The 172,411-nt window shown below is 32.2% G+C and carries 161 protein-coding genes and 1 tRNA gene; 99 read left to right on the forward strand and 63 right to left on the reverse strand.

Going from position 1 to position 172,411, the window contains the following annotated elements; all coding sequences use genetic code 11:
• Positions 1-190 precede the first annotated feature (190 nt).
• Positions 191-2,632, forward strand: coding sequence for a helix-turn-helix domain-containing protein (locus tag HNV10_RS15735; protein WP_173302355.1), 2,442 nt, complete (start codon positions 191-193; stop codon positions 2,630-2,632).
• Between the two features lie 52 nt (positions 2,633-2,684).
• Here HNV10_RS15735 and HNV10_RS15740 read toward each other — a convergent pair whose 3' ends face one another.
• The gene (locus HNV10_RS15740; RefSeq protein WP_173302356.1) at positions 2,685-3,827 is read right to left on the reverse strand and encodes an acyl-CoA dehydrogenase; all 1,143 of its coding nucleotides are present in this window, start codon (positions 3,825-3,827) and stop codon (positions 2,685-2,687) included.
• Positions 3,828-3,892: 65 nt separating this feature from the next.
• Between HNV10_RS15740 and HNV10_RS15745 the strand changes: the two genes are divergently transcribed.
• The 9 genes from HNV10_RS15745 (at position 3,893) to HNV10_RS15785 (ending at position 13,835) form a co-directional block, all read left to right on the forward strand.
• Complete coding sequence (locus HNV10_RS15745; protein WP_241695526.1) at positions 3,893-4,990, forward strand: anhydro-N-acetylmuramic acid kinase; 1,098 nt, start codon at positions 3,893-3,895, stop codon at positions 4,988-4,990.
• Positions 4,991-5,051: 61 nt separating this feature from the next.
• Positions 5,052-6,278 carry a Glu/Leu/Phe/Val dehydrogenase dimerization domain-containing protein gene (locus HNV10_RS15750; RefSeq protein WP_173302501.1) on the forward strand — a complete coding sequence of 409 codons (1,227 nt, stop codon included), beginning with the start codon at positions 5,052-5,054 and terminating at the stop codon, positions 6,276-6,278.
• 12 nt (positions 6,279-6,290) lie between these two features.
• Positions 6,291-7,682, forward strand: a complete 1,392-nt coding sequence (gene nhaD, locus HNV10_RS15755) for a sodium:proton antiporter NhaD (protein ID WP_173302357.1) — start codon at positions 6,291-6,293, stop codon at positions 7,680-7,682.
• Positions 7,683-7,761: 79 nt separating this feature from the next.
• On the forward strand, positions 7,762-8,457 hold the full coding sequence (locus HNV10_RS15760) for a MotA/TolQ/ExbB proton channel family protein (RefSeq protein WP_173302358.1): 696 nt from the start codon (positions 7,762-7,764) through the stop codon (positions 8,455-8,457).
• A 3-nt stretch (positions 8,458-8,460) separates the two neighbouring features.
• Entirely contained in the window at positions 8,461-8,853 is a 393-nt protein-coding gene (locus HNV10_RS15765) for an ExbD/TolR family protein (RefSeq protein ID WP_173302359.1), read from the forward strand.
• A 73-nt stretch (positions 8,854-8,926) separates the two neighbouring features.
• Positions 8,927-9,823, forward strand: a complete 897-nt coding sequence (locus HNV10_RS15770; protein ID WP_173302360.1) for an energy transducer TonB — start codon at positions 8,927-8,929, stop codon at positions 9,821-9,823.
• Between the two features lies 1 nt (position 9,824).
• Positions 9,825-11,042: a bifunctional folylpolyglutamate synthase/dihydrofolate synthase gene (locus HNV10_RS15775; protein WP_173302361.1), complete on the forward strand. Its 1,218-nt coding sequence runs from the start codon at positions 9,825-9,827 to the stop codon at positions 11,040-11,042.
• A gap of 62 nt (positions 11,043-11,104) precedes the next feature.
• Positions 11,105-11,179 (forward strand) — tRNA-Val (locus HNV10_RS15780).
• 277 nt (positions 11,180-11,456) lie between these two features.
• On the forward strand, positions 11,457-13,835 hold the full coding sequence (locus HNV10_RS15785; protein WP_173302362.1) for an outer membrane beta-barrel family protein: 2,379 nt from the start codon (positions 11,457-11,459) through the stop codon (positions 13,833-13,835).
• Positions 13,836-13,933: 98 nt separating this feature from the next.
• Here HNV10_RS15785 and HNV10_RS15790 read toward each other — a convergent pair whose 3' ends face one another.
• Together HNV10_RS15790 and gldJ are read right to left on the reverse strand one after the other, a co-directional pair.
• Complete coding sequence (locus HNV10_RS15790; RefSeq protein ID WP_173302363.1) at positions 13,934-15,214, reverse strand: UDP-N-acetylmuramoyl-tripeptide--D-alanyl-D-alanine ligase; 1,281 nt, start codon at positions 15,212-15,214, stop codon at positions 13,934-13,936.
• Positions 15,215-15,279: 65 nt separating this feature from the next.
• Positions 15,280-16,962 carry a gliding motility lipoprotein GldJ gene (gene gldJ, locus HNV10_RS15795; RefSeq protein WP_173302364.1) on the reverse strand — a complete coding sequence of 561 codons (1,683 nt, stop codon included), beginning with the start codon at positions 16,960-16,962 and terminating at the stop codon, positions 15,280-15,282.
• A 322-nt stretch (positions 16,963-17,284) separates the two neighbouring features.
• Here gldJ and porU point away from each other — a divergent pair, with 322 nt between their 5' ends.
• The 10 genes from porU (at position 17,285) to HNV10_RS15845 (ending at position 30,767) form a co-directional block, all read left to right on the forward strand.
• Complete coding sequence (gene porU, locus HNV10_RS15800) at positions 17,285-21,190, forward strand: type IX secretion system sortase PorU (RefSeq protein WP_173302365.1); 3,906 nt, start codon at positions 17,285-17,287, stop codon at positions 21,188-21,190.
• Between the two features lie 65 nt (positions 21,191-21,255).
• Entirely contained in the window at positions 21,256-22,521 is a 1,266-nt protein-coding gene (porV, locus tag HNV10_RS15805) for a type IX secretion system outer membrane channel protein PorV (protein WP_173302366.1), read from the forward strand.
• A gap of 62 nt (positions 22,522-22,583) precedes the next feature.
• On the forward strand, positions 22,584-23,081 hold the full coding sequence (gene cdd / locus HNV10_RS15810) for a cytidine deaminase (RefSeq protein WP_394353365.1): 498 nt from the start codon (positions 22,584-22,586) through the stop codon (positions 23,079-23,081).
• Positions 23,082-23,192: 111 nt separating this feature from the next.
• Positions 23,193-24,194 (forward strand): pyruvate dehydrogenase (acetyl-transferring) E1 component subunit alpha, encoded by a 1,002-nt coding sequence (gene pdhA, locus HNV10_RS15815; protein WP_173302368.1) that lies wholly within the window; start codon positions 23,193-23,195, stop codon positions 24,192-24,194.
• 3 nt (positions 24,195-24,197) lie between these two features.
• Complete coding sequence (locus HNV10_RS15820; RefSeq protein ID WP_173302369.1) at positions 24,198-25,817, forward strand: pyruvate dehydrogenase complex dihydrolipoamide acetyltransferase; 1,620 nt, start codon at positions 24,198-24,200, stop codon at positions 25,815-25,817.
• A gap of 103 nt (positions 25,818-25,920) precedes the next feature.
• Positions 25,921-26,886, forward strand: coding sequence for a M28 family metallopeptidase (locus tag HNV10_RS15825; RefSeq protein WP_173302370.1), 966 nt, complete (start codon positions 25,921-25,923; stop codon positions 26,884-26,886).
• On the forward strand, positions 26,879-27,562 hold the full coding sequence (locus tag HNV10_RS15830; RefSeq protein WP_173302371.1) for an SDR family NAD(P)-dependent oxidoreductase: 684 nt from the start codon (positions 26,879-26,881) through the stop codon (positions 27,560-27,562). The genes HNV10_RS15825 and HNV10_RS15830 overlap by 8 nt, the downstream gene beginning before the upstream one ends.
• 9 nt (positions 27,563-27,571) lie before the next feature.
• The gene (locus HNV10_RS15835; RefSeq protein ID WP_173302372.1) at positions 27,572-28,168 is read left to right on the forward strand and encodes a SprT-like domain-containing protein; all 597 of its coding nucleotides are present in this window, start codon (positions 27,572-27,574) and stop codon (positions 28,166-28,168) included.
• An 11-nt stretch (positions 28,169-28,179) separates the two neighbouring features.
• Positions 28,180-29,268 (forward strand): mannose-1-phosphate guanylyltransferase, encoded by a 1,089-nt coding sequence (locus HNV10_RS15840; protein ID WP_173302373.1) that lies wholly within the window; start codon positions 28,180-28,182, stop codon positions 29,266-29,268.
• A 5-nt stretch (positions 29,269-29,273) separates the two neighbouring features.
• Positions 29,274-30,767, forward strand: a complete 1,494-nt coding sequence (locus tag HNV10_RS15845; protein WP_173302374.1) for a DUF389 domain-containing protein — start codon at positions 29,274-29,276, stop codon at positions 30,765-30,767.
• Here HNV10_RS15845 and HNV10_RS15850 read toward each other — a convergent pair.
• Together HNV10_RS15850 and HNV10_RS15855 are read right to left on the reverse strand one after the other, a co-directional pair.
• Positions 30,764-31,531: an ABC transporter ATP-binding protein gene (locus HNV10_RS15850; protein WP_173302375.1), complete on the reverse strand. Its 768-nt coding sequence runs from the start codon at positions 31,529-31,531 to the stop codon at positions 30,764-30,766. The genes HNV10_RS15845 and HNV10_RS15850 overlap by 4 nt on opposite strands.
• A gap of 2 nt (positions 31,532-31,533) precedes the next feature.
• On the reverse strand, positions 31,534-32,283 hold the full coding sequence (locus tag HNV10_RS15855) for an MlaE family ABC transporter permease (RefSeq protein ID WP_173302376.1): 750 nt from the start codon (positions 32,281-32,283) through the stop codon (positions 31,534-31,536).
• Positions 32,284-32,473: 190 nt separating this feature from the next.
• On the opposite strand from HNV10_RS15855, the gene pafA reads away from it, so the two are divergent.
• Both pafA and HNV10_RS15865 read left to right on the forward strand, forming a co-directional pair.
• Entirely contained in the window at positions 32,474-34,153 is a 1,680-nt protein-coding gene (pafA, locus tag HNV10_RS15860) for an alkaline phosphatase PafA (protein WP_173302377.1), read from the forward strand.
• Positions 34,154-34,163: 10 nt separating this feature from the next.
• Positions 34,164-34,970: a DNA/RNA non-specific endonuclease gene (locus HNV10_RS15865; RefSeq protein WP_173302378.1), complete on the forward strand. Its 807-nt coding sequence runs from the start codon at positions 34,164-34,166 to the stop codon at positions 34,968-34,970.
• Positions 34,971-34,990: 20 nt separating this feature from the next.
• On the opposite strand, the gene HNV10_RS15870 is transcribed toward HNV10_RS15865, so the two are convergent.
• The 4 genes from HNV10_RS15870 to gcvP all read right to left on the reverse strand — a co-directional run bounded on the left by HNV10_RS15870 (position 34,991) and on the right by gcvP (position 40,485).
• Positions 34,991-35,839, reverse strand: coding sequence for a glycosyltransferase family 2 protein (locus tag HNV10_RS15870; protein WP_173302379.1), 849 nt, complete (start codon positions 35,837-35,839; stop codon positions 34,991-34,993).
• A gap of 24 nt (positions 35,840-35,863) precedes the next feature.
• Complete coding sequence (locus HNV10_RS15875; RefSeq protein WP_173302380.1) at positions 35,864-36,385, reverse strand: class I SAM-dependent methyltransferase; 522 nt, start codon at positions 36,383-36,385, stop codon at positions 35,864-35,866.
• A 32-nt stretch (positions 36,386-36,417) separates the two neighbouring features.
• A complete protein-coding gene (locus HNV10_RS15880) occupies positions 36,418-37,476 on the reverse strand; it encodes a 3-oxoacyl-ACP synthase III family protein (RefSeq protein WP_173302381.1) in 1,059 nt (352 codons plus the stop codon).
• 159 nt (positions 37,477-37,635) lie between these two features.
• Positions 37,636-40,485: an aminomethyl-transferring glycine dehydrogenase gene (gcvP, locus tag HNV10_RS15885; protein WP_173302382.1), complete on the reverse strand. Its 2,850-nt coding sequence runs from the start codon at positions 40,483-40,485 to the stop codon at positions 37,636-37,638.
• Between the two features lie 121 nt (positions 40,486-40,606).
• Here gcvP and HNV10_RS15890 point away from each other — a divergent pair, with 121 nt between their 5' ends.
• Positions 40,607-41,443 (forward strand): hypothetical protein, encoded by an 837-nt coding sequence (locus HNV10_RS15890; RefSeq protein ID WP_173302383.1) that lies wholly within the window; start codon positions 40,607-40,609, stop codon positions 41,441-41,443.
• Here HNV10_RS15890 and HNV10_RS15895 read toward each other — a convergent pair.
• The 9 genes from HNV10_RS15895 to HNV10_RS15935 form a co-directional block, all read right to left on the reverse strand.
• Positions 41,417-41,683: a hypothetical protein gene (locus HNV10_RS15895; RefSeq protein ID WP_173302384.1), complete on the reverse strand. Its 267-nt coding sequence runs from the start codon at positions 41,681-41,683 to the stop codon at positions 41,417-41,419. The two genes, HNV10_RS15890 and HNV10_RS15895, sit on opposite strands and share 27 nt — an antisense overlap.
• Before the next feature lie 39 nt (positions 41,684-41,722).
• The gene (locus HNV10_RS15900; protein ID WP_173302385.1) at positions 41,723-42,277 is read right to left on the reverse strand and encodes a sigma-70 family RNA polymerase sigma factor; all 555 of its coding nucleotides are present in this window, start codon (positions 42,275-42,277) and stop codon (positions 41,723-41,725) included.
• Between the two features lie 73 nt (positions 42,278-42,350).
• Positions 42,351-43,046, reverse strand: coding sequence for a YqjF family protein (locus HNV10_RS15905; RefSeq protein WP_173302386.1), 696 nt, complete (start codon positions 43,044-43,046; stop codon positions 42,351-42,353).
• 6 nt (positions 43,047-43,052) lie between these two features.
• Positions 43,053-43,952: a TIGR01777 family oxidoreductase gene (locus tag HNV10_RS15910; RefSeq protein ID WP_173302387.1), complete on the reverse strand. Its 900-nt coding sequence runs from the start codon at positions 43,950-43,952 to the stop codon at positions 43,053-43,055.
• Between the two features lies 1 nt (position 43,953).
• The gene (locus HNV10_RS15915; RefSeq protein ID WP_173302388.1) at positions 43,954-44,775 is read right to left on the reverse strand and encodes a DCC1-like thiol-disulfide oxidoreductase family protein; all 822 of its coding nucleotides are present in this window, start codon (positions 44,773-44,775) and stop codon (positions 43,954-43,956) included.
• A 62-nt stretch (positions 44,776-44,837) separates the two neighbouring features.
• Positions 44,838-45,341 carry a GbsR/MarR family transcriptional regulator gene (locus tag HNV10_RS15920; RefSeq protein WP_173302389.1) on the reverse strand — a complete coding sequence of 168 codons (504 nt, stop codon included), beginning with the start codon at positions 45,339-45,341 and terminating at the stop codon, positions 44,838-44,840.
• Between the two features lie 95 nt (positions 45,342-45,436).
• Positions 45,437-47,467, reverse strand: a complete 2,031-nt coding sequence (locus HNV10_RS15925) for a M3 family metallopeptidase (RefSeq protein ID WP_173302390.1) — start codon at positions 47,465-47,467, stop codon at positions 45,437-45,439.
• Between the two features lie 164 nt (positions 47,468-47,631).
• Positions 47,632-48,111, reverse strand: coding sequence for a 5-(carboxyamino)imidazole ribonucleotide mutase (gene purE, locus HNV10_RS15930; RefSeq protein ID WP_173302391.1), 480 nt, complete (start codon positions 48,109-48,111; stop codon positions 47,632-47,634).
• 2 nt (positions 48,112-48,113) lie between these two features.
• On the reverse strand, positions 48,114-49,268 hold the full coding sequence (locus tag HNV10_RS15935; protein ID WP_173302392.1) for a 5-(carboxyamino)imidazole ribonucleotide synthase: 1,155 nt from the start codon (positions 49,266-49,268) through the stop codon (positions 48,114-48,116).
• Between the two features lie 165 nt (positions 49,269-49,433).
• On the opposite strand from HNV10_RS15935, the gene HNV10_RS15940 reads away from it, so the two are divergent.
• The 8 genes from HNV10_RS15940 to HNV10_RS15975 all read left to right on the forward strand — a co-directional run bounded on the left by HNV10_RS15940 (position 49,434) and on the right by HNV10_RS15975 (position 58,023).
• Positions 49,434-50,543: an adenylate kinase gene (locus HNV10_RS15940; RefSeq protein WP_173302393.1), complete on the forward strand. Its 1,110-nt coding sequence runs from the start codon at positions 49,434-49,436 to the stop codon at positions 50,541-50,543.
• Between the two features lie 59 nt (positions 50,544-50,602).
• Positions 50,603-51,601, forward strand: a complete 999-nt coding sequence (obgE, locus tag HNV10_RS15945) for a GTPase ObgE (protein WP_173302394.1) — start codon at positions 50,603-50,605, stop codon at positions 51,599-51,601.
• Positions 51,602-51,616: 15 nt separating this feature from the next.
• Positions 51,617-52,333: an ion transporter gene (locus HNV10_RS15950; protein WP_173302395.1), complete on the forward strand. Its 717-nt coding sequence runs from the start codon at positions 51,617-51,619 to the stop codon at positions 52,331-52,333.
• A gap of 42 nt (positions 52,334-52,375) precedes the next feature.
• Entirely contained in the window at positions 52,376-52,891 is a 516-nt protein-coding gene (locus HNV10_RS15955) for a DUF4136 domain-containing protein (protein WP_173302396.1), read from the forward strand.
• A 203-nt stretch (positions 52,892-53,094) separates the two neighbouring features.
• On the forward strand, positions 53,095-55,380 hold the full coding sequence (locus HNV10_RS15960; RefSeq protein ID WP_173302397.1) for a S9 family peptidase: 2,286 nt from the start codon (positions 53,095-53,097) through the stop codon (positions 55,378-55,380).
• A 292-nt stretch (positions 55,381-55,672) separates the two neighbouring features.
• On the forward strand, positions 55,673-56,185 hold the full coding sequence (locus HNV10_RS15965) for a hypothetical protein (RefSeq protein ID WP_173302398.1): 513 nt from the start codon (positions 55,673-55,675) through the stop codon (positions 56,183-56,185).
• A 54-nt stretch (positions 56,186-56,239) separates the two neighbouring features.
• Positions 56,240-57,298 (forward strand): sensor histidine kinase, encoded by a 1,059-nt coding sequence (locus HNV10_RS15970; protein WP_241695527.1) that lies wholly within the window; start codon positions 56,240-56,242, stop codon positions 57,296-57,298.
• Positions 57,295-58,023 carry a LytR/AlgR family response regulator transcription factor gene (locus HNV10_RS15975; RefSeq protein ID WP_173302399.1) on the forward strand — a complete coding sequence of 243 codons (729 nt, stop codon included), beginning with the start codon at positions 57,295-57,297 and terminating at the stop codon, positions 58,021-58,023. Before HNV10_RS15970 ends, HNV10_RS15975 begins: the two co-directional genes overlap by 4 nt.
• Here the strand turns inward: HNV10_RS15975 and HNV10_RS15980 are convergent.
• A complete protein-coding gene (locus HNV10_RS15980; RefSeq protein WP_173302400.1) occupies positions 58,020-64,154 on the reverse strand; it encodes an alpha-2-macroglobulin family protein in 6,135 nt (2,044 codons plus the stop codon). The genes HNV10_RS15975 and HNV10_RS15980 overlap by 4 nt on opposite strands.
• 152 nt (positions 64,155-64,306) lie before the next feature.
• Between HNV10_RS15980 and HNV10_RS15985 the strand changes: the two genes are divergently transcribed.
• The 6 genes from HNV10_RS15985 to HNV10_RS16010 all read left to right on the forward strand — a co-directional run bounded on the left by HNV10_RS15985 (position 64,307) and on the right by HNV10_RS16010 (position 72,105).
• Positions 64,307-65,260, forward strand: a complete 954-nt coding sequence (locus HNV10_RS15985; RefSeq protein WP_173302401.1) for a tetratricopeptide repeat protein — start codon at positions 64,307-64,309, stop codon at positions 65,258-65,260.
• A gap of 119 nt (positions 65,261-65,379) precedes the next feature.
• Entirely contained in the window at positions 65,380-66,054 is a 675-nt protein-coding gene (locus HNV10_RS15990) for a TetR/AcrR family transcriptional regulator (protein WP_173302402.1), read from the forward strand.
• A 5-nt stretch (positions 66,055-66,059) separates the two neighbouring features.
• Entirely contained in the window at positions 66,060-67,718 is a 1,659-nt protein-coding gene (locus tag HNV10_RS15995) for a peptidase domain-containing ABC transporter (protein WP_173302403.1), read from the forward strand.
• Positions 67,719-67,732: 14 nt separating this feature from the next.
• On the forward strand, positions 67,733-69,082 hold the full coding sequence (locus HNV10_RS16000) for an HlyD family secretion protein (RefSeq protein ID WP_173302404.1): 1,350 nt from the start codon (positions 67,733-67,735) through the stop codon (positions 69,080-69,082).
• 3 nt (positions 69,083-69,085) lie between these two features.
• The gene (locus HNV10_RS16005; RefSeq protein WP_173302405.1) at positions 69,086-70,489 is read left to right on the forward strand and encodes a TolC family protein; all 1,404 of its coding nucleotides are present in this window, start codon (positions 69,086-69,088) and stop codon (positions 70,487-70,489) included.
• 260 nt (positions 70,490-70,749) lie between these two features.
• Positions 70,750-72,105 (forward strand): UDP-N-acetylmuramate--L-alanine ligase, encoded by a 1,356-nt coding sequence (locus HNV10_RS16010; protein ID WP_173302406.1) that lies wholly within the window; start codon positions 70,750-70,752, stop codon positions 72,103-72,105.
• A 29-nt stretch (positions 72,106-72,134) separates the two neighbouring features.
• On the opposite strand, the gene HNV10_RS16015 is transcribed toward HNV10_RS16010, so the two are convergent.
• From HNV10_RS16015 to HNV10_RS16030, 4 genes are all read right to left on the reverse strand, one after another.
• Entirely contained in the window at positions 72,135-72,437 is a 303-nt protein-coding gene (locus HNV10_RS16015) for an immunity 53 family protein (RefSeq protein ID WP_173302407.1), read from the reverse strand.
• A 282-nt stretch (positions 72,438-72,719) separates the two neighbouring features.
• Positions 72,720-74,561 (reverse strand): PLP-dependent transferase, encoded by a 1,842-nt coding sequence (locus HNV10_RS16020; protein ID WP_173302408.1) that lies wholly within the window; start codon positions 74,559-74,561, stop codon positions 72,720-72,722.
• Positions 74,562-74,657: 96 nt separating this feature from the next.
• The gene (locus tag HNV10_RS16025; RefSeq protein ID WP_173302409.1) at positions 74,658-76,859 is read right to left on the reverse strand and encodes a B12-binding domain-containing radical SAM protein; all 2,202 of its coding nucleotides are present in this window, start codon (positions 76,857-76,859) and stop codon (positions 74,658-74,660) included.
• 202 nt (positions 76,860-77,061) lie between these two features.
• Entirely contained in the window at positions 77,062-78,006 is a 945-nt protein-coding gene (locus HNV10_RS16030) for a tRNA dihydrouridine synthase (protein WP_173302410.1), read from the reverse strand.
• Positions 78,007-78,173: 167 nt separating this feature from the next.
• On the opposite strand from HNV10_RS16030, the gene HNV10_RS16035 reads away from it, so the two are divergent.
• Positions 78,174-78,812 carry a lipoprotein gene (locus tag HNV10_RS16035; RefSeq protein WP_173302411.1) on the forward strand — a complete coding sequence of 213 codons (639 nt, stop codon included), beginning with the start codon at positions 78,174-78,176 and terminating at the stop codon, positions 78,810-78,812.
• Positions 78,813-78,828: 16 nt separating this feature from the next.
• Here the strand turns inward: HNV10_RS16035 and HNV10_RS16040 are convergent, their stop codons facing one another.
• From HNV10_RS16040 to HNV10_RS16050, 3 genes are all read right to left on the reverse strand, one after another.
• The gene (locus HNV10_RS16040; protein ID WP_173302412.1) at positions 78,829-79,716 is read right to left on the reverse strand and encodes a dienelactone hydrolase family protein; all 888 of its coding nucleotides are present in this window, start codon (positions 79,714-79,716) and stop codon (positions 78,829-78,831) included.
• 103 nt (positions 79,717-79,819) lie between these two features.
• Entirely contained in the window at positions 79,820-80,200 is a 381-nt protein-coding gene (locus HNV10_RS16045) for a hypothetical protein (RefSeq protein WP_173302413.1), read from the reverse strand.
• Between the two features lie 9 nt (positions 80,201-80,209).
• Complete coding sequence (locus HNV10_RS16050) at positions 80,210-80,800, reverse strand: FMN-binding negative transcriptional regulator (RefSeq protein WP_173302414.1); 591 nt, start codon at positions 80,798-80,800, stop codon at positions 80,210-80,212.
• 98 nt (positions 80,801-80,898) lie between these two features.
• Between HNV10_RS16050 and radC the strand changes: the two genes are divergently transcribed.
• From radC to HNV10_RS16070, 4 genes are read left to right on the forward strand one after another with little or no spacing between them, the layout of a single operon-like run.
• Entirely contained in the window at positions 80,899-81,597 is a 699-nt protein-coding gene (radC, locus tag HNV10_RS16055; protein ID WP_173302415.1) for a RadC family protein, read from the forward strand.
• A gap of 23 nt (positions 81,598-81,620) precedes the next feature.
• A complete protein-coding gene (locus HNV10_RS16060; protein WP_173302416.1) occupies positions 81,621-82,916 on the forward strand; it encodes a polysaccharide deacetylase family protein in 1,296 nt (431 codons plus the stop codon).
• Positions 82,913-83,599, forward strand: coding sequence for a YjjG family noncanonical pyrimidine nucleotidase (locus HNV10_RS16065; protein ID WP_173302417.1), 687 nt, complete (start codon positions 82,913-82,915; stop codon positions 83,597-83,599). The genes HNV10_RS16060 and HNV10_RS16065 overlap by 4 nt, the downstream gene beginning before the upstream one ends.
• Positions 83,600-83,610: 11 nt before the next feature.
• A complete protein-coding gene (locus tag HNV10_RS16070) occupies positions 83,611-84,420 on the forward strand; it encodes a hypothetical protein (protein ID WP_173302418.1) in 810 nt (269 codons plus the stop codon).
• A 17-nt stretch (positions 84,421-84,437) separates the two neighbouring features.
• Here the strand turns inward: HNV10_RS16070 and HNV10_RS16075 are convergent, their stop codons facing one another.
• Positions 84,438-85,715, reverse strand: a complete 1,278-nt coding sequence (locus HNV10_RS16075) for a replication-associated recombination protein A (protein ID WP_173302419.1) — start codon at positions 85,713-85,715, stop codon at positions 84,438-84,440.
• A gap of 141 nt (positions 85,716-85,856) precedes the next feature.
• Here HNV10_RS16075 and HNV10_RS16080 point away from each other — a divergent pair, with 141 nt between their 5' ends.
• On the forward strand, positions 85,857-86,642 hold the full coding sequence (locus HNV10_RS16080) for a rhomboid family intramembrane serine protease (protein ID WP_173302420.1): 786 nt from the start codon (positions 85,857-85,859) through the stop codon (positions 86,640-86,642).
• Positions 86,643-86,659: 17 nt separating this feature from the next.
• Here HNV10_RS16080 and rlmB read toward each other — a convergent pair whose 3' ends face one another.
• The 3 genes from rlmB to HNV10_RS16095 form a co-directional block, all read right to left on the reverse strand.
• Positions 86,660-87,394: a 23S rRNA (guanosine(2251)-2'-O)-methyltransferase RlmB gene (rlmB, locus tag HNV10_RS16085; RefSeq protein WP_173302421.1), complete on the reverse strand. Its 735-nt coding sequence runs from the start codon at positions 87,392-87,394 to the stop codon at positions 86,660-86,662.
• Between the two features lie 68 nt (positions 87,395-87,462).
• On the reverse strand, positions 87,463-89,094 hold the full coding sequence (locus HNV10_RS16090; protein WP_173302422.1) for an aryl-sulfate sulfotransferase: 1,632 nt from the start codon (positions 89,092-89,094) through the stop codon (positions 87,463-87,465).
• Positions 89,095-89,138: 44 nt separating this feature from the next.
• Entirely contained in the window at positions 89,139-90,788 is a 1,650-nt protein-coding gene (locus tag HNV10_RS16095) for a BamA/TamA family outer membrane protein (protein WP_173302423.1), read from the reverse strand.
• 216 nt (positions 90,789-91,004) lie between these two features.
• Here HNV10_RS16095 and rpsL point away from each other — a divergent pair, with 216 nt between their 5' ends.
• The 36 genes from rpsL to HNV10_RS16275 all read left to right on the forward strand — a co-directional run bounded on the left by rpsL (position 91,005) and on the right by HNV10_RS16275 (position 113,785).
• Positions 91,005-91,379, forward strand: coding sequence for a 30S ribosomal protein S12 (rpsL, locus tag HNV10_RS16100; RefSeq protein WP_019386263.1), 375 nt, complete (start codon positions 91,005-91,007; stop codon positions 91,377-91,379).
• A 22-nt stretch (positions 91,380-91,401) separates the two neighbouring features.
• Complete coding sequence (gene rpsG, locus HNV10_RS16105) at positions 91,402-91,878, forward strand: 30S ribosomal protein S7 (RefSeq protein ID WP_173302424.1); 477 nt, start codon at positions 91,402-91,404, stop codon at positions 91,876-91,878.
• A gap of 3 nt (positions 91,879-91,881) precedes the next feature.
• Positions 91,882-94,008, forward strand: a complete 2,127-nt coding sequence (gene fusA / locus HNV10_RS16110) for an elongation factor G (RefSeq protein WP_173302425.1) — start codon at positions 91,882-91,884, stop codon at positions 94,006-94,008.
• A gap of 11 nt (positions 94,009-94,019) precedes the next feature.
• Positions 94,020-94,325 carry a 30S ribosomal protein S10 gene (rpsJ, locus tag HNV10_RS16115; RefSeq protein ID WP_007650482.1) on the forward strand — a complete coding sequence of 102 codons (306 nt, stop codon included), beginning with the start codon at positions 94,020-94,022 and terminating at the stop codon, positions 94,323-94,325.
• Positions 94,326-94,450: 125 nt separating this feature from the next.
• Positions 94,451-95,068 carry a 50S ribosomal protein L3 gene (gene rplC, locus HNV10_RS16120; RefSeq protein ID WP_173302426.1) on the forward strand — a complete coding sequence of 206 codons (618 nt, stop codon included), beginning with the start codon at positions 94,451-94,453 and terminating at the stop codon, positions 95,066-95,068.
• Positions 95,068-95,697 (forward strand): 50S ribosomal protein L4, encoded by a 630-nt coding sequence (gene rplD, locus HNV10_RS16125; RefSeq protein ID WP_173302427.1) that lies wholly within the window; start codon positions 95,068-95,070, stop codon positions 95,695-95,697. The genes rplC and rplD overlap by 1 nt, the downstream gene beginning before the upstream one ends.
• Before the next feature lie 5 nt (positions 95,698-95,702).
• Positions 95,703-95,993: a 50S ribosomal protein L23 gene (gene rplW, locus HNV10_RS16130; protein WP_173302428.1), complete on the forward strand. Its 291-nt coding sequence runs from the start codon at positions 95,703-95,705 to the stop codon at positions 95,991-95,993.
• Positions 95,994-96,005: 12 nt separating this feature from the next.
• A complete protein-coding gene (gene rplB / locus HNV10_RS16135) occupies positions 96,006-96,833 on the forward strand; it encodes a 50S ribosomal protein L2 (RefSeq protein ID WP_173302429.1) in 828 nt (275 codons plus the stop codon).
• 10 nt (positions 96,834-96,843) lie between these two features.
• Positions 96,844-97,122 (forward strand): 30S ribosomal protein S19, encoded by a 279-nt coding sequence (gene rpsS, locus HNV10_RS16140; protein ID WP_157364594.1) that lies wholly within the window; start codon positions 96,844-96,846, stop codon positions 97,120-97,122.
• A gap of 5 nt (positions 97,123-97,127) precedes the next feature.
• On the forward strand, positions 97,128-97,535 hold the full coding sequence (gene rplV, locus HNV10_RS16145) for a 50S ribosomal protein L22 (RefSeq protein WP_173302430.1): 408 nt from the start codon (positions 97,128-97,130) through the stop codon (positions 97,533-97,535).
• A gap of 9 nt (positions 97,536-97,544) precedes the next feature.
• Positions 97,545-98,261 carry a 30S ribosomal protein S3 gene (rpsC, locus tag HNV10_RS16150; RefSeq protein ID WP_173302431.1) on the forward strand — a complete coding sequence of 239 codons (717 nt, stop codon included), beginning with the start codon at positions 97,545-97,547 and terminating at the stop codon, positions 98,259-98,261.
• A 20-nt stretch (positions 98,262-98,281) separates the two neighbouring features.
• The gene (gene rplP / locus HNV10_RS16155; protein WP_008269176.1) at positions 98,282-98,701 is read left to right on the forward strand and encodes a 50S ribosomal protein L16; all 420 of its coding nucleotides are present in this window, start codon (positions 98,282-98,284) and stop codon (positions 98,699-98,701) included.
• Between the two features lie 12 nt (positions 98,702-98,713).
• On the forward strand, positions 98,714-98,905 hold the full coding sequence (rpmC, locus tag HNV10_RS16160; RefSeq protein WP_173302432.1) for a 50S ribosomal protein L29: 192 nt from the start codon (positions 98,714-98,716) through the stop codon (positions 98,903-98,905).
• Positions 98,906-98,922: 17 nt separating this feature from the next.
• Positions 98,923-99,180 (forward strand): 30S ribosomal protein S17, encoded by a 258-nt coding sequence (gene rpsQ, locus HNV10_RS16165; RefSeq protein ID WP_040756784.1) that lies wholly within the window; start codon positions 98,923-98,925, stop codon positions 99,178-99,180.
• Between the two features lie 2 nt (positions 99,181-99,182).
• Positions 99,183-99,551, forward strand: a complete 369-nt coding sequence (gene rplN / locus HNV10_RS16170) for a 50S ribosomal protein L14 (RefSeq protein ID WP_173281854.1) — start codon at positions 99,183-99,185, stop codon at positions 99,549-99,551.
• Between the two features lie 12 nt (positions 99,552-99,563).
• Positions 99,564-99,875, forward strand: a complete 312-nt coding sequence (rplX, locus tag HNV10_RS16175) for a 50S ribosomal protein L24 (protein ID WP_173302433.1) — start codon at positions 99,564-99,566, stop codon at positions 99,873-99,875.
• A 2-nt stretch (positions 99,876-99,877) separates the two neighbouring features.
• Entirely contained in the window at positions 99,878-100,429 is a 552-nt protein-coding gene (gene rplE / locus HNV10_RS16180) for a 50S ribosomal protein L5 (protein ID WP_173302434.1), read from the forward strand.
• A 2-nt stretch (positions 100,430-100,431) separates the two neighbouring features.
• Entirely contained in the window at positions 100,432-100,701 is a 270-nt protein-coding gene (gene rpsN / locus HNV10_RS16185; protein WP_173281857.1) for a 30S ribosomal protein S14, read from the forward strand.
• A 62-nt stretch (positions 100,702-100,763) separates the two neighbouring features.
• Entirely contained in the window at positions 100,764-101,162 is a 399-nt protein-coding gene (gene rpsH, locus HNV10_RS16190; protein ID WP_173302435.1) for a 30S ribosomal protein S8, read from the forward strand.
• Between the two features lie 12 nt (positions 101,163-101,174).
• Positions 101,175-101,717, forward strand: coding sequence for a 50S ribosomal protein L6 (gene rplF / locus HNV10_RS16195; protein WP_173302436.1), 543 nt, complete (start codon positions 101,175-101,177; stop codon positions 101,715-101,717).
• Positions 101,718-101,727: 10 nt separating this feature from the next.
• On the forward strand, positions 101,728-102,084 hold the full coding sequence (rplR, locus tag HNV10_RS16200) for a 50S ribosomal protein L18 (RefSeq protein ID WP_173302437.1): 357 nt from the start codon (positions 101,728-101,730) through the stop codon (positions 102,082-102,084).
• Positions 102,085-102,090: 6 nt separating this feature from the next.
• Positions 102,091-102,615: a 30S ribosomal protein S5 gene (rpsE, locus tag HNV10_RS16205; protein ID WP_173302438.1), complete on the forward strand. Its 525-nt coding sequence runs from the start codon at positions 102,091-102,093 to the stop codon at positions 102,613-102,615.
• Between the two features lie 13 nt (positions 102,616-102,628).
• Complete coding sequence (rpmD, locus tag HNV10_RS16210; RefSeq protein WP_008269164.1) at positions 102,629-102,808, forward strand: 50S ribosomal protein L30; 180 nt, start codon at positions 102,629-102,631, stop codon at positions 102,806-102,808.
• 15 nt (positions 102,809-102,823) lie between these two features.
• Positions 102,824-103,276 carry a 50S ribosomal protein L15 gene (gene rplO, locus HNV10_RS16215; RefSeq protein WP_173302439.1) on the forward strand — a complete coding sequence of 151 codons (453 nt, stop codon included), beginning with the start codon at positions 102,824-102,826 and terminating at the stop codon, positions 103,274-103,276.
• Between the two features lie 10 nt (positions 103,277-103,286).
• The gene (gene secY / locus HNV10_RS16220) at positions 103,287-104,651 is read left to right on the forward strand and encodes a preprotein translocase subunit SecY (protein WP_173302440.1); all 1,365 of its coding nucleotides are present in this window, start codon (positions 103,287-103,289) and stop codon (positions 104,649-104,651) included.
• A 9-nt stretch (positions 104,652-104,660) separates the two neighbouring features.
• Positions 104,661-104,876: a translation initiation factor IF-1 gene (gene infA / locus HNV10_RS16225; RefSeq protein WP_007094967.1), complete on the forward strand. Its 216-nt coding sequence runs from the start codon at positions 104,661-104,663 to the stop codon at positions 104,874-104,876.
• Positions 104,877-104,880: 4 nt separating this feature from the next.
• Positions 104,881-104,997 carry a type B 50S ribosomal protein L36 gene (gene ykgO / locus HNV10_RS16230; RefSeq protein WP_008269159.1) on the forward strand — a complete coding sequence of 39 codons (117 nt, stop codon included), beginning with the start codon at positions 104,881-104,883 and terminating at the stop codon, positions 104,995-104,997.
• 2 nt (positions 104,998-104,999) lie between these two features.
• Positions 105,000-105,374, forward strand: coding sequence for a 30S ribosomal protein S13 (gene rpsM, locus HNV10_RS16235; RefSeq protein WP_173302441.1), 375 nt, complete (start codon positions 105,000-105,002; stop codon positions 105,372-105,374).
• A gap of 102 nt (positions 105,375-105,476) precedes the next feature.
• Positions 105,477-105,860 carry a 30S ribosomal protein S11 gene (gene rpsK / locus HNV10_RS16240; protein ID WP_115818536.1) on the forward strand — a complete coding sequence of 128 codons (384 nt, stop codon included), beginning with the start codon at positions 105,477-105,479 and terminating at the stop codon, positions 105,858-105,860.
• A gap of 215 nt (positions 105,861-106,075) precedes the next feature.
• A complete protein-coding gene (gene rpsD, locus HNV10_RS16245) occupies positions 106,076-106,681 on the forward strand; it encodes a 30S ribosomal protein S4 (RefSeq protein ID WP_173302442.1) in 606 nt (201 codons plus the stop codon).
• 92 nt (positions 106,682-106,773) lie between these two features.
• Complete coding sequence (locus HNV10_RS16250; protein WP_173302443.1) at positions 106,774-107,766, forward strand: DNA-directed RNA polymerase subunit alpha; 993 nt, start codon at positions 106,774-106,776, stop codon at positions 107,764-107,766.
• Between the two features lie 117 nt (positions 107,767-107,883).
• A complete protein-coding gene (rplQ, locus tag HNV10_RS16255) occupies positions 107,884-108,357 on the forward strand; it encodes a 50S ribosomal protein L17 (protein WP_173302444.1) in 474 nt (157 codons plus the stop codon).
• A 264-nt stretch (positions 108,358-108,621) separates the two neighbouring features.
• Positions 108,622-109,725: a glutamine-hydrolyzing carbamoyl-phosphate synthase small subunit gene (gene carA, locus HNV10_RS16260; RefSeq protein WP_173302445.1), complete on the forward strand. Its 1,104-nt coding sequence runs from the start codon at positions 108,622-108,624 to the stop codon at positions 109,723-109,725.
• A 163-nt stretch (positions 109,726-109,888) separates the two neighbouring features.
• Positions 109,889-111,181: a phosphopyruvate hydratase gene (eno, locus tag HNV10_RS16265; RefSeq protein WP_173302446.1), complete on the forward strand. Its 1,293-nt coding sequence runs from the start codon at positions 109,889-109,891 to the stop codon at positions 111,179-111,181.
• A 255-nt stretch (positions 111,182-111,436) separates the two neighbouring features.
• Positions 111,437-112,723: a citrate synthase gene (locus tag HNV10_RS16270; protein ID WP_173302447.1), complete on the forward strand. Its 1,287-nt coding sequence runs from the start codon at positions 111,437-111,439 to the stop codon at positions 112,721-112,723.
• A gap of 150 nt (positions 112,724-112,873) precedes the next feature.
• Positions 112,874-113,785 carry a dimethylarginine dimethylaminohydrolase family protein gene (locus tag HNV10_RS16275; RefSeq protein WP_173302448.1) on the forward strand — a complete coding sequence of 304 codons (912 nt, stop codon included), beginning with the start codon at positions 112,874-112,876 and terminating at the stop codon, positions 113,783-113,785.
• Between the two features lie 8 nt (positions 113,786-113,793).
• On the opposite strand, the gene HNV10_RS16280 is transcribed toward HNV10_RS16275, so the two are convergent.
• The 6 genes from HNV10_RS16280 to rsfS form a co-directional block, all read right to left on the reverse strand.
• The gene (locus HNV10_RS16280; RefSeq protein WP_173302449.1) at positions 113,794-114,060 is read right to left on the reverse strand and encodes an acyl-CoA-binding protein; all 267 of its coding nucleotides are present in this window, start codon (positions 114,058-114,060) and stop codon (positions 113,794-113,796) included.
• Positions 114,061-114,075: 15 nt separating this feature from the next.
• Complete coding sequence (locus HNV10_RS16285) at positions 114,076-114,729, reverse strand: phosphatidylserine decarboxylase family protein (protein WP_173302450.1); 654 nt, start codon at positions 114,727-114,729, stop codon at positions 114,076-114,078.
• A complete protein-coding gene (locus HNV10_RS16290) occupies positions 114,719-115,540 on the reverse strand; it encodes a phosphatidate cytidylyltransferase (RefSeq protein WP_173302451.1) in 822 nt (273 codons plus the stop codon). The genes HNV10_RS16285 and HNV10_RS16290 overlap by 11 nt, the downstream gene beginning before the upstream one ends.
• Positions 115,540-116,148 carry an LUD domain-containing protein gene (locus HNV10_RS16295; RefSeq protein WP_173302452.1) on the reverse strand — a complete coding sequence of 203 codons (609 nt, stop codon included), beginning with the start codon at positions 116,146-116,148 and terminating at the stop codon, positions 115,540-115,542. Before HNV10_RS16295 ends, HNV10_RS16290 begins: the two co-directional genes overlap by 1 nt.
• Before the next feature lie 107 nt (positions 116,149-116,255).
• Positions 116,256-118,193 (reverse strand): ATP-dependent zinc metalloprotease FtsH, encoded by a 1,938-nt coding sequence (ftsH, locus tag HNV10_RS16300; RefSeq protein WP_173302453.1) that lies wholly within the window; start codon positions 118,191-118,193, stop codon positions 116,256-116,258.
• 18 nt (positions 118,194-118,211) lie between these two features.
• Positions 118,212-118,583 (reverse strand): ribosome silencing factor, encoded by a 372-nt coding sequence (gene rsfS / locus HNV10_RS16305; RefSeq protein WP_173302454.1) that lies wholly within the window; start codon positions 118,581-118,583, stop codon positions 118,212-118,214.
• A gap of 94 nt (positions 118,584-118,677) precedes the next feature.
• Here rsfS and HNV10_RS16310 point away from each other — a divergent pair, with 94 nt between their 5' ends.
• A complete protein-coding gene (locus tag HNV10_RS16310) occupies positions 118,678-119,409 on the forward strand; it encodes a biotin--[acetyl-CoA-carboxylase] ligase (protein WP_173302455.1) in 732 nt (243 codons plus the stop codon).
• Here the strand turns inward: HNV10_RS16310 and HNV10_RS16315 are convergent.
• Together HNV10_RS16315 and pyrE are read right to left on the reverse strand one after the other, a co-directional pair.
• Positions 119,406-119,801 (reverse strand): SRPBCC family protein, encoded by a 396-nt coding sequence (locus tag HNV10_RS16315; protein ID WP_173302456.1) that lies wholly within the window; start codon positions 119,799-119,801, stop codon positions 119,406-119,408. The genes HNV10_RS16310 and HNV10_RS16315 overlap by 4 nt on opposite strands.
• Positions 119,802-119,933: 132 nt before the next feature.
• Complete coding sequence (pyrE, locus tag HNV10_RS16320) at positions 119,934-120,578, reverse strand: orotate phosphoribosyltransferase (RefSeq protein WP_173302457.1); 645 nt, start codon at positions 120,576-120,578, stop codon at positions 119,934-119,936.
• Between the two features lie 118 nt (positions 120,579-120,696).
• Here pyrE and HNV10_RS16325 point away from each other — a divergent pair, with 118 nt between their 5' ends.
• Positions 120,697-121,278 carry an NUDIX hydrolase gene (locus HNV10_RS16325; RefSeq protein WP_173302458.1) on the forward strand — a complete coding sequence of 194 codons (582 nt, stop codon included), beginning with the start codon at positions 120,697-120,699 and terminating at the stop codon, positions 121,276-121,278.
• Between the two features lie 329 nt (positions 121,279-121,607).
• On the opposite strand, the gene HNV10_RS17335 is transcribed toward HNV10_RS16325, so the two are convergent.
• The 5 genes from HNV10_RS17335 to HNV10_RS16350 all read right to left on the reverse strand — a co-directional run bounded on the left by HNV10_RS17335 (position 121,608) and on the right by HNV10_RS16350 (position 127,205).
• Positions 121,608-121,679: a hypothetical protein gene (locus HNV10_RS17335; RefSeq protein WP_317166906.1), complete on the reverse strand. Its 72-nt coding sequence runs from the start codon at positions 121,677-121,679 to the stop codon at positions 121,608-121,610.
• Between the two features lie 221 nt (positions 121,680-121,900).
• The gene (locus HNV10_RS16335; RefSeq protein ID WP_173302459.1) at positions 121,901-122,587 is read right to left on the reverse strand and encodes an N-formylglutamate amidohydrolase; all 687 of its coding nucleotides are present in this window, start codon (positions 122,585-122,587) and stop codon (positions 121,901-121,903) included.
• Positions 122,584-123,810, reverse strand: a complete 1,227-nt coding sequence (locus HNV10_RS16340; RefSeq protein ID WP_173302460.1) for a glutamate-cysteine ligase family protein — start codon at positions 123,808-123,810, stop codon at positions 122,584-122,586. The genes HNV10_RS16335 and HNV10_RS16340 overlap by 4 nt, the downstream gene beginning before the upstream one ends.
• Positions 123,811-123,813: 3 nt before the next feature.
• The gene (locus HNV10_RS16345) at positions 123,814-125,259 is read right to left on the reverse strand and encodes a RimK family protein (protein ID WP_173302461.1); all 1,446 of its coding nucleotides are present in this window, start codon (positions 125,257-125,259) and stop codon (positions 123,814-123,816) included.
• Positions 125,260-125,447: 188 nt separating this feature from the next.
• Positions 125,448-127,205 carry a M14 family metallopeptidase gene (locus tag HNV10_RS16350; protein ID WP_173302462.1) on the reverse strand — a complete coding sequence of 586 codons (1,758 nt, stop codon included), beginning with the start codon at positions 127,203-127,205 and terminating at the stop codon, positions 125,448-125,450.
• Between the two features lie 41 nt (positions 127,206-127,246).
• On the opposite strand from HNV10_RS16350, the gene HNV10_RS16355 reads away from it, so the two are divergent.
• Together HNV10_RS16355 and ctlX are read left to right on the forward strand one after the other, a co-directional pair.
• Positions 127,247-127,615 (forward strand): hypothetical protein, encoded by a 369-nt coding sequence (locus HNV10_RS16355; RefSeq protein WP_173302463.1) that lies wholly within the window; start codon positions 127,247-127,249, stop codon positions 127,613-127,615.
• 59 nt (positions 127,616-127,674) lie between these two features.
• The gene (ctlX, locus tag HNV10_RS16360) at positions 127,675-128,607 is read left to right on the forward strand and encodes a citrulline utilization hydrolase CtlX (RefSeq protein WP_173302464.1); all 933 of its coding nucleotides are present in this window, start codon (positions 127,675-127,677) and stop codon (positions 128,605-128,607) included.
• Positions 128,608-128,713: 106 nt separating this feature from the next.
• On the opposite strand, the gene HNV10_RS16365 is transcribed toward ctlX, so the two are convergent.
• On the reverse strand, positions 128,714-129,340 hold the full coding sequence (locus HNV10_RS16365) for a chromophore lyase CpcT/CpeT (RefSeq protein WP_173302465.1): 627 nt from the start codon (positions 129,338-129,340) through the stop codon (positions 128,714-128,716).
• A 40-nt stretch (positions 129,341-129,380) separates the two neighbouring features.
• The gene (locus HNV10_RS16370; RefSeq protein ID WP_173302466.1) at positions 129,381-131,447 is read right to left on the reverse strand and encodes a tetratricopeptide repeat-containing sensor histidine kinase; all 2,067 of its coding nucleotides are present in this window, start codon (positions 131,445-131,447) and stop codon (positions 129,381-129,383) included.
• Between the two features lie 451 nt (positions 131,448-131,898).
• On the opposite strand from HNV10_RS16370, the gene argS reads away from it, so the two are divergent.
• The 3 genes from argS to HNV10_RS16385 all read left to right on the forward strand — a co-directional run bounded on the left by argS (position 131,899) and on the right by HNV10_RS16385 (position 136,206).
• Positions 131,899-133,680 (forward strand): arginine--tRNA ligase, encoded by a 1,782-nt coding sequence (gene argS / locus HNV10_RS16375; RefSeq protein WP_173302503.1) that lies wholly within the window; start codon positions 131,899-131,901, stop codon positions 133,678-133,680.
• A gap of 72 nt (positions 133,681-133,752) precedes the next feature.
• Complete coding sequence (locus tag HNV10_RS16380) at positions 133,753-134,805, forward strand: helix-turn-helix domain-containing protein (protein WP_173302467.1); 1,053 nt, start codon at positions 133,753-133,755, stop codon at positions 134,803-134,805.
• A 102-nt stretch (positions 134,806-134,907) separates the two neighbouring features.
• Entirely contained in the window at positions 134,908-136,206 is a 1,299-nt protein-coding gene (locus tag HNV10_RS16385) for a carboxypeptidase-like regulatory domain-containing protein (RefSeq protein WP_173302468.1), read from the forward strand.
• 51 nt (positions 136,207-136,257) lie between these two features.
• Here HNV10_RS16385 and HNV10_RS16390 read toward each other — a convergent pair whose 3' ends face one another.
• The 5 genes from HNV10_RS16390 to HNV10_RS16410 form a co-directional block, all read right to left on the reverse strand.
• Positions 136,258-136,803 carry a YfiT family bacillithiol transferase gene (locus HNV10_RS16390; protein WP_173302469.1) on the reverse strand — a complete coding sequence of 182 codons (546 nt, stop codon included), beginning with the start codon at positions 136,801-136,803 and terminating at the stop codon, positions 136,258-136,260.
• Positions 136,796-138,082, reverse strand: coding sequence for an acyloxyacyl hydrolase (locus HNV10_RS16395; protein WP_173302470.1), 1,287 nt, complete (start codon positions 138,080-138,082; stop codon positions 136,796-136,798). The genes HNV10_RS16390 and HNV10_RS16395 overlap by 8 nt, the downstream gene beginning before the upstream one ends.
• Before the next feature lie 71 nt (positions 138,083-138,153).
• On the reverse strand, positions 138,154-140,463 hold the full coding sequence (locus HNV10_RS16400) for a TonB-dependent receptor domain-containing protein (protein WP_173302471.1): 2,310 nt from the start codon (positions 140,461-140,463) through the stop codon (positions 138,154-138,156).
• A complete protein-coding gene (locus tag HNV10_RS16405; protein WP_173302472.1) occupies positions 140,456-141,352 on the reverse strand; it encodes a FecR family protein in 897 nt (298 codons plus the stop codon). Before HNV10_RS16405 ends, HNV10_RS16400 begins: the two co-directional genes overlap by 8 nt.
• A 56-nt stretch (positions 141,353-141,408) precedes the next feature.
• Positions 141,409-141,924, reverse strand: coding sequence for an RNA polymerase sigma factor (locus HNV10_RS16410; RefSeq protein ID WP_173302473.1), 516 nt, complete (start codon positions 141,922-141,924; stop codon positions 141,409-141,411).
• 105 nt (positions 141,925-142,029) lie between these two features.
• Here HNV10_RS16410 and HNV10_RS16415 point away from each other — a divergent pair, with 105 nt between their 5' ends.
• The 4 genes from HNV10_RS16415 (at position 142,030) to HNV10_RS16430 (ending at position 148,514) form a co-directional block, all read left to right on the forward strand.
• Positions 142,030-145,254 (forward strand): hypothetical protein, encoded by a 3,225-nt coding sequence (locus HNV10_RS16415; protein ID WP_173302474.1) that lies wholly within the window; start codon positions 142,030-142,032, stop codon positions 145,252-145,254.
• 214 nt (positions 145,255-145,468) lie between these two features.
• Positions 145,469-146,800, forward strand: a complete 1,332-nt coding sequence (ffh, locus tag HNV10_RS16420) for a signal recognition particle protein (protein ID WP_173302475.1) — start codon at positions 145,469-145,471, stop codon at positions 146,798-146,800.
• A gap of 110 nt (positions 146,801-146,910) precedes the next feature.
• Positions 146,911-147,795 (forward strand): bifunctional 5,10-methylenetetrahydrofolate dehydrogenase/5,10-methenyltetrahydrofolate cyclohydrolase, encoded by an 885-nt coding sequence (locus HNV10_RS16425; RefSeq protein WP_173302476.1) that lies wholly within the window; start codon positions 146,911-146,913, stop codon positions 147,793-147,795.
• Positions 147,796-147,803: 8 nt separating this feature from the next.
• Entirely contained in the window at positions 147,804-148,514 is a 711-nt protein-coding gene (locus HNV10_RS16430; RefSeq protein ID WP_173302477.1) for a YwaF family protein, read from the forward strand.
• Between the two features lie 2 nt (positions 148,515-148,516).
• On the opposite strand, the gene HNV10_RS16435 is transcribed toward HNV10_RS16430, so the two are convergent.
• The 6 genes from HNV10_RS16435 to HNV10_RS16460 form a co-directional block, all read right to left on the reverse strand.
• Positions 148,517-148,936 carry a VOC family protein gene (locus tag HNV10_RS16435; RefSeq protein ID WP_173302478.1) on the reverse strand — a complete coding sequence of 140 codons (420 nt, stop codon included), beginning with the start codon at positions 148,934-148,936 and terminating at the stop codon, positions 148,517-148,519.
• A gap of 2 nt (positions 148,937-148,938) precedes the next feature.
• Entirely contained in the window at positions 148,939-149,706 is a 768-nt protein-coding gene (locus tag HNV10_RS16440; protein ID WP_173302479.1) for a pseudouridine synthase, read from the reverse strand.
• 21 nt (positions 149,707-149,727) lie between these two features.
• Positions 149,728-150,555 (reverse strand): alpha/beta fold hydrolase, encoded by an 828-nt coding sequence (locus HNV10_RS16445; RefSeq protein WP_173302480.1) that lies wholly within the window; start codon positions 150,553-150,555, stop codon positions 149,728-149,730.
• A 1-nt stretch (position 150,556) separates the two neighbouring features.
• Positions 150,557-150,934, reverse strand: coding sequence for a cupin domain-containing protein (locus HNV10_RS16450; RefSeq protein ID WP_173302481.1), 378 nt, complete (start codon positions 150,932-150,934; stop codon positions 150,557-150,559).
• A gap of 26 nt (positions 150,935-150,960) precedes the next feature.
• Positions 150,961-151,518 (reverse strand): hypothetical protein, encoded by a 558-nt coding sequence (locus HNV10_RS16455; RefSeq protein WP_173302482.1) that lies wholly within the window; start codon positions 151,516-151,518, stop codon positions 150,961-150,963.
• 63 nt (positions 151,519-151,581) lie between these two features.
• A complete protein-coding gene (locus HNV10_RS16460) occupies positions 151,582-153,120 on the reverse strand; it encodes a helicase HerA-like domain-containing protein (protein ID WP_173302483.1) in 1,539 nt (512 codons plus the stop codon).
• 216 nt (positions 153,121-153,336) lie between these two features.
• On the opposite strand from HNV10_RS16460, the gene HNV10_RS16465 reads away from it, so the two are divergent.
• Positions 153,337-153,969 carry a 7-carboxy-7-deazaguanine synthase QueE gene (locus HNV10_RS16465; protein WP_173302484.1) on the forward strand — a complete coding sequence of 211 codons (633 nt, stop codon included), beginning with the start codon at positions 153,337-153,339 and terminating at the stop codon, positions 153,967-153,969.
• Positions 153,970-154,047: 78 nt separating this feature from the next.
• Here the strand turns inward: HNV10_RS16465 and HNV10_RS16470 are convergent, their stop codons facing one another.
• Positions 154,048-154,593, reverse strand: a complete 546-nt coding sequence (locus HNV10_RS16470) for a DUF2911 domain-containing protein (RefSeq protein ID WP_173302485.1) — start codon at positions 154,591-154,593, stop codon at positions 154,048-154,050.
• 262 nt (positions 154,594-154,855) lie between these two features.
• On the opposite strand from HNV10_RS16470, the gene asnB reads away from it, so the two are divergent.
• From asnB to secDF, 6 genes are all read left to right on the forward strand, one after another.
• Positions 154,856-156,520, forward strand: coding sequence for an asparagine synthase B (asnB, locus tag HNV10_RS16475; RefSeq protein WP_173302486.1), 1,665 nt, complete (start codon positions 154,856-154,858; stop codon positions 156,518-156,520).
• Between the two features lie 309 nt (positions 156,521-156,829).
• Positions 156,830-158,779, forward strand: coding sequence for a DNA topoisomerase (ATP-hydrolyzing) subunit B (gene gyrB, locus HNV10_RS16480; RefSeq protein ID WP_173302487.1), 1,950 nt, complete (start codon positions 156,830-156,832; stop codon positions 158,777-158,779).
• 168 nt (positions 158,780-158,947) lie between these two features.
• Complete coding sequence (locus HNV10_RS16485; RefSeq protein ID WP_173302488.1) at positions 158,948-159,991, forward strand: DUF6588 family protein; 1,044 nt, start codon at positions 158,948-158,950, stop codon at positions 159,989-159,991.
• A gap of 145 nt (positions 159,992-160,136) precedes the next feature.
• On the forward strand, positions 160,137-161,063 hold the full coding sequence (mdh, locus tag HNV10_RS16490) for a malate dehydrogenase (RefSeq protein ID WP_173302489.1): 927 nt from the start codon (positions 160,137-160,139) through the stop codon (positions 161,061-161,063).
• 89 nt (positions 161,064-161,152) lie between these two features.
• Complete coding sequence (locus HNV10_RS16495; protein ID WP_173302490.1) at positions 161,153-161,764, forward strand: hypothetical protein; 612 nt, start codon at positions 161,153-161,155, stop codon at positions 161,762-161,764.
• Positions 161,765-161,939: 175 nt separating this feature from the next.
• A complete protein-coding gene (gene secDF, locus HNV10_RS16500) occupies positions 161,940-164,999 on the forward strand; it encodes a protein translocase subunit SecDF (RefSeq protein WP_173302491.1) in 3,060 nt (1,019 codons plus the stop codon).
• A gap of 99 nt (positions 165,000-165,098) precedes the next feature.
• On the opposite strand, the gene HNV10_RS16505 is transcribed toward secDF, so the two are convergent.
• From HNV10_RS16505 to folE, 6 genes are all read right to left on the reverse strand, one after another.
• The gene (locus HNV10_RS16505; RefSeq protein WP_173302492.1) at positions 165,099-165,962 is read right to left on the reverse strand and encodes an alpha/beta hydrolase family protein; all 864 of its coding nucleotides are present in this window, start codon (positions 165,960-165,962) and stop codon (positions 165,099-165,101) included.
• The gene (locus tag HNV10_RS16510) at positions 165,955-166,461 is read right to left on the reverse strand and encodes a DUF192 domain-containing protein (protein ID WP_173302493.1); all 507 of its coding nucleotides are present in this window, start codon (positions 166,459-166,461) and stop codon (positions 165,955-165,957) included. Before HNV10_RS16510 ends, HNV10_RS16505 begins: the two co-directional genes overlap by 8 nt.
• Positions 166,461-167,291: a prolipoprotein diacylglyceryl transferase gene (gene lgt, locus HNV10_RS16515; protein WP_173302494.1), complete on the reverse strand. Its 831-nt coding sequence runs from the start codon at positions 167,289-167,291 to the stop codon at positions 166,461-166,463. Before lgt ends, HNV10_RS16510 begins: the two co-directional genes overlap by 1 nt.
• A gap of 65 nt (positions 167,292-167,356) precedes the next feature.
• The gene (yidD, locus tag HNV10_RS16520; protein ID WP_173302495.1) at positions 167,357-167,590 is read right to left on the reverse strand and encodes a membrane protein insertion efficiency factor YidD; all 234 of its coding nucleotides are present in this window, start codon (positions 167,588-167,590) and stop codon (positions 167,357-167,359) included.
• 3 nt (positions 167,591-167,593) lie between these two features.
• On the reverse strand, positions 167,594-169,075 hold the full coding sequence (gene cysS / locus HNV10_RS16525; RefSeq protein WP_173302496.1) for a cysteine--tRNA ligase: 1,482 nt from the start codon (positions 169,073-169,075) through the stop codon (positions 167,594-167,596).
• Between the two features lie 28 nt (positions 169,076-169,103).
• Positions 169,104-169,781, reverse strand: a complete 678-nt coding sequence (gene folE / locus HNV10_RS16530) for a GTP cyclohydrolase I FolE (RefSeq protein ID WP_173302497.1) — start codon at positions 169,779-169,781, stop codon at positions 169,104-169,106.
• Between the two features lie 198 nt (positions 169,782-169,979).
• On the opposite strand from folE, the gene HNV10_RS16535 reads away from it, so the two are divergent.
• Together HNV10_RS16535 and HNV10_RS16540 are read left to right on the forward strand one after the other, a co-directional pair.
• Positions 169,980-170,441 (forward strand): hypothetical protein, encoded by a 462-nt coding sequence (locus tag HNV10_RS16535; RefSeq protein ID WP_173302498.1) that lies wholly within the window; start codon positions 169,980-169,982, stop codon positions 170,439-170,441.
• Positions 170,442-170,454: 13 nt separating this feature from the next.
• A partial coding sequence (locus HNV10_RS16540) for a PKD domain-containing protein (RefSeq protein ID WP_173302499.1) occupies positions 170,455-172,411 on the forward strand: 1,957 nt, incomplete at its 3' end.

Raw genomic sequence — 172,411 nt, forward strand, 5'->3', positions numbered from 1 at the left:
GTTAAGCCCGTTTGCGCCGATGGTACTGCTTAACTGTGGAAGAGTAGGTCACCGCCTTTTTTTACCGAATTAATCGGTATTGTAAAACCCTTACTATATTATTTAGTAAGGGTTTTTGTGTTTTATATCATTACTGGTTATAACAATCAACATATCTTTATTATATTCAATCCAGATTTAAGTTTTAAAAATGATTTTTAATAAGGAAATAGATTTAGCCTGGAATTTTATATCTAAAACTGATAGGAATATATTTTTAACAGGTAAAGCTGGAACTGGTAAAACTACGTTCTTACATAGATTAAAGCGTGAGTGCAATAAACGAATGGTTATCGTGGCTCCTACTGGTGTAGCTGCTATTAATGCTAAAGGGGTTACAATTCATTCATTTTTTCAAATGCCATTTGGACCTATTTTACCAAATGATGATTTAACTAGCAATACTCGTTTTAATAGAAAATTTAGTAAAACTAAAGTTAGTATTATAAAATCATTAGACTTATTAATTATTGATGAAATCAGTATGGTAAGAGCTGATTTATTAGATAGTATTGATAAAACGCTTAGGCGTTATAAAAACAGAAACCAAGTATTTGGAGGTGTCCAACTCTTAATGATAGGAGATTTACAGCAATTATCACCGGTAGTTAAGGATAACGAATGGAGATTACTTCAACCTTTTTATAAAAATGCTTACTTCTTCAGTAGTGATGCATATTATAAGTGTAGACCTATTACTATTGAATTAAAGCATATTTATAGACAAGACAATCCAATTTTTATAAATATCCTTAATGAGGTTAGAAATAATGCTTTAAGTGCAGAATCAGCAACAGCACTAAATGATAGATATTTTCCTAATTTTACTGTTAAGGAGGGTGAAGGATACATATATCTAACTACTCATAATAATAAAGCCAGACAGAATAATTTATTAGAATTAAATAAATTAACAGGTCAAGAATATACGTATAAAGCAAAAATTGAAGGTAATTTTCCAGAACACTCGTTTCCAAACAAAGAGGAATTAGTATTAAAAATAGGTGCTCAAGTTATGTTTATTAAAAATGATAGCTCACCTGAAAAGAGATATTATAATGGTAAAATTGGTAAAGTGATTTTGTTAGAAAAGGATGAAGTTGTAGTACATTGCCCAGATGATGACTTTAATATTAATATCAAAGCTGAAACATGGGAAAACATAAGGTATAGTGTTGATTCTAAAACAAAAGCAATATCTGAAGATAAAATAGGCAGTTATTCGCAAATTCCTCTACGTTTAGCTTGGGCTATTACCATACATAAAAGCCAAGGATTAACTTTTGAAAAAGCTATTATAGACGTTCAAGGCGCATTTGCTCATGGTCAAACATATGTTGCTTTAAGTAGATGTAAATCATTAGAAGGTTTGGTTTTAAAAAGTAAAATAGAATCTAATCAAATAATTAGTGATTCTAATGTTATCGCCTTTAATAAAGAGTTTGAAGAAAATCAGCCTAATGATCAAATTTTGACAGATTCTCAACGAGATTATCAATTAGTTCTTTTGTCTGATATTTTTAATTTTTACAATTTTCTAAATCCAATTAATCGCATAATAGATATTTATTATAAAAATAGAGGTAGTATTGAAGGTACTATAGAGAACCCCTTAAATACTATTAAATTAACTGTCACTAGTTTGTTGAAAATTGGGAATAGCTTCAAGCAAGAATTAGAGACTATGATTGAATCAGGAAGTATTCCTGAATCTAATTTACAATTGCAAGAACGTTTTAAAAAGGCTATAGTTTATTTCAAAGAACAAACATCCACTCAAATCGAGGCATTTCTCCATAAAATAACCTTTTCTACAGATAATAAAGCAATTGAGAAAGATATAATTAAACACTTAGACACTTTAGAAGAATTATTAGAAACAAAGTTATCATTCTTTCAGGGGTTAGAAGACGGATTTAATGCAGACAAGTTCCTCATGTTAAGAGCGAAGTCAGTTTTCTTTGGAAAAGAAAAACCAAAGAAACAACGTAAAACAATTATTGATGGAACCGCTAATATAGAATTGTTTGAGTTATTAAGGGAACTTAGAAATCAAATTGCCAAAAGAGAAGGTTTGGTTCACTTCCAAATTTTTACTCAAAAATCTCTTTACGCAATGTGTGAAATCTTACCCACCAATAAGCAAGAATTAAAAGAAATTCATGGCATGGGTAAAACAAGAATAGAAAAATATGGAACTGAAATTTTAAATGTAATTATTAATTATTGTGATGAAAATGATATAGAGCCCAATTCAAACCACATAACTTTAGATTTACCAAAAAAAACAAAAAAGAAAGTGGGAGAGACTAAACGAGAATCGTTAAAGCTATACAAAGAAGGAAAGTCAATTGTAGAAATTGCTGATTTTAGAGAGTTAAATGAAAATACCATATTTGGGCATCTGGCAAGTTTCATTTCTTCAGGAGAAATTAAAATTACAGATTTGATGGATGAAGAAAGTTATAATCACTTAAAACAGATTATTCCAACAAAAAAATTTGATAATTTATCAGAGTTAAAAGATATATTCAACGATAAATACACGTACGGAGAATTAAGATTAGTAATGAATGAATTATCCAAAAACTAAAAAGGCTTCAAAAATTCAATTCTGAAGCCTTTTTATATTTCTATTTCTTAAATTAAGATTTTATTAAACCCCTCGAAATTACAATTTTCTGTATTTCTGAAGTTCCTTCATAAATTTGTGTGATTTTAGCATCACGCATTAAACGTTCTACATGATATTCTTTTACAAACCCATTACCACCATGAATTTGAACAGCCTCTACTGTATGCTCCATAGCTACTTTACTAGCGTATAGTTTAGCCATAGCACTAGACATGTCGTAATTGTTTCCTTGGTCTTTATCCCAAGCGGCTTTCATTACTAGCAACCTAGCCGCTTCAATTTCAGTATGCATATCTGCCAATTTAAACGCAATTGCTTGGTGATTACATATTTCTGTTCCAAATGCCTTACGTTCTTTCGAATATTTTAAAGCAAGTTCATAAGCACCTGCAGCAATTCCTAAAGCTTGAGCAGCAATTCCAATTCGTCCTCCAGAAAGTGTTTTCATTGCAAATCTAAACCCAAATCCGTCTTCACCAATTCTATTTTCCTTAGGTACTTTAACATCATTAAACTGTAAGGTGTGTGTGTCACTACCACGAATACCTAACTTATCTTCTTTTGGTCCTATATCAAAACCAGGCATACCTTTTTCTAAAATAAAAGCATTAATTCCGTGAGACCCTTTATGCTTGTCGGTTTGTGCAATTACTAAAAATACTTCTGCACGTCCGCCATTTGTAATCCAATTTTTTGTGCCATTCAAAATATAATGGTCACCTTTATCAATAGCAGTTGTTTTTTGCGATGTTGCATCACTACCAGCTTCTGGTTCGCTTAAACAAAAAGCACCAATACATTCTCCAGTAGCCAATTTTGTAAGGTATTTTTGCTTTTGTTCTTCGTTACCGTAAGCCTCAAGTCCATAACACACCAAGGAATTATTAACAGAAACCATAACAGAAGCGGAAGCATCTATTTTAGATAATTCTTCCATAATAAGTACATAAGAAATGGCATCCATTCCGCTTCCTCCATATTTAGGATCTACCATAATACCTAAAAAACCTAACTCACCCATTTTTCTCACTAATGATTCAGGAAATTTTTGAGCATTATCGCGTTCTATAACACCAGGAAGTAATTCAGTTTGAGCAAAATCTCTTGCAGCATCACGAATCATTAAATGTTCTTCTGTTAAACTAAAGTCCATAAACTAAAAATTATTGATTTAATAAAAATTTAATGCAAATATAATTTTTTATTGTGTTATTTTCAATGAGTAATATTATTTTTACTAATATGACAAAAACAGATTACAATATTATTGCTTTAATGTCCGGTACTTCACTAGATGGCATAGACATTATTTATATAAATTTCAAGTACAAAGACTGCTGGGAATTTAAAATTATTAATTCAGAAACTATAAACTATAGTCTTAGATGGAAAACGACATTGAGTAAATTAGTTTCAATGAAAATGAATCAATTAAAAACGTTAGATATAAAATATTCAGAATTTTTATCTGCCGTAATATCAAATTTTATTGAAAAAAATAATCTTGAAGAAATAGATTTTATAGCCTCTCATGGTCATACAGCCTTACATCAACCAGAGAAGAAATTAACATATCAAATAGGAAATCATCAAATTTTAGCAGACAAACTTGGTCGAAAAGTTATTTGCGATTTCAGAGTTCAAGACGTAGAGTTCGGAGGGCAAGGAGCTCCTTTGGTACCTATTGGAGATAGATTACTTTTTAATGCATATGAATTTTGCCTCAATCTTGGTGGTTTTGCAAATGTGTCTTTTGAGTTAAATTCTGAGAGAATTGCTTTTGATATTTGTCCGGTTAATATTGTTCTAAACAATTATATGTCTAAAATTAATTTAGAATATGATGATAAAGGTAAACTAGCTTCAAAAGGAAATATTAATAAAGATTTATTATTTAAACTCAATCAACTTCCATTCTATATAGAAAATCCTCCAAAATCTTTAGGTTTAGAATGGGTAGAACTAAATATTTTTCCATTAATTGATGCTTTTAATCTTGAAATACAAGACGTATTAAGAACTTTTGTAGAACACGTGGCTATTCAAATTTCAATAGTTTTAAATAAAGAAAAATCAAAAGTTCTAGTTACAGGTGGAGGTGTATATAATGATTTTTTAATGGAAAGAATTGATTATCATTCAATTTCAGAAGTAATTATTCCAGAAAATGATATTATAGAATACAAAGAAGCTTTGATTTTTGGACTTTTAGGTGTATTAAAAGAACGAAATGAAGTTAATTGTTTAAAGAGTGTTACTGGTGCAAATTGTAATCATTCTTCAGGAAAAATTTTAATGCCTAAAAATCAACTTTAATTCACATTAAGCTTATATAGTTTTTTATATTTGTTATTCGATATTTAAACTATAAAAATTGATTAAAGAGTTACTTCATAAATACGAAAATAAAGCTCCAGAAATTGTATTTCATTGGAATGATCCCGAAACTGATGCCGAAGGTTGGACAGTTATCAACTCGCTAAGAGGTGGTGCGGCTGGTGGAGGAACACGAATGCGAAAAGGTTTGGATAGAAATGAAGTACTTTCACTTGCTAAAACAATGGAAGTAAAATTCACTGTTTCTGGTCCTGCCATTGGAGGTGCAAAATCTGGGATTAATTTTGACCCACATGACCCAAGAAAAAAAGGTGTTTTAGAACGTTGGTACGCTGCCGTTTCGCCATTACTAAGAAGTTATTACGGAACAGGTGGAGATTTAAACGTTGATGAAATCCATGAAGTAATACCTATTACTGAAGAAAGCGGTGTTTGGCATCCTCAAGAAGGTGTTTTTGAAGGCCACTTTAAACCTTCAATTGCAGATAAAATTAATAGAATTGGTCAATTAAGACAAGGTGTTATTAAGGTTATCGAAAACGCAGATTACTCACCAGATGTCAGCAAAAAGTATACTGTTGCAGACATGATTACTGGTTATGGCGTTGCTATTGCAGCCAAACATTTTTATGATATTAATGATAATTCAATAAAAGGAAAACGAGTAGTTGTGCAAGGTTTTGGTAACGTTGGTGCAGCTGCAGCTTTTTATTTTGCTCAAATGGGAGCGAAAATCGTAGGTATTATTGATAGAGTCGGTGGTTTAATCAATGAAAATGGATTTTCGTTTCAGGAAATTACAGAATTATATCTTAATAAAAATGGAAATACACTTATCGCAGATACATTAATTCCTTTTGAAGAGATTAATCAAAAAATATGGTCGCTACAAACAGAGATATTTGCGCCATGTGCCGCTTCGAGATTGGTAACGCAAGATCAAATTGATCAAATGATATCAACAGGCTTAGAAGTTATTACTTGTGGTGCCAATGTTCCTTTTGCAGATAAAGAAATATTCTTTGGACCTATAATGGAGCATACGGATCAAAAAGTAAGTTTAATTCCAGACTTTATTTCAAACTGTGGTATGGCAAGAGTTTTTGCATATTTCATGGAGCGAAAAGTGCTAATGACAGATGAAGCCATTTTTAATGATACATCTCAAGTCATTAAAAAAGCATTAACAGAAGTTCATAATAATAACCCCAAAAATATAGGCATCAGCGAAACAGCTTTCGAAATTGCATTAAGACAACTAATTTAAAAATCCCTTAGAATGGAAACAGTAATAATTCTTGTATTTGTTTTTGGCTATTTAGCCATAACCCTTGAGCACAATATTAAAATAGATAAATTAATTCCGGCTCTGGTGATGATGGCCATAAGTTGGGCATTAATTTCATTAGGAATCGATGATTTTTCACAATGGTTTGATTCTGCCAAGCATAGCTTAATGGATAACTTTGGGTTGCTTCCACACGAAGAAAAAATGCATTTAATGGAAGAAACATTACTACATCATTTAGGTAAAACTGCTGAAATATTAGTGTTTTTATTGGGAGCAATGACAATTGTAGAAATTATAGATTATTTTGATGGTTTTTCTACCATTAAAAATGCAGTTAATTTTAATAGTAGAAAAAAACTACTCTGGATGTTTGCAATTTTAGCATTTGTACTATCTGCTATTATTGATAACTTAACTGCAACTATTGTATTAATTTCTATTCTACAAAAAATTGTAAAAGAAAGAGATGTTAGAATTTGGTATGCAGGTTTAATTATTATTGCTGCTAATGCAGGAGGTGCTTGGTCACCAATTGGAGATGTTACTACAACAATGCTGTGGATAGGTAATAAAGTCTCTACAGGAAAGTTATTATCTTACCTATTCATTCCATCGCTACTATGTATGGTTGTTCCAACATTTATTGCTTCATTTTTAAAGCCATTTAAAGGAGATTTAGAATTGCAAGAGTCAGATGGTAAACCAAAGAATAAATTTAGTTCAACGATGTTATTTTTAGGTTTGGGAGCTATTATTTTTGTGCCTATTTTTAAAGTAGTTACACATTTACCTCCTTATGTTGGTATGATGCTTTCATTAGGTGTTGTGGCAATTTTTGCGGAAGTATATAGCAATTCAAAATTTGCGATATCTGGAGTAGGCTCAGAAGAACATGCATCTGGCGCTAGTCATAGTCCTGTTCATTATTCGTTATCTAAAATAGAATTACCAAGTATTTTGTTTTTCTTGGGAATTTTAATGGCTGTTGCCGCTCTAGAATCATTAGGGATTTTATTTGGTTTTGCTGGTTCACTTCAAGAAACAATGCCAATGTTAGGTACAGAATATCATCATGAAGGTGTTTCAGATTTAGTAGTATTATTATTAGGTGTTGGATCAGCGGTTATAGATAATGTTCCATTAGTTGCGGCAAGTTTAGGTATGTTCTCAGAACCTTTAGATAATGAGCTTTGGCACTTTATTGCATATTCTGCTGGTACAGGTGGAAGTATGTTAATTATTGGCTCAGCAGCAGGCGTTGTAGCAATGGGAATGGAGAAAATCGATTTTTTCTGGTATTTAAAGAAAATTTCTTGGTTAGCTTTAGTAGGTTTTATTGCTGGTGCTGCAGCCTTTATGGTAACAAGATCTATTTTTTAATATTGAAATAAAACAATTATACTTAAGTTAAAAACTTAACGTTATAACAATAAGACATTAAAAATTTAAACATTTTATAATGATATCATTAAGTACTATTCAAGATGAAGTAGCTGTTTTGGCTGAAGGAGAATCGGTTGAAAAAACGTTATCTATAATTGAATTAATTACAAGTGGAGGAACATCAGGCATAGTTATTATTCTGATTTTATTCGTGCTTTTAATTTTAGCTATTTACATTTATTTTGAACGTATTTTTGCTATTAAAGCCGCTTCAAAGGTCGATTCAAATTTTATGAATCAAATTAAAGACCATGTAAGTAATGGTAAAATAGATTCTGCTCAAATGTTATGTGCACAACAAAATTCTCCTGTTTCTAGATTAATTAATAAAGGAATAACCAGAATTGGAAAACCTTTAGATGATATTAATACTGCAATAGAAAACGCTGGTCGATTAGAAATTTATAACTTAGAAAAGAATGTAAATGTTTTAGCAACCATTTCTGGTGTGGCACCAATGATTGGGTTTTTAGGTACTGTAGTTGGTATGATTATTTCAATTTTCGAATTAGCAAATGCAGGAGGAACAATTCAAATGGATGTCTTAGCAAGTGGCTTGTATACAGCAATGACAACAACAGTTGGTGGTCTTATTGTTGGTATTGTAGCTTATGTAGCATTTAATCATGTAGTTGGTAAAACCAATAAAGTGGTATACCAAATGGAGGCAAATTCTATTGAGTTTTTAGATCACTTAAACGAACCTATCTAATTTATGAACATTAGAGGCCGAAATAAAATAACACCAGAATTCAACTTCGCGTCTATGACCGATATTGTTTTCTTGTTATTAATATTTTTTATGATTGCGTCAACATTGGTAAGTACTAATGCTATTGATATTATTTTACCTAAAGCTAGTGGTAAAACCGAAAACAAGAAATCAACAGCTGTAAGTATTAAAAAAGATTTGACGTATTATATTGACCAGAAACGAGTAAGTGAAGCAGTTTTAGAAACACAATTAAAATCTATTTTTGCCAACCAAGATGCGCCTACTATTGTTTTACGAGCAGAAAAATCTGTACCTGTAGAAAATGTAGTAAAGGTAATGGATATTGCTAATCGAAATAAATTCAAAGTAATTTTAGCTGTACAGCCAAATTAAACGGCATCATTTTTGAATAAATAGATAAGACTTGTAGATTTTTAATTATAGCAAGCGAATTAATATAATAAAAGTGAAATACCTAGAGACCAAACACGAACGTAATTCAGCAAGAATCACAGTACTCATTTCATTGATACTGCTTTTGTTATTGTTTGTGGTTGGACCTCAATACATGGATCCTCCAGAAGAATATGGTGTTGCTGTAAATTTTGGAACTACAGATTTTGGTAGTGGTAACAAACCATTAAGCGAACCTAAAAAGGCAGTTGAAGAACAGGTAGTAGAAGAAGAAGTTGTAGATGAAGTACAACCAGAAGAAACACAAGTTACTCCAGCAGAAACAGCAACACAAGCCGAGCAGGTAATGACAGAAGATAATGCTGAAGCTATTGCCATAAAAAAGCAAAAAGAGGCAGAAGCCAAGGCGAAAGCTGCAGAAGCAAAGGCTAAGGCTGAGGCAAAAGCAGCTGCTGAAAAAATAGAACGCGAAAAACGTGAAGCTGAAGAAAGAAAACGAGCTGAAGAAGCCGAGAAAAAAAGAAAGCTAGATAACCTTATTGGTGGTGTTAAAAATACTGATGGTAATACAGATGGAGGAGAAGGTCCAGATAGTCAAGGTGGTAACAAAGGCCAACTAGATGGTGATCCTTATGCAGCTAGCTATTTTGGAGGTTCAGGACCTGGTAAAGGAGGTATCGGTTATGGGTTAGGAGGTAGAGGAAGACCGTCTAAACAGATTTATAAACAAGAATGTAATGAATACGGTTTAGTAGTTGTAAGGATAGAAGTAAATAGACAGGGTAAAGTTGTAAAAGCAGAACCTGGTATTAGAGGAACAACAAATACACATCCTTGTTTACTTGCACCTGCTAAGAAAATAGCAATGTCACATAAATGGCCTGCAGATTCCAATGCACCAACAACTCAGGTTGGTTTTGTAAGTATTAATTTTGATGTAGGTCAATAATATGAATTACTTAGATACTGTAAATTGGATGTTTCAACAACTTCCAATGTATCAAAATAAAGGCAAATCTGCCTTTAAAAAAGATTTATCCAATACTATAAAATTAGCAAAGCATTTAAATCATCCAGAGAATTATTTTAAGTCAATACATGTTGGTGGTACAAACGGAAAAGGTTCTACTAGCCATATGTTGGCATCTGTTTTACAAGAAGCAGGTTATAAAGTAGGTTTATATACATCACCACATTTAAAGGATTATAGAGAACGTATTCGTGTTAATGGTAAGGTTATAAGTAAAGCCTCAGTTATTGGCTTTATTAAACGCAACAAACCCTTTTTAGAGTCAAATCAATTATCTTTTTTTGAAATGACTGTTGGGATGGCTTTTAGTTATTTTGCAAAGCAGAAAGTCGATATTGCCGTAATTGAGGTAGGATTAGGAGGACGATTAGATTCTACAAACATTATCACACCAGAATTATCGGTTGTTACAAATATAGGTATGGATCATACTCAATTTTTAGGTGATACACTAACGAAGATTGCAGGAGAAAAAGCCGGAATCATTAAAAAGAACATTCCTGTAGTTATTGGAGAAACACATGCTGAAACAGAAAATGTTTTTAGAAATAAAGCAATAGAAGAACAATCTGAGATTTATTTTGCGGATCAAAGGATAGATAAAATTTTAGAAAGTGATTTAAAAGGTTCTTATCAAATTCATAATATTAAAACAGTTTTACAATCTGTAAAGATTTTAAAAAATAAAGGATTTAAAATTTCAGATCAGCATTTAAAAGCAGGTCTATTAAACGTTGTTACTAATACAGGTTTACAAGGTCGATGGCAAATACTAGGAACCAATCCAAAGATTGTATGCGACACTGCGCATAATAAAGAAGGATTAACATATGTATTGAGGCAAATTAAAAATGAAGCATATCATCAACTTCATATTGTTTTTGGTGTTGTAAATGATAAGGATTTAGATGCTATAATTCCTTTGCTACCTAAAGAAGCAACATATTATTTTTGTAAACCAAATGTGCAACGCGGATTAGATGCAGAAACATTAAGACTTGCATTTGCAAAACACAACTTGTATGGCAAAGTGTATCCTAGTGTAAATGAGGCACTAACAATGGCAAAATTGAATGCTAATAAAGTAGATTTAATTTATGTTGGTGGAAGTACTTTTGTTGTTGCTGAAATAATTTAAAATTTTTTCAAAAAACCTTTTGAGATATTAAAAACTAGTCTATATTTGCAATCCAATTTAGAGGGCGCGTAGCTCAGTTGGTTCAGAGCACTTGGTTTACACCCAAGGGGTCAGGGGTTCGAATCCCTTCGCGCCCACATCAATTTAATTCCGATTTGATTTTTTCAAATCGGAATTTTTGTTTTAATAAAGTATCAAATCATCAGGTTTGTGCTTTTATGAAATAATATTCTAAGACGACTCTAAATGTTTTGGAGTAAATTTAAAAAGATGATTGATTAATAAATTATTTAATCTTTTGTTAACCATTTATCAAAACCCAATTTACAATTGTAATTTAGTTTTTTCAATGTATAATATGCTGACTTTGTTTTGTTTCAAAGCTGTAATAGAATTATTTTTTATTTAATGATGATGAAGCTGTTTTTAAAGAATTTACTTTTCGCACTGTTTTTAAGTATTTGTAATATCTCTGTTGCTCAAAATAATGAAATTGTAATCAGTGGAATATTAATAGAGGAGGCAAGTAATCAACCAATTCCATACGCAACAATTGCACTATATAAAAAAAGTTCAAAAGGAATCATTACTGGCACTACAACGGATAATAATGGTAAGTTTCAATTTAGTACTACAAAAACGGATTTCTACATAGAAATCAGCTTTATGGGTTATGCGACTAAAACAATTTCTGATTTTTCTATCAAGAATGCTAAAATTGATTTAGGAACTATACGATTGGCTGAAGATAATGAGGCTTTAGAGGAAGTTGTAGTTACTGGCAATGTGTCTAAAACTGTTTTTAAACTTGATAAGCGTGTTTTTAATATAGGTAAGGATATTAGTAGTACTGGCGCAAGTGCATTAGAAGTTTTAAATAATGTACCTTCTGTCAATGTAAATATTGAAGGTGAAGTGAGTTTAAGAGGAAGTTCTGGTGTGCAAATTTTAATAAACGGAAAACCTTCTGTTTTGGCAGATGAATCTAGCAATGCACTAGGCACAATTACAGCAGATATGATCGAAAGTATTGAGGTTATTACCAACCCTTCCGCTAAATATGAAGCTTCAGGTACAGCAGGTATTTTAAATATTATTTTAAAAAAGGAAGAAAAAAAGGGCTGGAATGGTTCTATTTCATTAAATACAGGTATACCAGATAATCACAGTATTGGTATAAGTCTTAACCGTAGAACGGAGAAGTTTAACCTCTTTACTCAAATAGGTGCTGGTTACCGTTCATTGCCTCGAGATAACGAAGCCATAAATACAAATTTAACTAGTAACGAAGTTGTTTTTAGTGAAGGAACAGAGTATAGAGATGAAACTTTTTATAACATTACCTTAGGAACAGATTATCATATCAACGATTATAATGTTTTAACATTATCTGGTAATTTTGCATATGAAATTGAAGATCAACCATCAGAAACAAATTTTAGATTTTTCGATTCTAATAATACATTAGTGTCTAGTTGGTTAAGAGACGAGACTACGGAAGCCACAAACCCAAAATACCAATACGAATTTAATTACAAAAAACAATTTAAAAACAATGAAGATCATTCGTTGCAATTAAGTGCATTAGGAAGATTCTTTGGGAAAGACCAAGAGTCTCAATTTACAAACACTACTATAACTGGTAGTGACTCAGACAGCAAGCAACAAACAGAAACAAATTTTCAACAAGCAGATTATACATTTAAGATTGATTATACTAATCCTATATCAGAAAAATATACGATAGAAACTGGTGCACAATATGTTATTAATGACGTGGGTAACGATTATGAAGTGAGAGATTTTACAGGTATAAATTATGTTGTAAATGAAGATTTAACTAATAATTTTGAATACAACCAAAAAGTATTAGGTGTTTATTTTACAGGTGCTTATGAACTAGAGAAATGGGGAATAAAGGCAGGCTTGCGAATTGAAAATACAGATTTAGAAACCTTGTTAACTAATACAAACGAGTCTAATTCTCAGAATTTTACAGACTATTTTCCAACATTTCACACATCATATAAAGTGAGTGAAAATGTATCTTTGCAAGCAGGATATTCAAGACGAATTTTTAGACCTAGACTATGGGATTTAAATCCGTTTTTTAATATTAGAAACAATTTTAATATTAGACAAGGCAATCCAGACTTACAACCAGAATTTACAGATTCTTATGAGTTAACAAGTATTTACAAAATAGGTAAAGCATCATTTAGTTCTAGTTTGTATCATAAATATACAACAGAAGTTATAGAGCGTGTTTCTTCATCTATAGATAATGTGACTACCACAACTCCAGAAAATATTGGTACAAATGCTTCTATTGGTTTTGAAACTAATGGAAAATATAGTCCAACCAAATGGCTAACTCTTACAGGAGATTTTAATTATAATTATTTTGATCGAGTTGGGACTTTTGAGGCAGAATCTTTTGATTTTTCTGGTCGTCAATGGTCTTCTAGATTAGGTACAAAAATAGGTTTACCTGCAGATATAGATGTTGAGTTAACGGGAAGATACCAATCTAGTTTTGAGACTATTCAAGGTGATATATCTGGTTATGGTTTTTTAGATTTAGGTATTCGTAAAAAAATCATTAAAGGAAAAGCGGTTGTTAATTTGGGTATAAGAGATTTATTTGAATCTAGAATTCAAGAGTCTTACGTTTATCAACCTACCTTTGAAACTTATAGTTTCAGTCAACGAGGTCGCTTTATAACATTGGGACTTAGTTACGGTTTTGGTAAAGGAGAAGCTATGACCTATTCTGGCGGAAGACGTCGTTAGCAATAGCTTTTTGAGTTATTAAGAAAACTCAACTCGTTACAAAAGTTGCCTTAAGATGGTAGAAGTCGTAGGTCCAATTCTTGTATAGATTCACAATTTTATAGAACATCTAAAATCCGTTCTAGTGCCATACCTCTCGACCCCTTAATTAAAACGGTTGAATCTTTTAACTGAAGGGTTTTTAATTCAGGTTTTAAATCTTCAAAAGTTGCAAATTTGTAGGTTGTTGGTTTAGTTGTGGTTTTATTGAAGTTCTGGCCTATTAAGTAAACTTGGCTTTCAAAATTAGACTCTATAAAATTCACTATCTCTTGATGTTCTTTTTCTGCTTCCGTACCTAATTCAAACATGTCGCCAAGAAATAAATATTTGTTTTCAGCATTTAACTGCTTTAGGTTTTTTAAAGCTGCCAACATACTTGTAGGATTTGCGTTGTAAGCATCTAGAATAATTTTGGTTGAACCTTTTTTTATTATCTCTGATCGGTTGTTATCTGGTAGATAGCTTTCTATAGCTTTCTTTATGTTGATTGTTGTAACATTAAAATATTTCCCAATAGCTACAGCAACTGCAATATTTCCATAATTGTAATTCCCTATAAGCTTACTATTAATAACAGTGTTATCATATTTTAAAGTAACAAAAGGATTTGCACTTATAAAGTTAATGACACAATCATTTTTTACTTTAGAGCCAAAAGTAATGGTTTTAGAATAGTCACCAATTTGTTTTATTTGTTTGGCGTCTTCAGAATTTATAAAAACCGATTTTTCATTTTGTTTTAAATAGTCATATAATTCAGATTTTGCTTTAATTACACCTTCAACACTTCCAAAACCTTCTAAATGAGCTTTTCCAAAGTTGGTAATTAAGCCATAATCTGGCTGAGCAATACCACATAGAAATTCAATTTCTTTTTGATGATTGGCACCCATTTCAACTATTCCAAAATCTAAGTCTTTCGTAAAACTTAAAAGTGTTAAAGGCACGCCAATATGATTGTTAAGGTTTCCTATAGTTGCTTTTACTTTATATGTTGAAGCTAAAACAGTATTGATTAGTTCTTTTGTTGTTGTTTTTCCATTACTTCCTGTAAGTGAAATAATAGGGATATTAATAGCATTTCTATGATAATTGGCCAATGATTGGAGTGTAGTGAGTACATCTTTAACTAAAATACAGTGTTGGTTTATAACAGCCTGCTCATCATCTACTACGCAGTATTTTGCTCCATTATCAAAAGCTTGAGGAACAAATTTGTTACCATCAAAATTTTCACCTTTTAGTGCAAAATACATGCAATCTTTAGATATTTTTCTAGTGTCAGTTGATATTGATAAACACTCTTTAAATTTTTGATATATAATGTCTATTTTCATAGGTTTAAAAATAAAAAAGTCCTGACAAATTTGTCAGGACTTTTCTAAATATTATTTAACGTTTTTTAATTACGTCTTTTTCCTCCGTTTTGGCTCTTAGAACCAACTCTAGAAACCGCACATCTAAAGCCAATATAATCGGTAGCCATATCTTGTGGGAAATAGCGACGTTGTGCTGGATCAATCCAGTATGCTCTATCTCTCCAAGAACCACCTTTGTATACTCTTACATCATCATCGATTAATGAAGTTCTGCTATTAGATTTGTCATATTCTCTAATTAATTTACCTTCAGCAGAGTCTACTTCAACTCTGTGTTTAGGTGAATTATACATTTTTCTGGTATCATTATTTTTCTGTCCTTCAGTTTCGTCAAAACTTTCTCTGTAATAACGAGAAGAACGCTTATCACCATCTCTAAAGTTTCTGTTATCACTTTGGCTAAAGTTAGCTCTTAAGTAAGTTTCGTCTTCATCAACTGGTACTCTTGCAATTTCACCTGGTAAATCTCTTGCAACAATCTTACCGTTAGGTAATGTGTCATATACAATTTCATCTACAGTTACAATTTTTACAGAACCGTCTTCGTTTATTGCATTTTTAGTATAAACGTTACCTCTATAGTAGTTAAAATCATTAAATTCATCATCTACAATAGGTCTGTAAACATCAGCTACCCATTCTGCAACGTTACCTGCCATATCATATAATCCGTAATCGTTTGGAGAATATGTTTTAACTTCTGCGGTAATATCGGCACCATCATCAGACCAACCTGCAATACCGCCGTAATCACCTTTTCCTTGCTTAAAGTTAGCCATTTGATCTCCACGATTTACACGTTTACCAGATCTTGTATATTGACCATCCCAAGGGTATTTTTTACGACCTCTATAAACATTATAGCTACGTAATTCACTCATACCTAATGCAGCATATTCCCATTCTGCTTCAGTTGGTAGTCTGTATTTTACAGGGATTAATCCTGTTTCTCTGCTAGCATATACATTAATTGGGTTACCATCAGCGTCAGTTTGTTGTCTTCGCTTTCCACCTTCTAATACTTCCGAGTTACCACCATAAGTTTGAGAAGGTGCGTTGATATATGTATCAGTACTAAACGTACTTTCTGCGTTTACATCTGTAAGATGTGCATCTCTTTTAATGTATCCAGATTCTTGTAAAGCCATCTCAGCAACACGATCTGTTCTCCAGTTAGCATATTCAACGGCTTGTATCCAGCTAACTCCTACTACAGGATAGTTTGCGTAACCAGGATGACGTAAATAATTTTCAGTCATCATTTCGTTATAACCTAAACGGTTTCTCCAAACTAATGTATCTGGAAGCGCACCTTTATAGATTAATGCATAATTTGGATCATCTGGTGGATATACATTTTTAAGATAATCTAAGTAAAATGTATAGTTAATGTTAGTTACTTCAGTTTCATCCATGTAGAATGACTGAACGTGTTGTTGATTTGGAGCATTGTTCCAATCATGCATTGGGTCATCTTGTACTTTACCCATTGTAAAGGTTCCACCTTCAATAAAAGAAGTTCCAGGAGGCGTTTCTTGCTCCTTGAATTGTGTGTTGTACTGAAAACCGCCTCTTTTATCGTTTATTTTCCATCCAGTAGCACTATCTGTGTTACCAGAATTAGAAGAACGATTACAGCTAACAATCGTAGCAAAAAGCGTTAATGCAATTAGTAATTTTAGGTTTGAGACATTTTTCATATCCATAGGTTTAAGTAAGCTCGTTTAATTTTAGAGTCGCAATATAGTAATTAAAGGTAAACTTCCAACTTTTTTTTACGTCAAATTGCAAAAAAATGTGCATTTCATCCTTTTTTTTAGACATCACAACGGATTTTTTGTCATTTATCGATGTATTTTACTCTTTAATAACGAGGGCGCAAATGAATTATTGTTGTATTTTTGAAATAAAATTTACAGACTCATAATATCAGGCTTTATTAGTCGTTATTTTACTGTGAAATTTATGTTTTTGCCAATTTAAAGGTATTTCTATATAATTTAAGGATATTAAAATTAGTCCGAATCAATGAAAAATTGTTATACAATCATTTTATTTTTGTTTTCTGCACTTATTTATGGACAGCAAAAACAGTTCACTATTAATTGGAATGGTACTATAAAATTAGAGACTGCAACTATTAGTATTGAAATTCCGACTTTTGATGCAGACCATTTTAGTTATAATAATGATAAAGGATTGACCTTTTTTACACAATGGGACAGTGATGGAACTTTAATAGATGAAAATTCGGTTGAATTAGCTAATGTGGTTTACTCCACCATTACAGAAGCAGATTTAAAAGATTTAAACCCGAGTTTAATTCCGTCCTCAACTAAATATAAATTATACAACACCAACGCAAGAGGTAAGCGTTCTCATTATTTTGAAATGAGTCCTATAATTAAAGATAGAGGTGTTTATAAAAAAATAGAATCCTTTACCTTAATATATAGTAGTGGGTCTTCTAGGTTAACAAATAGTGTAATGACCACTAATGAAATTACGAGTTCTGTTTTAAGTACTGGTGGATGGTATCGTTTTTATATTGAAGAGTCAGGTGTGTATAGATTATCAAAAGATTTTTTAAGTAGTTTAGGGGTTAATACTAATTCTGTAGATCCGAGGACTATAAAAATATTTGGAAATGGAGGAAGAATGTTACCATATTCTAATGCTGAAAATTATCCTTTTGACGTTGTTGAAAATGCAATAAAATTTATCGGTGAAGATGATGGTAGATTAGATAATGGTGATTTTATTCTGTTTTACGGTGAAGGTCCTAAAACATATAACGCAGAGAGTGATACTAATTTAAACCTATATACAGACAAAACGTATTACTATGTAAATGTTGGCAATGGTAATGGTAAGCGTATAGAAGCAATGCCAGTCATTGACCAAGTGGCTGATATCGAAATCACTACCTTTCAAGATTATCAATTTTATGAAGTAGACGAAACAAATTTAGGTAGTATTGGTAGACGTTGGTTTGGCGATGAGTTTGATATAGAGAGTCAACGAACTTATGACTTTGATTTCCCAAATTTAGTAACTACCGAACCTGTAAGTTTAAGTATTGCCGTTGGTACAGTTTCAGAAGTGAATACATCAATGGCTGTTTCTTTAAACGGAAGTCAAATTACAACATTGTCATTTGGGTCCATAGTTTCTGGGTCTGTTTTAGGAAATGATGACTCCTATAGTAATACAGTAAGTGTTTCATCAGATGAGATTTCAATAACTTTAGATTATAATAATAGTGGTAATCCCTCTGCAAATGCCTATTTAGATTATATAAATTTAGAAGCAACAAGAGGTCTCTCCTATGAAGGTGAGCAGTTGGTTTTTAAAAATAAAGAAGTCATTGCAACACCAGGAATTGCACAATATAATTTAGCTAATACTTCAGGAGTTAGTGAAATTTGGGATATTACGGATCGTTTTAATATTGAAAATCTTGTAAATACTACTAATTCTTCGGCAATAAGTTTTAAAGCATTATCTGGAGAGGAACGTTCTTATTTAGCATTTTCATATTCAAACGTATTAAGCCCAAAAAAAGAATCTAATTCATCCGTTGTAAATCAAGATTTAAAAGGAACAATATTTAATAATGATCAAGGACAGTTTGAAGATATTGATTACATTATATTAACTCCTTCACAGTTTGTTACACAGGCAGAGCGCTTAGCACAAATTAATAGAGATCAAAATAATCTTAATGTAAAGGTTGTTGATTTACAAACTATATATAATGAATTTAGTACAGGAAGTCAAGATATTGCTGCCCTTAGAAATTTTGTAAAATATGTTTATGATAACGCTAGTTCTGAAAGCAATAGGTTAAAATACCTTTGTTTATTTGGTGATGGTTCTTTTGATTATAAGGATAGAGTCTCTAACAATACTAATCTGATACCATCTTGGTACACTATGAATAGTTTTAATCTAACTGATTCGTTTGTGTCTGATGATTTTTATGCTATGATGGATGAAAATGAAGGTACACTTGCCTCAGGTGATAGAATGGATATTGCAGTTGGAAGAATTATAGCAGAAGATGTACAACGCGCAACAGAAATGGTCGATAAAATAAAAGCTTATTATCAACCAGAAGCTTACGGAAGTTGGAGAAATAATATTGTGCTTATTTCTGATGATGTTGATGAAGAATGGGAAAAGAGATTAGAGGTAGCAACAGATGCTTTAGGAACAACATTAGAAGAAGAAAAACCGTTTTTAAATGTTATTAAGATTCATTCAGACGCTTATGAACAAGAATCATCGTCTGGAGGTAACAGATATCCTGAGGTTAATGAAGCTATTAAAGATGCTATAGAGGTTGGTGCGTTAGTGGTTAATTATTTTGGTCATGGTGGTGAAGACGGTATTGCCAAAGAACGCATTTTTGATAAATTCGATTCTCAAGAAGTAAATAATATATGTAAGTTCAATCTGTTTATTACAGTTACCTGTGAGTATACAAAGTTCGATGATCCCTTAAGAGATACAGCAGGAGAGTTTACCTATTGGAATACAAATGGTGGCTCAATAAGTTTAATAACTACCACAAGACAAATATTTGTAACAGTTGGTGAGGATATTAATACAGTACTAGACGATTACTTATTTGCTTTTGGGTCAAATGACTACCCGTCTATAGCAGAAGCATTAAGACTAACAAAAATAGATAACAATGTTGCTAATCAGTCTCAAAAACGCTTAGTGTTTTATATTGGTGATCCAGCTTTAAAGTTGTCAATTCCGCAACCAGATATAAGATTAACTAAAGTCAATGATGTAGAAATATCACAACCAATAGATACTTTAAAGGCTTTAAGCTATACAAAACTTGCTGGTGAAGTAATTGATACTAATGGTAATATATTGTCTAATTATAACGGTACATTAACAGCGACTATATATGATAAACCTATAGAAAGACAGACTTTAGGTAATGATGGAATAAGAGAGGATTGTGATGAAAATGATGATCCTGCAGACTGTGATAACAATGGCCAGAAATTAATTGTGCTAGATTTTACAACCTTAGGAGAAGTAGTTTTTAAAGGGCAAGCAAGTGTTACTAATGGTCTTTTTGAATTAGATTTTATTGTGCCAAGAGATATTGGTATTCCGGTTGGTACAGGTAAAGTAAGTTTTTATGCGCAATCATCTAATCAGACTTCGGATCAAGCAGGATCAAATTTCGATATCAAAATAGGAGGTATAAATGAAGATGCACCAGAAGACAATATTGGTCCTTTGATTGAGTTGTATATGAATGATGAAAACTTTGTCTCAGGTGGTATTACAAATGAATCACCAAATTTTTTGGTAAAATTGCAAGATGATAATGGTATTAATACAGCTAGTGGTATAGGTCATGATATTACAGCAATTATAGATGGCGACGAAACCAACCCAATTGTGTTAAACAATTATTACCAAGCCAATGTAGATGATTACACCAATGGCTCATTAACCTATCCATTTAGAGATTTAGAACCAGGTCTGCACACTTTAACATTAAAGGCTTGGGATGTTTATAATAATTCTTCAACAGCAGAAATTCAGTTTACTGTATATGATAAAGATGAAGAGTTGGTGATTAATAATGTATTAAACTATCCAAATCCATTTGTGAGTTATACGGAGTTTTGGTTCAATCATAATAGTCCAGATCCTTTAGATATATCGGTACAAATTTTCACTGTTTCAGGTAAATTAGTAAGAACATTAAATGGACAAACAAGTGCAGATGAATGTTGTAATAGTGGGTCCTCATCATTATCTAGAAGCATTGTTTGGGACGGAAGAGATGATTTTGGTGATAAAATCGGAAAAGGAGTCTATGTTTATAAACTAAAAGTGAAATCTGATCGTTTAAATAAACAAGTTGAAAAAATTCAAAAACTTGTAATACTATAATAATAATTTATATTTGCTAATGAATTAGTGCAACTAAAATCGTATTAATTCCAGAAAAATTTAACATGAAAAAACACATCTTAACCTTTGTCACTTTAGCCATAGTAAGCCTAAACTATGCGCAAGAAGAGGTAACACAAATTATACCTAGCACTTCAGATACTAGAGTTATTACAACTGGTTTACCATTTATGCTTATAGCACCAGATGCAAGGTCTGCTTCTTTAGGTGATATGGGAGTTGCAACATCAATGGATGGTTATTCGCAACAATACAATCCTGCTAAGTATGTTTTTTCTGAAGCAAAGCAAGGTGTAAGTTTAAGTTATACACCTTATTTAAGTAAATTGGTAAATGATATTTCAATTAGTTATTTAACCTATTATAACAGATTAAATGATGTAAGTGCTTTTTCTGTAGGACTTAAATATTTTTCACTTGGTGAAATACTTCTAACCGATAGTGCTGACGATCCTGGGCGTACTGTAAAGCCAAATGAGTTTGCTGTAGACGGTGCGTATACGTTAAGATTAAGTGATCAGTTTGCCATGGCAGTTGCAATGCGATTTATGAGGTCTAATCTTAGAATTAATGGTTCTCCTAACTCTAATGCAGATCCAGCAAATACGTTTGGAGCTGATATTACAGGTTATTATCAAAGTGAGGAGGAGGCTTATAATGATTTTAATGGACGTTGGAGGGCAGGTTTTGCAATTCAAAATTTAGGGCCAAGATTTAAGTATGATGATGGAGGAACAGAAGTGTTTCAGCCAACAAACTTAAGGTTGGGAGCAGGTTTCGATTTTATTTTTGACCAATACAATAAATTAGCCGTAACGGCAGAAGTGACTAAGTATTTAGTACCAACACCTCCAATCTATGGAGATAAAATTGTATTTACAGATACAAATGATGATGGTGTGTTTGATACAGATGATGGTGATTTTCAAACAGAAGAGCAATTAGAAGCTTCAGAATATGATGTTATTGTGGGAGGTCAAAGTAACGATGTTAGTTTTTTAACAGGAGTTTTTCAGTCTTTTGGTGATGCGCCAGGAGGATTTAGCGAAGAACTTAGAGAATTTACTTGGGCTTTAGGAGCAGAATATACTTATCAAGATAATTTTTCTTTTAGAGGAGGTTATTTTAATGAAGCCGATGATAAAGGTGCTCGTAAATTCTTTGCTCTAGGAGCAGGATTTAAATATACAACAATCAATGTAGATTTATCATATTTGTTCTCAGCATCTAAAGTACAAAGTCCGTTAGAAAATACATTACGTTTTTCATTAACGTTTAACTTTGGAGATGGTGAATACAATGAATATTAAAATCTAAATTAATTTAGTAAAAAAAACTATTGTTAAAAAAGCAATAGTTTTTTTGTCTACATATAAATGATAAACTTATGAAGGAAGTAAAAATAGAAACTACATTAGAGGTTTATGAAGATTTCAATGAGCTTCCTAAAGCCATTCAAAGTTTAATGAATTCGGCAATTGCAGCTAGAGATAACGCATATGCGCCTTATTCAAAATTTAATGTAGGTGCAGCTATCTTATTAGATAATAATGAAATTGTTATAGGTAGTAATCAAGAAAATGCCTGTTTTCCTTCGGGTTTATGCGCAGAACGTACAGCAATATTTTATGCAGGAGCAAAATATCCTAATGCCAAAATGTTAAAAATGGCAATTACGGCATCTTCTCAAAGTCAGGTTACAGATCAACCAATTCCTCCATGTGGAGCTTGTAGGCAATCCATTGCTGAGTACGAAATAAAACAAGATTCAGCTATAGAAATTTATTTTATGGGAGTAAAGGGAAAGGTTGTAAAATCAGAATCACTTGCAAATTTATTACCACTTCTTTTTGAAAGTTCAGTTTTATAGATATTTTGTTGCATAAATTTCAGTAATTTCTCTTTTTTTTACGATATACTGTTTCTTCATTATTTTCTAAAGTGTTACTTTTGCTATTCTATTTAAAGAACTAATCGAGAAATGCAAAAAATAACTAAAGAGGTTTACCTAAAGTGGTACGAGGACATGATGTTCTGGCGAAAGTTTGAAGACAAACTTGCCGCAGTTTATATTCAACAAAAGGTTAGAGGTTTCCTTCATTTATACAATGGACAAGAAGCTGTTTTAGCAGGTGCTTTACATGCTATGGATTTAACTAAAGACAAAATGATAACGGCTTACCGTAATCACGTACAACCAATCGGAATGGGAGTTGACCCAAAACGTGTTATGGCAGAATTATTCGGAAAAGCAACAGGAACATCTCAAGGTCTTGGTGGTTCTATGCATATTTTCTCTAAAGAATTTGGTTTTTATGGTGGTCATGGTATTGTCGGAGGTCAAATTCCTTTAGGTGCAGGTATTGCATTTGGTGATAAGTATCACGGTAGCGATGCTGTAACTATATGTTGTTTTGGTGACGGAGCTTCTAGACAAGGTTCGCTGCATGAAACTTTTAATTTAGCAATGCTTTGGAATTTACCAGTTGTTTTCGTTTGTGAAAACAATGGTTATGCTATGGGAACATCAGTAGCACGTACGGCAAATCATACAGATATCTGGAAGTTAGGTTTAGGTTATGAAATGCCTTCTGGGCCTGTTGATGGAATGAATCCTATTAAAGTAGCAGAAGCTTTTGATGAAGCTATTCAGCGTGCAAGAAAAGGTGGAGGACCATCTTTCTTAGAAGTGAAAACGTATCGTTATAGAGGTCATTCAATGTCTGATGCACAGCATTACAGAACAAAAGATGAAGTAGAGGAGTACAAGAAAATTGATCCTATTACTCAGGTCAAAGACATTATTCTCGAAAAGAAATACGCAACAGTAGAAGACTTAAAAGCTATTGATAAAGATGTTAAGAAGCGTGTTGCTGAATGTGAGAAATTCGCAGACGAATCTCCATATCCAGATAAGAACGTAATGTATGATGTTGTTTATGAGCAAGAAGATTACCCATTTATAGACCATAAAATAAAATAAGCTATGGCAGAAATAATTAATATGCCGCGTTTGAGCGACACCATGGAAGAAGGTACAGTTGCCGCGTGGTTAAAAAAGGTAGGTGACAAAGTTGAAGAAGGTGATATTTTAGCAGAAATTGAAACTGATAAAGCAACAATGGAGTTTGAGTCTTTTAACGAAGGAACTCTACTTCATATAGGTATACAAGAAGGTGAAACAGCAAAAGTAGATACACTTTTAGCTATTATAGGAGATGAAGGAGAAGATATTTCTAGCTATTTAAATGGAAGTGCTGAGGTTGAAAAATCAGATGCTACGCCAGAAGTTAAAGATGAATCTCAAGATATTTCTGATGTAGATTTCGATTCTAAACAAGAATTACCAGAAGGTGTAATAGTTGTTACTATGCCACGTTTAAGTGATACAATGGAAGAAGGAACCGTTGCTACTTGGTTGAAAAAAGTTGGTGACGAAGTTGAAGAAGGTGATATTTTAGCAGAAATTGAGACGGATAAGGCTACAATGGAATTTGAATCTTTCCAATCAGGTACTTTATTACATATAGGTCTTAATGAAGGCGAAACTGCAAAAGTAGATTCGTTATTAGCTATTATTGGCCCAAAAGGAACGGATGTTTCTAGTGTTGCTAAGAATTTCACAGTAGCTGGAGGCGAAACAAAAGAAGCTCCAAAAGTTGAAGCTAAAAAAGAAGCTCCAAAAGCAGAACCTAAAAAAGAAGAAGTAAAGAAAGTAGCACCTAAAACGGTTACTACTACATCAACTTCAGGACGTGTTTTTGCTTCTCCATTGGCTAAAAAGATGGCAGATGAAAAAGGAATTAATTTATCTCAAGTAAATGGTTCTGGAGAAAATGGAAGAATTGTAAAACGCGATATCGAAAACTTTACACCTGCAGCACAATCTGCTTCAGTTGGTAAATTTGTACCAACAGGACAAGAAGATTTTGATGAAGTACCAAATTCTAACATGCGTAAAGCTATTGCAAAAAACTTAGCTAAATCTAAATTTACTGCGCCACATTATTACTTAAATGTTGAGTTTGACATGGAGAATGCAATTGCTTTTAGAAAGCAATATAACTCTGTTCCAGACACAAAAATTTCGTACAATGATATCGTAGTTAAAGCTTGTGCTTTAGCATTAAAAGAACACCCTCAAGTAAACTCACAGTGGTTTGATGATAGAATGCAATTAAATAACCATGTACACATTGGTGTTGCCGTTGCTGTACCAGATGGTTTATTGGTGCCAGTAGTTAAGTTTGCGAATGAGCAAAGTTTAACACAGATAGGAGCTGCAGTTAGAGATTTTGCTGGTAAAGCGAGAAATAAAAAGCTAGCTTTAGACGAAATGGAAGGTAGTACATTTACAATTTCTAATCTAGGAATGTTTGGTATTGACAGTTTTACTTCTATTATCAATCAGCCTAATTCAGCAATTTTATCGGTAGGAAATATTGTTGAAAAACCAGTGGTTAAAGATGGGCAAATTGTTGTAGGTAATACTATGAAATTATGTTTAGCATGCGATCATAGAACTGTAGATGGAGCAACAGGAGCTCAATTTCTTCAAACATTAAAAGGATATATTGAAAATCCTGTGACCATGTTGGTATCATAAATTATAATTCTGAACGGGTTTCAGAATCTAAATAATATAATCCTGATTTGATGAATTTCGAATCAGGATTTTTTTATCTTTAAAATCAAAAATCTTATTTTCAATGAAACAATTAGGTTCAATATTTTTAATAGCATTAGTTTTTTTATGTTCTTGTCGTAATAATTCAGCAATTTCAGAACCGGTTATTGTAAAACCTAAAATTACAGAAGATGCTATTAAAACAAGTATGAACTATTTAGCATCGGATAAATTACAGGGACGAGCAACAGGAAGTGAAGGCATTGAAAAAGCAGCAGTTTTCATAGAAAATTATTTAAAGACTAATAATATTCAACCTTATTTTAAAACCTATAGAGATTCATTTAAAGTAAATGATATAGATGGTTATAATATTGTGGGTATGGTTGAAGGTAATGACCCTCTACTGAAGGATGAATTTATTATTCTAGGAGGTCATTACGATCATATAGGTAAAGGTAAAGTTATAGAAGGTGATTCTATTGCTAATGGAGCTAACGATGACGCATCTGGTACAATAGCAGCAATGGAATTTGGTAAATATTTTGCGCAAACAAAAACGAATAAACGTAGTATTTTAATAACGCTCTACGATGCGGAAGAAATGGGATTAAAGGGTTCAGAACATTTAGCAGAACGTCTTAAAAATAAAGGTGTTAAAGCTTATACAATGCTAAATTTTGAAATGATTGGTGTGGCAAGAGCAAAAGACCAACCCATGGCATATATGAGTGGTTTTGAACGTTCTAATTTTGCGGAAACCTTAAATAAATACGCAGGAGAAGAAGTTATTGGTTTTTTCCCTAAAGCAAAAGATTTTAAACTGTTTATGAGGTCTGATAATTATCCGTTTTTTAATGAACTTAATATTCCTGCGCATGCCATATCTACCTTCGATTTTACAAATTTTGATTACTATCATCACGTAGATGATGAAGCAGATAAAATGGATTATAAACATATGGTTAATTTTATAGAAAAAATGATTCCAGCGTTAGAAGGGATGATGAATGCACCAACTAAAGAAGTCGTATTAAAAGATGAGTAAAAATATAATAATAACAGGTACAAGTAGAGGTATAGGTTTTGAGCTCGTTCACCTTTTTGCCAACCAAGGCCATAATGTTTTAGCATTATCACGTAATGCAAAACCAGTAAGAAATCTTCATTTTGATAATATATCGTCGTTTGCGTTTGATTTATGTAATGAAGAGGATTATCAAAAAGTAACGGATTTTATTAAAGAAGAATGGAAACATGTTGATATTTTAATTAATAATGCAGGTGCTATAATTAACAAGCCATTTGCTGAAACAACGTTTCAAGATTTTACAAAAGTGTATCAAACCAATGTATTTGGTGTATCTGAATTAACCAGAACCGTATTGCCTTTTCTAAAAAGCGATGGTCATGTGGTTACAATTAGTTCAATGGGAGGTATTCAAGGCAGTATGAAATTTCCTGGTTTATCCGCATACAGTTCTAGTAAAGGTGCCGTAATTACTTTAGTTGAATTATTAGCAGAAGAGTACAAAGAAACAGGGCCTCAGTTTAATGTTTTAGCATTAGGAGCAGTGCAAACCGAAATGTTAGAAGAAGCATTTCCTGGTTACAAAGCACCAACTACAGCCAAAGAAATGGCAGAATATATTCAGAATTTTGCCTTAACAGGAAACAAGTATTACAACGGTAAAGTGTTACAAGTTTCTAATTCTACACCATAATTTATTTTAATGCAAAAACAGTTTTTAGAATTTATTCCTTCATTAGCAAAACCAATGGTATTAGAGCTTTTGTCTAATGATAATTTGTTGGTAAAAGTTAAAAATGAACGCAAAACAAGACATGGAGATTATAGAGCCTTGCCCAATGGAAAGCATCAGATTACGGTTAATTCTAATTTAAATAATTATAGATTTTTAATTACCTTAATTCATGAAATTGCCCATTTTGAAGCGTATAAGAATTATGGAAGGCGTATTAAACCGCATGGAAAAGAGTGGAAACAAACGTTTCAGCATTTAATGTTGCCGTTTTTACGTCCCGAAATTTTCCCTTTAGAATTATTACCTTTACTAGCTAAACATTTTAAAAACCCAAAAGCTTCTAGCGACACAGATACGCAACTTGCCTTAGCCTTAAAGCAATTCGACGAAAGTAATGACAAGACATATGTATTTGAAGTACCTTTGAATCAAACCTTTAAACTTTACAACGGTAGAGTTTTTAAAAAGGGTAAAAAACTTAGAAAACGATATGAATGTATGGAAGTTAACACAGGTAAATTATATTTGTTTAACCCAAATGCAGAAGTAGAGATTTTAGAATAAAACATAAATTGATGAATAGCAAAAACAAAAATTATTATGCCATATTAATGGCAGGAGGAGTAGGATCAAGATTTTGGCCAGTAAGTACACAAGATTTCCCAAAACAGTTTCATGATATGTTAGGAACAGGTGATACTTTAATCCAAAAAACATTTAACCGTTTAGCAAAATTGATTCCAGAAGAAAACATCTTCATTTTAACTAATGAACGATATAATGATTTAGTTTTTGAGCAATTGCCAAATATTACAAAACGTCAAGTTGTGCTAGAACCTGCAATGAGAAATACAGCACCATGTATATTGTATGCTTCATTAAAAATTCAGAAAGAAAATGAAGATGCAGTGATGATTGTAGCTCCAAGTGATCATTGGATTGAAGATGAACAAGCTTTTTCAAATAACGTAAAAACAGCTTTTGATTATTGTGCATCTAATTCTGCATTAATGACATTAGGTATCACACCAACATTTCCAAATACTGGTTATGGTTATATTGAGTACGATAAATCTGCAACTACAGAGATTAAGTCTGTAAACCAATTTAGAGAAAAACCAGATTACGAAACTGCCAAGACATTTATAGAACAAGGTAATTTTTTATGGAATGCAGGTATTTTTATGTGGAGTGTTAAAACAGTTGTTGCAGCATTTAAAAACAATCAGCCTCAATTGTTTGAATTATTTGAAAAAGGATATAACGTGTATAATACGGAGTTTGAAGATGATTTTATAAAAGAGAATTACCAAAAGGCAGAGAACATATCCGTAGATTATGCACTTATGGAAAAGAGTGATAATGTTTATGTAATTCCTGCCACTTTCGATTGGAATGACCTTGGTACTTGGGGAAGTCTTTATGATAAATTAGATAAGGATGAAAACACTAATGCTATTGTCAATGCTAGAGCTTTAACTGAAGATGCAAGTGGTAACATGATTAGAACTAAAAGAGATAAGATTGTTGTTGTAGATGGATTAAAAGATTACATCATTGTAGATAAAGACGAAGTTTTACTTATCTTTCCTAAAGCAAAAGAACAAGATATTAAAAAAGTACTTCAAAACGTGAAAGCTAATTTTGGAGAAGAATATGGTTAAAAACTATGAGTGACGAACATAAATTCAATTTTTCTGAGGATGAGAATTCTCAGATGACCAATGAGATGAACAAGGAAAATGCTGTTGAAGAAAAGAAAGATGCAGTAAAAAAAGATGCTCAGGGCTTATTTGCAAGCGTAAAAACATTTTTAAAGGAACTACTCGATTTTAGAGAAGATACCGATAGAGATGCAACAATTACAGCCATAAAAGCAGATATTCCTTTTAAGGGTGCAACAGCTTGGATTTTAGTTTGTTCAATTTTTGTAGCATCTGTTGGTCTTAACGCAAATTCTACAGCAGTAGTAATTGGAGCGATGTTAATTTCGCCACTTATGGGTCCTATTTTAGGTGTAGGACTTTCTATAGCAATTAATGATATAGACACTTTAAGAAAGTCGCTTATAAATCTAGCAACAATGATTGTGCTAAGTTTACTAACTGCTTTTTTATTCTTTTGGTTATTTCCGCTAAGTGAAGATACATCAGAGCTAATGGGTAGAGTTAAGCCAGATATTAGAGATGTTCTTATTGCATTTTTTGGTGGTTTAGCCTTAATAATAGCGCGTACCAAAAAAGGCACTATTGCCTCAGTTATTTTTGGTGTTGCTATTGCAACGGCCTTAATGCCTCCTTTGTGTACTGCAGGTTATGGATTAGCAAAGGGAAATTGGACCTACTTTGGTGGAGCCATGTATTTATTTACCATTAATACTATTTTTATTGCTTTAGCGACATTTTTAGTCTTAAAGATATTGCGTTTTCCTATGTTGAAATATGCAAATTCTGCAAAGCGTAAGCGTATATCTAGAATAGCAATGTTAGTTGCTATTGTTGTTATGATTCCGGCAATTTGGACATTTTTAACCGTATTACAAGAAAGCAAATACCAGATAGATTTTAAGAGTTTTGTTGATAATGAAATAAAATCGAACCCTAATTTGTGGTCGCAACGAGAAGACTTGGATATTAAGGCAAAAAAATTAAGTCTTTATTTTAATGGAGATGTAAGTGATGAAATGGTTTCGGCATTGCAAAATGATAAGAATAAGTACGAAAATCTTAAAGAGTTTGAATTAGTAATTAATGCTAATAAAACAAGAAGTGCAGATCGATTAATGGAGTCATTAGATAGAGCTTATGCAGATTTAGACAGAAAGGATAATGTTATTGATGGCTTACAAAAACAGATAGAAGAATTAGAAGCAAATATTTCTAGTTTAAATAAAGTAATAGAAGCTAAGGATACTAATAAGAACTCAGTGTCGTTTAGCTCATTGTCACGTGACGCTAAAATTAAATTTAGTGACTTAGAGTACTTTGGTTACGCTAAAATGTTAGAATCTAAAGATTTTATAAACATTGATACCGTTACGGTTGCGAATGTAAGATGGAAAGTAGCTCTTAATGACAGTATAGTTTTAATTAGAGAGCGCGATTTACAAAAATGGCTTAAGAACGAACTAAAAGTAGATACCGTATTTATAAAGAGAAATTAATTATTCTCTTCAAGATACATTTTTCTTACCTTTCTAAATAAATTAGAAGAATAAACGAAGTTGGTAACAGCTTCGTTTTCTGTTCTAAAGATAGTTTCACTAGAACCTTCCCATTCTAATAATCCATCTTTTAGAAATACAATTTTTTCGCCTATTTCCATTACAGAATTCATGTCGTGTGTATTAACAACCGTTGTAATATTAAATTCATCTGTGATTTCTTGAATTAAATTATCTATTACAATGGCAGTTCTTGGATCTAGTCCAGAATTAGGTTCATCACAAAATAAAAATTTTGGTCTGTTTACAATTGCTCTTGCAATCGCAACTCGTTTTTGCATTCCACCAGAAGCTTCACTCGGCATTTTGCTGTGTGCGTTCTCTAAGTTTACCCGTTTTAAAACTTCATTAACTCTATCTTCCATTTCGGTTTTACTTTGTTTAGTAAACATGCGTAATGGAAACATTACATTTTCTGCAATAGTCATAGAATCAAAAAGGGCACTACCTTGAAAAACCATTCCCATTTCTGAGCGTAAGTTGGTTTTTTCATTTCTAGATAATTCATTAAAGTTTTTACCTTCATAAGAAATAGAACCTTCTTCATATTCAAATAAACCAAGTAAACATTTTAAGAATACCGTTTTACCAGAGCCACTTTGACCAATAATTAGATTCGTTTTTCCCTTTTCAAAAGACGTTGTTATACCTTTTAAAATATGAACATCTCCAAACGATTTATGTAAATTTTTAACTTCTATCATAATTATCCAAGTAAAAGACTGGTTAGTAAAAAGTTGACTAAAATAATCATAACACTTGTCCATACAAATGAAGTGGTACTAGCTTTACCAACTTCTAAAGCGCCACCTTTCATAAAATAACCATAATAAGAAGGGATTGTAGCCAATAAAAATGCAAAAACAAAAGTTTTTATAAAGGCATAAATAAAATGAAAAGGAATAAAATCTAACTGCACACCTTCTATATAATCTTCCATAGTTCCGTAACCTCCGTAAACGCAGGCCATTAAGCCACCTAATATTCCTAAAAACATGGCAATAGAGATTACAAACGGATAAAGTGTTAAGGCTATAAATTTAGGGAAAACCAGATAATTTATTCCGTTAATACCCATAACCTCTAAGGCATCTATTTGCTCTGTAACACGCATAGTGCCGATACTAGATGTTATAAAAGAACCAACTTTACCAGCCATAATGATGGAAATAAATGTTGGTGCAAATTCTAAAATAATAGATTGTCTTGTTGCAAAACCTACTAAATATTTTGGCATAATAGGGCTCGTCATATTCAAGGATGTTTGTATGGCAACAACGCCTCCAACAAAAAATGAAATAAAAGCAACAATACCAATAGAACCAATAATAAGATCATCAATATCTTTAAGGATTAATGGCTTCATCACAGACCATTTTGTTGGTCTACGAAAAATATCCTTAATCATTATAAAATATGTACCTATGTTTTGAAGGTATGTAATGGGATTTTTCATTAATGCTAAAGTATAAAAAATGATTAGCAATTGAGCATATTCAGATTTTTTTCATGCATAAAAATGAATAATTGTAAACAGCATGAAGTAAATATTAATTATAAAATTAATCACATGAAATTGCTGTAAATTAAAATTAAGATAACATAAAAATCGTATTTTTGATATTCAATTTAAAGTCGTATTTCTAATGAAAAATATCTTCACATTATTCGGAATTTTATTTTTGTTTTTTTCTTGTGGTTCTCCAAAAAGTGCTGTTGATGTAAAAACAGAATCTATAGTAAAAACAGAAAAAGTTACAACCAATTCAAAACCAAAACTTGTTGTTGGTATTGTTGTAGATCAAATGCGTTACGATTATTTAACACGCTTCGATTCTAAATTTGGTGAAGGAGGTTTTAAACGGATGATGAGCGAAGGGTTTAATTGTAAAAATAATCACTTTAATTACGTGCCAACATATACAGGTCCTGGTCATGCTTCTATTTACACTGGTACAACGCCAAAATATCATGGTATTATAGGTAATAATTTCTATGATAAAGAGACTAAAGAAATGGTGTATTGCGCTGGTGATGATACTGTAAATTCAATAGGAACAACAGATGATGCTGGCAAAATGTCTACGCATAGAATGCAGACCACTACTTTTGGAGATGAAAATAGATTGTTTACGCAAATGCAAGGCAAAACCATTGGTGTTTCTTTAAAGGATAGAGGTGCAATTTTACCAGCAGGTCATACCGCAAATGCAGCTTATTGGTTTCATGGTAAAGATGAAGGTGTTTGGATAACAAGTTCATTTTATTTGAAAAAACTACCACAATGGGTTAGTGATTTTAACATGTCAGAAAGTGCAGAATCTTACCTAAAAGAATGGAATACTGTTTACGATATATCAACTTATACAGAAAGTGGTTCTGATGAAAATAGCTTTGAAGGCGGTTTTAAAGGAAAAGAAAAAGCAACCTTTCCTTATGATTTAAAAGCCTTAAGTAAAGATAATAGAGGATTTGATATTTTAAAAGCAACACCTTATGGTAATAGTTTAACTGCAGATTTTGCAATGGCAGCTATTAAAGGTGAGAATCTTGGTAAAGATGATATTACAGATGTTTTGGCCGTTAGTTTTTCTTCTACAGATTATGTAGGTCATAACTTTGGTGTAAACTCTAAAGAAATTGAAGATACATATATTCGTTTAGATAAGGATTTAGAGCGCTTTTTTAATTATTTGGATGCTACTGTAGGTAAAGGAGAGTACACGGTGTTTTTAACTGCTGATCATGGTGCTGTAGATGTACCTGCTTATTTGCAGTCTGTTAATGTGCCAGCTGGTTATGTAGATAATAAGGATAGAAAAGAAAAGTTTAATGCCTTTTTAATTGAAACTTATGGTACTAAGGATATTGTAGAAAATATAAGTAACAATCAGATATTTTTAGATAGAGCTAAAGTAAAGTCTTTAGGATTAAATCTTTTTGATGTTCAAAATGCAATAGCAATGGAACAATTAACATATAAAAATGTTTCTAAAGTGTATACAGCAAATGCAATGAGTAGTACAAGTTTTTCTACAGGAGTAGAGGAGTTATTACAAAATGGTTTTAACCAAAAACGTTCTGGAGATGTAATATTGGTAAATGAACCTGCTTTTATTTCTTATGGAAAAACTGGTTCTACCCACGGAAGTGCTTTAAATTACGATACCCACGTGCCTTTATTACTCTTTGGTAAAGGAATTAAACAGGGCGAAACGTTTACAAAAACGGTAATTACAGATATTGCACCAACAATGTCAGCATTGTTAGGGATTAGTTTTCCTAATGGAGCTATAGGTCAGCCTTTAAGTATTGTTATTGATTAAAAATTAAAGATTGAAAAGAAAACCAATATTCACCATAATTGCTATCATCATAGCTATTGCAATTTATAGCTACGACTACTATCTTAATGCTGAAGAAAAGTCAGAAATAGTAACAGAAGGGCAAACGGTTAAAAATAATACCAACGAATATTATTTGCCAACAAGTACAACCAATCAGGTAGTTCATCATCAGAATTATTCATTGTCTTATAGCGAGCCACATGAACAAGCAGAATGGGTTGCGTATGAGCTAAAAGCATCGCATCTCAGTTCTACAAACCACAAAAGACCATATTTTGAAATTGATGATGCCGTAAAAACAGGAGCTGCTCATTGGCGTAATTATAAAAAATCGGGTTACGACAAAGGACATTTATGTCCTGCTGGAGACCGAAGGTTTACAAAAACCGCGCACGACGAAACGTTTTTAACAAGTAATATAAGTCCACAAGAGCATCAGTTTAACGCAGGTGTTTGGAATAGATTAGAGCAGAAAGTAAGGTATTGGGCAAAAAAGAATGATGGGATTTTTGTGGTTACAGGAGGTGTTTTGTCTGGTAAGCTTAAAACTATTGGGACAGAAGATGTTTCCGTACCTAATCAATTTTATAAAGTCATTTTAGATAATACTAACGGAAGAATTAAGATGTTAGCTTTTTTAATGGATCATGAAGATTCAAATTTACCATTATATAAATTTGTCGTTTCTGTGGATGAGGTTGAGCGTTTAACAGGAATTGATTTCTTCCCAGAATTAGAGGATGGTATTGAAAACAAATTAGAAGCGTCCAGTAATTATAAAAGCTGGAGTTTTTAATAAAATAGCTATGCCTTTTTTTAACTAAATTTAGACTTAATGCCTTTCCAGCGTAAATCTCTTATAAATTTTCCTTCAGCTTTAGAAACTAAATAGTCTACTTTATTAGATTGGGCTTTAAAATAACCAGTCATATAATCTTTAAATAGTTGAAAGCTTTTTTTCTTATAAGCCAATTTTAAAGCTGAAATTAGGGTAATCCAAAAACCATAACGCATTTTATACATCGCTTCACCTTGAAGATATTTGGAGGCTTTGTTATAAGATTGCCCAGTTGGTTTTAAATGTTTTACATGAAGCGATTCATCTGTAAGGATTTCCCAACCATGGTATTTTGCCAAGAGTTCGTCAACGGTATCCCAACCCATTGATGGCTTTAATTGCCCAATTTGATTAAAGCATTCTTTTCTATATGCTTTAAGAGCACCTCTAATATGTTCTTTATTGGTAAGGTTTTCTAAAAGCCAAGCGTTGTCTTTTTCGATATAACAAAATCCTGAAGCCATACCAAGTTTAGGCTTAGTTTTAAAATGATTAGATATTGTTTCAAGATAATTAACAGGAAAAATAAGATCGGCGTCAAATTTACAGATGATGTTATAATTGTCATCGAGTGTTGATAGGCCTTTATTAAATGCCTTAATGATTTTTGAGCCAGGTAAATGTTTATTTGATGATGTAGTATTTATAACAGAAATAAAATTATGTTTTGAAGCATAATTAGAACATATATTATATGTACGGTCTGTTGAATTATCATTCACAATAACAACTCTCTTAGGCAGTAAAGTTTGATTAACTAAGGAGTCTAAGGTTTTGCCAATGTATTGATCTTCATTATGAGCCGGAATGATAATGTAAAAGTTCAATATTGAAAATATATTTGTTTAAAGTTAAGCTCTTTCTGCATAAACAATATAATAACGTGGTGTAAAACGTCTTAAAATAGGTCTTAGTCCCAATTTATTAACTGGGTTTGTCCATTTTTGTCGGTCTTTAATAACCCATCCAGTTTTCTCTAAAAGCCAGTCGAGTTGCCAATCTTCAAACTCATGGTAATGTCTATCCCATTTATCTGTTTTGCTTCTGTAAGCTGAAGCAAACCATAATTTCAATGGTACACTTATAACTATTTTGTTAGCTTTAATTGATTTTAAAACTTCATAAGGAGATAGAAGGTGTTCAAAAATTTCGAAAGCTGTAACCACAGTGGCTTTAGAATTTTTAATTTTAGAAGTGTCTTCATCCAAATCTTCACCAGTTGTGTTTTCTACAGAATAACCTTTAGAAAGCATAATCTCCGAAAATGGATTTTTAACGCCTAAATCTAATATATAGTCTTTAGTGTTTATATGTTTCTGTAAAAACTGAAGTGTAAGTTTAAACCGCTTATTTGGATATGTTTTTTCGTACATTTATTTACGGTAGTTTACACGTAGCATCTTAATTAAACCTGATATAAGATTGCATTAATATTCATACCTGCACCAACACTCGCAAACATAATAATATCACCTTTGTTTATTTCCTGACCTTCTAGTTGGCCTTTTAAGATTAAATCATATAACGTAGGAACTGTCGCTACACTAGAATTACCTAGTAGATTTATAGACATTGGCATAATGCCTTCTGGCATTTTCATTTTATGAAGTCTATAGAATCGTTGCACTATAGCTTCATCCATTTTTTCGTTAGCCTGATGAATTAAAATCTTTTTAATATCAGAAATGTCTTTACCACTCTTATCTAAACACGTTTTTAAAGCTTTGGGAACGTTGGTAAGTGCAAATTCATAAATTTTGCGACCATACATTTTTATGTAACGTCGTTGGTCGTTTATTTCTGGATTATTTGTTTCACCAAAAAATATGTAATGCGCTTCATCTAGAGCGTAAGTTGCTGAGGTGTGTGCTAAAATTCCACCGTCTTCATCATTTTCTTCAACAATTACAGCTCCAGCACCATCACTGTAAATCATAGAATCTCTATCATGTGGATCAATAACTCTAGATAGCGTTTCAGAACCTATAACTAAACATCGCTTAGCAATACCAGAAGCTATAAATGCTTTAGCCTGAATTACACCTTCAATCCAACCAGGACAGCCAAAAAGCAAATCGTATCCAACACATTGTGGATTTTCAATTTTAAGTAAATGCTTCACACGAGAAGCAATACTAGGAACCGTATCACTTTGTTGACAGTTATTTTTGAGGTCACCATAGTTGTGAGCAACAATGATATAATCGATACTTTCTTTATCAATTTTTGCATCTTCTATAGCCTTTTTGGCAGCAAAAGAAGCAATGTCAGAATTTACTAATTCTTTCGTTATATATCGACGCTCTTCAATGCCAGTTATGGCCTTAAATTTTTCTACAATAACTTCGTTAGGATTGTTAATTGCTGAACCATCAGCATTTAGAAATTGATGATTGTAAAAATCTTCATTCTTTTCGATTTTGCTTGGGATATAGCTTCCTGTCCCTATAATTCTAATCGCCATTTTAATGTCATTTCTGTATTACGAAGTTAACTAATATTAAAGGTTTTATGTTGTTTTAAGTTTTAAAGCTTTAATTTTTGAGAATATCGTAATTATTATTGTTTATATTTTGAAATACACAAAAAGACGAGGGGTTTTGTGCATTAAAAATCAGTGTTATTAGGCATCTATGTAATCTTCTATTGGCGCACAGCTACAAATTAAATTTCGATCACCATAAGCATCATCAACACGCCTTACGCTAGGCCAAAATTTATTGTCTCGTACAAAGTCTAAAGGAAATGCTGCTGCTTCTCTTGAATAAGGTAATAACCACTCATCAGAAGTTAACATCTCTAACGTATGAGGTGCGTTTTTTAGTGTGTTATTAGGCTCTTCTTTTGATGAAGCATCTATTTCTTTTCTTATAGAAATCATGGCATCACAAAAACGGTCCATTTCCGCTTTGCTTTCACTTTCTGTTGGTTCTATCATCATTGTTCCTGCTACAGGAAAAGATACTGTTGGTGCATGAAAACCGTAATCCATTAAACGTTTGGCGATGTCCGTAACTTCTATACCTTTGGCTTTAAAATCTCGACAGTCAATAATCATCTCGTGTGCTGCTCTACCGTTTTCTCCAGAATATAAAGTAGGATATGAACCTTCTAAACGTTCTTTAATGTAGTTTGCATTAAGTATTGCTATTTCAGTGGCTTTTTTAAGACCTCTATAACCTAACATTTTTATATAGCCATAAGAAATAAGACAAACTAAAGACGAACCAAAAGGTGCACCAGAAATTGCTGAAATGGCTTGGTGCCCTCCTGTTTTTACAATTGGATTTCCAGGTAAGAAAGGAACTAGTTGTTCTGCAACACAGATTGGGCCAACACCTGGTCCACCACCTCCATGAGGTATTGCAAATGTTTTGTGTAAATTAAGGTGACAAACATCCGCGCCAATGTTTCCTGGATTTGTTAAGCCTACTTGCGCATTCATATTGGCACCATCCATATATACTTGTCCACCGTTATCATGAATAATTTGAGTAATTTCTTTAATCGCAGATTCATAAACACCATGCGTAGAAGGATACGTAACCATTAAGGCTGAAAGATTATCTTTATGCAATTCAGCTTTTTCTCTTAAATCTTCTACATCTATATTTCCGTTTTCTGAAGCTTTAGTCACTACGACTTTCATACCAGCCATTACAGCACTTGCTGGGTTTGTACCATGTGCAGACGATGGAATTAAACAAATATTTCTATGATGGTCTCCACGAGATTCATGATATGCTTTTATAACCATTAAACCTGCAAATTCACCCTGAGCACCAGAGTTTGGTTGTAATGATGTGGCAGCAAAACCTGTAATTTCAGATAATTGATGTTCTAATTCATTGAGCATTAATTTATACCCAATAGGTTGGTCTACTGGTACAAATGGATGAATATTTCCCCAACCACTCCAACTTAGTGGTAACATTTCTGATGCTGCATTTAATTTCATGGTACAAGAGCCAAGTGAAATCATGGAATGGTTTAATGCCAAATCTTTACGCTCTAAACGTTTTATATAACGCATTAATTCAGTTTCAGAATGATAGGTGTTAAAAACATCGACCGTTAAAAAGTCTGATTGACGTTTTAAGTGGTCTGGAATGGTTTTAACAGTAGAAAGTGATTCAATTTTATCTGTATTTTGTCCTGTTACGGTTTCAAAAATTGAAATAATTTCATTTAAGTCTGAAATGTTTGTGGTTTCGTTTAATGAAATTGTAACTGTATTGGTGTCTGGATAATGAAAATTAACTTCACTTTTTTCCGCTTCGTATTTTACTTTAACAGCATCGGCTTTAATCTGAAGCGTGTCAAAATAATGTGTATTTACTTGTTCTAAGCCTAAGTTTTCTAAGGCTTTTGCTAAAGTAGAGGTAGTGTTTTTAACTTTATCTGCAATAAAAGTTAAGCCATCTGGTCCGTGATATACAGCATACATGCCTGCCATAACAGCTAGTAATACTTGAGCCGTACAGATATTAGATGTCGCTTTGTCTCTTTTAATGTGTTGCTCGCGTGTTTGTAATGCCATACGCAAGGCTCTGTTACCATTAGTGTCTTTTGTTACGCCAATAATTCTACCAGGTACATCGCGTTTGTAAGCTTCTTTAGTGGCAAAATATGCAGCATGTGGTCCACCATAACCCATTGGGATTCCAAAACGTTGTGTGGTACCAACAACAACATCTGCACCAAATTTACCAGGTGCTTCAAGTTTTACTAAACTTAAGATATCTGCTGCTACGGCTACTTTTATGTTTTTAGCATTAGCTTTTTCTATAAATGATTTAATGTCTGTAATCTGACCATTTTTTCCTGGATATTGTAATAATGCACCAAAATATTCTTCAGATAATTTATATTCTGCTTCGTTACCAATGACCAATTCAATGCCAATAGGGTTTGCTCTTGTTTCTAGTAAAGCAATAGTTTGCGGTAAAACTAAATCTGAAACAAAGAATTTATTAACGTTAGTCTTCTTTTGGCTACGTTCTCTAACAGCAAATAATAAAGACATGGCTTCGGCAGCTGCAGTACTTTCGTCTAAGAGTGATGCGTTAGCAATTTCCATACCTGTTAAATCTATGATCATGGTTTGGAAATTCAGTAGTGCTTCTAATCTACCTTGTGCAATCTCAGCTTGGTAAGGTGTGTAAGCTGTATACCAACCTGGATTTTCTAAAATATTACGCTGAATTACAGCTGGTAAATTAGTAGGATGATAGCCAAGACCAATATAAGATTTATAAACTTTATTGAGTTGCGATAATTTATATATATGGCTTAAATACTCTTGCTCACTCATTGCGACGTCAAGATTTAAGTCGTTTTCTAAGCGTATATTTGCTGGTATCGTTTCAGAAACTAATTGTTCTAAGCTGTCAGCACCAATAGTGTCTAACATTGCTTTTTGTTCTTTAGAATTTGGGCCAATATGTCTGAGTGCAAAAGAAGTCGTATCCATTATAAAATAAATAGTTTATTGTGTTTTGCAAAAGTAAAGATTTAAGCGCATTTTTAAGAAATGGTAAGTTAAAGTTTTTAACCGAAAACATAGTTTATTAACACAATCCGTAATTTTGTTTATGCAAATTTTAAAACGCATTTTTAATTTTTATATTAATAGCAGTATCCATGTTGCATTTGCAGCTACAGCTCTAACTTGGGTGACATATTTACAGCTTGATTTTGCGTATAATAAAGATCTTCTTTGTTTTGTGTTTTTTGCAACTATTACAGGCTATAATTTTGTAAAATATTTTGGATTGGCTAAATTCCATCATCGTAGCTTAGCGGTTTGGTTAAGGGTGGTTCAAATATTTTCCCTTTTGGCATTTTTGGCCATGGGTTATTTTGCTTTTTACCTCGACATAGTAACGCTTATAATTATTGGTGCCTTGGGACTGATTACTTTTTTTTATGCTATTCCTATAATGATACCACAAAATTTTTTAATGGATAGTCATAAAAATCTACGACAAATTGGAGGATTAAAAGTTTACGTTATTGCTATGGTTTGGGCCTTTACTTCGGTGTTTTTACCAGTAATAAATAATAAAATGTCACTTAATGCCGATGTTGTGATTATGGTAATACAGAGGTTTTATTTTGTATTAGTTTTAATGTTACCATTTGAAATTAGAGATTTAATTTATGATAGCTTAAAGTTAGCAACCATTCCACAAAAAATTGGCATAAAAAAAACCAAGATTATTGGTGTTTTACTTTTGATGCTATTTGTGTTGTTAGATTATTTTAAAGATGAATTGACTGATAAAATATTGTTTTCTACAATTACAATTGCTTTAATTACACTTGTTTTATTACTGTTTTCTAATAAAAACCAGGCTAAATACTATAGTGCGTTTTGGGTGGAGAGTTTACCCATTGTGTGGTTAATTATTTTGTTGTTGCTTGGCTAATTCTTCTTTAAATTGATTTTCAATTTTTTTGCGTTCCTCAGCTTTTAAGCATTTTACGTCTGCTTTTTCTAAACTCTCTGTAAGTTTAGTGTTTTTAACAGAATAGCTCTTTGTAATATGGCAATACGCCAAACGTATGTTTAATTTAAAGCGTTCCCAAGAAGAAGCTTCTCCATATTGTGCTTTATCACAAATATGTTGAGCTTCATCACAGCTAATAAATAGAAAACTTTTTTTCATTCTTTTTAAACCTTTCAATTACAAAGGATTTGTTATTATTTAAAACCAATTTTCTTCCATGCAATCTGCTAGTGCAGTTCTGGCTCTATGGATAATTACCCAAAGATTAGACGCAGTAATATCTAATTCATTACAAATAGTTTCTGTATCGTATCCTAAAATGGTTTTCATTTTAAAAACATCAGCTTGTTTTTCTGGTAATTTATCTAGACAGTCGTATATAGCATCTCCTAGTTCAGAATTAACCATGGAATCTTCAGCAGTTTTATCAAAAGGGTCTGCTACACGTTCTTCTAGCCAATCACCTCCATCTTCCTCACTGTTTATATAACCCATTCTCACTTCGGCTTTGCCTTTGTTAGAATTTATTTTTCGATAATAATCAATGATTTTACGTTTTAAAATTGAAATCAGCCAAGTTCGTTCGCTTGCTTCACCCTTAAAATTAGCCATAGATTTTAGTCCTGCTAAAAAGGTCTCAGAAATTAAATCTTGTGCGACTTCTCTATCATTTACTCGTGTAATCGTGTAATTGAAGAGGTAATCTGAATAAAGTTTTACCCAATTATTTGGGTCTATTTGATGCTTGGGCATTGTTCAATTTCATTGCTACGTCAAAAATAGTTTAAAAAATTTGAAAATTCAGAAATTCTTTCAAATCTAACTATTACGTTATGTTTCTTTTGTTCTTTACTGAAACCGCTGAGCCTTTTGCTAAAATTACTGAAGATGGATTTAGAGTTTGAAGAATTTTAAAACGTTCACCATAATTAGTTTCAAAATTAATATTGATATCAACATCGATAACTCTTAATTGTTGCCAAGTTGGATGTACCACTTCATACTCAAAGGTGTTATTTTTGTGTTTGGTGTATCCAAAATAATGTTCTGTAATAAATTGTTCTTCTGTGTTTTCCTTAATGGTTGAGGTGTGTTTTTCTGTTTTAACTGAAAAAGATTGCCATTGTTGGTTGAGTTTCCATTGGTATTGAAATTCATTGTGCTTCTCACTTTCTAGCCAGCGATGTTTCATTTTATTTGTTTGGTAATGCTCGTGATAAATTGAATTTGCCACCAAAGTGATTAGAGGTTTTGGTACAATTTCTTTTATAAAAACTACACCTCTTTTGTTGTTATGTTTTACATAGAATCTTAGATTGACTTCTTCAAAATTAATATGGTAGGGAAGTTTAAAGCCTAAAACTCGTGTGTTTTTAAACATAAAACCAACTATACTAACATAGTATTTTCCATGAAAACTGTCTAGTTGCGTTCCTTTGGGTACAAAAGGCTTTAAAATGTTTGGGTCAATTTGGTAGTTAATGAGAATTAGGTTTTCCCAATAGGCTGATAAGAATGTCATATAATACTATTTTAATAAGTTTTGTAACGCAATTTTAATGTCTGTATGTGAGAATTGGAAACCATTTTTAACCAATCGTTCTGGTATTACATTTCTGCTTTTTAAGACTAATTCAGGTTCTGTTCCGATAAGTCTAGCTCCTAGTTTTATTAGCCATTTTGGATGATTGATTCCAAACGGAACGTTCATTACATTTCTTAAAGATTTCATTAAAGTTTTATTGTTTGTTGGTTTTGGTACCGCAAGATTAAAGTTTCCTTTAAGGTCTTTATGTTCAATAAGAAACTCTATTGCTCTGGCAAAATCGGTTTCATGAATCCAACTGACTTTTTGATTTCCAGATCCCTGTTTTCCACCTAAACCAAATTGAACTAGTTTTTTTAAAGGTTCAGTAGCTCCTCCATGTTTACCCATTACAATTGATGTTCTTAAGGATATTTTTCTAGTTTTAGGATTGATTATAGAAAAAAAGGCTTTTTCCCATGATTTGGCGATATTCATTGAGAAATCATCACCAATTTCTCCAAATTTTTCGGTCATTTCTTTATTTGTGGAATCTCTATAGATAGTCGCGGTAGAAGAATTGAACCATGTTTTCGGTGGACATTCACAAAGATTAATGGCTAAGCCTAAAACATGCGTAGAATCTACACGTGAATCATGAATTAATTTTTTGTTAGCCTCTGTATATCTACAATCTACAGATTTGCCTGTAAGGTTTATTAGAATATCTGCGCCTTCAAGTGCGTTAATCCATTTGTCTAACCCATTTGCATTCCAATAGATATGATTTGGTTGTGTTGGCTTTCGGGTTAAGATTTTTATACGATATCTTTTTTTAGAAAAATACGATTCTAAAACCTGACCTAAAAATCCGGTGCCACCTGCTATAATTATAGTTTTCATATTATAAAAATAAAATTAGAAGTAAAACGAGTAGTCGATACAATATCCAAGTTGCTGTTAATACCATTGGTAATTCTAACAGCTTAATACGTTTTATATGTTCAAATAACATAATCATTACCGTGAGCCCGAACCAAAAGAGTAGTACTAGTTCTGGTATGTCAATCATTGAGTTTAGAATTAATACAGGAATTAAAATTAAGCTTCCCATTAAAGAAATGGTCATTAAATTACCGAAGTAATTGAGTTGTTTTTCAAACTTTAATTTTGAAATAAATAAAAATTGAAATCCAATTTGCCCTAAAGCCATTAGGTATTCTCTATAAATATTAGATTCGGGAATGATATTTAATAATTTACCGAATTTGAAGAGAACTATACTCGTTATCAGTGTTGCAAACAAAATGTAAATGTATCTGTATTTGTAGTTGAAATCTGGCACACATTGTAGTGTTTGCGTTTGGTCTTCTTTACTCGGAATTATGACTTTTCTATTATAAGATATAAAAGAATACAACTTTTTTAATCCGAATTTAATAGGTTTTAAATTTCCTATTTTTTCCACCCATGGCATTGAATTACCGATGACTTTTAGTAAACTATCAATACCATATATTACGGTTTTGTTTTTGTTGTCAAAAAGGGCAATTTCGTTTGTGGCACGCTTTAAGTCGATAAAGTTTTGCTCTTCGTAGGTTAAATCACAATAGGCTTTTCTACCATTATTATCTAGCATTTTTGCTTTTATAAATCCACTTGTATAGACGTTACATAATGGACAATCTTTATCGTATAGTAGGGTTTGGTTTGGTAGTGTTTTCATAATTTTTATTTATTTTAAACTTTCAGAAAAAATTGAAAGTTTGATTTAAAAAAATAGATTAACTATTTCATCAGTTTTAAAACTGACTTAGTTAACCAATTTTGCTTTTGATTTACCATTTTATTCATTAATGTATCTAAATCTAAAGTAAGTTGATGTAAGGCTTTTGTTTGTTTAATAAGTTCCTTTGATTTTTCTGTACCATCATCTTTTATAGAGGAAACGTCTTCTAAAACTTTAATAACCGGTCTTATTTCTCTTCTACTTCGTTCTTTAGCTACAATACGCGCCAATTCTTGTACGTCTTTTTCGGTAGTGAAAAATTCTTTTCTTTCGCCAGAAACTAATACTTTTGTTACAATTCCCCAATCCATAAGCTGTCTTAAATTCATGCTGGTATTGCCACGAGAAATTTTAAGTTCTTCCATTATGTCTTCCATAGACAACGGTTTTGTAGAAATAAATAGTAACGCTTGTATCTGTGCCATGGCTTTGTTTATGCCCCAAAGTGAGCCTAAACTTCCCCAAGTACTAATAAATTTTTCTTTTGCTTCTAAATATTCCATACAGCAAATATATAATAATTTTTAAACTTTCAGTAATTATTGAAAGTTTATTTGTGTAAAAAGAGAGCTTGATATCGGCTCTCTTTGATTTTTTTTTATTTCAACAATCCTGCACGTCTTAATAACGCTTCTGGTTTAGGTTCTTGTCCTCTAAACTTCTTGTACAAGGTCATTGGGTTTTCTGTGCCACCTTGTGAGAGTACAAAGGTTTTAAATTTGTTAGCTACGGTTTTATTAAAAATACCTTCTTCTTTAAAATATTCAAAAGCATCAGCATCTAAAACTTCTGCCCATTTGTAACTGTAATATCCAGAAGAATAACCACCTTGAAAAATATGCGAGAAGGATGTACTCATACAATTTTCAGCCACATCTGGATATAAACTCGTATCTCCAAAAGCTTCAACTTCATGAGATTTGACATCTGTTATATCTGAAGGGTCAATGCCATGCCAAGACATGTCTAATAAGCCAAAACTAATTTGACGTAAGGTTTGCATACCTTCATGAAACGTTGATGATGCTGTAATTTTATCGATTAATTCCATCGGAATAACTTCACCTGTTTCATAATGCGTAGCAAATAACTCTAAGGCTTCTTTTTGGTAACACCAATTTTCTAGTATCTGACTTGGTAATTCTACAAAATCCCAAAAAACACTTGTGCCAGAAAGGCTAGGATATGTAGTGTTGGCTAACATGCCATGAAGTCCATGGCCAAACTCATGAAACAAGGTTGTTACTTCATTAAATGTTAGTAAAGAAGGTTTGCTTTTTGTTGGTTTGGTAAAATTACAAACGTTAGAAATGTGTGGTCTTTCGTTTACACCATTTTTAATCATTTGCGGTTTGTAAGAGGTCATCCAAGCACCATTACGTTTGCCTGCTCTAGGAAAAAAGTCAGCATAGAAAATAGACACTAATTCGTCTTCTGCATCTGTAACTTTATAGGTTAAAACATCTTCGTGATATTTATCTATGGTATCAATTTCTTCAAACTGTAACCCGAATAATTTGTTAGCAACTGTAAAAGCACCATTGATTACGTTCTCTAATTTGAAATAAGGCTTCAGCTGCTCATCATCTAAGTCGAATAATTTTTGTTTCAACTTTTCAGAATAATAACCAGAATCCCATTTTTGTAATTGGTCTATACCATCTAAATCTTTAGCAAAATCTTCAAGTTTTTTAAATTCTTCCTTTGCAGCTGGCTTTGCTTTATCTAGTAATTCATTTAAAAAAGAGGTTACTTTTTCTGGCGTTTGCGCCATGCGTTCTTCTAAAACAAAATGTGCGTGAGACTTATAACCTAATAATTGAGCACGCTCAAAACGAAGCTTTGCAATTTTAAGAACAATATCTTGATTGTCTAATTCATCATTCTGAAATCCTTTTCTACCAAAAGCTTTAGATAGTTCTTCACGTAATGCTCTATTGTCTGCATAAGTCATAAACGGAATATAACTTGGGTAATCTAACGTAATTAACCAACCGTCTTTGTCTTTGCTTTCTGCTAATTGTTTAGCAGCTTCTTTTGCGCCATCTGGTAAACCAGCCAAATCATCTTCGTTAGTAAGATGCATTTCAAACTTATTAGTTTCAGCTAAAATATGCTCTCCAAATTTTAATTTTAATTGACTTAATTCTTTGTCAATTGCTCTTAGTTTTTCCTTTTTGTCTTCAGGTAAATTAGCACCATTTCTAGAGAACCCTTTATATTTTTTATCCAGAAGTGTTTCTTGCTCTGTTGTTAACTCTAAAGTAGATTTAGAATCGTAAACCGCTTTTACACGCTTAAATAAATCTTCGTTTAAAGTAATATCATTACTAAATTCTGAAAGTAAAGGTGAAACTTCTTGGGCTATTTTCTGAATCTCGTCGTTAGTTTCAGCAGAATTTAAGTTAAAGAAAATACTAGATAAACGATCCAATTCTTCACCAGAATAATCTAAGGCTTCAATGGTGTTTTTAAAAGTTGGCGTATCACTGTTATTGGTGATAGCATCTATCTCTGCTTTAGCATTTTTAATACCTTCTTTAAAAGCAGGTAGATAATCTTCTGTTTTAATTTTAGAAAATGGAGCGGTATTATATGGTGTATTGAATGGTTTATTAAGAATTGTCATGGTATTGTTTTTCTATTTAAATAATTGACAGTCTGATTTTTAACTAAACGTTAAGACATAAAATACTGTCGTTAGCTTTATCTTTGCAAAATCTTTAGAACGATAATTATTTTTCTAAGATTTGATTAATAGCTAAAAAGCCTTAACGAAAGTTGAGGCTTTTTTTACAAGTCCTTTGCAGAATCATAAACCTTTGCTTTTAAGCCTTCTTTATATTCTATTATTTTATTCAGTACGGTTTTATCAGAACTACCTATAATTTGTGCAGCTAAAATCCCTGCATTTTTTGCGCCATTTAAGGCAACAGTGGCAACAGGTACACCTCCTGGCATTTGTAAAATTGAGAGTACAGAATCCCAACCGTCTATAGAATTGCTACTCTTTACAGGCACTCCAATAATTGGTAAAGGCGATAAAGATGCTACCATACCTGGTAAATGTGCTGCACCACCTGCACCAGCAATTATAACTTGGATGCCTCTAGTGTGTGCGTTTTTACTATAATCGAATAATTTTTCGGGTGTTCTGTGTGCCGAAACAATATCGACTTCAATATCAATATTAAATTCTTTTAAAATATCTATTGCGTCTTGCATTACAGGCAAATCGCTTTTACTTCCCATTATAATTCCAACTTTACTCATAGTTATTCACTAATTACTTCGATTGTTTGTTTTACCTTTTCTGCAATGGCTCTTGCAACTGAAATGTCTTTATTTACTATAGTTACATGTCCCATTTTGCGGAATGGTCTTGTTTGTTTTTTGCCGTAAATATGTGGTGTAACACCATCTAAGGCTAAGATGTTTTCAATGTTTTTATATACTACATTTCCGGTGTGGCCTTCTGCACCAACAAGGTTAACCATAACGCCAGCCACTTTACTTTCTGTGTTACCAAGAGGCAAACCAAAGATGCATCGAATTTGTTGTTCAAACTGCGATGTGTAACTGCCTTCTATACTATAATGACCAGAATTATGAGGTCTTGGAGCTACTTCATTAACAAGAATTTCATCGTCTTTAGTCTGAAACATTTCTACAGCCAATAAACCAACATGTTTAAATGCTTCTGCAGTTTTAAGAGCAACCGCTTCTGCTTTTTTTGCAATAGCATCGGGTATTCTTGCCGGACAAATAACATACTCAACCTGGTTTGCTTCAGGGTGAAATTCCATTTCAACTACAGGGTACGTTGTTAAGTTTCCTTTTTCATTACGCGCTACAATAACAGCTAATTCGTTTTTAAATGGAATCAATTTTTCTGCAATACATTCTACATTTGGTAAATGAACCAAATCTCTTTCACTTCTTACTACTTGTACACCTGTGCCATCATAGCCAAATCGTGCACTTTTCCATACAAAGGGATAACTTAATCCTCCGTTATGTACAGCTTCATCTATTTCTGAAGTGTAAGCAAATCTAGAAAAATCTGCTGTCGGAATATGGTGATCGTGATAAAACAATTTTTGAGTTGCTTTATTTTGAATAATTCTTAAGGTTTTTGAAGAAGGATATACTTTTACACCTTCTTTTTCAAGTGTTTCTAAAGCATCAACATTAACATTTTCAATTTCAAAAGTTAAGACATCAACTTTTTTTCCAAAATTAACAACAGTATCATAATCTAATAAATCACCAACGCTAAATTCGTCACAAGCCAATCTAGATGGCGCTTCAGCACTTGGGTCTAACACACAAGTATAGATATCAAATTTACGAGTGTCGTACAACATCATTTTACCAAGTTGTCCACCTCCGAGAATTCCAAGTTTAAAATTTGAAGAAAAATAATTCATTAGTTTATGTTGTTTCCATTAAAATGGAAGGTTATTAGGGTTAAAATTTTGTATTTTCAAAGGCAAAAATACGCTAAAATTGAGACATAGTTCTAAATTCCTAAATCAAAAATCCTTTAAACAGCAATCAAATATGTATCTTTGCGATTCTAAAATAATTACGTTTTGATAAAGCTTCACGACTTATACTTCAAACCTTTTATATCTGAACAAGAAATAAACGCTGCTGTTCAAAAAATGGTAGATGGAATTGCCACAGATTTAGGTGATGAAGTACCTGTATTTATAGGGATTTTAAACGGCTCATTTATGTTGGTGAGCGATTTTGTAAAGAAATATCCAAAGCCTTGCGAGGTCACTTTTATTAAATTAGCATCTTATGAAGGTGTTAAATCCACAGAAGATATTCAACGTTTAATAGGGTTAACGCAAGACTTAACTGGTAGAACTGTAGTTATTTTAGAGGATATTATAGATTCGGGTAATACATTAGAAGAGGTACATCGTATTTTTAAAAATGAAAATGTTAAGCAACTAATAATTGCAACCTTGTTTTATAAACCTGAAGCTTATGACAAAGATTTTAAACTTCATTATGTAGGTATGGAAATTCCTAATAAATTTATCGTAGGCTATGGCTTAGATTATGATGGGTTAGGAAGAGACTTACCAGACGTATATCAATTAAAAACAACACAACACATGACAAACATAGTGCTATTTGGCCCTCCAGGCGCAGGTAAAGGAACACAGGCTAATTTCTTAAAAGAGAAATACGATTTAATTCATATATCAACAGGTGATGTTTTTAGGTATAATATAAAAAACGAAACAGCCTTGGGTATGTTAGCTAAGTCTTATATGGATAAAGGAGAATTAGTACCTGATCAAGTTACCATTGATATGTTAAATAAAGAAGTTGAGAAAAATGCCGATGCCAACGGTTTTATTTTTGATGGTTTTCCAAGAACAAATGCACAAGCTAAAGCATTAGATGAATTAATGGATAGTAAAGACTCTCAAATTGATGCCATGGTTGCTTTAGAGGTTGATGATGAGGTATTGGTTGGTCGTTTATTAGAACGAGGAAAAACTAGTGGTAGAGCTGATGATGCTGACGAAAGTATTATTAGAAACCGAATTAAAGAATATTATAATAAAACTGCTATTTTAAAAGATTACTACGCTGATCAAAATAAATATTTTGGTGTTGACGGTGTTGGCAGTATTGAAGAGATTACAGTGCGTTTAAGTACTGTTATTGATAAACTGTAAAATCGTTTAAAGGGTTTATCTCAAAAACAATTAAATAATTAAACTTTTAAACCCATCAAATGACTGAAGGAAATTTTGTTGATTACGTAAAAATGCACGTTACTTCTGGTAATGGAGGTAAAGGGTCTTCGCATTTACATCGCGAGAAATATATTGCAAAAGGTGGACCAGATGGAGGAGATGGTGGACGAGGAGGTCATGTAATTTTACGTGGCAACTCTAATCTATGGACATTAATTCACTTAAAATTTAAACGACATATTAGAGCAGGCCATGGTGCACATGGAAGTTCTGGTAGAAGTACAGGTGCTGATGGTGAAGATATGTACGTTGATGTACCTTTAGGAACCGTTGTACGCGATTCTGAAACCGATAAAATCTTATTTGAAATCACCGAAGATGGTGAGGAAAGAATTGTTGTAGAAGGCGGAATGGGTGGACGAGGTAACTGGCATTTTAAAAGCTCAGTTAACCAAACACCTCGTTATGCACAACCTGGAATTCCATTAGAGGAAAAAGATATCACCTTAGAACTAAAAGTTTTAGCAGATGTTGGTTTAGTAGGATTCCCTAATGCAGGGAAATCAACACTATTATCTGTTTTAACGTCCGCAAAACCAAAAATTGCAGATTATGAATTTACGACCTTAAAACCCAATTTGGGTATTGTGGAGTATCGCGATTTTCAGTCGTTTGTAATGGCAGATATTCCTGGTATTATTGAAGGTGCAGCAGAAGGTAAAGGTTTAGGGTATTACTTTTTAAGACACATAGAACGTAATTCTATTCTCTTGTTTTTAATACCTGCAGATGCAAAAGATATTGTTGAGCAATATGAGATTTTGGTTGACGAATTAAGGCGTTACAACCCTGAAATGTTAGATAAGGAACGTTTTGTTGTAGTTTCAAAATCCGATATGTTAGATGATGAATTAAAATCTGAAATATCTAAAGTTTTAGATAAAGATTTAGAAGCTGATTATATGTTTATTTCATCTGTAGCGCAACAAGGGTTAACTGAATTGAAGGATAAATTATGGAAGATGTTAAATGATTAATAGCTAATCTTTAATATGAAAGCTTACCTAAAAAATCTTGTAGAATTAAATGATAATAAACGAAGTAGGCGTTTTGCTTATTTTATACAATTCTTAATTATACTTTCTGTAATTACGTTTTCTATAGAAACCTTACCAGATTTAAAACCGCAAACAAGAGTAGTTTTAAATGCAATTGAGGCATTTTGTGTTGTTATTTTTACTTTTGAATATTTGGCACGTATTTATGTTGCGGATAAAAAGCTAAAATTTATTTTTAGTTTTTTTGGTTTAGTAGACTTTCTTGCAATTTTACCTTTTTATCTTTCTTTTGGTATAGACTTAAGGTCCTTGCGATTATTGCGAATGTTTCGGTTATTTAGGTTGTTTAAACTGGTTCGCTATAATAAGGCGATGCATCATTTTGCAAATGCAATGGTATTAGCAAAAGAGCAAATTATCTTGTTTATGATAATTACTATTATGCTTATATATTTTGCTGCAGTTGGAATTTATTATTTTGAGAACGAAGCACAACCAGAACATTTTTCTTCTATATTTTCTAGCCTTTGGTGGTCTATTGTTACTTTAACAACAGTTGGTTATGGTGATGTGTACCCAATTACTGTTGGTGGTAGAATCTTTACTTTTTTTATGTTACTAATTGGTTTAGGTGTTGTGGCAATTCCTACAGGTATTATTTCATCTTCTTTAACAAAAGCAGTGGAGCCTAATGAAGAAGAGTTAAAATAGTCTTCTAGCTTTTAAATATTTAATATCTTTAAAAGAAAAAAGATGAAGAATTTAAAAGTGTTATTCTTAGCCTTTCTTGTAGCGTCTTGCGGAACTATAGTAACCTACGACTATGAGAAGTCTACTGATTTTAGTAGCTACAAAAGCTATAATTACTTTGATGATATGGAAACTGGTTTAAGCGAATTAGACACTAAGCGCTTAAAAAGAGCGATAGATGCTAAACTTAAAACAATAGGTTTATCGCGCTCTGATACTCCTGACTTTTATATCGATATTCAAAGTCAACAAGTTACTAACCGAAGTAATAGTTCTGTTGGTGTTGGCGTTGGAGGTGGAGGAGGACGCGGTTTTGGAGGCGTTTCGGTAGGTATTCCTGTAGGTCAGAATCAGCAGACTAGAGAAATTATTATCGATTTTGTAGATGAAACTAAAACAGGGTTATTTTGGCAAGCTGTAAGCGAAAGCAATTATAATGCTAACGCTTCTCCAGAAAAACGTGAAGCTATATTTGCTAAATTAGTAGAGAAGGTTTTTGCTGAATATCCACCAGAATAAGATTAATTATTAGTCATATTTTTCTTAAAATTTAGGGAATAGGTTAAACTTCCGTTTAGCATATTCAAATTACCATTCGTCATATTTTCAATGGATTGAGATTATTTCAAATTTATATTTACAGAAATAAGTGTAACATTTTTATAGAATCGCTTACTGATGAAGTAACATTCTAAACTGTAAATCAAATTAAATTAATCATCATGAAAAAAACAAAATCAAATTCAAGTTTAGTACTAAGCATTATAGCATTAGTATTTTCAATTAGCACATTTGCTCAAGATATATCAGGATCTTGGAAAGGAAGTTTAAATGTTCAAGGTCAAGAAATTCCTTTAATATTCGATGTAAAAAATGATAATGGTGAATTGTCTTCTACTATGGACAGTCCAAGCCAAGGAGCTACGGGAATTCCAATGGATAAAACAGTGTTTGAAGACAACCAATTAACAATTGCTTTTACTCAAGGAGGAATTAAATATGTTGGTGAGTTAGAAAATGAAACTATAAACGGTACTTTTTTTCAAGGCGGTATGGAATTGCCATTAAATTTATCTAAAACTGTAAAAACAAAACCAGGCGATGTGTCTTTACCGTCATCTAAAGAAGCCCTAGATAAGTTAGCGGCTTTCGATAACGGGACTTACAAATATTCTGCAGAAGATTATTTTGCCGATCCTACAAAAAGTTCATTTCAATTTTCACCAAAAGGGAATTATTTTTCATTTAGAGAAAAGGACGAAAACGGCAAAAATCATGTTTATGTTAAAGATACTAAAACTGAAAAAGTAACTTTAGCTATTAAAGAAGGAGAAGAGCTTATTAGAGGTTATGGTTGGGCTAATGACAACAGATTAGTTTACATAAAAGATAATGGAGGTAATGAAAACTATCAGCTTTTTGCTGCTAACTTAGATGGAAGTAACCCAAAAGCTTTAACACCTTTTGAAGATGTAAAAGTTAACTTTTCTAATCTTTTAAATGATCAACCAGATCATGTTATTATAATGATGAATAAGGACAACAAGCAAATATTTGAGCCTTATAAATTAAATATAGTTACAGGCGAAATGGAAAAATTGTTTGAGAACAAAGATGCGTCATCACCAATTGCTGGTTACGAATTTGATAAGGATGGAGAATTAAGAGGTTACACAAAACAGCAAAATGGCGTAGAATATGTTTTATATTACAGAACAGGTGTAGATCAACCGTTTAATGAAATTGTAACAACCAATTGGCAAGACTCTTTTTCTATAGTAGCATTTAATTACAATACACCATATAAGCATGATGCTTATGTATTAACAAATTTAGAAAGTAATACAAGCGAGCTCGTACTTTACGATTTAGCTAAAAAAGAAATTATAGAAAAGGTTTATAGCAACGATACATTTGATGTTGGCGGATTAAGCCGATCTAAAAAGAGAGATTACGAAGTGGATTATTATTACTATACAGGTGAGAAAACACATGTAATACCAGTGAGTAAATATTTTAAAAAATTAGATAAAAAGTTTAAAAAAGAATTTGGAGACAAAGTATATTCTATTGTAGACAAAACAGAAGATGAAGATAAATACTTAATCATCTTACAAACAGATAAGCTTTACGGAACGTACTATACATACGATGTTAAGAAAGATGAATTTACTAAAATATTAGATTTAATGCCTCAGTTGCATGAAGAAGATATGGCAGAAATGAGACCTATTGATTTCACAACCAGAGATGGATTAAAAGTTTACGGTTACATCACAATACCAAATAATATTAAAAAAGGTGAACGTGTACCTTTAATTGTAAATCCGCATGGTGGACCGTATGGTGTAAGAGATTATTGGGGTTTTAATCCAGAAACACAATTATTTGCAAGTAGAGGTTATGCAACATTACAAGTGAATTACAGAGGTTCTGGTGGTTATGGAAAAGATTTCTTCTTAGCAGGAAACAAGCAAATAGGTAGAAAGATGCTTAATGATTTAGAAGATGCTGTTGCTTATGCTAAAACTTTAGATTTTATTGATAATGAAAAAGTAGCCATCTATGGTGCAAGTTATGGAGGTTTAGCGACTTTAGGAAGTCTTGTTAAAACACCAGATTTATATACTTGTGGTATTGATTACGTAGGTGTTAGTAACCTGTTTACATTCTTTGAGTCTTTCCCAGAATACTGGAAACCTTACATGGCGCAGTTTAATGAGCAATGGTATAATTCTGAAGATGAAGCTGACCAAAAAATTATGAAAGAGGTGTCACCAGCATTACATGTAGATAAAATAACAAAACCTCTTTTTGTAATTCAAGGAGCCAATGATCCTAGAGTAAATATAGATGAGTCTGATCAAGTTGTAAAAAGTATGAGAGCAAGAGGAATCGATGTCCCTTATATGGTAAAATACGATGAAGGACACGGTTTTTCTCATGAGGAAAATAGAGTAGAATTATACAAGGCTATGTTAGGTTTCTTTGCACAACATTTAAAGTGAAAACGTTAACCAATCAATCAATCTAGTTTGTTAAAAGCCTTTTAAGAGTTAATCTTAAGAGGCTTTTTTATTAGTATTAAACTAATGGTTTCCGCTCACCATATTCTATTTACCACTCGTCATATTTTCAATTTTAAAACTGGTTTGCTGTTATATATTTATACTATCAATTAAAAACGAATAGTATTCATCAATCAAAAAACAACAGTATTATGTTCAATTTAGTAAAAACCATCGTCGAGTTTATAATTGTAATCGTATTCAATTAAGTCAATCAAAAAAATCATCAATCATGAAAAATTTAAATTCACAAAAACAAGACACATTCCAGGCCCAATTAGCAAAGTTTAAAAAATTACTAGTTGGTGCTGAGATGGCAAAGCTATCTTCAATTATTTTAATTGTAGTATCACTGGTACTTGCATATAAATCAAGAGAGAATAGTTTTAATGTTATGCTATTATTAATAGGTGTTTTAAGCTTAGTATTTTTTATCGATAAATTTTTATCCATAAAAGATATAAAACAAAAATCTTATACACAGACATCGTTGGTTTCTAGTATTTCAAAATTAAAAAGTTATATGGCTAAACGAAAAAAATACGAAATGTACTTTATGGCGTTTTGGATATTAACACTAATACCATCTGCAACAACATATTTTGAGTCTAATATTATAGGTGCTATAGGTGTTGTGCTTTATATTGCTATTGTTGCATTTATGGGTAATTTAGCTTATAAAAAAACAGATAAAGAAATTGCATTATTAGAAAACACTATGGAAAATGAATTACAATTGCAATAAACTTCAATTATCTAATATCTTGCAGTGAAATTAAATTAATTAAATTTATTAAAATTGAAATTACTAACTAATTATAAATATTGGATTCTAAATCTTATCGGTTGGGTTTTGTTTGCATTATTAATGCTCACAATAGATAAGATTTCTTATTCAAAAGATATTCCTGCCAATTTTGTTAATTATCTTCTTATTGAAGGTGTTTTGTGTGGGTTTTTGGGCTTTGTTCTCTCATTTATAATATTGTTTTATATCGAAAAATATTTTGATATAGGAAATTACACTAAAACCGATGTATATAAATTAATTGGTGTTGTCCTTTTTACGCAAGTTATTTATCATGTTTTGCTTTGGCCAATGTTAAATATTCCTATTAATTATTTTATGGGAAGACCAATTGAATTGACCTTGGTTCAGAAATTGACAAATGTGCCGCATTTTCTTGCTTATTTTGTAGTCTGGTTATTTGTAGTTTTAACGTTAAAACTAGTGTATTATATTAATACCATTAAGTTAAGGCAGTTGCAATTAGAAACTAATTTAAAAGAGTCACAGCTAAATACTTTAAAAGGGCAAATTAACCCTCATTTTATGTTTAATAGTTTAAATAATATCAGAGGATTAATGCTTGAGGATGTTGATAAAGCTAGAGGAATGTTAACCAATCTGTCTGAAACTCTAAGGTATTCCCTAACAAAGAGTGAAGTAAATTCCATTGCCTTAGAAGATGAATTGGAGATGGTAGAAAATTATGTAGAAATTTCTAAAATTCAATTTGAAAATAGATTAAAATTTGAAAGCAATATTGAAAGTGATACTTTGAATATACAAATTCCTCCAATGATTATTCAAATGTTGGTAGAAAATGCGCTTAAGCATGGAATCTCTAATTTAAAAAGCGGTGGAATAGTGAAACTATCAACGATTATTGAAAATAATCAATTACAGATAAAAGTTGCTAACTCCGGAACACTTCAAAAAAGTAATAATTCAACGCATTTAGGATTACAAAACATTAAAAAACGTCTTGAATTATTATACGGAAAAGATGCAAGTTTTACATTAAATGAGATAGAAAAAGAAGTAATTGCTACTATTAAAATGCCTTTAGTATGACGACATTAAAAGCTGTAATTGTTGAAGATTCTCGTTTAGCTCGTAATGAGTTAAAAGAGCTTTTTAAAGCACATAAAGAAATAGAATTAATTGGTGAAGCAGAAAATGTAGATGATGGTTTTGCACTGATTAATAAAACTAATCCAGATTTATTGTTTTTAGATATCAATATGCCAGAAAAAGATGGTTTTGAACTTTTAGAAATGTTAGATGAAGTGCCAATTACCATATTTACAACAGCTTTTGACGAGTACGCTATCAAATCTTTTGAGTATAATGCGTTCGATTATTTGTTAAAACCTATAAGCCAAAAACGATTTACAAGTTCTATAACTAAGGTATTAGAGAAAGAGAATACAGAAACGGATGCAAATAAAAAGAATGGTGGTTTAAGTTTAGATAAGCAAATATTTATAAAAGATGGTAACAACTGTTGGTTGGTAAAAATTAAAGACATATCACTTTTTGAAATCGTTGGGAATTACACCAGAGTCTTTTTTGATAATAATAAACCATTAATATATAAGTCGCTTGCTCAAATAGAAGAGAAGCTACCTCAAGATGTGTTTTTTAGAGCCAACCGTCAACAAATTATTAATATTAACCATGTTAATAAAGTAGTATCTTGGTTTAATGGCAAACTTAAAATTGAAATGAATTCTGGAGAAGAAATAGAAATCTCCAGAAGACAATCTTATATTTTTAAAGATCAGTTGAGTTTTTAGTTAACATTAACACGAACACCTTCACTATGACTACTAAACTCTGGTGCATACATACTTTGTATGGTGCTTATACCATTACTCATATCACCTGCGTTGTTTACTCTTAGGTCATATTCAAATACGTAAATTCCTTTTGGCAAATAGTCCATAAAGAAATTTGTAGCAGCATCTTTTGTGCTTTCGTAATAGCCTAAACCATCTTGCCATTTGTATTGCGATAACACATTTACAGGTTCAAATCCAGCAGCTCTCATGTCTTTTAAATGCACAAATTCCATGGTTCTATCGGTTCTCAGTTCAATTCTAACTCTGACTAAATCACCGACTTTTAATTTTGAATCTTTTGTAATTTCGGTAATCTCTTCACCTTTGTCTGTATTAGATTTTAAGAAGAGTTTCTTACTTAGTTTTAAAGGTGTTTCTGCTGAGGTTATTTTATCTAAGTCTTCAAAATATTGCCAATACAAAGCGCCCCAAGCAATGCCTTCTCCTTTTTTAGTAATAGTAACTTCTGCTTGTTCGGGTTTAATTTCAGAACCATTCCAAGAGGTTTTATAATAACCTGTTCCGGCTTCAACGGTTACATTATCTAAGGTTGATGGAGATATAGTTTCATTGCCAACTTTTACAGCCACTTGGTCTGTAATACTTAGCCAATCACTACCTTGTAATAGTAAGGCATATACGGCTTCAGTTGTGGCTTTAGTAGTTTTCCAACGGTTGGTTTGTTTATTCTTTAGTAACCAAATTTTTAAATTATCAATGTCGTTGACGTTCTTCGTTTCGCTCTGAATGATAGTACCAACTTCAGAAAATACTTCAACCATTAACGCTTGTGTTTCAATAGGCGCTTGGTACCAATTCCAAGAATTAGTGTTGGCTTTCCAATACATACCTAATTCGTCTGAAGTTATACTATTCTCTTTTAACGATTTAACGATTTTACCAGCTGTTGCTGTATCGTTTATTCGGTTCATCGCTAAAGCCATTAAACCTTTGGCATATAACGAACGCTTTAACCAATAGGTTTGAATCTGAGACTGGTAATAATCTAAGATATTTTGAACTTCTTTAGATGTTTTAATTTCAGGATAAAAGCTTCGTGTGTATAAATAATGTAATTGCATTGACGACAAATGGTCTTTGCTTAAATCTGCATCTTTATCGTATTTTCTTATGTCTTTATATTCTTGAACAAATGCTGCATCTAAATAATTTAAAGCATTTTGAATCATTTGAGATGTCTCGTTGTTGTCCTTTGTTGTAATAACATTTAGTGTCTTAAGATGGCCAAAACCAGCAATAATATGTTGCGTAATAAAACGATTATCGCGTCCACCATTAAACCAAGGCCAAGCACCAGAATTGTGTTGGTTGTTCTTTAATTTTCTCATGGCAGACTGTAACTCATTATTCATTTTATTTAAGTCGAATAATAAAGCAATACGATTTTTCTGTTCTGCTTCAGATTGCGCATCGCGTAACCAAGGCGTTTCTTGTATTAATAAAGATTTTAATTCTTGATTCTTTTCTAAGTTAGATAATAGAGCGTCTGTAGATTTCCATTGGTTAAAAACCGCTTCAATTTTTGGGTTAGATTGTACAATATGTTGCGCTAAAGCATTGGCATAATAACGTGAAAATGTTTGCTCATTACAATCGTATGGATATTCCATTAAATAAGGCAACGCTTGTACAGCGTACCAAGCCGGATTAGACGTCATCTCTAACGTTAATTTATGGTTGGTTAATGTTGTAGAAGAATTAGTCTTAAGCTTGTCTAAAGTAAACGTCTTTGTTTGGTTAGAACGAATCCACATTGGCATAGTTTCCGTCACTAATATTCTGTTGCTTAAAACAGGTAAAGCATTTTGCTCTCCATCACTAAAATCGCCTGCTTTTGCAATGACTTTATATTGTACTGCTTGAAGGTTTTCTGGAATATTCAACTCCCAAGAAACTTGTGTGTTCCCTTTGGCATTTACAACAAAAGAAAAAGCCCCTTCTAGCTTGCCTAAAGAGGAAGAATTGAGCAGGTTTGTAGTAATATTTTCTCCTGTAACGGCATCTGTTAATACTAATTGTGCAATACCAGACAATTTGTTTTCAGTAAGATTTGCAATTTTTGTACTTATTGTAATTTTATCGCCTTCTCTTAAAAAACGAGGTGCATTTGGTATAACCATCAACTCTTTTTGTGTAACAGTCTCTAATCGTTTTATTGAACTTTCTAAAGTTTTGGTATGTGCTAATAACTGTAATTTCCATTTGGTTAATGCTTCTGGAGCTTTAAAGTTAAAACTAACATTACCTTCTGTGTCGGTTTGTAATTGTGGGAAAAAGAAAGCGGTTTCGTTGAGGTTTTTTCTGATTTGGATATTGTCTGAACTTATGGAATTAGTTTCAAGAGAATCTCTTTTCTCAGATAAAAAAAATTCTTCAGTTTCCATTTTGGAAGCTGTACCTGTATAGGCTCCTTTTGTAGTAGTTTCGTATCCAGCAACTGCTCCACTTAGGCTGTCACTCACTTCTTCAATACTAATTTTATCTTCAACCATCATAGCTGCTTCAGGAGCAGCCATACGTTTCATGTTGCCATAATCTCGTCTCAAATAACGATTATTACCAAAATAAAAACCAAACCAATTTAATTGGTCGTAACCTTGGTATGGATAACTCTTGGTGGTATCAAAACTATTATAAACCCTAAAATAGGTTTTGCCAAAACTCTGTTGCGCGTTTTTATAAATTCTACCATAATAAACAGGGTTGCTAATTGGGTTGAAACTCCAGCTATGACCTTTAAATTCATCTAAAGACGCATCGTACATACTTGCTAATAATTCCGCAGCTACTTTTTCGCCTTTTGGTCCTTTAATTTTAAAACTCCAGGTTTCGTCTTGTCCTGGTTGTAGTTTATCTCTAAATGTAGTGGTTTCAATTTCTAAATCAGTCTCAGGATAAGGTACGCTAACGTTAAAACTTTGAGTTTTAAACTCATTAAATGCTGAAAAAAATGTGTGTATCGCAAAACCACCTAAGTCACTATCTAATACCGGAACGCTAATTGTTTTTTTAGAATTATTAAGTTCTACTAATTGAGTCATTATAATTTTATTGTCCTTCTCAATTTCTACAGTAACGGTTATGCCTTTGGCAGCAGAACCTAAAGTTAATTTTGCAATAGAATTTGTAGTGTAACGGTCTTTGTCTAGTTGTGCAGTATATAGTTGGTTGTCTGCGACGGTTTTATCCTTTTCACTGAACAAGCTTGTAAATACTTGGTCTTTTACGTTTTGCCCAAATTTGTCTTTACTTTCTGCCACAATAATGTATTGGCCAGACGTCCATTTGTTTAACTTTTTTAGGGTTATTGTTTTGTTCTTTTCAGTATCAAAAGATGTGCTAAAAACTTCTTTGCCTTTTTTCCAATTTGCTAATTGATTTTCATCACCGTAAGCTTCATGCGGAAACAAGTTTTTAAATTCTGATTCGGGAATGGTTTGGTAATCTGGTGCTGCCCATGGTCTGGTTTTTAAAACACGGTCTGGAGCATTAAGTTTATATATTTTTAATTCACCTTTTGCAGGTGCAAAACCACCATTTAAATTTTGAGAATAAATACCGAGTTCAATTTCTTTATCGCTTTTATCAATTTTTTGAGGTACAGAAATATTTAATGTCATGGCATGATAACCTACATTAATGATGGTAGAAGTAGAGCGTGTTTCGCCATTAATATCTGTTATGTCTGCAGTAACTTCATAATTAAATACTGGAAGGTTTTCTTGCGGAACACTTTCATCTGGCAAAGCTTTAAACGTAATTTCAAATTCGCCTTTGGCATTGGTTTTAGTTTCACCAAAAGTGATTTCTTGAGCATTTGTGTTATAAGAAGGTCGTCTCCAATAATACCAATTAGGGAAACGAACATTTCGTTTTACCGTATACACAACTTTTGCATCTGTAATAGTACTACCTGCAAATGCAACAGCAGTGCCATTAACCGTAATGCTATCGTTTACTTTAAATGTTTCGGTAATAGGTTGAAATTCTGGTTTAAATTTTGGACGTTTGTATTCTTCAACTGATATGTAGGCGTAAGCCGATTTGTTAGAAAACATATCAATGGTAAAGTTACCAGTTAAGCCATCGTTTGGTAAAATAAATTCACCTTGTACAGAACCGTATTCATTAGTTTTTAGTAGCAATTCACTAACCACTTCGCCATTTACATTTTTTAATCTAATTTTTGCGGCTTCATCTGCTGAGACTTCTGTTTTTCCGTTAGTAGATTTAGTTGCTATACCTTTAAAATAAACAGTTTGTCCTGGTCTGTAAATACTACGATCTGTAAATAAAAAATTTCGGTATTGTGTGTGGTTGCCATTATCATTGTTATATTTTCTATTAATGTAATAGTCACCAAAATAGCCGGTATCATCTTTGGATTTTACTTTTACTTCGACGTCTCTGTAATAATTATCGTCTTTTTTAAACTTAAATTTACCATAGCGGTCGGTATTAAAAGATTTGGTTTTTCTGTTGTTATTACTGTTAATAATATAACTAACCTCTACTTTAGCATCCACTTTGGGTTGTCCATTATGTCTATCTATTATTTGATATATATGGTCTTCGTTTTCATAACTTTCTACTAAAACTAAATCTGTAACTTGTATGTGTGCTGCAGCAAAAACCTTTTCACTTTTATTGGTTTCTGCTTTTATAACGTATAAGCCATTTGCTAAATTTGGAAAAACAACTTCTGTACTATGCAGTTGAAAATCGCTTTCGGTTTTTAACGGGCGAGAAAAGGTTTCAACTGCCGTTAGTTTTTTGAAAAAAGCATCCTTTTCATCAGCTCTGTAGATGCTTTCAAAACGTTGTAATTGTTTTTTTGAAACTTTATAAATTTTGAAATTTAATGCTTCAATGTTTTTATAATTTACTAAGATTTTTGATGGTAAATTAATGCCAATAAATTCTTCTGCTTGAAACTGTAAATACGGTTGTTCTATCTCTTCAATTAATACAGCACATTTTTGTGCGCCAATACTTTCTGGGTATTTAGATATGGCAGAATTACAAATGGAAATAGCTTCTTTTAATTTCCATTGTTTTATAGTGTTCTCACTTTCGTCTTTGAGGCTATGATTAAACTGTTGTCCTTCATTTTTATAGACAGTTGCAATTTCATAATCATATAAAGTCGATAAATCGGAGTCTTTTAATGCAATAGATTTTGACTTTAAAGTTTCTACAAGTAAATCGTTTGCATTAGCAAATGTAGCGTGCTTTTTAACAAAGTTTAGACGTTCAATATCTACATCAACAAAAGCCTTTGTTGCTTTGCTGTGGCGATGGAATTTTATTAAATTCTTATAAATTTTTAGGGCATAACGTTCTAGTGATAACGTATCGTTAGAGGATAGTTCTGCATTAATAAAAATGGCACTATCTGCAATAAAATCTTCATTATCTATGCTGAATTTATCTGCAGGTTGTGTGATGCTACTTTCTGGTGTTTTATAGAAGCTTAAGGCATTATAACTTAACAAATCAAATAAAGTAGGACGATAGTCTTTAGAGTTTTCAGCTTCGTTTAGCAACATGCTATAGTTAGCGAGAGCTTCTTGTTGCAATAAAATTCCGTTTTCTAGTGAACGTTGGTAGTAGGTATGGATTTCGTTAAAAATAGTTTCTAAATCCCATGTTCTAAAATCATCACTAACCTTCTCTGTGGTTTTAGTTCTATTGTAGAATTTATAACGATTTTGCTGAAAATATTGCCAATACATTGTGGCTAATACATTTTCTAAAAGGTGTTTAGTGACTAGGTTTTTAGTGGCTTTAATTTCAGATTTAAAACGATTTACAATAGTGAGTTGCGCATCTTCTTCTAGAATTAATTGGTATTTGCTTATGTGTAATAGAGCTTTAATCTTTTGCTGACTGTTTCCTGCTTTAGTGGCTTTTTTGTAAATGTCTTCAGCTACTTCTGAAGCACTTTTTGTTAGTCCTTCGTTTTCTAGTTTGCTAACTTCATTCCATTGATTTTCAAAATCATTTTGAGCAGTAGAGAATGAAGCAAAACAGACGAGCATAAATAGAGAGATATAGAGTTTCATGAAATTTTATATTTTTACCAAAATACCTTCAAAAGGCATTCCAAAAACAGCCAAAATGAGTGTAAGGTTTATTTTGGTGAGTGAAGTTAACAATTTGTTGAGGATACCAAACGTTATTAAATTGTATTTTTGTTTAAATGCTTCATAATTATATGCTAAGAATTCTATTTGTATTAATGCTATCATCGGCTTGCTATGCACAAACCGCTATTGAGAATGCAGAATCGTTTATTGCTAAGAAAGAATTTGTAAAGGCACAGAATGAAATGACCCAGTTTTTAAAATCTAACCCAAACGATTTAAAAGCTATTGAGGTTTTGGGAGACGCTTATGGTCATCAAAAAAAATGGGATGATGCTATTGCGCAATATCAAAAATTGAAGCAAAAACGACCAGAAAACGCCAATTATCAATATAAATATGGAGGTGCTTTAGGTATGAAGGCTTTAAGTATAAGTAAACTAAAAGCGTTGACTATTATTGGCGATGTAAAAGACGCATTTTTAAAAGCTGCCCATTTAGACCCAAACCATATTGAAGCGCGTTGGGCTTTGGTGGAGTTATATGTGTCATTACCAGCAATTGTGGGAGGAAGTAATGCAAAAGCCTTAAACTATGCACAGCAATTACAAGAATTGTCTAAAGTAGATGGTTATTTGGCAAAAGGGTATGTTTACGAGTATGATGATGAACCAGAGCTTGCCGAAAAATATTACAGATTGGCCATTAAAGTTGGAGGTTCTGTAACCTGTTATGAGAAGTTAACTAATTTCTATGAAGGACAAGAGCAACCAGAAAAAGCGATAGGGAATCTAGAAGAGGCAAAAGACAAACACCAGAGAAATGCAATGCATTATCAAATAGGTAAAGTTTGCGCAGATTATAATATTCAGTTAGATAAAGGCGAATCTATGTTAAGAGTGTACCTAGAAAATCATTCTACAAAAGATGGTGTGCCAAAAGAATGGGCTTATTATAGGTTAGCACAAATTTATAAGCACAAAAACAATAAACAGGAAGCATTACAGTGGATTAATAAAGCCATTAGTGGATTGCCTAATATTGAGGTGTTTAAGGAGGAGAAGACTACGATTACTAATCTCTAGAAATCAATATATTTTTTAATTACAGGTCAATTATTTCAGTTTTTTTGAAGTAATAAATTTTTGTTAATTATTTAAAATTAATAGTAATACTATTATATTTGCAATCAAAATAATTAATAATGATAAATTTACTTTCAAATTTAAAAATTTCGGTTCCAGATAAAATCTATTTAAAAGACCCAGAATCTTCAAAATTGGGTAAACGAATTATTGAACATAGTATTCTGTTAATAGATGACATAGGCTTTGATAGTTTTACATTTAAGAAATTAGGAGTAAAAATAGGCTCTAATGAAAGTTCTATTTATCGCTATTTTGAAAGCAAACATAAACTCCTTTTATATCTCACATCTTGGTATTGGGCTTGGGTAGAATACCAATTGGTTTTTGCCACATTTAACATGCCTAATCCTAAAGAACAATTATTTAAGGCTATTGAGGTGGTAACTAAAACAATTAAGGAGGACGTTACTTTTTCTCATATAAACGAAGTGGTTTTAAACAGAATTATAATCAACGAATATTCAAAATCGTATTTAACAAAGGAAGTCGATAGTGAAAATAAGGAAGGGTATTTTGTAGTTTATAAACGGCTTATTAAGCGTTTAAGAGATATGATTATTAACATCAATCCTAACTATAAATTTGCGCTAAGTTTAGCAAGTACTATAGTTGAAGGTGCATTACATCAGCATTTTTTAAAAGAGCACTTTATTTCAATAACCGATTGTAATTACGATGTTACGCCTACAGACTTTTTTAAAGAACTCACCATTAATGCTATTAGTAATTAGATATTATGAATAATAAAGAAATTATGTCACCTTGGCAACGGTTAGTTGGTCTTTTAAAACTTGAGAAAAGAGATGTATTACAAGTTGTTTATTACGCTATTTTTTCTGGTATTTTAGCATTGACGCTTCCATTGGGTATTCAAGCAATAATTAATCTTTTGCAGAGTGCGCAAGTAAGTACATCATGGATTGTTTTAGTAGTTTTGGTAACGATTGGAGTAGCCTTTGTTGGCATACTTCAACTAATGCAAATGCGTATAATAGAAACCATTCAACAACGCATTTTTACTAGAGCTTCTTTTGAGTTTACTTACCGTTTTCCTAAAATGAAAATGAATGAGTTACGCAATAATTATCCACCAGAGTTAGCCAATCGTTTTTTTGATACTTTAAATATACAGAAAGGATTATCTAAAATATTAGTTGATATTCCAGCTGCAATATTACAGATAGTTTTTTCATTGATTCTACTCTCATTTTATCATCCGTTTTTTATTGCCTTTGGTGTTTTGTTATTATTGTTAATTTACATTGTATTTAAGTTTACCGCGCAAAAAGGTATGGAAACTAGCCTAATGGAATCTAAGCATAAGTACAAAGTGGCTCATTGGATACAAGAAGTTGCGAGAGCTGTTGTAAGCTTTAAACTATCTGGAAAAACAACACTTGCCATAAATAAAAATGACGAATTAGTTAATAAATATTTAATTGCGAGAGAAAGCCATTTCAGTATTCTAGTTATTCAGTTTATTCAAATGATTGGCTTTAAAGTTTTAGTAACTGCAGGACTATTGCTAATTGGAGGATTACTGGTTTTAAACCAAGAAATGAATATTGGGCAATTTGTTGCCGCAGAGATTATAATATTATTAGTTATTGCATCTGTAGAAAAGTTGATTCTGGGGTTAGAATCTTTTTATGACGTACTGACTTCATTAGAAAAAATGGGACAGATTGTAGATAAAGATTTAGAAAATCAAGAAGGTGAAAAACCAATGTTTAAAGACGATTTTAGCGTAGAATTAGATAATGTAACTTATAAAGTACCAGAAAAAGAAGATGCAATAATTAAAAATGTTTCCTTAACTATTAAACCAAAAAGTAGGCTTCTTATAAAAGGCGAAAGTGGCTCTGGTAAATCTAGTTTATTACGCTTAATTGGTGGTGTTCTAGCTCCTACTAAAGGCAAAGTTTACCTAGATAAGTTTATGCTAAGTAATATTAACTTAAATCATTATCGGTCTAATTTGGGCATGTCCTTAATAGACGAAACTCCTTTTGAAGGAACCATAAGAGAAAACATAACATTTGGCAATAAAGATATTTCAGATGAGCAATTAATGTGGGCAATTGAAAACGTTGGCTTGTTTCAATTTGTAAAAGAATCTCCTCAAGGGTTAAATACCATCTTATATCCTGAAGGCAGACAAATATCCTTTACTATAGCCAAGAAAATTGTATTAGCAAGGGCTATTGTGAGTAAACCAAAAGTGCTGATTTTGGAAGATCCTTTAGATCATTTTGAAACACATGAGGTAAAAAGAATCATTTCATTTTTAACAAATAAAAGTAATTCTTGGGCATTAGTGGTTGTAAGTAGAGCAAACGATTGGACGCAAAGTTGTACACAAGTAGTAACGCTTAAAAAAGGCGAAATCATTTAAAAAAAGAACTCACCATGTTAAATATATCAAATAATCAATTAAATAAATCGGTTAACCTCAGTGAGTACAAATCTGGTAAGCGTGTTTTTCACGAGCGTTATTATAAACATTTTAATAGGTTTTTACTCGTGTTTGCAATTATTGGTATTATCATTTTATTCTTGCCTTGGACACAGAATATCACCAGCAGAGGAAATGTAACCACATTAACACCAGATCAGAGACCACAAACAATACAATCACCAATTCCAGGTAGAATAGAGCAATGGTTTGTCCGCGAAGGTGATTTTGTGTCTAAAGGTGATACCATTATGCAAATCTCTGAAATTAAAAGCGAGTATTTTGACCCTAATTTAGTGGAGCGCACAGCGAGTCAACGCAATGCAAAAGCCCAATCCGTTAGTTCTTATGGCGAAAAAGTAAAAGCCCTAAACCGACAAATTAGTGCATTGTCTAATGAGCGCAATTTAAAATTACAGCAAGCAAAAAATAAGTTGATACAATCTAGATACAAAGTACAAAGCGATAGTATAGATTTAGAAGCAGCAATAACAAATAAGCAAATTGCCCAACTGCAGTTTGATAGAACTGTAACATTGCAAGCTGAAGGTTTTAAAGCAACCAAAGATGTTGAAGACAAACGTTTAAAACTACAAGAAACTGAAGCTAAATTAATCTCGCAAGAGAATAAATTATTAGCAAGTAAAAATGAAGTAATTAATGCACAGGTAGAAATATCTAGAGTTAATGCAGCCTATGCAGATAAGATATCTAAAGCACAGAGTGACAAGTATACAGCGCAATCTAGCCAATTTGATACTGAGGCTCAAGTTTCAAAATTAGACAATCAGTATTCCAATTATCAACTAAGAAATGATTTACGTTTTATAAAAGCACCTTTTGATGGCTACGTTAATAAAGCTATACGAGGAGGTGTTGGCCAAACTTTTAAAGAGGGTGAGGCTCTCGTTGGCATGATGCCAGCAAAAGTAGATTTAGCAGTAGAAACTTTTGTAGAGCCAATTGATTTACCATTGATTAATATAGGAGAAAAAGTACGTGTACAGTTTGATGGTTGGCCAGCAATAGTTTTTAGTGGTTGGCCAGATATAACCTATGGTACTTATGGCGCAAAAGTGGTGGCTATAGAGAACTTTATAAGCGACAATGGTAAGTTTAGAGTGCTTTTGGCACCAGATGAAGAAATCTATAAATGGCCTAAAGAGATTAGAGCAGGTTCTGGTGCTTATACCATGGCCTTACTAGAAGATGTGCCTATTTGGTTTGAGTTATGGCGAAAACTTAATGGTTTTCCTCCTAATTATTATCAACCAAAAAATCAAACTAATTCTAAAAAGAAATAAGGAATGCGTTTTATTATAGCAATTATATTTTTAAGTTTTGGAGTGATTGGTTATGCTCAAACCAATGATTTGTCAAATGTTTTAAGATTTGATGAATATCTTGGTTTTGTAAAGAAATTTCATCCTATTGTAAAACAAGCCCAATTAGTTATTGATGAAAGTCAAGCAAAATTATTAAAATCTCGAGGTGCTTTTGATCCAAAATTTGAAGTAGATTATAACCGTAAGAAATTTAAGAATACCGAATATTACGATAAGCTCAACGGTACATTCAAAATTCCCACTTGGTTTGGTATAGAAATAAAAGCTGCCTTCGAAGAAAATTCTGGACAATATCTAAATCCAGAAGCCTTTGTGCCAGATGATGGACTGTATAGTGCAGGTTTATCAGTGCCTTTGGGTCAAGGGTTACTGATTAATAACAGAATGGCTTCATTAAAACAGGCCAAATTATTTAGAGAACAAGCTAAGGTTGATCGAGATATATACGTTAATAATATTTTGTTTGAAGCGTCTCTGGTTTATTTTAAATGGCTGAAAGCTTATAATGAATTCTTATTATTTGAGGCTATTTTAAAGAATGCAGAACAACGTTTTTTAGGAGTTAAAAAGGGAGTAGAAGTTGGCGAAAATGCAAAAATTGATGCAACCGAGGCGCGCATTGCTGTAAATAATAGAAAATTGGGCTTAGAACAGTCTAAAGTAAAGTTAATGAAGGCTGCTTTAGAATTGTCTAATTTTTTATGGTTAGAAAATAATATTCCGGTAGAATTACAGCCTAATATAATTCCAGATGTGAATTCAGAACCTATTGTAGATGCTACTTTTTCTATCAATCAATTACAAAGTGATACTTCGTTTTTAGAGTCGCATCCAAAGATGATGTCTTTAGATTATAAATTACAAGGTTTGGAAGTTGATACACGATTAAAAGCAAATAAATTATTGCCAAAAATAAATGTAGAATATAATTTTTTATCAGAAACACCAGAAACGGCAAGGACTTTTAATACAGGTGAGTACAAAAGTGGGTTAAATGTGAGTTTTCCATTGTTTCTTAGAAAGGAAAGAGGAGATTTAAAATTGGCAAAATTAAAATTACAAGACACGGAATTTGAAAGAGATGCTACACGTGTTAATCTTCAAAATAAAATAAGGGCCTTAAAACAAGAGTTAGATTCCTATAATAAACAAAATGAAATTACCACCGAAATGGTATCAGATTATGAGCTGATGTTACAGGCTGAAGAACGTAAATTTCAACTAGGAGAAAGTTCTTTGTTTTTAGTAAATTCAAGAGAATCAAAATTTATTGATGGACAATTAAAAGCCATTGAAGTTCAAAATAAGTTCTTTAATACAAAAGCAAAACTGTTTAATAGTTTGGCTTTAAACCCTGAACTTTAGCTTCATAAAAATAGTTCATCGATGTTAGGTTGTTTATAGTTGAAGCGCAATTTTATATGAGTTTTTATAACATTAGTTGGTCACTTTTTTCATTATAAGATTACAATCATATCTTATACATAGACGAGGTTAATATTCTTTATAAAAACTCTATTTTTTTCAACTATAGAATTCATTCTATCTTACGATGAGGTAAACTTGCAAGTTCTTCTCATTTCAAAAAACTTATAGTATTTTTACAGTACATATTTTAGGTAACAATGAACGTACATTTTATAGCAATTGGAGGTGCAGCAATGCACAATTTAGCCATAGCACTTCATAATAAAGGATATAACGTCACAGGTAGTGATGATGAGATTTTTAACCCTTCAAAAGCAAGATTAGAAGCTAAAGGATTACTGCCAGAAACTTTTGGTTGGTATCCTGAAAAAATCACTGATTCTTTAGATGCTATTGTTTTAGGAATGCATGCAAAAGCTGATAATCCTGAATTGCTGAAAGCGCAAGAGTTAGGCTTAAGAATATACAGTTATCCAGAATTTTTATACGAACAATCTAAGCACAAAACACGTGTTGTTATAGGTGGAAGTCATGGTAAAACAACCATTACATCCATGATTTTACACGTGTTGCATTATCATGATAGAGATGTTGATTACATGGTTGGTGCGCAGCTAGAAGGATTTGACGTTATGGTAAAACTAACTGACACCAATGATTTTATTGTTTTAGAAGGAGATGAGTATTTAAGTTCGCCAATAGACAGACGACCAAAATTTCATTTATATAAACCCAATATTGCGTTGCTAAGTGGTATTGCTTGGGACCATATTAATGTGTTTCCTACCTATGAAAATTATGTAGAGCAGTTTAGCATTTTTGTAGATTCAATTGTTACAGGTGGAAGTATTAATTATAACGAAGAAGATGCTGAGGTAAAACGAGTAGTGGAAGCTTCAGAAAATCAATTACGTAAAATTGCATACCAAACGCCAGAATATACAGTTGAAAATGGCGAAACACTATTAGAAACTCCAGAAGGCCCAATGCCAATTGAAGTGTTCGGTGCGCATAATCTAAATAACTTAGCAGGAGCAAAGTGGATTTGCCAACATATGGGAATCGATGAAGATGATTTCTATGAAGCCATTTCAACTTTTAAAGGTGCAAGTAAACGTTTAGAGAAGATTGCCGAATCTAATACAAGCGTAGCTTATAAGGATTTTGCGCATTCACCAAGTAAAGTAAAAGCGACAACAAAAGCCGTAAAAGAGCAATATGGTAATAGAACTTTAGTAGCTTGTTTAGAGTTACACACGTATAGTAGTCTTAATGCGGAATTTCTTAAAGAATACAAAGGCGCTTTAGATGCGGCAGATATAGCTGTTGTATTTTATTCGCCACATGCTGTTGAAATTAAAAAGTTAGAAGAAGTCTCCAAAGACCAAATTGCTAATGCTTTTGAGCGCGAAGATTTAATTATTTACACCAATCCAGAAGAATTGAAAGACTTCTTATTTTCTCAGAGTTTTGATAATAAATCATTGTTATTAATGAGTTCTGGTAATTATGGTGGTTTAGATTTTGATGAGGTGAAAGGGTTGATTGGTTGATTTATGCATTAAAAACTAATTTTAGAATTTTACTCATTCTCAATCTTCTCAATCATTTCTCTAAATAAATTGAGTAGATAAGTTAATTTACTAGCATCACCTGCAGCTCTAAAACGTTGGTTCTGAATTTTTACACCATACCAATCTTGTTTGCCATTCTCGTTAAGAACCCATTTTATTTCAAGATTAGCAATTGAGGTTTTTGAGATGTCTATTTCAACATCCCAACCTAATGGATTGTCTAAAGTGGTTATTTGGATAACATCTCCTTTTTCCCAGTCTCCATCTGCGTTGTCTTTAAACCAGTTTTGTATCCATTCTAATATTTCCATGCTGTATTGAGGTATTTAATTTGATTATTTATTTTGTCGTCAGTTCGAGTGTTTATTCATTGGAAGTGCAACGCAAAATGAATAAATGTATCGAGAACCATTTGTAAACCTAAAGGTTCTCGATACAATTTTTCAAAAAAGTAAAATCACTCGAACTGACGATTCGGTTTTCAAAATGATTTAATATATTATTTGAAAGCACTATTGTCACATTGAGCACAGTCGAAATGCAATGTAACTAAAATTTAAATTGTCTTCTACTGCGTTCAGACTGACAATGGATTAAATACTTTGCACAAACTCTAAAAACACTTTCTTATGAAGTTCTAAATCCATATCTGGCGATAAAGCAACTCTTGCAATATAATCTTTATCACCTTCTTTGGTCGTGCCTTGTGTTGAGGTTGCTGGTATGGTCCAATACACACCTTTTAGTTGGCCGTAACTCACGCAATATTTACTCTCATCAGGAATTTTAGTAATCATTAAATCAATTAATTTATGATTCAGTGCTCTTTTATAGGTTTCCTTTTCTTCAGCTGTATCGCCTTTGGTTGGCAAGTCTAAAGAAAACACAGATGGTGTAAATCCTTGTTCGGCGAGTGCTTCTGACACAAAATTAATTTTTGCGCCTGATAAGTTTTCATGTATAAAATTAACAAATGCTCTTGTGTTGGTGTAAGCATCCGCAATTCTTTGATTCATTGACGGCATTTGTTTTGCTAATAACTCGTACTGAAGTGCTGTGGCTTCATTATCGCAAAGGTCTAAATGTAAAGCGATGTTAGGCATTAAATCTTTGGCCTTTTTATTCGCAACACAATAACCAGCTGTACATTTTCCTCCACTTGGAAATTTAGAACCACTCACATAAGAAATTGTTCTTACCACAGAAAGCGTATCATTTTCACCTAAAAAGTGAACATTAGGACAAAATGTTTGGTCTAAAATAAAAACAGGGTCAATAGCAGTTTCTCCAGAAGCTGTTTTTCGTTTTTTACTGAGAACGTTTTTAAGCGCTTCTAAATCCGGAACTTCAACACGAGGATTGGTTGGGATTTCTGCAATAATATACGGAATAGCATCTTCTGCAGCCACTTTAGTTAAAACAGCATCAATACTTTTTACCATATCATTGTCGCCATCGACTTCTAAATCTACCACATCTACATGGTCTAAACAGGCAGCAACACGTCTAGCTTGGTCATTAGTACCACCATAACAATTGGTTGGCACAATAAACTTAATTGTTTTGCCTTTGTGATTGTCTAATGCGGAATGAATTAATCCCATCATTATGGCATACTGAATAGATAAACCACTAGAACCAACAACAGCTTGCGTTGCCGAATTGGTAATGGTGTTTATTTCGCTTAAAACCGTTGCTTTATCTTTAAGATTAGTTTGTTCTACTTTAAATGTAGTTTGTTCTGTAAGTGCATTTAAAGCCAATAGCGCATTAGAAGGCGTCATAGCAATAGTTTCACGACGTCTTACATGTTGAATATCTGAAATATACTGGTCGTTTTTCGCTCCATTAACAATTAAAATACTTCCCAATTGATGGTAAAGATTAATGTAGAAATCTATATTAGAATTAAGTTCAATGGCAGCAATTTGGTTGTGTTCTGAAATAAATATGGTACTTCCGTCATAGGCTGCAACATCTTCTAAACGTTCCACTTTTTTAAGTTCAAAATTATAACCGTAAACTCGTTTAATAAGGTCTGCATTAAAAGATTTAGGTAAGGTATTGGTATATACAATTTGAGTGTTTTTATTCGTGAATAAATTAGCTCTCAAAATAGACAATACAGGTACGGTTTGTGACGAAAAACTAATCACACTCTCTGATTTTACATCTTGTATTTTAGCAATTGCCCATTCTAAAACAGAAGATAAAGGATGACCTAATCTAATATAATCGTAAGCAGTTGGTAATGCATTTAATGCTGATGCTTCAGCATTATTATTGTTAAATAACGTTTGAAATTCATCTAAAAACTCTGTTTTAGCCAAGCTTTCATTGTAAATATCTAAACGATGCGTTGTTAGATTTAACCAGTCTGTTGGCATGTGGTCTAAAACGGCTTTTATATAATTGTGTATCTTATTGACTTTCATAATTTCCATTTTAAATGGGTTGCAAAGATACGTTAGTTGGTTTTTTGGTGAAAGACTTACAAGGTGTTTTGTTTAAACGCGGTATTATTTTAAAGATTACAAAACCAACAACCCAAATCCACGCAAAATATCAATAGGTTTAGAATACCAAAACAGTTCAAAATCTTCAAATTGAGTTTCAAAATTGGCTTTTAATTGCTTAAATGTTTGTGGTTTATTTTGAGGTGAAAGGTCTTCTAAAGTGTCTAAAAGCCAAAGTCCTTTATTTTTTTCTAATGTAATTTGATAGCTTTCTACAGCATCATGAAACGTAAATTCTACGTAATCTATAGTTTTTCCTTTTTTCGATTTAGAAAATTCAGACACTAAAGGTAAACCACCTAACCAGGTGATTTTAGCACTTGGTTTTATAGTTGGTGTTACTTCTTCAGCTAAACAATTATAGATAAAATCTGGGTGAATTGTAGTTTCTGGTACATTAAAATCAAACCAATCTTGTAGTGGAATTTCAAACCCAATACCATGCATAAAATTAAATAGGGATTTTTTTAAACCAAAACTAAATTGGCTGTGGTCTATGCCTGTTGAATCTGTAAAGTCCACATCATTATTAGCAAAACTGATGGTTTTGTAATTAGGAGTAATCCCATAATCTTCGGGATGTAAACCAACAGGACTATGTGCTGTTAAAGCAAATTGGTGCCAAAAACCAGATTGTAAAATGCCGATTTCAAAAAGTTGACGTACCATTTCTAAACTATCTACGGTTTCTTGTGTAGTTTGCGTTGGGTAACCATACATTAAATACGAATGTACCATAATGTTGGCTTCCGTAAAATTGCGCGTTACTTGTGCTACTTGTGCAACAGTTACGCCTTTGTCTATTAGTTTTAATAAGCGGTCCGAAGCCACTTCTAAACCACCAGAAACAGCAATACAGCCAGAGGCTTTTAGTAAAAGACAGAGATCTTGTGTAAAGTTTTTTTCAAACCTAATATTTGTCCACCATGTAACGCTGAGGTCTCGTTTTATAATTTCGAGCGCTAAAGCTTTCATTAAAGAAGGAGGTGCAGCTTCATCTACAAAATGAAATCCGGTTTCTCCTGTTTGTGCAATTAAGGTTTCTATGCGATCTACCAAAAGGCTAGCAGCAACGGGTTCGTAAATTTTAATATAGTCTAAAGAAATGTCGCAAAACGTACATTTTCCCCAATAACAACCATGAGCCATGGTGAGTTTATTCCATCTGCCATCACTCCATAAACTGTGCATTGGATTCGCAATTTCTATAACAGAAATATATTGGTCTAACCATAAATCTGAATAGTCTGGTGTGCCAACATCTGCTTGTTTATAATCTGGTGTTGTGCTGTTGTTTTTGTAAGTAACAACGCCATCTGCGAGTAAATAGGTACGTTTAAATTCTTGTTCTGAGGTGCTTCGTTTTGATGCTGAAAGACAAACGTTTTTATAGAGTAATTCAATTGGTAATTCGCCATCATCTAAGGTGATAAAGTCAAAAAACTCAAAAACTCTAATGTCTGTTACAGAGCGTAATTCGGTATTAGGAAAACCGCCACCCATTGCAATTTTTACATTAGGATAATTTGCTTTTATAAACTGTGCACAACGAAAAGCGCTATATAAATTACCAGGAAAAGGTACTGAAAAACAGATGAGTTTGGGTTGCGTTTCTTTTATCTGAGCGTCTAATAGTTCTAATGTAATTTGATCAATATAAGTAGCATCGTCTTGCAATTGTGCATAGAGTTCATCAAAGGAGTTGGCACTTTGTCCTAAACGTTCTGCGTAACGGCTAAAACCAAAATCTGGATCGATACATTCTACAATAAAATCTGATAAATCTTCAATATATAAGGTTGCTAAATGCTTGGCTTTATCTTGCATTCCCATAGAACCAAAAGCAAAATCCATATCATCTAATTGTTCAAAACGAGAGGCTTGTGGTAAAAATCCATCACTACAAATTTGCCTTGCAAAGGTTTGATTTTTACCTTGAAGAAATAAAATAATATCATCTAAAGACTTTAAATAAATATCCTTTAACGCATAAATACGTTGGCAATTTTCAGATTGAATTCTGTCATTTTCTAAAGCAAGTTGAAACAAGTCTTGAAATGTTGATTTAGAAAAAAGCTCTAAAATAACCTCAATACCTAAATCCATTTGAAACGCTTCGATGCCTTTTGTATTTAAGAATCCTTTAAGATAAGCAGTGCCAGGATATGGCGTGTTGAGTTGTGTAAATGGAGGTGTTATGAGTAAGAGGTCTTTCAACTTTATAGATTATATTAGAGTTGCAAATATAGTTGTAAAATGGTTGAATTTTTTGAATTCGAATAGAACTAAAGTTGTTCGTTCGAGTGATTCCGTTTTTAAGGAATCGTATCGAGGACATTTATTTATTCTTCGTTTCACTTCAAATAAATAAACACTCCAACTGACGTTTATGGTTTAAATAAAGATTAGATGTTTAAACCTATCCATTCTTCAAAATCTCTGCAACAGCTTGTTGGTAAGCTCTAGGATTATTCGCTTTTTTAATTTTCTTAAACGTTTTTTGAGGATTAGAAAATGATTGCGAAAAGTATTCCCAAAACCCTTGCATCTTCATTTTTATAGGTGTTGGTCCAGATAAGGCAGCATCGTATTGATGGTAAATGGTATCGTGGAATTCTCTAAAGATTTCCCATCTGTTTTCAGGATAGGTTGTGGTGTTGTTTTTAATCATGCTTGGTAAAAATGGGTCTGCAATTAAACCTCTACCAATCATAAAATGGTCTATACTTGGGAAACGCGTTTGCATTTCCTTCAACTTTGCTACACTAGTTATATCACCATTGTAATATAATTTGTGTTTAGTACTTTCTATACATTTCTGAAACGCCTCTAAATTTACACCACCTTTATAAAGTTGTTTGCCAATACGTGCATGGATGGCAATATTTTTTAATGGATAGGTGTCTAAAATCGGAAAAACATCGAGTATCTCTTCTGGGTTTTCATAACCCATTCTCATTTTCATGGAAACCAAAATGTCAGTTTCTTTGTGTACACGTTCTAAGATATGATTTATTTTTTCTGGATCACAAATTAAGCCAGAACCCATGCCACGTTTAGTGACCATTGGATATGGACAGCCTAAATTCCAATTCAATTCTTTATAACCTAATTCTTGAATATAATCTACTACAAATAGGAACTCATCAGCACTATTAGTCATTATTTGCGGAATAACTTCGAGTTCAGAGTTGTGTTCTAATTGTAAATCTCTTTGGTAAGAATTTTTAATAATAAGTTTATTATTGAATCTGATATAAGGCGCATAAAAAGTGTCAATGCCACCAAAGTAATGGTTAAATGCATTACGAAATCTAAAGTCAGTAAACCCTTGAAGTGGTGATGATAAAAGTGTTATTGACATTTAGTTTAAAATTTAGAGCAACGAAAGTCGTTCAAATTAATTAAAGTGCAAAATCTTGAGATTAATTATATAATAATTCATAAAACAAAACGTTAATATTTTAACTAACCAACACATAAGCTTATAGCACACGATTACGTTTCAATCATTAATCAATCTTATCAATTATGAAACGAATCGTTTATGTCTTATTCTTCGCTTTAATGCTATCATCCTGTTCTTCAGATAACGACGATAATTTACAAACCACCAGCTCCAATTTTTACGCACTAACCGTTGGTAACCAATGGGTTTATAAAAACTATAAATATAATGCTGAAACTGAAGATTATGAGGATACAGGTGTTGTAGATAGTGTAAGTATTATTGGTACTGAAACTATTAATGATAATGTGTATTATAACTTTAAGCGTGTTACCACAGGAAATGAGGAAGGTATTACATTATGTAATGCCAATGGTGAACATTATGAGTTATTGAGAGATTCTTTAGGTTATTTAATTGATGATGGCGGAATGATAAAATATGCTAATAATGATTTTACAGAAAGAACAATGAGTCAACAAGATTGGGGAACTATTTATGATCAGCTTGTTGCTTTAGATAATGAAATAACAGTTGAAGCTGGCACTTTTGAAAGCTCCTATACGCAACGTTACGTTATACTATCTAATGGAGAACAAGCTAATGGCTTAGACCACTATTATTATGCTGATGGTTTTGGTTTAATATTTGACACCTCTTCTTTTGTGTCTGATGATATACCAATTATTAAAAGACGCTTAGATTCTTATGTTATTGAGTAAGATTTATAAATAAAAATTATTTTAAGTGTTTCTTAAAAAAAGCAATAGTACGTTCCCAAGATAAGGTTGCAGCAGCTTTGTCATATCGAGGTGTAGTGTTATTATGAAATCCATGATTTACTTCAGGATAAATGTAAGCGGTATATTCAATTTTATTGTCTTTTAAAATTTTTTCAAAAGCAGGCCAACCTGCATTTACTCGTGTATCCAATTCACCATATTGAAGTAGGAGAGGTGCTTTTATTTTTACAGCATCTTTCGCTTCTGGTTGTCTACCATAATACGGAACTGCAGCACCTAATTCTGGTAAACGAACAGCCATCATATTAGCAATCCATCCTCCAAAACAAAAGCCAACAACACCAACGTTTCCATCGCAATTCTCATGATTTTTTAGATAATTGTACGCTGCAATAAAGTCTTCTAACATGTCTTGTTGGTTACGCTTTTTTTGAAGAGCGCGTCCATCATCATCATTACCAGGATAACCACCAAGAGGAGATAAAGCATCTGGAGCCAGGGATATAAAGCCTTCGGTTGCTGTGCGTCTGCCAACGTCTTCAATATATGGATTTAAACCTCTGTTTTCATGTACAACAATAACACCAGGTAATTTTGTTTTGTTATCTTTTGGTTGAGATAATAAGCCTTTTATTTCGCCGCCACCTTTAGGTGAGTTGTAGGTAATGTAATCCGAATCTAATGTTGGGTCATCTGGTTGTACTAGTAAAGTGTTTACGTAGTCTGGAGACATAAAACTCATTAGTGATGAAAGCGTTACACCACCAACAGCATACAATGAAAGCTTTTCTACAAATTGCCTTCTATTAAGTTTGTTGTGTGCATAATCATCATACAAATCAAAAACTTCTTGTGTAATGTCTTCTTTCTTTAAGTCTTTCATGCCTATGAGTTTTTATTAAAAATTAAATAAAAGCTTAAGTTACAATTTTTTAAATGTGTAGTGTTTTAATTTGTAATTATTTAACACGCTGTATTAGAAAGGATTACTCACTAAAATTTAATGGTCTTTCCTCGTCGAATTTTAAATCAATCTTAATACTATTAGTATCTAAAAATTCTAGTATACCTAATATTTTTTTAGATTCTCCAGATTGTAACTTGGTAATTGTATAATCAATTTCAATAGGTGTTGTTTCAATATTTATAGAATACGTCATCTTTCCTTTTTCTCCATGTAAAGAAAATTCTTTACCACCAAGTATTTGTCCTTGACTTTCAAAAGACGCATATCCTTCCGCATCAAACGTAAAGAATTCAATTTCGTTAATTCGGTCGCTTTTCCATTTGCCAATAATATCCTCTTTAGGATTTGATGTGTTAAAGATGAATAGTGAAAAGATGAAAAGTGGAAATAAATATTTCATGGTCAGTGATTAAAATATAGTTTCTAAAAATTGTTGAATACTGATTTGGTTGGCTCTAATTAATTCTTGGCGAGCAGCTTCCATATCTGTTGGTTTTTTATCTTGAGACAGTTTAAATTTTCCTTCCCAATTAGTAATTGTAATTTCAAACATTTCAATATACTTTAGGTTGGCGTCTAATCGTGGATTGTTTGCTTCTAAAGTATAATTGTGATTTGGAGCTTCTAAAAATTCTGTCATTGTAATTAGTGATTGTTTTAGAGCTGCTTTATCTTCAATGGCGTTTACATTTCCTTTTAAATGAACCTTAATATAATTCCAAGTTGGCAGTTGTGTTGCAGAATAAATACTAGGCGAAATATAACATTCTGGCCCTCCAAAAATAACGGTTATATCGTTGTTGTTTTTAAGAAGTTGAGCTTGCGGATTATTAATATCAATATGTCCTACAAGCTTTTCGTTTTTATAAATTAAAGGTAAATGTGTTATAAAAGGCTGATTATCTTTTACCGAAATAACTGTGGCTAAAGGATAAGTTTTTAGCACTTCAATCATATGGTTTTTATTGTAGTCTTGATGGTGTTTTGGAGGATAGTTCATTTCTTTTATCCTGAATAGATTTCAGAGGGTTTTAAAGGCTTTTATAATTATTATCAATTATTTAGAGGCTTAAAATTACAATTTTTTATCTTTAGAGCATGCCAGAGAAATCAAATTCATTTTCTATTAAAAATTGGTCGCAAGACGATCAACCAAGAGAAAAACTAAGAGACAAAGGAAAAGCAACATTAAGTGATGCAGAATTAATAGCCATTTTAATTGGTTCTGGAAACAGAGATGAAAGTGCAGTTGCCCTCTGTAAGCGTATTTTTGCAAGTGTAGATAATAATTTAAATGCCTTAGGTAAATTATCTATTGCTCAATTAATGGAGTTTAAGGGCATTGGAGAGGCTAAAGCTATCAGTATTGTTGCGGCTTTAGAAATAGGAAAGCGAAGACGACTAGAAGATGCTTTAGAATTAGATAAAATAGCATCTAGCCGTTCTGTTTTTGAAGTTATGCAACCCATTATTGGAGATTTACCACACGAAGAATTTTGGATTTTATATCTCAATAATTCAAATAAAGTGATAAAGAAAAATCAATTAAGTAAAGGCGGAATTACGGGTACTTTAGTAGATGTGAGGTTAGTACTTAAAAACGCTTTAGAAGTTGGTGCAATTGCATTAATTTTGTGTCATAACCATCCTTCTGGTACTTTAAAACCAAGCCAAGCTGACAAGGATATTACTCAAAAGTTGAAATATGCAGCCCAGAGTTTAGATATTTCGGTATTAGATCATCTTATTGTTACAGAGAAAGCGTACTTTAGTTTCGCAGATGAAAATATTTTATAAAACTGAATACTGCAACTAAAAATATGCTACTAGTTTATACTCATAAAATTACTCCACGCGTAACCTATACCTTTAAGCATATTTGCAAGCGTATTTTGGGTATTGATGTTGGTTTTACATCTAAAGTTGAAGATTTTATAGCACATGATAGTCTTAAAATGTCTTATGCAAAACAGCCTTTAAGTCATGAGTTATTCATTAGAAGCCATGATTTATTGTTTGAACATGGTCTATCTGATGTAGAAGTGAACGTACAACAATGGGAAAACACTAAAGGTTTTTTTGCTACTGGCGAGCGTAGCGCTTTACCTTTTGATATTTTTGCAGCTTCATTTTATTTACTCAGTAGGTATGAGGAATATCTTCCACATGTAAAAGATGATTATGGACGGTTTTTAGCATCAGAAAGTATTGCATACCAGCACAAATTCTTACAACAGCCAGTTGTTGATATTTGGGCTTATAATCTTAAAGCTGTTTTAAAAGAGCGTTTTCCAGATTTTCAATTTCCTGTTCAAAATTATAAAGTTTTGCCAGTAATAGATGTTCCAGTAGCATACTATTTTAAGTATAAAGGCTTGTTAAGAACAATTGGCGGTTCATTGAATGATATTTTTCGTTTTAAATTAAGGCAATTGTATACGAGATATTTAGTGTTAATGGGTTTTAAACGCGATCCTTATGATACATTTAAATGGATAATTAGAAAACAGAAAAAGTACAATTTTAAATTTATGGTACTATTTTTAATAGGCGATTATTCAACTTATGATAAAAATATAAATACAAATAAAAAACAATTTATATCGCTTATAAAATCTGTTGCAGATTATTGTGATGTTGGTATTAAAGCTTCTTATTTTTCTTTAGATGATGTTCAGATTCTGAAAGAAGAAAAGCTTAAAATGGAAGCTATAACACATACTGGTTTAAAAGCGGTACGTCATTCGTTTTCTAAACTTAATTTACCTACGTCATATCGTAATTTGGTAGAGTTAGAAATAAATCAAGATTTTACAATGGGTTATATTGATACCTTAGGTTTTAGAGCTGGTACATGTACACCTTTTCAGTTTTATGATTTGGATTATGAAGTGCAAACACCACTAAAAATTAATCCATATCAATGTTTAGATTTTGCCTTACTTAAATATAATTCAGAATTAGATAAAACAGAACATTTGCAAAAAATAATTAATGAAGTTAAAGCCGTAAATGGTACATTTATCCCTATATTTCACAATTATACTTTTAGTGATTTACAACGTTGGAAAGGGTTTAGATCATTGTTTAATTTAATATTAGAGTCGGTAGAATGAAAAAGCAAATAAATCATGTTTTTTTCGACCTTGATCATACACTTTGGGATTTTGATAAAAACTCTGGATTGACGTTTGAAAAGATTTTTAAGCTTAATCAAATTAATGTAGAGCTTAAAGATTTTTTGCCTGTTTATGAGCCAATTAATTTAAAATACTGGAAACTTTATCGAGAAGAAAAAGTATCAAAATCCGCTTTACGTTATGGTCGGTTAAAGGAAGCCTTTGATGTTATAGGCATTTCTGTTCAGGATGAAATGATTAATCATTTATCAGAGGCCTATATTGATCATTTAACAACATTTAATCATTTATTTGATGGTACTTTTGAAATTTTAGACTACTTAAAAGACAAGTATAAATTACACATTATTACTAATGGATTTGAAGAAGCCCAAGAAAAGAAAATGATATCTTCTAATATTAAACAATACTTTAAAACCGTTACTAATTCTGAAATGGTAGGAGTTAAAAAGCCTAATCCAAAAATCTTTAATTTTGCCTTAAATTCAGCAGAAGCAAAACCAATAGAAAGTATTATGATTGGTGACAGTTTAGAAGCCGATATAGAAGGTGCACATAAAATTGGTATGGATACCATTTATTTTGATTACAAAGATTCTGATAAATCAAGTAACTTTAAACGAATTACAACTTTAAAAGCAATAGAAAATTACCTTTAATATTTAAAACTATGTTGAAAAAAATAATATTTACAATTTCATTTATTCTCATAAGTCTATTTGGAATGGCACAAAAAGATATTAATAATTACAAGTATATTATTATACCAAAGGAATTTAGTTTTTCCAAATCTGAAGACCAATATCAGTTAAATTCCTTAACTAAGTTTTTGTTTAATAAGCATGGTTATGAGGCCTACTTTATTGATGAATTGCCAGAAGACGTAAAGTCTGATCGTTGCAATGGCTTAAGAGTTAGCGTGTCTAAAGAAAAAAGTAGTATGTTTAAAACAAAGGTGGAGATTACAGTTAAAGACTGTTATGATAATGTTGTACTGACGTCAAAAATTGGAGAATCTCGACTTAAGGTTTATAGTAAAGCATATAATGAGGCATTGCGAGATGCATTTGAAACTTTTAAGAATCTAGATTATAAATACAATGCTGAAGAAAAATCTGAAGCACCAAAAGTAGTAAAAGAGCATACAACTACAGATGCAATAGCAGTAAAGAAAGTTGAAAAGAATGAGGTTAAAACTTCGTTAGAAGGTACTATAAAAAAGGAAACACCTAAAGCTATTAAAGAGAATGGGCCAAATAAAGTGAAGCGAGAATTGTATTATGCGCAGGAAATTTCTAATGGTTTTCAATTGGTGAATTCTGAGCCAAAAGTAGTAATGATACTTTTAAACACTCAAGCAGAAAACGTTTTTTTAGTAAAGGGAAAAAGTGCCATTGTTTTTAAAGAAGATGGGTTTTGGTATTACTCTGAAAATGATGGGGAATTAGGAGAAAAACAATCAATGAATATAAAGTTCTAATATATAGCAAATAAAAACTAATAACCATATTTCTCTTTCCAAAGCGTTTTTAGAAAATGACGTTGTGCTTGTTCTCTAGCATTGTTTCCTGGGTTATATAAGGTTGTGTTTGCGATTTCTTCTGGTAGAAATTCTTGAGAGGCAAAGTTATTCTCATAGCTATGCGAGTATTTATACTTGTCTCCATAACCTAATTCTTTCATCAGTTTGGTTGGAGCATTCCTAATAGCCAGTGGTACGGACAAATCACCGGTTTCTTTTACCAATTGTTGTGCTCTATTTATGGCTTCATAAGCGGCATTACTTTTTGCAGAACTAGCTAAATATGTAGCGCATTGGCTCAGTATTATTCGAGATTCTGGATGACCAATTACCGAAACAGCTTGGAAAGTATTATTAGCAATCACTAAAGCTGTTGGGTTAGCATTACCTATATCTTCACTGGCCAATATTAAAAGTCGTCTTGCAATAAATTTTACATCTTCACCACCTTGAATCATTCGCGCTAAGTAATAGACAGCAGCATTTGGGTCGCTTCCTCGAATCGATTTTATAAAAGCAGAAATAATATCGTAATGTTGTTCGCCTGTTTTGTCGTAACGAGCTGCTTTATTTTGTATTTGTTTTGTGACTAAATCATTGGTGATTATAATTTGATCATCTTCAAAAGAAGCTACTAATAATTCAAAAATATTAAGTAATTTTCTGGCATCGCCTCCAGATAACCGTAACAAGGCTTCTGTTTCTTTTAGTTCAATATTTAATTTTGAAAGTTTCGTATCTTCTTTCATTGCACGTTGCAATAAGGCTTCTAAGTCAGCTTTACTGAAGGCATTTAAAGTGTAAACTTGACATCTCGACAACAATGCAGAGATAACTTCAAAACTTGGATTCTCCGTAGTTGCTCCAATTAATGTTACCCAACCTTTTTCTACTGCTTCTAACAATGAATCTTGCTGAGATTTACTAAATCTATGGATTTCATCAATAAATAATATGGGGTTTTTAGCAGTAAACAAGCCACCACTTTTTTTAGCTTTATCTATGACCTCTCTAATATCTTTTACGCCAGAATTTATAGCACTTAGTTTAAAGAAAGGACGTTCAGATTCGTTTGCAATTATATTAGCCAGTGTAGTTTTACCTATACCTGGTGGTCCCCAAAAAATCATTGAAGGAATAACACCACTTTTTATTTGATGATACAGTATACCATCTTTACCTACTAAATGTTGCTGACTTAAATAGTCATTTAAAGTGTTTGGTCTAAGACGTTCTGCTAAAGGCGTATTCATAATTCAAAATTACAAAATGCATTTGTGATACTTATTGAATTTTGATTTAAAATATTAGGTGTATTCATTTCTTGATTATGACAATATTGCAGATATCTTTATTTTGGACATAAATTTGAAAGAGTTTCAGTAAATTATAGCATGAGTAACAACCAACATTTCAAATATTCTAATAGCATAATTGTCTATCCGTTGATAATTTTGTTTACCGTTTGGTTGGTGTTTTGGTATCAAGTAAGAATTGATGGAAGCATAAAGAATTTTGGTATTAGACCACAAAAGTTAGAGGGTTTAATTGGTGTAGTCACAAGTCCGTTTTTGCATGGTGACATTAACCATATTTATAATAATTCAATCCCACTTTTTGTTCTTAGCTTATCATTATTTTATTTCTATAATAAAATTGCATGGAAAGTTATTGGCTTTGGGATTCTATTATCTGGTATATTAACTTGGCTCATTGCAAACAACGGTAATCATATTGGAGCGAGTGGTTTAGTTTATGTACTTGTTAGCTTTATATTTTTTAAAGGCATTTTTGCTAAACATTATCGACTAATTGCATTATCTCTATTAGTTATTTTCCTTTATGGAAGTATGATTTGGTATGTATTTCCTATTAAAAGTGGTATGTCTTGGGAAGGGCATTTATCAGGCTTAATTACAGGTTTAATCTTTGCATTAATTTTTAGAAAACAAATTGCAAAGCCTAAGCGATATAAGTGGGAAGAACCACATTACAACGAGGACGATGATCCATTTATGAAACATTTTGATGAAAACGGAAATTTTATAGAATTAGAACCAGAAGTTGAACTTGAAACTGAAAATAGAATTGAAAAGGATTTAAATTTTAAATCCAATGAGAACCCTAACTCAAACGTCAATTATATTTTTATAAAGAGTAAAGATAATACTGATAACTGAATACTTTAAATATATTATTAACTGCGTTGTCTAACAGCTTCATACAAAAAAGCACCGCAAGCTACAGAAACATTTAAAGATTCAATTTCTCCTAAAATAGGAAGTTTAGCTTGATCATCTACGACTTTTAAAACTGAAGGGTTAATTCCTCTACCTTCAGAACCCATGATTATTGCACAAGGTTCTTTAAATGAAACATCATACAAATAATTTTCGGCTTTTTCAGTAGCTGCAATTACTCTAATGCCTGATGATTGCATATGGAAAACAGCGTCCTTTATATGGTCTACTTTACAAATAGGTATTTTAAATATGGCACCAGCACTTGTCTTTATAGTATCTCCATTTATTGGTGCACCACCTTTTTTCTGAATAATTATACCATTAACACCAGTACATTCTGCCGTTCTTACAATTGCGCCAAAATTTCTAACGTCGCTTAAATGATCTAATAACAAAAATAAAGGAGTTTTATCAGACTCAAGAACACTCGATACTAAATCATCAATATCATGAAACGCAATTGGAGATATTTGTGCCACAGCACCTTGATGATTGCCTCGTGTTAAACGATTCAGTTTTTCTACAGGTACATAAGATGAGTTGATGCTCTCAGAACGTATAATACTCTCTAATTCTTTAAAGAGGTCGCCATGTAGTCCTTTTTGCATAAAAACCTTATCAATAGTTTTACCTGATTTTACGGCTTCAATAATAGCTCTAATACCAAAAATTGTGGTTTCGTTTTCCATGCTGTAAAGGTATAAAAAAACCATCCTGATTTTGAGATGGTTTATGAAATATATTAAGTAGATTGAGATTAATGTTTAATTACTTTTTTTGAAACATTATTAGATCCTGAATAAATTCTTAAGAAATAAATACCATTTGATTGATTAGACAAGTCTATGGCTTTAGTGTTAGATTCAATTATTTTGCGTCCAAGGGTGTTATAGGCTTCAATTTTGTCTATCGTTTTATTAGAGTCGATAGCTATTGAGCCTTTGGTAGGATTTGGATAAAAACTAATGTCAAACTGTTCAAAATCTGAAATACTTAAACTATAACATGCACTTAAATCTGGATTGAGCTCTATTGGGTCGCTAGGTGTTAAATCCTTATCTATAAAAGCAGCATATTCTGGTTTATACTTTAAACTTCTAAAAATTGTATTTGCAAAAGTTGAAGGTTCGGTTTCTTGTGAAGACACAGTTCCATTATTAGAATTAACAGGATTAATATATTCCCAAACTATAGATTCATTTGGTGTTATTTCAAACATTCTACCGTTAATACCTTCGCAAATTAAAGTATTTCCGTTAGGTAATCGTTGTGCGCTACTTAATATACCAGAGAAAAAATCTGTTGGAGACGCAGAATTACTGTATATATAATCTGGTGCTACTGGACCAAATGCAGTATTTGATTGATAGGTGTAAACACCAGGGCTATCGGTTTCTGGATTAATAATAAAAACTTCAGAAAACATAGGGTTTCTTCCATTTCCATTATTAAATACTATTATTTTCCCAGCATCTAAGATTCCATTTTCTATTACATAAGGGTAATGCTGTCCATAAAGTTGCCGATCTGCTTCGGTCCCTTGGTTATAAGACTGCGGATTTCCCCAACGGTATAAAAAATCACCACCTTTATTGTATGTGCCTCCAGAATTAGTAGCCGCTTCGGCAGTAGAAGTAGAGTGGTCTATAATATAAATTTCACTTAAATTTCTTGAGCTAATTATTATCTGATCTAGCACAGGATTGAATTGAATAGAATTAAAATGAAGCCAATTAGAGGCTCCAGATCCGCCATTTAAAAAGTTTATGTTTAATTTTTCAGGACTTAATCCCACATCTCCAAAATTATCTTTGCTATTATCAAAATCCTGAACAAGATGATCTTTCACATTCCATTCCCATACAATTGTAGCACTGTTTGCTCCAACAGGAGTCACTTCTATAATCTGCTCATTGTATAAATCAGTTTCTGATAATTCGGCAGGATTTCTGCCTGCTTGAATGGCTTCAGCATTTGTCATTCTAGTTACCGCCAAAATAAGCACATTCCCATTTGGCATCGGATAAATGTCGTGATGTTGCCTCATCATTGGAGTATCGTAAAAATATTGCCAAGTTAGATTGCCTTCCCAATTATAAATCTCTATAACACCACCTTGTCCACCAAAGGTAATATCAGAACTGCTAGTTCTGCCTGCTCTTAAGATGTCTCCGTTTTCTAATAAATAAACGGCATTACCAGGAGGGAAACTACTAGTCCACTGATTAATAACCTCTCCACAGTTATTAATAAGATAAGTTTCTGTATGCGATGTAAATAATGTGTATCCGTCATAAACACCTTCAGAAATTGATGTTGTGCCAATAGTATTTTGGGAAAAAACTACATTTATGGAAATTAATAAAGCAAAAAGTAATTTTCTGTGCATAGCTTATTTTTGTTAGAACAAATCTACCGTTTTATTTTAAATCCTTAAAAAGTAGCTGTTAAACTTAAGTGTACTTTTGAATTTGATAATTTAAAAGAGGTATTTTCTGTTTTGCCACTTGAGTAATTTAAACGGAATAATCCTGCATTGGTAATTAAACCTAATCCAAAACCAAATCCAAAAAGCTTTTCTTTGCTGTCATCTATTTTGTTTTCAAAATATGCAGCATCAAAAACAGAATGCACATATAGCGTATTACTTAAGCGATATCTATATTCGGTGTTCAAAACACTATAAAGATTAGCTACTAAACTATTTTCTTCAAAACCTCTTATAGAATTAATGCCTCCAAATCGAAAAAGCTCATTGTCTAAATAATTACTAGAGGTTACAGTAGCGCCATTTAACCTTGTGTAAATACTATTTTTATTATTTAGGTTAAAGATTTTGTAAGTATCTAATGTAAAAAATGATTGTTTTTGAGAACCGAGGTTGTTATCTCGATTACCATAGCCAGAGGAAAAATTAAACCAAAAATTAACAGGAAATAATGGGTCTAGCGATTGGGTTTTAATGTAATTATATTGAACTGTAAAGAAGGATGAGGTGTAATTGTTTAATACGTTAGTATCATTTTCTAATAGATTGGTGGAATTGGTTGAAGTTATACCTATACTAATTTTATGTTGTGCATTTATCTGGTAATTTATTTTTGCATATTGATCAGTATTTAAAAAAGTAGAATCCTTTCTAAATATTTTTAAACCAACCTGAAGCCCTATAGGAGTTGAGAATAAATAAGGCAAATCAGTTTCAACTTTAAAGGTTTGCTGATCTAGCTCATCGCTTTTATAAAAAAGGTTTAAGGTTTCTCCGTAGTTAAGATTGTTTATTAACCTTAAATCTAAGTAGCCATCAAATTCAATCTTGTTAGTGTCTTCATTGGTTCCAAAACCTAAAAAACCGTCAAAATTATTCGTTTTAGTTTTTTCTACGTATATATATAAGGTAGTAGAATCTTGAGTAAAAAGTACTTCTGGGTCTTTAATTTTATTGGCGAAGCGTAAATCGTTTAATAAATTAACCTTTCTTTTTACAGCATTTATGTTAAAAGATTTATCAGTCTTTAATTTTAAGAAATGTTTCAAATAAGACTTTGGGAAGTTTTCATAACCTTTAATAATAATATTATCAAGTCGTCTTTTTTCATTAGAGTTAACTTTAAGTTCCGCCGAAATTAAATCTGGCTCAAGTTTGGTGAGATTAACAAGTTGTATACTAGAGAAGGGGTCACCTTGTTCAATTATTTTTGAATTTATAATATTCAAATAACTTTCAAGTTCAAAAATTGCTATTTCTATATAGTCTTTATTTGCGGAATAGTCTAACAAATTAGAATAGGTCTCTTCGATATTAGAATTAAAATAAATTCTTATGCGATTAACCTTGTTTCCTAAAATGAGTTTTGCTTCAAAAAGCGAATCGTTTTGTTTTTTTATGCTTTCAATAGCAGTATCTATAAAACCATGTTTGGTTAATTTACGCCTTAAATTTTCAACTTGAATTCGTAGACTCGCGTAATCTTTAAATTGTTTGCTATAATTTACAGAATCTATAACTGAAGTTTTTTCGTCATTCTCGCCTAAAATCTTCAAATTAATGGATTGTCCTGTACTTTGATTAAAAAAAATCATAGTGAAAACTAATAAAAAAAATTTATTGCAATAAGGCATGGACACTAAATAGAATAACTTTTAAACTAACGTAAAAATAACCGATATTATATATCCTTAAAATGAAAGTTTATATTTCTTTGAAAAATAAATTCTCAAGTGTTTGAATAATAGATATTAATTCCTACCTTTGCAGCCCTCAAAAGTGAGGGTTAATAAAATTTTATATAGAAATATATGCCAACAATTTCACAATTAGTACGAAAAGGAAGAGCCAAAATAACCAAGAAGAGTAAATCGGCTGCTTTAGATTCGTGTCCTCAGAGACGTGGTGTATGTACTCGTGTTTATACAACGACGCCTAAAAAACCTAACTCAGCAATGCGTAAGGTGGCTAGGGTTCGTTTAACAAACGGAAACGAAGTAAATGCATACATCGGTGGAGAAGGTCACAATTTACAAGAGCACTCGATAGTATTGGTTAGAGGTGGAAGGGTAAAAGATTTACCAGGAGTTAGATATCACATCGTTCGTGGTGCTTTAGATACAGCAGGTGTATCTGGAAGAACGCAACGTAGATCTAAGTATGGTGCAAAACGCCCTAAGAAGTAATTTAAAACTTTAAGAAGAAGACATGAGAAAAAGAGCAGCAAAAAAGAGACCGCTTTTACCAGACCCAAGATTTAATGATCAGTTAGTAACACGTTTTGTTAACATGATGATGTGGGACGGTAAAAAGTCTGTAGCTTTTAAAGTATTCTATGATGCAATTGATATTGTTGAGGAGAAAAAAAATGATGACGAAAAAACAGCTTTAGAGATTTGGAAAGAAGCTTTATCTAACGTAATGCCTCACGTAGAAGTACGTAGTCGTCGTGTTGGTGGTGCAACATTCCAGATTCCAATGCAGATTCGTCCAGATCGTAAGGTTTCAACTGCGATGAAATGGTTAATTGGCTATTCTCGTAAAAGAAACGAAAAATCTATGGCACAACGTTTAGCTTCAGAAGTATTAGCTGCTGCTAAAGAAGAAGGTGCAGCGGTTAAGAAAAGAATGGATACACACAAAATGGCAGAAGCCAACAAAGCATTCTCACACTTTAGATTTTAAGAAATGGCAAGAGATTTAAAATTTACTAGAAATATAGGTATTGCAGCTCACATTGATGCTGGTAAAACTACAACAACAGAACGTATTCTTTATTATACGGGTGTTTCTCATAAAATTGGTGAGGTACATGATGGTGCTGCGACAATGGACTGGATGGAGCAAGAGCAGGAAAGAGGTATTACAATTACTTCTGCTGCTACAACTTGTGAGTGGAAATTTCCTATTGAAAATGGTCAACCTACAGCAGATGCTAGAGATTACCATTTTAATATTATTGATACTCCTGGTCACGTTGATTTTACTGTAGAGGTAAATCGTTCATTACGTGTATTAGATGGTTTAGTGTTTTTGTTTAGTGCGGTTGATGGTGTTGAGCCACAATCTGAAACTAACTGGAGATTAGCTGATAATTATAAAGTGCCTCGTATTGGTTTCGTTAATAAAATGGACCGTCAGGGATCTAATTTCTTAGGTGTTTGTCAACAGGTAAAAGATATGTTAAAGTCTAACGCAGTGCCAATTGTTTTAAACATTGGTGATGAGATAGATTTTAAAGGAATTATTGATCTAGTTAAGAATAGAGCTATCGTATGGCACGATGAAACTCAAGGGGCAACTTTTGATGTCGTTGAGATTCCAGAAGAGCTTAAGGCTGAAGCTAAAAAATATAGAGCATTATTAATAGAGGAAGTAGCTAGCTACGATGAGAACTTATTAGAGAAGTTCATGGAGGATGAAGATTCTATTACAGAAGAAGAAGTGCATGCTGCACTTAGAGCTGCTGTAATGGATATGGCAATCATTCCAATGATTTGTGGGTCTGCTTTTAAAAATAAAGGAGTACAATTTTTACTAGATGCAGTTTGTCGTTATTTACCTTCTCCAGTTGATAAGGAAGGTATCATAGGTGTAAATCCAGATACTGAAAAAGAAGAAATTCGTAAACCAAGTGTAAAGGAGCCATTTGCTGCTTTAGCATTTAAGATTGCTACAGATCCTTTTGTAGGTCGTTTAGCTTTCTTTAGAGCTTATTCTGGTCGTTTAGATGCTGGTTCTTACGTTTTAAATAATCGTTCAGGTAAAAAGGAACGTATTTCTCGTATTTACCAAATGCATGCTAATAAGCAAAATGCAATTGATTTTATTGAAGCGGGTGATATTGGAGCTGCTGTAGGATTTAAATCTATTAAAACAGGAGATACATTAACTGATGAAAAGCATCCTATTGTTTTAGAATCAATGGACTTCCCTGATCCTGTAATTGGTATCGCGGTTGAGCCTAAGACTAAAGCTGATGTTGATAGATTAGGGATGGGATTAGCTAAATTAGCTGAAGAAGATCCAACGTTTACAGTGCGTTCTGATGAAGCTTCTGGGCAGACTATTATATCTGGTATGGGTGAGCTTCACTTAGATGTAATTGTTGATCGTCTTAAGAGAGAATTTAAAGTAGAGGTTAATCAAGGTCAACCACAAGTTGAATATAAAGAAGCGATTACTCAATCTGCTGATCATAGAGAGGTTTATAAGAAACAATCTGGTGGTCGTGGTAAGTTCGCAGATATTGTATTTACAATTGAACCTGCGGATGAAGGTGTTGTAGGATTACAATTTGAATCTATAATTAAAGGTGGTAATGTTCCTAAAGAATTTATCCCTTCAATTGAGAAAGGATTTAAAATGGCTATGGCAAATGGTCCATTAGCAGGATTTGAGGTTGATGCAATGAAAGTGACATTGAAAGATGGATCTTATCACGATGTCGATTCAGATCAATTATCTTTCGAATTAGCAGCAAAGCTTGGATTTAAAAATTCTGCAAAAGCGGCTAAGGCGGTAATTATGGAACCTATTATGAAACTTGAGGTAATTACTCCTGAAGAAAATATGGGTGATATAGTTGGTGATTTAAATAGAAGAAGAGGTCAAGTTAGTGATATGGGTGATAGAGCTGGTGCAAAAACTGTTAAGGCAACTGTACCATTATCTGAGATGTTTGGTTATGTAACTACATTAAGAACATTATCATCTGGTAGAGCAACTTCAACTATGGAGTTTTCACATTATGCTGAAACACCTTCTAATGTATCTGAAGAGGTTATTAAAGCAGCTAAAGGCGTTGAATCGTAAATCTTAAGAAAATGAGTCAAAAAATCAGAATAAAATTAAAATCTTACGATCACAACTTAGTGGACAAATCTGCTGATAAGATTGTAAAAACAGTTAAGAGTACAGGTGCAGTAGTAACAGGACCAATTCCATTACCAACGCACAAGAAAATATTTACTGTATTACGTTCACCACACGTTAATAAGAAGTCTAGAGAACAATTTCAATTAAGCTCTTATAAGAGATTATTAGATATTTACTCTTCATCTTCTAAGACAATTGATGCTTTAATGAAGCTTGAATTACCAAGTGGAGTAGAAGTTGAGATTAAGGTGTAATTACACAGTAACATGTCCTAAGCTGCGAGCGAAGGAAAAACGGTAAAAATACAATTCAAGGCTGAAACGTATTTTTCAGCCTTGAATTTTGAATAACAAATAGTAATAATTAATAAATAATAAATATGTCTGGGTTAATTGGAAAAAAAATCGGTATGACCAGCATTTTCGATGAAAATGGAAAGAATATTCCATGTACAGTAATCGAAGCTGGACCATGTATCGTTACCCAAGTCAGAACTGAAGAAGTGGATGGTTATTCAGCCCTTCAATTAGGTTTCGATGACGCGACAGAAAAAAGCGCTACAAAAGCAGACTTAGGTCATGCTAAAAAAGCGGGTACTTCTGTAAAACGCAAAGTTGTTGAATTTAAAGGTTTTGGTGAGGAGTACAAGTTAGGTGATGCTATCACAGTAGAGCAATTTACTGAAGGAGAATTTGTGGATATCGCAGGTACTTCTAAAGGTAAAGGTTTTCAAGGTGTTGTAAAGCGTCATGGATTTGGTGGTGTAGGTCAAGCAACGCATGGTCAACACAACCGTTTAAGAGCTCCTGGTTCTATTGGTGCAGCTTCTTATCCTGCGAGAGTATTCAAAGGAATGAAGATGGCCGGAAGAATGGGTGGTGAAACAGTAAAAGTTCAAAATTTAAGAGTTTACAAAGTAGTTCCAGAAAAGAACTTACTTGTTGTAAAGGGATGTGTTCCTGGTCACAAGAATTCTTATGTAATCATTGAGAAGTAATGAAGGTAGCAGTTTTAGATATTAACGGAAAAGATACGGGTAGACAAGCTGAGCTTTCTAAAGACGTATTCGCTATAGAGCCTAATAATCATGCTGTCTATTTAGATGTTAAGCAATACTTAGCAAATCAAAGACAAGGAACGCATAAGGCAAAAGAAAGAGCAGAAATTGCTGGTAGTACACGTAAGATAAAAAAACAAAAAGGAACAGGTACAGCACGTGCAGGTTCTATTAAGTCTGGTGTATTTAAAGGTGGTGGTCGTATGTTTGGTCCGAGACCAAGAAACTACAGTTTTAAATTAAACAAGAGTTTAAAACGATTAGCGCGTAAATCTGCACTAAGTATTAAAGCAAATGACAAGTCAATTATGGTAATGGAAGACTTCAGTTTTGAAGCTCCAAAGACTAAAAACTTTGTTAATGTTTTAAAGGCTTTAGAGGTTGAAAACAAAAAATCTCTCATTGTGTTGGGTGGCTCAAATAATAATGTATATTTGTCATCACGCAATTTTAAAGGTTCGGAAGTTGTAACAGCTTCAGAATTAAGTACTTATAAAATAATGAATGCTAATAAAGTTATTCTTATTGAGAGTGCATTAGAAGGAATTGAATCGAATTTAAGTAAATAGAACAGATGAGTATCTTAATAAAACCTATAATCACAGAAAAAGCAACCATGCAAAGTGAGTTGTTAAATGCTTATGCATTTGAAGTGAATACGAAGGCGAACAAGGTTGAAATCAAAAAAGCAGTAGAAGCTGCTTATGGAGTTTCTGTTGAAAAAGTTCGTACAATAAATGTCCGTCCAGAAAGAAGAACTCGTCATACAAAGACAGGTATTCAACATGGTAAAACAAATGCTGTTAAAAAAGCAATTGTACAACTGGCGGAAGGTGAAGTAATAGATTTATACACTAACATGTAATTTTAGACATTAATGTCAGTAAGAAAATTAAAACCGATCACATCAGCACAGCGATTTAGAGTAGTAAATGGATTCGATGCCATTACTACTGATAAGCCGGAGAAAAGCTTGCTTGCTCCGAAAAAACGTTCTGGTGGTAGAAACAATCGAGGAAAAATGACCATGCGCCAAATGGGTGGAGGTCACAAGAAACGTTATCGTATCATTGATTTTAAACGTAACAAAGCAGGAATTCCTGCTGAAGTTAAATCAATTGAATACGATCCAAACAGAACAGCATTTATTGCATTGCTTAATTATCAAGATGGCGAGAAGCGTTACGTTATTGCTCAAAATGGTTTACAAGTAGGACAAAATATTGTGTCTGGAGAATCTGGTATAGCTCCAGAAATTGGAAATGCTATGCCACTTAGTGAAATACCTTTAGGTACTATTATCTCTTGTATAGAGTTACGTCCTGGTCAAGGAGCTGTTATGGCTCGTAGTGCTGGTGCATTTGCTCAATTAATGGCAAGAGGTGATAAATTTGCTACGGTAAAGTTACCATCTGGTGAAACAAGAATGATTCTAATTACTTGTATGGCGACTATTGGAGTTGTTTCCAACTCTGATCATCAATTATTAGTATCTGGTAAAGCAGGTAGAAGTAGATGGTTAGGAAGACGTCCAAGAGTAAGACCAGTAGTAATGAACCCAGTCGATCACCCAATGGGTGGTGGTGAAGGTAAATCTTCAGGTGGTCATCCAAGAAATAGAAACGGTATTCCTGCTAAAGGATTTAGAACACGTTCTAAGACGAAGTCGAGTAATAAGTATATTGTAGAACGTAGAAAGAAATAATTAAGATAGTATGGCACGTTCATTAAAAAAGGGACCTTATATCCACTATAAATTAGAAAAGAAAGTTGCAGATAATGTAGCTTCAAACAAAAAGACGGTAATTAAAACTTGGTCTAGAGCATCAATGATTTCTCCAGATTTCGTTGGTCAGACTATAGCTGTTCATAACGGTCGTCAGTTTGTTCCAGTATATGTTACTGAAAATATGGTAGGTCACAAATTAGGAGAATTTTCACCAACAAGATCTTTTAGAGGTCATGCAGGTGCAAAGAATAAAGGTAAAAAATAAGAATCATGGGAAGTCGTAAAAAACAAATGGCGGAAGCTATTAAGGCTGAAAAGAAGCAGGTTGCTTTTGCTAAGCTAAATAACTGTCCTACATCACCAAGAAAAATGCGTTTAGTAGCGGATTTAGTAAGAGGTGAAAAGGCTGAGAAAGCTCTTCAGATTCTTAGATTTAGCCAAAAAGAAGCGTCTCGTAGATTAGAGAAACTTGTAATGTCTGCAATTGCAAACTGGCAAGCTAAGAATGAAGATGCGGATGTTGAGGAAGCTAATCTTTTTATAAAAGAGATAAGAGTAGATGGTGGAGCAATGCTAAAGCGTTTAAGACCAGCTCCTCAAGGTAGAGCACATAGAATAAGAAAGAGATCTAACCATGTAACAGTGGTAGTAGATGCAATAAATAAAACACAAAGCTAAGATAGAGATATGGGACAAAAGACAAATCCAATCGGAAATCGCTTAGGAATTATTAGAGGATGGGAATCTAACTGGTATGGAGGAAACGATTATGGTGATAAACTTGCCGAAGACGATAAGATTAGAAAATACGTTCACGCGCGTTTATCTAAAGCTAGTGTAAGTAGAGTAATTATTGAGCGTACACTTAAACTTGTAACCGTTACTATCACTACTGCTAGACCTGGTATTATTATCGGTAAAGGTGGACAAGAGGTAGATAAGTTAAAAGAAGAGCTTAAGAAAATTACTGGTAAAGAGGTTCAATTGAACATCTTTGAAATTAAAAGACCTGAACTAGATGCGTATTTAGTAGCAGCAAGTGTGGCTCGTCAGATTGAAAGTAGAATTTCTTACAGACGTGCTATAAAGATGGCTATTGCAGCTGCCATGCGTATGAATGCAGAAGGAATTAAAATTCAGATTAGTGGTCGTTTGAACGGTGCTGAAATGGCGCGTTCAGAGCATTATAAAGAAGGTCGTATTCCTTTATCTACATTTAGAGCTGATATTGATTATGCTCTAGTAGAAGCACATACTACTTATGGTAGATTGGGCATCAAAGTTTGGATAATGAAAGGCGAAGTTTATGGAAAAAGAGAACTTTCTCCATTAGTTGGTTTATCTAAACAAAAGAGTAAAGGTGGACGTGGTGGAAATAAGAACCAATCTCGTCGTAGAAAGTAATTTTTTAAAGAAAAGACAAAATGTTACAGCCTAAAAGAACAAAATTTCGTAAGCAGCAAAAAGGACGCATGAAAGGAAATGCTGGAAGAGGTCATTTATTATCAAATGGAACTTTCGGTATCAAATCACTAGAGTCTACTTTTATTACTGCTCGTCAAATAGAAGCGGCACGTATTGCAGCAACTCGTTACATGAAAAGAGAAGGGTCGTTATGGATTAAAATTTTTCCAGACAAGCCTATAACAAAGAAACCTCTTGAAGTACGTATGGGTAAAGGTAAAGGTGGTGTTGAATATTGGGCAGCAGTTGTGAAACCAGGACGTATGTTATTTGAAATAAGTGGAGTGCCATTAGACGTAGCTCAAGAGGCTTTACGTTTAGCAGCACAGAAACTTCCGGTAAAAACTAAGTTTATCATAGCTAGAGATTACGAAGCTTAATAAAAAGATATTATGAAGCAATCAGAAATTAAACAGCTTTCAACGGCTGAGTTACAAGAGAAACTTAGTGAGACTAAAAAGAGTTATATAGACCTAAAAATGGCTCATACTATTTCTCCTTTAGACAATCCTATTCAGTTACGTGTCGCTCGTCGTACAGTAGCTAGAGTGGCAACCGAATTAACTAAAAGAGACGTACAATAATTGTATTCTGCTGAAAGATGGAAAAAAGAAACTTAAGAAAAGAACGTATAGGGATCGTAACTAGTAACAAAATGGAGAAATCTATTGTTGTTTCAGAAGTTAAGAAAGTAAAACACCCTATGTATGGAAAATTCGTGTTAAAGACAAAGAAATATGTCGCACACGATGAGACAAACGACTGCAACGAAGGCGATACTGTAAAGATCATGGAAACAAGACCTTTAAGTAAATCTAAATGTTGGAGATTAGTAGAAATAATTGAAAGAGCGAAGTAATTATGGTACAACAAGAATCAAGATTAAAAGTAGCTGATAACACTGGTGCAAAGGAAGTTTTAACTATCCGTGTATTAGGAGGAACAAAAAGAAGGTACGCTTCTGTTGGTGATAAAATTGTAGTATCTGTTAAAGACGCTACACCTAACGGTAACATCAAAAAAGGTGCTGTTTCAACGGCAGTTGTTGTGCGTACAGCTAAAGAGGTGAGACGTCCAGATGGATCTTACATTAGATTTGACGATAACGCATGTGTACTATTAAATCCTCAAGGGGAAATGAGAGGGACGCGTGTATTTGGTCCTGTAGCTAGAGAACTTCGTGATAAACAATTCATGAAAATTGTATCATTGGCACCAGAAGTGCTTTAATTGATAAATAAAATGACAAAGCTTAAAATAAAATCAGGAGATACAGTAAAAGTTGTTGCTGGAGACCATAAAGGTTCAGAAGGTAAAGTACTTAAAGTATTAATGGATAAGAACAAAGCCATTGTGGAAGGTGTAAATATGGTTAAGAAACATACTAAACCAAGTGCACAAAACCCTCAAGGTGGTATTGTTGAGAAGGAAGCATCAATTCATATTTCTAATTTAACATTGTTAACCTCTAAAGGTGAAGCAACAAGAGTTGGTTATAGAATGGATGGTGATAATAAAGTGAGATTTTCTAAAAAATCTAATGAAGTAATTTAATTATGGCTTACGTTGCAAGATTAAAACAAGAGTATAAGGACAAAATCGTTTCTGCTCTTACCGAAGAATTTGGATATAAAAATGTAATGCAAGTACCTAAGCTTACTAAGATAGTAATATCTAAAGGTGTTGGTGCTGCTGTTGCGGATAAGAAATTAATCGATCACGCAGTAGAGGAACTTACAAAAATATCAGGACAGAAAGCTATACAAACAATGTCTAAGAAGGATGTTGCTTCATTTAAGTTACGAAAAGGAATGCCAATTGGTGCAAAAGTAACTCTTAGAGGTGAACAAATGTATGAATTCTTAGATCGTTTAGTAACTTCAGCTTTACCACGAGTTAGAGATTTTAACGGAATCAAAGCAACAGGTTTTGATGGTCGTGGAAACTATAATTTAGGGGTTGTAGAACAAATTATTTTTCCAGAAATCGATATTGATAAAATCAATAAAATTTCAGGTATGGATATAACATTCGTTACTACTGCAGAGACAGATAAGGAAGCGAAGTCTTTATTAACAGAACTAGGATTACCATTTAAAAAGAATTAATTATGGCTAAAGAATCAATGAAAGCCCGTGAGGTTAAGCGTTCTAAAACGGTAGCAAAATATGCAGAAAAACGTAAGGCTTTAAAAGAAGCTGGAGATTATGAAGCATTACAGAAATTACCTAAAAATGCTTCTCCTATTCGTCAGCATAACCGTTGTAAATTAACAGGAAGACCAAAAGGTTATATGAGACAATTTGGAATTTCTCGTGTAACATTTAGAGAAATGGCTAACCAAGGTTTAATTCCTGGTGTTAAGAAGGCAAGTTGGTAAAATTATAAATTGGTTTCAGGTTTGGCAATAGTGCCGAAAACCGCTACCGCAAATTAATACATATGTATACAGATCCAATAGCGGATTATTTAACGCGAGTTAGAAATGCAGTGAAAGCAAATCACAGAGTGGTTGAAATACCTGCATCTAACTTAAAAAAAGAAATAACTAAGATATTATTCGATCAAGGATTTATCTTAAGTTATAAATTTGACGATTCAACAGTTCAAGGTACTATAAAAATTGCTTTGAAGTACAGTAAGGATACTAAAGAGTCAGTCATTAAAAAAATTCAAAGAATCAGTAAACCAGGTTTACGTAAATATGCTTCTTCTAACGAGATGCCAAGAATCCTTAATGGTCTAGGTATTGCAATTGTTTCGACATCTCATGGTGTAATGACAGGTAAACAAGCGCAAAGAGAAAATGTTGGTGGTGAAGTTTTATGTTACGTATACTAAAAACAGGAAATTATGTCAAGAATAGGTAAAAACCCAATAACAGTTCCTGAAGGTGTAACACTTGAAATAAAAGAAAACGTAATTACTGCAAAAGGTAAATTAGGTGAATTATCTCAAGAGTATTCAGATATTGAAATTAAATTAGAGGACGGTACTATTACATTAGAACGTTCTTCTGATAAGAAAGATTTAAGAGCAAAACATGGTCTTTACAGAGCATTAATTGCTAATATGATAGAAGGTGTTTCTAAAGGTTGGACCAAAGAACTAGAATTAGTTGGTGTAGGTTATAGAGCTTCTAATCAAGGACAAAAGTTAGATTTAGCAGTTGGATTTTCGCATAACATTGTTATGGATATTGCTCCAGAGGTGAAAGTTGAAACAATCTCGGAGAAAGGAAAAAATCCAATAGTAAAATTAACGTCTTTTGACAAACAATTAGTAGGTCAAGTTGCTGCTAAGATACGTGGCTTCAGAAAACCAGAACCTTACAAAGGAAAAGGTATCAAGTTTGTTGGTGAAGAAATTAGAAGAAAAGCAGGTAAATCAGCGTAATAAGTAAGTTATGGCATTGACAAAGAACGAAAGAAGATTAAGAATTAAAAACAGAATCCGTAAGGTAGTATCTGGTACAGAAACGAAACCAAGATTAGCTGTTTTTAGAAGTAATAAAGAGATTTATGCTCAAGTCGTAGATGATGTATCTGGTAAAACTTTAGCTGCTGCATCCTCAAGAGATAAGGATATAGCTAAGTCTAAAGGGAACAAAACAGAGATAGCTACTTTAGTAGGTAAATCTGTTGCAGAAAAAGCTATGAAGGCTGGTGTTGAAACTATTTCTTTTGATAGGGGTGGTTACTTATATCACGGAAGAGTAAAATCATTAGCAGAAGGTGCTAGAGAAGCAGGACTTAAATTTTAAGACATTATGTATCAAAAATATAAAAACGCAGAGCTTGTTAAACCAGGCGGATTAGAATTAAAAGATCGTTTAGTAGGTGTACAGCGTGTAACTAAGGTAACAAAAGGTGGTAGAGCATTTGGTTTTTCTGCAATTGTTGTTGTAGGTGACGAAACTAATGTTGTAGGACATGGTTTAGGTAAATCTAAAGATGTAGCTACTGCAATTGCGAAAGCAGTTGAAGATGCTAAGAAAAACTTAGTAAGAATTCCTATCATTAAAGGTACGTTACCACACGAACAAAAAGGTAAGTATGGTGGTGCTAGAGTAAACATTATTCCGGCAGCTCCTGGTACAGGTGTAATTGCTGGTGGTGCTGTAAGAGTTGTACTTGAAGCTGTAGGTGTACATGATGTATTGTCTAAGTCTCAAGGTTCTTCAAACCCTCACAATGTTGTAAAAGCTACTTTTGATGCTTTATTACAATTAAGAGATGCTAAGTCTGTAGCTAAAGAACGTGGAATTTCACTTGAAAAAGTATTTAACGGATAATCGATAGGATAAGATGGCAAAGATTAAAGTAAAGAAAGTAAAAAGTGCAATCAATCGTACTAAAAGACAAAAGTTAACATTATTAGCTTTAGGTTTAAAAAAGATTGGACAAGTAGTAGAGCATGATGCCACACCAAACATCCTTGGTATGGTTAAGAAAGTTGAACATTTAGTTTCTGTAGAGGAAGCTTAAAAATATAACTTAACAATGGATTTAAGTAATTTAAAACCTGCAGAAGGTTCAGTAAAAAATCAAGGGAAGCGTATAGGACGTGGACAAGGTTCTGGTAAAGGTGGTACGGCAACTCGTGGTCACAAAGGTGCAAAATCTCGTTCTGGTTATTCTAAGAAGTTAGGATTTGAAGGTGGTCAAATGCCTTTACAAAGACGTGTTCCTAAATTTGGTTTTACAAACATTAACAGAGTAGAATATCAAGGTATAAACCTAGATACGTTACAAAAGTTAGTAGATGAAAAGAAAGTTAAAAATAGTGTTGACTTTGAATCTTTAGTTTCTATGGGATTAGCTGGTAAAAATGAGCTAGTAAAAATCTTAGGGAGAGGAGAGTTAAAAACAAAATTAACAGTAACTGCTCATAAATTTACTGCTACGGCAAAAGCTGCAATTGAAGCGGCTGGTGGTGAAGCTGTAACTTTATAAGATTTATAGGATGAAAATAATAGATACATTAAAAAACGTTTGGAAAATCACAGAACTTAAGGATAGAATTATTCTAACCTTAGGTTTGCTTTTGGTTTATCGTTTTGGTGCACAGGTTGTATTACCTGGTATTAATATTGATGCCTTAGGTGGTTTGCAAGCTGGTATGGATGGCGGAATCATGGGATTATTAAATGCCTTTACAGGTGGTGCATTTGCTAATGCATCAGTTTTTGCATTAGGTATTATGCCTTACATTTCTGCTTCCATTGTTGTTCAATTAATGGGTATTGCGATTCCTTATTTACAGAAGCTTCAAAAAGAAGGAGCTAGTGGGCAGAAGAAAATTACTCAGATTACTCGTTGGTTAACAATTGGTATTTGTTTAGTTCAAGCACCTGGTTATTTGGCTAGTATTCCTTCATTATCGGGCGCAACATCAATGGGTGCTTTATTAGTACCAGGATTCAGTGATAATATTTTCTACTTTTCATCAGTGATAATTCTTGTAACAGGTTGTGTATTTGCAATGTGGTTAGGAGAAAAGATTACTGATAAAGGAATTGGTAATGGTATTTCATTATTAATTATGGTAGGTATTATAGCTAGGTTACCTCAATCATTTGTTCAAAATGCAGTTTCTAGATTAGAAGGTGGTAATGGTGGATTTATGATGATATTAATAGAATTAGTTATTTGGTTCTTAATTATCCTAGCATCTGTATTCTTAGTAATGGCGGTAAGAAAGATTGCTGTTCAATATGCAAGAAGAACGGCATCTGGTGGTTATGAGAAAAATGTATTTGGATCTCGTCAATTTTTACCACTAAAGTTAAACGCTTCTGGTGTAATGCCAATTATCTTTGCACAAGCCATTATGTTTGTTCCTGGTTTAATAGGTAGTTCATCTTGGTTAAAAGATACATCAGCTGGTCTTTGGATGCAAGCTAATTTTTCTGATATGTTTGGCTTTTGGTACAATTTGATATTTGCTTTATTAATAATAATATTTACTTATTTTTATACGGCAATTACTGTACCTACAAATAAAATGGCGGATGACCTTAAACGTAGTGGTGGATTTATTCCAGGTATTCGTCCAGGATCTGAAACCTCTGAATATTTGGATAAAATTATGTCTCAAATAACATTACCAGGCTCTATATTTTTAGCACTAGTAGCAATATTTCCTGCACTGGTTATGAAATTAATGAACGTACAATCTGGGTGGGCATTATTCTTTGGTGGTACTTCTCTATTAATTATGGTAGGTGTAGCAATAGATACAATGCAACAGATTAATTCTTATTTATTAAATAAGCATTATGATGGTTTGATGAAGACAGGTAAGAATAGAAAAACTGTTGCGCAATAAGATATTATTATGGCAAAACAAGCAGCAATAGAACAAGACGGAACAATAATAGAAGCATTATCTAATGCTATGTTTCGAGTAGAATTAGAAAATGGTCATATAGTGACTGCACATATCTCTGGTAAAATGCGTATGCATTATATTAAGTTATTACCAGGTGATAAAGTGAAATTAGAAATGAGTCCTTACGATTTAACTAAGGCTCGCATAACTTATAGATACTAATACGATGAAAGTTAGAGCATCAGTAAAGAAAAGAAGCGCAGACTGTAAATTAGTGCGCAGAAAAGGTAGACTTTACGTCATTAACAAAAAGAATCCTAGATTCAAACAAAGACAAGGGTAATTATGGCAAGAATTGCAGGTGTAGACATACCAAAACAGAAAAGAGGAGTTATCTCTTTAACTTATATCTACGGAGTAGGTAGAAGTAGAGCAAAAGAAATTTTAGCAACAGCTAAAGTTGACGAAAGCACTAAAGTACAAGATTGGACTGATGACGAAATAGGAGCAATCCGTGACGCTGTTGGAACGTTTAAAATCGAAGGTGAATTACGTTCGGAAACACAAATGAACATTAAGCGATTAATGGATATTGGTTGTTACAGAGGTATTCGTCATAGAGTTGGGCTTCCTTTAAGAGGACAACGTACTAAGAATAACTCTCGTACTAGAAAAGGTAGAAGAAAAACGGTTGCTAATAAAAAGAAAGTAACTAAATAATAAAATAGTCTTTAGTCTTTAGACGTTGGAAAGAATCTGTTTGAAATTTAACGGTTTAGGATTCTAGCGACTTTAAACTAATACTAAAAACTAAAAGTAAACATGGCAAAGTCAAGTACTAAAAAACGTAAAGTAATTGTAGATGCAATTGGTGAGGCTCATATTACAGCTTCTTTTAATAACATCATTATTTCTTTAACAAATAAAAAAGGTGACGTAATTTCTTGGTCATCAGCAGGTAAAATGGGTTTTAGAGGTTCTAAAAAGAACACACCATATGCTGCACAATTAGCTGCAGAAGATGCTGCAGGTGTAGCAAAAGAAGCTGGATTAAAGAAAGTAAAAGCATATGTAAAAGGTCCAGGTAATGGTAGAGAATCTGCTATAAGATCAATACACAATGCTGGTATCGAAGTTTCAGAAATTATTGATGTAACTCCAATGCCACATAACGGTTGTCGTCCACCAAAAAGACGTAGAGTTTAATCTGAATTAGATTCAGTTTTCTAATAAATTTAGTTAGAAAATTCTCAAAATATATAGGTAAACTAATATCATTCATTATTATGTATTGATATTAGTTTATTTTGCATAAATTTGCAAACTGAAAAATTAATACAAGTATCAACCGAGAGGTTAACGGTTATAGAAGGATAAGATTAAGACCTTAATTCTAAAATCACTCTCAAAACAAATTTAAAATGGCAAGATATACTGGTCCTAAAACTAAAATCGCTCGTAAATTTGGACAAGCGATTTTCGGAGATGATAAAGCCTTCGAAAAAAGAAATTACCCTCCAGGGCAACATGGTAATAACCGTCGTCGTGGTAAAAAATCTGAATATGCTATTCAATTAATGGAGAAGCAAAAAGCTAAATATACTTATGGTATATTAGAAAAGCAATTCAGAAACATGTTTAAAAGAGCAACTGCAGCACAAGGTATTACTGGTGAGGTATTACTACAATTATGTGAGTCTCGTTTAGATAATGTGGTTTACAGAATGGGTATTGCTCCAACAAGAAGTGGTGCTAGACAACTAGTTTCACATAGACACATTACAGTAAATGGTGAAAAAGTAAATATTCCTTCTTACCAATTAAAAGCTGGTGATGTTGTAGGTGTTAGAGAAAAATCAAAATCTTTAGAAACTATTCAAAACTCATTATCTAATTCAAGTAATGTATTTGAATGGATTACTTGGAATAATGGTTCAATGGAAGGAACTTATGTTTCTGTTCCTGCTAGAATTCAGATTCCAGAACAAATCAACGAACAATTTATCGTTGAACTTTACTCTAAATAATAATTAATCATATTGGTATTTGGCCAAAGGATTTATTAGTGTTCTTCAAACTTTTAAATCGCGCAACTAAATAACAATTAAAACGAAGAAAAATGGCAATATTAAATTTTCAAAAACCAGACAAAGTAATCATGATTGATTCTACTGATTTCGAGGGTAAATTCGAATTCAGACCATTAGAACCAGGATATGGATTAACAGTTGGTAATGCTCTTAGAAGAGTATTATTATCATCTTTAGAAGGTTTTGCAATAACTTCAGTTAGAATAGAAGGTGTAGATCATGAGTTTTCTACAATTTCTGGAGTAGTTGAAGATGTTACTGAAATGATTTTAAACTTAAAGCAAGTAAACTTTAAGCGTCAAATAGATGAAATAGATAACGAAACTGTTACTATTTCAATATCAGGACAAAATCAAATTACAGCTGGTGATTTCCAGAAGTTTATTTCAGGTTTCCAAGTATTAAATACAGATTTAGTTATCTGTAACTTAGATCCTAAAGTAAACATTAATATGGAATTGACTATTGAAAAAGGAAGAGGTTACGTGCCTGCAGAAGAAAATAAGAAAGCTTCAGCACCAATCGGTACTATCTTTACAGATTCAATCTTCACACCAATTAAGAATGTAAAGTATGCAATTGAGAATTACCGTGTAGAGCAAAAAACGGATTACGAAAAATTAGTTTTCGAAATTCAAACTGACGGTTCAATCAATCCAAAGGATGCTTTAACAGAAGCAGCTAAAATATTAATTCACCACTTTATGTTATTCTCTGATGAGCGTATTACTTTAGAGGCTGATGAAATAGCACAGACTGAAACTTATGATGAAGAATCACTTCACATGAGACAACTATTGAAAACTAAATTAGTTGATATGGATCTTTCTGTACGTGCACTTAACTGTTTGAAAGCGGCAGAAGTTGATACTTTAGGAGACTTAGTATCTTTCAATAAAAATGATTTAATGAAATTTAGAAACTTCGGTAAGAAGTCTTTAACAGAGCTAGAAGAATTAGTAAACGTTAAAGGTTTAAACTTCGGAATGGATTTAAGTAAATATAAATTAGACAAAGACTAAATATAGTATGCCATTTCTACTTTTGTAGGAATGGCGTTCATATTTAAAATAATTATTAATTAATCATATTTTGCTCCTCAAAAAAGAGTTTGGTAGCAAGATGATAAAACAAATGTCATGAGACACGGAAAAAAATTCAATCACTTAGGAAGACAAACAGCACACAGAAAAGCAATGTTAGCTAATATGGCCTGTTCATTAATTGAGCATAAACGTATTAATACAACCGTTGCTAAGGCAAAAGCTTTAAAGCAGTTTGTAGAGCCAATGATTACAAAATCTAAGACTGATACTACACATAACAGACGTATTGTAATGTCTAAACTTAGACAAAAAGAAGCGGTTACAGAATTATTTAGAGATGTAGCTACTAAAATTGGTGATCGTCCAGGTGGATATACACGTATCATTAAATTAGGAAACAGATTAGGTGATAACGCGGATATGGCAATGATAGAATTAGTTGATTACAACGAAATCTACAATGCTGGTAAAGCTCCTAAGAAAACGACTCGTAGAAGTAGAAGAGGTGGTAGCAAAGCTACTACAACTCCTCCAGTAGAAACTAAAGCTTCAAAGGAAGAAGAATAAATGTTAATAAGCATTAATAAATATAAAGGATAGACTGTTTCAGTTTATCCTTTTTTTTTGGATTTTTGCAAAGCAATGTTACGTTTTGGGTGTTTCCCTAAAAGTTTTATTAAAAACTTATTTGGTCGGGCTTTTACTGTGCTCTGTCTGTGAGGAGCACAAACAAAACATTTAATCGCTAACGCAAAAGGAGGTCAAAATAATACAATAGGAAACAAGTTATAAAATCGATTTAGTAGCAATAAAATATTCAATTCAATAACAATGAAATACAGACAAAGAAAAAAGGCCCTTATTCTTTTAGCAGACGGAACAATTTTTCATGGTAAGTCCATAGGAAAAGAAGGAACTGCTTTTGGTGAAGTTTGTTTTAATACTGGTACTACCGGTTATCAAGAAATATTTACCGACCCTTCTTATTATGGTCAGCTTATGGTAACTACCAATGCGCATATTGGTAATTACGGTACTAAAGCGTTAGAAAGTGAATCAGATGATGTTAAGATAGCGGGTTTAATTTGTAAAAATTTCAGCTTTGACTATTCAAGACCAGCGGCAGATGCTTCTTTAGAGGACTTCTTTGAAAAGCATAATACATTGGCCATTGCAGATGTTGATACAAGAGCATTGGTGAGCTATATTAGGGATAATGGAGCAATGAATGCTGTAATTACTACAGAAATAGATAATCTAGAGGCTCTTAAAAAACAATTGGCAGAATTGCCATCTATGAAAGGTTTAGAATTAGCGTCTAAAGTATCTACTAAAGAGCCTTATTTTGTCGGTAATGAAAATGCAACATATAAAATTGCAGCTTTAGATATTGGTATAAAGAAAAACATACTTAGAAATTTAGTAAGTAGAGATGCCTATGTAAAAGTATTTCCTTATAATGCTAAGTTTGAAGAATTAGAAGCATTCAATCCCGATGGTTATTTCTTGTCTAATGGACCTGGTGATCCGGAGCCTTTGGTAGACGCACAAGCTTTAGCTAAAGAAATTATTGCTAAAAATAAGCCGTTATTTGGTATTTGTTTAGGGCATCAGGTCATTGCATTAGCAAACAATATTTCAACTTATAAGATGCATAATGGCCATAGAGGGATAAATCATCCTGTGAAAAATTTAATTACTGGTAAAGGTGAGATTACATCGCAAAATCATGGATTTGCAATAAATAGAGAAGAAACAGAAGCGAATGAAAATGTAGAAATAACGCATGTACATCTAAATGACAATACAGTTGCAGGAATACAAATAAAAGATAAAAATTGTTTCTCAGTTCAGTATCATCCTGAGGCTAGTCCTGGACCAAATGATTCGCTCTATTTGTTTGATCAATTTATAGAGAATATTAAAAGTAAATAATAATAAAAACGCAACAAAACACCTGTTTTATTGCGTTTTTTTAGTTACGAAAACATTATAGTAAATATTAATAGGAAATATGATTTTTGTTATGTTTTACGCTGTATATTTTTGTAAATTTGATAAGAAAATAACATTAAAAATAATATAAAATTATATAAAAATGAGCATTATAATCAATGTACACGCAAGACAAATTTTAGATTCTAGAGGAAACCCAACAGTAGAGGTTGATGTTACTACAGAGAATGGAATTATGGGAAGAGCAGCAGTGCCTTCTGGAGCATCTACTGGAGAACATGAAGCGGTAGAATTAAGAGATGGAGGAGATACTTACATGGGTAAAGGTGTTTTAAAAGCTGTAGAAAATGTTAACTCAACAATTGCTCAAGAGTTATTAGGTGTTTCTGTTTTTGAGCAAAATGCCATAGATAAAATGATGATTGATTTAGATGGTACTAAAAATAAATCAAAATTAGGTGCTAATGCTATTTTAGGTGTTTCTTTGGCTGTTGCTAAAGCTGCAGCTAATGAATTAGGTATGCCATTGTACAGATATGTAGGTGGAGTATCAGCAAATACTTTACCATTACCAATGATGAACATTATTAACGGTGGTTCTCATAGTGATGCTCCTATAGCATTTCAAGAATTTATGATTATGCCTGTTAAAGCTAAAAACTTTACACACGCTATGCAAATGGGAACAGAGATTTTCCATAATCTTAAAAAAGTATTACATGACAGAGATTTGAGTACAGCTGTTGGAGATGAAGGTGGATTTGCACCTAACTTACCAGGAGGTACTGAAGATGCTTTAGATACTATTAAAAATGCGGTGGAGAAAGCTGGTTACGTATTTGGTGAAGATGTTAAAATTGCTTTAGATTGTGCTTCGGCAGAATTTTATAAAGATGGTAAATATGACTATACACTTTTTGAAGGTGATAAAGGAGAAGTAAGGTCTAGTAAAGAACAAGCTAAATATCTTGCAGAATTAGTTGCTAAATATCCAATCATTTCAATTGAGGATGGTATGGATGAAAACGACTGGGATGGTTGGAAAGATCTTACAGAGCAAATAGGTGATAAAGTACAATTAGTAGGTGACGATTTATACGTAACAAATGTAGAACGTTTGTCTCGTGGTATAGAAAACGGTATCGCAAATTCTATTTTAATTAAAGTAAACCAAATTGGTACTTTAACTGAAACAATTGCCGCAGTAAATATGGCTCATAATGCAGGTTATACCTCAGTTATGTCTCATAGATCAGGAGAAACAGAAGATAATACAATTGCAGATTTAGCTGTTGCGTTAAACTGTGGACAAATTAAAACTGGTTCTGCCTCTCGTAGTGATCGTATGGCTAAATACAATCAGTTATTACGTATAGAAGAAGAATTAGGAGATGTTGCTTATTTCCCAGGAGAAAATGCTTTTAAGGTGAAGTAAGAAATTCATTTTTATAATAAGATTAAAGACCTACAAACTTGTTTTTGTAGGTTTTTTTTATGCATAAAGTTTTGATAATTATTAGGTGTTCTGAGGCTATTTAAAAATTTATATTTTTATTCAATTCAAAAAGAAATCACAACAATTTTTTTAACTATTTTGAAATGTTAAAAGGTTTATAAATCTACTTTCGAAATCGTTTGATATTTTGTAGATTTACCACACTAATAATATATAAAAATCCGAAAAGAAGATATGTCAGATAAAGCTACATTAGAAATTAATGGAGAAAAGTATGATTTTCCATTAATTGTAGGTACAGAAAACGAAGTCGCAATAGATCTTAAAAGTTTAAGAGGCGCAACAGGAGGAGTCATTACTTTAGATCCAGGTTATAAAAATACAGGAAGTTGTGAGAGCGCCATTACGTTTTTAGATGGTGAAAAAGGTATCTTAAGATATAGAGGTTATTCTATTGAAGAATTAGCAGAAAAGGCAGATTTCTTAGAGGTGGTTTATTTGTTAATATTTGGAGAATTACCAAATAAAGAAGAATTAGAAAAGTTTCATGCAGATATAAAATCTCATTCTGTTGTTGATGATGACCTTAAGAAGATACTTGATGCTTTTCCTAAGTCAGCACATCCAATGGGTGTATTATCATCGTTAACTAGTGCACTGACGGCATTTTACCCAACATGTGTAGATGTAGCTTCAGAGGTAGCAATGTACAACTCTATTGTAACAATTTTAGGTAAATTCCCTGTAATTGTAGCATGGACAATGCGTAAAAAACAAGGCTTACCTTTAGAATATGGTGATGATAAATTAGGCTATGTGGAAAACATATTAAAAATGATGTTTAAAAGTCCTAATGGCGAATATGAACAAAATCCAATTCTTGTAAATGCGCTAGACAAACTTTTAATTTTACACGGAGATCACGAGCAGAATTGTTCTACGTCTACCGTAAGAATTACAGGTTCTTCACACGCTGGGCTTTTTGTATCACTTGCTTCTGGTATCTCGGCACTTTGGGGACCTTTGCATGGTGGTGCTAATCAAGCAGTATTAGAAATGTTAGAAGCTATTAAAGCAGATGGAGGAGATACAAAAAAATACATGGCTAAGGCTAAAGACAAGAATGATCCTTTCCGACTAATGGGATTTGGTCATAGAGTATATAAAAACTTTGATCCTAGAGCTAAAATAATTAAAGTTGCTGCAGATGAAGTATTGTCTGACTTAGGTATAGAAGATCCAATATTAGATATAGCTAAAGGACTAGAAAAAGAAGCTTTAGAAGATCCTTATTTTGTAGAAAGAAAATTATATCCAAATGTAGATTTCTATTCAGGTATTATATACAGAGCTATGGGAATTCCTGTAGAAATGTTTACTGTAATGTTTGCTTTAGGTCGTATACCAGGTTGGATAGCACAATGGAAAGAAATGCGTATGCGAAACGAGCCTATTGGTCGTCCAAGACAACTTTATATTGGTGAAACTTATAGACCATTTAAAACTATCGACAAACGCTAATTAAATTATAGTTAAATAAAAAAGCTTCATATGTATTATGAAGCTTTTCGTATTTTTAGAGATATTAATATTTCATAATTATATCATATTCTCGAATAGAATAATTATCTGTTATATAGAATATTGATTAATTGCAATAGGTATAAACACATGAAATTAAACATACAAAACGAAACATCTCGTCTTAAAGCGGTAATCCTGGGTACAGCAGAAAGTATTGGTCCTATTCCTTCAATAGAAGATGCTTACGACCCTAAATCCATTGAGCATATAAAAGCAGGTACTTATCCTAAAGAAAGTGATATGATTAAGGAAATGGAAACTGTAGCTGCTGTGTTTAAGAAGTATGATGTAAAAGTATATAGACCAAAAGTAATTAAGGATTATAATCAGATATTTTCTAGAGATATTGCTTTTGTCATTGAAGATAAATTGATAGAAGCTAATATCTTACCAGACCGTGAGCGCGAGTATGAGGCTATTCAACATGTTTTAGATGAAATCGGAGAGGAAAATATTATTGTTTTACCAGAGGAATGCCATGTAGAGGGTGGAGATGTAATGCCTTGGAACGACTATATTTTTATTGGCACCTACTCTGGAGCTGATTATTCAGATTTTATTACGGCTCGGACTAATATGGATGCTGTAATTGCCATACAAGAATTGTTTCCTCACAAAACCGTAAAATCATTTGAACTTAGAAAATCTAATACAGATCCAAAGGAAAACGCATTGCATTTAGATTGTTGTTTTCAACCTATAGGAAAAGATAAAGCAATTCTTCACAAAAATGGATTCTTGGTTGAAAAAGAATATGAATGGCTCTTAAATTTCTTTGGAAAAGAGAATGTATTTGAAATTACAAAAGAAGAAATGTATAATATGAATAGTAACGTATTTTCTATTTCTGAAGATGTTATTATTTCTGAAAAGAACTTTACAAGATTAAACACTTGGCTGAGAGAAAATGGTTTTACAGTAGAAGAAGTGCCTTATGCAGAGATTGCTAAGCAAGAAGGTTTGTTACGCTGTTCTACAATGCCTTTAGTAAGGGAGTAATTGTTTGTTTACTTCCTATATAAAAAATAATTATTTACAAGATCAATATATTCTTGTTTAGCTTCATCTTCAGTGATATCTTTTACCTGAAACAAAGCATTAGTTTTAAAGGCATTTATTATAGGTTTACGACTACTAGGGCGATCGTAATTATTGGTTGCTTTTTTGTAGTAAGCGTAGAGACGTAATAAGAAATCTGCAGGAAACGGTTCTGTATGGTCGTTTACTCTATCTACAGCAGTGTTAAATTCTATGTCTAATTCTTTAGAAACCATCAATTATCATGGGAATTAATTCATTTCTGCAATCACGCTTTCTCCTCCTCTAACTTTTTGGTTAAGTTCTACCTTTATGTTTGCATCTAAAGGTAAGAATAAATCTACTCGTGATCCAAATTTTATAAATCCAGAATCTGCACCTTGCGCTACTTCATTGCTAACTTTCGCGTAGTTAACAATACGTTTAGCTAATGCACCTGCAATTTGTCTATATAAAACTTTTCCAAAAGACGCGTTCTCAACAACAACTGTAGTGCGTTCGTTTTCTTCACTGGCTTTAGGGTGCCAAGCTACTAAAAACTTACCTGGATGATACTTACTAAATGTTACTTTACCTGCAATAGGATATCGAGTAACATGCACATTAATAGGAGACATAAACACTGAGACCTGAATACGCTTATCTTTAAAAACTTCGTTTTCTTCAACTTCTTCTATAACCACAACTTTACCATCTACAGGAGATAAAGCTTGTTTGCCATTAGCATGTGTATTTCGTTTAGGATTTCTAAAAAACTGTAAAATTAAAATAAAGAAAGCTAAAACTATTAGCATTAACCCTTTACGTAACCACTCGTTGGTGATAAATCCATCGATTAAAAAAAACGAACCAACTACAATGACTAGGGTTACGAATATAATTTTATGACCTTCTTTATGAAACATGACTTGTAATTCTTAAAAATAAATATATAAATGGTGCTGCAAATATAATACTATCTAACCTATCTAACAGTCCACCATGTCCTGGCATTATAACGCCACTATCTTTTACACCAGCTTGTCGCTTAAATTTAGATTCAATTAAGTCGCCAAGGGTTCCTAAAACGCTAACAATGATAGCTAATATTAACCAGTGATTAAAATTAAGTGTTTCTGTATATAAGGCAATAAAATAACTGGAGATACAGGCAAAAAGTAAACCACCTAAAAAGCCTTCGACTGTTTTTTTAGGCGAAATACTTGGAAACAATTTTTGTTTCCCAAAATTCTTTCCAACGATGTAAGCTGCGCTATCATTTACCCATACAAGAATAAAACCACCAAGTAATAATAATGGCGTAAATTCATTGTTAAAGTTTGCAATAAGTAGCATAAAAATAAAGCCACTTGTTAAATAGAATGTAGTTAAAATATAACGTTTAGATTTAAAAAGAGGAATTCTTTTAGTTGTAAATAAATCTTTAATTAAAATGAGATTTACAAAAATTGTAATAACTAAAATAATCTGTATGGCTTCTTTACTAGCTATTGAGTTGTGGTAATTAAAACAGAAGTACCAAATTCCACCATATAAAATGAAGAATATGATATATTGAATAACAGTTTTAAGTTTTATTAATTTACTAAATTCTGCTAAACTTATAATGCCTAATACTCCAATTAATACAACTGAAGTTTCCTGCATAAATAGAGAGCCTATTAGCAGCAAAACATAGATAGCTCCAGATAGTGCTCTTGTTGCTAACTCTTTCATTATAAATCTTCTAGTAAGAGTAGGTATAAATTTTTTGAACTACTTCCGTAAGTTAAAAAGTCCTTATCATCAGCAGTTTTAAAATGTTTTATTGTGGTAATATTAGTTGGAATTGATTCTTTACTTTTTGCTTTTATACCTTTAAGGCCTTCTCCAATAGTTTCTACAAATTGGCTAGTGGTTGCATAAATAATAAAGTTATCTGGTAATTCTACTAGTTTTTTTTCTGCAATTTGGTTGGATGAAATTAATAGTGATCCATCATCAGAAATTAAATACTCGCAAGTCGATAAAAAATAAGCGCTTTCCGATAGCTTTTTAGTACTGTTTAAATTAAAATCTTTAAATAATTCTGTTAAGCGTTGATCAATTAAAAAAACTTTATCATTATGCCAATTGTTTTCATCTAATATAGCATTAAAACTTTGCTTTACCTCTTCAAGGTTTTCACAATATAGAAATTTGCCTCCATTTGCCTTAAAGTTAATTGTAAATCGTTCATCTACAGGTAGCTTTACTTCAGGCATATATTTGCCTCGCTCTTGATTAGGTATGTCTTCTTCGGTCTGTTCAGACTTTTTTCTGAAGAATTTACGAAATAAGCTCATTCAATAGTTGCAATTAATCCTAACGTTTATGTTAATTTCAAATATAAAAAAACTTAAATTAACAATTGGTTAATTTAAGTTTTTTATATGATTCAGCGAATTTGAAATTATTCCTCTTCTTCAGAAATAATTGCTTTTTCAAAATCTCGCTTGCCAAAAATCTTTTCTAGATTATCTTTAAAGATAACTTCTTTATCTAAAAGTACTTCTGCCAATTCTGTTAATTTATCTTTATTGTTTTCTAATAAAGTTATAGCTCTTTGATATTGTTCTTCAATTATAGTAGAAATTTCTTTATCTATAAGTTCTGCAGTTTTTTCACTATAAGGTTTAGTAAAACCATATTCTGATTGCCCTGAAGAATCATAATAAGTTAGATTACCCACTTTATCACTTAAACCATAAACGGTAACCATGGCTCTAGCTTGTTTAGTTACCTTCTCTAAATCACTTAATGCACCAGTAGAAATCTTATCGAAAATTACTTTTTCTGCAGCTCTACCTCCCAATGCAGCACACATTTCATCTAGCATTTGTTCAGGGTGAACTATGAGACGTTCTTCTGGTAAATACCAAGCAGCACCCAGAGAACGCCCTCTAGGAACTATTGTTACTTTTACCAATGGTGCAGCATGTTCTAACATCCAACTTACTGTAGCGTGACCAGCTTCATGAAAAGCAACGGCTCTTTTTTCTGCAGGTGTAATAATTTTATTTTTCTTTTCTAAACCACCAATAATTCTATCAACAGCATCCAAGAAATCTTGTTTGTTAACAGCTTTCTTGCCTTTTCGAGCTGCAATTAAAGCTGCTTCATTACAAACATTAGCTATATCTGCTCCAGAAAATCCTGGTGTTTGTTTTGCTAAGAAATCTATATCTAGGGTTTCTTCTTTTTTAAGTGGACGTAAATGCACTTCAAAAATTTCCTTACGTTCTCTTACATCCGGAAGGTCTACATAAATTTGACGGTCAAAACGACCTGCTCTCATTAATGCACTATCTAAAACATCGGCTCTGTTGGTAGCTGCTAATACTATTACATTTGTATTGGTACCAAAACCATCCATTTCAGTTAAGAGTTGGTTGAGTGTATTTTCACGTTCATCGTTAGAGCCAGACATGTTGTTTTTTCCTCTTGCTCTACCAATGGCATCAATTTCATCAATAAATATAATTGATGGCGATTTCTCTTTAGCTTGTTTAAATAAATCTCTTACTCTAGATGCACCAACACCTACAAACATTTCAACAAAATCTGAACCAGATAAGGAAAAGAACGGTACTTGCGCTTCTCCTGCAACAGCTTTTGCAAGTAAAGTTTTACCAGTTCCTGGAGGTCCTACTAGTAATGCTCCTTTAGGAATTTTACCACCTAAGGCTGTATATTTTTCAGGAAATTTTAAGAAATCCACAATTTCTTGTACTTCTTCTTTTGCTCCTTCTAAGCCTGCAACATCTTTAAAAGATGTTTTAGTATCTGATTTTTCGTCAAAGAGTTTTGCTTTCGATTTTCCGATATTAAATATCTGTCCGCCTGCGCCACCGCCTCCTCCAGAAGACATACGTCGCATTATAAAGATCCAAACACCAATAATTAAAACAAATGGTAATAGTGATATTAAGATGTCTCCCCAAGCATTATTTTCTATGTCAGCGTCTCTAGTTGTAGATAACTCATTTTCCCTAATTATGGTATCAATTCTATTTTCAAAATTTTGAAGATCACCAAATTTTAGCGTGTAATTTGCTTCATTTCCGGCAGGTAAAATACCTTTTGATTTGGCATTTTTATGCACGTCTTTTTGTAATGCGGCTTTGGTTAAATAAACTTTAGCTGTTTTTGTGTTGCTTACTACAATAACTTCTTTTACGTCACCATTTTTTAAATAAGTTATAAAATCTGAAGTTTTTATTTCTTTTGAATTCTGAAAAGCAGCACCTCCAAAAATTTGAATTGCTAAGAATATAGCAATTACAGATCCGTAAATCCAATACGGACTAAATTTTGGTTTTTTATTTGTGTTATTATTATCTTTTGCCATTAGTAGCGTTTCTCTTTTTTAGTAACTAGTTTCTATTTGAGTTGTTTTAGCGTCTCCCCAAAGACTTTCAATATCGTAGTATTCTCTAATGTGCTTTTGAAATACATGTACCACAACGTTAACATAGTCCATTAAAACCCACTCAGAATTTTCTGTGCCTTCAATATGCCAAGGCTTATCTTTTAGAGTTTTACTAACTTGTTTTTGTATGGAATTAACGATTGCGTTTACTTGCGTATTTGAAGTTCCTTCGCAGATTATAAAATAGTCACAAACCGTGTTTTCAATTTCTCGTAAATCTAAAATTGTGATTTCTTTTCCTTTAACCTCTTCTATGCCACCAATTATTGTTGTGATGAGTTGGTCTACAGGGATTTTATCTTTCGTCATTAAATTGTATTAATTTTGTGCAAAGTTATTATTTTTTTAGTTCTTGTAGGCTCAATTTGTCATAAGAAAACCATAAAATAAAATTGTCATTTCTATGTATATAATCAAACTTAATGCCATTGACTCCACAAATACTTATTTAAGAGGCTTGGTATCTGTTGCTATACCTAAGGATTACACGGTTGTTGTTGCTGAAATGCAAACTAATGGTAGAGGGCAAATGGGCGCAAATTGGCAAACTCAAAGCGGTAAAAATCTTACTGCTAGCGTGTTTAAGCAGCTTTTGTTTTGTGATGTAAGTGACCAATTTTATATAAGTATGGCTGTTTCATTAGCTATTTACAATGCTTTAAAGTCTTTCAAAATTCCAAGGTTAAGTATAAAATGGCCTAACGACATTTTGTCAGCAAACACTAAAATTTGCGGTATTTTAATAGAAAATGTCATTAAAAACAATAAATTTCAAGGGTCTATATTAGGTTTTGGCCTTAATGTAAATCAAAAAACATTTGATAACCTTCCAAAAGCATCATCTATGTGTTTGGTGACAGGTGTGGTTTATAATAAGGATGAAATCTTATCTGAAATTTTAAAACAGCTTGAAAAATATTTTGATTTATTAGAATCTAAACAACATTCTCAAATTAAATCGGAGTATGAAAGTTTACTTTTTAGAAAGGATAAACCTTCTACATTTCAATCTTCTAAACACGGAAATTTTTCTGGAATAATTAAAAGTGTTACAGAAACAGGTCTTCTAAACGTTTGGACAGAAGATGAAATTATTAAAACTTTTGATTTAAAGGAAATAAGTCTATTATATTAAATAGCCGTTTTCATGTTAGTTACTAAGGTCTCAATAAATTTATTGATTGGACCTTTTATCATCATGGCCATCATTGCATTAAATTCACCACTAAAGTGCAAAGTTACATCGGTTTTATTGGCTTCAATTTCTGCGATATCTGCAATTAATGAAAAATCTAATTTTCCACCAGCAGCTCCTAAAACAATTTTATTATTAGGTATTGCTTCTTTTTTCTTTAAGATAATTTCTGGCATTCCTTTTAAAGCAAAAAGAAATTTATCGTTTTCTAAAACTTCAAATTTGCTAATGTTTTCTGGCATTAAACTTTCAAAATTTTTAACATCAGAAAGAAAATTAAATGTTTCTTCTGTTGATTTATCTAAGGTAACTTTTGGTGATTCTAATTTCATGGGTAATTCTATTAAGTTGTTTACTGAAACAAGTTTAGTTTAAAATTGTTGTCTTTAAATTTGAAATTATTTAGAATGTTAATTTTTTTCAACAATTCGATTTTTCTCAAAGATTAAAGTAGCAATTGTATATCAATTAGCGTTCCATTTACTGGGATTTGCATTCCATTGAGCTAAAACGTCTTGCTGTTCTTTTGTAATATAGAAGGTTTCTACAGCTTGTTCTAGTAAGTTTTCATAGTTTCCAAGAGTGTGTAATTCTACATTAGCATCGCTAAAGTTCTTTGTCGCAATATCAAAACCATAAGAGAAAATGGCAACCATACCTTTAACATGCACTTCTGCTTCGTTTAAGGCTTTAACGGCATTAAGACTGCTCATACCTGTACTTATTAAATCTTCTACAACAACTACGGTTTGCCCTTTTTCAATATAGCCTTCAATTTGGTTTTGGCGACCATGTTTTTTAGCCTCAGGTCTTACATAAACAAACGGAAGATTGAGATATTCTGCTACCAATGCGCCAATACCAATTGCTCCTGTTGCCACACCTGCTATTACATCTGGTTTTCCGTAGAGTTCTTCAATGTTTTTGGCAATGGTTTCTCTTATGTAATTTCTAATTTGTGGATAAGAAAGTACAATTCTATTGTCACAATAAATTGGTGATTTCCAGCCAGAAGCCCATGTAAAAGGGTCGTTAGGCTGTAATTTTATAGCATTAATTTGAAGTAATACTTCTGCTGTTTTTTTTGCTGTATCTTTATTGAAAATCATAATACAAAAATAATATAATTTAGAGGTTAGAAAATTTAATTTGAAAATAAATTTCATTTCAAATGGTTTCTCGTAAAAAATAATAAATTTACAGTTCCAAAGGAAAAGAACCCTAGCGATGTACACTATTTATGTAGGTGATAAGCCTATTATTTTAACTACTGAAATACAAAAAGAGACGGATTTTAAAACCTATCTATTAAATTCTGTTAATATTGGTAAGGTTATTAAAACCTTAAATAAAACAGAATTAAAGGCGGTTCATTTAGTTCATAAAAATCCAGACAAACTTTTAAAAAAATTCTTAAAACTTTTGCCTAATGTGGTTGCAGGAGGTGGAAAAGCCTATAATGCAAAAAATGAAATTCTCTTTATTTACCGTAACGATAAATGGGATTTACCTAAAGGAAAAGCGGAGCGAAAAGAATCTATAGAAGAAACTGCTACTAGAGAAGTAGAAGAGGAGACAGGTGTTAAAGGTTTACAAATCACAAAACAGTTACCAACTACCTACCATATTTTTAAACGTAATGGTAAGCATAGAATAAAAATTACTTATTGGTTTGAAATGAAAACTGATTTTGATGGTCAACTCTTTCCGCAAGAGAATGAAGGTATTACTAAAGTAGAGTGGTTAGATGCAAAGGCAACTCAAAAGGCTTTGGAGAATAGTTATGCGAATATTCGGGTTTTGGTTTAGATTCGTTTAACATGTTCGATGATGAGTTTTATGGAATCAGTGGTTAGTCAGATTCAGATGTAAATCATTCTTTGTTGAAAGTTAATATTTTTCTGTTATGTTTTTGCGCAGCGTAAGTTATACGTTTAGTTGTAATGCGTTTTTTAATTCAAGTTCTCTATTACATTGATAAGTTTTTGTTAATCCTCAGATGCAAGATTTCCTAAGTCCTTATTTTCAACTACATCTATCTAAGCGATTGGGTTTACAACAGAAACTTCAATTTCTCCAATTTAATGTTCTTCCACAATTACATTACATGGTAACAAAACACCTATTTTATCTTCAATTTACAATGCTTTATATGCAAAATGAGGATTGCATGCTTCTAAAATTATGTGGTTTTTAAAATCAACATTTATTTTGTTTTTTAAAGTCTTTTTTCAATTCGGCCGTTACTTGCACTATTGCTTTCTATAAGCTTTTACTTTTTAATACTTTGTAAAAGTAATAGCTCATAATTTCTATTTAAATTTATTTCAAATAATACCTACTTTAATGATATGTTTCTGTTTTAATGACTTATATCAAACCATAGTCTATGGTTGCTGAAAATTTTAACAAAGGCAACCTTTTAAAATGCTTAACTCTTGCTTTTAATACAATGGATTGCTTTAAAAATAGCATTTTTAAATGCTAAATCTATCTTATTTTCATTAGTAAATTTCTGATTAACTTCAATTTCAATTCCTATATAATTGTCAGAAAATTGTTTTCGCAAATAAGTAGTAAACCCATCTGCTTTTCCCAAGTATGGATAGTTGAACCTTACCTTTAGGTTAGAATTTTGTTTTTTAAGTTCAGCCTTAAAATCTTTACAAAATTGTTGTTCAGGTTTTTTAGATGAATCATACAGCAAACCAATATCACAATTTCTTTCAACACTATTTAAAACTGATGTGAAACTATGAATAGATAAATGAAGTACAGCTTCGCCTTTAGCAATATAACGTTGAATGTTGTTTTCTACTGCGGTTCTGTATGGTAAGTAATAGGTTTGTATTATTTCAGTTTTCTCACTTTGAGATATGTTTTTTGTGAATTCTGAAAACAGATTCTTATGATGCAAAGAGCGATTTAGCTCAACCAACAAACGAGATATTGTACTAAAATAGGTTGCATCACACAATGGTACTAAAGTTTGAAACATATCTAAAGCTCCCAAATCATAACCACGATGTGTTTCTAAAATCGCTTTATTTTTGAAGTATTTTATGTAAGCGTAAGGAATTTCATTTCCACCATGCTCACAAGTTAAAACTAGTTTCACGGCTTAAATAGTTCATTAGTTTTTAAACAGTTTTGCATATTTCTATAAACTGAAATAATATGCTCTTCAGATGTATCATTGCCAACTGCTTTTAATAATCGCGTTGCCAATGTACCTTCTTTCAAAATGAGTTCAATAGTTTCATGATGCGATTTGTTTAATTTTGATTTCACGTTTTCATATAAGTGTTGCCAGACGTTTTTTATGCTTGTAGACCCCTTTAAATTGAATAATTCTATATACTTTTCATTTTCAATTATAGAATCTTCTCCGTATTTTATAGCATCATTAAAAATAGGAAACAAGTCCTCTTTTGTCCATAGTTTTTGAGCATTTAGCGTGGAGAATTTTTTATTAATAAAGGCTTTTAAAACTTCAATAACCAATGCACAAATAGCAATATCTGCTTTAGGACATTCTTGTATATCCATTAATCGAATCTCAATCGCATTGCGATCAAATCGTGCTATTGCACCGCGAGAATTTAAAAAATGTTGATCTAAAATTTTTTCCTTATCATAAGGACGAATCGCTTTTTTAATTGGCTCTAAAATCGTAGCATGATAATCTAATTTCGAAAACACACGCTCAGGAATCACCATTCCTGTTAACTCTGGTATTTCCTTTTGGTTGGTTTTATAAAACTCTAATCTGGTATCTTTAAAACCTGTAATTTGCCCTTCTAAAATCGGTGAACTTGCACAAAGCCCTGGCAATAATGGTAAAATTATACGTATGGCTGCATGCAGTTTTTCAAATTCTATATCGTCGTAAAATGGTAAATTAATATGTGTACTTTGTACGTTGCTCCAACCATGACCTTTGCAGTTAAAAATAGTATTGTAAAGTGCATAGACTTCACTATAACTATGTTTCCATAGTTGCGTGTCTGTATCTGGATTCATTAAAGGATGCGAAGCAGAACCTAAAAGTTGCAGGTTTAACGGTTTTAAAAGTGCATCGATTTCTAAAATATTACTATAAAACTTCTCAGCCAAATCATCAGTACTTTTTGCTGGGCCATTAGTTTTTAATTCAATTACATGCGCTACAAGTTCGTTACTCCAAGCAATGTCTCCATTTTCTATATCTGCTTTTAATTCGCCAGCTTTTAGAGTTAAAAGTTTATCTACTTGTGGCGCGACTTTGAAGTTGTTGTTTTTAATGAGCATATATTCGAGTTCAATGCCGTAAACTTCGAAAAGGTGATATTTTTTAGTCATGTTTTAATCTAATCGTTTTTTTAATGCTGAAAGAATTTCGGTATAAATCAAATCGCCATAATATTCATCTTCAACACCAAAATCAATGTTTGGATTGTCGTTAATTTCTATAACCATTAATTTATTGTCCACCACTTTAATATCAATGCCATAAAGACCTAAGCCCATTAATTTTGCTGATTTTAAAGCCATATCAATCACATCTTTTGGGACATCTTCAATAGGTAAGCAATCTGCATCGCCATCTTGTTCGTTTTTGTCTGTGGCTTTCCAGTTGTAAATCTGCCAATGGCCTTTTGCCATATAATAGCGACAAGCGTAAAAGGGCTTGTTGTCTATAATACCAATGCGCCAATCGTAGTCTGAAGGGCAAAACTCTTGTGCGATTATTAAATCTGACTCTTTTAGCATTTCAGTAACTAAAACATCAAATTCTTCTTTGGTCTTAGCTTTTTTTACTCCAAAAGAGAATGTAGAATCTGGTGCTTTTAATACACAAGGTAATCCTGTTTGATCTAAAACTGAATTACGGTTGTTGTTATGTACAATGACCGTTTTTGGAGTGCTAATATTTGCATTGTTCATTGCCTCTGCCATATAAACTTTGTTACAGCATTTTAATATAGCATCAGGATAATCAATTATAGCAATACCTTCTTGTTGTGCTTTTCTGGCAAACGTATAAGCCTCATTATTAACTTCAGTGCTTTGTCTTAAAAAGAGCGCATCAAAAGAGGATAAGCGCGACAAATCTTTAGGCTCAATAATTTCTGCATAGATATTCATTTTCTCAGCAATCTCTATAAACTTTTTTAAGGCTTTAGGATTGCTTGGAGGAGCAGGGTCTTTTGGGTTTACCAAAATCGCTAAGTCAAAATCGTAATTGGCAACTTTTGCTGTATCATAGCGTTTTTTTGCAAAATACTGATTGGCAAACTCATGGACACTAGATATGTGTTCTGCAGGAATTTCAGATTCTGAAATCGCCTTTATGCTCTGTATGTTCCATTTTGTGGTATGATTAAAATTTACTCTCAAAAAGGGCACTTGAAAATGTTTATAAAATAAGGTGCTTAAGTTTTTATATTTCTGAGCGACGTTTTGTCCAAAGTAAATACTCAGGGTAAAGTCTTGCGACTTTATATTTTTAAGGCTTTGTTGAATAACATCATCAAACTCATCGGAAACAATTCTAACGAGTTTTAAGGCTTTAAGATCCACAATATTCTTTGTAGTCGGAATTGGTAAATGTCCTCTAGCTTCTGCCAAAAGGGAAACGTAATAACCCTTAGATTGGTACGAGTAGTCCTTACACAAATTAAATATTCGAGCATTTTTTAAAAGGGCATACTTCGGGTTTGTAAGATAATCTTGGGAGGAAATTACTGTAATTTTATCAATTGAAAAGTTCCATTTTTCAGGTTGATTTACAACAATGTATTTGTTCATTTAGAGCGCGTTACGCTATTAAAATTTAAACAAAATTATACTATTTTTTGATTGGTTTTACATTGGATATAAAATAAATATTTTAATTTTTTTTGATGGTATGTTTAGCTTAAGAGACTTTAGTATGCTAAAGTGACTTATCTTAGACATTAGCCTAAGATATTTGAAAAGTTTCACAATTGTAAGTTCTAATTAACGCGAAAAACAGGATACTGTAAATGTGCCTTTTCGTAATGTTTACTCTGCTTATGTAGCCAATCTAATTGTGCATACCAATTATTAGCAAAGTCTTCATCATAGCTTATTTTTACATTATATTCCATTTGTAGTTTAGGGTTTTCATTTAAAAGTTGTTCTGCTTTATCCTCCCAAACATAAGGCGAAAAACCTTCTTTTTGTTGTAGAATAGTATCGAAAAAATTCCAGTTAAAAAACGAGTCTGGTGCGGATGGCTCTAATGTTTCTAATAAATATCGCATAGCTTTTTGGTTTGTACTAATTAAAAAATCGCCTTTTTTAAAACTTAGCTTTTTATTTGAAGAATTTACGGTTGTATTATAATGCGCATAATGACCTTCATAAGGCGATTTTCTAGTTTCAAATGCTCCAATTTTATAAGATTCTACATTTATTATAGTATCATTTTTAAATTGTAAAAATGCCACATTATTCAACTTTAATAAGTCGATTACATTATGCCAGCCTTGCGGAATGATATATGCTTTAGGTATCTTAATTTCTTCGCTAGGTTTAAAGTAATTATTGTAAGTAACGTTTTTGGTAAATGGTTTTGACCGATCGTACTTTAACCGTTTTGCTCCTGTAAGGTCACTCGGAATCATTTCTCCTTCGAAACCTTTAAAACTTAGTTTAGTTGTTTTTGTTGTATCTACAGTCCATTTTAAAGGATAACTTTTACCTGCTGACCATAAACTAGATTGTTCTTTTCTGAGTTGTGTAATTTTATCACCTTGTTCTTCGGTGATTTCAATCATGCTTTTCATTAATTCGTAGGTACCTACTACACGTTGTTTGTATGGTTTTAGCATATGTGTTTCTATCATTATACCTAAAGTATTGAACAAGGTTGTGTAACCTGTAGAATATCTTGGTGTGTCTAGAAATTGCGTAAACCCAGTATCTGGAGTTCTGTTAAACACATTAACATAAGGTGTAATGTCCCAAGATTTAGCTTTTAGTTTTTGCTCTAATGTTGGCATTATTTCAGAATGCATAAATTCACCAAGATTACCACCTAATTTATTATGCTGCGTAAATAAATGTGTTAACGTATATTGGTAATCTGCGCCATTACTAACATGGTTATCAATAAAAACATCTGGTTGAACTAAATGAAAAATCTGTGCAAAAGTTCTTGCGTTTTTGGAGTCTGATTTTATAAAATCTCTATTTAAATCGTAATTTCTAGCATTACCTCTAAAGCCATATTCTGTTGGGCCGTTTTGATTGGTTCGTGTTGTAGAATTTCGGTTTAGACTTCCACCAATATTATAAATAGGTATGGTAACTATTATTGTGTTTTTTGGAGCTTCAATTTTTCCGTCTACAATATCTCTAAAAAGCATCATCGTTGCATCAATACCATCTGATTCTCCTGGATGAATGCCATTATTAATTAGTAAAACTCTTTTGTTTTTTCTAATGTTTTCATAATTAGTATCAGTGCCATTGATGTTTAAGGTGATAATATGTAACGGCTTGCCAGAATCGGTTTCACCAATAGCTTGTATTGAGATTTCTGGATAATACGCAGCCAACTCCTCATAATATTTAATGGTTTCTTGATATGTTGCAGTTTCTAAACCATCACTTTTCTCAAATACAGTTATAAAGTCCGTTTCAATACTTTTTTTTTCAGTAGTTTGCTTTTCTGATTTGTCGTTGCAAGAGAATATAACAAGTACTAAGATTAGGATTTTTTTCATTTCAACATATTTTCTTTAAATATATAATTATATTTATTGGCATGAAAACATATAAATTAAGCTTTGGAGAAATTATCATTCTTAAAGACAATCTTGCAGAAGTTATAATAAATGAAGGTGTTTTGTTAGATATAGAAATGGTATATGAGTACCATAATTTTCTATTAAAGCATTTAACGGCTCCTTTTTCTCTACTAATTAATAAGAAATATCCTTATACCTATACTTTTAGAGCCCAAAAGGAAATTGGTAATCTAGAAGAAATTAATCTTATGGCAGTTACCGTAGAAGGCTTTAACGGTAAAAAATCTACAGAGTTTTTAATTGCACTTAACAAATCTAATAATTGGAATATTAAAACCTTTAGCACTAGATTAGAGGCATTGAGCTGGATAGAAAAACACCAATGATTTTATTGTTTTTGTAGTTAATAAAATCGGTAACTTTGCAAAAAAAATTACTAAGCTAAATGCAACAAACTACAAATTCTATTTTAATGATTAGGCCTGTAAATTTCAGGATGAATGAGCAAACCGCTGTTAATAATTATTTTCAGGAAGATTTAAAGATAAAAAATACTGAAATTAATACTAAAGCTCAAGAAGAATTTGATGCTTTTGTACAAAAATTAAGAGCCGTTGGTGTTAATGTTATTGTAGAAAGCGATGATAAATTAATGGATACTCCAGATTCTATTTTTCCTAATAACTGGGTGAGTTTTCACAGTAATGGAGATGTTGTAACATATCCAATGTTTGCTGAAAACAGAAGAAGAGAACGCAGAGATGAAGTATTTATTAGATTAGAAGAAGAAGGGTTTGTAATTGAGAATATCGTAGATTATACGTCGGCAGAGCTTGAAGGTGTGTTTTTAGAAGGTACCGGAAGCGTTGCGCTAGATCGTGTTAATAGAAAAGCGTATTGTGCATTATCTCCTAGAGCAGATGAAGATTTATTTATTGAGTTTTGTGAAGATTTTGAATATACACCTGTGATTTTCATTGCCAACCAAACGGTAGACGGAAAGCGATTACCAATTTACCATACTAATGTAATGATGTGTATTGCTGAGAACTTTGCGGTAATATGTTTAGATACTATTGATGACAAAAAAGAGCGTAAAAATGTAGTAAAACATTTAAAGCAAGATGGCAAAGAAATTATTTCTATAACCGAAGCTCAAATGGGTCACTTTGCTGGCAATATGCTACAGGTAAGAGGTGCAAATAATCAACGCTATTTAGTAATGAGTGAGGCCGCTCATAATAGTTTAACACCACAACAAATTAAAGCGATAGAAAAACATTGCCCAATATTATCAAGTTCTTTAGAAACCATTGAAACTTGTGGAGGAGGAAGTGCTCGCTGTATGATGGCAGAGGTGTTTTTGCCGAAAGAATAAGGTATATTCTATTAATTTAGCTTTATATCTAAATAGTATAGATACGTTTAATTGGCCAACACTTTGAGATTTAGAAATTGTTATTTTTAAAATTTAGACTTTAATTTTAGTCTATCTTATTAAAAATATAGCCTGCTTTTTCTGCACCCCAAACATAGTTGCCATTAGAATCAAACCCACGGTCCCAAGATATTATTTTATCTTCTAATATTTCAACTTCACTTCTCGCAAAAGATGCTCCACGCATGGTGCTTATACATGTTTTATCTCCAGTTTTTCCAATAAATTGATTTGGAGCGATTCGATGTAGAATAACTTCACAACCTTCCTTTAGAGCAATATCTTTTAATGAAATTGAATCGAATAATTTTGGATTTTTCCATTTACCAATCCAAAGTGAATCTGCATCGAGTTTATAAATAGCAGAGCTAAATGTACTATCTGAAGCTCTATTAACTTCGTAAATACGCTGACGATAAGGTTTGTTTTGTGCACTACTTAAGGCCTGTTCTACATAAAGAAAGTTCCCTTTGTCTTCCCAAATAGGATACATGTGTAATGATATGTTGTAATAGGTAGAATCAATTTCTGCTTGAATTGCTGAATTAAAAGAACCTTGCATTAAAGCAAATAACTCTTTTAGTTCTTTGTCTTCTTTCACCTCAGGTTTGGTTTCATTTTTACAATTGTAGATAAATAATAAAATAATGATAAAAGGTAGAAATTGCTTCATTAAGATTAAATTTTAGAAGTACAATATAGTCAAAAATAATCTAACCTTTTGCAGCTGCTTTAGGCAATTCTACAAAGAATTTACTGCCTACATTTTGGATACTCTCTACCCAAATTTTACCATTGTTAAGTTCTACTAAATCTTTAGCAATAGTTAATCCTAAACCTGTTCCTTTTTCATTTTTAGTACCAGCAGTAGTGAAGTTTTTATGAGAAGCAAATAATTTGTCAATATTCTCTTTAGCAATACCAACACCTGTATCTTCAATACAAATTAATGTTTTACCATCTACTTCTTGGTTAGAAATAGTAATAACATCACCTGTTCTACTAAATTTTACGGCATTGGTAATTAAATTCTGTACAACAATTTCAACCATGCTGCGATCTGCATAAACAAACCCGCTTTGAGATTCATCAATAAGTACAATGTGTTTATCTTCGACCTTTTGTTCTACTAAAGCAATCTTAGTATCAAAAACTTCTTGAATATTAAACAATTCAGGTTTTGGTTCTAAGTTCTGTAGTTGAGATTTAGACCAGTTTAATAAATTATATAAAAGCGAGTTTGCATTGTTGGCATTTTCACTTAATTCAGGGATTAATTCGTAGAATTCATCTTTAGAAATACTGTCTTCTTTTAATAAATCTAAAAATGCTTTTATTGAAGAAATAGAATCTTTAAGGTCATGAGATACTATAGAAAAAAGTTTGTCTTTTACTTGGTTAACTTCCTCTAAATGATGTGTTTGTTCTAGTATTGCTTCGGTTCTAATCTGTTCTTGTGCTAATATGTCTTTTTGCTTTTCTAACTCTTCTTTATGTGATTTTGTTTTTAAAGAACTATAAACTAAAAATGCTAGTGCTAACGCTAAGGCTCCTATAAGACCGTATATAATAAGTGCATTGTCATTCCAAGAATTTTTAATTTCGGGTTGGTTGGTTTCTTGGTTTGTATCTAAATCAGATTTTTTTTCAGAAGGATGTTCTTCATTTGTTAAATCTAATGGGTCAACGCTTGTTGGAAAAACGGGTTGATTAATTTTAGAAAGTGAGTCTTTTAAGGTATAAAATTTATTCTGCCAAAAGAAAGCATTTTGAAAATAGCCACGAGTAGAGTCTAATGCAATATGCAGTTTGTAATTCTCTAAAAGCTCTGTTTTATTATCAATTTTTTGTGCAATAGAATAGGCTTCATTTAATTGTTTTTCTGCAAGCTTTACCTTTTTATTCTGAAGATTTAAATTTCCTACAGCATTTAAAGCTCTTAAGAGGCCTTCTTTGTTTTTTTGTTTTCTATTATATTTTAAACCTTCAACTAAATATTCTGATGCTTTATCATATTCTTTAAAGCGTAAATACTCACTCCCTAACTTAGGCAGAATTTCACCTCTTAAATCTTGGTCTGTTTTTGGGTTTAATATATCTAAAGCTTTTTCGTAGTATTCTATTGCTTTTCTATGTTCCTTGCGTAAAGAGTAAAGTTCTGCAATGTTTTTTGTAGAGGTTTTTATACCTTCTTTGTCTTTTATATCCTTTCTTACTTCTAAAGCTTTAAAATTAAATTCAATTGCTTTATCGATTTGGTGCGTTTTAAAATAGGCTTCGGCTAAATTGTTATATGCAGTACTTAGTTCTGTTTTTAAATTTTGTTTTTCAAAAATAGAAATAGCAGATAGTGAGTTTTGTAAGCCAACAGCGTAATTACCACGTTTAATTTCAAGCAGTCCAATACTGTTACTTACTTTAGCAACGCTTATGGTATCGTTGATATGCAAAAACAGTTCTCTAGATTTGTTGTAATTATCAATGGCATTAAAGTAATCATTACGTTCAGCGTAAATTATAGCTCTGTAATAATTGCTTTCTGCTAGACCTTTGGTGTAATTTAATTCTTTAGAAAGTTTTAGAGTCTGATTAACATAAAGCAATGCTTTGTCATAATCTTTTATGGTATAAAGTTCATTAATAAGCATAAGAGACTTGTCCACTTTTGTGGAGTCTGCGTTCATATATGCTAATTGAACTGTTAGTTCGTCTATTTTTTCGTTTTGAGAAAATATAACAAACGTCAAAAGACAAGCAGCTAATGTTAGTATCTGCTTCATCTTAATATAGCATTAAACGTATTGTGCTGTTTTGGTGCGAAAAACTTTTAGTGAGGGAAATAAAAAGTAAGTTAACACTAAACAATAACAACTTGGTTAAAGTTTCATCATTAAGCTTCATCAATGTTTGGGACATTATATTAATAGCAATTCAAAAGTGCCATTATGTTAACAAATATGCTAATAATTAGGATTTAATACGAATATATTAGACGAACGGTTGAATAAATTAATATTTAAATTATGGATTTCGATGAACGGTTAAAATCTTGGTAGTATTACACTTTACTCGATGAAATGCATGTTTATTATAGGTATTTGATTACTAGTTGTTTAGTTGTTTATTTGTGTTATTTTAAATGTAAAATAATTATGTGATTATAGAATCTTTATAAAACAATAAAACTTATATCTTTGCAACCGTTTTAAAATGCCAAAAGATAACAGAATTATGACGCTTCAGGAGACTTTAGAATTACATGTAAAAGCAGCAATTAAAGCATTGTTTCAATCGGAAATAGAATCTGTAGAATTTCAAGCTACAAGAAAAGAGTTTGCAGGAGATATTACAGTAGTTGTGTTCCCAATGTTGCGTGTGGTAAAAGGAAATCCTGCTGTAATAGGAGAACAAGTAGGTCAGTATTTGCTAGATAATGTTGAGTTGGTAAAAGGATTTAACGTTGTAAAGGGCTTTTTAAACATTGAAATTAATGATTCTTATTACCTAAATTTCTTTCAGTCTGTAAAAGATAAAACGAATTATGGTTTTGTTGAGCATAAGGATGATAAAGCGGTTATGGTAGAATATTCTTCGCCAAACACTAATAAACCTTTGCATTTAGGACATGTAAGAAATGTACTTTTAGGTTATAGCGTTGCTGAAATATTAAAAGCTTCGGGTAAAAAAGTTTACAAAACCCAAATTATTAACGATAGAGGTATTCATATTTGTAAGAGTATGTTGGCTTACAAAAAATTTGGAGAAGGTGAAGTGCCATCTAAAACTCTAAAAGGCGATAAGTTAGTTGGGAATTATTATGTAAAGTTTGATCAAGAATATAAAGCTGAAATTGCAGAGTTAGTTACTCAAGGCCAATCCGAAGAAGACGCAAAAAAGAATGCACCTTTATTATTAGAAGCCCAAGAAATGCTTATAAAATGGGAAGCTGGAGATGAAGAGGTTGTGGCGCTTTGGAAAAAAATGAACCAATGGGTTTATGATGGTTTTGAAGTAACATACAAAAATATAGGTGTAGATTTTGATACTTATTACTATGAAAGTGATACGTATTTATTAGGTAAAGAGTTTGTTGCAGAAGGTTTAAAAACGGGTGTCTTTTTTAAGAAAGAAGATGGTTCTGTTTGGTGTGATTTAACTGAAGATGGACTTGATGAAAAAATTGTATTGCGTAGTGACGGAACTGCGGTTTACATGACACAAGATATCGGTACAGCGATTCAGCGTATCAAAGATTATCCAGATGTTGGTGGTATGGTTTATACCGTTGGTAACGAGCAAGATTACCATTTTAAAGTGTTGTTCTTAATTTTGAAAAAATTAGGATTCGATTGGGCGAAAAATCTATTTCATCTAAGTTATGGAATGGTAGATTTGCCAAGCGGAAAAATGAAGAGTAGAGAAGGTACTGTTGTAGATGCGGATGATTTAATCCAAGAAATGGCAGATACAGCAGAAGAAATTTCTAAAGACTTAGGTAAACTAGAAGAATACAATGAAGACGAAAAGAAAGCACTGTATAAAACCATTGGTTTAGGTGCTTTAAAATACTACATCTTAAAAGTAGATCCTAAAAAACGGATTCTGTTTGATCCAAAAGAGTCTATCGATTTTCAAGGTAATACTGGGCCTTTTATTCAATATACGTATGCAAGAATTCAGTCTATATTAAGAAAAGCAGATGCCGATAATATTGCTTCAACTTCTGTTAATGACACAATTGTTATGCATAATAAAGAAAAGCAATTGATTAAACAATTAGAGCTGTTTCCAGAAATTATTCAAAATGCGGCAGAACAACATAGTCCTGCTTTAATTGCAAACTACACGTACGATTTGGTTAAGGAGTTTAATTCTTTCTATCAGAATGTATCCATTTTTGGTGCAGATTTAGAGGTAGAAAAGAGTTTTAGAGTTGAATTATCTAGGTTGGTTAGCCAAACCGTTAAAAATGCTTTTCAGGTATTAGGGATTAAAGTTCCAGAGCGCATGTAATTATAAACCAATTTGCGGTTTTTTAGTAACTGAAAAATAAAGGTTAACTTGTATCCAATCAATTTGTGTTTGTTGGATATTGTTAGATACATATTATTTGCTCAAGTATTTGTTGCGTTTTTTGTAGCTGGAGGTGTTTTTTTTAAAACTAAAAACCTCAGAAGTTTAACCTTGTCTTTACTTATTGCTCTAGTCGGTTTTCATATTGTATTATTTTTATTTGGTTCTGGTAAATTGGTAAATGTTTACCCACAATTTAGAAGTTGGTTTTATTATGAAATCGCATTTCTGTTTGGTCCATTGGTTTTTGTTCATTTACAATGTCTCATAGTTAACAAAAAGAAAATACGAATACTTGATGTATTGCATTTAATACCAATTGTAGTTTTTTGGTTGGGTTATGGTGATGTCTTACTCATGGAAGGCAATGTTAGAAGTGCATATATTGAAGCCAATTTTTTGTCTAGAACCATGTTTTGGAATTATGTATTGGCATTTCAAACGTTATTGTATGCTGTTGGATCTTCCATTTATTTGTTCTTTAATCAATCTAAACTATCAGCAAATAGACTTCAATATGCATTGTTTTTGGTTGTAGCGTATGTTTGTTCTTCTATTTTAATTTCTTACTTAACTTATTATGCAAATAGTTGGAGAGATTTTGCATGGTACTACGTAGCTCTTACATTTTTAATTTTTGGCGTTGGGTATTTTTTGGTAAAAAATCCTCTTTTCTTAGTGCAGATAAAAAAGAAATATTTTGGGTCTAATCTTAGTAATAATGATATGAAAAGAATTCGTTCTAAAATAGAAAAAGCATTTATAAACGATAAGGTTTTTTTAAAGGGAAATTTTAATATTTCAGAATTAAGCGCAATGTTAAATGAAAAGCCACACCATGTGTCACAGACATTTTCAGAACTCATTTCTGAGAATTTTAACGATTACGTTAATAAGCACAGAATTGAAATTGCTAAGCAATACTTGCACGACTCTAAATATAAAAACTATAAAATTGAAGCAATAGCATTAGAAAGTGGTTTTAATAATAAAGTGACTTTTTACAAGGCATTTACTAAGTTTACTGGTCAAAAACCATCGGCTTTTAGGAAATCAAAAAAGTGAATAATAATAATTGTTTACGGTTTTATATATTCATTTTTTAGAACTCAAATCCCTTTTTTGTATCTTAGTAAGAATAAAAATTGCTAAATTAAAACTAATGTTATGAAAAAATTACATCCCTTAAAACTTTATGTAAGTACAGTTATTTCAGTGTTCTTATTGTTCTTTTCTCTAAATGCCCAAACAGATTTTGTAGAATATACCGGAACGGTTATAGATGGGCAAACCAATAAAACTCTAGAAGCCGCCAGTTTAAATATAAATGGAACAAATATCGGAACCATTTCAAATTCTGAAGGTGAATTTATTTTAAAAGTTCCTCTAAGTAATTCAGATTCTAAAGTTGTTGTTTCACTTTTAGGTTATAACACTTATGTTGTGCCTTTGTCTGAATTGGCTAGTGGAAATACTACGATAAAATTATATGCTGCAATAACCAAATTATCTGCTGTTAGTATTTCTGCATTTAAGGATGCTAAAGGTTTAGTAAGAAAAGTATTTGATGATAAGAATAAGAATTTTCAGAACGAATCTGTATTTATGACAGCTTTTTACAGAGAAACCATAAAACGTAGAAGTAGAAATGTATCGCTTACAGAAGCTGTAGTGAATATTTTAAAAGAGCCTAATGGTTCTAGCAGTCGAGACGCTATACAATTAGGTAAGGCAAGAAAAAGTACAGATTACAAAAGATTAGATACTGTGTCTGTAAAGTTGCAAGGTGGTCCTTTCTCTACTATCTATTTAGATGTAATGAAATACCCAGAATATATTTTTACAGAAGAGAGTATTAACGCATATCAGTTTAATTTTGATGCGCCAACTACAGTAAATAATAAAGATGTATATGTTGTAAATTTTAAACCTAGAAAAAACGATTTAAAAGTAAATTATAACGGTAAGCTTTTTATTGATGTAGAAACTTTAGCCTTAGTTAGTGCTAATTACGCTTTAGATTTAAGCGATATAAAGAAATCTAAAAATTTATTAGTTAGAAAAAAGCCAAGCGATATTGAGGTTTACCCTTTAGAAGCGCTGTATAAAGTAGATTATAAGGCTAAGGATAATACTTGGTATTATAGTTATTCTAATTTAAGTTTAAAGTTTAAAGTAAATAAAAAACGAGAGCTATTTAATAAAGTTTACACCTTATCTAGTGAAATGGCTGTAACAGATTGGGAAGTAAATAAAGATGATAAGCGTATAAAAAATAAAGATAAGTTAAGACCTACAGTGATAATTACAGATGCAATTTCTGGTTTTTCTGACCCTAATTTTTGGGGAGAATACAATTTAATTGAACCAGATAAATCTATTGAATCTGCAATTAATAAAATTAAAAAGAATATTGAAAAACAAGAACAACGCGAAAAAGAAAATACTGTAAATGGCAGACCTTAGTTATGTGCCAACTAAAATGTTTGAAACCCTGAATTTTTTATTCAGGGTTTTTTAATTAAACAGTTCTTTAAATTTTAGCGCTTGTTTAATGTGTGCCAAATGATGATTGCTGTGCCAAGCATATATTCCTATAGTTTCTTCTAAGGTAAAGCGTTTACCATGTTCTGGATGAATAAATTCTAGTTTTAACTCCTCTTGGTTAAGGGTTCTAAGTAATACTGCAAGTTTTTTATGGATGCCAATTAATATGGATATGGAATCTTCAATAGGTTCTGTATAGTCAATTAATTCGGCAAAGCGATTTTCATAATACGGTTTAATGGTAGGTGAATCTTCTGTTAGTGCCAATTTAAATCTTAGCAAACTATTAATATGGCTATCTGCACAATGGTGAACAACTTGTTTTATGCTCCAACCATTTGGTCTGTACTTATAGTTTAGTTCGTTTTCGTTGAGGTTTTTAGTTACCTCAATTATGGAATTGGGCAAAGTTTCAATAGAAGTTATCCAAGTTTTAATTTGTGCATTGGTTATAATTTCTGGTTTTTCAAATTCGCCAATTGGAAATTTTAATTGATGTAATTCTTTATCAGTCATGACAGTTGTTTTTTTCTTTTAAATTAAAACGATACACATAGCCAAGGTTTAATTCAGTAAAATCTGCTTGACCTAGATTAGCGTTAAGATGAGCTCCAACATAAATGTTATGTTTTGGTGCGTTGTTAGTAGACCATAAGTAATATTTTAAGCCCATTCTTGCGGAAATGGTTCGTTTTATTTCGTAATACCAATCGAGTTCTCCCAAAACTTCAATAGTTTCATTATTGCTAGTTTCAAAAGAATAGCCTTGATTTAATTTCCAGTCTATTTTGTAGAAAGGTTTGTAAATGTTTAGTCCTAAATCTAATTCAAACCCAATATGATCTATTAATAGTTCTGAGGAAGCAAAAAGACCAAATGCACTTGCATAACCAAAAGGGTTTTTTGTGAAATGCGGAAATTGTTCTGCAATTAAAGTTTCGTTATTGTTTATATAATCGTAATAATGCTCATAAACTCTATAATAAATTCCACCACCAAATTTAAAAGTATTATTGATTATTTTTCCGGTTGAAGCAGAAACAGAGTACACTTCCTTTTTAGAGTTAAATTTAGTGGATAAAACGTTTTGCCCTAAACCAAACCTAAAAGCAACATAGCTTTGAGATTTAGTGTTATAATCTGGTTTTTCTATAGTTGAAGCCGTTTGAGTTTTACTATCTATTTTTGCTGAAATACTTGCAGCAACAGAATTTAAACCTTGATTAGGTAATTTTGTGTGACCATTAGAATGGTGTAAAAAACCAATGCCAAATCGCCAATTTGTTATATTAGATTTAATAGCATCGTAATAAAAAAATGACCGAAAAGACCAATTGATTTTAGTAGTAATTGCTCTATTAAATTCATTGCTTGTTTCATCATATTGCGTATCCATATAAGAACTACCAAAGCCAATTTGCAAGTTTAAACCATCTTTACATTTTTTTAAAAATGAAAATTCAATAAATGGTAAAATACTATAAGCGAGCCCAACTTGTGTAGTATTACCAAAATCAGAATACCCAAAAGAAATTCCTGTTTTAGGGTAGTTTAGCCGTTTACTCCATTCTTTGTGGTTATTAAAATTTTGCCATCCTATACTAAAAAATAGATTTTTTTGAAGTTTAGTTTTAGGGAAATCTGTGTTGGCCTCTAATGTTTTGCCAACAAGAACTTCTGGGATAAAAAATAAGGATGAATTTTTAGAATATGAAGTTGTTTGCGCCAAACAATTCTGATGAAAAAACACAAAAATTAATACTATAATATAACTGATATAGTTTTTAAAATACATTAGTTAAAGGTGGTTGGTACTACAATAATACTATTTTATACCAGTTTTTTAAATTAGAAATGTTTTTTCTACTAAAAACTTACCCTAAAACTAAGATTTGGTGTGAGTTTTAGAGAACGATTATTAATTTCAATAATGGAGTCATCTGAATTTAAACTGTAATAACGATTGATAATATTGGTCTGATTAAAGATATTCCAGATTGAAGCACCTATATCTGCTTTAATTCCTTTTGATAATTTAAAATTATAAATAGCAGAAACATCGGTTCTAAAATAGCTTGGTAATCTAGAGCTATTAGGTTGGTTATATTCTATGCTATTGTTAAGGTTGTCTTGTAAATTAGAAGGTGTTGTATAAGGTCTGCCAGAATGCCAATTAATACCAAAACCAACTTTAAAATTTGTCTTACTATAAGTTAAAGACGCATTAGCAACATGTTGTAAGTCTATAGTGTTAGAAAAAGCATTGCCGTTGTTTAAGTTTTCAAAATGATAATCGTTTTCACTAAAGGTATAACTTAACCATGTGCTAAAATCATTAATACGTTTGTTAATTAAAAAATCTATGCCTTTAACAGTATAGGAACCAATGTCATTTACAAACTGAAATTGGTTCTGAAAACCTTGGCTTTGTGCTGTAATATTTGCAACGTTTTTGTAATATCCTTCTAATGAAATTAATAGGTTGTTTTGATTGTAGCTTAAACCAGCAGAAATTTGTTGACTTTTAATTAAAGGAATATTAGAGTCATTTGCTAATTGCCATCTACGTTTTTCTATACCTAAAAAATCTTGTTGTAAATCTATAACTTGGGTAATAGTTTGACTTTTTAATTCGCCTAAAATTTCTAATCTAAAATAATCTGATAATTTTTGGTTGAAAGCAAAACGTGGTTCAATAATAAGCTCTTTTAGTTTACCAAAATAACTAATTCTGGCACCTAATCTTAAATGTGTGTTTTTAGATTTTGAATAACGTTCTACTTCACCAAAAAAGGCATGAGTCCTTATAATTTCTTTCTTTAAACTTATAAAGTTTGGGTTGGTAACATCTTCTAAATTTGTGACACCAACCTCGTTAAATTGGTAACCAAGATTAACATTTAAACTTGGATTTACTGCATTAGTAATATCTATTCTTAAGCCATAATCTTCAACTTTATTTTCTTGTTCTAAACTCTGATTGTTGCTTATATTATTGTTTTTAGCATCTAAATCATAGTTAGAATAATATAATTCTGTAGAAAAATGAAGTTTTTGGTTTACTCGTTTAGAATAGTTGGCGCTTGCACCAAAACTTACTTGATTCAGCTGGCTATTGGTTTCTTGAATATTGTTGTCTGAAGTAATGTAAACCTGATTGTAATCTAAATCATTATATATGTTTAAAAAATTGAGACGTAATTTAGAAGTGTTATCTATATCATATAAAAACTTAGCATTAAAATCGTAAAACAAAAAACGTTCGTCTAATGCTAGTTGAGAATTACTTGCTGTATTTAATTCTGAATCTCTAAATATACGGTCAAAATATACATCATAAGTTTTTGAAACCAGAATATCGGTAAACGACCGTCTGGCAGCTAATTGTAATTCGGTTTTATGGGTAAGTTTTATTTTTGCAAAACCATCTACACTTAACAGGTTTGCGCCAATGCCTGCATTGCTGGTTTTTTCTAATTCATCTGAGTTTTTTATAGAAATTGTACTCGAAACCGCATTGCCAAATTTGGCACTTGTTCCGTTTTTAGAAATTGTTATGCTTTCTGATAAATAAGGGTTATAAGCAGATATTAATCCAAAAAAATGTCCGGATTGATACATTCTAATGCCTTCATGCAAAATAAGGTTTTGGTCGTTTGTACCACCTCTAACATTGATATTAGAAATACGCTCGTCTACACTAATAATACCAGGTAGATTTTGAATAATTTGCAAAACATCTGGTTCAATTAATCCAGGTAAAATTTCAAATGCTTTTTTGTCGGCTTCAATAGTTCCGTTGTTGGTTTTAGAAATACCTTTAGTTAAGAAATTAGTCACCACAACTTCTTCTAAATGTTGAATAGAGTTTTGAGAGTCCTTTGTTTTATTTGGTGTTATAACTATAAAACGTTTACTTAAAATTTCAAAGTTAAGTTGTGTTAGTAGTTGTAATTGTGTTATAACTTGTTTTAAAGATAATTCAGGATACAAAGGGGAAATTAAAATACCATCTGTTGTTTTGGGCTCATAAGAAAATTTAACGTTGTATTTTTCTTCAAGCTTTAGTAGTATTTGTGCAAGTGGTTGTTTTTCCTGTTGCGCCTGACTATGAGTAAGGTTGCAAAAGGCAATCGTAAATATGAAGAAAACTGAACAAAGTAATTTTTTATTCACGTTTAAGTAAAATAGATTTTCCTGAAATACTGTAGCTTAAATTTAAGGGTATTGTAACAGATTTCAAGGCTAAATCTAAATTATTATGCGTAAAACTTCCAGTAAATAAACGCGATGTGTCTATATTATCTGCATGTATATACATATTATACTGATTTTCGAATTCGGTAATAACATGTTTTAAAGCTATACTTTTAAAGCTACTTTCACCATGCAACCAATGCGGTTGCATAGCGTTTTCTTTTTCATTTGCAAGTAGTTTCCCATCAACGATTTTAAAAGTATGTCCTGGTTTTAATTTTACTGTTTTGTTATTGTGTGTAACACCAACTAATCCTTCATAGCAGGTAACTTCAAAATATTGTTCGCGTTGTTTTACATTAAATTGTGTGCCTAAAACGCTAACAATACCGTCTTCAGTAATTACATCAAATTTTTGACCTTTAGCAACTTTAAAATAAGCTTCACCTTGTAGTCTTACTTCTCTATTATTAGACCAATTATCCTCATTAAATGATAATAAAGAATTCGCGTTTAATTCTACAGTAGAATTATCTGGTAAAGCAATACTTGTTTGCTCTGCAATTATGGTTTTAACTTCTGTATCTAAATTAGAAGTATATAAATATACACTCAATGCAATAGCAAAAACCGCAGCGATTCTCAAAAATGGTTTTAGCCATTGATTTGAATTTGTTTTGGCAGATTTAAGTTGAGGTTTTAATGTTTGGTAATTTTGGTCAACAGAAAATTCAGGAGCTTTAAATTTTTTTAAAGCCTTATCTATTTTGATTATATCAGAATAATCCTCTAACTGTTCAAAAGCGTTTTGCTCTTCAGTATTAAGGTTATTATCTAACCATTTTTTTATGAGTTCTTCTCTTTTCATAATATACATTCAACTATATAACAGCTGTATTTAAAAAATCCCTACCTTCTTAACTTTTAAAGTTCATTAATGTCTTCTCTTAGTTTTTTTAATGCACCATAAATACGTTTTTCTACACCTTTTACGGAGATATCTAAAATTGCGGCAATTTCTTTAAAACGTTTACCTTCAACTCTGTTCATTAAAAAAGCGACGCGTTGGGCTTCAGTTAAATTGCTAATGGCTTTTTGTAATTTTATGTGGTATTCTTTTTCTTGTAATATAAATTCGGGAGTTTCGTTGGTAGCATGTTTTTGAGGTTGCTTTGTATGCTTTAAAACTACTTTATTATGTGCAATAACATTAAGCATTAAATTATTTGCTGTAGTAAACAAATAACTCTTTGCTTTGTCTGGAGCAATTTTACCGCAGTTTTGCCACAATTTTATAAAAGCTTCTTGTACTTGGTCTTGTGGATTTAAGTGGTCACCAAATTTGTAGTATAAAAAATCGTGCAAGTTTTTAGCATGTTTTTTATATAAGCGTTCAAAAAATTGCGATTCGCAAATATGGTCATGTAAAGGTTTGCTCATAATTTTGATTAGGTGCCACAAATTATAAATAAATTTTTAATAATTGATAGTAGGGCTTTTGTCTTTTAAACTGTTTTATAATAAATAGTTAAAATCAATCGCACTATGAAAACTAAAATTAATTATTTAGTTACCGTTGTCCTTTTTGCCCTATTTGTATTTACATCTTGCCAAGATGAAGTTTCTGATATTGGAAATCTAGATGAACAAGAAACCATAGTACCAGATTCAGCATTGGCAAATCTAATGAGTAATGTGGTTACAAATGATGGTACTGTAGATGATTTTTTAGATAACTCAAGTTGTTTTTCGTTAGAGCTTCCAGTGACGATAATTGTTGCTGATATTACAATTATAATTGAAACTGAAGATGATTTAGAAGAGCTAGAAGATTTATTAGATAATGTTTCTGTAGATGGTAATATTGTAGATTTTATATTCCCTATTACACTAATTTTTAGTGATTATAGCCAACTGGTTATTGAAAATGAAGATCAACTTCAAACCTTTATAGATGATTGCGTTGAAGATGAAAACGATGCTATTGAATGTGCAGATTTTGTGTACCCTATTTCGTTTTCTGTGTTTAATTCTGGTTTTAATTTAGTCGATACTGTTATAATTGAAAACGACGAAGCTTTATATGTTTTTCTCAATGAATTAGAAGAAGACGACAACGCATTAATTGTAAGTTTAAACTTTCCTGTTACAATTGTATATGCAGATGGAGAAACAATAGAAGTTAATACTAATGAAGAATTGACCAACGCTATTGAAGATGCAGAGCAGTTTTGTGAAGACAATGCAGCTTCTTGTTTAGAAGAAGATGTTGCATTAAATTTAATAGAATGTCCATGGGATGTTTATTTATATACTAATGAGGATGTGGATAATTTAGACGGACCATATCTATTTACTTTTAGTGAAGATGGAACCGTTTTTATTGAAGGAACTGTTTCAGAAGGTTATTCCACTACTTGGGAGCTCACAGCAACTGAATCTGGTTTAGAACTAAATATTGGTACTTTTTATTATTATGAAGCGCAATATGGCAATTGGTTAGTTGTACAGTGCGACGATGATGAACTAAAATTTGAACATTTAACTGTAGACGGAACAGGTTTATTTTTTGAACAAGATTGCGAAGATGACTTGGATTGTTCAATAACTGACATTAGTAGTATGTTGCAAGAATGCCCTTGGGATTTTACAGATGCAGCAGGGAATTATGATAACTATCAATTAATTTTTAATGAGAATGGTGAATTACAAATCTCAGAAGGAATGGCAGCATCTGCAATAGGAGGTTCTTGGAGTTTATCTGCTACAGACAATGGTTTGGTTTTAGAGTTATCAGACTTAACAGCATTCCAAAATGATTTAGGTGGAGAATGGCTAATCATAGCATGTGATGATGATTCCAATGAACTTACAATAACTCAAAACAATATGGTTTTAGAATTAGAACAAGATTGTTTAGGGAATTTGGGTTGTTCTGTTGAAGATATTAATGCAACTATGTTAGAGTGCGCATGGTTAATGCAGACAAATTTACTTGACTCTTTAGTTCCTATTTATATGCATTTCGGAAATAATAGTGAAATTTTTATTGAAGGTGCAGATAATTTAGAATCTCAAATAGGTACTTGGAATATTGAAACCATAGAAGCAAATATTGTTATCAATTTAGAGTTTCAACAAGGGTTTGAGGTTTTAAGCGGACAATGGCAAATTGTAGAATGTAATCCAGGAAATTTATATTTAGTAAATGGTGATAACCAAATTACTTTAGAGAAAGCTTGTGAGGTAAACAACCAAAACCTTTTAGAATGTTATTCTATATATGTTTTATCTCAAGAATGTGATGATGATAACGACGGGATTGCCACCTTTGTTATTGAAACAAATAGTTTGCAAACAACAGAATGTATTGCCCTTTATCCATTAGCAGGTAGTTATCATCCAACATACCAAGACGCAGTTAATACAACTAATCATTTAAATATTCAATTAACAACACCTACAGAATTAAGTTCTCAATCCATATTTTTTAGAGTTTTTAATCAAGATACACACGAGTATGCTGTGCAAGAATTAGAATTAGTAGTAGAACCTTGTAATGAAGAAGTATTTAATTGTTTCGGTGATTTTGAAATTGTAGAATGTTACCAACCTAATAATGTTCCGGTTTTTAACCTAAGCGCAAACACTATTGGGTTAGTAGATTGCCAATATGCTTTTACACCTTCTTTTCATGAAACATTAGCTGATGCCGAGAATGATATTAATCCTATAGCAAATCCAGAAGCCTACGGAACCTTGGTTACTCAGGCTTATTTAAGAATTGAAGCTGAAAGTGGCAATTTTGAAATCTTTACAATTTACCTCAATACAGAAGATTGTAATTATTTTGAATGTTTTGAAAATGCTGTAGTAGATATTTGTGATGATGAAGATGGTATAAATGATGGATTTGCATTATTTAATTTAGAAAATATTTATGCAAATTGTAGTCAAGATAATGTACTAGTAACTTATCATATTTCTATTGCAGATGCTGAAGCCGCTGTTGATGGCTTAGTCTCGCCATTTGTTAATACAAGTAATCCACAGATTATTTATGCAAGAGCCGAGTTATTTGATAATTCTGATATTTATGAAATTTTTACAGTAGAGTTGATTGTTAATGATTGCTCAGCAAATGATTTTGAATGCTTTCAGAGTTTTGATGCAGTTTTAGAAACATGTTATACAGACGCTACTGTACTTTATGAATTTAATCTACCATTGGCATTTGCAAACTGTACGCCTAATGCAGATGTTGTAACTTATCATGTAACACAAGCGGATGCAAATGCTAATATGAATGCTATTTCAAATCCAGAAAGTTATAATACAGCAGAATTAAATTCCCTTGTTTATACCAGAGTAGAAATCAATAATCAGGTTGAAATATTTGTAATTCAACTAAATGTTGTTGATTGTAATTCCGGAAGTTGTACTGAAGAAGATATTGATGGTATTTTAACCGAATGCCAATGGAATATTACAAGTTACAACGGAAGTGATAATCTTTTCAGTTATAACTTCGATTTTGAAGAAAACTCAGGTATTGTAGTGATTTACAATGATACAATAACCATTGACGCTTCATGGTCTACATCTCAGCCTAATGATGGTGTAATTATAGAGTTTTCTAATGTTGCAGGTCCAAATATTCAAGCCATAAACGGTAGCTGGTTAGTTGTAGAATGTACAGCAGAGCAATTGGTGTTGCACAATGTTAATGATAGTAATAATGAAATAGTTCTAGATAGAACTTGTGAATAAAGAAACTAGAGGTTAGTAATTTTAGTAAGTTAAGTTGATTAAAAAGAGTCATTCGCTATGAGTGGCTCTTTTTTGTGGATTAAAATATAATGAACGTTAAATTGGTATTTCATCTTCTGTTAACTACCACTAACAAGGAAAACTTATTCTTAAACACATTAGTAATTCACTCATAAATTCTTAAATTTGCAACTTGTAAAAAGAGATAAAGATTATGTTTAATAATTTAAGTGATAAGTTAGATAAAGCGTTACACGTATTAAAAGGTCATGGTAGTATTACAGAAGTAAATGTTGCTGAGACGCTAAAAGAAGTAAGACGTGCGCTTTTAGATGCCGATGTTAACTTTAAAATTGCAAAGGAATTTACAGTACGTGTAAAAGAAAAAGCGCTTGGTCAAGATGTATTAACAACGTTACAGCCAGGTCAATTAATGGTTAAAATCGTTAAAGATGAATTAACCGAGTTAATGGGAGGCGACGCAGAAGGTATTAACCTTTCTGGTAATCCTAGTGTGATTTTAATGTCTGGTTTACAAGGGTCTGGTAAAACAACTTTTTCTGGTAAGCTTGCTAATTATTTAAAAAACAAAAAAACAAAGAAACCTTTATTAGTAGCATGTGATGTTTATCGTCCTGCGGCAATAGATCAATTACATGTTGTAGGTGACCAAATAGGTGTTGAGGTTTTTAGTGATAGAGGAAATAATGATCCTGTAGCAATATCTCAAGCTGGTATTGCACATGCAAAAGCAAATGGGCACAATGTGGTAATTATTGATACGGCAGGTCGTTTAGCTGTAGATGAGGCGATGATGACCGAAATCTCTAACATTCATAAAGCAATTCAGCCACAAGAGACGTTATTTGTTGTGGATTCTATGACGGGTCAAGATGCTGTAAATACAGCAAAAGCCTTCAATGATATTTTAAATTTTGATGGTGTAATCCTTACCAAATTAGATGGTGATACACGAGGTGGAGCAGCAATATCTATTAAATCTGTAGTTAATAAGCCAATTAAATTTATTGGTACAGGTGAAAAGATGGAAGCAATTGATGTCTTCTATCCATCACGTATGGCTGATCGTATTTTAGGCATGGGTGATGTGGTTTCTTTAGTTGAGCGTGCACAAGAGCAGTTTGATGAAGAGGAAGCAAGAAAACTTCAAAAGAAAATAGCCAAAAACCAGTTTGGGTTTGATGATTTCTTAAAACAGATTCAGCAAATTAAGAAAATGGGGAACATGAAGGATTTAATTGGTATGATTCCTGGAGCTGGAAAAATGATGAAAGATATTGATATCGATGATGATGCCTTTAAAGGTATTGAGGCTATAATTCATTCTATGACACCAGAAGAACGTTCAAACCCTTCAGTTATTAATGCGAGTCGTAAAAAGAGAATTGGAAAAGGTTCTGGTACCTCTGTGCAAGAAGTAAATCAACTTTTAAAGCAGTTTACTCAGATGAGTAAAATGATGAAAATGATGCAAGGAGGAGGCGGAAAACGCATGATGCAGGCTATGAAAAATATGCCAAGGTAAAGTGTTGTTAGTAATTTTTGAAGCCTTGCCTGTAGAAATATTTAGAAATAAAAAATAATTTATAAAGCTTTGCGCCTTAGCGTCTTTGCTAGAAAACAATAACCAAAAGCATGACAATTTTAGACGGAAAAAAAGTAAGCAACGACATTAAAAACGAAATCAAAGCTGAAGTCGATAAGATGAAAGCTAATGATGAAAAAGTGCCACATTTAGCGGCTGTTATTGTAGGTAATGATGGTGCAAGTTTAACTTATGTAGGCAGTAAAGTGAGAGCTTGCGAACGTGTTGGTTTTGAGTCTACTATGGTGCGTTTGTCTAATACCACAAGTGAGGTAGAGCTTTTAGATAAAATTGAGGAGTTAAACAATAACGACGATATTGATGGTTTCATTATTCAATTACCACTGCCTCCTCAAATTAATACGCAAAAAGTATTAATGGCTGTAGACCCAAACAAAGATGTGGATGGGTTTCATCCAATGAATTTTGGAAAAATGTCATTAGATATGTCTACATTTATTCCTGCTACACCTTTCGGAATTTTAGAATTATTAGACAGATATGAAGTAGAAACAAAAGGGAAACATACCGTTGTTATTGGTCGTTCTCATATTGTTGGTCGTCCTATGAGTATTTTAATGGGTAGAAAAGGTTTTCCAGGAAACTCAACCGTTACTTTAACGCACAGCCATACTAAGAACATTACGCAAATTACATCACAAGCAGACATTATAATTTCTGCATTAGGTATTCCTAAATTTTTAAAGGCAGAAATGGTAAAAGATGATGTTGTAATCATTGATGTTGGAATCACAAGAGTGCCAGACGATTCTGAAAAAGGTTATTATATTACTGGTGATGTGGATTTTGAAAACGTGAGTAAAAAAGCAAGTTTTATAACACCAGTTCCTGGAGGCGTAGGGCCAATGACTATTGCTATGCTTTTAAAGAATACATTATTGGCAAGAGAACAACATAGAAAGCATAATAGATAATATTATACATGATTTTATTAGAACTACTTATTGTATCATCTAAAGTTACGATAGGTAGTTTTCAGCATATACTTCCTATACTTTTTAGTCTAGTATTTACGGTTTTTCTAGTAATATATTCAAGAAAGAATTTTACTGAGCTGCAACAGCAAAAAACTATTCATTATTTAGGATGGTTTGTGTCTTTAACACTTATAGGTTTTCATGTTTATCGGATGTTTTTCGATAATTATAATTTTAAAACCGATTTGCCACTTTACCTCTGTAGTTTAATGGCTTTGTTAATTCCGTTTTTTACAAAATATCGTAAATATTGGATGTTTGAAATTTTAGTGTTTTGGGTAATTGGTGGAACGTTGCAAGCAGTTGTTACACCAGATATAACGGATGGTTTTCCTAGTTTTGATTATTTTAGATATTGGGTTGTTCATTTAGGATTACTATCTGTAATATTCTACTTTGTATTTGTTTTTAGAATGAAACCAAAGTTAAAAAGTGTATTTAAATCCTTTTTGGCACTTCAGGTATATGTAGCTTTAATGATAGGATTAAATTATTTGCTAGATGCTAATTATTTTTACCTTAATCAAAAACCTAAATCTGCTACTATCCTAGATTATTTTGGCGAATGGCCATATTATATTTTGGTGGTACAGATAATTGTAATTCCAATGTTTTTGTTGATTTATTTACCTTTCTGGTTGGCACAAAAAGACTAAATTTATTTGGCAAATAATTGACTCATGTCTTTAAAAGCTTTAAATTCTAAAGCATTACCAGATGGGTCTTTAAAAAACATGGTAGCTTGTTCACCAACCAAGCCTTCAAATCTTATGTAAGGTTCAATAATAAATGTGATGCCTTTTAATTTTAATAATTCTGCAAATTGTTGGAATGTTTCCCATGGTAAAACAACACCAAAGTGCGGAACAGGAACATCCTTTCCGTCAACAGAATTTGTATGTTCATTATCATCAGTTTTTGGTTTGTAATGAATAACCAACTGATGACCAAAGAAATTATAATCTACCCAATGGTCACTGCTTCTGCCTTCTTCAAAATTTAAAATATTAGTATAAAAATTTTTACACTCTAAAAGGTTTGAAACTGGAATTGCCAAATGAAACGGTGATAAAGCCATATTTAACGTCTATTTTTTCTTGGGGTTACAAGATTTTCCTCATAAGTTTTTTTAGACTCACTTATGAGTTCTTGTAATGTTGTAAACTCTTCTTTTGTTAATTCTCTATACTTTCCTAAAGCCACATCGAGTTTAATATTCATTATTCTAATACGCTTTAAAGTTTGTACTTCGTAATTAAGATACTCACACATTCTTCTAATTTGCCTGTTTAAACCTTGGGTTAAAATGATGCTAAACGTAAACTTGTCTATCTTTTTTACAACACATTTTTTAGTGCGCTTGCCTAAATCTTCGAGATATATTCCTCCAGCCATTCGCTCTATAAAGGTTTGAGAGATAGGAGTATCTACAGTTACAATATATTCTTTTTCGTGATTATTGCTAGCTCTTAAAATCTTGTTCACAATATCGCCATCATCGGTTAATAGTATTAAACCTTCGCTTGGTTTATCTAATCGCCCTATAGGGAAAATACGTTTAGGGTAGTTGATGTAATCAATGATATTATCCTTTTCAACACGTGTGTCTGTTGTACAAACAATACCAACAGGTTTGTTAAAAGCCAAGTAAACAAAATCTTGTTTTCGTTGCCCAATAATTTCGCCATCTACTTTTACTACATCTTCTGCAGCAACTTTTGTTCCCATTTCTGGTATGACATCATTAATGGTAACTCTTCCTGTTTCTATTAAACGGTCTGCAGCTCTACGCGAGCAGTAGCCTGCTTCACTGAGGTATTTGTTAAGGCGTTTTAATTCTTGCGACATATTACAAAAGTACAATAAAGATTAGTCATTAATAAACGCTATAACCTTGGGAGTTAAAGAAGGGTCTTTTAAACCATGGCCAAATCCTGATGTTGTTATAAACTCAGAATTTTTATAACGATTTGCTAATAATTGTCCATCTTCATAAGGAATAATTCTATCCTTTTTATCATGAATAATCAAGCCTTTTGCATTAATCGTTTCTGCAAAATCAGCAGTAGAGAAATAGGATACTGGATTTCCAAAACGTTCTAAGACAATATTATCTAGTCCGTTAGAAATTCTGTTGTTATAACCCATCATAGATTTATATCTGCTAAAAACACCAGTAAAATGAGCAGGAGCTCCTAAGAGAACCATTTTTTCTATTGAAGAAAGTTCGTTAAGATGCATGCTGAAAACACTTGCCATACCTCCAACAGAATGACCTATTAAAATCTCTGGTTTAAATCTTTTAACGGCTTCATTTATAAATTCAGAATATAAAATAGCATTAAATTGCTTACCATCTGACCTTCCATGTGCTGGTGCGTCTAAAGCGATGATATTATAATCTTCAGTTTTTAAGTCTTTTATAATATAGTCCCAACGTGCAGCATTACTTTCCCAACCATGTGCTAATAAAATAGTTTTTCCATTCCCTATCCAGCGATAGGTGGCAATCTGCATATTTTTATAATTAATTTCTTCAAAAAAAGCAGATTCTATGACTTGTTTTTGCTCGTCATTGTAACGTCCTTTTCTTGGTGTGGCAAATAATGACAACGCTTTTTTTGTTGCTAATTTAGGAGATAATAAACTTGTTGCATTTAAGGCATTACCAATTGATTTTATTACAAAGCTACTCATATTATTGGTCCTCTCTGTTTACAGAATCTATAGAAAATGCAGGTAAACAAATTGCTAAATATTCACACGGTTCAGTAAAAGGGTTAGAGTATTGGAGCCTTGTGTTTTTCTCTATTTTAATGGATTGTCCTGCCTCTAAAACAATAATTTCATCGTTTATTATAAACTGTTTTTTGCCACTAATAATAAAGGTATATTCATCAAATTCTGGAGTCTGAAAAGGTTCTGACCAACCAGCAGGAGCAACCATATGCGCAATACTAATTGCGGAATTTCCGTCACTAGCATTGCCAAAATGTTCTTTTATAATTTTTCCGTCCTCTGTAGGAACTATAAAAGGTGAGTTTTGAATTTTATATTTTTTACGATCCTTGTTCATATCTTTTTTTAAACCCAAATTCTAAATTACCAGTGAATCATGAAGAATTTAATTTTTGCTTTTTCAGGAATTTGAATTGGGTCAATGTTCATATCCATATTAAAGCGCATACTTGCAGGTAATTCTTTTTTATCTATTGTAAAAGAGGCATTAATTTCATTTACAGATACTAATATAACATTAATTAAATTGTCTACTTTAGAAATCTTATAAGCTGATTTAATATCTTTAAAGGTGCTTAAGGTAGAGATGTTTTTTTCTGTTTTAAAACGCTCGTCTATTATACGAACACTTGCAATTACCGAAGTAGAATCTAAAGCTTCTCTTGGTGATAAATCCAATAACTTTTTGCCGCCTTTTTCAAATACTTCAATAGTGTTAACAGAACCGACAAACTCATCGCCAGCAATGTACCTAACTACCGAGTCATTTCGGTAAATAGAATCTAAGTCTTTTACTTGGGTTGAATCATTTAATAATCCTATATGGTCTTTTTTAATTAAGAAAGGATTTAATTCTTTGTCTTTAGTACAACTTGTGGTTAGAAGTGCACACATTAATACGGTGAATAATATATTTTTCATGTTTGGGATTTGGAGTATTTAGTTAATACTCAATGTTATAGTTATAATAGATTTAGTGACAAATTATTTAATCATTTTGCTTAATATTCCCAACACGCCTCGTATAACCGTTGCGCTTGTTAAAACCTTAACGATAGGATTCATTCTTGTGCTTTTTCTTCGAGTTGAACTTGTTTTTCTTTTGCTTTCTGCGCGTTTTAAAGCTTCTTTTTCTTCTTTAGCTTTTTGCTTAACTTCTTCTTCGTCTGCTTTTTTAATTTTCTCGTTAAGCATTTCGTATGCACTTTCTCTATCAACTTCTTTGTTGTATTTTTTTGCAAGTTGCGATTGTGCTAAAAGGCTACTAAGTTCAGATTCCGTTAAAATATCCATTCTACTCATTGGAGCTCGCATCATAGTGGCTGCTAAAGGCGTTGGTTTTCCTTTTTCGTCTAGTGCAGAAACTAAGGCTTCTCCAATTCCTAAAGACGTTAAAACTTCGGCCGTATCGTAATATTCTGTATCAGGATAATTCTGCGCTGTTAATTTTATTGCTTTTCTGTCTTTTGCAGTAAATGCTCTTAAGGCATGTTGTACCTTTAAGCCCAATTGTCCTAAAACGGCTTCTGGCACATCCATAGGATTTTGGGTTACAAAATACAAGCCAACTCCTTTACTACGTATTAGTTTTACAATACTTTCTATTTGGTTTAATAATGCATTAGAAGCTTCATTAAAAATTAAATGAGCTTCATCAATAAACATTACCAATTCTGGTCGTCCGCTGTCACCTTGTTCTGGGAAAGTAGAATAGATTTCTGCCAATAAACTCAACATAAATGTTGAAAATAATTTAGGCTTATCTTGTATATCTGTTAATCGAATAATGTTTATATAACCTTTTCCGTTTTCATCAATACGCAATAAATCTTGTGTGTCAAATGATGTTTCGCCAAAGAATAAATCTCCTCCTTGTTGCTCAATTTCAATTAATTTTCTAAGAATTGCACCTGTTGAAGCTGTTGAAATACGACCGTAAGCTTCTTCAAATTCTTTTTTGCCTTCACTTGTAGCGTATTGCAAAATTTTCTTGAAGTCTTTAAGGTCTAATAATGGTAATTTATTGTCGTCACAATACTTAAATATTACAGAAATTATACCTGCTTGTGTTTCTGTTACATCTAATATTCTTGAGATTAAAACAGGTCCAAATTCGCTAATTGTTGCTCTCAATCTAACACCATCTTGCTCAGATAATGTCATAACTTCTACAGGGAAACCTTTAGCTTCAAAGGGTAATCCTATTTTTTTATGACGTTCATCAATTTTAGCATGGCCAGGACTTGGTTTTGCTAAACCACTTAAATCTCCTTTAATGTCCATTAATAAAACAGGTACACCTTTTTCAGATAGATTTTCAGCTAATACTTGCAATGTTTTTGTTTTTCCTGTACCTGTTGCTCCTGCAATAAGTCCATGTCTATTCATGGTTTTTAATGGCACATTTACAAATGTATTTGTAATAGTTTCGCCATTTAACATAGCAGAGCCTAAAGTAATGTAGTCGCCTTTAAAATTGTTTCCTTCGTTGATCTCTTTTTCGAATGTTTCAGTATTCTTCATTAGTCAGAAAATTTGGATAAAAATAATGTAATTTTAATCAAGTATGAAATTGTTTTAAGTCTCAGTTTACAGTTCTGCTGCTTAAACCTAGTTTACGATTTCAATATTAGTTTGAGTTTTAGCTAAAAGTTAAAGCCAAAATCTAAAGTTTTACGATAAAATTTACTGTTAGTAGAGACTAAAAACTGAAAACTAAATAACTATCTTTGCAGCCTTATGACAAGAAGAGAAAGACAAGAGTTAATAGATAAAGGATTATTGCTCCCTTTAATGGAGGAATTTTATACCATTCAAGGCGAAGGATTTCACAAAGGTACAGCAGCATATTTTGTTAGAATTGGTGGTTGTGATGTTGGTTGCCATTGGTGTGATGTAAAAGAAAGCTGGTTGGCAGAATTGCATCCGCCTACAGAGACAGAAAAAATTGTTGAAAACGCTGTTAAGTATAGTGATACAATTATTGTAACTGGTGGAGAGCCTTTAACCTGGGACATGGGACCGTTAACAGCTCAACTAAAAGCAAAAGGTGTAAAGACGCATATTGAAACGTCTGGTGCCTATAAATTAACTGGTGAATGGGATTGGATTTGTCTTTCGCCTAAAAAAATGAAACTACCAACAGAAGAAGTTTCTAAAAAAGCACACGAGCTTAAATGTATTATATATAACAAAGACGATTTTAAATTTGCAGAAGAACAAGCTGCTAAAGTTAATAAGGATTGTATTTTATATCTGCAACCAGAATGGAGTAAGCGTGATAAAATGATGCCAATGATTGTAGATTATGTTATGGCAAATCCTAAATGGAAAGTGTCATTACAAACACATAAATATTTGAATATTCCATAGTGAAAAATCAATTTAATCAAAAAAAAAGTTCCAATAATCAATTTGATTATTGGAACTTTTTTTTGCTAAATACTTATATTATATAGTAAAAGGCACAGCAACTCTTAAAGTTCCCCAACCTAAATGCATATTAATACCATTATCACTTTTATCAAAAGCAATAGAAAATGCTTCTAAAGACTCTTTGCCTTCGGTAACAGGTACAACAATGCGAGCTACATCATTTTTTTCCTTATAAGAATAACTTCCCCAAACATTAATATCAGAACTTATTATTGCTGTCCACTCTGAAGCTTCCGGAATTACAAAAAAGGAATAGGTACCAGCTTTTATTAAAGTTTCACCAAGTTTTACATCTGTGTAAAACGTAATTTCTGCAGCTTCATTAGCTCCCGTTCTCCAAACTTCACCTTCTTTAGCTAATTCATCTACAGAACGTCCTTTTAGTTGTGGACGACTATAAGTGATTTTAACTAATTTATCTGATTCTTTATAAGAACTTGGGTAAGACGCAGCATCCATAGGGCTTTTGTCTAAGCCTCTAAATTCTTGTGCGTTCATCTGAAATGAGAAAAGCATAACAAACCCAAAAGTAACTGCTGTAATTAATTTAAAATGTTTCATAATTTAAAATGTGGTTTTTAGTAAAGTTAGATGATATAAAATCGAATAGTCGAAATTAATTAATAAAATTTACAGATTAAAAGTTAAATCGTCTTTTTTAACAGCTGATGCTTTAAATTAGTTTTTAATTAAGTGTAATTTGTTTTAATTTGAAACTAATAAAACTATTTGTGTTTATAATATGAAAGTTTTATATCATATTTGCTTCAGAATTAATAATTAAACATCGGGTTAAATCCCGAATTCAAATATAAAATAAGTTATGTGCGGAATAGTATGTGCGTTTGATATAAAACAAAAAGTAGATGATTTAAGGCCTCAAGTCTTAGAAATGGCAAAAGCAATTCGTCATCGTGGACCAGATTGGAGCGGAATTTATAGTGACGATAAAGTGATTATGGCTCATGAGCGTTTGGCAATTGTAGATCCAGCATCAGGGAAACAACCCTTGTTTAGTCCAGATAATAAATTAGTATTAGCTGCTAATGGTGAAATTTATAACCATAGAGCAATTAGAAAACAATTTGAAGGTAAATACGATTTTCAAACTGAAAGTGATTGTGAAGTAATTTTGGCACTTTACCAAGAAAAAGGAGTCGACTTTGTAGATGACCTAAATGGTATTTTTGGTTTCGCAATATATGATGCTGAAAAAGATGAATATTTTATTGCTAGAGATCACATGGGAATCATTCCACTATATATTGGTTGGGATAAAAACGGAACTTTTTATGTGGCTTCAGAATTAAAGGCTTTAGAAGGTATTTGTACTAAAATAGAATTATTTCCTCCAGGGCATTACATGTCTAGCAAAGATGGAGAATTTGTAAAATGGTACAAACGTGACTGGACGGAATATGAAGCAGTAAAAGACAACGAAACAAGTATTGCAGAAGTAAAGCAAGCGTTAGAAGATGCTGTGCATAGACAATTAATGAGTGATGTACCTTATGGTGTTTTATTATCAGGTGGATTAGATTCTTCAGTAACATCAGCCATTGCAAAAAAATATGCTCAAAAACGTGTAGAATCAGATGATACAACAGATGCTTGGTGGCCACAATTACACTCCTTTTCTGTTGGTTTAGAGGGGTCTCCAGATTTAGCGGCTGCAAAAAAAGTAGCAGACCATATTGGTACGGTTCATCACGAAATAAAATTTACAATACAAGAAGGATTAGATGCTATTAAAGATGTAATTTATAACATAGAAACTTATGATATTACTACAATACGATCGTCAACTCCTATGTATTTAATGGCAAGAGTGATTAAATCTATGGGTATAAAAATGGTGTTATCTGGTGAAGGAGCAGATGAAATATTTGGAGGTTATTTATACTTTCATAAAGCACCAAATGCTCAAGAGTTTCATGAAGAAACAGTTCGTAAATTAGATAAACTTCACATGTACGATTGCTTAAGAGCGAACAAAAGTTTAGCAGCTTGGGGAATAGAAGGACGTGTACCGTTTTTAGATAAAGAATTTATGGATGTTGCTATGCGCATCAACCCAAAGGATAAGATGATTAATGGTGAACGTATGGAAAAATGGGTGGTTCGCAAAGCATTTGAAGATATGATACCAGAAAGCGTAGCATGGAGACAAAAAGAACAGTTTTCTGATGGTGTGGGTTATAGTTGGATTGATACCTTAAAGGAACTCGTTGATAAAGAAGTTACAGATGAGCAAATAGAAAATGCAGCGTTCCGTTTCCCAATAAATACACCTTTAAATAAAGAAGAGTATTATTACAGAAGTATTTTTGAAAGTCATTTTCCTAGTGATGCAGCAGCATTATCTGTACCACAAGAAGCAAGTGTAGCTTGTAGTACGGCAACAGCTTTAGAATGGGATGAAGCATTTAAAAACATGAATGACCCTTCTGGTAGAGCAATTGCTAATGTGCATGATAAAGCGTATTAATAAAAGCCTATAAAAACGACTATTTAGAATAGTTTTTTATAAATTTAAGATTTAAAATCTCGCTTCTGCGAGATTTTGTCTTTTACGGTATATTTTGATTCAATTTAAATTTACCAAAATCTAATTTAAAGCGCTTTTTAAGCGTTTTAAGAGACTTTTGCGGTAATTAACAAATGTTGATAATTATAAGCTTCATTGCATAAAAAGCTTTTTAAAAGCGTTATTAATTTGTATATTTGTTAGTATTCAAAAATGATACAATAGTGTCATTTTTTTATGCGATAAATCGAACTTAATTTATTTTAAATAATGAGCGAAAAGAAAGAAGAATTTAATAAGGATAATTATTCTGCAGATAGTATTCAGGCCTTAGAAGGTATGGAACATGTGCGTATGCGTCCATCCATGTATATTGGAGATGTTGGCGTAAGAGGTTTACACCATTTGGTTTATGAAGTTGTGGATAACTCTATTGATGAAGCCTTAGCTGGTCATTGTGATAATATTACAGTGACAATAAATGAAGATAATTCTATTACTACAGAAGATGATGGTCGTGGTATACCTGTAGATTTACATAAAAAAGAAGGTGTATCTGCATTAGAGGTTGTAATGACAAAAATTGGTGCAGGTGGTAAATTTGATAAAGATTCTTATAAAGTTTCTGGTGGTTTACATGGAGTTGGAGTTAGTTGTGTAAATGCATTATCTGAGCATCTTAAAGCTACCGTTTTTAGAAAAGGTAAAATTTACGAGCAAGAATATGAACGTGGTAAAGCCATGTATCCTGTAAAATCTGTTGGAGATACTGATAAAAGAGGTACAACAGTAACCTTTAAACCAGACCCAACTATATTTACTCAAACATTAGAATATAGTTACGATACTTTGGCAAGTCGTTTACGTGAATTAGCATACTTAAATAAAGGTATAACTATTCATTTAATTGATCGTCGTCATAAAAAAGATGATGGTGAATTTGAAGGTGAAACATTTCATTCTGAAGAAGGTCTTAGAGAATTTATAAAATTCTTAGATGGTAATCGCGAACCTTTAATGAAAGATGTTATTGCATTTGAAGGGGAAAAGAATGGTGTTCCTGTTGAGGTGGCCATGGTTTATAATACGTCTTATGCTGAGAATTTACACTCGTACGTAAACAATATTAATACCCATGAAGGTGGTACACATCTTTCTGGTTTTCGTCGTGGATTAACCCATACACTTAAAAAGTATGCGGATGAATCTGGTATGTTAGATAAATTAAAGTTTGATATTGCAGGAGATGATTTTCGTGAGGGACTTACAGCAATTGTATCTGTAAAAGTACAAGAGCCACAGTTTGAAGGACAAACAAAAACGAAGTTAGGAAATCGTGAAGTTTCTGCCGCTGTGAGTCAGTCGGTTTCAGAAATGTTAACAGATTATTTAGAAGAGCATCCAGAAGATGCTAAGGTTATTGTACAGAAAGTGATTCTTGCGGCTCAAGCACGTCATGCAGCACAAAAGGCTCGTGAAATGGTTCAGCGTAAAACGGTAATGAGTATAGGAGGTTTACCTGGTAAATTATCTGATTGTTCTGAGCAAGATCCTGCAAAATGTGAGGTTTATTTAGTCGAGGGAGATTCGGCAGGTGGAACAGCAAAGCAAGGTCGAGATAGGGCTTTTCAAGCAATTTTACCATTGCGTGGTAAGATTCTTAATGTAGAAAAAGCAATGACCCATAAAGTTTTTGAAAACGAAGAAATTAAAAATATTTTTACGGCTTTAGGTGTTACTATTGGTACAGAAGAGGATAGTAAGGAACTTAATCTTTCAAAATTAAGATACCATAAAATAGTAATTATGTGTGATGCCGATATCGACGGTTCTCATATTGAAACTTTAATCTTAACGTTCTTCTTCCGTTATATGAAGGAGTTGATTGAAAATGGCCATATTTATATTGCAACACCACCTTTATATTTAGTTAAAAAAGGAGCCAAAAAACAATATGCATGGAATGATGAAGAGCGTCAAGCACTGCAAGATGAATATGGAGATGGCGCAAAAATTCAACGTTATAAAGGTCTTGGAGAGATGAATGCAGAACAACTTTGGGATACCACAATGAATCCTGAGTTTAGAACTTTACGTCAAATTCATATAGAAAATGGAGTAGAGGCAGACCGTGTTTTCTCAATGTTAATGGGAGACGAAGTGCCACCACGTAGAGAGTTTATTGAGAAGAATGCTATTTATGCTAATATTGATGCATAAGTTATAGCCATCTTAAGGTATTTTTACAGTTATAAAAAGACATCCAAATATTGGGTGTCTTTTTTTTATTTTCCATATTAGGATATTCGATAAAACGTAAAAATAAACGATAAAGTGTTGTTTTTGAAATTATTTTTATATGTTTACAACAAATTAAATCTTTGATATATGAAAAATTCAATCACTTTAATTGTTTTAATTATAAGTTTTCAATTCGCTAAGGCTCAAGACTTAGAGACTATAATATTAGCAGCAGATGATGCTAGTTTGTTGTCACAAAACTATCTAAATCCAGCAATGGAAGGATTAATGTATAGCATGAATGGTGGATGGGCAACAACCGCTAAAGTTCATAAAAAATTTGGCTTTGACTTAACCATTGGCCTCAATGCGTCATTAGTACCAGAAGAAGCTAAATCATTTGCTTTTGTTCCAGGTGATTATACATATCTCTCCTTGCAAAACAACGAAACAGAATTACAAACCATAATGAGTGAGGATGATGCCGAGGTGATGGTAGATGTTAAAATACCTAATGACAACGGTACATATAAAGTAGTGAGTTTTACAATGCCAGGAGGAATTACGGAAGATTTACCAATAAATGCAGTGCCAGCACCAACAGTTCAGGTAGGTTTTGGTTTGCCTTTTAAAACAGATATTAAAGCACGTTTTGTCCCTACGCAAAGGTATGATGATGTTGAAGCAAAATTAATTGGATTTGGTTTACAGCATGATTTAACTCAATATTTAGGTGTTGTAGATAAATCGCCTTTAAGTATTTCTGTTTTGGGTGCATTTACTAACATGAGTGTTGTCTATGATATGAAAGATGAAGATGCTACAGATAATGTTGAAGTGGTTAATGGTGAAGCAGAATTTAAAATGAATACATGGACAGTTCAGGCTTTAGCTTCTTTAGACTTTAAATTAATTACTTTTTATGGAAGTGCAGGTTATAACAATGGTAAAACAACTGCTAAAATGAAAGGTGATTATATGTTAACATACGATGTGGAGGATAATAACGGTAATCAACTAGGGACAGTTAATGAATCTATTACAGATCCAATAAATTTAGATTTTGAATCTAATGGAATGAGGGCAACCTTAGGTATGCGATTTAATCTTGGTGTTTTTAAAATATTCGCAGATTATACATTCCAAAATTATGATACAGCGACAGCTGGTATTGCTTTCAGCTTTAGGTAAATATCAATTATAAAATTTAAAAAAGAGCAATCCTAAGATTGCTCTTTTTTTTTATTTGAATACTATGATTAATGTCATGGAAATTAAAACCTAAAACCTTAAATTTGTGTACTTAATTATTTAACTGATAAAATATAATATAGATATGAAAGTAACCGTAGTAGGCGCAGGTGCAGTTGGCGCAAGTTGTGCAGAGTATATTGCAATTAAAAACTTTGCTTCAGAAGTAGTAATTCTAGATATAAAAGAAGGCTATGCAGAAGGAAAAGCAATGGATTTAATGCAGTGTGCATCCTTAAACGGATTTGACACTAAAATTACAGGAAGCACCAATGATTATTCTAAAACTGCAAATAGTGATATTTGTGTAATAACCTCTGGTATTCCTCGTAAACCTGGTATGACTCGTGAAGAGTTAATAGGTATTAATGCAGGAATCGTGAAAACAGTATCTAAAAGTTTAGTGGAGCATTCTCCAAATACTATTCTTATTGTAGTAAGTAACCCAATGGATACTATGACATATTTAGCTCATAAATCTACAGGTTTACCAAAACATAGAATTATTGGTATGGGTGGCGCTTTAGATTCTGCTCGTTTTAAATACAGATTAGCGGAAGCTTTAGAAGCTCCAATTAGCGATGTAGACGGAATGGTAATTGGTGGACATAGTGATAAAGGTATGGTACCATTAACTTCTCATGCAACAAGAAACAGTATTAAAGTTTCTGAATTTTTAACAGAAGAGCGTTTAGAGCAAGTTGCAGCAGATACTAAAGTGGGTGGTGCAACATTAACTAAATTATTAGGAACTTCAGCTTGGTATGCTCCAGGTGCTGCAGTTAGTGGTTTAGTTCAAGCAATTGCTTGCGACCAAAAGAAAATTTTCCCATGTTCTACTTTATTAGACGGAGAATACGGATTAAGTGACCTTTGTATTGGTGTGCCAGTTGTTTTAGGTAGAAACGGAATTGAGAAGATTGTAGATGTTCCTTTAAGTGATGCAGAAAAAGCACATATGGCAGAGAGTGCAGAAGGAGTTAAAAAAACAAATGGTCTTTTAGAACTATAAGTATCAATTTATTAATGTTAATACTTAATAAAGATTATAGAAATACTCTCGATAACATTCGGGAGTATTTTTTTGTCTATATTTGACACATGAAAACCAGATTGTATTTTGGGTTAATAGCTATTCTCTTAGCGTTTTTTGGAACGTTTGTTGAGAAAACAACTGTACCCAATCAACAAATTGTAATTCAGTTTTCAAACAATGCGATTTCAGTTGAGGAAAGCGAAAATGCGATTGAAGCAATCCAAACCAAACTGCAAAGTATTGGTGCTACTCTAATTAAAATAGGACAAAATGATAGTGGTCAACTAAGAATTACATACCATAGTGATACTGATGTTGCGCATATTAAGAATGTTCTTTTTAAAGTAGAAAATCTTAAAGTAGCTTACAATGCTTCAGATGAATCTTCAAGCAAATTCCCAAAAGAACAAAATGTAAAGGGTTACAAGCTTAATGTTTCAGAAATTAAAACCAGTACCACAAATACTTGGGATTTTGAAGGAACTCAAGTTACTGAGTTTAATAATAAGACTGACCATTCTAATACTTTAAAAGTTCATGATTCTGGTAATCCAATTGATTCAGAATTAAATAATCACGTTTTAAATACTATTGTAGAAGCTTATAAAGTTGTTGCAATAGTTAAAAATAATTCATCTTACAAAATTCCAGAAGTAAGAGCAGGACCTATGGTTTAAGGAATTTTAAATCTAAAATAATTCCACTTCAATTCATTAAGCTTTTGTCAATCAAAAAGCTAAACATCTAATTTATAAAAAACATTGTCGGATTATAGTGTAAAAGTTATATTTGCGCGCTAGTTTCAATAACTATCGTAATTAACTAACAATTCGACATTAAAAAACAACAACAATGCAAAACAAAGGAATAATTAAGCTATTTGCGCTTTTATTTGGTTTGGTAAGTATCTATCAATTATCATTTACTTTTAAGGCCAATCAAATTGAAGATACTGCAAAAGAAGCAGCAATAGCAAAGTATGCAGACACTGTAGATGACTACCAATATAAGAGAAACGTAGAAGAAGCACGTTATTTAGATTCTTTAAAAACTTCTAAAATAAAAGTAGGAGATAAGTTTGAATCTATTGATGTGTATAACCTATTAGGCGTAGCTCAATACGATTATAATGAAGTAGAAAATAATGCCATGAATTTAGGTTTAGACCTTAAAGGTGGTATTAATGTTATTCTTCAAATTTCAGTTAGAGATATCTTAAAAGGATTGTCAGATAATAGTAAAGATCCTTTATTTAATAAGGCTTTAGATGATGCCGAAGAATTACAAAAAGATTCTCAAGATTCTTATTTACAATCTTTCTTCACGGCATTTGATGCTATAAAAGGAGATACAAAATTAGCGTCACCAGATATTTTTGCAAATAGAACTTTGAGTGATGAGATTAAATTCGATATGTCAGATAACGAAGTAAAGGGTATCATTGAAACTAAAATTGATGAATCTATAGTATCTGCTTTTGAAGTGTTACGTAAGCGTATTGATAAGTTTGGTGTAACGTCTCCAAACATTCAACGTTTAGGAAATACAGGTCGTATTCTTTTAGAATTACCTGGAGCAAAAGACATTGAGCGTGTTAAAGATTTAGTAACTAAAACAGCACAGTTACAGTTTTGGGAAACTTACAAAGCGCAAGAGGTTTTACCATATATAATGGAAGTAAACCAAAAATTGGTTGAAGAGAATAAAAAGAAAGAGGTTAAAGAGGATGTTGCTGAAGTGCAGGAAGATGACAATGACGCTTCAGATGCGATTGATGATTTAACAGGTCAGGTAGAAACTGATTCTACTGCTACAACTAGTTTAGCAGATATATATCCAATAGGTATTCAAGAATTTGGAAGAGGTGGTTCTGTTATCGGAATCTTCTTAAAAAAGGATAGAGAAAAAGTCTTAGAGCATTTAAATGCTTCTAAAAACAGAGCGTCTTTACCAGCAGAAATGCGATATGTAAAGTTTGCTTGGGGATTACAGTCGGAAGATTCAGAATATTCTGAGTTATACGCATTAAAAGGTAATAGAGATAATGAGCCAAGATTAAGTGGTGCAGTTATTACTGGTGCTGATCAAGATTACGACCAAGTAAGTAGACCAGCAGTAAGCATGCAAATGGACGCAAGAGGTGCTAAGATTTGGGAAGAAATGACCAAAGAAGCCAACGAAACAGATGGCAATATTGCTATTGTATTAGATAATATTGTTTATTCTGCTCCAGGTGTTACACAAGCAGGTGGAATTTCTGGTGGTAGATCACAGATTTCTGGTTCATTTACAATGGCAGAGGCTGTAGATTTAGCCAACGTTTTAAGAGCGGGTAAATTACCTGCATCTGCTCAGATTGTACAAGCAGATGAGGTTGGGCCATCTTTAGGTCAAGAAGCTATTGATAGTGGTATGCTATCTTTTGTTATTGCATTAGCTTTTGTATTAATATGGATGATTTTCTATTATGGTAAAGCAGGTGGATTTGCAGATATCGCTTTACTTTTAAACATCTTATTAATCTTTGGTGTTTTAGCAAGTTTAGGAGCTGTATTAACATTGCCTGGTATAGCAGGTATTGTATTAACTATTGGTATCTCTGTTGATGCAAACGTTCTTATATTTGAGCGTATTAGGGAGGAATTGGCAAAAGGAAAATCTCAAAAAGAGTCTATTAAAGATGGTTTTTCTAATGCGTTGTCCTCTATTTTAGATGCAAACATTACCACAGGTTTAACCGCTTTAATATTATTTGTATTTGGTACAGGGCCAATTAAAGGTTTCGCAACAACATTAATCATTGGTATTTTAACATCATTATTTACTGCGATTTTTATTACGCGTTTATTAGTAGATTGGTATGTAAATAGAGGTGGTAATTTAGAATTTTCTACAGGCTTAACTAAGAACTTGTTTAAGAATGTAAATATCGATTTCTTAAGAAAAAGAAAGTTTGCTTATATTTTGTCTGGAGCGTTAATTTTAGCAAGTTTAGGTTCTCTTTTCACAATAGGATTGGATCAAGGTATTGATTTTGTAGGAGGAAGAACGTACCAAGTACGTTTTGATCAAGACATGAGTGTTGAAGAAGTTAAAACTGATCTTCATGCTATTTTTGAAAGTGCTGAAGTTAAAACTATTGGTGGTCCAAATCAATTAAAAATTTCTACAAAATACAAAGTAGAAGATAGTTCTATTGAAGCTGATGAAGAAGTGCAGTCAATGTTATTTAAAGCATTACAAAAGTATCTTCCAGCAGGAATGACTTATTCTGAATTCTTAGATGGATCAGGAGACAAGAAAATAGGTAAAATGTTATCTAGTAAAGTAAGTCCAACCATTGCAGATGATATTCAAAAATCATCAGTTTGGGCCATATTAGGATCATTAGTAGTTGTGTTCTTATATATCTTATTAAGATTTAAGAAATGGCAGTTCTCTCTTGGAGCTGTAGCTGCAGTTTTCCATGATGTATTAATTGTATTAGGTATCTACTCATTAACATGGCGTTTTATGCCATTTAGTATGGAGATTGATCAAACCTTTATTGCGGCAATTTTAACTGTAATTGGTTACTCCCTAAATGATACCGTTGTTGTTTTCGATAGAATTAGAGAATACTTTAATGAAAACTTTGGTTGGAATTTTGAAACAACAATTAATAAGTCTATTAATAGTACAATCTCAAGAACGTTAAATACATCGTTAACAACATTAGTGGTGTTATTAGCAATGTTCTTGTTTGGTGCAGATTCACTTAAGGATTTATTATTTGCATTAATTGTAGGTGTAATTGTAGGTACATATTCTTCTGTATTTATTGCAACACCAATAATGTATGATACAGCTAAGAAAGGAAACGCAACTGATGCACTTAAGAAAAAAGTGAAAGAGGTTGAAGAAGACGCTTAAGCTTTGTAGATAAGTACAATTCTATTTTAGAATAAAAAAGGCCTTTCTTAATTGAAAGGCTTTTTTTATTCTAAAATTTTAAATTGGGAATATGATTGTTTAAGAATTATCCTCAATCCATGTATGCGCTATTTGCCATAACGAATCTTTAAATTGAGGTCTAAAGAATCCGAAGTGACCAATATTTGGAATACCTAAGTCACTAGGAATTATATGCCTTCTGTCAATATGTGCATTTTTAAATTGTTTAGTTAGCCAATCTACTGAAGATTTTGATGCAAATTGGTCCTTTGGGAAACTTAAAGCAAGTAAGTTGTTTTTATAGTTTTTAAATTGAAGTTCTTCAAAATTAAACTCACTCAACATATATGCTTTGTATTTTCCCCAACCGCTCCATTGATAGGCTACGAGCTTTGGTAGATTTTCAAAAAGCCCTATTTTTTTCGCCGGAAAATAACCAAATAAAGGCGTTAAAACAGGAATTAACACATACCAAAACGTAATCATTTTAAAGCGCTCAAAACCTTTCCAATGGTTCCAATATCCACTTTGCGACGCTACAGTAATAATGGTATCTATTTTTGTGGCATTTTTATTGAATGCTAAAAGTTGGCCACCAATGCTATGTGTTATTAATATTATTTTATGATCTGCATTTTGGAGTTTAGCGTAGTCAATAACTGAAGCTTGGTCGTTTTCGCCCCAAGTTTTTAAATCGACTTTACTCGATTTTAATTGTGATCTATTCTTGTTAGATTTCCCAATTCCAGAATAATCAAAAGTATAAACTGTATAGCCTAACTCGGCAAAGTATGTTGAAAATTTAAAGTAGTAATGCTGAAGAACTCCTGTGGCAGAAGAAATAATTATACTTTTTTGATTTGAAGATTTAGGTTTAAAAACCGTAATACCTAATTGATGTCCTAAGGGTGTAGTAATATTTAGATCTAACCCTTTAATCATTTATTAATGTGGTGTAGCTTATCTTGTCTCCAACATCTAGTTGCCATTCATCAGACAATCCACCATTAATTTCTAAAACATACTTAGCTGGTGCTTCAGATGGGAGGGAAGTCTCGTCAAATGGTTTTGCGTTTTTTTGAAAACTAACAATAGAAAGGGATTCATCTATATAAATAATATCTAAAGGAATTTTAGTGTTCTTCATATAGAAACTACGAAATTCTACATCTGGAAATATAAAGAGCATTCCATGATTAGTTTCTAGCTTTGTTCTATACATTAAACCTGTTTCGGTTTCATAGTTGTTATCAGCAATTTCAATATCAATAGTATTTATAATAGAATCCGTGCTGGCTTTTTTAATAGTCAGCGTACCTTCTTTTTTAAAACTAACAATTACCTTGTCTTCCGATTTTTTGGTTTTATCTTCTGTGCATGCAAAAAAGACAGTAAGTGTTAAAACAACTATTGAAACTCTTAAAAAAGTTAGGAATCGCATTAATTCAAATTTGTTTTAGGTTTGTAGAAAAACATAAAGTATAAACCAATTAAAATAAAAGGAACGCTTAAAACTTGTCCTGTATTCATAAATGAAATATAATCATCTCGTCCTTCAACTTGTGCTTCTTTTACAAACTCTACAAAGAATCTAATGGTCCATAGTAAGACTAAAAAGAGTCCAAACAGAAAGCCTTGTTGTTCGGATTTTTTAGTTTTCCAGTAAAAATAAAAAAGAATTAAGAAAACAAAAATGTAACAGAATGCTTCATAAAGTTGTGCAGGATGTCTAGGTTCCGTTTCTCCCAATTGTTTAAATACTACTCCAAAATCACTTCCGGTTTCTTTACCTATAATTTCAGAATTAATAAAGTTACCAATTCTAACAAATACGGCACCTGATGCTACAGGTATAACTACACGGTCTAAAATCCATAGTACCGTTTTGTGCAATACCTTTTTATTGTACAGGTACATCGAAATTATCATAGCAATTGCGGCTCCATGACTGGCTAAACCTTGAAAGCCAGTAAACTCAAATCCGCCTTTAAACTTAAAAGGTAAAAAGATGCTGAAAAAATCTTCAGTAATCAATTCAGATTGATAGAAAATAACATGACCTAATCTTGCACCAAGCATAATACCTAATACAGAGTAGATAAACAATGAGTCTAAGGATTCTTCAGATTCACCTTCGTTTTTGTAAATACGCTTCATAATACTAAAACCTATAATAAAGGCCGTAATCCACATTAGACTGTAGAAATGAAGTTTAAAAAACCCTAAGTCAATATACTTTATAGGATCCCATTCAATCTGTAATAAAAACATAGATATTCTATTTATGTGGTAAAGATAATATTTTGAAGGGTTTTGAATACAGGATTAACGTAATATTAATCTTCTTTTGGAGGAACTGGGTCGTAACCTTTTCCGCCCCAAGGATGACAACTAAAAATTCTTTTTATAGCTAACCAACCACCTTTAAAAAAACCATGTACTTCTAAAGCTTCTTTTGCATAGTGAGAACACGTTGGTTGGTATCTACATGTCGCTGGCGTAAAAGGAGAAATTACAGTTTGATAAATTTTTATTAAAAATAGAAATGGATATGTTAATAGCTTTTTCACTATTTAATTAGTCGTAAAAGTTGTTCCTTCCCTACTATCATTGAGTTGAATTCCGGCTTCGGCTAATTCGTCTCTAATCTTATCAGATAACGCAAAATCTTTATTTAAGCGTGCTTCTTTTCTAAGGTTAATTAATATTTCAACTGCACTTGCTAATTTATCACTACGCGAATTTTCTTTAGAAATATTTACCAAACCAAGAACATCAAAAACAAAAGTGTAAATAGTTTCTTTTAAACTTACTAAGTCTTCTGCCGTAATTGTTGCTTTTCCATCTTTAACTAAATTAATAATTTTTACAGCTTCAAAAAGAGTAGCAATTAAAATAGGCGTATTAAAATCGTCGTTCATAGCATTGTAACATTTCTGTTTCCATTCTGCTACATTAAACGAAGATGAAGAACTTGTTTTTAAGTTGTCAATTAAGCTAATTGCATCCATAAGTTTATGAAAGCCTTTTTCGGCAGCTGCCAAACCAGCATCTGTTAAATCTAATATACTTCTATAAGAGGCTTGCATCATAAAAAAGCGAATAACACTTGGGTTATAGGCTTTAGACATAATATCATTCTCTCCAGATAGTAATTCTGCAGGGTTTATATAATTCCCTGTAGCTTTACTCATACGAGCACCATTAAGTTCTAGCATATTGGCATGCATCCAATATTTTACAGGTGCTTGCCCTTTTGCTGCTTGGTTTTGAGCTATTTCACATTCGTGATGCGGAAATTTTAAATCCATTCCACCACCATGGATGTCAAAATAATCTCCAAGATATTTAGTGCTCATTGCTGTACATTCTAGATGCCAACCAGGAAAACCGTCACTCCATGGTGATGGCCAACGCATAATGTGCGAAGGTTCTGCTTTTTTCCAAAGTGCAAAATCTTGAGGATTTTTTTTGTCGCTTTGTCCATCGAGTGCGCGTGTATTATGTATTAAGTCTTCAAGCTTACGCTTACTTAAAATACCGTATTCGTTAGATTCATTGTATTTATGAACATCAAAATACACAGAGCCATTAACAATATATGCAAAACCATTATCAATTATATCCTGTATTAAACCTATCTGTTCTATGATATGACCAGTTGCAGTAGGCTCTATGCTTGGTGGCAAAAAGTTAAAGGTGTTTAGAACATTATGAAAATCTACGGTATAGCGTTGTACTATTTCCATAGGTTCTATAGCTTCTAAACGTGCTTTTTTAGTGATTTTGTCTTCGCCCACATCAGCATCATTTTCTAAATGGCCAGCATCTGTAATATTGCGTACATACCGTACTTTATAACCTAAATGTTTGAGGTAGCGAAAAATCATATCAAAAGACATAAACGTTCTCACATTTCCTAAATGTACATTGCTATAAACCGTAGGTCCACAAACGTACATACCAACATGGCCTTCTGTTATAGGTTGAAAAACATCTTTTTCGCCAGTAAGCGTATTGTAAATTTTTAATTTTTGTGTATTATATAATGACATGATGCTATTTTGAAAAATGTAAATTGAATTAAAACTGAGTATCTAATTGAATGTAATCGAGCAGTTCTCTTCGAGTTTCTTTTTCTTTGAATTTTCCTCCAAATTCTGATGTAACCGTACTACTTTCAATATCTCTTATGCCTCTAGAGTTTACACACAAGTGTTTTGCATCAATTACACAGGCTACGTCTTCGGTGTTTAAAACAGATTGGAGTTCTTTTACGATTTGAATTGTTAATCGTTCTTGTACTTGAGGTCTTTTAGAATAATAATCTACAATTCTATTCATTTTAGATAGACCAACTACAGTACCATTAGAAATGTAAGCAATATGTGCTCTCCCTACAATTGGTAATAAATGATGTTCGCAAGTAGAATACACAGTTATGTTTTTTTCTACAAGCATTTCACCATATTTATATTTATTGTCAAAAGTTGAAGCACTTGGTTTTTTATTAGGGTCTAATCCACCAAAAATTTCGTTAACAAACATTTTTGCTACTCTATTTGGTGTTCCTTTTAAACTATCATCATTAAGATCTAAGCCTAAAGTTTCTAAAATATGTTTTACATCACTTTTAATCAGTTCAATTTTTTCATTAGCTGAAAGTTTGAATGCGTCTGTTCTTAAAGGTGTGTCACTAGATGAACCTATGTGGTCATCTCCTAAAGCGTCTATATCGTTAAAATCACTTTCGATTTTCATCTCTTAATTAATTGTTTTTCAGTTTTTATAAGCAAGTGGCAAAGATAAACAATAAAAATAGTAACCATTGGGTAGGGAAAATATTTATATAACTGTTATATAGTTAAAACCGTTAAAATGTCAATATCCTTGATGAATTAACAATGGTTTAGCCAAAATTTTCTTAATTTTCGAAACTTTAAAAAATCCATTTAAATAATGAAAAAACTATTTGCTATTATGGCCTTTGCACTACTTCCCTTATTGGTGTTTGGTCAAAAATCACAAGGTCAGCAACCACTTCCTGTTATAGAATTTAGAGATAACGTAAAACTTCCATTAACAGCACTAGAACGTGCTCAAATTGATGAGGTTTATGGGGAATATGCTGAGAAATATATATACAGTGATCCTTTTAGGTTATTGAGTGTAAAGAACATTCTTAGAAATAGAGTTGTAATAGAATTGGTTTCTGAAGATACTAAAACTAAAGATTGTACCTTATTATCTGAGGTAACAATGTTTAATAGTTTTGTGAAAGATGTAGAAAGAGATGAAGTATTTAATCCTGAGAATTTTAATCCTTTAAAATATAATTTTCGATTTTATTCACGTTCAGCAGCATTGTATCATGTTGATAATACAAATTACTACATTTTAATTAAGTCACAATATCAATAAGAAGACCTATAATATGAAAAATTTAATTACAATTATAGCATTATTGTTCTCTTCTATTGTAGTAGCGCAAGATGTAATAATGCAAACTGCAACAGTAAGTCAATGTGGAGGAGTCTTTTACGATTCTGGAGGAGAATTTGGACCCTATGGAAATGACGAAGACTTTGTTTTAACTATTTGTCCTGAAAATGCAGAACAAAAAGTTCAGATAGATTTTACGGATTTTAATACACAATTAAATAATGACGTTATGACCATTTATAATGGTGATACAGTTGACGCAGCTACTGCATTTGGTACATTTACAGGTGTTGATAGTCCTGGTTTAATTACTGCAACACCAGAAAATACAAGTGGATGTATAACTATTCAATTTGTGTCTAATGAAAGTGGGAATACTACAGGTTGGGTGGCTAACATTTCTTGTCTAACACCATGTCAAACAATTACTTCACAGATAGATACCTTTTCGCCAACACCAAATGGAGATGGTTATATTAGAGTATGCCCTAATGAAGAGATTACATTAACAGGTAGTGGTAATTTTTCTTTAGATGGAACAGGTGCTTCTTACGAATGGGATCTTGGAGATGGTAATACAATATCGGGTCAAACCGCTACATTTTCTTATGACACTCCAGGAGTATATATTGTTAATTTAAATATTAATGATACCAACACTTCTGTTATAACAGAGGGTTGTTCTAATACCAATTTAATTAATCAAGTAATTCAAGTGGCTACAGAACCTGATTTCACAGGAACTGAAGCAGCAGAAGTAAATATTTGTTACGGAGAGAGTACTACAATATCTGGAGTAGTTAATGCTGTAGAATTTATTAATGATTGTACACCTCCTGCTAGTGGAACCACCGTATTACCAGATCAATCAGGAGCAACTTATGAAACTTCAATTACGGTAGATTGTTATGATTCTAATCAAACTTTAACGGACGTAAATCAGATTGTTGAAATTTGTATTAATATGGAACATTCTTGGTCAAATGACTTAGATATTGATATTATTAGTCCTACTGGTCAAATTGCTAGTTTGTATGATCGTGGTGGTGGAGGCACTTACTTTGGTGGTGCAAATAATTTAGACAATCAAGTACCAGGAGAAGGTGCAGATTATTGTTTCTCTTTGTCAGGATCTGTATTATTGAATCAAGGACCAACAATAATAGCAGGTTCTAATCCTCCTGGTCCATCTTGGACACCAGGAACATATCTTCCAGTTGATGATTTTACTAGTTTACTAGGAAGTCCTCTAAATGGAGATTGGACAATAAGGGTTATTGATAATTTATCAGTAGATGATGGTACAATATTTTCTTGGGTAATTAATTTTGATCCTAATTTACAACCTCCTGAGTTGTCATTTACACCAGTAATAACATCAGAAGCTTGGGATGCTGACCCAACAATAACAAACGTAAATGGTAATGATATTACTGTATCTCCAGATACAGCAGGTCAACATTGTTACACTTACAGAGTAACTGATGATTTTGGATGTGAATATACCGAAGAAGTTTGTGTTGAAGTTTACCCAGAAATTGTAACTGAAGTTCCAAACAATTTATATTTATGTGATACAGGAATTCCTCCCTATATTTTCGATTTAGAGTCAAATACTGCGGTTGTTTTAGCAAGTGCATCAAATACTGCTGATTTAGTTGTTACTTATCATAATTCATTGGCAGACGCTGATGCCGACACTGCTGCAATAGTAGATACTTCTAGCTATTCTGGTACTGATGGAGAAATTATATATGTTAGAGTTGAATATTTAGAAACCGGTTGTTATGAGGTACTTTCTTTTACTTTAAATGTATCAGGTCAACCCACCATCAACCCATCCTCTAATTTAGAGTTATGTGATGATGATAGTAATGATGGTTTTGAGGAGTTTGATTTAAGCGAACAAACACCGATTATTTTGGGTACTCAATCCGCTACAGATTTCA

It is taken from the genome of Winogradskyella litoriviva (assembly GCF_013249065.1).
Taxonomy (GTDB): Bacteria; Bacteroidota; Bacteroidia; order Flavobacteriales; family Flavobacteriaceae; genus Winogradskyella; species Winogradskyella litoriviva.

Excerpts from the sequence above, each read along its gene's own strand:
- HNV10_RS15735 (WP_173302355.1), top strand. The coding sequence starts at position 191 with ATGATTTTTAATAAGGAAATAGATTTAGCCTGGAATTTTATATCTAAA.
- HNV10_RS15740 (WP_173302356.1), bottom strand. The coding sequence starts at position 3,827 with ATGGACTTTAGTTTAACAGAAGAACATTTAATGATTCGTGATGCTGCA.
- HNV10_RS15745 (WP_241695526.1), top strand. The coding sequence starts at position 3,893 with ATGAGTAATATTATTTTTACTAATATGACAAAAACAGATTACAATATT.
- nhaD (WP_173302357.1), top strand. The coding sequence starts at position 6,291 with ATGGAAACAGTAATAATTCTTGTATTTGTTTTTGGCTATTTAGCCATA.
- HNV10_RS15760 (WP_173302358.1), top strand. The coding sequence starts at position 7,762 with ATGATATCATTAAGTACTATTCAAGATGAAGTAGCTGTTTTGGCTGAA.
- HNV10_RS15765 (WP_173302359.1), top strand. The coding sequence starts at position 8,461 with ATGAACATTAGAGGCCGAAATAAAATAACACCAGAATTCAACTTCGCG.
- HNV10_RS15775 (WP_173302361.1), top strand. The coding sequence starts at position 9,825 with ATGAATTACTTAGATACTGTAAATTGGATGTTTCAACAACTTCCAATG.
- HNV10_RS15785 (WP_173302362.1), top strand. The coding sequence starts at position 11,457 with ATGAAGCTGTTTTTAAAGAATTTACTTTTCGCACTGTTTTTAAGTATT.
- HNV10_RS15790 (WP_173302363.1), bottom strand. The coding sequence starts at position 15,214 with ATGAAAATAGACATTATATATCAAAAATTTAAAGAGTGTTTATCAATA.
- gldJ (WP_173302364.1), bottom strand. The coding sequence starts at position 16,962 with ATGGATATGAAAAATGTCTCAAACCTAAAATTACTAATTGCATTAACG.
- porU (WP_173302365.1), top strand. The coding sequence starts at position 17,285 with ATGAAAAATTGTTATACAATCATTTTATTTTTGTTTTCTGCACTTATT.
- porV (WP_173302366.1), top strand. The coding sequence starts at position 21,256 with ATGAAAAAACACATCTTAACCTTTGTCACTTTAGCCATAGTAAGCCTA.
- pdhA (WP_173302368.1), top strand. The coding sequence starts at position 23,193 with ATGCAAAAAATAACTAAAGAGGTTTACCTAAAGTGGTACGAGGACATG.
- HNV10_RS15820 (WP_173302369.1), top strand. The coding sequence starts at position 24,198 with ATGGCAGAAATAATTAATATGCCGCGTTTGAGCGACACCATGGAAGAA.
- HNV10_RS15825 (WP_173302370.1), top strand. The coding sequence starts at position 25,921 with ATGAAACAATTAGGTTCAATATTTTTAATAGCATTAGTTTTTTTATGT.
- HNV10_RS15830 (WP_173302371.1), top strand. The coding sequence starts at position 26,879 with ATGAGTAAAAATATAATAATAACAGGTACAAGTAGAGGTATAGGTTTT.
- HNV10_RS15835 (WP_173302372.1), top strand. The coding sequence starts at position 27,572 with ATGCAAAAACAGTTTTTAGAATTTATTCCTTCATTAGCAAAACCAATG.
- HNV10_RS15840 (WP_173302373.1), top strand. The coding sequence starts at position 28,180 with ATGAATAGCAAAAACAAAAATTATTATGCCATATTAATGGCAGGAGGA.
- HNV10_RS15845 (WP_173302374.1), top strand. The coding sequence starts at position 29,274 with ATGAGTGACGAACATAAATTCAATTTTTCTGAGGATGAGAATTCTCAG.
- HNV10_RS15850 (WP_173302375.1), bottom strand. The coding sequence starts at position 31,531 with ATGATAGAAGTTAAAAATTTACATAAATCGTTTGGAGATGTTCATATT.
- HNV10_RS15855 (WP_173302376.1), bottom strand. The coding sequence starts at position 32,283 with ATGAAAAATCCCATTACATACCTTCAAAACATAGGTACATATTTTATA.
- pafA (WP_173302377.1), top strand. The coding sequence starts at position 32,474 with ATGAAAAATATCTTCACATTATTCGGAATTTTATTTTTGTTTTTTTCT.
- HNV10_RS15875 (WP_173302380.1), bottom strand. The coding sequence starts at position 36,385 with ATGTACGAAAAAACATATCCAAATAAGCGGTTTAAACTTACACTTCAG.
- HNV10_RS15880 (WP_173302381.1), bottom strand. The coding sequence starts at position 37,476 with ATGGCGATTAGAATTATAGGGACAGGAAGCTATATCCCAAGCAAAATC.
- gcvP (WP_173302382.1), bottom strand. The coding sequence starts at position 40,485 with ATGGATACGACTTCTTTTGCACTCAGACATATTGGCCCAAATTCTAAA.
- HNV10_RS15890 (WP_173302383.1), top strand. The coding sequence starts at position 40,607 with ATGCAAATTTTAAAACGCATTTTTAATTTTTATATTAATAGCAGTATC.
- HNV10_RS15895 (WP_173302384.1), bottom strand. The coding sequence starts at position 41,683 with ATGAAAAAAAGTTTTCTATTTATTAGCTGTGATGAAGCTCAACATATT.
- HNV10_RS15900 (WP_173302385.1), bottom strand. The coding sequence starts at position 42,277 with ATGCCCAAGCATCAAATAGACCCAAATAATTGGGTAAAACTTTATTCA.
- HNV10_RS15905 (WP_173302386.1), bottom strand. The coding sequence starts at position 43,046 with ATGACATTCTTATCAGCCTATTGGGAAAACCTAATTCTCATTAACTAC.
- HNV10_RS15910 (WP_173302387.1), bottom strand. The coding sequence starts at position 43,952 with ATGAAAACTATAATTATAGCAGGTGGCACCGGATTTTTAGGTCAGGTT.
- HNV10_RS15915 (WP_173302388.1), bottom strand. The coding sequence starts at position 44,775 with ATGAAAACACTACCAAACCAAACCCTACTATACGATAAAGATTGTCCA.
- HNV10_RS15920 (WP_173302389.1), bottom strand. The coding sequence starts at position 45,341 with ATGGAATATTTAGAAGCAAAAGAAAAATTTATTAGTACTTGGGGAAGT.
- HNV10_RS15925 (WP_173302390.1), bottom strand. The coding sequence starts at position 47,467 with ATGACAATTCTTAATAAACCATTCAATACACCATATAATACCGCTCCA.
- purE (WP_173302391.1), bottom strand. The coding sequence starts at position 48,111 with ATGAGTAAAGTTGGAATTATAATGGGAAGTAAAAGCGATTTGCCTGTA.
- HNV10_RS15935 (WP_173302392.1), bottom strand. The coding sequence starts at position 49,268 with ATGAATTATTTTTCTTCAAATTTTAAACTTGGAATTCTCGGAGGTGGA.
- obgE (WP_173302394.1), top strand. The coding sequence starts at position 50,603 with ATGACTGAAGGAAATTTTGTTGATTACGTAAAAATGCACGTTACTTCT.
- HNV10_RS15950 (WP_173302395.1), top strand. The coding sequence starts at position 51,617 with ATGAAAGCTTACCTAAAAAATCTTGTAGAATTAAATGATAATAAACGA.
- HNV10_RS15955 (WP_173302396.1), top strand. The coding sequence starts at position 52,376 with ATGAAGAATTTAAAAGTGTTATTCTTAGCCTTTCTTGTAGCGTCTTGC.
- HNV10_RS15960 (WP_173302397.1), top strand. The coding sequence starts at position 53,095 with ATGAAAAAAACAAAATCAAATTCAAGTTTAGTACTAAGCATTATAGCA.
- HNV10_RS15965 (WP_173302398.1), top strand. The coding sequence starts at position 55,673 with ATGAAAAATTTAAATTCACAAAAACAAGACACATTCCAGGCCCAATTA.
- HNV10_RS15975 (WP_173302399.1), top strand. The coding sequence starts at position 57,295 with ATGACGACATTAAAAGCTGTAATTGTTGAAGATTCTCGTTTAGCTCGT.
- HNV10_RS15980 (WP_173302400.1), bottom strand. The coding sequence starts at position 64,154 with ATGAAACTCTATATCTCTCTATTTATGCTCGTCTGTTTTGCTTCATTC.
- HNV10_RS15985 (WP_173302401.1), top strand. The coding sequence starts at position 64,307 with ATGCTAAGAATTCTATTTGTATTAATGCTATCATCGGCTTGCTATGCA.
- HNV10_RS15990 (WP_173302402.1), top strand. The coding sequence starts at position 65,380 with ATGATAAATTTACTTTCAAATTTAAAAATTTCGGTTCCAGATAAAATC.
- HNV10_RS15995 (WP_173302403.1), top strand. The coding sequence starts at position 66,060 with ATGAATAATAAAGAAATTATGTCACCTTGGCAACGGTTAGTTGGTCTT.
- HNV10_RS16000 (WP_173302404.1), top strand. The coding sequence starts at position 67,733 with ATGTTAAATATATCAAATAATCAATTAAATAAATCGGTTAACCTCAGT.
- HNV10_RS16005 (WP_173302405.1), top strand. The coding sequence starts at position 69,086 with ATGCGTTTTATTATAGCAATTATATTTTTAAGTTTTGGAGTGATTGGT.
- HNV10_RS16010 (WP_173302406.1), top strand. The coding sequence starts at position 70,750 with ATGAACGTACATTTTATAGCAATTGGAGGTGCAGCAATGCACAATTTA.
- HNV10_RS16015 (WP_173302407.1), bottom strand. The coding sequence starts at position 72,437 with ATGGAAATATTAGAATGGATACAAAACTGGTTTAAAGACAACGCAGAT.
- HNV10_RS16020 (WP_173302408.1), bottom strand. The coding sequence starts at position 74,561 with ATGAAAGTCAATAAGATACACAATTATATAAAAGCCGTTTTAGACCAC.
- HNV10_RS16030 (WP_173302410.1), bottom strand. The coding sequence starts at position 78,006 with ATGTCAATAACACTTTTATCATCACCACTTCAAGGGTTTACTGACTTT.
- HNV10_RS16035 (WP_173302411.1), top strand. The coding sequence starts at position 78,174 with ATGAAACGAATCGTTTATGTCTTATTCTTCGCTTTAATGCTATCATCC.
- HNV10_RS16040 (WP_173302412.1), bottom strand. The coding sequence starts at position 79,716 with ATGAAAGACTTAAAGAAAGAAGACATTACACAAGAAGTTTTTGATTTG.
- HNV10_RS16045 (WP_173302413.1), bottom strand. The coding sequence starts at position 80,200 with ATGAAATATTTATTTCCACTTTTCATCTTTTCACTATTCATCTTTAAC.
- HNV10_RS16050 (WP_173302414.1), bottom strand. The coding sequence starts at position 80,800 with ATGAACTATCCTCCAAAACACCATCAAGACTACAATAAAAACCATATG.
- radC (WP_173302415.1), top strand. The coding sequence starts at position 80,899 with ATGCCAGAGAAATCAAATTCATTTTCTATTAAAAATTGGTCGCAAGAC.
- HNV10_RS16060 (WP_173302416.1), top strand. The coding sequence starts at position 81,621 with ATGCTACTAGTTTATACTCATAAAATTACTCCACGCGTAACCTATACC.
- HNV10_RS16065 (WP_173302417.1), top strand. The coding sequence starts at position 82,913 with ATGAAAAAGCAAATAAATCATGTTTTTTTCGACCTTGATCATACACTT.
- HNV10_RS16070 (WP_173302418.1), top strand. The coding sequence starts at position 83,611 with ATGTTGAAAAAAATAATATTTACAATTTCATTTATTCTCATAAGTCTA.
- HNV10_RS16075 (WP_173302419.1), bottom strand. The coding sequence starts at position 85,715 with ATGAATACGCCTTTAGCAGAACGTCTTAGACCAAACACTTTAAATGAC.
- HNV10_RS16080 (WP_173302420.1), top strand. The coding sequence starts at position 85,857 with ATGAGTAACAACCAACATTTCAAATATTCTAATAGCATAATTGTCTAT.
- rlmB (WP_173302421.1), bottom strand. The coding sequence starts at position 87,394 with ATGGAAAACGAAACCACAATTTTTGGTATTAGAGCTATTATTGAAGCC.
- HNV10_RS16090 (WP_173302422.1), bottom strand. The coding sequence starts at position 89,094 with ATGCACAGAAAATTACTTTTTGCTTTATTAATTTCCATAAATGTAGTT.
- HNV10_RS16095 (WP_173302423.1), bottom strand. The coding sequence starts at position 90,788 with ATGATTTTTTTTAATCAAAGTACAGGACAATCCATTAATTTGAAGATT.
- rpsL (WP_019386263.1), top strand. The coding sequence starts at position 91,005 with ATGCCAACAATTTCACAATTAGTACGAAAAGGAAGAGCCAAAATAACC.
- rpsG (WP_173302424.1), top strand. The coding sequence starts at position 91,402 with ATGAGAAAAAGAGCAGCAAAAAAGAGACCGCTTTTACCAGACCCAAGA.
- fusA (WP_173302425.1), top strand. The coding sequence starts at position 91,882 with ATGGCAAGAGATTTAAAATTTACTAGAAATATAGGTATTGCAGCTCAC.
- rpsJ (WP_007650482.1), top strand. The coding sequence starts at position 94,020 with ATGAGTCAAAAAATCAGAATAAAATTAAAATCTTACGATCACAACTTA.
- rplC (WP_173302426.1), top strand. The coding sequence starts at position 94,451 with ATGTCTGGGTTAATTGGAAAAAAAATCGGTATGACCAGCATTTTCGAT.
- rplD (WP_173302427.1), top strand. The coding sequence starts at position 95,068 with ATGAAGGTAGCAGTTTTAGATATTAACGGAAAAGATACGGGTAGACAA.
- rplW (WP_173302428.1), top strand. The coding sequence starts at position 95,703 with ATGAGTATCTTAATAAAACCTATAATCACAGAAAAAGCAACCATGCAA.
- rplB (WP_173302429.1), top strand. The coding sequence starts at position 96,006 with ATGTCAGTAAGAAAATTAAAACCGATCACATCAGCACAGCGATTTAGA.
- rpsS (WP_157364594.1), top strand. The coding sequence starts at position 96,844 with ATGGCACGTTCATTAAAAAAGGGACCTTATATCCACTATAAATTAGAA.
- rplV (WP_173302430.1), top strand. The coding sequence starts at position 97,128 with ATGGGAAGTCGTAAAAAACAAATGGCGGAAGCTATTAAGGCTGAAAAG.
- rpsC (WP_173302431.1), top strand. The coding sequence starts at position 97,545 with ATGGGACAAAAGACAAATCCAATCGGAAATCGCTTAGGAATTATTAGA.
- rplP (WP_008269176.1), top strand. The coding sequence starts at position 98,282 with ATGTTACAGCCTAAAAGAACAAAATTTCGTAAGCAGCAAAAAGGACGC.
- rpmC (WP_173302432.1), top strand. The coding sequence starts at position 98,714 with ATGAAGCAATCAGAAATTAAACAGCTTTCAACGGCTGAGTTACAAGAG.
- rpsQ (WP_040756784.1), top strand. The coding sequence starts at position 98,923 with ATGGAAAAAAGAAACTTAAGAAAAGAACGTATAGGGATCGTAACTAGT.
- rplN (WP_173281854.1), top strand. The coding sequence starts at position 99,183 with ATGGTACAACAAGAATCAAGATTAAAAGTAGCTGATAACACTGGTGCA.
- rplX (WP_173302433.1), top strand. The coding sequence starts at position 99,564 with ATGACAAAGCTTAAAATAAAATCAGGAGATACAGTAAAAGTTGTTGCT.
- rplE (WP_173302434.1), top strand. The coding sequence starts at position 99,878 with ATGGCTTACGTTGCAAGATTAAAACAAGAGTATAAGGACAAAATCGTT.
- rpsN (WP_173281857.1), top strand. The coding sequence starts at position 100,432 with ATGGCTAAAGAATCAATGAAAGCCCGTGAGGTTAAGCGTTCTAAAACG.
- rpsH (WP_173302435.1), top strand. The coding sequence starts at position 100,764 with ATGTATACAGATCCAATAGCGGATTATTTAACGCGAGTTAGAAATGCA.
- rplF (WP_173302436.1), top strand. The coding sequence starts at position 101,175 with ATGTCAAGAATAGGTAAAAACCCAATAACAGTTCCTGAAGGTGTAACA.
- rplR (WP_173302437.1), top strand. The coding sequence starts at position 101,728 with ATGGCATTGACAAAGAACGAAAGAAGATTAAGAATTAAAAACAGAATC.
- rpsE (WP_173302438.1), top strand. The coding sequence starts at position 102,091 with ATGTATCAAAAATATAAAAACGCAGAGCTTGTTAAACCAGGCGGATTA.
- rpmD (WP_008269164.1), top strand. The coding sequence starts at position 102,629 with ATGGCAAAGATTAAAGTAAAGAAAGTAAAAAGTGCAATCAATCGTACT.
- rplO (WP_173302439.1), top strand. The coding sequence starts at position 102,824 with ATGGATTTAAGTAATTTAAAACCTGCAGAAGGTTCAGTAAAAAATCAA.
- secY (WP_173302440.1), top strand. The coding sequence starts at position 103,287 with ATGAAAATAATAGATACATTAAAAAACGTTTGGAAAATCACAGAACTT.
- infA (WP_007094967.1), top strand. The coding sequence starts at position 104,661 with ATGGCAAAACAAGCAGCAATAGAACAAGACGGAACAATAATAGAAGCA.
- ykgO (WP_008269159.1), top strand. The coding sequence starts at position 104,881 with ATGAAAGTTAGAGCATCAGTAAAGAAAAGAAGCGCAGACTGTAAATTA.
- rpsM (WP_173302441.1), top strand. The coding sequence starts at position 105,000 with ATGGCAAGAATTGCAGGTGTAGACATACCAAAACAGAAAAGAGGAGTT.
- rpsK (WP_115818536.1), top strand. The coding sequence starts at position 105,477 with ATGGCAAAGTCAAGTACTAAAAAACGTAAAGTAATTGTAGATGCAATT.
- rpsD (WP_173302442.1), top strand. The coding sequence starts at position 106,076 with ATGGCAAGATATACTGGTCCTAAAACTAAAATCGCTCGTAAATTTGGA.
- HNV10_RS16250 (WP_173302443.1), top strand. The coding sequence starts at position 106,774 with ATGGCAATATTAAATTTTCAAAAACCAGACAAAGTAATCATGATTGAT.
- rplQ (WP_173302444.1), top strand. The coding sequence starts at position 107,884 with ATGAGACACGGAAAAAAATTCAATCACTTAGGAAGACAAACAGCACAC.
- carA (WP_173302445.1), top strand. The coding sequence starts at position 108,622 with ATGAAATACAGACAAAGAAAAAAGGCCCTTATTCTTTTAGCAGACGGA.
- eno (WP_173302446.1), top strand. The coding sequence starts at position 109,889 with ATGAGCATTATAATCAATGTACACGCAAGACAAATTTTAGATTCTAGA.
- HNV10_RS16270 (WP_173302447.1), top strand. The coding sequence starts at position 111,437 with ATGTCAGATAAAGCTACATTAGAAATTAATGGAGAAAAGTATGATTTT.
- HNV10_RS16275 (WP_173302448.1), top strand. The coding sequence starts at position 112,874 with ATGAAATTAAACATACAAAACGAAACATCTCGTCTTAAAGCGGTAATC.
- HNV10_RS16280 (WP_173302449.1), bottom strand. The coding sequence starts at position 114,060 with ATGGTTTCTAAAGAATTAGACATAGAATTTAACACTGCTGTAGATAGA.
- HNV10_RS16285 (WP_173302450.1), bottom strand. The coding sequence starts at position 114,729 with ATGTTTCATAAAGAAGGTCATAAAATTATATTCGTAACCCTAGTCATT.
- HNV10_RS16290 (WP_173302451.1), bottom strand. The coding sequence starts at position 115,540 with ATGAAAGAGTTAGCAACAAGAGCACTATCTGGAGCTATCTATGTTTTG.
- HNV10_RS16295 (WP_173302452.1), bottom strand. The coding sequence starts at position 116,148 with ATGAGCTTATTTCGTAAATTCTTCAGAAAAAAGTCTGAACAGACCGAA.
- ftsH (WP_173302453.1), bottom strand. The coding sequence starts at position 118,193 with ATGGCAAAAGATAATAATAACACAAATAAAAAACCAAAATTTAGTCCG.
- rsfS (WP_173302454.1), bottom strand. The coding sequence starts at position 118,583 with ATGACGAAAGATAAAATCCCTGTAGACCAACTCATCACAACAATAATT.
- HNV10_RS16310 (WP_173302455.1), top strand. The coding sequence starts at position 118,678 with ATGTATATAATCAAACTTAATGCCATTGACTCCACAAATACTTATTTA.
- HNV10_RS16315 (WP_173302456.1), bottom strand. The coding sequence starts at position 119,801 with ATGAAATTAGAATCACCAAAAGTTACCTTAGATAAATCAACAGAAGAA.
- pyrE (WP_173302457.1), bottom strand. The coding sequence starts at position 120,578 with ATGATTTTCAATAAAGATACAGCAAAAAAAACAGCAGAAGTATTACTT.
- HNV10_RS16325 (WP_173302458.1), top strand. The coding sequence starts at position 120,697 with ATGTACACTATTTATGTAGGTGATAAGCCTATTATTTTAACTACTGAA.
- HNV10_RS16340 (WP_173302460.1), bottom strand. The coding sequence starts at position 123,810 with ATGACTAAAAAATATCACCTTTTCGAAGTTTACGGCATTGAACTCGAA.
- HNV10_RS16345 (WP_173302461.1), bottom strand. The coding sequence starts at position 125,259 with ATGAACAAATACATTGTTGTAAATCAACCTGAAAAATGGAACTTTTCA.
- HNV10_RS16350 (WP_173302462.1), bottom strand. The coding sequence starts at position 127,205 with ATGAAAAAAATCCTAATCTTAGTACTTGTTATATTCTCTTGCAACGAC.
- HNV10_RS16355 (WP_173302463.1), top strand. The coding sequence starts at position 127,247 with ATGAAAACATATAAATTAAGCTTTGGAGAAATTATCATTCTTAAAGAC.
- ctlX (WP_173302464.1), top strand. The coding sequence starts at position 127,675 with ATGCAACAAACTACAAATTCTATTTTAATGATTAGGCCTGTAAATTTC.
- HNV10_RS16365 (WP_173302465.1), bottom strand. The coding sequence starts at position 129,340 with ATGAAGCAATTTCTACCTTTTATCATTATTTTATTATTTATCTACAAT.
- HNV10_RS16370 (WP_173302466.1), bottom strand. The coding sequence starts at position 131,447 with ATGAAGCAGATACTAACATTAGCTGCTTGTCTTTTGACGTTTGTTATA.
- argS (WP_173302503.1), top strand. The coding sequence starts at position 131,899 with ATGACGCTTCAGGAGACTTTAGAATTACATGTAAAAGCAGCAATTAAA.
- HNV10_RS16385 (WP_173302468.1), top strand. The coding sequence starts at position 134,908 with ATGAAAAAATTACATCCCTTAAAACTTTATGTAAGTACAGTTATTTCA.
- HNV10_RS16390 (WP_173302469.1), bottom strand. The coding sequence starts at position 136,803 with ATGACTGATAAAGAATTACATCAATTAAAATTTCCAATTGGCGAATTT.
- HNV10_RS16395 (WP_173302470.1), bottom strand. The coding sequence starts at position 138,082 with ATGTATTTTAAAAACTATATCAGTTATATTATAGTATTAATTTTTGTG.
- HNV10_RS16405 (WP_173302472.1), bottom strand. The coding sequence starts at position 141,352 with ATGAAAAGAGAAGAACTCATAAAAAAATGGTTAGATAATAACCTTAAT.
- HNV10_RS16410 (WP_173302473.1), bottom strand. The coding sequence starts at position 141,924 with ATGAGCAAACCTTTACATGACCATATTTGCGAATCGCAATTTTTTGAA.
- HNV10_RS16415 (WP_173302474.1), top strand. The coding sequence starts at position 142,030 with ATGAAAACTAAAATTAATTATTTAGTTACCGTTGTCCTTTTTGCCCTA.
- ffh (WP_173302475.1), top strand. The coding sequence starts at position 145,469 with ATGTTTAATAATTTAAGTGATAAGTTAGATAAAGCGTTACACGTATTA.
- HNV10_RS16425 (WP_173302476.1), top strand. The coding sequence starts at position 146,911 with ATGACAATTTTAGACGGAAAAAAAGTAAGCAACGACATTAAAAACGAA.
- HNV10_RS16430 (WP_173302477.1), top strand. The coding sequence starts at position 147,804 with ATGATTTTATTAGAACTACTTATTGTATCATCTAAAGTTACGATAGGT.
- HNV10_RS16435 (WP_173302478.1), bottom strand. The coding sequence starts at position 148,936 with ATGGCTTTATCACCGTTTCATTTGGCAATTCCAGTTTCAAACCTTTTA.
- HNV10_RS16440 (WP_173302479.1), bottom strand. The coding sequence starts at position 149,706 with ATGTCGCAAGAATTAAAACGCCTTAACAAATACCTCAGTGAAGCAGGC.
- HNV10_RS16445 (WP_173302480.1), bottom strand. The coding sequence starts at position 150,555 with ATGAGTAGCTTTGTAATAAAATCAATTGGTAATGCCTTAAATGCAACA.
- HNV10_RS16450 (WP_173302481.1), bottom strand. The coding sequence starts at position 150,934 with ATGAACAAGGATCGTAAAAAATATAAAATTCAAAACTCACCTTTTATA.
- HNV10_RS16455 (WP_173302482.1), bottom strand. The coding sequence starts at position 151,518 with ATGAAAAATATATTATTCACCGTATTAATGTGTGCACTTCTAACCACA.
- HNV10_RS16460 (WP_173302483.1), bottom strand. The coding sequence starts at position 153,120 with ATGAAGAATACTGAAACATTCGAAAAAGAGATCAACGAAGGAAACAAT.
- HNV10_RS16465 (WP_173302484.1), top strand. The coding sequence starts at position 153,337 with ATGACAAGAAGAGAAAGACAAGAGTTAATAGATAAAGGATTATTGCTC.
- HNV10_RS16470 (WP_173302485.1), bottom strand. The coding sequence starts at position 154,593 with ATGAAACATTTTAAATTAATTACAGCAGTTACTTTTGGGTTTGTTATG.
- asnB (WP_173302486.1), top strand. The coding sequence starts at position 154,856 with ATGTGCGGAATAGTATGTGCGTTTGATATAAAACAAAAAGTAGATGAT.
- gyrB (WP_173302487.1), top strand. The coding sequence starts at position 156,830 with ATGAGCGAAAAGAAAGAAGAATTTAATAAGGATAATTATTCTGCAGAT.
- HNV10_RS16485 (WP_173302488.1), top strand. The coding sequence starts at position 158,948 with ATGAAAAATTCAATCACTTTAATTGTTTTAATTATAAGTTTTCAATTC.
- mdh (WP_173302489.1), top strand. The coding sequence starts at position 160,137 with ATGAAAGTAACCGTAGTAGGCGCAGGTGCAGTTGGCGCAAGTTGTGCA.
- HNV10_RS16495 (WP_173302490.1), top strand. The coding sequence starts at position 161,153 with ATGAAAACCAGATTGTATTTTGGGTTAATAGCTATTCTCTTAGCGTTT.
- secDF (WP_173302491.1), top strand. The coding sequence starts at position 161,940 with ATGCAAAACAAAGGAATAATTAAGCTATTTGCGCTTTTATTTGGTTTG.
- HNV10_RS16505 (WP_173302492.1), bottom strand. The coding sequence starts at position 165,962 with ATGATTAAAGGGTTAGATCTAAATATTACTACACCCTTAGGACATCAA.
- HNV10_RS16510 (WP_173302493.1), bottom strand. The coding sequence starts at position 166,461 with ATGCGATTCCTAACTTTTTTAAGAGTTTCAATAGTTGTTTTAACACTT.
- lgt (WP_173302494.1), bottom strand. The coding sequence starts at position 167,291 with ATGTTTTTATTACAGATTGAATGGGATCCTATAAAGTATATTGACTTA.
- cysS (WP_173302496.1), bottom strand. The coding sequence starts at position 169,075 with ATGTCATTATATAATACACAAAAATTAAAAATTTACAATACGCTTACT.
- folE (WP_173302497.1), bottom strand. The coding sequence starts at position 169,781 with ATGAAAATCGAAAGTGATTTTAACGATATAGACGCTTTAGGAGATGAC.
- HNV10_RS16535 (WP_173302498.1), top strand. The coding sequence starts at position 169,980 with ATGAAAAAACTATTTGCTATTATGGCCTTTGCACTACTTCCCTTATTG.